At 62.0% G+C, this 215,056-nt stretch carries 192 protein-coding genes, 2 tRNA genes, 4 pseudogenes and 1 riboswitch (1 of these 199 running past the window's edge); of the genes and pseudogenes, 125 read left to right on the forward strand and 73 right to left on the reverse strand.

Going from position 1 to position 215,056, the window contains the following annotated elements:
• The 4 genes from NKJ90_RS02700 to NKJ90_RS02715 form a co-directional block, all read left to right on the forward strand.
• On the forward strand, positions 1-2,079 hold the 3' portion of the coding sequence (locus tag NKJ90_RS02700) for a valine--tRNA ligase (protein WP_023757635.1). 705 nt of this gene lie to the left of the window's left edge; 2,079 of the gene's 2,784 nt are visible here — the last part of the coding sequence; the start codon falls outside the window, past its left edge; it ends in the stop codon at positions 2,077-2,079.
• Positions 2,080-2,438: 359 nt separating this feature from the next.
• On the forward strand, positions 2,439-3,668 hold the full coding sequence (locus NKJ90_RS02705) for an OmpP1/FadL family transporter (protein ID WP_023757634.1): 1,230 nt from the start codon (positions 2,439-2,441) through the stop codon (positions 3,666-3,668).
• A gap of 307 nt (positions 3,669-3,975) precedes the next feature.
• On the forward strand, positions 3,976-5,700 hold the full coding sequence (ilvD, locus tag NKJ90_RS02710) for a dihydroxy-acid dehydratase (protein ID WP_023757633.1): 1,725 nt from the start codon (positions 3,976-3,978) through the stop codon (positions 5,698-5,700).
• Positions 5,687-6,526, forward strand: coding sequence for a tetratricopeptide repeat protein (locus tag NKJ90_RS02715; RefSeq protein ID WP_023757632.1), 840 nt, complete (start codon positions 5,687-5,689; stop codon positions 6,524-6,526). Before ilvD ends, NKJ90_RS02715 begins: the two co-directional genes overlap by 14 nt.
• A gap of 22 nt (positions 6,527-6,548) precedes the next feature.
• Here the strand turns inward: NKJ90_RS02715 and NKJ90_RS02720 are convergent, their stop codons facing one another.
• From NKJ90_RS02720 to erpA, 4 genes are all read right to left on the reverse strand, one after another.
• Complete coding sequence (locus NKJ90_RS02720) at positions 6,549-6,803, reverse strand: hypothetical protein (RefSeq protein ID WP_245266432.1); 255 nt, start codon at positions 6,801-6,803, stop codon at positions 6,549-6,551.
• 114 nt (positions 6,804-6,917) lie between these two features.
• The gene (xth, locus tag NKJ90_RS02725; RefSeq protein ID WP_023757630.1) at positions 6,918-7,712 is read right to left on the reverse strand and encodes an exodeoxyribonuclease III; all 795 of its coding nucleotides are present in this window, start codon (positions 7,710-7,712) and stop codon (positions 6,918-6,920) included.
• A 17-nt stretch (positions 7,713-7,729) separates the two neighbouring features.
• Positions 7,730-8,125: a VOC family protein gene (locus NKJ90_RS02730; RefSeq protein ID WP_023757629.1), complete on the reverse strand. Its 396-nt coding sequence runs from the start codon at positions 8,123-8,125 to the stop codon at positions 7,730-7,732.
• A gap of 1 nt (position 8,126) precedes the next feature.
• The gene (erpA, locus tag NKJ90_RS02735) at positions 8,127-8,474 is read right to left on the reverse strand and encodes an iron-sulfur cluster insertion protein ErpA (protein WP_031259639.1); all 348 of its coding nucleotides are present in this window, start codon (positions 8,472-8,474) and stop codon (positions 8,127-8,129) included.
• Positions 8,475-8,579: 105 nt separating this feature from the next.
• On the opposite strand from erpA, the gene NKJ90_RS02740 reads away from it, so the two are divergent.
• The 13 genes from NKJ90_RS02740 (at position 8,580) to NKJ90_RS02800 (ending at position 24,639) form a co-directional block, all read left to right on the forward strand.
• Positions 8,580-9,794 carry a deoxyguanosinetriphosphate triphosphohydrolase gene (locus NKJ90_RS02740; RefSeq protein ID WP_023757627.1) on the forward strand — a complete coding sequence of 405 codons (1,215 nt, stop codon included), beginning with the start codon at positions 8,580-8,582 and terminating at the stop codon, positions 9,792-9,794.
• 62 nt (positions 9,795-9,856) lie between these two features.
• Positions 9,857-11,614 carry an arginine--tRNA ligase gene (gene argS / locus NKJ90_RS02745; protein ID WP_023757626.1) on the forward strand — a complete coding sequence of 586 codons (1,758 nt, stop codon included), beginning with the start codon at positions 9,857-9,859 and terminating at the stop codon, positions 11,612-11,614.
• A 103-nt stretch (positions 11,615-11,717) separates the two neighbouring features.
• Positions 11,718-15,170, forward strand: coding sequence for an SPOR domain-containing protein (locus NKJ90_RS02750; RefSeq protein ID WP_023757625.1), 3,453 nt, complete (start codon positions 11,718-11,720; stop codon positions 15,168-15,170).
• Positions 15,171-15,303: 133 nt separating this feature from the next.
• A complete protein-coding gene (gene nagZ / locus NKJ90_RS02755) occupies positions 15,304-16,323 on the forward strand; it encodes a beta-N-acetylhexosaminidase (RefSeq protein ID WP_023757624.1) in 1,020 nt (339 codons plus the stop codon).
• A gap of 61 nt (positions 16,324-16,384) precedes the next feature.
• Positions 16,385-17,185: a segregation and condensation protein A gene (locus tag NKJ90_RS02760; RefSeq protein ID WP_023757623.1), complete on the forward strand. Its 801-nt coding sequence runs from the start codon at positions 16,385-16,387 to the stop codon at positions 17,183-17,185.
• Positions 17,182-17,949 (forward strand): SMC-Scp complex subunit ScpB, encoded by a 768-nt coding sequence (gene scpB, locus NKJ90_RS02765; protein WP_023757622.1) that lies wholly within the window; start codon positions 17,182-17,184, stop codon positions 17,947-17,949. Before NKJ90_RS02760 ends, scpB begins: the two co-directional genes overlap by 4 nt.
• Positions 17,950-18,117: 168 nt before the next feature.
• Complete coding sequence (locus NKJ90_RS02770) at positions 18,118-18,339, forward strand: twin-arginine translocase TatA/TatE family subunit (protein ID WP_013531295.1); 222 nt, start codon at positions 18,118-18,120, stop codon at positions 18,337-18,339.
• 29 nt (positions 18,340-18,368) lie between these two features.
• The gene (gene tatB / locus NKJ90_RS02775; RefSeq protein WP_023757621.1) at positions 18,369-19,169 is read left to right on the forward strand and encodes a Sec-independent protein translocase protein TatB; all 801 of its coding nucleotides are present in this window, start codon (positions 18,369-18,371) and stop codon (positions 19,167-19,169) included.
• Positions 19,166-20,041, forward strand: coding sequence for a twin-arginine translocase subunit TatC (tatC, locus tag NKJ90_RS02780; protein ID WP_023757620.1), 876 nt, complete (start codon positions 19,166-19,168; stop codon positions 20,039-20,041). The genes tatB and tatC overlap by 4 nt, the downstream gene beginning before the upstream one ends.
• 187 nt (positions 20,042-20,228) lie before the next feature.
• Positions 20,229-21,533 carry a serine--tRNA ligase gene (gene serS / locus NKJ90_RS02785; protein WP_023757619.1) on the forward strand — a complete coding sequence of 435 codons (1,305 nt, stop codon included), beginning with the start codon at positions 20,229-20,231 and terminating at the stop codon, positions 21,531-21,533.
• A complete protein-coding gene (surE, locus tag NKJ90_RS02790) occupies positions 21,533-22,291 on the forward strand; it encodes a 5'/3'-nucleotidase SurE (RefSeq protein WP_023757618.1) in 759 nt (252 codons plus the stop codon). The genes serS and surE overlap by 1 nt, the downstream gene beginning before the upstream one ends.
• A complete protein-coding gene (locus NKJ90_RS02795) occupies positions 22,288-22,941 on the forward strand; it encodes a protein-L-isoaspartate(D-aspartate) O-methyltransferase (RefSeq protein ID WP_023757617.1) in 654 nt (217 codons plus the stop codon). The genes surE and NKJ90_RS02795 overlap by 4 nt, the downstream gene beginning before the upstream one ends.
• 186 nt (positions 22,942-23,127) lie before the next feature.
• Positions 23,128-24,639, forward strand: a complete 1,512-nt coding sequence (locus tag NKJ90_RS02800) for a peptidoglycan DD-metalloendopeptidase family protein (protein ID WP_023757616.1) — start codon at positions 23,128-23,130, stop codon at positions 24,637-24,639.
• A gap of 96 nt (positions 24,640-24,735) precedes the next feature.
• On the opposite strand, the gene NKJ90_RS02805 is transcribed toward NKJ90_RS02800, so the two are convergent.
• Positions 24,736-25,611, reverse strand: a complete 876-nt coding sequence (locus NKJ90_RS02805) for an ATP-binding protein (protein ID WP_023757615.1) — start codon at positions 25,609-25,611, stop codon at positions 24,736-24,738.
• Between the two features lie 276 nt (positions 25,612-25,887).
• Between NKJ90_RS02805 and yajC the strand changes: the two genes are divergently transcribed.
• The 9 genes from yajC (at position 25,888) to NKJ90_RS02850 (ending at position 33,082) form a co-directional block, all read left to right on the forward strand.
• Positions 25,888-26,226 carry a preprotein translocase subunit YajC gene (gene yajC / locus NKJ90_RS02810; protein ID WP_008876289.1) on the forward strand — a complete coding sequence of 113 codons (339 nt, stop codon included), beginning with the start codon at positions 25,888-25,890 and terminating at the stop codon, positions 26,224-26,226.
• Between the two features lie 51 nt (positions 26,227-26,277).
• Entirely contained in the window at positions 26,278-28,827 is a 2,550-nt protein-coding gene (gene secDF / locus NKJ90_RS02815) for a protein translocase subunit SecDF (protein WP_023757613.1), read from the forward strand.
• Between the two features lie 28 nt (positions 28,828-28,855).
• Positions 28,856-29,248, forward strand: coding sequence for an Mth938-like domain-containing protein (locus NKJ90_RS02820; protein ID WP_023757612.1), 393 nt, complete (start codon positions 28,856-28,858; stop codon positions 29,246-29,248).
• A gap of 1 nt (position 29,249) precedes the next feature.
• On the forward strand, positions 29,250-30,092 hold the full coding sequence (locus tag NKJ90_RS02825; protein ID WP_031259636.1) for a phytoene/squalene synthase family protein: 843 nt from the start codon (positions 29,250-29,252) through the stop codon (positions 30,090-30,092).
• 82 nt (positions 30,093-30,174) lie between these two features.
• A complete protein-coding gene (locus tag NKJ90_RS02830; RefSeq protein WP_023757610.1) occupies positions 30,175-30,609 on the forward strand; it encodes a hypothetical protein in 435 nt (144 codons plus the stop codon).
• Positions 30,609-31,556: a sterol desaturase family protein gene (locus NKJ90_RS02835; protein WP_023757609.1), complete on the forward strand. Its 948-nt coding sequence runs from the start codon at positions 30,609-30,611 to the stop codon at positions 31,554-31,556. Before NKJ90_RS02830 ends, NKJ90_RS02835 begins: the two co-directional genes overlap by 1 nt.
• An 89-nt stretch (positions 31,557-31,645) precedes the next feature.
• Positions 31,646-31,990, forward strand: coding sequence for a DUF262 domain-containing protein (locus tag NKJ90_RS02840; protein ID WP_156938480.1), 345 nt, complete (start codon positions 31,646-31,648; stop codon positions 31,988-31,990).
• Positions 31,956-32,417: a GmrSD restriction endonuclease domain-containing protein gene (locus tag NKJ90_RS02845; protein ID WP_023757608.1), complete on the forward strand. Its 462-nt coding sequence runs from the start codon at positions 31,956-31,958 to the stop codon at positions 32,415-32,417. Before NKJ90_RS02840 ends, NKJ90_RS02845 begins: the two co-directional genes overlap by 35 nt.
• A gap of 5 nt (positions 32,418-32,422) precedes the next feature.
• Positions 32,423-33,082, forward strand: coding sequence for an HNH endonuclease signature motif containing protein (locus NKJ90_RS02850; protein ID WP_084025145.1), 660 nt, complete (start codon positions 32,423-32,425; stop codon positions 33,080-33,082).
• A gap of 18 nt (positions 33,083-33,100) precedes the next feature.
• Here NKJ90_RS02850 and trmFO read toward each other — a convergent pair whose 3' ends face one another.
• The 3 genes from trmFO to NKJ90_RS02865 all read right to left on the reverse strand — a co-directional run bounded on the left by trmFO (position 33,101) and on the right by NKJ90_RS02865 (position 35,414).
• Entirely contained in the window at positions 33,101-34,513 is a 1,413-nt protein-coding gene (gene trmFO, locus NKJ90_RS02855) for a methylenetetrahydrofolate--tRNA-(uracil(54)-C(5))-methyltransferase (FADH(2)-oxidizing) TrmFO (protein WP_352485633.1), read from the reverse strand.
• A gap of 570 nt (positions 34,514-35,083) precedes the next feature.
• On the reverse strand, positions 35,084-35,224 hold the full coding sequence (locus tag NKJ90_RS02860) for a DUF1127 domain-containing protein (protein ID WP_023757605.1): 141 nt from the start codon (positions 35,222-35,224) through the stop codon (positions 35,084-35,086).
• 49 nt (positions 35,225-35,273) lie between these two features.
• Positions 35,274-35,414, reverse strand: coding sequence for a DUF1127 domain-containing protein (locus NKJ90_RS02865; protein WP_013531315.1), 141 nt, complete (start codon positions 35,412-35,414; stop codon positions 35,274-35,276).
• A gap of 235 nt (positions 35,415-35,649) precedes the next feature.
• Here NKJ90_RS02865 and NKJ90_RS02870 point away from each other — a divergent pair, with 235 nt between their 5' ends.
• Positions 35,650-36,768: a DUF2157 domain-containing protein gene (locus tag NKJ90_RS02870; RefSeq protein WP_023757604.1), complete on the forward strand. Its 1,119-nt coding sequence runs from the start codon at positions 35,650-35,652 to the stop codon at positions 36,766-36,768.
• Positions 36,765-37,349, forward strand: coding sequence for a GDYXXLXY domain-containing protein (locus NKJ90_RS02875; RefSeq protein WP_031259632.1), 585 nt, complete (start codon positions 36,765-36,767; stop codon positions 37,347-37,349). The genes NKJ90_RS02870 and NKJ90_RS02875 overlap by 4 nt, the downstream gene beginning before the upstream one ends.
• A gap of 138 nt (positions 37,350-37,487) precedes the next feature.
• Here NKJ90_RS02875 and NKJ90_RS02880 read toward each other — a convergent pair whose 3' ends face one another.
• Positions 37,488-38,483: a COG3904 family protein gene (locus NKJ90_RS02880; RefSeq protein WP_156938479.1), complete on the reverse strand. Its 996-nt coding sequence runs from the start codon at positions 38,481-38,483 to the stop codon at positions 37,488-37,490.
• A 113-nt stretch (positions 38,484-38,596) separates the two neighbouring features.
• Positions 38,597-38,681, reverse strand: a tRNA-Leu gene (locus NKJ90_RS02885).
• 376 nt (positions 38,682-39,057) lie between these two features.
• On the opposite strand from NKJ90_RS02885, the gene tig reads away from it, so the two are divergent.
• Positions 39,058-40,530, forward strand: coding sequence for a trigger factor (gene tig / locus NKJ90_RS02890; RefSeq protein WP_023757601.1), 1,473 nt, complete (start codon positions 39,058-39,060; stop codon positions 40,528-40,530).
• Between the two features lie 160 nt (positions 40,531-40,690).
• Positions 40,691-41,215, forward strand: a complete 525-nt coding sequence (locus NKJ90_RS02895; RefSeq protein ID WP_023757600.1) for a hypothetical protein — start codon at positions 40,691-40,693, stop codon at positions 41,213-41,215.
• A gap of 61 nt (positions 41,216-41,276) precedes the next feature.
• Here the strand turns inward: NKJ90_RS02895 and NKJ90_RS33460 are convergent.
• Both NKJ90_RS33460 and NKJ90_RS02905 read right to left on the reverse strand, forming a co-directional pair.
• Positions 41,277-41,441 (reverse strand): annotated as a pseudogene (locus NKJ90_RS33460) (JAB domain-containing protein); the annotation flags it as partial.
• Positions 41,442-41,704: 263 nt separating this feature from the next.
• Positions 41,705-42,733, reverse strand: a complete 1,029-nt coding sequence (locus NKJ90_RS02905) for a LacI family DNA-binding transcriptional regulator (RefSeq protein WP_023757598.1) — start codon at positions 42,731-42,733, stop codon at positions 41,705-41,707.
• Between the two features lie 339 nt (positions 42,734-43,072).
• On the opposite strand from NKJ90_RS02905, the gene NKJ90_RS02910 reads away from it, so the two are divergent.
• The 9 genes from NKJ90_RS02910 (at position 43,073) to tnpA (ending at position 51,150) form a co-directional block, all read left to right on the forward strand.
• Entirely contained in the window at positions 43,073-44,038 is a 966-nt protein-coding gene (locus tag NKJ90_RS02910; protein WP_023757596.1) for a substrate-binding domain-containing protein, read from the forward strand.
• Positions 44,039-44,136: 98 nt separating this feature from the next.
• The gene (locus NKJ90_RS02915; protein WP_352485637.1) at positions 44,137-45,102 is read left to right on the forward strand and encodes an ABC transporter permease; all 966 of its coding nucleotides are present in this window, start codon (positions 44,137-44,139) and stop codon (positions 45,100-45,102) included.
• A gap of 99 nt (positions 45,103-45,201) precedes the next feature.
• Complete coding sequence (locus NKJ90_RS02920; protein ID WP_023757594.1) at positions 45,202-46,026, forward strand: ATP-binding cassette domain-containing protein; 825 nt, start codon at positions 45,202-45,204, stop codon at positions 46,024-46,026.
• An 89-nt stretch (positions 46,027-46,115) separates the two neighbouring features.
• Entirely contained in the window at positions 46,116-47,117 is a 1,002-nt protein-coding gene (locus NKJ90_RS02925) for a Gfo/Idh/MocA family oxidoreductase (protein WP_032906992.1), read from the forward strand.
• Positions 47,114-48,073 (forward strand): sugar phosphate isomerase/epimerase family protein, encoded by a 960-nt coding sequence (locus tag NKJ90_RS02930; protein WP_023757592.1) that lies wholly within the window; start codon positions 47,114-47,116, stop codon positions 48,071-48,073. The genes NKJ90_RS02925 and NKJ90_RS02930 overlap by 4 nt, the downstream gene beginning before the upstream one ends.
• Position 48,074: 1 nt before the next feature.
• Positions 48,075-48,848, forward strand: coding sequence for a TIM barrel protein (locus NKJ90_RS02935; RefSeq protein ID WP_023757591.1), 774 nt, complete (start codon positions 48,075-48,077; stop codon positions 48,846-48,848).
• A 37-nt stretch (positions 48,849-48,885) separates the two neighbouring features.
• Positions 48,886-49,887, forward strand: coding sequence for an inositol 2-dehydrogenase (gene iolG / locus NKJ90_RS02940; protein WP_023757590.1), 1,002 nt, complete (start codon positions 48,886-48,888; stop codon positions 49,885-49,887).
• A gap of 425 nt (positions 49,888-50,312) precedes the next feature.
• Positions 50,313-50,612 (forward strand): MurR/RpiR family transcriptional regulator, encoded by a 300-nt coding sequence (locus tag NKJ90_RS02945; protein ID WP_023757589.1) that lies wholly within the window; start codon positions 50,313-50,315, stop codon positions 50,610-50,612.
• Positions 50,613-50,715: 103 nt separating this feature from the next.
• Entirely contained in the window at positions 50,716-51,150 is a 435-nt protein-coding gene (tnpA, locus tag NKJ90_RS33465) for an IS66-like element accessory protein TnpA (RefSeq protein ID WP_023757588.1), read from the forward strand.
• 92 nt (positions 51,151-51,242) lie between these two features.
• Here tnpA and radC read toward each other — a convergent pair whose 3' ends face one another.
• A complete protein-coding gene (radC, locus tag NKJ90_RS02955) occupies positions 51,243-52,004 on the reverse strand; it encodes a RadC family protein (protein ID WP_352485639.1) in 762 nt (253 codons plus the stop codon).
• A gap of 301 nt (positions 52,005-52,305) precedes the next feature.
• Complete coding sequence (locus tag NKJ90_RS02960; protein WP_023757587.1) at positions 52,306-52,995, reverse strand: TetR/AcrR family transcriptional regulator; 690 nt, start codon at positions 52,993-52,995, stop codon at positions 52,306-52,308.
• Positions 52,996-53,154: 159 nt separating this feature from the next.
• Between NKJ90_RS02960 and NKJ90_RS02965 the strand changes: the two genes are divergently transcribed.
• The 3 genes from NKJ90_RS02965 to NKJ90_RS02975 are packed head-to-tail and all read left to right on the forward strand — an operon-like array spanning position 53,155 to position 56,049.
• Complete coding sequence (locus NKJ90_RS02965; protein ID WP_502904882.1) at positions 53,155-54,132, forward strand: efflux RND transporter periplasmic adaptor subunit; 978 nt, start codon at positions 53,155-53,157, stop codon at positions 54,130-54,132.
• Between the two features lie 7 nt (positions 54,133-54,139).
• Positions 54,140-55,381 (forward strand): ABC transporter permease, encoded by a 1,242-nt coding sequence (locus NKJ90_RS02970; protein ID WP_023757585.1) that lies wholly within the window; start codon positions 54,140-54,142, stop codon positions 55,379-55,381.
• The gene (locus NKJ90_RS02975) at positions 55,378-56,049 is read left to right on the forward strand and encodes an ABC transporter ATP-binding protein (RefSeq protein ID WP_023757584.1); all 672 of its coding nucleotides are present in this window, start codon (positions 55,378-55,380) and stop codon (positions 56,047-56,049) included. Before NKJ90_RS02970 ends, NKJ90_RS02975 begins: the two co-directional genes overlap by 4 nt.
• A gap of 323 nt (positions 56,050-56,372) precedes the next feature.
• Here NKJ90_RS02975 and NKJ90_RS02980 read toward each other — a convergent pair whose 3' ends face one another.
• Entirely contained in the window at positions 56,373-56,858 is a 486-nt protein-coding gene (locus NKJ90_RS02980; RefSeq protein WP_156938478.1) for a hypothetical protein, read from the reverse strand.
• 90 nt (positions 56,859-56,948) lie between these two features.
• Positions 56,949-57,776: a type I methionyl aminopeptidase gene (gene map, locus NKJ90_RS02985; RefSeq protein WP_023757583.1), complete on the reverse strand. Its 828-nt coding sequence runs from the start codon at positions 57,774-57,776 to the stop codon at positions 56,949-56,951.
• A 283-nt stretch (positions 57,777-58,059) separates the two neighbouring features.
• On the opposite strand from map, the gene NKJ90_RS02990 reads away from it, so the two are divergent.
• Positions 58,060-58,356 carry a DUF982 domain-containing protein gene (locus NKJ90_RS02990; protein ID WP_023757582.1) on the forward strand — a complete coding sequence of 99 codons (297 nt, stop codon included), beginning with the start codon at positions 58,060-58,062 and terminating at the stop codon, positions 58,354-58,356.
• A gap of 138 nt (positions 58,357-58,494) precedes the next feature.
• Positions 58,495-58,758: a DUF6074 family protein gene (locus tag NKJ90_RS02995; protein WP_023757581.1), complete on the forward strand. Its 264-nt coding sequence runs from the start codon at positions 58,495-58,497 to the stop codon at positions 58,756-58,758.
• A gap of 288 nt (positions 58,759-59,046) precedes the next feature.
• Here NKJ90_RS02995 and NKJ90_RS03000 read toward each other — a convergent pair whose 3' ends face one another.
• Positions 59,047-59,409: a hypothetical protein gene (locus tag NKJ90_RS03000; RefSeq protein ID WP_156938477.1), complete on the reverse strand. Its 363-nt coding sequence runs from the start codon at positions 59,407-59,409 to the stop codon at positions 59,047-59,049.
• Between the two features lie 337 nt (positions 59,410-59,746).
• Between NKJ90_RS03000 and NKJ90_RS03005 the strand changes: the two genes are divergently transcribed.
• Genes NKJ90_RS03005 through NKJ90_RS03015 form a run of 3 tightly spaced genes read left to right on the forward strand, consistent with a single transcriptional unit; the run spans position 59,747 to position 61,821 of the window.
• Positions 59,747-60,985, forward strand: a complete 1,239-nt coding sequence (locus tag NKJ90_RS03005) for a pilus assembly protein TadG-related protein (RefSeq protein ID WP_023757579.1) — start codon at positions 59,747-59,749, stop codon at positions 60,983-60,985.
• Between the two features lie 4 nt (positions 60,986-60,989).
• Positions 60,990-61,430, forward strand: coding sequence for a TadE/TadG family type IV pilus assembly protein (locus NKJ90_RS03010; RefSeq protein WP_023757578.1), 441 nt, complete (start codon positions 60,990-60,992; stop codon positions 61,428-61,430).
• Positions 61,420-61,821, forward strand: a complete 402-nt coding sequence (locus NKJ90_RS03015; RefSeq protein ID WP_023757577.1) for a TadE/TadG family type IV pilus assembly protein — start codon at positions 61,420-61,422, stop codon at positions 61,819-61,821. The genes NKJ90_RS03010 and NKJ90_RS03015 overlap by 11 nt, the downstream gene beginning before the upstream one ends.
• Before the next feature lie 175 nt (positions 61,822-61,996).
• On the opposite strand, the gene NKJ90_RS03020 is transcribed toward NKJ90_RS03015, so the two are convergent.
• The 3 genes from NKJ90_RS03020 to NKJ90_RS03030 all read right to left on the reverse strand — a co-directional run bounded on the left by NKJ90_RS03020 (position 61,997) and on the right by NKJ90_RS03030 (position 65,660).
• Positions 61,997-62,071 (reverse strand) — tRNA-Glu (locus tag NKJ90_RS03020).
• Between the two features lie 293 nt (positions 62,072-62,364).
• Positions 62,365-63,609, reverse strand: coding sequence for a YcbK family protein (locus NKJ90_RS03025; protein WP_023757576.1), 1,245 nt, complete (start codon positions 63,607-63,609; stop codon positions 62,365-62,367).
• Between the two features lie 215 nt (positions 63,610-63,824).
• A complete protein-coding gene (locus NKJ90_RS03030; RefSeq protein ID WP_352485642.1) occupies positions 63,825-65,660 on the reverse strand; it encodes a PHA/PHB synthase family protein in 1,836 nt (611 codons plus the stop codon).
• 2 nt (positions 65,661-65,662) lie between these two features.
• On the opposite strand from NKJ90_RS03030, the gene NKJ90_RS03035 reads away from it, so the two are divergent.
• The 9 genes from NKJ90_RS03035 (at position 65,663) to recJ (ending at position 73,342) form a co-directional block, all read left to right on the forward strand.
• On the forward strand, positions 65,663-66,151 hold the full coding sequence (locus tag NKJ90_RS03035) for a hypothetical protein (RefSeq protein WP_245266431.1): 489 nt from the start codon (positions 65,663-65,665) through the stop codon (positions 66,149-66,151).
• A gap of 45 nt (positions 66,152-66,196) precedes the next feature.
• On the forward strand, positions 66,197-67,414 hold the full coding sequence (locus NKJ90_RS03040) for an LL-diaminopimelate aminotransferase (RefSeq protein WP_023757573.1): 1,218 nt from the start codon (positions 66,197-66,199) through the stop codon (positions 67,412-67,414).
• Positions 67,415-67,463: 49 nt separating this feature from the next.
• On the forward strand, positions 67,464-68,777 hold the full coding sequence (locus NKJ90_RS03045; RefSeq protein WP_023757572.1) for a homoserine dehydrogenase: 1,314 nt from the start codon (positions 67,464-67,466) through the stop codon (positions 68,775-68,777).
• A 104-nt stretch (positions 68,778-68,881) separates the two neighbouring features.
• Entirely contained in the window at positions 68,882-69,232 is a 351-nt protein-coding gene (locus tag NKJ90_RS03050) for a hypothetical protein (RefSeq protein WP_023757571.1), read from the forward strand.
• A 70-nt stretch (positions 69,233-69,302) separates the two neighbouring features.
• A complete protein-coding gene (locus NKJ90_RS03055; RefSeq protein ID WP_023757570.1) occupies positions 69,303-69,470 on the forward strand; it encodes a Thivi_2564 family membrane protein in 168 nt (55 codons plus the stop codon).
• Between the two features lie 206 nt (positions 69,471-69,676).
• Positions 69,677-70,660, forward strand: coding sequence for a class II fructose-bisphosphatase (gene glpX, locus NKJ90_RS03060; RefSeq protein WP_023757569.1), 984 nt, complete (start codon positions 69,677-69,679; stop codon positions 70,658-70,660).
• 175 nt (positions 70,661-70,835) lie between these two features.
• Positions 70,836-71,015 (forward strand): hypothetical protein, encoded by a 180-nt coding sequence (locus NKJ90_RS03065; RefSeq protein WP_031259626.1) that lies wholly within the window; start codon positions 70,836-70,838, stop codon positions 71,013-71,015.
• 128 nt (positions 71,016-71,143) lie between these two features.
• Complete coding sequence (locus tag NKJ90_RS03070; RefSeq protein ID WP_031259625.1) at positions 71,144-71,368, forward strand: DUF6434 domain-containing protein; 225 nt, start codon at positions 71,144-71,146, stop codon at positions 71,366-71,368.
• Positions 71,369-71,557: 189 nt separating this feature from the next.
• On the forward strand, positions 71,558-73,342 hold the full coding sequence (gene recJ, locus NKJ90_RS03075; RefSeq protein WP_023757567.1) for a single-stranded-DNA-specific exonuclease RecJ: 1,785 nt from the start codon (positions 71,558-71,560) through the stop codon (positions 73,340-73,342).
• Between the two features lie 6 nt (positions 73,343-73,348).
• Here recJ and NKJ90_RS03080 read toward each other — a convergent pair whose 3' ends face one another.
• The 3 genes from NKJ90_RS03080 to folE form a co-directional block, all read right to left on the reverse strand.
• The gene (locus tag NKJ90_RS03080; protein WP_023757566.1) at positions 73,349-74,314 is read right to left on the reverse strand and encodes a patatin family protein; all 966 of its coding nucleotides are present in this window, start codon (positions 74,312-74,314) and stop codon (positions 73,349-73,351) included.
• An 84-nt stretch (positions 74,315-74,398) separates the two neighbouring features.
• Positions 74,399-74,860 carry a phosphoribosyl-AMP cyclohydrolase gene (hisI, locus tag NKJ90_RS03085; protein WP_023757565.1) on the reverse strand — a complete coding sequence of 154 codons (462 nt, stop codon included), beginning with the start codon at positions 74,858-74,860 and terminating at the stop codon, positions 74,399-74,401.
• Positions 74,861-74,869: 9 nt separating this feature from the next.
• Positions 74,870-75,529, reverse strand: a complete 660-nt coding sequence (folE, locus tag NKJ90_RS03090) for a GTP cyclohydrolase I FolE (RefSeq protein ID WP_023757564.1) — start codon at positions 75,527-75,529, stop codon at positions 74,870-74,872.
• Positions 75,530-75,768: 239 nt separating this feature from the next.
• Between folE and NKJ90_RS03095 the strand changes: the two genes are divergently transcribed.
• Positions 75,769-76,263, forward strand: coding sequence for an iron-sulfur cluster assembly scaffold protein (locus tag NKJ90_RS03095; RefSeq protein WP_352485645.1), 495 nt, complete (start codon positions 75,769-75,771; stop codon positions 76,261-76,263).
• 458 nt (positions 76,264-76,721) lie between these two features.
• Here the strand turns inward: NKJ90_RS03095 and NKJ90_RS03100 are convergent, their stop codons facing one another.
• Together NKJ90_RS03100 and NKJ90_RS03105 are read right to left on the reverse strand one after the other, a co-directional pair.
• Positions 76,722-76,835 (reverse strand): hypothetical protein, encoded by a 114-nt coding sequence (locus NKJ90_RS03100; protein ID WP_198032176.1) that lies wholly within the window; start codon positions 76,833-76,835, stop codon positions 76,722-76,724.
• 200 nt (positions 76,836-77,035) lie between these two features.
• Positions 77,036-77,338 (reverse strand): hypothetical protein, encoded by a 303-nt coding sequence (locus NKJ90_RS03105; protein WP_023757561.1) that lies wholly within the window; start codon positions 77,336-77,338, stop codon positions 77,036-77,038.
• Between the two features lie 263 nt (positions 77,339-77,601).
• On the opposite strand from NKJ90_RS03105, the gene NKJ90_RS03110 reads away from it, so the two are divergent.
• The 6 genes and pseudogenes from NKJ90_RS03110 to blaOXA all read left to right on the forward strand — a co-directional run bounded on the left by NKJ90_RS03110 (position 77,602) and on the right by blaOXA (position 81,857).
• Positions 77,602-78,156 carry a heme NO-binding domain-containing protein gene (locus NKJ90_RS03110; protein ID WP_023757560.1) on the forward strand — a complete coding sequence of 185 codons (555 nt, stop codon included), beginning with the start codon at positions 77,602-77,604 and terminating at the stop codon, positions 78,154-78,156.
• Positions 78,157-79,686: a putative bifunctional diguanylate cyclase/phosphodiesterase gene (locus NKJ90_RS03115; protein ID WP_023757559.1), complete on the forward strand. Its 1,530-nt coding sequence runs from the start codon at positions 78,157-78,159 to the stop codon at positions 79,684-79,686.
• Positions 79,687-79,906: 220 nt separating this feature from the next.
• Positions 79,907-80,261 (forward strand): annotated as a pseudogene (locus NKJ90_RS03120) (ISAs1 family transposase); the annotation flags it as partial.
• Positions 80,262-80,295: 34 nt separating this feature from the next.
• A pseudogene (locus tag NKJ90_RS03125) lies at positions 80,296-80,409 on the forward strand (integrase); the annotation flags it as partial.
• A 99-nt stretch (positions 80,410-80,508) separates the two neighbouring features.
• Complete coding sequence (gene yidD / locus NKJ90_RS03130) at positions 80,509-80,883, forward strand: membrane protein insertion efficiency factor YidD (RefSeq protein WP_023757557.1); 375 nt, start codon at positions 80,509-80,511, stop codon at positions 80,881-80,883.
• A 146-nt stretch (positions 80,884-81,029) separates the two neighbouring features.
• Positions 81,030-81,857 carry a class D beta-lactamase gene (gene blaOXA, locus NKJ90_RS03135; RefSeq protein WP_023757556.1) on the forward strand — a complete coding sequence of 276 codons (828 nt, stop codon included), beginning with the start codon at positions 81,030-81,032 and terminating at the stop codon, positions 81,855-81,857.
• Positions 81,858-81,863: 6 nt separating this feature from the next.
• Here the strand turns inward: blaOXA and NKJ90_RS03140 are convergent.
• Positions 81,864-82,561, reverse strand: a pseudogene (locus NKJ90_RS03140) (class I SAM-dependent methyltransferase).
• A gap of 302 nt (positions 82,562-82,863) precedes the next feature.
• On the opposite strand from NKJ90_RS03140, the gene thrS reads away from it, so the two are divergent.
• Positions 82,864-84,840 carry a threonine--tRNA ligase gene (thrS, locus tag NKJ90_RS03145; protein ID WP_023757555.1) on the forward strand — a complete coding sequence of 659 codons (1,977 nt, stop codon included), beginning with the start codon at positions 82,864-82,866 and terminating at the stop codon, positions 84,838-84,840.
• 85 nt (positions 84,841-84,925) lie between these two features.
• Entirely contained in the window at positions 84,926-85,864 is a 939-nt protein-coding gene (locus NKJ90_RS03150; protein WP_023757554.1) for a lysophospholipid acyltransferase family protein, read from the forward strand.
• 13 nt (positions 85,865-85,877) lie between these two features.
• Here NKJ90_RS03150 and NKJ90_RS03155 read toward each other — a convergent pair whose 3' ends face one another.
• A complete protein-coding gene (locus NKJ90_RS03155; protein ID WP_023757553.1) occupies positions 85,878-86,840 on the reverse strand; it encodes an RgsD C-terminal domain-containing protein in 963 nt (320 codons plus the stop codon).
• A 159-nt stretch (positions 86,841-86,999) separates the two neighbouring features.
• Between NKJ90_RS03155 and NKJ90_RS03160 the strand changes: the two genes are divergently transcribed.
• The 3 genes from NKJ90_RS03160 (at position 87,000) to NKJ90_RS03170 (ending at position 90,252) form a co-directional block, all read left to right on the forward strand.
• On the forward strand, positions 87,000-87,584 hold the full coding sequence (locus tag NKJ90_RS03160; protein ID WP_023757552.1) for a nitroreductase family protein: 585 nt from the start codon (positions 87,000-87,002) through the stop codon (positions 87,582-87,584).
• Positions 87,585-88,193, forward strand: coding sequence for a flavin reductase family protein (locus NKJ90_RS03165; protein WP_023757551.1), 609 nt, complete (start codon positions 87,585-87,587; stop codon positions 88,191-88,193).
• Between the two features lie 157 nt (positions 88,194-88,350).
• A complete protein-coding gene (locus NKJ90_RS03170; protein WP_352485647.1) occupies positions 88,351-90,252 on the forward strand; it encodes a CASTOR/POLLUX-related putative ion channel in 1,902 nt (633 codons plus the stop codon).
• A gap of 103 nt (positions 90,253-90,355) precedes the next feature.
• On the opposite strand, the gene NKJ90_RS03175 is transcribed toward NKJ90_RS03170, so the two are convergent.
• A complete protein-coding gene (locus tag NKJ90_RS03175; RefSeq protein WP_023757549.1) occupies positions 90,356-91,237 on the reverse strand; it encodes an HpcH/HpaI aldolase/citrate lyase family protein in 882 nt (293 codons plus the stop codon).
• A 3-nt stretch (positions 91,238-91,240) separates the two neighbouring features.
• Positions 91,241-91,693 (reverse strand): MaoC family dehydratase, encoded by a 453-nt coding sequence (locus tag NKJ90_RS03180; RefSeq protein ID WP_023757548.1) that lies wholly within the window; start codon positions 91,691-91,693, stop codon positions 91,241-91,243.
• A gap of 151 nt (positions 91,694-91,844) precedes the next feature.
• Between NKJ90_RS03180 and NKJ90_RS03185 the strand changes: the two genes are divergently transcribed.
• Positions 91,845-92,966, forward strand: coding sequence for a DUF2336 domain-containing protein (locus tag NKJ90_RS03185; RefSeq protein ID WP_023757547.1), 1,122 nt, complete (start codon positions 91,845-91,847; stop codon positions 92,964-92,966).
• A gap of 140 nt (positions 92,967-93,106) precedes the next feature.
• Here the strand turns inward: NKJ90_RS03185 and NKJ90_RS03190 are convergent, their stop codons facing one another.
• Positions 93,107-95,173 carry an FUSC family protein gene (locus tag NKJ90_RS03190; RefSeq protein WP_023757546.1) on the reverse strand — a complete coding sequence of 689 codons (2,067 nt, stop codon included), beginning with the start codon at positions 95,171-95,173 and terminating at the stop codon, positions 93,107-93,109.
• Between the two features lie 45 nt (positions 95,174-95,218).
• Entirely contained in the window at positions 95,219-97,273 is a 2,055-nt protein-coding gene (gene parE / locus NKJ90_RS03195) for a DNA topoisomerase IV subunit B (protein WP_023757545.1), read from the reverse strand.
• Positions 97,274-97,510: 237 nt separating this feature from the next.
• Here parE and cpaB point away from each other — a divergent pair, with 237 nt between their 5' ends.
• The 10 genes from cpaB to NKJ90_RS03245 all read left to right on the forward strand — a co-directional run bounded on the left by cpaB (position 97,511) and on the right by NKJ90_RS03245 (position 107,736).
• Positions 97,511-98,434, forward strand: a complete 924-nt coding sequence (gene cpaB, locus NKJ90_RS03200) for a Flp pilus assembly protein CpaB (protein WP_245266429.1) — start codon at positions 97,511-97,513, stop codon at positions 98,432-98,434.
• Positions 98,435-98,520: 86 nt separating this feature from the next.
• Positions 98,521-99,912, forward strand: coding sequence for a type II and III secretion system protein family protein (locus NKJ90_RS03205; RefSeq protein ID WP_245266455.1), 1,392 nt, complete (start codon positions 98,521-98,523; stop codon positions 99,910-99,912).
• 4 nt (positions 99,913-99,916) lie between these two features.
• Entirely contained in the window at positions 99,917-100,189 is a 273-nt protein-coding gene (locus NKJ90_RS03210; protein WP_352485650.1) for a hypothetical protein, read from the forward strand.
• A gap of 30 nt (positions 100,190-100,219) precedes the next feature.
• Positions 100,220-101,434: a CpaE/TadZ family protein gene (locus NKJ90_RS03215; protein WP_023757541.1), complete on the forward strand. Its 1,215-nt coding sequence runs from the start codon at positions 100,220-100,222 to the stop codon at positions 101,432-101,434.
• Positions 101,431-102,852 carry a TadA family conjugal transfer-associated ATPase gene (locus tag NKJ90_RS03220; RefSeq protein ID WP_023757540.1) on the forward strand — a complete coding sequence of 474 codons (1,422 nt, stop codon included), beginning with the start codon at positions 101,431-101,433 and terminating at the stop codon, positions 102,850-102,852. The genes NKJ90_RS03215 and NKJ90_RS03220 overlap by 4 nt, the downstream gene beginning before the upstream one ends.
• Positions 102,853-102,856: 4 nt before the next feature.
• Positions 102,857-103,822 (forward strand): type II secretion system F family protein, encoded by a 966-nt coding sequence (locus tag NKJ90_RS03225; RefSeq protein ID WP_023757539.1) that lies wholly within the window; start codon positions 102,857-102,859, stop codon positions 103,820-103,822.
• A 1-nt stretch (position 103,823) separates the two neighbouring features.
• A complete protein-coding gene (locus NKJ90_RS03230) occupies positions 103,824-104,786 on the forward strand; it encodes a type II secretion system F family protein (protein WP_023757538.1) in 963 nt (320 codons plus the stop codon).
• 78 nt (positions 104,787-104,864) lie between these two features.
• Positions 104,865-105,692: a PA3715 family protein gene (locus NKJ90_RS03235; RefSeq protein ID WP_023757537.1), complete on the forward strand. Its 828-nt coding sequence runs from the start codon at positions 104,865-104,867 to the stop codon at positions 105,690-105,692.
• Positions 105,693-105,836: 144 nt separating this feature from the next.
• Positions 105,837-106,307 (forward strand): hypothetical protein, encoded by a 471-nt coding sequence (locus NKJ90_RS03240; RefSeq protein WP_023757536.1) that lies wholly within the window; start codon positions 105,837-105,839, stop codon positions 106,305-106,307.
• 253 nt (positions 106,308-106,560) lie between these two features.
• Positions 106,561-107,736 (forward strand): GGDEF domain-containing protein, encoded by a 1,176-nt coding sequence (locus NKJ90_RS03245; protein WP_023757535.1) that lies wholly within the window; start codon positions 106,561-106,563, stop codon positions 107,734-107,736.
• On the opposite strand, the gene gcvP is transcribed toward NKJ90_RS03245, so the two are convergent.
• The 3 genes from gcvP to gcvT are packed head-to-tail and all read right to left on the reverse strand — an operon-like array spanning position 107,737 to position 112,040.
• The gene (gene gcvP, locus NKJ90_RS03250) at positions 107,737-110,547 is read right to left on the reverse strand and encodes an aminomethyl-transferring glycine dehydrogenase (RefSeq protein ID WP_023757534.1); all 2,811 of its coding nucleotides are present in this window, start codon (positions 110,545-110,547) and stop codon (positions 107,737-107,739) included.
• Between the two features lie 18 nt (positions 110,548-110,565).
• Complete coding sequence (gene gcvH / locus NKJ90_RS03255; protein ID WP_023757533.1) at positions 110,566-110,934, reverse strand: glycine cleavage system protein GcvH; 369 nt, start codon at positions 110,932-110,934, stop codon at positions 110,566-110,568.
• Positions 110,935-110,939: 5 nt separating this feature from the next.
• Positions 110,940-112,040: a glycine cleavage system aminomethyltransferase GcvT gene (gcvT, locus tag NKJ90_RS03260; RefSeq protein WP_023757532.1), complete on the reverse strand. Its 1,101-nt coding sequence runs from the start codon at positions 112,038-112,040 to the stop codon at positions 110,940-110,942.
• Positions 112,041-112,189: 149 nt separating this feature from the next.
• A riboswitch (glycine riboswitch) is annotated at positions 112,190-112,276 on the reverse strand.
• Positions 112,277-112,559: 283 nt separating this feature from the next.
• Between gcvT and NKJ90_RS03265 the strand changes: the two genes are divergently transcribed.
• Complete coding sequence (locus NKJ90_RS03265; protein WP_023757531.1) at positions 112,560-113,561, forward strand: hypothetical protein; 1,002 nt, start codon at positions 112,560-112,562, stop codon at positions 113,559-113,561.
• Between the two features lie 47 nt (positions 113,562-113,608).
• Here the strand turns inward: NKJ90_RS03265 and NKJ90_RS03270 are convergent, their stop codons facing one another.
• The 6 genes from NKJ90_RS03270 to NKJ90_RS03295 all read right to left on the reverse strand — a co-directional run bounded on the left by NKJ90_RS03270 (position 113,609) and on the right by NKJ90_RS03295 (position 118,386).
• Positions 113,609-114,400, reverse strand: a complete 792-nt coding sequence (locus NKJ90_RS03270) for a molybdopterin-binding protein (protein WP_023757530.1) — start codon at positions 114,398-114,400, stop codon at positions 113,609-113,611.
• Position 114,401: 1 nt separating this feature from the next.
• Positions 114,402-115,283, reverse strand: coding sequence for a cytochrome b/b6 domain-containing protein (locus NKJ90_RS03275; protein WP_023757529.1), 882 nt, complete (start codon positions 115,281-115,283; stop codon positions 114,402-114,404).
• A gap of 97 nt (positions 115,284-115,380) precedes the next feature.
• Positions 115,381-116,058 (reverse strand): DUF1345 domain-containing protein, encoded by a 678-nt coding sequence (locus NKJ90_RS03280; RefSeq protein ID WP_023757528.1) that lies wholly within the window; start codon positions 116,056-116,058, stop codon positions 115,381-115,383.
• A gap of 31 nt (positions 116,059-116,089) precedes the next feature.
• On the reverse strand, positions 116,090-116,557 hold the full coding sequence (locus tag NKJ90_RS03285) for a YaiI/YqxD family protein (RefSeq protein WP_023757527.1): 468 nt from the start codon (positions 116,555-116,557) through the stop codon (positions 116,090-116,092).
• Between the two features lie 64 nt (positions 116,558-116,621).
• Positions 116,622-117,191 carry an S-(hydroxymethyl)glutathione synthase gene (gfa, locus tag NKJ90_RS03290; protein ID WP_023757526.1) on the reverse strand — a complete coding sequence of 190 codons (570 nt, stop codon included), beginning with the start codon at positions 117,189-117,191 and terminating at the stop codon, positions 116,622-116,624.
• Between the two features lie 67 nt (positions 117,192-117,258).
• Positions 117,259-118,386: an S-(hydroxymethyl)glutathione dehydrogenase/class III alcohol dehydrogenase gene (locus NKJ90_RS03295; RefSeq protein WP_023757525.1), complete on the reverse strand. Its 1,128-nt coding sequence runs from the start codon at positions 118,384-118,386 to the stop codon at positions 117,259-117,261.
• Positions 118,387-118,584: 198 nt separating this feature from the next.
• Between NKJ90_RS03295 and NKJ90_RS03300 the strand changes: the two genes are divergently transcribed.
• Entirely contained in the window at positions 118,585-120,597 is a 2,013-nt protein-coding gene (locus NKJ90_RS03300; protein ID WP_023757523.1) for an acetyl-CoA carboxylase biotin carboxylase subunit, read from the forward strand.
• Between the two features lie 107 nt (positions 120,598-120,704).
• Positions 120,705-124,232 (forward strand): DNA polymerase III subunit alpha, encoded by a 3,528-nt coding sequence (gene dnaE, locus NKJ90_RS03305; RefSeq protein WP_023757522.1) that lies wholly within the window; start codon positions 120,705-120,707, stop codon positions 124,230-124,232.
• 99 nt (positions 124,233-124,331) lie between these two features.
• On the opposite strand, the gene NKJ90_RS03310 is transcribed toward dnaE, so the two are convergent.
• Both NKJ90_RS03310 and NKJ90_RS03315 read right to left on the reverse strand, forming a co-directional pair.
• Positions 124,332-124,796, reverse strand: a complete 465-nt coding sequence (locus NKJ90_RS03310) for a hypothetical protein (RefSeq protein ID WP_023757521.1) — start codon at positions 124,794-124,796, stop codon at positions 124,332-124,334.
• A 157-nt stretch (positions 124,797-124,953) separates the two neighbouring features.
• Entirely contained in the window at positions 124,954-125,835 is an 882-nt protein-coding gene (locus NKJ90_RS03315) for a DMT family transporter (protein ID WP_023757520.1), read from the reverse strand.
• 184 nt (positions 125,836-126,019) lie between these two features.
• Here NKJ90_RS03315 and NKJ90_RS03320 point away from each other — a divergent pair, with 184 nt between their 5' ends.
• Positions 126,020-126,526, forward strand: a complete 507-nt coding sequence (locus NKJ90_RS03320) for a hypothetical protein (protein ID WP_023757519.1) — start codon at positions 126,020-126,022, stop codon at positions 126,524-126,526.
• A gap of 24 nt (positions 126,527-126,550) precedes the next feature.
• Here the strand turns inward: NKJ90_RS03320 and NKJ90_RS03325 are convergent, their stop codons facing one another.
• Positions 126,551-127,879, reverse strand: coding sequence for a DNA polymerase IV (locus NKJ90_RS03325; RefSeq protein ID WP_031259612.1), 1,329 nt, complete (start codon positions 127,877-127,879; stop codon positions 126,551-126,553).
• A gap of 65 nt (positions 127,880-127,944) precedes the next feature.
• Here NKJ90_RS03325 and NKJ90_RS03330 point away from each other — a divergent pair, with 65 nt between their 5' ends.
• The gene (locus tag NKJ90_RS03330) at positions 127,945-128,520 is read left to right on the forward strand and encodes a GNAT family N-acetyltransferase (protein WP_023757517.1); all 576 of its coding nucleotides are present in this window, start codon (positions 127,945-127,947) and stop codon (positions 128,518-128,520) included.
• Between the two features lie 190 nt (positions 128,521-128,710).
• Positions 128,711-130,246: a hypothetical protein gene (locus tag NKJ90_RS03335; RefSeq protein WP_023757516.1), complete on the forward strand. Its 1,536-nt coding sequence runs from the start codon at positions 128,711-128,713 to the stop codon at positions 130,244-130,246.
• 13 nt (positions 130,247-130,259) lie between these two features.
• Here NKJ90_RS03335 and NKJ90_RS03340 read toward each other — a convergent pair whose 3' ends face one another.
• Together NKJ90_RS03340 and NKJ90_RS03345 are read right to left on the reverse strand one after the other, a co-directional pair.
• Complete coding sequence (locus tag NKJ90_RS03340; RefSeq protein WP_023757515.1) at positions 130,260-130,913, reverse strand: hypothetical protein; 654 nt, start codon at positions 130,911-130,913, stop codon at positions 130,260-130,262.
• A complete protein-coding gene (locus NKJ90_RS03345) occupies positions 130,910-131,209 on the reverse strand; it encodes a DUF3572 domain-containing protein (RefSeq protein ID WP_023757514.1) in 300 nt (99 codons plus the stop codon). Before NKJ90_RS03345 ends, NKJ90_RS03340 begins: the two co-directional genes overlap by 4 nt.
• Before the next feature lie 197 nt (positions 131,210-131,406).
• Here NKJ90_RS03345 and NKJ90_RS03350 point away from each other — a divergent pair, with 197 nt between their 5' ends.
• The 8 genes from NKJ90_RS03350 (at position 131,407) to NKJ90_RS03385 (ending at position 140,191) form a co-directional block, all read left to right on the forward strand.
• Entirely contained in the window at positions 131,407-131,823 is a 417-nt protein-coding gene (locus tag NKJ90_RS03350) for a response regulator (RefSeq protein WP_280948933.1), read from the forward strand.
• A 33-nt stretch (positions 131,824-131,856) separates the two neighbouring features.
• Entirely contained in the window at positions 131,857-133,230 is a 1,374-nt protein-coding gene (locus NKJ90_RS03355; RefSeq protein ID WP_023757513.1) for a PleD family two-component system response regulator, read from the forward strand.
• A gap of 714 nt (positions 133,231-133,944) precedes the next feature.
• Positions 133,945-134,679: a FadR/GntR family transcriptional regulator gene (locus tag NKJ90_RS03360; RefSeq protein ID WP_023757511.1), complete on the forward strand. Its 735-nt coding sequence runs from the start codon at positions 133,945-133,947 to the stop codon at positions 134,677-134,679.
• Complete coding sequence (locus NKJ90_RS03365; RefSeq protein WP_023757510.1) at positions 134,676-135,863, forward strand: PLP-dependent transferase; 1,188 nt, start codon at positions 134,676-134,678, stop codon at positions 135,861-135,863. Before NKJ90_RS03360 ends, NKJ90_RS03365 begins: the two co-directional genes overlap by 4 nt.
• 29 nt (positions 135,864-135,892) lie before the next feature.
• Positions 135,893-137,170, forward strand: coding sequence for an ABC transporter substrate-binding protein (locus NKJ90_RS03370; protein WP_023757509.1), 1,278 nt, complete (start codon positions 135,893-135,895; stop codon positions 137,168-137,170).
• Positions 137,171-137,347: 177 nt separating this feature from the next.
• Positions 137,348-138,271 carry a carbohydrate ABC transporter permease gene (locus NKJ90_RS03375; RefSeq protein ID WP_023757508.1) on the forward strand — a complete coding sequence of 308 codons (924 nt, stop codon included), beginning with the start codon at positions 137,348-137,350 and terminating at the stop codon, positions 138,269-138,271.
• A complete protein-coding gene (locus tag NKJ90_RS03380) occupies positions 138,271-139,119 on the forward strand; it encodes a carbohydrate ABC transporter permease (RefSeq protein WP_023757507.1) in 849 nt (282 codons plus the stop codon). Before NKJ90_RS03375 ends, NKJ90_RS03380 begins: the two co-directional genes overlap by 1 nt.
• 4 nt (positions 139,120-139,123) lie before the next feature.
• The gene (locus NKJ90_RS03385; RefSeq protein ID WP_023757506.1) at positions 139,124-140,191 is read left to right on the forward strand and encodes an ABC transporter ATP-binding protein; all 1,068 of its coding nucleotides are present in this window, start codon (positions 139,124-139,126) and stop codon (positions 140,189-140,191) included.
• Between the two features lie 390 nt (positions 140,192-140,581).
• On the opposite strand, the gene NKJ90_RS03390 is transcribed toward NKJ90_RS03385, so the two are convergent.
• The 9 genes from NKJ90_RS03390 to NKJ90_RS03430 all read right to left on the reverse strand — a co-directional run bounded on the left by NKJ90_RS03390 (position 140,582) and on the right by NKJ90_RS03430 (position 150,134).
• Positions 140,582-140,791, reverse strand: a complete 210-nt coding sequence (locus tag NKJ90_RS03390; RefSeq protein WP_084025140.1) for a hypothetical protein — start codon at positions 140,789-140,791, stop codon at positions 140,582-140,584.
• A gap of 233 nt (positions 140,792-141,024) precedes the next feature.
• Positions 141,025-141,192: a 50S ribosomal protein L33 gene (rpmG, locus tag NKJ90_RS03395; protein ID WP_006201775.1), complete on the reverse strand. Its 168-nt coding sequence runs from the start codon at positions 141,190-141,192 to the stop codon at positions 141,025-141,027.
• A gap of 101 nt (positions 141,193-141,293) precedes the next feature.
• A complete protein-coding gene (locus NKJ90_RS03400; RefSeq protein WP_023757505.1) occupies positions 141,294-141,803 on the reverse strand; it encodes a YqfO family protein in 510 nt (169 codons plus the stop codon).
• 109 nt (positions 141,804-141,912) lie between these two features.
• Positions 141,913-143,091: an MFS transporter gene (locus NKJ90_RS03405; protein ID WP_023757504.1), complete on the reverse strand. Its 1,179-nt coding sequence runs from the start codon at positions 143,089-143,091 to the stop codon at positions 141,913-141,915.
• Positions 143,092-143,168: 77 nt separating this feature from the next.
• A complete protein-coding gene (locus NKJ90_RS03410; protein ID WP_023757503.1) occupies positions 143,169-143,909 on the reverse strand; it encodes an NUDIX hydrolase in 741 nt (246 codons plus the stop codon).
• Between the two features lie 86 nt (positions 143,910-143,995).
• Positions 143,996-144,442, reverse strand: coding sequence for a DUF983 domain-containing protein (locus NKJ90_RS03415; RefSeq protein ID WP_023757502.1), 447 nt, complete (start codon positions 144,440-144,442; stop codon positions 143,996-143,998).
• A complete protein-coding gene (gene rnr, locus NKJ90_RS03420) occupies positions 144,442-146,760 on the reverse strand; it encodes a ribonuclease R (RefSeq protein ID WP_023757501.1) in 2,319 nt (772 codons plus the stop codon). Before rnr ends, NKJ90_RS03415 begins: the two co-directional genes overlap by 1 nt.
• Positions 146,761-146,766: 6 nt before the next feature.
• Complete coding sequence (gene topA, locus NKJ90_RS03425) at positions 146,767-149,391, reverse strand: type I DNA topoisomerase (RefSeq protein WP_023757500.1); 2,625 nt, start codon at positions 149,389-149,391, stop codon at positions 146,767-146,769.
• A 365-nt stretch (positions 149,392-149,756) separates the two neighbouring features.
• Positions 149,757-150,134 carry a COG4315 family predicted lipoprotein gene (locus NKJ90_RS03430; protein WP_023757499.1) on the reverse strand — a complete coding sequence of 126 codons (378 nt, stop codon included), beginning with the start codon at positions 150,132-150,134 and terminating at the stop codon, positions 149,757-149,759.
• A 183-nt stretch (positions 150,135-150,317) separates the two neighbouring features.
• Between NKJ90_RS03430 and NKJ90_RS03435 the strand changes: the two genes are divergently transcribed.
• The 5 genes from NKJ90_RS03435 to NKJ90_RS03455 all read left to right on the forward strand — a co-directional run bounded on the left by NKJ90_RS03435 (position 150,318) and on the right by NKJ90_RS03455 (position 155,755).
• Positions 150,318-151,064 carry a cytochrome c biogenesis CcdA family protein gene (locus NKJ90_RS03435; RefSeq protein ID WP_023757498.1) on the forward strand — a complete coding sequence of 249 codons (747 nt, stop codon included), beginning with the start codon at positions 150,318-150,320 and terminating at the stop codon, positions 151,062-151,064.
• A gap of 163 nt (positions 151,065-151,227) precedes the next feature.
• Positions 151,228-152,586, forward strand: a complete 1,359-nt coding sequence (gene glmU / locus NKJ90_RS03440) for a bifunctional UDP-N-acetylglucosamine diphosphorylase/glucosamine-1-phosphate N-acetyltransferase GlmU (RefSeq protein WP_023757497.1) — start codon at positions 151,228-151,230, stop codon at positions 152,584-152,586.
• Between the two features lie 175 nt (positions 152,587-152,761).
• Positions 152,762-154,585, forward strand: coding sequence for a glutamine--fructose-6-phosphate transaminase (isomerizing) (gene glmS, locus NKJ90_RS03445; protein WP_023757496.1), 1,824 nt, complete (start codon positions 152,762-152,764; stop codon positions 154,583-154,585).
• Positions 154,586-154,616: 31 nt separating this feature from the next.
• Entirely contained in the window at positions 154,617-154,919 is a 303-nt protein-coding gene (locus NKJ90_RS03450) for a HigA family addiction module antitoxin (protein ID WP_023757495.1), read from the forward strand.
• Between the two features lie 80 nt (positions 154,920-154,999).
• Positions 155,000-155,755, forward strand: a complete 756-nt coding sequence (locus tag NKJ90_RS03455) for a DUF502 domain-containing protein (protein ID WP_031259610.1) — start codon at positions 155,000-155,002, stop codon at positions 155,753-155,755.
• On the opposite strand, the gene recG is transcribed toward NKJ90_RS03455, so the two are convergent.
• On the reverse strand, positions 155,707-157,815 hold the full coding sequence (recG, locus tag NKJ90_RS03460) for an ATP-dependent DNA helicase RecG (RefSeq protein ID WP_023757493.1): 2,109 nt from the start codon (positions 157,813-157,815) through the stop codon (positions 155,707-155,709). The two genes, NKJ90_RS03455 and recG, sit on opposite strands and share 49 nt — an antisense overlap.
• Before the next feature lie 92 nt (positions 157,816-157,907).
• On the opposite strand from recG, the gene NKJ90_RS03465 reads away from it, so the two are divergent.
• The 3 genes from NKJ90_RS03465 (at position 157,908) to NKJ90_RS03475 (ending at position 163,354) form a co-directional block, all read left to right on the forward strand.
• The gene (locus NKJ90_RS03465; RefSeq protein WP_023757492.1) at positions 157,908-158,195 is read left to right on the forward strand and encodes a succinate dehydrogenase assembly factor 2; all 288 of its coding nucleotides are present in this window, start codon (positions 157,908-157,910) and stop codon (positions 158,193-158,195) included.
• Between the two features lie 71 nt (positions 158,196-158,266).
• Positions 158,267-161,767, forward strand: a complete 3,501-nt coding sequence (mfd, locus tag NKJ90_RS03470; RefSeq protein WP_023757491.1) for a transcription-repair coupling factor — start codon at positions 158,267-158,269, stop codon at positions 161,765-161,767.
• A 213-nt stretch (positions 161,768-161,980) separates the two neighbouring features.
• Positions 161,981-163,354, forward strand: coding sequence for a class II 3-deoxy-7-phosphoheptulonate synthase (locus tag NKJ90_RS03475; protein ID WP_023757490.1), 1,374 nt, complete (start codon positions 161,981-161,983; stop codon positions 163,352-163,354).
• A gap of 112 nt (positions 163,355-163,466) precedes the next feature.
• Here the strand turns inward: NKJ90_RS03475 and NKJ90_RS03480 are convergent, their stop codons facing one another.
• A complete protein-coding gene (locus tag NKJ90_RS03480) occupies positions 163,467-164,537 on the reverse strand; it encodes a GGDEF domain-containing protein (RefSeq protein ID WP_023757489.1) in 1,071 nt (356 codons plus the stop codon).
• Between the two features lie 343 nt (positions 164,538-164,880).
• Between NKJ90_RS03480 and NKJ90_RS03485 the strand changes: the two genes are divergently transcribed.
• Both NKJ90_RS03485 and NKJ90_RS03490 read left to right on the forward strand, forming a co-directional pair.
• Complete coding sequence (locus NKJ90_RS03485) at positions 164,881-165,297, forward strand: GFA family protein (RefSeq protein WP_023757488.1); 417 nt, start codon at positions 164,881-164,883, stop codon at positions 165,295-165,297.
• An 81-nt stretch (positions 165,298-165,378) separates the two neighbouring features.
• Positions 165,379-165,738 carry a diacylglycerol kinase gene (locus NKJ90_RS03490; RefSeq protein ID WP_352485664.1) on the forward strand — a complete coding sequence of 120 codons (360 nt, stop codon included), beginning with the start codon at positions 165,379-165,381 and terminating at the stop codon, positions 165,736-165,738.
• Positions 165,739-165,798: 60 nt separating this feature from the next.
• Here NKJ90_RS03490 and NKJ90_RS03495 read toward each other — a convergent pair whose 3' ends face one another.
• Together NKJ90_RS03495 and NKJ90_RS03500 are read right to left on the reverse strand one after the other, a co-directional pair.
• Positions 165,799-166,386, reverse strand: a complete 588-nt coding sequence (locus NKJ90_RS03495; RefSeq protein ID WP_023757487.1) for a DedA family protein — start codon at positions 166,384-166,386, stop codon at positions 165,799-165,801.
• Positions 166,383-166,946 (reverse strand): DUF1003 domain-containing protein, encoded by a 564-nt coding sequence (locus NKJ90_RS03500; protein ID WP_023757486.1) that lies wholly within the window; start codon positions 166,944-166,946, stop codon positions 166,383-166,385. The genes NKJ90_RS03495 and NKJ90_RS03500 overlap by 4 nt, the downstream gene beginning before the upstream one ends.
• Positions 166,947-167,038: 92 nt before the next feature.
• Between NKJ90_RS03500 and NKJ90_RS03505 the strand changes: the two genes are divergently transcribed.
• The 5 genes from NKJ90_RS03505 (at position 167,039) to gltX (ending at position 174,709) form a co-directional block, all read left to right on the forward strand.
• Complete coding sequence (locus NKJ90_RS03505) at positions 167,039-167,755, forward strand: DNA-3-methyladenine glycosylase I (RefSeq protein ID WP_023757485.1); 717 nt, start codon at positions 167,039-167,041, stop codon at positions 167,753-167,755.
• 86 nt (positions 167,756-167,841) lie between these two features.
• On the forward strand, positions 167,842-169,518 hold the full coding sequence (locus NKJ90_RS03510; RefSeq protein ID WP_023757484.1) for an NAD+ synthase: 1,677 nt from the start codon (positions 167,842-167,844) through the stop codon (positions 169,516-169,518).
• A gap of 398 nt (positions 169,519-169,916) precedes the next feature.
• Positions 169,917-171,722: an ABC transporter ATP-binding protein gene (locus NKJ90_RS03515; protein ID WP_023757483.1), complete on the forward strand. Its 1,806-nt coding sequence runs from the start codon at positions 169,917-169,919 to the stop codon at positions 171,720-171,722.
• Positions 171,723-171,955: 233 nt separating this feature from the next.
• A complete protein-coding gene (locus tag NKJ90_RS03520) occupies positions 171,956-173,137 on the forward strand; it encodes a hypothetical protein (protein WP_023757482.1) in 1,182 nt (393 codons plus the stop codon).
• Positions 173,138-173,335: 198 nt separating this feature from the next.
• On the forward strand, positions 173,336-174,709 hold the full coding sequence (gltX, locus tag NKJ90_RS03525; protein WP_023757480.1) for a glutamate--tRNA ligase: 1,374 nt from the start codon (positions 173,336-173,338) through the stop codon (positions 174,707-174,709).
• On the opposite strand, the gene NKJ90_RS03530 is transcribed toward gltX, so the two are convergent.
• The 3 genes from NKJ90_RS03530 to NKJ90_RS03540 all read right to left on the reverse strand — a co-directional run bounded on the left by NKJ90_RS03530 (position 174,627) and on the right by NKJ90_RS03540 (position 179,209).
• Positions 174,627-175,838, reverse strand: a complete 1,212-nt coding sequence (locus NKJ90_RS03530; RefSeq protein ID WP_352485667.1) for a DUF2865 domain-containing protein — start codon at positions 175,836-175,838, stop codon at positions 174,627-174,629. The two genes, gltX and NKJ90_RS03530, sit on opposite strands and share 83 nt — an antisense overlap.
• 90 nt (positions 175,839-175,928) lie before the next feature.
• On the reverse strand, positions 175,929-178,253 hold the full coding sequence (locus NKJ90_RS03535; protein WP_023757478.1) for an NADP-dependent malic enzyme: 2,325 nt from the start codon (positions 178,251-178,253) through the stop codon (positions 175,929-175,931).
• Between the two features lie 176 nt (positions 178,254-178,429).
• Positions 178,430-179,209, reverse strand: a complete 780-nt coding sequence (locus NKJ90_RS03540) for an SDR family oxidoreductase (protein ID WP_023757477.1) — start codon at positions 179,207-179,209, stop codon at positions 178,430-178,432.
• Between the two features lie 120 nt (positions 179,210-179,329).
• On the opposite strand from NKJ90_RS03540, the gene NKJ90_RS03545 reads away from it, so the two are divergent.
• Both NKJ90_RS03545 and NKJ90_RS03550 read left to right on the forward strand, forming a co-directional pair.
• Positions 179,330-180,145 carry a UDP-2,3-diacylglucosamine diphosphatase gene (locus tag NKJ90_RS03545; RefSeq protein WP_023757476.1) on the forward strand — a complete coding sequence of 272 codons (816 nt, stop codon included), beginning with the start codon at positions 179,330-179,332 and terminating at the stop codon, positions 180,143-180,145.
• Positions 180,146-180,270: 125 nt separating this feature from the next.
• Positions 180,271-181,485 (forward strand): MFS transporter, encoded by a 1,215-nt coding sequence (locus NKJ90_RS03550; protein WP_352485670.1) that lies wholly within the window; start codon positions 180,271-180,273, stop codon positions 181,483-181,485.
• Here NKJ90_RS03550 and dgcA read toward each other — a convergent pair.
• The gene (gene dgcA, locus NKJ90_RS03555) at positions 181,456-182,439 is read right to left on the reverse strand and encodes an N-acetyl-D-Glu racemase DgcA (RefSeq protein ID WP_023757474.1); all 984 of its coding nucleotides are present in this window, start codon (positions 182,437-182,439) and stop codon (positions 181,456-181,458) included. The two genes, NKJ90_RS03550 and dgcA, sit on opposite strands and share 30 nt — an antisense overlap.
• A gap of 76 nt (positions 182,440-182,515) precedes the next feature.
• On the opposite strand from dgcA, the gene NKJ90_RS03560 reads away from it, so the two are divergent.
• The 4 genes from NKJ90_RS03560 (at position 182,516) to NKJ90_RS03575 (ending at position 186,602) form a co-directional block, all read left to right on the forward strand.
• Positions 182,516-183,703, forward strand: a complete 1,188-nt coding sequence (locus tag NKJ90_RS03560) for an ABC transporter permease (RefSeq protein WP_023757473.1) — start codon at positions 182,516-182,518, stop codon at positions 183,701-183,703.
• A 1-nt stretch (position 183,704) separates the two neighbouring features.
• Positions 183,705-184,526, forward strand: coding sequence for an ABC transporter ATP-binding protein (locus NKJ90_RS03565; RefSeq protein WP_023757472.1), 822 nt, complete (start codon positions 183,705-183,707; stop codon positions 184,524-184,526).
• Between the two features lie 14 nt (positions 184,527-184,540).
• The gene (locus tag NKJ90_RS03570; protein WP_023757471.1) at positions 184,541-185,914 is read left to right on the forward strand and encodes an MlaD family protein; all 1,374 of its coding nucleotides are present in this window, start codon (positions 184,541-184,543) and stop codon (positions 185,912-185,914) included.
• Between the two features lie 79 nt (positions 185,915-185,993).
• The gene (locus NKJ90_RS03575; RefSeq protein ID WP_050589476.1) at positions 185,994-186,602 is read left to right on the forward strand and encodes an ABC-type transport auxiliary lipoprotein family protein; all 609 of its coding nucleotides are present in this window, start codon (positions 185,994-185,996) and stop codon (positions 186,600-186,602) included.
• A 153-nt stretch (positions 186,603-186,755) separates the two neighbouring features.
• Here the strand turns inward: NKJ90_RS03575 and NKJ90_RS03580 are convergent, their stop codons facing one another.
• On the reverse strand, positions 186,756-193,154 hold the full coding sequence (locus tag NKJ90_RS03580) for a kinesin (RefSeq protein WP_352485672.1): 6,399 nt from the start codon (positions 193,152-193,154) through the stop codon (positions 186,756-186,758).
• A 273-nt stretch (positions 193,155-193,427) separates the two neighbouring features.
• Between NKJ90_RS03580 and NKJ90_RS03585 the strand changes: the two genes are divergently transcribed.
• The 3 genes from NKJ90_RS03585 to NKJ90_RS03595 all read left to right on the forward strand — a co-directional run bounded on the left by NKJ90_RS03585 (position 193,428) and on the right by NKJ90_RS03595 (position 195,347).
• Positions 193,428-193,796, forward strand: coding sequence for an Hpt domain-containing protein (locus NKJ90_RS03585; protein ID WP_031261376.1), 369 nt, complete (start codon positions 193,428-193,430; stop codon positions 193,794-193,796).
• 112 nt (positions 193,797-193,908) lie between these two features.
• On the forward strand, positions 193,909-194,229 hold the full coding sequence (locus tag NKJ90_RS03590) for a 2Fe-2S iron-sulfur cluster-binding protein (RefSeq protein WP_023762917.1): 321 nt from the start codon (positions 193,909-193,911) through the stop codon (positions 194,227-194,229).
• An 83-nt stretch (positions 194,230-194,312) separates the two neighbouring features.
• A complete protein-coding gene (locus NKJ90_RS03595) occupies positions 194,313-195,347 on the forward strand; it encodes an NAD(P)/FAD-dependent oxidoreductase (protein WP_023762918.1) in 1,035 nt (344 codons plus the stop codon).
• A 47-nt stretch (positions 195,348-195,394) separates the two neighbouring features.
• Here the strand turns inward: NKJ90_RS03595 and NKJ90_RS03600 are convergent, their stop codons facing one another.
• The gene (locus NKJ90_RS03600) at positions 195,395-196,870 is read right to left on the reverse strand and encodes an MDR family MFS transporter (RefSeq protein ID WP_031261377.1); all 1,476 of its coding nucleotides are present in this window, start codon (positions 196,868-196,870) and stop codon (positions 195,395-195,397) included.
• Positions 196,871-197,055: 185 nt separating this feature from the next.
• Entirely contained in the window at positions 197,056-197,694 is a 639-nt protein-coding gene (locus NKJ90_RS03605) for a DUF922 domain-containing Zn-dependent protease (protein ID WP_084025766.1), read from the reverse strand.
• A gap of 103 nt (positions 197,695-197,797) precedes the next feature.
• On the opposite strand from NKJ90_RS03605, the gene folP reads away from it, so the two are divergent.
• The 3 genes from folP to folK are packed head-to-tail and all read left to right on the forward strand — an operon-like array spanning position 197,798 to position 199,508.
• Entirely contained in the window at positions 197,798-198,649 is an 852-nt protein-coding gene (gene folP / locus NKJ90_RS03610; RefSeq protein ID WP_023762921.1) for a dihydropteroate synthase, read from the forward strand.
• A 3-nt stretch (positions 198,650-198,652) separates the two neighbouring features.
• The gene (folB, locus tag NKJ90_RS03615) at positions 198,653-199,012 is read left to right on the forward strand and encodes a dihydroneopterin aldolase (RefSeq protein WP_023762922.1); all 360 of its coding nucleotides are present in this window, start codon (positions 198,653-198,655) and stop codon (positions 199,010-199,012) included.
• Positions 198,996-199,508 (forward strand): 2-amino-4-hydroxy-6-hydroxymethyldihydropteridine diphosphokinase, encoded by a 513-nt coding sequence (folK, locus tag NKJ90_RS03620; RefSeq protein ID WP_031261380.1) that lies wholly within the window; start codon positions 198,996-198,998, stop codon positions 199,506-199,508. The genes folB and folK overlap by 17 nt, the downstream gene beginning before the upstream one ends.
• 27 nt (positions 199,509-199,535) lie before the next feature.
• On the opposite strand, the gene NKJ90_RS03625 is transcribed toward folK, so the two are convergent.
• Positions 199,536-200,081 (reverse strand): DUF924 family protein, encoded by a 546-nt coding sequence (locus NKJ90_RS03625; protein ID WP_023762924.1) that lies wholly within the window; start codon positions 200,079-200,081, stop codon positions 199,536-199,538.
• Positions 200,082-200,095: 14 nt separating this feature from the next.
• Positions 200,096-201,931: a monovalent cation:proton antiporter-2 (CPA2) family protein gene (locus tag NKJ90_RS03630; protein ID WP_023762925.1), complete on the reverse strand. Its 1,836-nt coding sequence runs from the start codon at positions 201,929-201,931 to the stop codon at positions 200,096-200,098.
• Positions 201,932-202,091: 160 nt separating this feature from the next.
• Here NKJ90_RS03630 and NKJ90_RS03635 point away from each other — a divergent pair, with 160 nt between their 5' ends.
• Both NKJ90_RS03635 and NKJ90_RS03640 read left to right on the forward strand, forming a co-directional pair.
• On the forward strand, positions 202,092-203,078 hold the full coding sequence (locus tag NKJ90_RS03635) for an AraC family transcriptional regulator (protein ID WP_031261382.1): 987 nt from the start codon (positions 202,092-202,094) through the stop codon (positions 203,076-203,078).
• A gap of 59 nt (positions 203,079-203,137) precedes the next feature.
• Positions 203,138-204,346 (forward strand): MFS transporter, encoded by a 1,209-nt coding sequence (locus tag NKJ90_RS03640; RefSeq protein WP_023762927.1) that lies wholly within the window; start codon positions 203,138-203,140, stop codon positions 204,344-204,346.
• Between the two features lie 90 nt (positions 204,347-204,436).
• Here the strand turns inward: NKJ90_RS03640 and NKJ90_RS03645 are convergent, their stop codons facing one another.
• From NKJ90_RS03645 to NKJ90_RS03660, 4 genes are all read right to left on the reverse strand, one after another.
• Positions 204,437-204,991: a hypothetical protein gene (locus tag NKJ90_RS03645; RefSeq protein WP_352485676.1), complete on the reverse strand. Its 555-nt coding sequence runs from the start codon at positions 204,989-204,991 to the stop codon at positions 204,437-204,439.
• A gap of 135 nt (positions 204,992-205,126) precedes the next feature.
• Positions 205,127-206,236 carry a YcjF family protein gene (locus NKJ90_RS03650; protein WP_023762929.1) on the reverse strand — a complete coding sequence of 370 codons (1,110 nt, stop codon included), beginning with the start codon at positions 206,234-206,236 and terminating at the stop codon, positions 205,127-205,129.
• Positions 206,233-207,711: a YcjX family GTP-binding protein gene (locus tag NKJ90_RS03655; protein ID WP_023762930.1), complete on the reverse strand. Its 1,479-nt coding sequence runs from the start codon at positions 207,709-207,711 to the stop codon at positions 206,233-206,235. Before NKJ90_RS03655 ends, NKJ90_RS03650 begins: the two co-directional genes overlap by 4 nt.
• Positions 207,712-207,773: 62 nt before the next feature.
• The gene (locus tag NKJ90_RS03660) at positions 207,774-208,277 is read right to left on the reverse strand and encodes a SixA phosphatase family protein (protein WP_023762931.1); all 504 of its coding nucleotides are present in this window, start codon (positions 208,275-208,277) and stop codon (positions 207,774-207,776) included.
• A 332-nt stretch (positions 208,278-208,609) separates the two neighbouring features.
• On the opposite strand from NKJ90_RS03660, the gene dksA reads away from it, so the two are divergent.
• Positions 208,610-209,026: an RNA polymerase-binding protein DksA gene (gene dksA, locus NKJ90_RS03665; RefSeq protein WP_023762932.1), complete on the forward strand. Its 417-nt coding sequence runs from the start codon at positions 208,610-208,612 to the stop codon at positions 209,024-209,026.
• A 203-nt stretch (positions 209,027-209,229) separates the two neighbouring features.
• Here dksA and NKJ90_RS03670 read toward each other — a convergent pair whose 3' ends face one another.
• Positions 209,230-209,973 carry a hypothetical protein gene (locus tag NKJ90_RS03670; RefSeq protein WP_352485678.1) on the reverse strand — a complete coding sequence of 248 codons (744 nt, stop codon included), beginning with the start codon at positions 209,971-209,973 and terminating at the stop codon, positions 209,230-209,232.
• 223 nt (positions 209,974-210,196) lie between these two features.
• Here NKJ90_RS03670 and cckA point away from each other — a divergent pair, with 223 nt between their 5' ends.
• Entirely contained in the window at positions 210,197-212,770 is a 2,574-nt protein-coding gene (gene cckA, locus NKJ90_RS03675) for a cell cycle histidine kinase CckA (RefSeq protein ID WP_352485679.1), read from the forward strand.
• Between the two features lie 76 nt (positions 212,771-212,846).
• On the opposite strand, the gene NKJ90_RS03680 is transcribed toward cckA, so the two are convergent.
• A complete protein-coding gene (locus tag NKJ90_RS03680) occupies positions 212,847-213,260 on the reverse strand; it encodes a hypothetical protein (RefSeq protein WP_023759341.1) in 414 nt (137 codons plus the stop codon).
• Between the two features lie 341 nt (positions 213,261-213,601).
• Between NKJ90_RS03680 and urtA the strand changes: the two genes are divergently transcribed.
• A complete protein-coding gene (gene urtA / locus NKJ90_RS03685; RefSeq protein WP_245266607.1) occupies positions 213,602-214,882 on the forward strand; it encodes an urea ABC transporter substrate-binding protein in 1,281 nt (426 codons plus the stop codon).
• Positions 214,883-215,056: the final 174 nt, after the last annotated feature.

Genomic DNA, 215,056 nt, shown 5'->3' on the forward strand with positions numbered 1-215,056 from the left:
GTTGCCGTATACCCCGACGATGAGCGTTTCCGGCACCTGGTCGGCAAGAACATCGTTCTGCCGATCGTCGGCCGCAAGATTCCCGTCGTGGCGGATGAATATTCCGACCCTGAGAAGGGCTCCGGGGCGGTCAAGATCACGCCGGCGCACGACTTCAACGACTTCGAGGTCGGCAAGCGTCACAAGCTGCCGGCGATCAACATCCTGACCACCGCGGCGGCGGTAAGCCTCAAGGACAATGAGGATTTTCTTGCCGGTCTCGAGGTGACGCCGGAGCGCCAGGCGGTCTGGAATGAACTCGACGGGCTCGACCGCTTCGTCGCGCGCAAGAAGATAGTCGAGCTGATGGAAGAAGGCGGTTTCCTCGAAAAGGTCGAGCCGCATCGCCACGCCGTACCGCATGGCGACCGCGGCGGCGTGCCGATCGAGCCGTTCCTGACCGAGCAATGGTATGCCAACGCGGCGGAGCTGGCCAAACCGGCGATCGCATCGGTGCGCGAGGGCCGCACGAACTTCGTGCCGAAGAACTGGGAGAAGACCTATTTCGACTGGATGGAGAACATCCAGCCCTGGTGCATCTCGCGCCAGCTCTGGTGGGGTCACCAGATCCCGGCCTGGTACGGGCCGGACGGACGGGTCTTCGTCGAGAAGACCGAGGAAGAGGCGCTCGGCGCGGCGATCGAATATTATCTGGCGCTGGAAGGGCCGTGGAAGGCATGGGTCGAGGACAAGCTCGAGAATTTCCAGCCAGGCGAGATCCTGACCCGCGACGAGGATGTGCTCGACACCTGGTTCTCGTCGGCGCTGTGGCCGTTCTCGACCTTGGGATGGCCGGACGAGACACCCGAGCTGAACACCTACTACCAGACCGACGTGCTGGTGACCGGCTTCGACATCATCTTCTTCTGGGTCGCCCGCATGATGATGATGGGCTTGCACTTCATGGACGAGGAGCCTTTCCACACCGTCTATGTCCATGCGCTGGTCCGCGACAAGAACGGGCAGAAGATGTCGAAGTCGAAAGGCAACGTCATCGACCCGCTCGACCTCATAGACGAATACGGCGCCGATGCGCTGCGCTTCACCCTGACGGTGATGGCGGCCCAAGGCCGCGACGTGAAGCTCGACCCGGCGCGCATCGCCGGCTATCGCAACTTCGGCACCAAGCTGTGGAACGCGACGCGTTTTGCCGAGATGAACGAGGTTGCGCGCGATGACGATTTCTGGCTGAACGACGCCAAGCTGGCGGTCAACCGCTGGATCCTGACCGAGCTGACGCGCGCCGCGCGCGAGATCACCGACGGCATTACCTCATACCGCTTCAACGAGGCGGCGGGTGCCGCATACCGCTTCGTCTGGAACCTGTTCTGCGACTGGTACCTGGAACTGCTGAAGCCGGTGTTCATGGGCTCCGACGAGGCGGCGAAGGCCGAAAGCCGCGCTTGCGTCGCTTTCGTGCTGGACGAGATCTACAAGCTGCTGCATCCGATGATGCCGTTCATGACCGAGGAGCTGTGGGCGCAGACCGCTGGCGAAGGCAAGGAACGCGCGTCGCTGCTATGCCATGCTGCATGGCCGTCGCCGGACTTCGAAGACGCGGATGCCGCCGCCGACATCAACTGGCTGGTCGACCTCGTTTCAGGCATCCGCTCCGTGCGCTCGGAAATGAACGTGCCGCCGGCTGCCATTGCACCGCTGGTGGTAGTCGGTGCCAACGATGTGACGCGCGAACGGCTTGTCCGTGAGGATTCGGCGATCAGGCGGCTGGCACGCGTCGGCGACATCTCGCTGGCCGATGTTGCGCCAAAGGGTTCGGCGCAGATCGTGCTCAACGAGGCGACGATCTGCCTGCCGCTCGGCAGCCTGATCGATCTTGTCGCGGAGGCGGCACGGCTGCGGAAGGAACTGGCCAAGGTGACCGAGGAAATCGCGCGCCTGCACAAGAAGCTGTCGAACGAAAGGTTCGTCGCCAGCGCGCCGGCAGAGATCGTCGAGGCAGAGCGCGAAAAGCTCACCGAATACCGCGACGCGCAGGAGAAGCTTTCGGTCGCGTTGACCAGGGTTCGCGACGCCGGTTGAGGGCGGGATTCGCGAGATTTTAGCGCCCTCTAAAATGGCAGCATTTTTGCCTCGAAAACAGGCATTCCGTTGCGTTAATGTTGACGTAAACGGAAGTTTTAGCCCCATTGTTGCCATAATGTAACAATGGGGCCGGATACCCGCAAAATGCCCTCTTCTTGGGCCATTTTGGAGAAGTTTCCCCGATTTTGTTGGTTCATTTGCACCCAAATGCCGTGTTTTCGGTCTTGCGGGAGAGTCGGAATTTTGCGGAAAACGCACTCTGATCAACTGTACGTGTACGCTTCTTGAATTCGTTGTTGCACCGTTAACCTGAATTGGTTCTAGCTTGATGCACGGTTATTCGGGGGAGGACATCCATGAACAATTTGCGTCTGAAAGCACTGCTGGGGGCAGGGTGCTTGTCGCTGGCTTTGATCGGAACCGCGATGAGTTCGGCGCATGCTGGCGGCCTGGAGCGCGGCGGTTACGACATCGATCTTTTGTTTGACCCTGCGCCGTTCTCTACGGAAGCGGAAGCGACTTACGTGATGCCGGATCGTAAGCTCAAGAATGCGCGCGGTCCTGGCGGGGCCGACCTAGGTTTCGGGACCTCGGCCGATGGGGCCGAGAACTATTGGGTCCCGCGCATCGGCGCGAAGGCCCAAATCGTCCAAGGTGTCGACTGTATGATTGACTACTCGCAGCCTTGGGGTGCGCATGTTGCGCCCGGCGTGTGGAATGGTGCGTTTTCCAACATGGAAACCGACATCAAAAGCGATAACTACGCTGCGACTTGCTCTTACAAAATGGATGCGGGCAAGGGTCAACTCCGCTTTATCGGCGGTGTTTTCTACCAGAAGGTCTACGGTTTCAAGGAAAGCCTGGTGTCACCGCTGGTGCCCGACTTCGGCGGCACCGGTCGCGTCGATCTGACGAGCAACGGCTGGGGCTGGCGCGCCGGCCTTGCCTACGAAATCCCCGACATCGCGTTGCGCGCGAGCCTCGTCTATAATTCGAAAGTTAAGCTCGATAGCATTTCGGGCACGCTCGATCTGACAAATGTCGGCAGCGTCGTTCTTCCGATCTACGGCTCAACGCAGTACATGCCGGACGTGGTGGAATTGAAAATGCAGTCGGGCATCGCGCCCGGCTGGCTCGCCTTCGGTTCGATCAAGTGGGTTAACTGGAGCGTGCTACAGAGTGTGCCGATCTGTCCGGTCGGTGTCCCAAGCGCGTTTTGCTTCACGAACTCGCCAGGCGAAGTAACGTCGCTCGACCTGATGTATCGTGACGGCTGGACGGTCACGGGCGGCATCGGTCATAAGTTCAACGACGAGTGGAGTGCGGCCGGCCAGCTCTCCTGGGATCGCGGCACTTCGCATGGCTACGGCTCGCAGACGGACTCCTGGACGCTGGGGGGCGGTGTCGCTTACACCCCTAAGCCGAATATCGAGGTTCGCTTGGCTGGCGCGGTTGGCGTGCTGACAAGCGGTCATTCCGGTATATTGATTGGGGAGAACGGTAAAGTTGTTGGAGATGACGCCACCTACGACTTCGGCAACGATCTCGTCACAGCGATTTCAGGCGGCCTCAAGATCAAGTTCTAAACCTCTGAAAAGCTGAACGAAAAAGGCCGGGCATCGCTCGGCCTTTTTCGTTGGCAGGTCTGGTCAGGCGTCCAGTTACCCAAGCCGCGTTGCATATAAATAGCACCGCTTTCACCTCGTGCAATTGTGACGTTTCGGCAACACTTTCTGAACAACCCCTGCGCTAAAGGTCAGGCCAAGGAAATTGCCCATTTCCCGCCATAAACCCGGCGCACCTCGATCTTGTCTCGGGACACGCGCCAAAAGGCTCGGCGATGGGGCAGGCCGCATCGCCCCCTTTTCAGGGAAGATGTGGGCAAGGAAGAGTATGGACGCCAAAGTCATTTCCAAGGCTAAGCTCCCCAGCCGCCATGTGACCGTCGGTCCGGCGCGGGCGCCGCACCGTTCCTATCTCTACGCAATGGGCTTGTCGGCAGCCGAGATCGCGCAGCCGCTGGTCGGCGTCGCATCCTGCTGGAACGAGGCGGCCCCCTGCAACATCTCGCTGATGCGCCAGGCGCAGGTGGTCAAGAAGGGCGTTGCGGCCGCCAATGGCACGCCGCGCGAATTCTGCACCATCACCGTCACCGATGGCATCGCCATGGGTCACCAGGGCATGAAGTCGTCGCTGGTGTCGCGCGAGGTCATAGCCGATTCAGTCGAACTCACCATGCGCGGCCATTGCTATGACGCGTTGGTTGGGCTGGCCGGCTGCGACAAGTCGCTGCCCGGCATGATGATGGCCATGGTGCGGCTCAACGTGCCGTCGATCTTCATCTATGGCGGTTCGATCCTGCCCGGCAGCTACCGCGGCCGCCCCATCACCGTGCAGGATGTGTTCGAGGCGGTCGGCCAACATTCGGTCGGCAAGATCGATGATGCCGAACTTCTCGAAATCGAACAGGCGGCCTGTCCGTCGGCTGGCTCCTGTGGCGCCCAGTTCACCGCCAACACCATGGCCACCGTCGCCGAAGCGATCGGCCTGGCGTTGCCCTATTCCTGTGGCGCGCCGGCGCCGTACGAAATGCGAGATCGTTTCAATTTCGCTTCGGGCGAAAAAATCATGGAGTTGATCGCGAAAAATATCCGGCCGCGCGACATCGTCACGCTGAAGGCACTGGAAAATGCGGCGACCGTGGTTTCGGCCACCGGCGGCTCGACCAACGCAGCACTGCATCTGCCGGCGATCGCACACGAGGCCGGCATCAAGTTCGACCTGTTCGACGTGGCGAAGATCTTCGAGAAGACGCCTTACATCGCCGACCTCAAGCCGGGCGGCAAATATGTCGCCAAGGACATGTTCGAGGCCGGCGGCATCCCGCTGTTGATGAAGACATTGCTCGACCACGGCTATCTGCACGGTGACTGCCTGACCGTGACTGGCCGCACTTTGGCCGAAAATATGGAGCACGTTGCCTGGAATGAACACCAGGATGTGGTCCGCCCGGCCAACACACCCATTACCCAAACCGGCGGTGTCGTTGGGTTGAAGGGAAACCTCGCCCCCGAAGGCGCGATCGTCAAAGTCGCCGGCATGTCGGAGCTGAAGTTCTCCGGCCCGGCACGCTGTTTCGATTCGGAAGAGGAATGTTTCGAGGCGGTAACGCATCGCAACTACAGGGAAGGCGAGGTTCTCGTCATTCGCTACGAAGGGCCGCGCGGCGGCCCCGGCATGCGCGAAATGCTGTCGACGACGGCAGCGCTCTATGGCCAGGGCATGGGCGGCAAGGTGGCGCTGATCACCGACGGGCGCTTCTCGGGCGCGACGCGCGGTTTCTGCATCGGCCATGTCGGGCCGGAGGCAGCGGTGGGCGGTCCGATCGGGCTGCTCAGGAATGGCGACGTGATCTCGATCGACGCGGTGAACGGCACGATCGATGTGGCGTTATCCCAAAGCGAACTGGCGGCGAGGGCGAAGACGTGGAAGGCGCGCAAGACCGACTATCAGTCGGGCGCGATATGGAAATATGCACAGACGGTGGGGCCGGCGCGCGATGGCGCGGTGACCCATCCGGGCGGTGCGAAAGAAACACATTGCTATGCGGACATCTGAGTTGTTGAGGTCGTCTGTCTTTTCGGCACTGGTCGTGGCTGCCACTTTTGGCGCGACCTTTGGCGCCGTGGGCCAGGCCATGGCCTTCGATGACAAGGTGTTCGACGACAAGACCGGCGTGAAGCCGCAGTCGAGCCCGTGGGCGGTGTTCCAGTTCGGCTTCTCCGCCTACAAGAACGGACACAAGGAACAGGCTGCCGAGGCCTACAAATATGCCGCCGAAAACGGCCAGATCGGCGCCACCTGGAAGCTTGCCCGCATGTATGCGGAAGGCGACGGCGTGGCGCGCGACGACTATGAGGCGTTCAAGTTCTTCTCGGAGATCGTCGACCAGGATGTCGAGCCCGGCTCGCCCGAGGAAAGCTATGTCTCCGATGCGCTGGTGGCGCTCGGCGACTATCTGCGCAAGGGCATTCCCGGCAGTCCGGTCACCGAGAACGAGGTGGCCGCTCAGGAATATTACATGCGCGCCGCCGCCAACTACCGCAATCCGAACGCGCAGTTCGAGATGGGGCAGATGTTCCTGAAGGGCGAGGGCGGCGTGAAGGCCAGTGTCAAGCAGGCTGGGCGCTGGTTCCAACTCGCCGCCGAGAAGGGCCATGCCGGCGCGCAGGCGACATTGGGCCACCTGCTGTTCCAGAGCGGCAAGATCGTTCGCGGCCTGGCGATGATGACGGCTGCGCTCGAACGCGCTTCGCCGGCCGATCAGCCCTGGATACGCGGCATGCAGGAGGAGGCATTTGCCACCGCCGGCGAAGCCGACCGCCGCACCGCGATCTCGCTGGCGGACGATATCCTCACCAAGGGCAGCAACTCGGACCAGTAGGCGCTGCTGCCGCCTGTCGGAATCAGTTCTCGGTCGGCTCCGTCGGCACCATGCTGGGCGCGGGCGTCGAGATCGGTGTGGCATGCAGGTGCGGCGCCATCGTGTTTGCGGGGCAGTTGTCGCCGACCTTCGTCCACGAGGTGTTGTTGAGCACCATGTCGCAGCGGGCAAGATGGCTCTGGCCGGCAAGCGTCAGGCAGGCGACCTGGCCAAGCTGGTAGGATTTTCCATTGGCCAGGCATTCCTGATCGGCAAGCGCCGCGGCAGGAGCGGCCATGGCAAATGCCAGGCCGATCGGACAAAGATGAAATCGTATGGTCATAGAATCCCAGCCGCCATGCTGACCAAGCAATGAACGGCGCGAAATGTGGCGATATGAGGGTTAGCGCCGTCAGGCTGGCTGGAGCGCGAGATCGATCGCCACCGGGACGTGATCGGACGGCTTTTCCCAGGCGCGGACATGCTTTTCGATCATGGCCGATGAGAACCGGTTGGCGGCTTCCGGCGACAAAAGCAGATGGTCGATGCGGATGCCGTTGTTCTTCTGCCAGGCGCCGGCCTGATAGTCCCAAAACGTATAGGCGTCAGTCGCGTCGGTGACTGCGCGCACCGCCTCGGTGAACCCAAGGTTGAGTAGCCGGCGGAAGGCTTGCCGCGTCTGCGGCTGGAACAGCGCATCGCCCAGCCAGTTCTCCGGAAACCGCGCGTCGATCGGCTCGGGGATAACGTTGTAGTCGCCGGCCAGCACAAGCGCCTCTTCGAGCTTCAGGCGCTCTTCAGCCCAGCGCTCCAGACGTGCCATCCAGGATAGCTTGTAGGAGAACTTCTTCTCGTCATCGATCGGATTGCCGTTCGGCAGATAGAGCGACGCTACGCGCAGCGCGCCCTTGTCCGTCGAGAAAACGCCTTCGATGAAACGCGCCTGCTCGTCGGCATCGTCGCCGGGCAGGCCCCTGACAACTTCGTCGAAGCGCAACTTCGACAGGATGGCGACGCCATTGAAACCCTTCTGGCCATAGGTTTCGACATTGTAGCCAAGCGCCTCGATCTCGGCGCGCGGGAACTGCTCGTCGACCGTCTTGATCTCCTGCAGGCAGGCGATATCGGGCGCGCTTTCGGTCAGCCAATGAGTCAGGTTGCCGATGCGGGCGCGCACGCCGTTGATGTTCCAGGTGACGATTTTCATAACGGTTCCGATGCTGCTCAGTTGGGGTCTTGCGGCGGATGGCGTTCGACGAGCCCGATCGTATTGCCGGCCGGGTCCTTTAGGAAGGCCATCCATTCGGTTTCCCCAGCTGGGCCGAACTGGCCCTCGCTGTCACGATGGACAAGCGTCGGCGTCGCTGTGAAGGGGACGCCGGCCGCCGCCGCCGAGGCGTGGAAATCGTCGAGACCCGATATGTCGAGATAAACTGTCCCTGCCGGTATGCCGTCGGTGAACAACAGCCTGATATCGCCGGCCATGATAAACGCGATGCCGGGCGGATCGAAGCGCGCATGCAGGTTCATGCCCAGTACGTCGCGCCAAAAGGCTAGCGTGGCGTCGAGGTCGCGGCCAGCCGCCAGCGCGATCTGACGGACCGCGCCGATGGCAGGCATTCTATATGGAAAAGCTCGTGCCGCAGCCGCAGGAGGCGACTGCGTTCGGATTTCGGATCTGGAACGACTGGCCCATCAAATCATCGACGAAATCGATCACCGAACCGCCCATATAGACCAGCGACAGATCGTCGATCAGCACCGTGGCGCCATCCTTCTCGATGGCGACGTCATCGTCGTTGCGCGTGTCGACCAGATCGAACTTGTAGGAAAAGCCGGAGCAACCGCCGCCTTCGACGGAAACGCGCAGCGCCGTCTTGCCCGCCTCACCCGAGACAATCTTTGCGATCCGCTTGGCGGCGGCCTCGGTCATGTCGACTTTCATGGCAGTCTTGGCATCCGCGCCCATCGGCGTCACCTTGCTTTCGGTTTCACATGATAGGTATGAAGCGCGAGGGGCCAAGTCAACCAGGCTCAAATTATCTGGACCAAGTCAACTGCGGCGGCATCAGCCATGACCAATGAGTTGGGCGACATCGGATTTGGTTATCGGCCACGCGCGGCCTATGCCTGCGATCCGGCAAAGTCGCGCGGACGGCTTTTCGACGAGGTGGAGAGCCCGACCCGCACGCCGTTCCAGCGCGACCGTGACCGCATCATCCACTCGACGGCCTTCCGCCGTCTCAAGCACAAGACGCAGGTGTTCATCGCCCATGAAGGCGACCATTACCGCACTCGGCTGACCCATTCGATCGAAGTGGCGCAGATCGCGCGCGCTTTGGCACGAGCGCTGCGCGGCGATGAGGATCTCGCCGAGGCGGTGGCTCTGGTGCATGATTTCGGCCATACGCCCTTCGGCCACACCGGCGAGGACGCGCTGAACGAGAAGATGGCCGCCTGGGGTGGTTTCGACCACAATGCGCAATCGCTGCGCATCGTGACGAGGCTGGAGGCGCGCTATGCCGAATTCGATGGGCTCAACCTGACCTGGGAAACGCTGGAAGGCCTGGTCAAGCACAATGGACCGCTGACGGATGCCGACGGTCAAGGCCTGAAAGGGCGGGTGCCGCAGGCGATCCGTGATTATTCCGAGCTGCACGACCTCGAACTGGACCGGTTTGCCGGCATCGAGGCGCAATGCGCTGCGATCGCCGACGACATCGCCTACAACACGCACGATATCGACGATGGCCTGAGAGCAGGGCTGCTGACGCTGGATATGCTGGAGACGGTTTCGCTGCCCGGAACCATTCTGAAAGGTGTGCGCACACGCTATCCCTCTCTTGATGACGTACGCACCGGCCATGAGCTGATGCGGCGGCAGATCACCGCCATGGTCGAGGATGTTATCGTCTCCACCACTGCCAATCTGGAGCGCATCAGGCCACGGAACGCCGATGCCGTGAGAGCGGCTGGCGAGACGATGGTGACTTTCTCGGCCGAAATGGCCGCCTTCGAGAAAGAACTGAAGGCCTTTCTCTACAAGCATCTTTATCGGCACGCGGAAGTCATGCGTGTGCGCGCGGACGCCGAGCGGATCGTCAACGATCTGTTCGACGCCTATTTCGCCGATCCGCGCGCCATGCCGGACGGCTGGCGCGAGGGACTGGATCGGGCCGCCGTTCGCATCAAGGCGCGCAGCGTTGCTGATTTTCTGGCGGGTATGACCGACACCTATGCGCTCAAGGAACATCGGCGTTTGTTTGACCATACGCCGGAATTGAGCTAGGGCGGGCTCGATTTTGCCGGCCAACGAGCCGGATTCCCTGTAAAGCCACCAGAGCCATTCCCATGAATATCTTCGCCGACTTCACCGCGCGAATCATAAAAGCTGTCGAAGCGCTTGATTTGAAAGACAGTAATGGCGTTTCGCCGGATCTGTCGCGCATTGCCGTCGAGCCGCCGCGCGACGCCAGCCATGGCGACCTGGCGACCAATGCGGCAATGGTGCTGGCCAAGCCGACCGGCCAGAACCCGCGCGCGCTGGCCGAGAAATTGGCGCAAGCGCTGCGTGACGACAAGGATGTCGCCGCCACCGAAGTGGCTGGCCCTGGCTTCGTCAATCTCCGGCTCAAGGACGGCTTTTGGCAGGTGCATCTGACCGCCTTGCTTGGCGAAGGCCGCAACTATGGCCGCTCGACGATTGGCGCTGGCAGGAAGACCAACGTCGAATATGTCTCGGCCAATCCGACAGGGCCGATGCACGTCGGCCATTGCAGGGGCGCTGTCGTTGGCGACGCGCTGGCCAACCTGATGGCCTTTGCCGGCTACGACGTGACCAAGGAATACGTCATCAACGATGCCGGCTCGCAGATCGACGTGCTCGGTCGCTCCGCATTCCTGCGGTACCGCGAAGCGCTCGGCGAGGACATCGGCGAAATACCTCCCGGTCTCTATCCCGGCGATTACCTTGTCCCTGTCGGGCAGACGCTGGCCAAGGAGTTTGGCCGCTCTTTGCTGCAGATGCCGGACGACGAGGCGCTCGCCATTGTCAAGGACCGCACCATCGATGCGATGATGGCGATGATCCGCGAGGATCTGGCGATGCTCAACGTGCATCACGACGTGTTCTTCTCCGAGCGCACGCTGCACGCCGACAATGCCAGGAAGATCCGCTCGGCGATAAACGATTTGACGCTGAAGGGCCACATCTACAAGGGCAAATTGCCGCCGCCCAAGGGCGAGAAGCCTGATGATTGGGAGGACCGCGAGCAGACGCTGTTCCGCTCGACCGCGGTCGGCGACGACATGGACCGGGCGCTGGTCAAGTCGGACGGCTCCTTCACCTATTTCGCCGCCGATGTCGCCTATCTCAAGGACAAGGTCGATCGCGGCTTCGTCGACCTGATCTATGTGCTCGGCGCCGACCATGGCGGCTATGTCAAGCGACTGGAAGCGCTGGCGCGGGCGATTGCCGGCGACGAGGTGAAGCTCACCGTGCTGCTTTGCCAATTGGTGAAGCTGTTTCGCGACGGCGAGCCGGTGCGCATGTCGAAGCGGTCCGGCGATTTCGTGACGCTGCGCGAAGTGGTGGAGGAGGTCGGCCGAGACGCGATCCGCTTCATGATGCTCTACCGCAAGAACGACGCGCCGCTGGATTTCGATTTCGCCAAGGTGACCGAGCAGTCCAAGGACAATCCGGTGTTCTATGTGCAGTACGCTTCGGCGCGCTGCCATTCGGTATTCAGGCAGGCGAGCGAGCAACTGGGCGAGGCTAATTTCGATCGCAACAGCCTCGCGTCCGCCGTGGCTTTGCTGGCCGACGAGGGCGAAATCGGCCTGATCCGCAAGCTTGCCGAATATCCCCGCCTGATCGAGTCGGCCGCACTTGCGCTCGAGCCCCATCGGCTGGCATTCTACCTTTATGATCTGGCCTCCAGCTTCCACGGACACTGGAACCGTGGCACGGATAATCCCGACTTACGTTTTGTTAAGGTTAACGACCGACAATTGACGCATGCCAGACTAGGGCTGGTGCAGGCTGTTTCAGACGTTTTGACGTCCGGCCTGACGCTGATCGGAGCCGCCGCGCCCACCGAAATGCGTTAGGTTTGACTAAATAACCTGTCACCTTTTGCCCACATTGCGCTGGTAAGGGCCAACCCTACGCGACGTCCATGGCGTCCGAATGAGTGCGAGTTCGGGAACAATAATGGCAGACAGAACCCAGCTGAGAGTAGCCGACAACAACGACATCGCCGACGATGATCCGTTCGCGGAACTGACCAGGATCATGGGGTTCGACCCGCGCCAGCCGGTCAAGCCGCAGTCGCCCGCCCAGCCGAAAGCCCCAGCCGCCGATCATGCGGCGGAAGAGGGCGATTTCGATATCGATCTCGAGAAGGAAATGATGGCCGAATTCGGCGCTGACGACAGCGACGCCGTTCCGGTTGCCGAGGTCCATGAGCGGACTTCCGAACAGCCTGCGTTCGAAACGGCTGAGGCCGTCGCAACGGACGACGAGTTCTCGGTTTCGCTCGACGACGATTTCCATCTGGACATGGCTGACGTCGACGACCAAGCTACCGGCTCCAGCCAATCGGGCGCTGCCGAAGCCGCACCGTCCGTCGAGCCGGCTTTCGACGCCGATTTCGGCAATGCCGTCGCCAGTTCGCTTGAGGATGTCTCGCCCTTCGAGGACGATCAGCCGATGGCGGACGAGTTTGCCGCGTCGCTCGACCATGACTTCCGGATTGACGAGGAAGCTGAAGAGGTCCAGCACGCTGTTGACGACGCGCCTGCTGCCGAGACGGCCGCCTCCGATCATGAATTCGACGATGTGATTGCGATCTCGCTCGAAGACGAGCTGATGCTCGACGACCATTCGGTGATGGAACAGGCCCACAGGGCTGCCGATCCCGTCGAGTACCCCATGCCGGAGCAGGCTGCTGCGCCTGACGGTCAGGCCCCCGACGAAAATTTTGCCTCCGACGAAAATCTTGCCAGCCATCTCGACGACGGCATGGCAGATGTCGACATGGATTTTGACGTTCGCGCTGACGAGCCGGTCGCATCCGAGGAGCCGGAAGCGCATGATATGCTTGCCGATAGCGCGGATGCGCAGGGCGAGACGCCCAGCGCTGAAGCAGGGTCGGATGATGCTTTCGACCTGAATTTCGACGACACGTTTGCCGAAACAGTCGAAGAACCGGCCACTGAGTTTGTCGCCGCTCCGGTCCAGCCGGTGGCGCCAGACGTCATCGCAGCCGAGCCGGAGCAAACCCCGATCGAGGACGAACGGAGCCTGGAAGACGAGTTGAATGCGCTGCTGGGCGCCATGACCGCGCGCTCGGCGCCTGTAGCCAAGGAGGAGCCGGTCATGGCTCAGCCGGCTGTCGCCGCGCAGTCGCCTGTCGCCGAGGCTGCAGAGACCACCGAGGAGCCGGCCGATGTTGTCGGTGAGCTCGACTGGGATCTTGACGAACCCGCTCCTGAGGAGCCTAACCACCTCGGCACCGCCCAGGCGGCCGATGCCGATGTCGACGATCTTTTGCATGATGAACCTGAAGATCGGGATCCGGGCTCGGAGGCTGCCGGACATGGTGATGTCGATTTCGACGATGACGCCTTCGACGCGGCCTTTGCCAAAAGCCTGGACCCGCGTGATGCGTCCGCTTCCCGGGACAATTCGACGGATTCTCTCGATTGGCCGGCGGAGCGTTCCACGCCGCCCGAGCCAGTCCGTTCGTGGAGCCGCGTGACGCCGGTTCCGCAACAGCCCTCATTTAGCGCTCAGCCTCCGGTTGGTGGTCAGCCGGCCGCTTCGATGGCACCCATGACCACAGCCTCGGCGGTCGCCGGGGTGACGTCCTACCGTTCGGCCGAGCCGGTCGAAACTGTCGCCCCTGTATCCGCGCCGCAATCGCGCCAGTCAGCGCGTTACGAAGACATGCCCGATGTCGAGACGGTCGATGTGCCCGAGCGTGTCGTGGCGCTGGCGGACGATCTCGACATTCCGGAACTGCATTTCGAGGATGATCAGCCGGCGTCACCTGGCTATGACGATCTCGACGCCGAGTTCTCCAGCCTTCTCTCCGAGATGAACGCGGTGGAGGTCGCTCCCGCCGCCGCGAGCTACGTGGCGTCTTACGAAGATGATTCTTACGCCGCGGGTTTCAAGCCGGGTTATGACACAGCCAAGCAGGGCTATGACAGCGCGAAGCCGGGCTATGACAGCGTCAAGCCGGGCTATGACAGGGCCAAGCCGGGCTATGACAGGGCCTCGCTGGGTTATGAGCCGGAAGCGCGGACCTATGCGGCGCGGCCCATGGAAGTGTCTGCCCGCACGGCGGCGCCTACAGGTTATGCCGATGCCGCCGACGGCTTCGATCTCGACAGTCTGCCCGGCAATCAGCCGGCTTCACAGGCGGACGATTTCACCGTCGACGAACTCGACTACGATCCCGAACTCAATGAGGCGATGGCTGTTCCGGGCCTCGGCGAGCGTGAGGCCGCAAGGCCTTCGCGCGGACGTGGCCTGCTCATCGCCGCGATTGTCGGTGGGGTGGCGGTCGCAGGCGGCCTTGGCGCCTTTGCGCTGTCTTTCGGCGGCAAGGGCGGTAGTGAAGCGCCCGTGATCGTTAAGGCCGACAACGCGCCGATCAAGGTCAAGCCGGAGAATCCGGGCGGGGCCGTGGTACCGAACCAGGACAACAAGGTCTATGACGCGGTCAGGGGTGCGAAGCCCGCCGAGCCGGTCCAGGAGAAACTGGTTACCAACACCGAAGACCCGGTAGACGTACAGGCGAAGGATCCGAGCCGCGCCATCGATCTTTCGCCGGACCAGAACGCCGGCGCCGCAGTCGCCATCGGACCCGATGACGGCAACGCCGCGCCGACCGCCGGTGCCGCTTCGGCCGACAACACAGCGCCCGCGCCCAAGTCCGAGGATCGCATCGCGCAGGTGCTGCAGGATGCCGACAAAGGTACCAACGCCGATGTCGTTGCCGTTGCGCCGCGCAAGGTGAGGACCATGGTGGTCAAGTCGGATGGTTCGCTGGTGCCGCGTGAGGATCCGGCGCCGGCCGCACCGCAAGTGGCCGCAACCGAGCCGGTCGACCCGGCGCCGCAGCATGTTGCGCCGTTGGCGAAGGCCGATGCGGACCAGACCGGCACTGTGGCGCCCGCCGCCGCCCAGGCAGATGATGGGCCGGCTCTCAAACCGGTGGCTGCAGCGCCGGTGGCGGCAGCGCCGGTAGCGACAGCCAAGCCCAAGGCTGAGGCCAAGGCGCAGTCCGCCAACACGCCGACCAAGGTTCCGGTCGCGCCGCAGCGTCCGTCCGACCAGCCGGTTGATGTCGTCGGCGAGGTCAAGCCCGATCAGGTCGCGTCCATCGATCCGGCGTCGACCGCGACCGGCGGCGGCTCGTGGTCGATGCAGATTGCTTCACAGCCGACGGTCGAGAGCGCCCAGTCCAGCTATCAGGATCTGCAGCGCCGCTATGGCAGCGTGCTCGGCGGTCGTACCGCCAACATCGTCAAGGCCGAGATCGCCGGCAAGGGCACGTTCTACCGCGTGCGCGTTCCGGCCCAGTCGCGCAATGATGCGATCAATTTGTGCACCAGCTACAAGGCCGCCGGCGGCAACTGCTTCGTCTCGCGCTAGAGCCGGAGCCAACCAATTGAAAAAGCCGGCGCGGTGACCGCGCCGGCTTTTTCATGGGGAAAGCAGATCTGGCGTTTGACGGCTTGTGACCCAGATGATTCCCTTTGATCGCGTGAAGCCCTAAACTGCTGACATGACCGAATCAAAATCCATGATCCTCGGCTGTGCCGGGAAATCGCTCACCCGCGAAGAAATCAATTTCTATCGCAATGAATGCCCTTGGGCCTTCATCCTGTTTGCGCGCAACATCGGCGAGACCGAACAGATCCGCGATCTGGTCGCTGAGATGCGCGACTGTATCGGTCGTCCGGACGCTCTGGTGTTCATCGACCAGGAGGGCGGCCGTGTGCAGCGCCTGCGGCCGCCATTGGCGCCGAACTATCCGGCCGGTGGTGCGCTCGGCGCGCTGTGGCGCGACGACCATGATGCCGGCGCCCGCGCGGCCTGGCTGATGGCGCGGCTGCATGCCTTTGACCTGCTGCGCTACGGCATCACCGCGGATTGCCTGCCGGTGCTCGACGTGCCGATCGAGGGCGCCAGCGATGTCATCGGCGCGCGTGCGTATGGCAAGGAACCGCGACCGGTGATCGAACTCGGCCGCGCTGCGGCCGAAGGGTTGATGTCGGGCGGCGTGCTGCCGGTCATGAAGCACATTCCGGGCCATGGACGCGCCTTTGCCGATACGCATTTCGAATTGCCTGTGGTCAATGCCTCGCTGAGCGATCTGCAGCGGCATGATTTCGCCCCGTTCCGGGAGCTCAATCATCTGCCGATGGCGATGACGGCGCATGTCGTTTATAGCGCCATCGATCCCAACAATCCGGCGACCACCTCAGGCAAGGTCATCGACGAGATCATCCGGCGCGAAATCGGTTTCGACGGGTTGCTGATGAGCGACGACACCTCGATGAAGGCACTTTCTGGGGATTTCCCGACAAAGGCGGCCTCGATCCTTGCCGCGGGCTGCGATCTGGTCCTTCACTGCAATGGCGTTTTCGAGGAGATGGCCGGCATCGCATCGCGGACCACGGGGCTCGAGGGCGCGTCGCTGGAGCGCGCAAAGCGGGCGCTGACCTATATAAAGAACCGGGACACGGTTGAAGAAACCGAAATACGTGCCGAATTCGCCACCTACTTCGATGCGGTGGCCTAGCAAGGGAAAGTGAAAAGCAGTGGCGGAAACATTGGAAAGCAAGGCCGCGAAGGCCGCACCGATGGACCGTCTGTGGGCTGAGAATGACGATTCACGCGTCACCGGCGACCCATCGCTGGTCGTCGACGTGGCCGGCTTCGAAGGTCCGCTCGATCTTCTGTTGCATCTCGCCCGCACCCAGAAAGTCGATCTGGCGCGCATTTCCATCCTGGCACTGGTCGAGCAATATCTGACCTTTGTCGAGACGGCGAGGGCACTCAGGCTCGAGCTTGCCGCCGACTATCTGGTGATGGCGGCGTGGCTGGCTTTCCTCAAGTCGAAGCTTCTGATCCCCAAACAGCCGGGCGATGAGGGCGAAAGCGGCGAGGAACTGGCGGCGGTGCTGCAGTTCCGGCTGAAGCGGCTGGAAGCCATGCGCGACGCCTCGGCTCGCCTTGTCAACCGCAACCGGCTTGGCCGTGATGTGTTCGCGCGCGGCATGCCGGAAATGGTCATCGTCGAAAAGCGTAACGCCTATTCGGCCTCGCTCTACGATCTCCTGACCGCCTATGCCCAGCAGCGGCAGAAGCAGGCGATCAACAATGTGACGATCGCCAGGCGTGGTGTCTGGTCGCTCAAGGACGCGCGCGATATCCTGACCCGCCTGGTCGGAGCCCTGCACGACTGGGCGACGCTGGAAAGTTTCCTGATCGTGTACATGACCAGCCCCGAGGAGCGGCGCACGGCGATCGCCAGCTCTTTCGCGGCCACGCTGGAACTGGTGCGCGAAGGCACGATGGACATGCGGCAGGACGAAGTGTTCGCTCCGATCTATCTGCGCGGCCGCGCGCAGGCAATCAAGGCAGTCGAGGTGGCATCATGAGCGAACGCGCCAACGCTTCGGTTATCCCGTTCAAGGTCGGCGATGAACCCGAAGAGGAGTCGCTCTCCCAGTATCCTTCAGAGCAGCAGGTGCAGAATCCGGCCGAGCGGCTGCATCTGGCGGAAGCCGTACGCATGGCGGAGGCAATCGTGTTCGCCAGCGCTGAACCTGTCAGCGAAAAGCAGCTTGCGGCGCGTCTGCCAGATGGCATCAACGTCGCCCTGGCCATGGCCGAACTGCGCCAGATCTATGCCCGGCGCGGCGTCAATCTGGTGCGCGTCGGCGATGCCTGGGCATTCCGCACCGCCGGCGATCTGGCTTTCCTGATGAGCCGCGATACTGTCCAACAAAGGAGGCTGTCGCGCGCGGCGCTCGAGGTGTTGGCGATCATTGCCTATCACCAGCCAGTGACGCGCGCCGAAATAGAGGACATCCGCGGCGTTGAAACCTCGAAAGGGACGCTCGACACGCTGCTGGAAACGGAATGGGTGCGCATGCGTGGCCGGCGCAAAACGCCGGGACGCCCTGTCACCTACGGCACCACCGACACTTTCCTTGATCATTTCGCGCTGGAGGAGATCCGCGATCTTCCGGGCATGGAGGAACTGAAAGGGGCCGGGCTGCTTTCGGGCCGCATGCCGTCGAATTTCTCCATTCCGCAGCCGCCGGCCGATCCCGACGCGTTGACCGACGACGAGGACGCTCTGACCGACATCGACCTCGAGGAACTCGGCCTGCTGACGCCGCGCGTCACGGAGGATTGACTGGCGTAGCTGCCAATCTGTCGAGGATGCGCGGATTCGTAGCGGGCCATCGCGTTGAAAATGCGTGACATCCGCCACCCTTTCATAAACTCTGTCGCAGTTGTGTTTGAATCCCTACGCGAAAGCGCATAGATCATCGCCAGGGAAAACGTTCGAGAGAGATTTGCTATGGGTTCATTTTCGATTTGGCATTGGATGATCGTGCTGGTGATCGTGCTGCTGGTGTTCGGCCGCGGCAAGATTCCCGAGCTGATGGGCGACATGGCCAAGGGCATCAAGAGCTTCAAGAAGGGCATGGCCGACGATGACGTTGCCGAAGACAAGCGCACCGTCGAACACCGTGCGGATGAGACCGTTGCGGCCGCGAAGGAAAAAGCCAGCAAGAGCTGAGCCACAGGTTCTAGTCGGAACAGAGTGCCATGTTTGAAGTCGGCTGGACCGAAATGCTGGTCATCGCGATCGTCATGATCGTGGTCGTCGGACCCAAGGATTTGCCCAATATGCTGCGCACTTTCGGGCGCACGACGGCGAAGCTGCGCGCGATGGCGTCCGATTTCCAGAAGCAGTTCAACGAAGCGCTGAAGGAAGCCGAGCTTGACGACGTCAAGAAGTCGGTCGACGAGCTCAGAGGCCTCAGCCCGATGGCCGAGATCAAGAAGCAGCTCAATCCGTTCGAGCAGGCCGCGGCCGACGTTCGCTCCGGCGTCGATGCGGCGATGAAGCCCAAGCCGGCGGCCGATCCGGCAATGCCTGCCGCTTCGACGCCGCTGGCGGCCGAGCCTTTGAAGAATGGCGCAACGACCATGCCTGGCGTCAACGGGCCGGAAGCCACGCCGGCAGCGCCAATTTTCCCGGCAATGGCCGATGACTCGGTGGTGACGTCGTCATTGCCGACAGAACCGGTCGTGGCGCCAAAGGCGTCCGCGGCGAAGGTGGCCAAGGCTGCGCCGGCAAAGGCAATGCCGGTTGCAAAAGTACCGGCCACGGCTTCGACGAATGTCGCAAAGGCTCCTGCGCCGGCGAAAACGATCGCCACCAAGGCCCCGCCTACGCCCAAAGCGCCAGCGAAGACCGTGGCGGCGGCAAAGGCTGAAACGCGCAAAACCGCGAAGCCTGCTGCGGCCAAGGCGATCGCGATCAAGACCGTGGCGAAAGCCGATCCGAAGCCTACGCCGGCCAAGACACCGGCGGCCAAGAAGACGGCGGGAGCCGCCAAGTGAGCGTTTCGGACAAGGAAAAGGACGAGATCGAGAAATCGTCGGCACCGCTGATGGAGCATCTGATCGAGTTGCGCCGGCGGTTGATCTGGTCGCTGGGCGGCTTCTTCGTCGCGTTTCTCGTCTGCTTCTTCTTCGCCAAGAAGCTGTTCAACCTTCTGGTCGTCCCGTTCAGATGGGCAACGCAGTGGGCAGGGCTCGATCCGCACAAGGTCGAGCTGATCTACACCGCGCCGCAGGAATTCTTCTTCACCCAGGTCAAGCTCGCAATGTTCGGTGGCATGGTGATCGCCTTTCCGCTGATCGCCACGCAGATCTACAAGTTCATCGCTCCAGGCCTCTATAAGAACGAGCGCAACGCCTTCCTGCCGTTCCTGATCGCTTCGCCGATCCTGTTCCTGATGGGCGCGTCTCTGGTCTATTTCTTCTTCACGCCGATGGTGATGTGGTTCTTCCTCGCCATGCAGCAGACCGGCACCGACGAACAGGTGCAGATTTCGCTGCTGCCGAAAGTGTCGGAATATCTCAGCCTGATCATGACGCTGATCTTTTCCTTCGGCCTGGTATTCCAGCTACCGGTGGTGACCAGCCTGATGACGCGGGTCGGCATGCTGTCGTCCAAGGCGCTGGCCGAGAAGCGCAAATGGGCAATCGTGATTGCCTTCGTCGTCGCCGCGGTGCTGACACCACCCGATCCGATGAGCCAGATCGGCCTGGCCCTCCCGACGATCCTTCTCTACGAGGTCTCCATCTGGGCTGCCCGTCTGATCGAGCGCGATCAGGAAAAGCAGCGTGTGGCGCGCGAGAGACAGGACACAGCGGAAACCGTGGCGGACAAAGCCCCAGACGAGCCTCCGGCGCCTGCTGCCTCCTAATACCGGGCTGCGTGGAAAACGGCTGCCGCTGCCTCGCCTCATCTTGCATCGATCAAGGATGCGGTTTACCCCCTCTTGCTGAAACGCATCGCTATCAAGCGCTGCGTTTCAGTTTTGTTTTGAGCATGTCGTTGTCCAAAACCGCTGCGCACTTTTGGGCGACATGCTTCCTGAGGACGGATGAACCATGCTTGACATCAAATGGATTCGCGACAACCCGAAGGCCCTTGTCGAGGCGCTAGTCAAGCGCTCGTGGTCGGCCGGTGAGGCGCAGTCCACGGTCGACGGGCTGATCGCCTCGGACGAGGCGCGGCGCGAACACGTCACCGAATTGCAGACCAAGCAGGAGCGCCGCAATGCCGCCTCGAAAGAGATCGGCAACGCCATGCGTTCAGGCGATGCGGCACTTGCCGAAAGACTGAAAGCCGAAGTCGGCGAGATCAAGACCTTCATCCAGAATGGCGAGGCGCGCGAACGCGAACTCGACAAGGCGCTGAACGATGCGCTTGCGGTGCTGCCCAACGTGCCGCTCGACGACGTACCTGTCGGCAAGGACGAGCACGACAATGTCGTCAAGCGCGTCGTCGGCAAGGCGCCGACACCGCCGAACTGGGTGAAGGAGCATTTCGAGATCGGCGAAGCGCTCGGCATGATGGATTTCGAGCGGGCGGCAAAACTGTCGGGCTCGCGGTTCACCGTGCTGAAAAGCGGCCTGGCGCGGATGGAACGCGCGCTCGGACAATTCATGCTCGACCTGCACACGACCGAGCATGGCTACCAAGAAGTCATCCCGCCACTGATGGTCAAGGACGACGTTCTGTTCGGCACCAACCAGTTGCCGAAGTTCGAGGAAGATCTGTTCTTCACGCCGCACGGGGAGGGCAGGCTTGGCCTGATCCCAACAGCCGAAGTGCCGCTCACCAATCTGGTGCGCGAAGAAATCACCTCGCATGAAAAACTGCCGCTGCGCTATACGGCGCTGACGCCGTGCTTCCGTTCGGAAGCGGGTTCGGCCGGGCGCGACACGCGCGGCATGCTGCGTCAGCACCAATTCTACAAGGTCGAGCTGGTGTCGATCACCGACCAGGAGTCCTCGCTCGCCGAACACGAACGGATGACGCAATGCGCCGAGGAAGTGCTGAAGCGGCTCGGCCTGCCGTTCCGCACCGTGACGCTGTGCACCGGCGACATGGGCTTTGGCGCGCGCAAGACCTACGACATCGAAGTCTGGCTGCCCGGCCAGAACGCTTATCGCGAGATTTCGTCCTGCTCGGTGTGCGGGGATTTCCAGGCGCGCCGCATGGACGCCCGCTACAAGGACAAAGACGGCAAGGGCAACCGCTTCGTCCATACGCTCAACGGTTCGGGCACCGCGGTTGGTCGCGCGCTCATAGCTGTCATCGAAAACTATCAGAATGAGGATGGCAGCATAACCATTCCTGAAGTGCTGCGGCCTTACATGGGCGGTCTGGAAAAGATCGAAGCGAAATAATGCGCATCCTCCTGACCAATGACGACGGCATTCATGCCGAGGGCCTGGCGTCGCTCGAACGCGTCGCTCGCACCCTGTCCGACGACGTCTGGGTGGTGGCTCCGGAGCAGGATCAGTCAGGCTACGCCCATTCGCTGTCGATCTCGGAGCCGCTGCGGCTGCGCAAGATCGGCGAGAAGCATTTTGCCGTGCGCGGCACGCCGACCGATTGTGTCATCATGGGAGTCAAGAAGATCCTTCCCGGCGCACCCGACCTGATCCTGTCCGGCATCAATTCCGGCGCCAACATCGCCGACGATGTCACCTATTCCGGCACCGTCGCCGGTGCCATGGAAGGCGCGCTGCTCGGCATCCGCTCGATCGCGCTCAGCCAGGGCTACAGCTATGTCGGCGAGGACCGCGTCGTCCCATACGAGACGACCGAGGCGCTGGCGCCGGCGCTGCTGGAGAAACTGGTCGCGACGCCGTTGCCGGACGGTGTTTTGCTGAACGTCAATTTTCCGAACTGCCTTCCAGAAGAGGTCGCCGGAACGGTCGTCACCTCGCAAGGCAAACTGGTGCACAGCTTGTGGGTCGATGAGCGCCGTGACGGGCGCGGCCTGCCTTATTACTGGCTGCGTTTCGGCCGCGAGCCGGTCGAAGGCAAGCAAGGCACAGACCTCTATGCTCTGCGCAACAGGCTGGTGTCGGTGACACCACTGCAGCTAGACCTCACCGCGCATGAAATCCGTGATCAACTGAGCAAGGCGCTTGCATGAACCAGGGCCTCGATGACCGTGAAGGCTTTGCCGCCTTTCTGTTGCGCCTGCGCGGCAGGGGGACGGTGCCGAAGGCGTTGATCGCAGCCTTCGAGGCGACGCCGCGGCGCGGCTTCCTGGCGGCCCAGTTCCATCAGATCGCCTGGTCGGACCGCATGCTGCCGATCGAATGCGGCGAGGCGATCGAAGGCGCGGACATGCAGGCGGCGGTGATCGCCGCACTCGCCATCGAGCAGGGCAATCGCGTGCTCGAGATCGGCACCGGCTCCGGTTATACCTCGGCCGTGATGTCGCGGCTGGCGGCGCGGGTCGTCACCACCGATCGCTACAGGACGCTCGTCGAGCAGGCCAGGCAGCGTTTCGAGGCGCTCGGTATCGGCAATGTCATCGTGCGCCAGGCCGATGGTTCCGGCGGGCTGCCGAACGAAGGGCCGTTCGATCGCATCGTCGCATGGGCAGCCTTCGACAGCCTTCCGCGCTTCCTGCTCGATCAATTGTCGAGCGGCGGCATCGTCATCGCCCCGATCGGGCCCGAGGAGGGCGAGCAGGTGCTGGCCAAGCTGACCAAGGTCGGCAGCCGGTTCGAGCGTGAGGATATCGGCCTTGTCCGCTTGCAGCCTATCCTGCGCAGCGTGGCCGCCGTCATATAGGCGATGTTGCAAACGCCAGCTTCGCGCCCGTCCTCGACACCGGCTCGGCTGACGTAAAATCTCCCCTCAGCTCACCCTCTAATATTTTAAGAAAAATTTCGCCGGATTCCATGGGGTTAACCGTCGAGTAACATTAACGCGCTTTAATCATGCCTAGTTTGTACCGGGTATGTGCGGGTTAGTGCGATGCAACTCAGAGTTTTGAAGACAAACGGTCGCAATCTGGCGCGAGGCTGCGCCATACTGGTGGTCGCGGGTGCTGCTGCGGGATGCAGTTCCCAGGTTTCGCGGTTCAATGGCGTCGACGACGTCTTTACATCCTCGACGAACAATCAGCGCGCGATCATCAACAAGCAGGATGCCGTACAGCAGCCCTATCCGGGTGATGTCGCGGCCGCCCCCATCGATGGCAGCCACACACAGTCGGTCAGCCGCTCCAGCCTCGAGCCGGTTTCGACGCGGCCATTGCCGCCGCCCGTTGCCCAGGCGCAGCCGGCTCCCGCACTGGCGCCTGCCGCAAAGCCGATGCGCACCGCATTGGCTGCGGCGCCGCATGTCGACAGGACCACGACCGGTACCGTCGCTCCGGCCGCATCGCCGTTCAAGGTTGCGCAGCCCGATGCACCGCGCGTGGCAGCTGCTGGTACGCCGCATGCGACCGAGATCGTCGTCAGGGACGGTGAAACGATTTCAGGCATAGCGCAGCACTACAAGGTGCCGGCCGACGCGATCATGAAGGTCAATGGGCTGAGCGCGACCAAGGGTCTGAAGACCGGCCAGAAGCTGGTTATCCCGGCCTATGCCTACTCGAACAAAGGCGAGCCGAAAGTCGCCGAGGTCAAGCCGGCGAAAGACGGCAAGCACGACCAGCCGGCCACGGCACCCGAAAAGGTCGCGGTCCTGCCCCAGCAGCCGAAGCTGAAGGAGGGCAAGTCCGCCGCTCAGGTCGACACGGCGGCCGCCGCAAACCAGCCCAAGCAGCCCAAGCCGCAGATGGCCGCGGCCAAGGCCGCTGGGACCTACACGGTCCAGTCGGGCGATACGATGTCTTCGATTGCCAGGAAGACCGGCGTTGGCGTCGTTGCTCTGAAGCAGGCCAACGGGATGAAGGATGGACTGCTTAAGATCGGCCAGACCCTGAAGGTGCCGACTGGTGGGGCCGCGACGGTCGCCAGCGCCAAGCCTGCCAAGATCGATCCGGTGACCACGGCCACCACGCAGCCAGCGGCAAAGACCACGCCGTCGGAAACGCTGGCGTCCTACACGCCGCCGAAGAAAGATTCGAAAGTCATCCAGCAGGCCGAGGACGACGATGCCGTTGCGCCTGACGCCACCGGCATCGGCAAGATGCGCTGGCCGGTGCGCGGCCGCGTGATCTCCGGTTTCGGGTCCGGCAAGGACGGCGTCGACATCGCCGTGCCGACGGGAACGCCGGTCAAGGCGGCCGAGAACGGCGTCGTCATCTATGCCGGCGACGGGCTCAAGGAATTCGGCAACACGGTTCTGGTGCGCCACGAGAATGGCCTGGTCACCGTCTATGGTCACGCCAGCTCTATCGAGGTGCAGCGCGGCCAAAAGGTCAAGCGCGGCCAAGAAATCGCACTGTCGGGCATGAGCGGCACGACGGACTCGCCGAAGCTGCATTTCGAAGTGCGCAAGAACTCTGCCCCGGTCGATCCGTCGGGCTACCTCGAATAGAAAAAAAGCAATTTGCAGGCCGTCTGACCTCCAGTCCGGCCCGCCGGCTCAGCCCGCTCCGCCAGGAGCGGGCTTTTTCAGTTTGCCTTCTCCGCCTTAGTCCTTCAGCGGTTTGCCGAGCCGGCCGGCCAGGTCCTGGGTGAACTGCCAGGCGACGCGGCCCGAGCGGCTGCCGCGGGTCGTCGCCCATTCCAATGCTTCGGCGCGCAGTTGCTCTGGATCAATGGCGAGGTCGTGATGGCGGACATAACCGTCGATCATGTCGAGATATTCGTCCTGGGAGCATTTGTGGAAGCCGAGCCACAGGCCGAAACGATCGGAGAGGGAGACCTTTTCTTCAACCGCTTCGGACGGGTTGATGGCGGTCGAGCGCTCATTGTCGATCATGTCGCGCGGCAGGAGATGGCGACGGTTCGAGGTAGCGTAGAAGATGACATTGGCTGGGCGTCCCTCGACGCCGCCTTCGAGTGCCGCCTTCAGCGACTTGTAGGAGGTGTCGTCGTGGTCGAAGGAGAGGTCGTCGCAAAACAGGATGAAGCGGAAGGGGGCTGCCTTCAGCAATCCCATCAGCTTCGGCAGCGTGTCGATGTCCTCGCGGTGGATTTCGATCAGCTTCAACGGCAGCTCGGACTTGGCCTCGCCGTTGATCCGCGCATGGACGGCTTTGACCAGCGACGATTTGCCCATGCCGCGCGCACCCCATAACAACACATTGTTGGCCGGATAGCCGGCGGCGAAGCGTTCGGTGTTGTCGACCAGGATGTCGCGGACGCGATCGACGCCACGGATCAGGCCTATGTCGACGCGGTTGACGTTGCGCACCGGCTCCAGATAGCCCGGATCGGCCTGCCAGACGAAGCAATCGGCCTCGCCGAGGTCGGTTTGGGGCACTGGCGGCGGGGCGAGGCGGCTCACCGCCTCGATCAGCCTGTCGAGTTTCTGGTTCAGGGCTTCAATGCTGCTGTCGGTCATGTCTGTCTTTTGTTTTCTCGTTTGGACGTACGCGAGCGTGAACCCGACCTGTCGCGTCGAGGTTCGAAATCGGTTGCAACCTTTTGTTCGAGCATGATCTTTTCGCAAAACCGGCTCGCGCTTTTCGCGATCATGCTCTAACACGGCCCAACAGGCCGGAAAAGCAGCCGATTTGGCTGGCCGCGCAGTTGCATTGACAACTTTACCGACTATATTCCGGCCAAATTTCAAGGGGCCGCCAAGTTGGCGGCTGTTTCTAAATTCAGGAGTACCTCGATGTTCGTGACACCGGCATACGCTCAAGGCGTCGGCGCTTCTCCCGACATGTTCATCAGCATTTTGCCGTTTGTCCTGATTTTCGTCATCATGTATTTTCTGATCATCCGGCCGCAGCGTACGCAGCTGAAGAAGCGCGGCGAGATGCTGGCGGCAGTTCGTCGCGGCGATACGGTCGTCACCGGCGGAGGCTTCGTCGGCAAGGTGACCAAGGTGATCGACGATAACGAGCTCGAGATCGACCTCGGCGGTGGCACCAAGGTGACCGCGTTGCGTTCGACGATCGCCGACGTGCGCGTCAAGGGCGAGCCGGTGGCGAACCAGAACGCCAAGAAATAACCAGAATTCAGGCGGAGCGATCCGCGGACACGCTCTGACGGACGACGCCATATGTTGTACTTTTCGCGCTTCAAGATGATCCTGATCTGGGTGGCCGTGGCCATCACGGTGATCCTCGCCGCGCCCAATCTCATCCCCGCAAGCACCTTGGCCCAACTGCCCAGCTGGGTGCCGAAGCGTCAGATGACGCTCGGCCTCGACCTGCAGGGCGGCTCGCACATCCTGCTGGAAATGAATCAGAACGATCTGATCAAGGACCGGCTGGAGACGACGCGCGACGAAATCCGCACACTGCTGCGTGACGCCAAGATTGGCTATACCGGCCTTGCCGGCACGGGGCGGACCTTGCAGGTCCGCATCACCGATCTCGCTCAAGTGGATGCCGCCAAGACAGCGCTGAAGACGCTGACCGAACCGGTTGCTGCCGGCCTGTTCACCGGTGGCTCCATCAAGGAAATGACGCTCGACGATTCCGAGCCCGGCCTGCTCAAGTTCAACGTCACCGACGCCGGCATCAAATATCGCACGTCGACGGCGTTGACGCAGTCGATCGAGGTGGTCGAGCGCCGCGTCAACGAACTCGGCACGACCGAACCCATCGTGCAGCGGCAGGGCGACGACCGCATCCTTGTCCAGGTGCCGGGTCTTCAGGACCCGCAGCGGCTTAAGGAAATCCTCGGCCAGACCGCCAAGCTGACCTTCCAGATGGTCGACCAGTCGATGCCGGTTCAGGACGCCCTCAACGGTCGTCCGCCTGCCGGCTCGTCCGTGCTCTATTCACAGGACGACCCGCCGGTCCCCTATCTGATCGAGAACCGCGTCATCGTTTCGGGCGAAAATCTCGTCGATGCGCAGGCGACATACAATTCGCAGAACAATGAGCCGGTGGTCTCCTTCCGTTTCGATTCGAAGGGTGCTGCGCGTTTCGGCCAGGCCACCGCGCAGAATGTCGGGAAGCTGTTCGCCATCATCCTCGATAACCAGGTGATTTCGGCGCCGCAGATCCGCGAGCCGATCCTCGGCGGCACCGGCCAGATCTCGGGCAATTTCACCGCCCAGAGCGCCAACGACCTGGCCGTGCTGCTGCGCGCCGGTGCCTTGCCCGCGACACTGACGGTGATCGAAGAGCGGACGGTTGGCCCGGGTCTCGGCCAGGATTCCATCCATGCCGGCAAGGTCGCCGGCATCATCGGTTCGATTCTGGTCGTCGTGTTCATGTTCGTCGCCTACGGATTGCTCGGCTTCCTCGCCAACATCGCGCTGGCGGTGCACGTGGCGATGATCGTCGGACTGCTGTCGCTGCTCGGCGCGACACTGACCTTGCCGGGTATCGCCGGTATTGTGCTGACCATCGGCATGGCAGTCGATTCGAACGTGTTGATCTATGAGCGTATCCGTGAGGAGCGGCGTGCAGGCCGCTCGGTGATCCAGGCGATCGATACCGGTTTCACCAAGGCGCTGGCGACCATTGTCGATTCCAACATCACCTCGCTGATCGCGACCGTAGTGCTGTTCTATCTCGGGACCGGACCGGTCAAGGGCTTTGCCATCACGTATGCGATCGGCATCCTGACGACCGTCTTCACCGCGTTCACCTTCACCCGTCTGCTGGTCTCGATCTGGCTGCGCCGCGCTCGCCCGAAGGAGTTGCCGCGCGCGCCGGTGACCTTCGTCCCAGCCGGCACGAAAATCCCGTTCATGGGAATCCGTCGCTGGACGTTCACGCTCTCGAGCGCGCTGTCGATCCTGTCGGTGGTGCTGTTCATGACGGTCGGCATCAACTACGGCATCGATTTCAAGGGCGGTTCGCTGATCGAGGTTCAGGCCAAGAGCGGCAATGCCGACCTCGCAGACCTCCGCGGGCGACTGACCGGACTCAATATCGGTGAGGTGCAAGTCCAGCAGTTCGGTACGCCGAACGACGTGTTGATCCGTGTCGGGACCCAGGATGGCGGCGAGAATGCCGAGCAGACCGTCATCGACAAGGTGCGCGGCGAACTGCAGGACAATTACGACTTCCGCCGCGTCGAAGTGGTGGGGCCGACCGTCTCGGGCGAACTCGCCAAGCAAGGCACGATCGCCATGCTGATCGCGCTGCTTGGTATCCTGATCTATGTCTGGTTCCGTTTCGAATGGCAGTTCGCGGTCGGCGCCATCGTGGCGACGGTACACGATGTGGTCATGACACTTGGCTTCTTTGTCATCAGCGGGCTCGAATTCAACCAATCATCGCTGGCGGCGATCCTGACCATCATCGGCTATTCGCTGAACGATACGATCGTGGTCTATGACCGCGTTCGAGAGGATTTGCGAAAGTACAAGCGGATGCCGCTGCCGCAACTCTTGAACAACGCCATCAACGAGACGCTGTCGAGAACGACACTGACCTCGGTGACGACGATCCTTGCGTTGCTGGCGCTGGTCCTCTTCGGCGGCGAGGTGATCCGCTCGTTCACCATGGCGATGCTGTTCGGCGTCGTCTTCGGCACCTATTCGTCGATCTTCATCGCAGCGCCGTTGCTGATCCTGTTCAAGCTGCGGCCGCAGGCTTCGGCAGACGAGGAGAAGCCGCTCGGCGGCGGCAAGGCGGTCGCGACCTGACGCGCCGCCCCGAAGGGGTAACAAAACGGTGACCAGTAAAGGCATCGTCATCCGCGATGCGCATTTTCCCGGCCGCGCGCCGATCGAAGCCTACGGCAATGGGGGGTTTCGCTTTGCCGACATGTCGCATCGCGGCTCGCTGCTCTGTCTGCCATCCGGCATCCATGGCTGGGAACCGGCCGATCCGTTTGCCCTGACCGTGGCGGATTTCGACAAGCTGCTGGCAGAAGCCGGAAAAGTCGAGATACTGCTGGTCGGCATGGGCAGGGATCTCAGGCCATTGCCCGCCACACTACGGGCCGCGCTGAAAGCGGCCGGCATTGCGTCCGACCCGATGTCGACCGGTGCAGCGGTACGGACCTACAATGTCCTTCTGGCGGAAGAGCGCGCCGTGGCCGCCGCGCTCATTGCCGTCGACTGACATGTCTCAAAATGCCGAAATCGTCATGGACGCAGTGCGCGCCGGCGACCCTGACCGCTATCTCACGGCGCTTTATGCGCCGGCAGACAAGCGCGACGCGCTGTTTTCGCTTTACGCCTTCAACGCCGAAGTCGCAGGCATCCGCGACCGCATCCATGAAGCGTTGCCGGGCGAGGTGCGCCTGCAATGGTGGCGCGATGTCATCGCCGTCGGCGGCGAGGCCGGCGCCGGCCATCCCACAGCCGAAGCCTTGAATGCCACCATAGCGACATTCAACCTGCCGAGACTGGCCTTCGAGAACATGCTCGATGCGCGCATCTTCGATCTTTACGACGACCCGATGCCGTCGCGCACCGATCTTGAAGGCTATTGCGGCGAGACGGCCGCCGCGCTCATTCAGCTTGCGGCAATGGTGCTCGATCCCGGCGAGGCGCCACGCTTTGCCGAACTGGCGGGTAGGGCAGGCTGCGCGCAGGCAATGACCGGTCTGCTGCTGTTGCTGACGTTGCACCGCAAGCGCGGACAGTGTTTTATCCCAGCCGATATCCTTGCTGCGGCTGGCTCTTCGCCGCAAGAATTCATCGCAGGCGATGGCGGTCCTGGTGCCAAACGCGCAGTGGCGGCAATGATCGCTCTGGCGCGGGACCATCTTTCCGCCTTCGAGCAAGGTGCTGCGGCGTTGCCGGTCTCGCTGCGCCCGGCATTTCTGCCGCTGGCGCTGTCGCGCGCTTACCTCACGAAAATGGAGCGCGGCTCCCCACTCGACGGCGTGGCGCGGCTGTCCGCCTTGCGCCGGCATTGGCTGCTTTTGCGCCGCGCGACCAAAGGCTGGCCGGCATTTTGACGTAAACGTCAATCATGCTAAGGAGTCCTCGAGCCAGAACTGTTGCCAAAGACGACAGGCCGGCCGGAGGAGATACCCGTTCATGAGCCTGCCGCTGCTGATCGCGATCGTCGCCCTTGGCATTGCGCTGTCGGTTGCCGCGGTGCATTTCACCGGCGGCAGCAAGACGGCGACGCTGGCCGGCGCCGATCAAGCAATGAGCCGATTCGCCGAGGATTTTCCGGACGAGATAGCGGCATTGGTCCGCCTGACGGCGGACGCCAGGACCGCTTTTCTGGATATCGGGCAAGGGCGCATCGGGATCGTTCATAGCGTCGGAGACTGCTTTTTGACCCGCATCGTCGGGCCTCAAGATGTCGCGGTTTTGAATACCGAAGATGTCAATGCGGTCTCGTTCCGGCTCGCCGATTTCACCTGGACGGGCGGCCGCTTTCGCTTTTCCAGCGCAGCAGATGCACAAGGCTTGCTGAAGACACTTCAGCCGCAACATCCAAGTTCCGCCCGGGAGGCTGCGTGATGGACGAGTACAACTTCCCGCAGGTCACGCAGCTGGCCATCCCGCTCTTCGTTGCCGCGATCCTGATCGAGCTCTGGCTGGTGCGAACCGGCCGCGCCAAGGGATCGTTCGAGACGCGCGACACCTTGACCAGCCTGATAATGGGCACCGGCAATGTCGTTGCCGGGCTGCTGCTTGGCGTCGTGTCCTACTGGGCGCTGCTGTGGCTGTGGCAATTCCGCGTCTTCAATCTCGGCCTGTCGGTCTGGGTGTTCCTCGCCGCCTTCCTGCTCGATGATCTGCGCTACTATTTCTATCATCGCATCGCGCACCGGGTGCGCTGGGTATGGGCGGAGCACGTCAACCACCATTCCAGCCAGCACTACAATCTATCGACGGCGCTGCGGCAAAGCTGGACCGGCCTGTTTACCTTCATGTTCGCGCTGCAGGCGCCGCTGGTGCTGCTCGGCTTCCATCCGGCGGTCATTGCCTTCACCTTCGGCTTCAATCTGGTCTGGCAGTTCTGGATCCACACCGAGACGATCGGCAAGATGTGGGGCTGGTTCGAGTTCGTCTTCAACACGCCCTCGCACCACCGCGTCCACCACGCCACCAACCCGCGCTATCTCGACGCCAATTTTGCCGGCACGCTGGTCATCTGGGACCGCATGTTCGGCACCTTCGTCGGGGAGCTGGAGGAAGATCGGCCGCGCTATGGCATCGTCAGGAATCTCGGCACCTTCAATCCGCTGAAGGTCGCGTTCCATGAATGGATCGGCATGTTCAAGGATGCAGCGATGCCGGGGCTGACCTTGAGCCATCGCCTGAATTACCTGATCAAGCCTCCCGGCTGGAGCCACGACGGCTCGCGCGAAACTTCGGAGACGCTGAAGGCTGCCTATGTCAGGCGAAATCCTGACGAGGCCGGCAAGCCAGGGCTGCCCGGTTCCTTACGAGCCGAACAATAGGCGAAATTGCCGGCAGACAATAAATTTATGTTGACTTACATTGCTTGTCACGAATGATTGGCAGCACTCGGCGGGATGGGGAAATTCTAATGGTTGACGGTTTAGATACTAAAGTTGGAAACTCTGAAGATTTTCTGATACTCCAAAATAAGTTAGGCGATCCAAATGATATGGAGTCATCTGATATCTCAGTTGAACCTGAGGATGAAGACGAAGGACCATTAGATCTACCAAAGTCTGCGTTTACTCCGATTAATTTTTCTTCCGCAGCTAGGCGCGTAATCGATCTATATCGCGCATGTAAGGAGGACAAGGAGCTTGATCCTCGCCCCTCATTTCAACGTGGTTATGTCTGGGATAAAAATAAAGCAACAAAACTAATCGAGTCCATCCTACTTCATGGAAGAAGAGAATGGGCTGGAGGTCGTGATTGATGGCCAACAAAGGCTGACCACTTGCTTCTCTTTTATTGAGGGTTTTTTTCCGCTTTCAAAGAAGGATGAGGAGAGACGTACTCGTGGCGAGAATGTAAAGCATCGACCGTTTCGGCTCGGAAAAATGAAAATTCTTTCCCAGTATGAAAAGATTGGTTACGCGGACTTGCCTCCTGATCTGCGGAAAACCATTAATAATTTTACTATTCAAATTATAAAAATTTCGAAAGAATCTCACCCAGACGTGAAATTCGAAATATTCGAACGCCTAAATACAGGATCTGTCGCACTGGCTGATCAGGAAATTAGAAATTGTATTTATAGAGGTCCTTATAATAACAAGTTGTGCGACCTGGCTAACAACCCGACTTTTCAAAAAATGCTTGGGATAAATAATTCCGCAGCGAGGATGCAAGATGTTGACTGAGATTTATGGCTTTTAACGAATCTACTCATTTAAATTACAATGAAAAGATGAGGTCATTTTTAAATAGCCATATGAGGGAACGTAGAAATATTTCTCCGGATTTGAGCGAGAAGTATACCAGAGATTTTTCGAATGCTGTGGAATTGTCATTTACTGTTTTTGGCGAAAATGCTTTTCGACGCTATTCGGAAGGCAATGACAATAACCCGCGTGGAAAATGGGAGCGCTCGATCAACAAAGCCGTATTTGACGTGGTTATGTTTTGGTTTGCGCGCTACGAAAAAAGGCAAATTATTGAAAATAAGGATGAAATTAGAGAGAGGTATATCAAGATGTGCGTTGCTGATCGCGACTTTAACGACGCCATCATGCTAGGTACTGCCGAAGCTGCTCGGGTCAGAACTAGATTTAAGAAATGGGGCGATGCACTCGAGGAAATCATCAAAGTCCGTCCAAAGGAGCGGCGAGTCTACTCCTACGTTGAGAAGCGCCAATTGTATGAGCTAGAACCCACTTGTGGGATTTGCAAACAGCAGATTGAGCATATTGATGACTCCGAGGTCGATCACATCCAACCATTTTCGCATGGCGGTGAGACTGCGATGTCAAACGCAAGATTGAGCCATCGATATTGCAATCGTTCGCGTGGGACAGCTTCAGCCTAGCTTGCTGATCGCATGTAACTACTCCGCGGCTTCGGCTGTTTGCACCGGCAGTCCCAACCACTGCCGGCAATCGGCGCGTGCGCGTGATGTGATGGCATGGCGCTTGGCGACGGTCTTGTCCTTGCCGCGCATGCGTTTGCCCTCGGACTTCGGCGCCTCCACGGGTGGGAACAGGCCGAAATTGACGTTCATCGGCTGGAAGGAGCGTTTTCCCGGTTCGTCATCCGATACGATGTGGCCTCCGGTGATGTGGTTGAGCAGCGCGCCGAACGCTGTGGTGAGCGGCGGCAGCGACGGTGCATGGCCGAGCCTTTCGGCAGCGGCGAAGCGGCCGGCGAGCAGGCCGATCGCAGCACTTTCGACATAGCCTTCGCAGCCGGTGATCTGGCCGGCAAAACGCAGGCCTGGGCGCGATCTCAGCTGCAGCGACGCGTCGAGCAGGGTCGGCGAGTTGATATAGGTATTGCGGTGCAGGCCGCCGAGCCGGGCGAAATCGGCGTTTTCGAGACCCGGTATGGTGCGGAACACGCGCACCTGCTCGGCATGCTTGAGCTTGGTCTGGAAACCGACCATGTTGTAAAGCGTGCCCAGCGCATTGTCCTGCCGCAGCTGGACGACGGCATAGGCCTTTACCGTCGGGTTGTGGGCATTGGTCAGCCCCATCGGCTTCATCGGTCCGTAACGCAGCGTCTCGACGCCGCGCTCGGCCATGATCTCGATCGGCAGGCAGCCGTCGAAATAGGGCGTGCCTTCCCATTGCTTGAACTCGGTCTTCTGGCCGTCGACCAGCGCCTGGACGAAAGCAAGGTACTGGTCCTTGTCCATGGGACAATTGATGTAGTCCTTGCCGGTACCGCCGGGTCCGACCTTGTCGTAGCGCGACTGGCACCAGCAGATATCCATGTCGATCGTGTCGAAGTGGATGATGGGCGCGATTGCGTCGAAGAAGGCGAGCGCATCGGCGCCGGTTGCTTCCGCGATCGACTGGGCAAGTGAGGGCGCGGTCAATGGACCCGTGGCAATGATCGCCTGATCCCAATCCGCCGGCGGCAGGCCCGGTATTTCCTCGCGCTGGATGGTGATCAGCGGGTGGGCTTCGAGTTTTTTCGTCACAGCGTCGGAGAATCCGTCGCGATCGACGGCAAGCGCACCGCCGGCCGGCACCTGGTTGGCGTCGCCGGCGCTCATGATCAAGGAGCCGGCCAGCCGCATTTCGGCATGCAACAGGCCGACGGCGTTGTTTTCGGCGTCGTCGGAGCGGAAGGAGTTGGAGCAGACCAGCTCGGCCAGGCTATCGGTCTTGTGTGCATCGGTGCCGCGAACGGGCCGCATTTCATGCAGGATGACGGGAACGCCGGCTTGCGCTGCCTGCCAGGCGGCTTCAGAGCCGGCAAGGCCGCCACCGATGATGTGGATGGGATTTGTGCTCATGAGCGTCGGAATAATCGCTTGATGCGGCGATTGCAATTGCCGTGCGTGGCGCAGGCAAACAGCGGTCGGAGAATCAACCCTGAATATAACAACACCCGCCGGGGGAGGAGGTCCGGCGGGTGTCGTTTTTGGGGTCGACCCTCGGGAGGAGGTGAAGGCCGACCGTATTCGTCATTGCCGGGGAGGAGGTCGGCTTTGACGAAAACTCTTTCGCCGTTTTTGAAAGGGGCGAAACCTTTGGGGCAAAATTCGTTTTGCCCCTGGCAAACAACGCCCGCCGCGGGAGGAGGTTGCGGCGGGCGCCGTTTTTGTGGCCAACCTTCGGGAGGAGGTGAAGGTCGGGCCTATTCGTCATCGCCGGGGAGGAGGTCGGCTTTGACGAAAACTCTTTCGCTTTTTGAAAGGGGCGAAACCCTTTTTGGGGCAGAATTAGCTTTGCCCCGGGGAAACAACGCCCGCCGCGGGAGGAGGTGCGGCGGGCGCCGTTTTTGTGGTCAACCCTCGGGAGGAGGTGAAGGTTGACCGGATCCGTCAAGGTCGGGGAGGAGGTCGACCCTGGCGAAATTCTGGTTAGATCGCCCGGCGGGCGATGACCTTGATTTCGTCGCGGACGATACCGAGGTCATGCAGCTGGCGGTTCGAGAGGCGACCCAGCTCGGTAACCGTCTCGCGATAAACGCGCCAGTTACGATAGTTGCGGATCAGGTTCATTGTCGTTCTCTTTTTCAAAATTGGTTCGGACCATTCGCGGTCCGAAGAATTAGACCGCCTTGCGAGCGACGTAAGGAATATCGCTGCGGCTGATGCCGAGGTCGGTCAGTTCGCGGTTGCTCAGGCGGCTCAGCTCGGACACGGTGTCTCTGTAGCGGCGCCAGTTGCGGTAGTTGCGGATCAGGTTCATGGTAGTTCTCGTTTCGTCTTTCTTGCGGATCATTCCGTTTGTGTACGAACCATAAATAGGCGGGGCTATATCGATTTAAAAGCGCTATGGCTGCATGGCAGCAATGCAAATTGTGCAATGCAACATTAATGCGCGTTCACGGACCTGACACAAAGAAACCCGAATCGGAAAATGCCGTAGCGTCAACGGTTTGACCTCGTCGGCTGACAAGAAGACCAAACTGGGGAGAAGCGGCATGGCGGGTTATTCGTCGCGGGTCAGGGCGGATATCGCCCGCTGGCAGCAGGCTGGGCTGATCGACGCGCCGACGGCCGACGTGCTGGCGCGCGATATCGAGGCTAACGAGCGCAAATCGCTCAGTTTCGGCTCGATCCTGGCGATGATGGCTGCGTTGCTGTTCGGCGCCGCCATCCTGATTTTCGTCGCCGCCAACTGGGATGCGATTCCGCGGCTGGCGCGCGTTCTGGCCCTCTTTGCGGTCATCGTTGGCGGCTACATCGGCGGCGCGGTGTTGAAGACGCGCGACCATGCGGCGATCGGCGAGGCGCTGTGGATCGTGGCCGCAGCGGCTTTCGGCGGCTCGATCGCGCTTATCGGCCAGATGTATCATCTGTCCGGCGACGAGGCGTCGGCTTTGGTCACGTGGGGCACGGGCACGGCATTGGCGGCGGTGATGTTGCGTTCGAACCCGCTGACTGTCGCTTCTGTCGGCATTGCCGATGCCTGGCTGTTTCTGAAAGGCTTCGACCATTTCAGCCGCAGCGAATTTCCGCATGGCTTCGTCGTCATGGCGACCGTGCTGTATGCCGTCTCGTTCTGGACCCGCAGCCAGCCAGCGCGGCACCTGATCATCCTGTCGGTGCTGTTCTACCTGGTGCTGCTGATCACGAACCACGACACGCTTCAGGTTGCGATCCCGCTGGTCATCGTTTCGGCGCTGCTGTTCGCGGCCTCGGTCTTGGCGCCGGACCCCGTCGACAGGATCGTGCAACTCGGCGGCCACTTACCCTTGCATTCGCTGCTCGGCTTCCTCACCGGCCTGGCGATGATCCAGTTTGAACTGGCTGACGAGAGCACCTACAACGGCGGTTTCGCCATCGCTTCGGTCGTCGCCCTGGCTGGCATCGTCGCGGCAATCGTGCTGGCGGGACGGGAGAGCCGTGGGTTGCGCTGGCTTGCCTATGCCGGTTTCGCTTTCGAACTCGCCATCATCTATGTCGTGACCTTGCAATCGATGCTCGATACCGCCGGCTTCTTCCTGGCCGCCGCGGTGCTGCTCGGCGCCCTTGCCTTGGTCATCATGCGCGTGGAAAAACGCATGAAGGGTCCAGTCGCCGGGGGAGTCGCAGCATGATGACCGGGAAAAGACTTGTTGTCTCGGCGCTGGTGCTGGTGCTTGTCCAGATCGGCTTCCTGAGCTGGATCATCGCCGGTCGAGCGGCGATTCTGCGCAACGGCAAGGAGGTGCTGCTAAAGGTCGAACCCATCGACCCGCGCGACCTCCTGCGCGGCGACTATGTTGTCCTCGGCTATGAGATTTCGCGGATACCGGTGAAAATGATCGCCAACATACCGGCCGACAAATTCTCGAGCGACGACACCGCTATCGTCGTCCGCCTGAGGAAGGGCGCCGACGCCTATTGGCAGCCGACGACCGCTTGGTTCGGCAAGGCGCCGACGCCGGCCGCTGCCGACGAGGTTGATATCGTTGGCCATGTCGCCGAGGGCTGGGATCTTCGCGGCGATGTCACGACCATCGCGCCGGACTATGGCATCGAGCGCTTCTACTTGTCGGAAGGCGAGGGGACGACGATCCAGGACGACATGCGGGTGCGGCCGTTCGGCATCCGGCTCGCCCTTGCCAGCGATGGCACCGCGCAGATCAAGGCACTGGTCGACGGCGACAGGACGCTGTTCGAGGAACCGCTATATTAATAACGACGGACGCCGGTGATCGGTGCGAATCAAGAGACCAGACCCCCATAAATCAAGTGTAGGGGCCTTGCCGTACAAGCGTTGCGGCAGATTTTTTGCAAGAAAAGTTCACTGTTTCAGGATGGACAACTCCGCCGATCAACTCCGGACCTTACTCGTTTCGGCGATGATTTTGGGAAAGGGGCCAATCGATGTTGTGTAGCTGAAGTCTGCTACGCCTTTTTCCTGCTTGTGTATCGAGGGGCTGCGCACAACCCAGTCATACACGCCAGAAACCATGCAGCGATCGTTTGCACAGGTGACCACAATGCTGTCATTGCGGACGTTATATGCGCGTTCTGGCCATCGGTGGTAATAGTTCCTCTTGTCCTGAATGATCGAACTCAGGTTCGTCAATTTGCCATAATAGTCGACCGTGCGAGCGTATGACGCCTGAACTTGAGCAAGAGCGAAATCGTCGTTGTCGCCATGATGCTCGATGAGATCCTTGACGAAGGCGACTGCGGTGCTCTCCGCCTGTTGCCTTGCGTCGGGTGCAGGCATTGCGGGCGATTGGTTCGCTGCAACATTGGTCACACGTAACTCTGCCATTTCACTGGCCGATAGATATCTTATGTCATCCTTGTCATAGCTCGAAGCCAATTCGATCAGCTTGGGGTCCACTCCCATCTCGACTACATAGGATGTGATTGCGGCCGTTCCGAGCTGGACACGGGCCTTTGCTTCTTCTCTGGACATCCCGTCAGCCGGTTTCAAAGACGCCCGATGAACGCCTATAGAACCTGGTTCGGCAACACGGTGGACGCCACCCAAGAAGGCCAGTGAGCAGGCTGAAGCGCACTGCAATTGGCGAACCTGAAGCGTATCCAACCCCGCCGCGCGGATCATCCGCCCCAACCGAAGCGCGCTGCCGACATTGCCGCCGGGGGAGTTGAATACGATCATCCGGGCCCCGCTGCCCACAACCGCGTTGCTAAAAGCGTTCAGGGGTTCATTGTCCTTGAACTCGCCGGAAACAACAAGAAACGGCTGCTGCCCTGGAGACGAAGCAGGCGTGTATTCTAGGGCCTCAACTTTACATGTTGCTGCCGCGACAATTGACGCTACCGCCACAACTAGAGAAACTGCACGCACAGCCCGACAGAGCCCCCAACCCGCCTGCCGCAAGTAAGAACCCGTCAGCGAACTATTTCAAGGGCCATCTTTGAAACTTGGATTTCATCGAAGCGGTCATTGGCCTGCAAAATTGGTGCGGATGAAGGGACTCGAACCCCCACGCCTTTCGGCACTGGAACCTAAATCCAGGGCGTCTACCAGTTCCGCCACATCCGCATGGACCGGCAATCCCATGTAGCCATCATTCTGTCAATGTCGGAGACAAGATGTTGGATCAGAGACAAGATGTTGGATCAGGGTCAAAATGTTGGTCATTCGCCGAAATGCGAAGACTGTTGAAAATTGGCCTCGCCTGTGACAAAAGGCGTGTCAAATGTGACGGGACGCGCCGATCCGCTTCTGCAGAATGTGATAAGAAGTAGGAAAAACAAGAACTTATTCACATTTTGGAACGCAGTTTGGGAGAGTTTGAGCCGTATTTTCGGTCAAATCGCCAGGTTCCGTACCAAAAGCCATTCCCGGCAAGAATATACCGGCAGGCTGTAAACGGCAGAGGCCGTGCAGTCTCATTGGTGAAAACAAAGGTTTTACGATGCAGGTCACCGAAACGCTCAACTCCGGTCTCAAGCGCGAGATCAAGATCACCGTGCCGGCCGGTGATATGGAAGCCAAGCTGATGGCACGGCTTTCGGACGCCAGGAACAAGGTGCGCATCAACGGCTTCCGCCCCGGCAAGGTGCCGGTGCAGCACCTGCGCAAGGTCTACGGCAAGTCGTTCATGGCCGAAGTGGTCAATGAGATCCTCAACGATTCGACCCGTTCGATCATTACCGGGCGTGGCGAAAAGGCTGCCATGCAGCCTGAAGTCATCATGACCGAGGACGAGAAGGAAGCTGAGAAGATCCTGGCCGGCGGCGCCGACTTCGAGTTCCGCCTCAACTACGAGGTCATTCCGGCGATCGAGATCAAGGACTTTTCCGACATCAAGGTGACGCGTCAGGTGTTCGACGTGCCGGACAGCGAGATCGACGAGCAGGTCCAGCGCGTCGCCGAATCGGCACGCAGCTATGAGCCGAAGACGGGCAAGGCCGCCAATGGCGACCGCGTCACCATCGACTATGTCGGCAAGATCGACGGCGAGGCCTTCAATGGCGGCGCCGGCACCGATCAACCGCTGGTGCTAGGCTCGAAGGAGTTCATCCCCGGCTTCGAGGATCAACTGGTCGGCGCCAAGGCCGGTGACGAAAGGCAGGTCACCGTGACCTTCCCGGAAAACTACCAGGCGGCGCATCTTGCCGGCAAGGAAGCGACCTTCGACGTTACCGTCAAGGAAGTGTCCCAGCCGGGCGCGCTGGAAATCAACGACGAGACCGCCAAGAACCTCGGTCTGGAGTCGCTTGAGCGCCTGCGCGACGTCGTGCGCGGTCAGATCGAGAACCAGTTCGGCGCCATGACGCGCCAGAAGGTCAAGCGCCAGCTGCTCGACCAGCTCGACGCGTCCTACTCGTTCGAGGCGCCGTCGAAGCTTGTCGATGCCGAGTTCAACAATATCTGGGCGCAGGTCGTTCGCGACCTGGAAGCGGCTGGCCGCACCTTCGCCGACGAAGAGACGACGGAAGAAGAGGCGCGCGCCGAGTATCTGCGTCTTGCCGAGCGCCGCGTGCGCCTCGGCCTGGTGCTGGCTGAAATCGGCGAGAAGGCCGGCGTCACCGTGTCGGATGACGAGTTGCAGCGCGGCCTGTTCGAGCAGGTGCGCCGCTATCCCGCCAACCAGCAGCAGGAGGTCTTCGAGTTCTACCGCAACAACCCGGAAGCGCTGAACACGCTTCGGGCACCGATGTTCGAAGAGAAGGTGGTCGATCATCTGCTCGGCCAGATTTCGGTTACCGACGTCAAAGTCAGCAAGGAAGAGCTGATGGCCGACGACGAGGAGGACGAAACCGCTAAGGCGAAGCCGGCGAAGAAAGCCGCCGCCAAGAAGGCTGACGAGAAGAAGGCCGACGACGCCGAAGAGACCAAGAAGAAGGCCGCGCCGAAGAAGAAGGCCGCCAAGGACGCCGAATAACACCAGCGCCCTAGCTAAAACAGGAAGGCCGCCCTCGGGCGGCCTTTTTCGTTGCCAAACTGCAACAGCCGCGACACTTCGCGCGGTACGGCCTGTGGCGACCAAGCTTTGATCATTATCTGCGCTTCTATTGCAGCCGCTTGGGTTGTTGGAGGACGTGTTGAAGCTGTTCGTCGAAATGGGACACGCTGCGGCAATTGCCCTGGTGCTGGTCTCGGTATGCGGCATTGCCCGTGCCGAAGCGGTGCTTGACAATTGGCGGTTCGAAACGGGCGAAGACGGCGTCGTCACGGCCTCGCTCTATGCCACCAACAAGCTGATCACCGGTGGCGGCGCCTTGAGCTACAGCCCGATCCTAACGATTGCCTGCAGGGCAAACGGGGAGCCGCATTGGACCGAATGGCTGCAACTGAATGACGGTGTCTCGGCCAGCCGCAAGATCACCATGTCGGTGACGGTCGATCAGGGCAGCAAGTTCGACGAGAGCTGGTCGGTCGGGCCCCGCGGCAGGATGCTGGTGCGCGATGGCGCCGATGGCATCAGGCGCCTTGCTGCCGCGAACCGGCTCCAGCTATCATGGCGCTTCGGGCTGCTTTCGGGACGCGGCGAGGCCGACTTCAACCTCGCCGGGTTCGGTGAAGCGGTCAACCAGGTGGCCGGAAACTGCAACGCCGACCCGCCGTGACCGGATCGACGGGCCAAAGCGGCATTGTTTGCTCAAGCGCTCACCTTTTGGAACCCACCACTTAGATTAGCAGCAGGCCCTTCATCGAGGCGTTGCCCTTGCGACCGATGATGATGTGGTCATGCACAGCGATCCCCAGCCGCTTGCCGGCGTCGATGATCTCCTTCGTCATCTCGATATCGGCGCACGACGGCGTCGGATCACCTGAAAGATGATTGTGCATCAATCTTGAGAAACGACGTAACAGCTTGAAAAAGCGTCGAAAAATGAGATTGGCGGAAGGCGTTGATGCCGGTAATTGAGAGCGGTTAATCATGGGTCCCCGTGAATGTCACGCGCCATCAGACTGGTTCATGGACGGGCGGCGGCACTTCACGATACTCTGTTGCTCCTAAGCCTTCTTGGCCGCACGTGGCCCAAAGCGGACGTGAAGACGTAGGTGCACCCCAGCCTGCCATTTGGATGGCCAACTTAAGAGCCAAGTCGTCATCAAACGCTCTCGGGGCTGTACATATCGAATGGAAACGTGATCCTAAATACCCCGTTATCAGGACCTGCGTTCTTCGCTTTCACCAGAGTTGCGATAGTCTCAGATGCAAAACGCTCTATGGGGTGTGACAGGATCAGCGAAATCGTACCGTCTATCAAAGCAGCCCGCGTATCTTCAAAGAGTTCATAGCCTACGGTAACGAAGTCTTCCCGTTTTGGAGTAGCCCTGAGTGCGGCTATCGCACCTGTAACACCACCCCCTGAGATGAATAGTCCGCACATATCCGGATGATCTGTCAGCAGCTTTTCGACATGTTCACGGGCAACCACGGCTGACTCGTAAGTTGGCAACGGTTCGAGCAGCGTGAATTCCGAATTATGTTCACGGAAGTAAGAACGAAACCCGCTTTCGTTCATTTCCTGGTTCCGCAATCGGTGGCTGCCGACAAGAATGCCTATCTTGCCCGGTTCCCGCACCATGCGGTCAAACGCCCAGGCAGCGGTGCGTCCTACTTTCCAATTATCGAGCCCGACAAAGCTGATGGCTCCCTTGGCCGTGAGGGGGCCGATAAGTGAAACGACCGGCACGCCGCTTTCAAGAACTGCGTCAATCGCGTCAGCAACGGCAGGATGCTGCGGCGCTACAATCGCAAGTGCTTCGCACCGCCCGCCGAGCGACTGAATATGTGCCGCGACTTTCTCCGGCGTGAGGTCTTCCATGTACTCGACCGTTAGATCGATATTGCAGGCAGGATAAGCTTCCGCAGCTTGCGCAATTGAATCGCCGAGTAGGCGATAGAAGCGTCTCTCCCGTCGCTGCAGCAAAACCCCGACACGGTGGATCACCTCTTGTGGCTTCGCCGCCTGCTTGATGGTGCCAAGTCCGTAGAAGCCGATTTCCTCAGCGGCTGCCAAAACGCGTGTGCGCGTATTGCTCCGGACCGATTCAGGCTCGGACAGTACACGATTGACCGTTGACACGGATACACCTGCAGCTTTTGCCAAGTCCGGAATGGTTGGTCTCTTCATGTCAAAAATTCCATTACTCTGGTTTCGGCGTCTCAAGAAATATCATCCATACAAATTTTCGAAACGATTTGAGACGATTTTCCGAAGAGATAGTAATCCATATTGACCTGAAAGATGTCAACGTAGCATTCATTACGCGTTGACAGTGCTCAGCGATCTACGAGCTGTCAGCGCTTTTGGGGGGAGGCCCAGCGCACAATTGGGACGAGGAGGCTCAACGTCGTTGTGTTGAGATCGCGGACCTGCGCGTGCCTACCGGGATCGGCCGCACGGCCAAAAAAGGCAAAAAAGTATGACGAGCCGCAGCCATGCGGCTTTAACCTGAGGAGGAATTTCGACATGTCGTTCACCAAGAAAATCGCCACCGCAGCCATGGCATTCATGCTGGCATCCAGCGCTCATGCGGGTGACACGGATATCGCCGTCATCGTGGGTTCGGCCCAAGATGGCTTCTGGAACATGGTCAAGAAGGGCGTCGATGATGCTTCGCTGATGGTCAAGGCCAATGGCGGCACCGTCAATTTCATGCAGACCCAAAACTATGACAACTTCGGCCCGGACCTCGCTTCGCTAATCGAACAGGCTGTAGCCCAGGGTGCTAAAGGTATTGCTATCCCGAACTGGCTGCCAGAATCCGAAACCCCTGCCCTTAAGGCCGCGCGGGACAAGGGCGTGGTGATCATCTCCTTCAACGCTGGCCAGAGTGAGATGGATAATTACGGCTCGCTAAACTATTTCGGGTCGGACGAATATCTGGCAGGTGTTGAGGGTGGCAAGTATCTCGCTTCTCATGGTGCAAAGAAAATCCTCTGCCACATCCAGAACCCAGGTGCCGTAAATCTCGAGACCCGCTGCAAGGGCGTTCAAGACGGTGCAAAGAAGGCTGGCGCAGACACCTTCATCCTCCGTGTTCCTGCTAACCTTGACCAGGACATGAATGGTACCTCTGAAGCAATCAAATCCGAGCTGATCGCCGATCCGTCCATTGACGCCGTCATCACGCTCGCTGCATGGGCTGCAGATGCTGCCGCTAGCTCCATCGATCAGCAGAGCAAGGCCGGCAAGATTCAGCTTGGCACCTTCGATATGTCCGCCTCGGTTCTGGATCGCATTTCGAAGGGCACCCAAACCTTCGCAATCGACCAGCAGCCTTATCTGCAGGGGTTCCTCGCAACCTCCATGCTGTTTGCAAACCTGAAGTTCGGCACTGCGATTGCAACGAAGCCGGTTCTGACTGGTCCGGCGATTGTCGACAAGACCAATGTTGCTTCGGCAATCGAAGGCGTCAAACTCGGCGCACGTTGAGGCTGGCCCGAGGCTGAGACCTGGCCGCTAACCTGGCCGGGTCTCATCCATGCTCCCTCTATGTAGCTTCGTCTGCGCCAACTGAGGATTTTGCTTCCATGACCGCCACAAACCAAAGAACCAGCACCGTTGAAACACCCGCCATCGAGAGTGAATCGGCCATTTCATCCATTAAGGCCTTTTTTCGCACCCCTGCCGCTGGTGCTTTCATGGGTTTCGTGGCTGTATTCATCCTTTTTGCGATGTTCGGATATAGCCGCAACTTTTTGTCCGTAGCTGGTGTAACTACGTGGGTGAACTTCGCGTCACTCATAGGAATGATTGCAATTCCGGTCGGGTTCCTGATGATTGCCGGTGAACTCGATATTTCAACCGGTGCTGTACTTCCCGCGTCCACGATGACAGTTGCGATTGTCTGCGAGCACTATCAGATGCCTGTGCTTGTCGGTGTAGCTGCAGCGCTTGCCATCGGTGCACTGATCGGCTTCATCAATGGATACATCGTAACTCACACGCGCGTGCCGTCGTTCATCGTGACATTGGCGACGCTCTTTGCAGTGGCAGGCATCACGCTCTACCTGTCGATCTTCTTCATCAACAACACCAATTCCTTCTATCACGCGCCAGATTGGGCAAAATCGCTCTTCGGCGGGAAGGTGTATGGCTTCAATTCTTCCGTCTTCTGGTGGGGTGGGCTTATCGCAGCCTTCGTCTTCTTTCTGCATTACTCTCCGAAGGGAAGCTGGGTCTTCGCTCTTGGTGGAGACCAAGAAAGTGCGAGAAACGCAGGTATTCCTGTAACCAGGATGAAGATTGCACTCTTCATGCTGTGTTCCATATCGGCGGCCTTTGCTGGTGTCCTTCAGGTGATGACATTCAGCTCCGCAACGTCTCAGGCCAATTTTGGCCTAATCTTCAACACCATTATCGCCGTGGTCGTAGGTGGGGTTCTCCTCACGGGTGGTTTTGGTACTGTAATGGGCATTGTCTTCGGGTGCTCACCCTTTCGATTGTTACCCAAGCTATTGGTTTCACGGAGATCGACAGAAACCTGTCCTTCCTAATTATCGGTGTCATGCTTTTGATCGCTGTCCTGCTCAACGACACGTTTCGTCATTTGGCCACCAGCTGGTCGACGTTCAAGAAGAAATAAGAGAGCGACAATGTCCGATAAGAAACCCGTTCTCGAATTTCGAAACGTCGACAAATCGTTTGGCCATATTGATGTTCTGAACGATATCAGCCTCAAGGTGGGTGAAGGCGAAGTGCTCTGCCTGCTTGGCGACAACGGCGCGGGTAAGTCGACGCTCATCAAAACGCTGTCTGGTGTCTATCAGCCGACGCGTGGCGAAATTCTGATGGATGGTCAGCCCGCACTTTTCTCCAGTCCCCGTGAGGCTCAGGAACGCGGGATAGCTACGGTTCACCAATTCGGCGGGACATATCCATTGATGTCCATAGGACGCAACTTTTTCATGGGTTCGGAGCCGACAAAGGGTTGGGGACCGTTCAAGTATTTCGACCGTAAAACTGCCAACCTAGTGGCGGTTGCAGAGGTTCAGAAAATGGGGATCACACGCATCACCGACGGGGATCGTTTGGTCGGTGGCCTTTCCGGAGGAGAGCGCCAGTCGCTCGCGATTGCCCGTGCTGTCTATTTCGGAGCCCGTGTGCTCATTCTCGACGAACCGACGGCAGCCCTCGGCGTCAAGCAGGCTGCTCACGTACTGCGTATCGTCAATGAGGCCAAGCGTCGTGGCCTCGCGGTCATTTTCATCACCCATCAGGTGATGCATGCCATGGCAGTGGGCGATCACTTCGCAGTGCTCATTCGTGGTGCAATCGCGGCCGACTTCCGCAAGGGGGAAAAGACACGCGAGCAGATCGCTGATCTGATGGCCGGTGGTGAATCCATGGCCAGTCTCGAAGCCTCACTTGAAGGGTATATGGAGACCCATGACGGTCTTCCGCCACCGCCCGCTCACTGAGTGAATATTGGCATAGCCGACAAGTAGTGGAATTTGTTGAATGGAAGCGGTTGAGCTCTTGTGCCAACCGAATGGAAGGAGTTTGTCCAATGGTGCGTGTAGCAGTCATTGGTGCAGGTCTGATGGGCGCTGACCACGCCAAGATCGTCGTGGAGGAAATGCCGGGCGCGACCCTTCAGGTGGTCTGCGACATGGATACAGTCCGCGCGCGCAAGGTGGCCGATGCCCATGGTGCGGCAGACGTTGCAAGTAATCCGGAAGCCGTGATTGCCCGTGCCGATGTGGATGCGGTGATCGTCGCGAGCCCGGACGTCACTCATGCGCCGCTGTCACTCGCCTGCATCAACGCAGGCAAGAAGGTGCTCTGCGAAAAGCCCCTATCGCAGTCCTCGGCCGAATGCCTCTCGATCATGCAGGCCGAACAGGAAGTTGGTCAAAAGTTCGTCCAGCTCGGCTTCATGCGGCGCTACGACCAGTCCTATGTCGAGATGAAAGAGACAATTGAAAATGGCACGCTTGGCCGAGTCCTGATGATGCACAACTTCCACCGCAATGTGGAAACGCCAGCCTCCGACTTCACCGGTGCCATGGCAATCACCAACTCCGCCCCGCATGAGTTCGACGTCGTGCGCCATGTACTTGGCACCGAATATGCCTGGATCTCTGCCTTCCAGCCGAAGCGCTCTGATCGACGCGTCGCGCCCGTCTTCATGGTCCTCGAAACCGTCGATGGCCAGCTCGTCAACATCGAGATCAACAACAACGCTGCGTACGGCTACGACGTTCGTGCCGAACTCGTGGGCGAGCAGGCGAGCATTTCCATGAGCCATGTCGCTTATACCCATCTCGAACGCTCGCTTGGCGTCCACACCGGCTACGATGCCGATTGGCGGACCCGCTATTTCGATGCCTATCGCCGCCAGAACCGCGCCTTCCTACGCTTCGTCGACACAGACGTGTTTCCCGAGATCGCATCAAGCTGCTGGGATGGCTATGCCGCAGCAGTTGCCGCCGAGGCAGGCGTGACGGCACTCGCTTCCGGGCAGAAGCAGCTCGTCACCATGATTCCCAAGCCGGAGTTCTACGCATGAAACTGGGTTTTGTGTCTGACAGCCTCGGCGGCATGCCGCTCGACGACCTTCTCGACAACGCTGCACGCATGGGCGTCTCCGGTATTGAGGTCAACACCTGCGGCTGGTCGACCGCACCGCATTTCGATCTCAAATCCATGCTGGGTAACACGGTCGCGCAGAAAGACTTCCTCAAGGGCTTTTCAGATCGTGGGATTGATGTGATCAGCCTCAATGCCAATGGCAATCCGCTTCACCCGTCCGATCCGGCTCAGGGCGAAGGTCTGAAGAACACCATCCGGGTCGCAGGCGAGATGGGCATCAATACGGTCTGCACCATGTCTGGCCTGCCTGCGGGCAATCCGTCCGATACCATGCCAAACTGGGTCGTCTCTTCCTGGCCTCCGGAAACGCAAGCTATCCTCAAATACCAGTGGGAAGAAAAACTCTTCCCGTTCTGGACCGAGATCGTGGCGCTGGCAAATGAATGCGGTGTGAGAAAGATTGCGCTCGAACTGCATGGCAACCAGTGCGTCTACAATGTGCCGTCGCTCCTGAAACTCCGTCAAGAAGTCGGCCCTGTCGTTGGCGCGAACCTGGATCCCTCGCACCTCTTCTGGATGGGAGCCGATCCGCTGATAGCAGCCGAGGCATTGGGGGAGGCCGTCTATCACGTCCATGCCAAGGACACATTCCTGAACGCTCCCAAACAGGCAGTGACCAGCCTCCTCGAAAACGGCAACCTGACCGACATTCCAGCCCGCTCCTGGTCATACATAACACTCGGCTTCGGCCACAGTGAGGAGTGGTGGCGACAGTTTTGCTATCGCTTAAAGATGGCTGGCTACGACGGCTGGCTTTCAATCGAGCATGAGGACGTGCTTCTCAACTCACTTGAGGGCCTCGAAAAATCCGTGGCCCTTCTCAAGGGTGTCATGCCGGTTGCACCGGCCGATTTCAAACTTCAGGAAATCTAAGATGAGCTTCCAACTTGCTGCTTGCGCCGAAATGCTCTGGCGCGACAAACCAATCGAATGGCGGGCAAGCCGCCTGAAGGAAATGGGCTTCGGCGTTGGCCTTTGGAACTGGCCCGCCTGGAATCTTGATGCGCTTGAAAAAACCGGTGCCACCTTCACTATCATGAATGGCTATCTCGAAGGTCGGCTCACCGATGCAGAAGGTTGTGAGATGCTTCTGGCATCTGCCACGGAAACGGCGAAGGTCGGCAAGCGGCTCGGTGTCCACCGCCTCAATCTGCATGGCACAGGGCTTGGCGACATGGGCATTCCGATCCTGAAGATCGGTGCCTTCGCGCCGGGCATGGAACAGCGGGCTCGCGATACACTCAACCGCATCTGCGATCTGGCAGAAGCCGAGGGTCAGGTCTTCACGTTGGAAAACCTCAACCCAATCGATCACCCCGGCTGCCCCTTCGGCTCGACGGCAGACGTGCTTGCGCTCGTTGCAGCCGTCAACCGCCCGCAACTGCGAATTAACCTCGATCTCTACCATACCCAGATCGGTGAAGGTGATCTTATCCGCTGGTGTAAGGCCTGCCTGCCCTGGATCGGGGAAGTTCAGGTGGCTGATAATCCCGGCCGTTGCGAGCCGGGCACGGGCGAAGTGAACTGGCATGGCGTCGCAAAAGCCCTGAAATCCATGGACTACGCGGGGCCGGTCGGTATGGAAGCCTTTGCCTCCGGTGATCCGGAAGCTGCACTCGAAGCCTTCCGCACCGCTTTCACTATCTGATGTTGTTTTCCTAAGAGGATCATCCGTGTCATCCACCATTCTGAACGTCGGCCTTTTGGGCGCAGGCCGTATTGCTGGCGTCCATGCCACCGCCATTTCCACCAATCCCGGCAGCCGCCTTGCGGCTGTCTCGGACATCAATCAGGCCGCCGCTGATAAGATCGCCGCCCAGTATGGCGCCGAAGCCTGCTCGACCGATGCGATCCTCAATGATCCCGCCATCAATGCCGTGCTGATTGCCACCTCCACCGATACCCATTCCGACTTGATCGAGCGGGCGACGGCAGCGGGCAAGGCCGTGCTTTGTGAAAAGCCTGTCGACCTCAGCCTTGCAAGGGCACAGTCTTGCCAGAAGGTGGCCGCCGCTACCGGCAAGCCGGTGATGATCGGCTTCAACCGCCGTTTCGATCCCAACTTTGCGGCTCTCAAGGCAGCAGCCGACCGTGGTGAAATCGGCAAGACGGAACTGCTCTCGATCACCTCTTTCGACCCCGCGCCGCCGCCGATCGCCTATATCAAGGTTTCGGGTGGTCTTTTCCGCGACATGATGATCCATGATTTCGACATGGCTAATTTCGTTATGGGGACAGCGCCGGTCTCCGTCTCGGCGGTGGGTACATCGATTGTCGATCCGGAAATTGGCGCGGCAGGCGATGTCGATACCGCCGTCGTGACCCTTGCCTATGCGGATGGCCGGATCGCCGTGATCAAGAACAGCCGCCGAGCCGTCTATGGTTATGACCAGCGGCTGGAGCTTCTCGGCTCCGAAGGGCTGCTACAGGCGCAGAACATGTTGGAAAACACCTTGGTCAAGTCCACGACTTCCGGTGTCACGGGCGCAAAGCCCACCTATTTCTTCCTCGAACGCTACATGCCCGCCTATGCGGCGGAATGGGCAGCATTTGTCAACGCTGTGAAGACAGGCTCGGCTCTGCCGGTCAACCTTGATGATGGTGTCGCAGCGCTCGCCATGGCGGAAGCTGCAACCCAGTCTGCAAAGAACGGGTCTCCGGTGAAATTGGTAGAGATTCTTGGCTGAGCTTTCGGAGAAGCAAGACAATCTCTGTCGGACAACTCCTCCTATCCGATCTAGCGGCGGCCCGACCTTCGGATCGAGCCGCCGCATACTCCTGATGCCGGAGGATGCGACGCGAAGGACTCGATCAAACGAGCTGCTGCGACTACAGGTACCGGCCACAGGATATCAGCTTCAGCGATGGTGCGGACGGGAATGTTCGCCATCCGAAGGAACGTTTTCCCAGACTTCGATCCGGTCGTCCACTTGTGAAGAACGTGGATTGTGCCGGATGGCTCGTCGTCGAAGCGGGCATGATTCCGCGATCTCTCCTCCTAATACATGGCGCAGCCCTGTGTTTCCATCCACGCAAAGTTCGGGGGTTAGATGACAACCTCCAACGACCCTTCCCAATAAGTCATGGCCGAACAAGCACCGGAAGCATGATCATGAGCGCGGAAAAAACCATTCGAAACCTGACGACCATCGCCGAGCTAAAGGATATGATTGTAGCAACCAGGCTTAGCCTCCCAGAGCAACAGGAGCGCGTCGCACGCACGGCTCTCGCCCACCCGGAAATTGTAGCATTCGGCACCGCGCAATCGCTTGCGGACCGATGCGAAGTGTCGCCCTCAACCGTGGTCAGAGTGGCCACTGCTCTCGGGTTCGATAACTTCAGGGAGTTCCGACAGGTTTTCCGTCAGCACATCCGGGAGATTTCGATACGAGCGGCGGACACCCTATGCTGACAGAAAAGCCGCAATAACCGTAAGCGCTGTTGTGGGACCACCTTTCGGGAGTGGTCGCGATCTGTGAGGTTGCCGATCCTGTATTGGGATCGGAGATCGGCTTGTGTCTGGACTTGACCTTACGCTTGGCCCAGAGCGGCAGCCTCGGCGTTTCGAGGTGATCAACGGTGCCGGCGGTCGGCGTCAGTGGTCGGTGGATGACAAGGCGCGGATCATCGCGGAGACGCTGGAGCCGAACGCAGTCGTTTCCGAGGTCGCCCGCCGGTATGGCCTCAGGCCGCAGCAGGTCTTCGCCTGGCGCCGCGAAGCGGGCAAACAGGCCGCTTCGGTGCAGCAAGATTCTCCTGCCTTCGTGCCGGCGGTTGTGGCGGCGGCGAAGCCTGTACCCAGGCATCCACCGAAGCAGCGGAAACGGCAAGCCACTCGGGACGCCGGCATGATCGAGCTTGAGATCGACGGCATCGCGATGCGCGTCGGCCGGGCCGCCGATGCCAAGACGGTGGCCGCAGTGATCCGCGCGCTGAAGGCGACGTCGTGATCGGGCCGACGGGTGCGGTCAAGGTCATGGTGGCGACGAAGCCGGTCGACTTCCGCAAGGGCCTCAAGCGCTCACCTTTTGGAACCCACCACTTAGATCAGCAGCAGGCCCTTCATCGAGGCGTTGCCTTTTCGCCCGATGATGATGTGGTCATGCACAGCGATCCCCAGCCGCTTGCCGGCGTCGATGATCTCCTTCGTCATCTCGATATCGGCCCGTGATGGTGTCGGATCGCCTGACGGGTGGTTGTGGACCAGGATAATGGCGGTCGCCGAGAGTTCGAGCGCGCGCTTGACCACTTCGCGCGGATAGACGGGCGTGTGATCGACGGTGCCTGTCTGCTGCACCTCGTCGGCGATCAGCGCGTTCTTCTTGTCGAGAAACAGGATGCGGAACTGCTCGCGTGCCTCGAACGCCATGACTGATCGGCAATAGTCGAGAAGCTGCGTCCACGACGAGAGGATTTCGCGGCCGTGGACCTCGCCGCGCGCCATGCGCTGGGCGGTCGCCGCGACGATTTTCAGGTCGAGCGCCACAGCCGGGCCGATGCCCTTGACCTCCTGAAGCAGGCCAAGCGGTGCGCCAAGCACTTCAGCCAGCGTGCCGAAGCGTGCCAGCAGCGCCTTGGCCGCCGGCTTGGTGTCGGCGCGAGGAATCAGGCGAAAGAGCAGAAGTTCCAGAACTTCGTAGTCGGGCAGGGCGTCCGGACCTGCCGAGGCAAAGCGCTCGCGCAGGCGGTCGCGATGGCCGAGATAGTGCGGCTTTTCGCCGACCGCCGCCTTGGTTTTCGCAGCTGGTCGCATCGGCGCTTCGGAGAAGAAACTCCGCTCGTCGTCGTCGCTTGTGTTGGCCATATGCCCCCCGGCGCTGACATTAGAACCGTTCTGGCCCGGATCGAAACATTTCCGTTCTCCGATCGCGAGACTATCCCTACAGATCGTGACGGCTGCCTATCAGCCTCCGGCTTCCTAATACGGCGGCCAGATGAAACCACGATTTGCGCAACAAGACTTAACATCGCTTAGCGCATGCGGCCACGTTCATCTGACATGTGACGGGATCGAAGGCTCGTTGCCTCGCTATACTTAAGCAGGGATGTTGGCCAAGCATGCGGAGGCGTGGCGCGGAACCGCGATCCTTGGTGAAGCAAGATGGCTAGCCCGCCTGCAGGAAGGCGCGGGCAAAGCCGGGCTCCACGGCTTTGATCGTTCCGTCGGGCAGCTTGAGCAGGCGGTCGATCGCGACACCGTAGAGCCTGAGGCGCTCTTCGAGCAGGCGCGCGGCCTCCTCGATGTTTCCTTGGTCGGCCTGACGAAGCGCGCGATGCATCACGTCGCGAAAGATCAGCCTGATCTGCAGCAGCATGTCGGCGAACGCCAAGGGATCGGGTACGTCAAAAGCGTCCTCTTCGCTACCCTTCTTCAGCAGATCAGCTATCAACGGTAGGGCAAGCTCCCTGGCAGCCAGATCGACCCGGTGGAAGAGCACGACGTTCTCAGGTCGAAACAGGACCGCAAAGGTCGTCCTGAGCTGCGGCGCGAGCTCGACATTCAGCCGCTGCGAACCTGCGAAAAGCGCGTTGAGCCGGCCGACTGGTCCGAGCGACGGATCGTCGAGCATCGGTTGCAACTCGGCGAGGCTGTCGCGGGCAAGCCGCGCCGCGAGCGCCTCCAGCAGCGCCTCCTTGGAGGCGAAGTAGTGGTAGAAGGCACCTTTCGACAGGCCAGCCGCGCGGATGATGTCTTCTACCGTCGTATTGTCATAACCGCGCTCGAAGAACAGGCGCTGTGCGCAGTCGAGAAGCTCGGCGGAGCGTATTTCAGGCGCTTTTCTTGCTCTGGCCAATAACGTTTCCCGCGGCGGCTTTCCTGAAAAACGTGATCGACGGACCGGAACGCGGCAGCCGCCAAGACGTTCTCCCGTACTATAGACCGACGGTCGGTCTGACGCCACAGGTCTCGCCAAAAAGGAGCATGCATGCGGTTGAGGCGCTGGATTGCGGGTATGGCCATCGTTGCGGTGGCGGCAGGCGGTGCCGCGGCCTGGTATTTTCTGAGGCCGGCACCTGTTTCGGTGGTGACCGCCAAGCGCGGCGACGCCGCCGAGATCGTCTATGCCAGCGGCGCAGTCGAGCCCAAGATCTGGGCCAAGGTGGCGCCGGTCGTGCGCGAGAGGATCATAGAGCAGTGCGACTGCGAAGGATCGCGGGTCGGGCGCGGCCATGTGCTCGCCAAGCTTGACGACAGCGAGGCGAAGGCCGTGCTTGGCGAACTTGAGGCGCGGCGGGCGCTCGCCGAACAGGAGTTCCAACGCCAAACCGTGCTCGCGCAAAAAAATGCAGCGAGCCAACAGGCGCTCGATCGCGCGCGTAGCGAACTATCGCAGATAGAAGCGCAGCTTGCCGCGCAAAAGGCACGACTTGAGACTTACATATTGCGGGCGCCGAGTCCCGGCGTCGTGTTGAGGCAAGACGGCGAGGTGGGCGAGATCGCCGAGCTCGGCACCGTGCTGTTCTGGGTCGGCGAGCCGCGTCCGCTGCGGGTGGTCGCGGAGGTCAACGAGGAGGATATTGCGCGCGTCGAGGTCGGCCAGCGAGTGCTCCTCAGGGCCGATGCGTTCCTCGGGCAGAATCTCGAAGCAGCGGTTGACAGCATCACGCCCAAGGGCGACCCGACGACGAAAACCTATCGCGTCTATCTGCGCCTGCCCGATGACACGCCGCTGAGGATCGGCATGTCGACCGACGTCAACATCGTCACCCGCGAAGCGAAGAACGTGCTGTTGATTCCCTCGGCTGCGGTCCAGGGGAACGACGTATTCGTGATCGAAGGCGACAGGGCGCGGCGGCGAGAGATCCGCGCCGGCATCCGCGGCGTGAACGGTGTCGAGGTGTGGTCCGGCATTGGCGAGCAGGAGCGGGTCGTTTCGCCCTACCCAGCGGACCTTGCCGACGGCGCGCGCGTCGCGGCCCGAGAATCGTGAGGTGGAAATGCCGCTGATCCTCGACATCGCAGTCACGCACATCGCCGGCCGCGGCCGGCAGACGCTCGTCGCGGTGATCGGCGTGGCGGTCGGCGTCGGCTTCTCGATCGCCATGGCAGCGCTCATGCAGGGCGGCCAGGACGACTTCGTGCGCCAGCTCGTCGACACGATGCCCCATGTCGACATCACCGACGAACAACGCACAGCCCGACGCCAGCCGGCCGAGGATATGTTCGACACTGTCGCGATCTCGGGGCTGAGGCCGCGTGATGACCGCCGCGGCATCATCAACCCGACCGAGGCGACCGCCTGGCTGGAGAGCTGGATTCCCGGACGCTACGCGCCGAGCCTCAAGACACAGGGCGTGATCCGCTATTCCAGCCGAGAGGTGGGCGCGACCATCATCGGCGTCGAGCCGGAGCGCGAGCCCGGCGTATCGCCGATCGTGGAGGATTTCGTCCAAGGCAGCTTCGCCGCACTTGCGGCCGGCGGCAACAATGTGCTCGTCGGCGACACCATGGCGAACCGGCTCGGCGCCGGGCTTGGCGACACGATCACGGCGGTTTCCTCGCAAGGCCAGGCGCGCAATTTCAAGATCGCCGGGCTGTTCCACACCGGCACGACCCAGCGCGACGAGAGCGAGGCCTACATTCTTCTAAAGAACGCGCAGATCGTGTCCGTGCGGCCGAACGCGATCAACGAAATCCGCATCAAGCTCGACGATCCGAACCGCGCGCCCGCGGTGGCGAGGCGGGCTGAAGCCGAGCTCGGCTACAAGGCCGTGGCGTGGCAAGAGGCCAACGAATCCATCCTTGAAGCCTTCGTCATCCGCAACGTCATCATGTACACCGTGGTCGGCGCGATCATGCTGGTGGCCGGCTTCGGCATTTTCAACATCATCTCCACCATCACACACGAGAAGGCGCGCGACATCGCCATCATGAAGTCGCTCGGTTTCCCCGAGGCCGACATGCGCCGGCTGTTCCTGCTGGAAGGGGTGGCGATCGGCGCCGGCGGTTCGGCGCTCGGCTGGGTGCTCGGCTTCGCGATGGTCTACGCGCTGTCGCTGGTTCGCTTCGAGATCGCCGCGACCGGCCAGGAGATGACGCATCTTCCGATCGCCTGGAGCGTGCTGCATTACGTCATCGCCACGGGCTTCGCGGTCGGTTCGGCGGCGGTGGCCGGATATCTGCCGGCGCGTCGGGCGGCGATGCAAAACCCGGTCGACATCATCAGAGGCGCGACATGACCACGCTGGTCGAGACCGAAGGGCTGATGCGCATCCTGCCGGAAACAGTCCCCGTTACGCTGGTCGAGGACATCACGCTTGAGATCCGCGAGAAGGAGTTCATCGCCGTCACCGGTCCATCCGGCTCAGGCAAGTCGTCGCTTCTCTATCTGCTCGGGCTGCTCGATCGGCCGACCCGTGGGACTCTGAAGATCGGTGGCCGTGACGCCGGTCCCATGGACGAAAGGGAGCGGGCAAGAACGCGGCTTGAGATGCTCGGCTTTGTGTTCCAGTTCCACTTCCTGCTGCCCGAATTCACTGTGCGTGAGAATGTCGAGATCCCGATGCGCAAGCTCGGCAGATTAAAGCGAGAAGAGATGCGCGAGCGCGCCGGCGAGTTGCTTGGCTCGCTGGGACTTGCCGAGCATCTGGACAAGCGGCCCGACCAGCTCTCGGGTGGTCAGCGCCAGCGTGTGGCGGTGGCGCGCTCGCTCGCCAATGACCCGCCGCTCATCCTCGCCGACGAGCCGACGGGAAGCCTCGACTCCAAGAGCTCCGAGCAGGTGTTCACAATTCTCGAAAAACTGGTGCGCGATCGTGGCAAGACAGTCGTCGCGGTCACGCACAATCTCGATATGGCAGAGCGGATGGACCGCCGCCTCCATATCGTCGATGGCAAAATCGAGTGAGGGTGGATCGATTCTCAGGCGAGACCTGCCTGCATGCACCGGCTTTCTGTTGCTAATGGCGATGCGTTGCTTCGGGTCTATTGTTGTGGACCTTTGCTCAATAGAAGCCCGGCACACTTGAGGCGAATGGCGAATTTATTTTCCCAGAACTGAAACGCTTCGTGTGCGTCAAGTACACGGCCTGGTGGCCTCATTATCCATTTGCCGAGCGGAGCAGAGGGAGGGTGTGTCAAGTCGAACAACGTGGAGGTAAAATATGTCATGGCAAATGGATGGTACAGGCCGCGGAAAATGGTAAGCTGACAAAGTACTTTAGTCGGAAATCAGGCGACGCCGAGAGTCAATCCGAAGAACTGCACCTGGTTTCGGTTGCATGGAAGCCGCAAAATATCGATAAAACCTGAATTGGAGGAAAAATCTGTGGGTGACGTCGATAAGAGATCCAGCGAAACACCAGATTTCGTGGTCACCAACGTTCTCCGCCACCTCGAGTATTCTGATAGCGGAGTTGCTGTTTCGCTAATCGATACGCAGGGAAGCCGCATTCGCCTGCACCTAACGACCGTCACCGCTGAAATGCTTTGCGAACGAATTGCAGATGCGCTGGAATCCCGATACGGCAAATCATAAACGACAATTGTTGATCGATTGCTCCGTGCCAGTTCGTTCTGGTTTTCGAACCATTCTTCAAGGAAGATGCGTTGCGCAGCATTGGTCACGGCGGCAGGATCGAATTGCAGGACAACCAACTCAACGGACAGGTCGTCACCATCGACCTGCCGAAATGCTACGGGTGTTCCAATCGTCATAAGACGATCTCACGTCCAGTCGGGCATGATGCCGTGCTCTACGCAAGCGGCCGGGATCGAGGTGCCAGCGCCGCCCTACACGACAAAACTCTAGGCTGGCAGGCCCGGACGGTCGAGTTTTTTGGGCGACAGCGTGAAAATCTCGCAACCGGTGTCGGTGACGCCGATCGTGTGCTCGTATTGCGCCGACAGCGAGCGGTCGCGCGTCACCGCGGTCCAGCCGTCCGACAGAACCTTCACGTGCGGCCGGCCGAGATTGATCATCGGCTCGACAGTGAAGATCATGCCGGGCCGCATCTCGACGCCCTCATTGGCGCTGCCGTAGTGCAGGATGTTCGGCGCATCATGGAAAAGCTGGCCGACGCCGTGGCCGCAGAAGTCGCGCACCACCGAGCAGCGCTCGCCCTCGGCATAGGTCTGGATGGCAGCACCGATGGCGCCGGTGCGTGCGCCTGGCCTGATCGCCGCAATACCACGCATCAGGCATTCATGCGTGACTTCGAGCAAGCGCTCGGCGGCGCGCTTGATCGTGCCGACTGGATACATGCGCGAGGAATCGCCGTGCCAGCCGTCCAGGATATAGGTGACGTCGATGTTGACGATGTCGCCATCCTTGAGCGGCTTGTTGTCGGGGATGCCATGGCAGACGACATGGTTGATCGAGGTGCAGGACGATTTCGTGTAGCCGCGATAGTTGAGTGTCGCTGGCAGTGCGCCATGGTCCATGCCGAATTCGAAGACGAAGCGATCGATGGTTTCGGTGGTGACGCCGGGCTCGATCATCGGCACCAGCTCGTCGAGGCAGCGCGCGGTGAGATCGCAAGCCTTGCGCATGCCGGCAAAGCCTTCCTCGCCATAAAGGCGGATCTGGCCGGTGTTTCTGAGTGGTGCAGTGGCTGCGTCGAGATAGGTGACCATTTTGTCCGTTTAGGCGGTAGGGCCCTGCAAGAGAGCCGATGTGAAAATCTCCCCAGATTTGGCACTTGAGGGCAGAAGGTTCAAGGAAGAACTGCCCAATGCGGCCGCGCTTCGGGATATTCCTCTTGCATGGGGCTATGTCTAGCCGATTTTTGCGCGGCTTGCTTTTCCCTTCTGACGATCCCAAGTGACGACACATTTCTGGGCCAAAAGCCGGTCAAGGCAATTTTTTGACGACGAACGGCATTGCCGCCCCCGGTGACGCCAGTTCGGGAGATGTGGGATGGACAGATTGCAATTCGAGGTGCCTGTGCGCATCGCACCCGCACCCGGCCTGCCAGTCGAGGAAATCTACGGGGTCGAACAGGCGCTCGATTTTCTCCAGGACTGGCCTGCGCGCCATCAGGGCCCGATTTATCAGAAAGCTTTCAACGCCTGCTTTGGCGCCACGGTGGACGTGGTCAAGACCGAGGATGCGTGCCGGGCGTTCATGGCGTTTTGCCGGGCGAGCGGGCTGATGGCCAGGGACATGATGACGCCGCGCAAGCGCGACGGTGGGTCGAGGGCGCTCCAGGCCTGAGGGCTGCCGCCGCTTCGCCTTGTCCGATTGCAATGCGCACCAACGTCAGCGCCGTTAAGCTTCCGTTTCCACCTTGCCGGCTACGTCATTGCTTGTTGGCAATGGTTGATTCGTTGCGTCGGTCTCATGGTTCGGAAGATGTCCCCAGAAAAAGTTCGTGCATTCCCGATCGATCGTCAGGTGTTCTTGGTCAGAGAAGTTGCCGCGAAGCTCTGCAACCTGCACGGCGAAACCGCCACCTCCTTCTGGAGAGCGAAGGCATCGGAGTTGCTCGATCTCGTTGTCGGATCCGGCAGGGACAGAACAGCAGCCAGCGACGAAGTGCGCAGGTTCTTCCTGGCCGTTCAGAGAGAGATGTCGGCTGGGGCAGTCGCGGAGACGATGCCAGTTCTTTCCGCTTGAAAACAAACTTCACGGCTATGGACAGCGCCTCATGGCTGCATGGGTTCGAGCGGTCGCTGAACCGGGGCAGCAACACATCGGTGTTCGGCAAGGGCACGGATCACTCGCCGGCAGGGTACCTGGCGGATGTAGGCAGGACGCACTAAGACGGTCGCTCTCGAGGCCGTGGCTTGCTGGCGCTGGCCCCGTGCGGCCGCCAAGAAACGCGACTGTGAAAAAAGCCCGCACCGGCGAACCGGCGCGGGCCACAAGGAGTGTCACGTCAAAGCGCCACTACCCCAAAGCTATCTATTCCGTAGAGCCAGTGGTTTCGTCCGATGAGTCATCCGTCGTGTCTGCCGGATCTTCAGTTGCGTTCTTCGCCAAGAGCTTGTCCAAGGCTGCCTGCAGGGACAGCGTAGCCTGCGGTGATGCCGGCGTGGTCGCCACGACGCTGAGCGCTTTTGTCAAACCACTGGTCGAAGGATCTCTTGCCGCCGCGGATGTCGCAGCTCCATGCCCCTGCGATCCAGCTCCGGCTGAATTCCCGCCGTTTCCGTTCCCACTGCCGTGGCCGCCGCCATTACCACTGCCGCCAGGACCCGCGAAGACCGGAGAGGCGAGAAGTGCGAGCGCCGCAACCGCTGCGAGCAGATTGGTTCGATTTTTCATGGTCCATCCTTCGAGTCGGCCGTCCCGCTCGGTGAATCATGCGACGTCGTCGATGAACCCGCTAGACGGACCTTGGTCCCCGATTTGCCGCGCATAAGTCCCATTGCGAAGTTGAGCCGGCCGATCCTTGCCTCCGGCTCTGCAATCGTGCTGTTAGCAAACGGTAAACTATCCTCGGAACTCATCCATCGGGGCACGGCCTGTAAGTCGTCCGTTGCCTTGCATGCTCGCTGATCAGACAACGAACCCATTTTTTTGAGGACAACAGATAGCTGATCAAAAATGAACTGAACTTTTTAGCCATTCGTTCATACATGCGTGCTTTCTAATCTAGGTTATGACCTTCATTTGCTTCACCCGGATTCGACGTATCGCGAACGGCATTCGCCGGGGAACAAGCGCAAATGTTGCCACCATTTTTGCCCTGACCTTACCCATTGTGGTCGGTGCCGCGGGCTTCGGTGTCGAGACCTCCTATTGGTACTACAACAGCCTGAGATTGCAGGCGACGGCCGATGCCGCCGCCTATGCCGGCGCGCTTGAACAGATCTCGGGTTCCGACAAGCCGACCATCGTCGCGGCCGCGACCCAGTCGGCCGCCACGAATGGGCTGGGCTCGGGCACGATCGTCGTCAACACGCCGCCGACGTCGGGACCGAATACGACGAAGAAAGCAGTCGAGGTCATAGTCCGCCAGAACCTCGACCGGATGTTCACCTCAATCTTCACCCAGGCCCAGGTTCCCGAGCAGGCGAGGGCGGTGGCCCTGATCACCGACGCCTCAAAGGCCTGCATGGAAGCGCTCGATCCGACCGCCTCGCAGGCTGTAGGGTTTTCCGGCAATACCAGCGTTAAGGTCACACACTGCGTCATCATGTCCAATTCGAACGCCCCGGACGCCATCAAGCTTCAGGGCTCGGCGGCCCTCCAGGTCGATTGCCTGATATCGGCGGGCGGTGTCTCTCTCAGCAATCCCGTCACCACGGTCTGCGCCGCGCCGATCACCCAGGCGCTGCCCGCCAGCGACCCATTTGCCGACCTACCAACGCCGGCGGCCAGCAACCCGTGCAAGAATATTAACGGCAACAAGACGACGCAGACAATCCAGCCCGGGACCTATTGCGGTGGCATGAACCTCAACGGCACCATCACGCTTTCTCCCGGCGTCTATGTCGTGCAGGGCAATTTGAAGATCAACGCGGGTGCGGTCATTTTGGGCAGCGGGGTTACCATCTTCATGCAAGGCAGCAACACCGTCAGCATGAACGGCAACGCCACGGTGACGCTGAGCGCGCCGACCTCAGGCACCTATTCCGGGGTGCTGTTCTATGGCGACAGGACGGGGACCGCGGCGCAGAGCACCTTCAACGGCACGGCGGACTCGCTTTTGACCGGCGCGCTCTATTTTCCCAAGCAACAAGTCAATTACCTCGGCAATTTCTCGGGCAACAGCGGCTGCACCCAGGTGGTTGCCAACACGATTCAATGGTCCGGCAGCGCGACTGTCAATCAGAATTGCTCGAGCCTCGGAATGCGCGACATTCCAGCCGCGCAGTCCGTGGCACTGGCCGAGTAGCTACGTGGAACGCCGATCGACGCCGATCCTTGGAGATGATGCGGGCGTTGCGGCGGTCGAGTTCGCGCTGGTCCTGCCCATCCTTTGCCTCGTGCTGCTTGGTATTCTGGACGGCTGGTCCTACGTAACGAGTTCGCTGTCGATGCGCGCTGGCGTGAAGACTGCGGCGAACTTGATCATGGCAGGATCGACCAACGATACGGCGACGCAGGCCGTTGCCATTTCGAGTTGGGAGAATCGGCCGGAGGACGGTCAGGTCACGCTAAGCCGGATCTACATGTGCGGGACGACCGTGGTCGACGCTTCCACCATGTGCAGTGGGCCGAAGGCGCCATCGGTCTATGTTCAGATCCAGGCAACGGCCACCTGGTTGCCGCCCGTCGCCTTCGGTGCCTTTTCCGGTTCCAGCACCATCGGCCATCTGGAGGTGATCCGTGTCCGCTAAGACGAACGCGTTCAGTCAGGATCGGTCGGGCGGGGCTGGGTTGGAGTTCGCGCTGATCGCGCCTTTCCTCGTCATGCTGCTGTTCGGGATCTTCGCCTTCGGCTGGTCGATGCACTCCGTGTCCAGCGTTCGCTATGTGTTGGAAACATCATCACGCTCGTTGCAGCTTCAGAACACGCTGACCCAAGCCGACATCCAATCGATCGCCACGCAGAAACTGCAGGCGTTGGGTTTGACGGATGTGAATGTCACGATCGTCATCGACCCGGCGAGTGGTGGCTTCCGCATGGCGCATCTGACCGCCACCTACGCCTTCGTCGTCGATTTCCCTTACTTCAGCAACTTCCCGGTCAACTACGCGACCACCGTTACCGTGCCGCTGGTCGGTTAGGCTGCCCAGTGTGGGAACGCGGCGGTCGCACCGCCGTCCCGTGTTTCTGCCAACCCGTGAAGAGGGCGCGTTAACCGGCGGGCGCCCCTTCTCAGTATAGGCTCTTGCCGCAACGCCGCCTTTGTCACGGTCGCGTCAACTGGCCGGCACCTTGCAAGCTGCGTTTGGAAAGTTCTGGTACGCCCAAGGGGAATCGAACCCCTGTTACCGCCGTGAAAGGGCGGTGTCCTAACCGCTAGACGATGGGCGCGCTCAGACGAAGCGGCTTATACTGGCGTTGCGCGCAACCGGCAACCCGTCAGGCGCCACCTTGGACAACTTTTTTCCGGCTTGTAAAAGCGGCACATTCGCCAGGGCTGGGCAGGGTGCCAGCATGCCTCGGCGATCAGCGGACTCATCGCTTCATCATCCACTGGGCGCAGCAAGGAGCGCGGCGACGCAGCGCAGACCCAAGTGACGAAGTGCAGGAGGCTAGGCTAATCACGAATGTCGGGGATGGTCCCTCGGGCTGCTAACACACTTCCGGCCCGTGAAATCGCGCCACTAGCCGTCGTCACCGCCGCTGCGCCGGCGGCAACGCCAGTTCCAGTCGCGCTCTGGGCCGACGTCGACGTGGACGGATTCTGTGTGGCAGTAGGTGCCGACGCCGCCACGGCCGGGCATGGTTCTGATGTAGCTCGCCAGTTCCCATTTCGAAACGCCGGGGACCTGGATGTCGGCGGCGGCGCAATACATGTGCAGCGAATTCTTGGCGCCGTTGGCGCGGCGGTTGCGAGCCGGGTCTCGATAGCCCGAGGTCACCATCATCTTGCGGCCGTAGTGGCCCTCGATCGTCTTCAGCACGCGGACCAACGACGGCTTCAGGCAGGCCACGTCGACGCTCTCGTTCTGCTTGAGCAGCCCGTTGGGCGCCAACCGGGCCATGCCGGCGGCGGACGCAACCTGATAGGAGCCGCCGATTGGCCCCTCGTCCTCGTTGAGGTCGACATCGCTTTCGTCGTCGAGGCCGGACTTGCGCTTGATTTCGAACAGGGCCGTCTGGCGCACGCCGGGCAAGGCATCACTGCCGGTGATGTGGCCGGTCTCGCCGCCTGTCGAAGCCAGTTGCACCGGCTTTTCCGCGGAATTGGCCGAGGCGAGCATGATGATCGGCTTTGCCGCGGCTGGCGCCGGTTTGGCCTGCATCGCTGGCTGCTCGCCCGACCGGGTGTTGATGAGCGGCGTCGCCGAAGCAGGCGTGGCGCCAAACATCGAGGCCAGGAAGCCTCTTTTCTTCGGCGCGTCGGGCTGCGGCATCTCGCCAGCCGTCACATAGACCGGATTGTTCATGACCGGAGCGGCTGTCGGCTTCGGCGCATTCACGCCGGCATCGGCGGCCGCGATCTTAGCGGCGACCGCGTCGCTCTGCTGCGTTGTCTGTGCCTGCTGCTGCAAGGACTGAGGAGTTTGTCCGACAATCGTTTCGTTGCCGGCCGGAGTGGTCAGCGGAAAGGCGGCTTGGGGCTTGGCCATCGGGACATAGGCGATTGTCTCGGGAAGTGTCGTATCGCTGGCCGTCATCACGGTCGTCTGCTCGGTCGTGACCTCGGACGAATCGGCTGCGGCGGTCGGCGTGGCGCCAGAGGCCTTATTAATGTCCGATGCCGTGGCATTATAGCCGGGCATTCCAACCGACATCGTCGGGTCGCCAGCCGAGGTGCAGGAGGCCAGAAGCAATGAGCAGAGCGCTGCCACGATGGCGTGGCGTTCTCCCTTTGCGAGGCTCCATCCTGCTGATTTCAAAGTCAAATTCCCCCTCGATGCCCGGTCGGTATATCCCTGGTGCGGCAGCGATACGCCGTGTCAAGGTGACCTTTGTCTCCGATCCGGAAACGAGACTTGTATCAAATCCGCAAGCCTGGAAGTATTTTTGCAGTGATTGCCGAATTACGGCTGCTCAATGGTTGACTACACCATTTCGCCCGCTTTTACCGGTGCGTCAACTCACCAGACATTACAGTCCGTTACACACGCACCTTCACATAGGTGCCAGGAGCATCCCCTAAGGTTTTCATATGCTTGCCGGGTTTGCGAGCGGGCACACGGGTGTTGTCCTTGGCCTCTATCCAGTCTTGCCAGTGCGGCCACCAGGAACCTGGATGAGCGGTGGCCTTGGCTGTCCATTGGCCGAAGTCGCCCGTCGGCGTATCGCCGGTCCAGTACTGGTATTTGTTGGATGCCGGCGGGTTGACGACGCCTGCGATATGGCCTGATCCGGCCATGACGTACTCGACCTTGCCGCCGAAATATTTCGAGCCGAGAAACACCGAAAGCGCCGGCGCGATGTGATCTTCCTTGGAGGCGAGGTTGTACACAGGAATGGTGACGTCTCCGAGCGAAACCGTGTGGCCCGCCAGTTCCATCGTGCCGCGCGAGAGGTTGTTCTCGAGATAGCAGTTGCGAAGGTAGAAGGAGTGATTGGCCGCGCCCATGCGGGTCGAATCGGCATTCCAGTAGAGCAGATCGAAGGGCAGGGGATCCTTGCCACGCATGTAGTTGTTGACGACATAGGGCCAGATCAGGTCGCCGGACCGCAGCATGTTGAAGGCAGTCGCCATCTTGGTGCCGTCGAGATAGCCCTTTTCGCTCATCGACTTTTCTACCGCCGCGACCTGCTCTTCATCGACGAAGACTTTCAGGTCGCCGGCATGGGTGAAATCGACCTGCGTGGTGAAGAACGTCGCCGACTTTATTCGGTCGTCGCCTTCGCGCGCCATCAATGCCAGTGCTGCCGCCAAAAGCGTACCGCCGACGCAATAGCCGATCGCATTGACGTCGCGTTCACCGGTGGCCTTTTCGACGGTGTCGAGGCCGTATTGCAGGCCCTCGCGGATGTAAGCCTCCCAGCCCTTGGTGCCGTGGCGCTCGTCCGGGTTGACCCAGGAGATCACGAAAACGGTATGGCCCTGATCGATCGCCCAACGGATGAAGGATTTCTGCGGGTTCAGATCGAGGATGTAGAACTTGTTGATCCATGGCGGGCAAATCAGCAGCGGTCGCTTGAGCACCGTCTCGGTTGTCGGATCGTACTGGATGATCTCGGCGACATCGCTGCGGCCAACCACCTTGCCTGGGGTGGTGGCGATGTTCCTGCCGATCTCGAAAGGCGAGTAGTCGGCCTGGCGCAGCTTCAGGTCGCCCTTGCCGGTGGCGATGTCCTCGGCCAGCATCTTCATGCCGCGCACCAGGTTCTCGCCGTTGGAGGCGACGGTTTCGCGAAACAGTTCCGGATTGGTCAGGATGAAATTCGACGGCGAGATGGCGTTGGACACCTGCTTGACGTAGAAGCCGGCCTTGTGGCGGGTATGCTCGTCCAGACCTTCGGCGTGTTCGACCAGGTCGGCCGCCCAGCGCGAGGTGACGAGATAGGCCTGTTTGAGAAAATCGAAGAACGCGTTGCGGCCCCATTCCGGGTCGAGGAAGCGCTTGTCGCCGCGCTCCGGCTTGACGGCATCTTCGGTGGCTTCCGCGGCGTTGCTGGTGCGCTGAATGGCGTTGGCCCAGACAGTCATGTAGCCGGAGAACAACCGCGTCTGCGCTTCCAGCGCGCGCTGCGGATCGGACAGCCAGTATTCGCTGAGCTTGGAAAAGGTCTTCACCATGTCGACGACCGGCTCGGCGACGTGATCGCGCACCTCGCCTTTTTCGCGGGGCTCAGCCCAGGCGGAAGCGGCCTTGCCGGCCTGCTCGATCATGCGCGCCACGTTCAGGGCGAAGCGTTCCGGGTCCTTCACCAGATATTGCTCGACGGTCGAAGGCTCGTCATCTTCCGCTTTGCCCGAATCGGGTGTTTTGGACATGGTTGGCGGGGTTCCTCCCGAGGCCTTTTCTTGACATATTAACATGGGACATCCGACCGGGTCCAATCTCGCTCTACATCGGCTGCCAAGGAAACAATATGACGATTAATATTGGCGAGACTGTTTTTTTCGGCGCCGGACGTTTTTGCCGCATCGGTGCGGCGATTGTCCTCATGGGGATGGCCGGGTGCTCGAGCACCAACAGCAGCGGACCGACGCCGATTGCTGTGAGCGCGGGACCGAAGGATACCGGTACTTTTCCGAACCTGAACATCAAGCCGCAAGTCGCGGCGCCGCAGTTCACCGAAGCCGAGAAGAATGCCAAGCTTGCGCAATTGAAGGCGGATGAGAATTCGCAGGCGGCAAAAGGCGGCAGTCCGAAGGTCGCCGATCAGGCGGCGCTGACGGAGCTAGCCAAGAAGCACGGTGACGAAACTCTGAAGCAGATCGAAGCCAAATGCGACCCCGCCCTCGACCCTACCTGCAAATAAGTATATAGCGCGCGCCCAATACCCCTTTTGCTGTCTGGAACTGCCATGGAAGAATTTCACAAGGTCCGCCGGCTTCCGCCTTACGTCTTCGAGCAGGTCAATCGGCTCAAGGCCAGCGCCCGTTCGCGCGGCGCCGACATCATCGACCTCGGCATGGGCAATCCGGACCTGCCGACGCCCAAGGCCATCGTCGACAAGCTGTGTGAGGTCGTGCGCGATCCGCGTACGCACCGCTATTCCTCGTCGCGCGGCATTCCGGGCCTGCGTCGCGCCCAGGCCAACTATTACGCCCGCCGCTTCGGCGTGAAGCTCAACCCCGACACGCAAGTGGTGGCCACGCTTGGCTCGAAGGAGGGCTTCGCCAACATGGCGCAGGCGATCACCGCGCCGGGCGACGTGATCCTGTGCCCGAACCCGACCTATCCGATCCATGCCTTCGGCTTTATCATGTCGGGCGGCGTCATCCGTTCGCTGCAGGTAGAGCCGGACGACGGCTTCATCCCGGCGCTCGAGCGCGGTGTCAAGCATTCGATCCCGAAGCCGCTGGCGCTGATCCTCAACTACCCGTCGAACCCGACGGCGCTGGTCGCCTCGCTAGATTTCTACAAGGACGTGGTCGCCTTCGCCAAGAAGAACGATATCATCATCCTGTCCGATCTTGCCTATTCGGAGATCTATTTCGACGGCAATCCGCCGCCTTCGGTGCTGCAGGTGCCGGGCGCGATCGACGTCTGCGTCGAATTCACCTCGATGTCGAAGACCTTTTCCATGCCCGGCTGGCGCATGGGCTTTGCGGTTGGCAACGAGCGCCTGATCTCGGCGCTGACCCGGGTAAAGTCGTATCTCGATTACGGCGCCTTCACGCCGATCCAGGTGGCGGCGGCACACGCGCTCAACGGCGACGGCGCCGACATCGCCGAAGTTCGCGACATCTACCACAAGCGCCGCGACGTGATGGTCGATGCCTTCGGCCGCGCCGGCTGGCCCATTCCGGCACCGGCGGCATCGATGTTCGCCTGGGCGCCGATCCCTGAGCCGTTCCGGCATCTCGGCTCGCTCGAATTCTCCAAGCTGCTCATCGAACATGCCGACGTGGCGGTGGCGCCAGGTGTCGGCTTCGGCGAACATGGCGACGATCACGTGCGCATCGCGCTGGTCGAGAACGAGCACCGGATCCGGCAGGCCGCGCGCAACATCAAGCGCTTCCTGGCGACCAGCGCCAAGCAGCCCAACAACGTCGTGCCGCTTTCCGCTCACCGGTAAGCTTGCAGCCGCGGACAATTTCGATCTGACTTGAGGGACGTCGCCGGACATGGCTGAAGCATTGCGTGTTGGAATAGCCGGTCTCGGCACCGTCGGCGCGTCGGTGGCGCGCGTGCTGCGCGACAAGGCGGCGGAACTGACCCGGCAGTGCGGGCGCGATATCATCGTCACCGCGGTCTCGGCGCGCGACCAGAAGCGTGATCGCGGCGTCGATCTCAGTGCCGCAACTTGGTTCGACGATCCGGTCGAGATGGCCCAGATGGCCGAAATCGACGTGTTCGTCGAACTGATCGGCGGCGACGAGGGGCCGGCGCGCCTGTCGGTGAAGGCGGCACTCGAAGCCGGCCGCCATGTCGTCACCGCCAACAAGGCGTTGCTCGCCAAGCATGGCGTGGCGCTGGCCGAGATCGCCGAGAAGCGCGGCGTGCTGCTCAACTACGAGGCGGCAGTGGCGGGTGGCATCCCCGTCATCAAGACAATGCGCGAGGCGATGGCCGGCAATTCGGTTACCCGCGTCTTCGGCATTCTCAACGGCACCTGCAACTATATCCTGACCCGCATGGAGGCCGAGGGCATCTCGTTCGACGCCTGCCTGAAGGACGCACAGCGGCTGGGCTATGCCGAGGCCGATCCGACCTTCGACATCGAGGGCCATGACACGGCGCACAAGTTGTCGATCCTGACCAGCCTTGCCTTTGGCACAAGGATCGCCGCCAACGACATCTACATGGAAGGCATTTCCAACATCTCCCAGGCCGACATCCGCGCGGCGGGCGATCTTGGCTACCGGATCAAGCTGCTTGGCGTCGCCCAGCGCACTGACAGCGGCATCGAGCAGCGCGTGCACCCGACCATGGTGCCGACGGCCTCGGTCATCGCGCAGGTGCATGGCGTCACCAACGCGGTGGCGATCGAGACCGACATTCTTGGAGAGCTGCTGCTGTCCGGTCCCGGCGCCGGCGGCAATGCCACCGCATCGGCCGTCATCGGCGACATCGCCGACATCGCCAAGAGTCGGCCCGGCTTCCAGCATGGCCCCGTGTTTGGTCGGCCGGCGAAGGAACTGAAGCCCTACAAGAAGGCGCAGATGCGCAGCCATGCCGGCGGCTACTTCATCCGGCTGACCGTGCATGATCGCATCGGCGTGTTCGCGGCAATAGCCAAGCGCATGGCCGACAACGACATTTCGCTGGAATCGATCGTCCAGCACGCGGTCAACGGCGAAGCGGCGGCGCAAAAGACGGTGATCCTCGTCACCCATGAGACGACAGAGGCCGCCGTGCGCAAGGCCGTCGATGGCATCACCAAGGACGGCCATCTGACCGACAAACCACAGGTCATCCGCATCGAACGGGCAGGCTAGTTTCCCGCCCGATAGCCGCGTCTGACGGGGCTAGCAGCCGCGGCCGACCGGAACGAATTCGTACCGGCGCCGTTCTTTTGATCAGCAATCAAAGGAACCGCCTCATGGCCGACACCAACAAATCCGGCACCCCTGATATTGACGACATCCAGAAGACGCTGGAAAAGCAGATCGCCGAACTGCGCAAGGAGATCACCAAGATCAACAAGAGCATTTCGGCACGGGGCGCGGAAATGCTCAATGACGCCAGCGAGCAGGCGTCCGAGTTCTACGACACGACCCGCAGGTCGCGAACCGCGCAGCAGCTGCGCACACACGCCCATGCGGTCTCGGAAGTCGCGCGCGAAAATCCCGGTACGACGACGGCCGTGGTCGGCGTGATCGGTCTGCTCGGCTTTATGGCAGGGTTCGCCATTGGTCAGTCGATGAACGATACGTCGCGCCGCTGGTACTGACCGCAGCGCGACAAGGCCGGCTTTTCCGGCCTATTTCCCTGTTTCAGCACGTCTTTTGGAGGAGGGTACCATGGCTTCATCTGCCTTGATCGGCATCCTGATCACCTTTCTGGTGATCATCCTGGTTCTCTATCTTGTCCAGCGCTTGCCATTGGATGGCAGGACGCGGCAGATCGTCCGGATCATCGTCATCATCATCGGCATCATTTCGCTGCTCAAATATCTCGCGGTGTTCTAGGCAGAGAATGGCGCGATTTTTCACCTTTTGAAGGCCGGTGCGGTCCGCAGCGAGCGGGCGGATGTCGTTTCAGATTGCAGTTTAATCGATTGATATTGCTATCTTTTCGGACAAAACTATTGGCAGGTCTTGCCGTGGTCATGCTCGTTTGACAAAAAAGGCCCACCTCCGGCGGGAGGCTGTATTGCCAACGAGGAAATCACCAGATGAATGTGGCCCAGAACATCGTCGCCGGTCTCGACCGGATACTCACCATGGAGCTGGTGCGCGTCACCGAACGGGCAGCAGTCGCCGCCGCCAAGCTACGCGGGCGCGGCGACGAAATGGCGGCTGACCAGGTCGCCGTGGATGCCATGCGCCAGGAGCTCAACCGGCTTGCCATCAAGGGCACGGTGGTGATCGGCGAGGGCGAACGGGATGAGGCGCCGATGCTCTATATCGGCGAGGAGGTCGGCACCGGGAAAGGTCCGGCCGTCGATATCGCGCTCGATCCGCTGGAAGGCACGACGATCTGCGCCAAGAACCTGGCCAATGCGCTCGCCGTTATCGCAATCGCTGAGAAGGGTAGCCTGCTGTTCGCGCCCGACGTCTACATGGAAAAGATCGCTATCGGTCCAGGCTATGCCGACGGGATCATCGACATCGATGCCTCGCCGGCCGAAAACATCGCCAATATCGCCCGGGCCAAGGGCGTCGCCGTGTCGGACATCACTGCCTGTATCCTCGACCGGCCGCGTCATGCCAAGCTGATCGATGACGTGCGCGCCACGGGCGCAGCGATCCGTCTGATCGGCGACGGCGATGTCGCCGGCGTCATCCACACCACCGATCCCGAGGAAACCGGCATCGACATCTATCTCGGCACTGGCGGCGCACCCGAGGGCGTGCTGGCCGCGGCCGCGCTGCGTTGCACCGGTGGCCAGATGCAGGGCCGGCTGATCCTCGACACGCCGGAAAAGGTCGCTCGCGCCGCGAAGATGGGCATTTCCAATCCAAAGCGGGTCTATCGGGCCGAAGACATGGCGCGCGGCGACGTGCTTTTCGCGGCCACCGGCGTCACCGACGGCAACATGCTGGCAGGCGTCAAGTTCGGCCACAACTATATCACCACCCACACGATCGTGCTGCGCTCGTCGTCGCGGACGGTGCGCGAGATCAAGGCCCGCCATCAGGACCTGGATAAGTTCTAAGACTTCATCCGGCTGTTGTAGTTGACAAACCCGATCTGCCATAACTGTGCGGCGATGCGTAGTGTCGTTTGCTGCATGGGGATTTGTCGTGCCATTCCAATCAATCCTTCGGCGTTTCCGCAAAGCCTGGGCGTCAACGCTTATCAAACGCGTTGACGTGAAGGGACGAACTTTCATGCTAGCTTTCAAGGTTTTCCAAGATGGCGAGGGGGAACGAAAGGTGTTGTTGGCAGGTCGTCATCTGGGAGGCGACGGTGAAACCTATTCTATGAAGCCGGACGAGTTTGACCGCTTCCTAGAAGCCGCACTCGCAGTGAAAGCGGCGTTGCATGACGGAGAGCACTCCCAGCCGTAACGAAAACCGTAATGTCATACGGGGCTCTAATCGGCTTTAATCAAGGTTGTTGACCTGGGCGCTTGCGGACCGGCATCGCACTTGTTAGCCCTGTGGCGGCATCCGATGCCGGCTGCAAGGATTTGACGATGAACCCGTTCGACTGGCACGCGGATCCGATTTCGCGCGCCACCGCCATCACGAAGTCCTATCGCAGTACCCAGAACGTGCGCCGCTTTCTCATCCGGGAATGCGGCGATGCGTTCAGGTTCGACCGGCCTTTCATGGCTTGGCTCAAGGACGGTGCGGAAAAGACGATGGGCGATGCGCCGACGAATGGCTGCGGGCGCCAGGCTGAAAAGCGGAAAGCGTAGTTTTCTTGAAATCTCCCGGGACGGCGCATCTCCGCGCACCACTTGGCCTTGCCTGTCTTTGGCCTAATGCGCGTCGCGTTCACGCGACGCGCATTAGGTTGTTGTTTATGCATGTCGTTGTCCCAAAACCGCTGCATACTTTTGGGCGACATGTACTATCCTGCGGCCAACCATGAGTCGGCAAACAGTATGACCGGCGAAAAACGCCTCTTCCTCGATGTCAGGCAGTCGGTATCCGGGGTTTCCTGGGAACACCGGCTGACCGAGCGCCAGGACATGACCGCGCTCGCCATCGCGCAAGGCCATGGCGTGCCCGACATCGTCGCACGGGTGCTTGCCGGGCGCAGCGTCACCGCCGAGCAGACCGAGCGGTTTCTCGACCCGACGATCCGCGATCTTCTGCCGGATCCAGCATCGCTGACCGACATGGACAGGGCGGCGGCCCGCATCGCCGCCGCAGTGATGGCCAGGGAAAAGGTGGCGATCTTCGGCGACTATGATGTCGACGGCGCCGCTTCGTCGGCCCTGCTGAAGCGGTTCCTTGCGCATTTCTCGGTGCCTTCGGAAATCTACATTCCGGATCGCATTTTCGAGGGCTATGGTCCCAATCCAGACGCCATGCGTGAATTGGTCTCGCGTGGCGCGACACTGATCGTCACCGTCGATTGCGGCACCAACAGCGCCGTTTCCATCGACGCCGCCAACGAGGCTGGCGCCGATGTCGTGGTGCTCGACCATCACCAGGTCGGTGGTGCCTTGCCGGCGGCAATTGCCGTCGTCAATCCCAACCGGGACGACGACCTTTCCGGGCAGGGTCATCTCTGTGCCGCCGGCGTGGTCTTCCTCGCCCTTGTGCAGACGGCCAGGATCCTGCGTGGCCGGATGGCCGATGCCACGCCGCCCGACCTGCTTTCGCTGCTCGATCTCGTCGCCCTTGCCACCGTCTGCGACGTGGTGCCGCTGACCGGCGTCAACCGCGCCTTCGTGGTCAAGGGGCTGCAGATGGCGCGCCAGCAAAAGAACGAAGGGCTGGCGGCGCTCGCACGGGTCTCGCGTATCGGCGAGCCGGTCAGCACCTTCCATCTGGCCTACCTGATCGGCCCGCGCATCAATGCCGGCGGACGCATCGGCGATGCCGCGCTCGGCAGCCGCCTGCTTGCGACCGACGACCCGGTCGAGGCGCGCAGTATTGCCGAGACGCTCGACCGGCTCAACCAGGAACGGCAGCTGATGGAGCAGGAGATGCTCGCGGCGGCACGTGTCGAGGCCGATGCCGAGCTTGCCGGCGGCAATGGCCCTGCCATCGTCGTCACCGCCAGCAACACCTGGCATCCTGGCATTGTCGGTCTGCTTGCTTCACGGCTGAAGGATCATGCGCGGCGGCCCGCCTTCGCCATTGCCTTCAATGCCAATGGCACCGGCACCGGTTCGGGCCGCTCGGTGTCGGGCTTCGACCTCGGCCGGCTGGTACGCGAGGCGGCCGATGCCGGGCTGATCGTCAAGGGCGGCGGCCACGGCATGGCGGCGGGTATCACCGTGGAGCGGGCGAAGCTCGGCGAACTCAGGGCGTTTTTCGAAGAGCGGGCGGCCGCCGACGTGTTCCGCCTGCAGAGCGAGGAAAGCCTGGCGATCGACGGTGCGCTTGCCGCCGAAGGCGCGACGCTCAGCCTTCTTGACGCACTGGAAAAGGCCGGACCCTTCGGTGCCGGGCATGTGGCACCCGTTTTCGTGCTGCCGCGTCACCGACTGGCCGATGCGCGGCCGGTCGGCACCAACCACATTCGCGTCGAGCTACAGTCGGAAAGCGGCGGCCGCATCCAGGCGATCGCCTTTCGCGCCGTCGATACCGCACTAGGCGAATTCCTGTTCAAGAACCGCGGCAAGACAATCCACGTCGCCGGTTCGTTGTCGGGCAATCACTGGAACGGCAACCGCACCGTACAGTTTCGCATCACCGATGCGGCGCGGGCATGACGTCGATCAGGCGAGAACCGTTTGCAGCCGGGTCAGTTCGCCGATCTGCGCCATCGTCGCCTGATAGCCGAGGCTGATCGCCTCGTCGGCGCGGTGGAATTCGGTCAGGCCGATATGGCTGAGCTTCGGCTGCAGCGACATGTCTGGCGGATCGCCGGCAAGCCTGGCGCGCGAAATCCGGTCCTGGATGATGTTGAAAGCCTCGACCATGACGCCGGTGATGCCGAGCCGCGTCTGGTGCGACTGGCGCTCGGTGTCGACCTGGCCGGGCTTTGGCGCGTCCTTTTCGACGACCAATTCGCCGGCACTATGCTTGATGACGGCGGCGCGGCCGAACAGATCGTAGTGAAGGTTGACCGCCACGACGAGCGGCTGCTCATAGGCGCGGCAGACCGAAACAGGAACCGGGTTGACCAGCGCGCCATCGACGAGCACGCGGCCGTTGCAATTCACGGGCTCGAACACGCCGGGCAGCGCATACGAGGCGCGCATGGCGGTGATCAGCGAGCCACTTGAAAGCCAGATTTCATGCCCCGTGCGGATTTCGGATGTGACGGCGACGAATGGCCTGGCGAGGTCCTCGAAACGAATGCCGGCCATGTGCTCGCGCAGCCGGGCGTCGAGCTTCATGCCACCGAAAAGGCCGCTGCCGCGCAGGTTGAGATCGAGCAGGCCGAAGATACGTCGCTTGGTCAGGCTGCGGGCGAATTCTTCGAGTTCGTCCAGTTTGCCGGCGAGATAGCAACCGCCGACCAGCGCGCCAATCGAGGTGCCGGCGATCATCGAGACTTCGATGCCGGCTTCGTCAAGCGCACGCAGCACCCCGATATGCGCCCAGCCGCGGGCGCAACCGCCGCCCAAGGCGAGCGAAATGCCGGTTTGACTTGCTGTTTCCGATGCGCCGCCGGAGGAGGACAGGCCGTTGGCCTCCCTGACATCTGGTCTGTTACGCAATGACGCCCACTCGAGCATCAAGATCTCCCTTGTCCCGGGGCTAATATACAGGCGGGCCGTATCGAAATCATGAATTTGTGTCGCTGGTGTCAGGCAGAAGGTTCAAACTGGTGGTTTCCGATATGTGTTTTCCGCATCGAACAGCGGCTTGTTGCCGTCGTCGGCAAGCGTCCCCTTGCCATCGACAAGCCTCACCGTCCGATAAAAGCATGAACGCCGGCCGGTGTGACAAGTTGCGTCGTGGCCCAACACTTTGACGCGCAACCATATGGCGTCCTGGTCACAATCCGTGAGCACGTCGACAACCTGCTGGAAATTGCCTGATGTTTCGCCCTTTTTCCACAGCACATTGCGCGAGCGCGACCAGTAGTGAGCGATGCCGCTCTCCAGCGTCAGTGCCAGCGCCTGCGCATTCATGTGAGCCACCATCAACAGCATGCCGTCTGCGGCATCGGTGACGACGACGGTGACCAGGCCGGCTGCATCGAAGCGCGGTGAAAACACCGCGCCTTCCTCCAACGCCTTCTTGTCCGACGGAGCTTTTGGAAATTCCAGTGCCGACATCGCCGGTCCTTATCTAGCGAAGTCGGTGGGGCTATCAGATCCGCCGCCACGCACCATGGTGACGAAACGAACCTGCTCTTCGGGTGTATCCTTGAAGACACCGGTGAAGGTCGAGGTCAGCGTGGTTGAACCCTGCTTGCGGATGCCGCGCATGGCCATGCACATGTGCTCGGCCTCGATCATCACGGCGACGCCGCGCGGATTGAGTACGTCCTGGATGACGCCGGCGATCTGCGCCGTCAGGGCCTCCTGCGTCTGCAGGCGATGGGCAAAGATATCGACCACGCGCGCGATCTTGGACAGGCCGACGACCTTGCCGTCGGGCAGATAGCCGACATGCGCTTTGCCGATGATCGGCACCATGTGGTGTTCGCAGTGCGAGTGGAATGTAATGTCCTTGACGATGACCAGGTCGTCGTAGCCGGCGACCTCCTCGAAGGTGCGGCCGAGCTCGTCGGCCGGGCACATATCGTATCCGCCGAACATTTCGCGAAAGGCCTTGGCCACGCGCTTTGGCGTGTCGACCAGCCCTTCGCGGTCCGGATTGTCGCCGGTCCAACGCAAAAGGGTGCGCACGGCGGCCTCGACTTCGGCTTCGCTCGGCCGGTCGGTAACCGGCTTCTCCATATAGGCCGACTGGGGCATGAGTTTTTTAATAACGGCATCCATAAAGGCGTCTCCCGTAGTCCCTCTCGGCGGAGGAACGAGTTGAACGGACCACGACCTTTCGGTGTCGGAAACTCGCCCCGTTTCCAGCCCCGCAAGTGGCGTGAACTTTCCGGCTAGGACACTGACTTTCGTTGTCTTGTCGATACCGGACTGCCAGCATTATATAAGGTCATGACGAGCGAAAGGAAGACACGGCAGCGGCAATCGCTGTTCGCTTGGCGGCGACGGATTGGAAAATAATGATAAACGACGTCTATAATGCGAAAATTCTCGGTTTTGCCGGAAACATCGCCCGCATCGGTCGCTTGGAACATCCCGACGCGACCGCCAAGGCGCATTCCAAGCTGTGCGGCTCGACCGTCACCGTCGACCTCAAGATGCAGGACGGCGTGGTCACGGATTTCGCACATGACGTGAAGGCCTGCGCGCTCGGCCAGGCATCGTCCTCGATCATGGCGCAGCATGTCGTCGGCGCGAACGCTGAAGAACTGCGTGCGGTGCGTGAGGCCATGCTGAAGATGCTGAAGGAAAATGGCGCGCCGCCTGACGGCCGCTTCGCGGATCTGAAATATCTGGAGCCGGTGCGCGACTACAAGGCGCGGCATGCCTCGACCATGCTGACTTTCGACGCCGTGGTCGGTGCGATCGGCCAGATCGAGAGGAAGCGCGCCGAAGAAGCGGCCTCAGGGCCGATAACCGACGAGGAACGAATTATGGTGCGGCCGGCGGAATGAAGCTTGACCCCACCATAACGGGCGGCACATCGAAACCGAATACGGTAAAAGATTGTGCCCCCGGCCAGCAGACCGGCAGCGCACAGTCCTCGGCGGCTGGTCAGGCGACAGTCGACGCGAAGGGCGCCGCCCTTATCCAGATGAAAAAGACAACTGCGGGCTGTTGAATCATCGCCGCCCGCTTCGCCAAGCGGTATCTGAGTCTTGACGCTCCGTCATGTGGAGGGGCGTTAAGCCTTCGCCTTCCGCTTCGCGGGCGCCTTCTCAACAGGTCCAGCCTTGCGGCCGAGACCGCTAGCATCCGTGTCGCGGCGTAGTTTGGCGCCACTATCGGAAAGTCGGAAGGCAGGCTTCACTTAGCGATATTCTTTTGGCGTCATGCCAAGCAAACCAGGTGGCGTTTCAAGTGGAAAGGCCAGGTTTCCGAACACAGTTTTCGATGGGTAGATCACCGGGAACTAGAACACCTGCGCGATGTTACGGTCAGCCGTCCTGACGCGCGTGACATCCCGGTCGCCAAGCACGACACGTCCGTCCGACGGGAACAGCAATCCCGACATGATGTTCAGCATCGTGGCCTTGCCACAGCAGGACGGACCGAGCAACGCGTAGTCTTGCCGTCCTCGAACAGAATGTCCGACTTCTCAAGTGCATAGGGGGCAGCGCCATAGCGGTGGTCGAGGCCATCGAGGTAGACGGGCCATCAGGATTGCCCTCCCATGGACGGCTCCGGCGCGGCCATCAGGACGCCGTCGCTGTCGGCGGCGAAGCATTAGAAGCGATCGGGGTTGATCGCGACTGCAATGTCGTCACCGAGAGTTACGCTGTGCACACCCTCGACTTGGATCACCGCCGACCCGAAAGGCGCATCGAAATAGAGGAAGGTCTCGGAGCCTGAGACCTCGGAGAAAGTCACGCGGCCGGTCGTCCCCGTTACCGCCAAGGAGAGTTCGTTGGCCCGGATACCAAACCGGTAGCGGCCCGGTTTCAAGGTTTCCAAATGACGCGCGCGCAGCACCGCGATGCTACCGGCCAGGCGGATGTGCCACCGGCGCCGCCGAACAGACTGCGCCAACCGACGGATCCGCGTCTGTCGACGGCGCCAGCGATCCAATATCCACGCCGTCGCGGAGTTTGCCGGTATTCTGGCCGCTCCTCTAGGGCGCGCCTCCTTGTCGAGGGAGTGGGCCGCCAGCATTGCCTGCAACGTCGACGGCGTACGGAGAGGCAACTTATGTGACCGATTTTTTTCATTCTTAATTATACCCTTAACTATACATTCTATGCTGCGGTTTAGGCTCAGAACTGGGGCCGGTCCAATAGGCGAGTGAGGGCAACATGAAGGGTATGGTATTCACCGAACTGCTGGGCTTCGTGGAACAGACCTATGGGGCTGATGCGGTGGATGACCTCATAGAGGCTTCCGATCTGCCGAGCGGTGGCGCCTACACCGCGGTGGGAACTTATGACCACAAGGAGATGCAATCTCTCGTCACCACATTGGCCGCGCAAAGCCACACGCCGCCAGACGAGTTGCTGGGTTTATTCGGCCAGCATTTGATCGGGCGTTTCAAGGCTTCGTTCCCCGACTTCTTCAAGACGGCAGCCACCCTCTTTGATTTCCTCGAAAGTATCGATAGGCATATCCACGTGGAGGTGCGTAAGCTCTACCCCGATGCCGAGCTGCCGGAATTTCGGGCCGAGCGCGTCGGTCATGGGGCAATGAACCTTGATTATCGCAGCAGCCGTCCCTTCGAGGCGCTTGCCTCCGGCCTCATTCTTGGAGCGGCTCAGATCTACGGTGAGACTGTGCGAATAGAGCGAAGCTCCCACGAAAACGGCGGCGAGAAATTCGTTCGTTTTTCGATCCAGAAGACAGGTGCGATAGCTTAAATGCTCTCGGAAGCCAGCCATTCCGAGGATCGCGTTGCGCGTCTCGAACGGCGTCTCCAACGCGAACGGCGAGCACGTGAAGCGGCCGAATGGCTGCTCGAGGCGAAGTCGCTTGAGCTCTACAACGCCAACAGCCACCTGACTGTGCTGGCCAACGATCTCGAAATGCGCGTCCTCGATCGCACTCACGAGTTGGAGGTCTCCCGTCAGCAGGCCCTGTTCCTTGCGGAGCGCGATCCTCTGACCACGCTCGCCAATCGGGGCAGTTTCGCTCGCGATCTGGACGCGGCCATCAATGCGGCCCATGTTCAAGGTGGCTGTGTACAACTTCTGTTTGTAGATCTCGACCGGTTCAAGGAAATCAACGACAATTACGGCCATGCCGTAGGAGACGCGGTGCTGCTGGCGGTTGCCGACCGGTTGCGGGCAATTTGCAAGGAACAGGAGGTGGCAGGCCGGCTGGGTGGTGATGAGTTCGGTGTTATCTGCGTGACGCCAATTCACAGCGAACGTGCCCGCGAGATCGCGGCGAAGGTCATGGAGGCCATGAGCAGGCCTATCGCTTGTGGCCGCCTGCAGTTGATCGTCAGTTGCTCGGTCGGTTTTGCAAGCTTCCCCGGCAATGCCACGGATTCGCCAACGCTGCAGCGCTTCGCCGATATAGCTCTGTACCGCTCCAAGTCGGCGGGGCGCTCGACATGGACGGAATTTGACGAAACGATGGCGGCAGAGCTTGAGCACCTCCAGGGATTGGAAGCAGAATTGCGCAGCGCCGTGGCGGCGCGAGAGATCGAGCCCTGGTATCAGCCGATTATCTCCACCCAGAGCAACAGGATCGTCGGGGTGGAGGCGCTTGCACGATGGCAGCATGCCGAGCGCGGGCTCATTCTTCCCGGGCTGTTCATCCCGCTGGCCGAGGAAAGTTCGTTGATCATCGAACTCGGCCTGGCGATGATCGACCGCTGCTGCCAGGAGATGTATCCGCTCATCCGCGAAGGTCGTCTCAACTATGTGTCGATCAATCTATCGACGCGCCACTTGCGTTCGCCCTCGGTGGTCGAGCAGATCGCCGCGACGTTGGCTCGTCATCGCTTTCCGCCCTCGGCGCTTCAGCTTGAAATCACGGAAAGCCGGCTGCTCATTGATTTCGAACAGGCTGAGGAGCGGCTTTCACACTTTCGCGCGCTCGGCATCCGAATTGCCCTCGACGATTTCGGAGCGGGCTATTCAAGCCTTTCATACATCAGGCGGTTGCCGTTGGACGTTATCAAGATCGATCGCTCGTTTGCCAGGGACATCAGCTCCGACGGGCAGGCCGAAGCGGTGGTCAAAGCGATCGTTCAACTCGCACAGGCCCTGGACCTGCATATCATCGCAGAAGGCATTGAAACCGAAAGCCAGGCGCTCCGGCTGACCAGCTGCGGCTGTTTCGTCCAACAGGGATATTTGTTTGGCAGGCCGATGTCCTTGAGGAAAATCACGCAATATCTTGAGGCCGGTGCGAATCCGATGCATGCCACCCAAAGATAGGATGACGTTTTCTTGCGTCCCTGAGGCGGCGCCCACAGGAGTGGCGCGACCACGAATGCGTCCCACAGCACCACGACGAGATATTTCAACGCCTTCATCGGGTGGGGTCCGCGCGGCCAGACCGTGCCAACGACGATGAAGGGCCTCCCAGCTGGTTCATATCCCCCGCGCTGTTACCGAGTGCGGCGTTACACCTCGCACCCCAGTTTGGAACCGCAGGAGGGAAGCGGTCCCCGACAAGAGCAGCGAAACGACGGCCATTCCCGTGCTCTTGCAGCGGCTGGGAGCAAATGAGGGCTTGAAAGGCGCGCTGGTCTCGATCGACGCCATCGCCACCAATGCCACGATCGCCCAAGCCATCCGCGATCAAGGGGGGCGACTATCTGTTGGCCGTCAAGGCCAACCAACCCACACTCAGAGCCGAGATCGAGCACTATTTCGACGACGCTCCCGCCGATTGCCTCGACAGCGCCGTCGATCTCGACAAGGTCCATGGCCGCATCGAGGAGCGCATCGTCACCGTCAGCCACGAGGCCGGCTGGCGCAAGGGCCAGCGTCGCTTTCCCGGTGAACTGCCCGTGATGCTCTGCCGCTGCTGCCGAACCACCCCTGGCGCATCCGCGCAAGCTGCCGGTGGTCCTGAGCCGCGACGAGGTTGCCCGGCTGCTCAACGCCACCACCTGCCTCAAGCACCAGGCCGCGCTGTCGGTCGCTTATGGCGCCACACACCGTCCGTGACGGCGGGAGGCGCACAAGGAGTGGGATTGCGTTCTCCTGACGAAGCCCACATCTATCGCGTGGGAGCGCGATACGGAGACCGCAGTGGGCGACCAGCATGGACATGCGCATAGCGCCGGACCGCCAAGGCGTGGGCGCAACTGGCCCGGCCCGTGGCGCAAGACGCCCGGCCGTGTCCTAGGCACGACGCTCGTGCGCATTTACCAACTGACACTGTCCGGCTTTGTCGGCAATTCCTGCCGGCATTTGCCGACCTGTTCCGAATACGCGCACGAGGCGATCGCCCGCCATGGCTTGTGGGCCGGCGGCTGGATGGGCTTTTTTCGGGTGCTGCGTTGCGGCCCATTCGGCACGCATGGCATCGACCGCGTGCCGGAAACCCTGGCTAAGCGCTATGTCTGGTTCACGCCCTGGCGCTACTGGCGGATCGGCAGCAAGCCGGGCGAAGAGCAGGGGTGACGGCGCCAGCGAAATCTCGGCCGTATTGCGAGTTTACGATCCGGTAGGGTTAACGTCAGGCTGCACAGAGACTGCGCATTTGAGACAAAATCGAGACAAGAGACCTCGCTAAGCCGCTCGCGAACCCCCTCTGGAGCGAGCATCAAATGCGTAACATAGACCGTCTTCCCTTCATCTTTGCCGGCGTCCTGTTTCTGCTCGCCTGGCTGCTGGGATTTCCGATGCGCGCGCAATCGGCGCCGCTGATGGACGTGCAATGCACGCTGATCGCCGATGCGGCGAGCGGCAAGACGCTCTACCAGAATGGCGTGTGCGATCAGCGGTTCAGCCCGGCCTCGACGTTCAAGGTGCCGGTGTCGCTGATCGGTTATGACAGTGGAATCTTGGGCGACGAGCACACACCGAGCTGGGATTACAAGCCGGAGTTCAAGGCCTTGAAGCGGGACCAGAAGACCGTCGATCCGATGATCTGGGAAAAGGATTCGATCCTCTGGTATTCGCGTGAAATCACCCGCCGGCTTGGGCCGCAAAGCTTTGCCGGCTATGTCTCGAAATTCGACTACGGCAATGCCGATGTTTCCGGCAATCCCGGCAAGAATGATGGCCTGACCCGGTCCTGGGTGAGTTCCTCCCTGAAGATCACGCCGGTCGAGCAGGTCGATTTCCTGCGCAGGTTTCTGGCCCGCAAGCTACCGGTCTCGGCCAAAGCGTATGACATGACATCAGCCATCATCCCGACTTTCCAGGCAGGAGGCTGGACGGTGCAAGGCAAGACCGGCAGCACCAAGCTGGCTAACGATGCCGACAAGGTCCAGGAAAAGCGCTCGCTCGGCTGGTTCGTCGGCTGGGCGAACAAGGACGGCCGCCAGATCGTCTTTGCGCGGCCGGTGGTCGACACCAACCGCACCGATATGCCCAAGGGCCTCAAGACGCGGGCCGCGTTCCTGGAGGACTTGCCGCTGCTGGCGAAATAAGTCTGGTCAGAAACTTCGGCGCGCGTGGATGATGTGGCCACCGGAGTTGGGCGTCGCTCCCCTCGGAGCTCCGGAAAGGCGGGCGGCAATATCGCCGCTCTCGAGATCTTCGATCTCATCGAACCCGAGGTCGTTCAGGGATTTCGCCAGCTCACCAGGGATGAAGAAGCTGATCCAGGGCTCACCGACAGACGCGACGCGCGCCGCGTGGCAGGCCAGGGCGGCCTGTCCCGCAGCGTCGCGTATCTCGGCCGGTTCGCTATAGTCGAACACGACCTCCGACCTGGGGATGCCAGCTATCCAGGACAGCGTGTTGAAGATCGCTTCCTGCGTCAGGTAGGGTACGACCCCCAGCCAGATGAAGAAGCTGGGTTCGGTCGACCGCAACCCTGCCGCAGCCAGTTCTTCGGGCAGGCTCTGCCGCTCGAAATCGACCGGCACGCCTGTGTCGCCGGGTGGTCGACTTCGAACACGCTGAGATCCGGATATGGGTTGCGCAGCGAAAACGTATCGAGGCCGGCGCCAAGCACGACGAGCTGCCGGATAGCGCGACCGACCGCCACCGCCAACCAGTCCTCGGCGAACCGGGCGCGCGCCGCCACGAACAGGCGCATGCGCCGTCGGCGCTCGTCTTCCTGCTCGAGCTCCTGTGCCGAGGGAGCGGCTTCACCCAGAATTGCGATCGCGTAGGGATCGCGAAACAGCCACGCTTGCGGTGAAAATTGATGGAGAGCCCTCATACGTGCGACGCCAAGGGCGGTTCGGCTGGGTGTTGCGTCTTCCATGTCGATGATTCCAGTTCATGTCGCGCATTTTCGCAAGCCTCTGCGGCCAGCCTGCAACATCTGTGGCGACATTTCCTGACGGCTGCGCCAACGACCACCCTTTACCTGACGCGGCACTGCCTCTAAAACCCGCCCGCTGCCGTTGTCCATGTAGATTGGCGCGTCCGGCTTAACCCCACGACCACCCGCGCTCGTTTGCGGGACTGGATAGGAGATACATGATGCTGAATTCCGTTTCCCTGACATTTCCCGATGGCTCCGTCCGCGAATACGACGCGGCGATGACCGGTGCTGGTCTCGCCGAATCGATATCGAAATCGCTGGCCAAGAAGGCCGTCGCTTACGCCATCGATGGCACCGTGCGCGACCTCAGCGATCCGCTCGGCAAGTCCGGCAAGGTCGAGATCGTCACCCGCGACGATCCGCGCGCGCTGGAACTGATTCGCCACGACGCGGCGCATGTGCTTGCGGAAGCCGTGCAGGAATTGTGGCCGGGAACGCAGGTGACCATCGGGCCGGTGATCGAGAACGGCTTCTATTACGACTTTGCTCGCAACGAGCCGTTCACGCCGGACGATTTTCCGGTGATCGAGAAGAAGATGCGCGAGATCATTGCGCGCAACAAGCCGTTCACCAAGGAAGTCTGGTCGCGCGACAAGGCGAAGAAAGTGTTTGCCGACAAGGGCGAGCAGTACAAGCTGGAGCTGATCGACGCCATTCCCGAGGATCAGGATCTCAAGATCTATGCCCAGGGCGACTGGTTCGACCTTTGCCGCGGCCCGCACATGGCCTCAACCGGGCAGATCGGCAATTCCTTCAAATTGATGAAGGTGGCCGGTGCGTATTGGCGCGGCGACTCGAACAATCCGATGCTGACGCGCATCTATGGCACGGCCTGGGCCGACCAGGCGCAGCTCGAAGCCTATCAGATGATGCTCGACGAGGCAGAGAAGCGCGACCATCGGAAGCTCGGCCGCGAGATGGACCTGTTCCATTTCCAGGAAGAGGGCCCAGGCGTCGTCTTCTGGCACGCCAAGGGCTGGAAGATGTTCCAGAACCTGGTCAACTACATGCGCCGCCGCCTCGACGAGCAGGGCTACCAGGAAGTCAACGCGCCGCAGGTACTCGACAAGAGCCTGTGGGAGACGTCAGGCCACTGGGGCTGGTATCGCGACGCCATGTTCAAGGTGACGGTCGCCGGCGACGATACCGATGACGATCGGGTCTTCGCGCTGAAGCCGATGAACTGTCCGGGCCATGTGCAGATTTTCAAGCATGGGTTGAAGTCTTATCGCGATCTGCCCGTAAAGCTTGCAGAATTCGGCAATGTGCATCGCTATGAGCCATCTGGCGCGCTGCATGGGCTCATGCGCGTGCGCGGCTTCACGCAGGACGATGCGCATATCTTCTGCACCGAGGAGCAGCTGGCGTCGGAGTGCCTGCGCATCAACGACCTGATTCTGTCGACCTATGCCGACTTTGGTTTTGACGAGATCAGCGTCAAGCTGTCGACACGGCCGGACAAGCGTGTCGGCACCGACGAAGCGTGGGACCACGCCGAAGCGATCATGGGCAGCGTGCTGGAAACCATCAGGACGCGGTCCGGCAATCGTATCAAGACCTCGATCAATCCGGGTGAGGGCGCCTTCTACGGGCCGAAATTCGAGTATGTGCTGAAGGACGCCATCGGCCGCGAATGGCAGTGCGGCACGACGCAGGTCGATTTCAACCTGCCGGAACGGTTCGGCGCCTTCTATATCGGCTCGGATTCGGAGAAGAAGCAGCCGGTGATGGTGCACCGCGCCATCTGTGGCTCGATGGAGCGCTTCCTCGGCATCCTGATCGAGAACTATTCCGGCCATTTCCCGCTGTGGTTCGCGCCGCTGCAGGTGGTGGTGGCGACGATCACGTCGGATGCCGACGGCTATGCGACCGAAGTGGTGGCAAAGCTGAAGGCCGCAGGGCTGTTGGCGGAAGCGGATCTGCGCAACGAAAAGATCAACTACAAGGTCCGCGAGCACAGCCTGGCCAAGGTTCCCGTCATCCTCGTCTGCGGTAAGCGCGAGGCGGAAGAGCAGACTGTCAACATGCGCCGGCTGGGCTCACGCGACCAGGAATCGCTTGGCCTTGACCAGGCGATCGCGAAACTGACCGAAGAGGCTGTTACACCCGACCGCAAGCGCAAACGCGCGGCCTGATCGGCATAGTTCCGGCCAAATGGCGGTGGAGCGATCCACCGCCATTTCACATATCCTTGTCACGCGGAACTTGTAACGAGCCCATATGCTCAAGCTGAAATTGCGCGAACGACCCTTTCCCGAGCTTTCCTATGCCAATCCGCGCCAGCCGGCGCTGACGCGCTGGTTCATCCATTCGGTCGAAGGCCTGTCGGGCCGCGACCGTTACACCGCGCTTTACGATTTCTGGCGCCGTCAGGTCGTGCCGACAGGCGAGCGCGTGTTCGGTCGCATGCTCGACCTGATCGATGTACGGGTGCGGACGTCAGACCAATGGCCACCCGCACAATTGCCGGATACGCCGCTGGTGATCGTCGCCAATCATCCGTTCGGCATCGGTGACGGCATTGCCGTGCTGTCATTGGCCGAGCAGCTCGGACGCCCGTTCCGGGTGATGATCCACAAGGATCTGCTCAAGATCCGCGAGATGGAGCCTTACTCGCTGCCGATCGACTTTTCCGAGACCAAGGACGCGCTCAAGAACAACATGGCCGTGCGCCACGAGGCGGTGCGGCTGCTCAAGCAAGGCGTCACCATCGTGGTGTTTCCCGCCGGTGGCGTCGCCACCGCGCCAAATGGTTTTGGCCGGGCGCGCGACCTGCCGTGGAAGATGTTTCCGGCGCGTCTCATTCAGGAGGCAAAGGCGTCGGTGATCCCGATGCATTTTTCCGGGCAGAATGGCAGGCTTTTCCATCTGGTCAGCGGGCCGATGAACATGGCCGAGCGCAACGGCCGCCTGGCGAAGTTCGTCGGCAAGGCGTCGCTGACATTGCGGACGTCGCTGCTCATCCACGAATTCGCGCGGCTGTCCGGCAAGGCGATCGACGTGCGTGTCGGCGAGGTGCTGAGCTGGAGCGAACTGGAGCCATTGCGTGACCGCAAGGCATTGCTTCACCGCCTTTATCGCGGCGTGTTCGACCTGGCGCCGACCTTGCCGCGCCGCCGGATTCCGTTCCTGCCGGCGCGGACCAAGCTGGCTGCTTGAAATCAATTGAAGGTCAGTCCGCACCTTCTTCGGGATCCATCGCCGCCGCTTCGGTGGCCAGAACCTCGATCTCCTGGTTCTGCCCGGCCACGACCGTGAAATCCTTCTGATAGATGCGGTCGCGGTTCTTGGCGATGATGGTGTAGTCGCCCTCGGCCAGCACCATGGATGCGAACGCGCCGACAGTTTCCTTGATCGGATCGCCGGATTCGTTGAGCAACGACCATGACGTGTCGGCGATCGCCTCGCCACCGGTCTCGCGCACCAATTTCATCGTGATCTCGGCGGCGTGGTGCTCGACGGTGGCTTCGGTCAGCTTGCCGGCCTCGACGCGGATGTCGGAGCGGATGACCGCATTGACCGCGCCATAGGTCGAGACGACATGGTAGATGCCGGCGTTGAGCCGTACGACACTGTTGGGCTCGACATCGGGGATGATCAGCGCGCGGTCGCCATTAGCCTCTGCCGTGCCCTCGTAGATCGAAAAGCGCAGCTTCTTCGGCGGAATGCGCACGCCGCCGGACAGCACAGCATCAAGCTTGAGGCCGCCGGCATCGAGCACGAGGCTCTCGCGCTTGGCGTCCTTGCCGACGGTGATGCGCTTGGTGGCGCCGGCCCGACCGTAGGAGGCATGAACAAGATAGCTGCCGGGTTCGAGCTGGAAGACGGCGGTCCCGCCATGCGCGGAGGCGACCATCGGCAATTTTCCGTTGATGGCTTCGGGCTTGAAGACCCGCCAGACGATGCCGCGGGTGATGTCGGAACCCTTGTCGGTCAACTGCGCGGAGAGCGTGATGGCGCCGCCGCCGCTCAGCGCCAGCGACCTCTCGCCTTTCGGCGTCGCATAGCTTGAGATTCCGGGAAGCTTCAGGTCGCTTACGCCATCGACGTTCTGCGCCATGGCGAACGAAACCGGCGCCATGAACAGCAGGGCGCTGAGCCAGACCAGGAAAAGACGGATAGTCCCCTCAAACATGCCTTGCGTTGAAGCCCATGGCGGTGGCAATTTCAAGGCTTAAGAGTCCGATCGATACGACTCTCCCATCCGGCGTATATTCCGCGCCAATGCCCGAGTCGCCCGAATTCCCGATGGTGCGCTTCAGCTCAAGACAGACTGTTCAGGAGACTTGCGCCCATGGCGTCGCCGATCATCGACTTTCTGCTGAGCCGAAACTCCGCGCCGATTCCTGATTTGAAGGAGCCGGCGCCGAGCGATGTGGAGATCGCGACGATGATCGCCGCCGCCTCGCGAGTGCCCGATCATGGCCGATTGGAGCCTTGGCGCTTTATCCTCTATCGTGGCGATGCTCGTATCGAGATCGGCAGACAACTGGCAGCACTTGCCGAGCAGCGGGAGGGTCCATTGCCGGAAGGCCGCCGCAACCAGGAACTGGCGCGGTTCTCGCGCGCGCCGCTGGTGATAGGCGTGATATCGATCCCAAGGGAGAACCCAAAAATCCCGCAATGGGAAATGTTCCTGTCGGGCGGTATGGCGGCGATGAACCTGATGATTGCAGCCAACGCGCTGGGTTATGGCACCAACATGATCAGCAACTGGTATTCGGATGTGCCGGAGGGTAGGGCGCTGCTCGGGCTGGCACCGCTGGAGCGCGTCGTCGGTTTCATTCATATCGGCTCTTATGCGGGCCCGGCGCCGGAGCGGCCGCGGCCAGATCCCGCAAAGCTTTATGGTGACTATTCGGGGCCGTGGGCGGGCTGAATGTTCTACGAACCTTCAAAGGGCCACGGCCTGCCGCACGACCCTTCGAAGGCAATCGTCGCGCCGCGCCCGATCGGCTGGATTTCGACGCTGAACGGAGCCGGCGAGGTCAATCTCGCGCCGTACTCCTTCTTCAATGCCGTTTCGACGCGGCCCTTCATCGTCTGGTTCTCCTCAGAGGGCGAGAAGGACAGCGCCTCCTTCGCGCAGGAAACCGGTGAGTTTGTCGCCAATCTGGTCAGCCGCGATCTCGCCGACAAGATGAACCGCACATCGGTCAATGCACCGCGCGGCGTCAATGAGTTCATCTATGCCGATCTTGCGATGGCGCCGTCGCGCCTGGTCGCGCCACCGCGTGTGGCGGCAGCGCCGGCCGCACTCGAATGCCGGGTGACGGAGGTCTTTCGGCCAAAGGCGCTGGACGGATCGCCGACAAGCGCTGTCGTTGTCGCCGGCGAAGTGGTCGGCGTATACATCGACGACGCCTTCCTGACAGACGGTCTGTTCGACATCACCAAGGCAGGCAATGTCGCTCGCCTCGGCTATATGGAGTATGCCAGCGTCGACGAGGTATTTTCGATGCGCCGGCCGCGCTGGGACAAGGACTAATCCTTGGGTCGGCCGCCGTCCGCCGCGTCGGCGGATTCCCTGGCCGTGGGCACGCGAAAGCGATTCCCCTTTATTTGAACACAGGCTAAGAGAGCGGCTTCGGCGATGCGCTAGAGTCGGCGCATCGACCTTGGGGATATTGCGGGGCGTCGGCTAAATGAAGGAACGAGACTCGCTGGCAACCCGGCTGCGCTACGGGTTTGACAAGAGCATGGCCGCCGGCCCGATCGCGCTGATCGGCTGGCTTGCCGTCGTTTCACTGCTGATCATCGTCGTCGCCGCGAGTTTCCTTGCGGTGACCCGCATCGCGCCCGAAGGCGGCGAGCCGCTGAACTTTGTCGAAGCGTTCTGGGAATCGCTGATGCGCACGCTCGATTCCGGTACGATGGGCGGCGACACTGGCTGGGCCTTTCGTCTCGTCATGCTGTTTGTCACGCTTGCCGGCATCTTCGTCGTTTCGGCGCTCATCGGCGTGCTGAGCGCCGGCGTCGACAGCAAGCTCGATGAATTGCGCAAGGGCCGTTCGCGGGTGCTGGAGACAGATCACACGGTCATCCTCAACTGGTCGCCGTCGATCTTCGACGTCATCTCCGAGCTCGTCATTGCCAATGCCAGCCGCCGACGTCCGCGCATTGTGGTCATGGCCAATATGGACAAGGTCGAGATGGAGGACGAGATCGCGGCCAAGGTCGGCAAGCTGGGCAACACGCGCATCATCTGCCGCAGCGGTGACCCGACCGATCTCTACGACCTTGCCATCGTCAATCCGCAGACCTCGCGGTCGGTCATCGTGCTGTCGCCGGACGGCGACGATCCGGATTCGCAGGTCATCAAGACGGTGCTGGCGCTGGTCAACGACCCGAACCGGCGCACCGCCCCCTACAACATCGCCGCCGAGATCCGCGATGGCAAGAACGCCGAGGTCGCGCGCGTCGTCGGCGGAGCCGAGGTGCAGCTCGTGCTGGCCGACCAGTTGATCTCGCGCATCGTCGTGCATTCAAGCCGGCAGTCGGGCCTCAGCGGCGTCTATTCGGAGCTGCTCGATTTCGACGGCTGCGAAATCTATACGACCGAGCAGCCGGACCTCACCGGCAAGACCTTCGGCGAGGCGGTGATGGCGTATGAACACTGTGCGCTGATCGGGCTTTGCGACCAAGAGGGACGCGTCAATCTCAACCCGCCGTCGGACCTGGTGATCGGCAAGGACATGCGCGCCATCATCGTCGCCGAGGACGATGCGGCGATAAAGCTGGGGAGCGCTGGCATCAAGATCGACGCGGCGGCGATCCTCGAGCCGCGGCCCGTCGAGACGAAGCCGGAGCGCACGCTTGTCCTCGGCTGGAACCGGCGCGGTCCGATCATAACCTACGAACTGTCGCGCTACGTCGCGCCTGGTTCGATCCTGACCATAGCGGCCGATACGCCCGACCTTGAGCAGGAGGTTGCCGGCCTGCCGGTCGCCAGTGACAATCTGTCGGTTTACTGCCGCGTCACGGACACATCGAGCAGCTCCGCTCTGGCAAGCCTGGACGTGCCTTCCTACGACCATGTGCTCGTCCTCGGCTATAGCGAAACCATGCCAGCGCAGCCCGCCGATACGCGCACGCTGGTGACGCTGCTGCATCTGCGCAAGATCGCGGTTGACGCCGGTATGCACATCAGCATCGTCAGCGAGATGATCGACGTGCGCAACCGAGATCTTGCGGCAGTCACCAAGGCCGATGATTTCGTCGTCAGCAACAGGCTGGTCAGCCTGATGCTGGCGCAGGCGTCCGAGAACCAGCACCTTGCCGCGATCTTCGATGACCTGCTCGATGAGGAGGGTTCCGAAATCTACATGCGTCCCGTCGCTGACTATGTCGCCATCGAGCGGCCGCTGACCTTCTGGACAATCGCGGAATCGGCGCGGTTGCGCGGTGAAATCGCCTTGGGTTACAGGCGCATTCGCGCCGGAGACGCCGACCAGCGGGCGCTGGGCGGCGTCACCGTCAACCCGTTGAAGTCGGAGCCGTTGGCCTATTTGCCGGAGGATCGGATCATCGTGTTGGCGCGGGACTGAGAGCAGGGCGATCCGTCGTTTCACGAAAACGCCAAACCGGTCGAATGCCCTGTTTTGACGCAACTCGGACAGAAACGGTTTCACACTTTTCCTGAAAATGGCTCTAAGCGGAAACGCCGGCCGCTCCGGCACGCGCCAGAAGCCGCTCGGCCAGCCGCAGATGCGGGCGGTCGTACATCTTGCCGTCGATGCCGACGACGCCGGGATTTCCCGCCGCCTGGAACGCCGCGACGATTGCCGTCGATTGCCTCACCGCCTCGACTGACGGCGTGAAGGCGGCGTTGATGACCGGCACCTGGTCGGGGTGGATCGCCATCTTGCCGGTGAAGCCGTCGCGCTCGGCTTCAGTGCATTCCGCTTTGAAGGCGGCCATGTCGCGAAAATTCGGGAAGACGGTGTCGATCGCCGCAACCTCTGCCGCGGCAGCGGCGAGTATGGTCATGATACGAGCGTGGCGGAAAACGTCGGTGTAGCGGCCATGCTCGTCGCGGACCGCACGTGCACCAATCGCCGCCGACAGATCTTCCGCTCCCCAGGTGAGACCGGCAAGCCGCGCGCTTGTTCCGGCATAGGTCGCGGCCGCCAGCACGCCTGCCGGCATTTCGGTGATGATCGGCAGGATCTTGATCGCGCCATCGGCCAGGCCGTTTTCGGCCTCGTGCACCCTGAGCTTTGCCGAGAGATGCTGCACATCCTGGCCGCTGTTCGACTTGGGCAGCATGATGCCGTCGGGTCTTGCCGGCACCAATGCCGCCAGGTCGTCATCGGTCAGCCCGGTCGACAGATCGTTGACCCTGACATAGATGACTGAGCTGGTTTGCGCCCTGCGTTCGACGATGAAGCGCGCCGCCACTTCGCGCGCCAGCGCCTTGTTGTGCGGCGCCACGGAATCCTCGAGGTCGACGATGACCACGTCGGCACCGGCTCCAAAACCCTTTTCCAGCTTCTTCTGGGAATCGCCGGGGACAAATAGCAGTGAACGCATGTTTCAGGTCGCCTTCTTCAGCATCATCGCTTGCCGCGTGCATTTGGCGACGAGATCGCCGTGCTGGTTGTAGGCGCGATGCTCGAATTCGACGATGCCGCGATCGGGTTTCGACCTGGACTCGCGTACCGAGATGACTGTTGTCTCGACCCGGATGGTGTCGCCATGGAAGACCGGATGCGGAAACACGGTTTCCTTCATGCCGAGATTGGCGACCGTTGTGCCGACGGTGATGTCGTTGACCGAAATGCCGATCATCAGGCCGAGCGTGAACAGCGAGTTGACCAGCGGCTTGCCCCACTCGCTTTTGGCGGCGAAGTCGAAGTCGATGTGCAGCGGCTGCGGGTTCAGCGTCATGACCGAAAACAGCATGTTATCGCTTTCGGTGACGGTCTTGCGCAGCGTGTGCTGGAAGACGTGGCCGACAACGAACTCCTGGAGATAAAGCCCGGCCATTTTCTCTCGCCTCCACTAGCTGACGGTTGATATGCGCTGCACCCAGCGCTCGCAAGCCAGTTAATGAACATGGTGAACCGTTCGTAAACCATTTCTGCCTACCGTCTCCACGGGGCCAGGACCGTTCTGGCAAGGGGCGTAAGCAGGCGGCATGGTTGTTTCGCATTTTTTGAGATGGATTTGCACGGCCAGGGTGACAGAGCGCGCCGCCGCGGCAAGCGCGCTGGCCCGAGCCTACGTCAATTCCGACCTGCCGTTCGAGGACCGTTGCGCCGCGGAGGCGGCGCTGACGCTGTTGCTCGACGATGCTTCGTCGAAGGTGCGGCTGGCGATGGCCGAGGCACTGTCGATGAGCCACCACGCGCCATTGCAGATCATCAGTGTGCTGGCCTCCGACCAGCCGGAAGTCGCCGGCATGGTACTGGCGCGTTCGCCGCTGCTTACCGACGCCGATCTGATCAACCGCGTAGCCTCAAGTCCGAAGGTGACGCAGAGACTGATCGCCGACCGGCCGGTCGTCTCGATGGCGCTGTCGGCCGCGATCGCCGAGATCGGCGAGGCCGAAGCCTGCGCCGTGTTGCTCGCCAACAGCGGCGCCGACATCGCCTCGCTCAGCTTCCGCCGCATGGCTGAACGCCACGGCCATCTGCCTCTGGTTCGTGAGGCGCTGATATCGGACGCCCGGCTGCCTGCCGACTGTCGGCATATGCTGCTCGTCAAGCTCGGCGAGATGCTGAAAACGTCGCCGTTGGTCATGGCAATGATGGGCGCGGCGCGCGCCGACCGCGTCATGCGCGATGCCTGCGTCAAGGCTTCGGTGACGCTGATCGAGGGCACGCGCCAGGAAGAACATGCCGCACTGATCGAGCATCTCAGGCTGCGCGGCGATCTCACCGCCAGCTTCCTCATCCGCACCATCGCGCACGGCAAGGTCGATTTCTTCGGCTCGGCGCTGGTCGCGCTCAGCCAGCAGTCCGAACAAAGGGTGAGGGCGCTGCTTGCCGGCGGGCACGATGTCGCCCTGCAGGCGTTGTTCCGCAGCGCCGGCCTCGCCGCCGCCACACACGCCATCATCCTGCGCGCATTGAAGATCTGGCGCGAGGTCGCCAACGGCAAGCGCGTCGCCGGTGTGCAGGAGGTCAGCTGGCTGATGCTCAAGGAAGTGGGTGGACAGTCGGCGGAAGGCGATCTGGCCGCGCTGGTCAAGTCGATCCATCTCGACGCGCTGCGCGAGAACGCGCGGGGCCATGCGCTGGCGATCGCCGCCGCCTAAAGTATCGATATTCAGGTGATGCCGGCCTGCGAATGACGGTTCCCTGCGCTTCCGGTGCTCACAAAAGTACGCTCCGCTCCGGTTCTCGGAACCCGCCATTCTCGGCTCGGCCTGACCGAATCTCGACACACTTGGGCACGCTAGTTTTGACCCTTCGTGAAGAAATCCGGGAAATCCTCCATCGCCGCGGCGATGATGCGCAGCGATACCGCTATCTGCAGCAATTCGCCGGTGCCGTTTCGCTGGGCGATGTTTGCCGCATATTGGCGGGCGACGGCGACGGTCGACGTCTGCGGATCGCCGAGGGCGCGAAAGAGCAGTTCGCGCGCCAGCGCCCGCAGGAAGTTGGTGATCGAAACCGCGGTCTCCGATGGGATGGCATGGCTTTGGCTTGCTCCGCGCAGCCGGAGGATCTCCAAGCCGACGGTGACGGCGGCGACGCCGCCGCCTAAGACAGCATCGCCCCTGCTGCCGGCATTCTGCACCAGAGGCATCAACTGGTTGATGCGATCATAGGCGAGGCTCTCGAAGGCCGAGCGCCTCGGCACACGCTCATGCAGGCAAAGCCGCGCCAAATCCTCGCGCATGGCGCGCACGATGCGGTTGGCCGCGAGCCACGGATCGGCGGGCAACACGACGATGAAGACGCCGATCGCCAGCAGAATGCCGACCAGGATCGATGCCGAACCGGCGAAGAAGGGGCCGGGATCGTAGGTCATCGCCTGATGCGGACTGAGGAAGGCGAGGAAGTTGATGGCGAAGGCCGTCGCCACGCCGACATAGCGTGGATTGGCCATCGCCAGCGCCGTGGGCACCAGGATCGGCACGACAAACAGCATGAACCAGCCGAAGCCGGGCAAGGCGGGCAACGCGATCTGGCCGACAAGAAAGGCAAAGGGCAAAGCGAGCAACGTTCCCTTGAAGAACCCCCAGGCGACCTGCACAGGGTCGGGACGGGCCGCAAACAGGCTGGATACGACGGCAACGAGAATGACCGTGCCGGCCGCTTCCGACCATTTCGTCGTCAGCCAGAAGGCGGCGACCAGCAAGGTGGCCAAGGCAGCGCGCACGGCATTGCGCGATGCGCCGGAGTAGTCGCGATGCACCACCAGCGCGGGCTGCCTGCTGCCCCGGACCGGGCGCGTGGCGGGCGCGCGCAAGGCATCGAGGCCGCGCAGCACCTGCTTGAACGCCTCGGCGAAATCGGCGGCGATAGTAAGGCGGGTGATGGTGCCGACCCAGTCGTCGCCCTGATCGGTCGGGGCATCGGGCATTTGCCGGGCCTTGGCTGAAATGGCGTCAAGTCGCGTCATCCAGGGCGCGGTGTCGTCCAGCGCGCCGGGTTTCGCAGCCAGTTCGCTGACAAGGGCGTGCAATTCCGATCGCACCGGGATGAGTGCGGCGTTCTTAGGGGCAGCGTGCGAATGCAGCGCGCGTGCCGCCGAGAGGGCCGAGAGCAGCTGTCCGATGGTGCGTCGGACCGGATGGGAGCGCGGCGCAAAGCTCGGCGCTTCCAGCCTGGCATAGGCGCGCATCTCGCCGAGCGTCTGGGTGTCGGCGACCAGCTTTCGGTGCAGGCCGGACAGCGTTGCAGGATCGCCGCCGGAGAACGCGCCGCCGGCGTAAGTCGCAAGATCGAGAATGCAGCGTTTCAGCCGCGAGACGATGGCGTTGCTGGCCAGCTTTGGCAAGATCAGCCGGCTGGTCAGGCCGGCGCAGATAATGCCGAGCACGATCTCGGCGCATCTCGCGACCGCGAGGTCGACGACGAGGTGCGGCTGTCCGAAGGCGGGCAGGCCGATGATCATCGCGGTGTAGCCGGCAAGGGCGGCGCCATAGGCTTCGGGATTGCGCAGCAGCGACGAGACGAAGGTGCAGATGCCGATCCAAAGGGCAAGCACCGTCACCAATACCCAGGGGCCGGTGCCGAACACCGTGGTGATGCTTATCGCAGCCATGCCGCCGACCAGCGTGCCGAGCAATCGGTAGAAGCCCTTCGCCAGCACCATGCCGGCAACCGGCTGGGCGACGATGAACACCGTCATCATGGCCCATTGCGGGTGGTCGAGCTTCAACGCATAGGCGGCCAGCAGCGCGATCAGGCCGGCCGAAACAGTGCGCAGGGCGAAAATCCAATCCGAACGCGTCGGTTGCGTTAGCGCGGCGAAACTGGTCTCGAAATGATCTTTCAGCCGCCTCCAGGTCACATGCACGTCTCCGAAACTGGAGCCTTGTTATGGACCGGCGGGAGGCTAGATATCCAGCACTTCCGTTTCGGCGAATTCGGCGCGTTCCTGGATGAAGCGGAAGCGCGCTTCCGGCTTGGTGCCCATCAACGCATCGACGGCATCCTTGGTCGCTGCCTCGGCGTCGATCACATCGATCCGAAGCAGCGTGCGCTTTTTCGGGTCCATGGTGGTTTCCTTGAGCTGCGCGGCCATCATCTCGCCCAGACCCTTGAAGCGGCCTAGCTCGACCTTGCCGCGCCCGGTGAACTCGGTGCGCAGCAGCTCGTCCTTGTGCGCGTCGTCCCGGGCATAGGCGACCTTGCCGCCTTGCCTGATCGAGTAAAGCGGCGGCACCGCCAGATAAAGGTGGCCGCCACGCACCAGCGCCGGCATTTCCTGGTAGAAGAAGGTGATCAGAAGCGAAGCTATGTGGGCGCCGTCGACGTCGGCGTCGGTCATGATGATGACCCGGTCGTAGCGCAAATCCTCGTCGCGATATTTCGACCGCGTACCGCAGCCGAGCGCCTGGATCAGGTCCGAAATCTGCTGGTTGCCGGCAAGCTTGTCGTTGCCGGCGCTGGCGACGTTGAGGATCTTGCCGCGCAGTGGCAGCACCGCCTGGCTGGCGCGGTCGCGCGCCTGCTTGGCCGAGCCGCCCGCCGAGTCACCTTCGACGATGAAGAGTTCGGCACCGGCCGCGGCATTCTGCGTGCAGTCGGCGAGCTTGCCGGGCAGCCGCAATTTGCGCACCGCGCTCTTGCGCGAAACTTCCTTTTCCTGGCGCCGGCGCACCCGTTCGTCGGCGCGCGCGATTACCCATTCGAGCAGCTTCGATGCTTCCTGCGGATTGTCGGCCAGCCAATGATCGAACGGATCGCGGATGGCGGTCTCGACAATCCGAATCGCCTCTATCGTCGCCAGCCTGTCCTTTGTCTGGCCGACGAATTCCGGCTCGCGGATGAACACCGACAGCATGCCCGCCGCCGAGATCATGACGTCCTCCGAGGTGACGATGGATGCGCGTTTGTTGCCGACGAGATCGGCATAAGCGCGCAGGCCCCGCGTCAGCACATTGCGGAAGCCGGCCTCATGTGTGCCGCCTTCACCGGTTGGGATTGTGTTGCAGTAGGAATTGATGAAGCCGTCGCCACCGAACCAGGTCACCGCCCATTCGAGCGAGCCATGGCCGCCTTGCTTCTCGCTCTTGCCGGCAAAGATTTCGCGCGTCACCTGGAAATCGTCGCCGAGCGATGCCTTGAGATAGTCCTTCAGGCCGCCGGGAAAATGGAACTCCGCCTTGGCCGGCGTCTGGTCCTTTTCCTTGATCAGCGACGGATCGCAGGTCCAGCGGATCTCGACGCCGCCGAACAGGTAGGCCTTCGAGCGCGTCATGCGGTAGAGCCGTGCCGGTTCGAATGCCGCGCCCTTGCCGAAAATCTGCTCATCAGGGTGAAAGCGGATTTTTGTGCCGCGCCGGTTGTGAACCTCGCCCAACTGCTCGAGGCCGGTTACCGGAACGCCGCGCGAGAAGCGCTGGCGATAGAGTTGGCGGCCTCGCGCGACTTCGACCTCGAGATGGTCCGACAGCGCGTTGACCACGGAAACGCCGACGCCATGCAGGCCGCCGGATGTTTCGTAGACCTTCGAGTCGAACTTGCCGCCCGAATGCAGCGTCGTCATGATCACTTCGAGCGCAGGCTTCTTGAACTTCGGATGCGGATCGACCGGAATGCCTCGGCCATTGTCGGTGACGGCGAGATAACCATCGGCCGAGAGTTCGACATCGATGAAGGTGGCATGGCCGGCAACCGCTTCGTCCATCGAATTGTCGATGACCTCGGCGAACAGATGGTGCATCGCCTTGTCGTCGGTGCCGCCGATATACATGCCTGGCCGGCGGCGCACCGGCTCCAGCCCTTCCAGCACCTCGATGTCGGCGGCGCTATAGCCCTCGCTGCCGTCCTTTATCGCGGCAGGACGCTTCGTTGCTTGCACCAGCGGATCCGCCGGGCGCGCTGGTGTGCGAACCGGCGGCGGCTGCTTGTCCATATTGCCGAAAAGATCGTTGCTGTCGTCCATGCCTGCCATAGGGTCCGGTGCTGCGAATCACCTCGCGATACTGCCACGCTTTTCAGCGCCAAGCGACCGAGGTTCCTGTTCCGTTCGGGGATTCGGCCCCTCTTACCCCAAAACCATTCGATAACCAAGCCGGCGGAAATAGGTCAAATGCGTCCGCGCAAGATTCCTGATTCTTTAACAATGCCGCCTAGCGTGAGCCCAACAAAACAAGAAACTGCGGGCATCAGGGGTTTCGGCGTGAGGGGCAAGGCCATATCGATGATCGGCATCGCCGCCGTTTTCGGCGCGATCTCGATCTTTGCCGCGGATTTCTGGGTCAAGAGTCAAGCCAAGGCCGATTCCGAAAAGACGGCGTCGATCGCAGCACCCGTCGCCCCTAAGGTCGCATTCAAGACCATCGTGGTGGCGAATGCCCCGTTGCGCTATGGCATGGAACTCGACCGCACCAAGCTCAGCGAAATCCCATGGCCGCAGGATTCCCTGCCGCAGGGCGCCTTCGCCACCATAGATGGTTTGCTCGGCGAGGGCAGCCGCGTGGTGCTGTCGCCGATCGAGGTCAACGAACCGTTGCTGCTGACCAAGCTGTCGGGGCCAAACGGCCGCGCGACGCTTTCGAATATGATGACGCCCGGGATGCGGGCTGTGACGATCCGCACCGACGAGATTGCCGGTGTCGGCGGCTTCGTCACGCCGGGCGACCGTGTCGATGTCGTGCTGACGCGCGACGCCGGCGAAATCCAGGAAGTGGCCAAGAACGCACAGGGAGCGGCCGGGTCGACGGTCACCTCCGAGATCGTCGTTGCCGATGCCAAGGTGCTGAGCGTCGGGCAGGGTGCCGATGAGCGCCAGACGACACCGCAGATTTCCAATTCGGTGACCATCGAGGTGACGACTGACGGCGCGCAGAAAGTGGCGCTGGCCCGCACTGTCGGCACGCTGTCGCTGTCGCTGCGCTCGGCCAGCGAAGGTGGCGACGGCAAGGGCGGCGTCACCACCATCTCTTCGTTCGGCGGATCGGTCGCCTCGAACGTGCAGGCTGCTGCCGGTTCGCTGTTCGATGCCGTGGTGAAAGAGCCGGAGAAACCGAAGTTCAAGACCGTCATCGTGACGCGCGGCACAAAGGCCGAGGAATACCAGGTTCCTTCGCGGGACCAAAAATAGAAGCCAGTGGGGACTGGGCGAGGAACGGGACGATGTTGGCGTTGATTACATTTCGGGTCGCGGGGCGGTTGCGCGTTTTGCGCACCATGGCTGTCGCGGCTTCGTTGGCTGCCGCCGCGATGCTGGCCTTCGGCACCTCGGCAAGGGCGGACAACGACATCGTCTATGTGTCGTCGACCAAGAATGCGTCCATCAAGGTTGCCAAGGGCAAGCCGAAGACGATCATGACCAGTGCCGCCTTCTACCAGATCGTCATCGGCGATCCGGACATCGCCAACGTCAATCCGCTGACCGATAAATCCTTCTATGTGCTGGGCAACAATCTCGGCACCACGGGCATCGCCCTGTTCGACGAAAAGAAGCAGCTTGTCGGCACCGTCGACATCGAGGTGACGCTCGACACCGACCAACTGGCCAGCACCATCCGCGCCAGCGTGCCGGATGCCAGGATCAAGGTCGGCTCGGCCAATGGTCGTGTCGTGCTGTCGGGCGAGGCGGATGACGCAGTCGCCGCCGACAAGGCAAACAAGATCGCGACGCGCTTTTCCGGCGCCGAAGAGGTGATCAACTCGGTCAATATCTCGTCGTCGCAGCAGGTCCAGCTCAATGTCCGCTTCGTCGAGATCAACCGCCAGGCGGGCCAGGATCTGGGCGCCAAATACGCAGCCAATTTTGCCTATGGCCTTGGTGGCCGTGATGTGACGATCGATCCGGGTACCGTGCCGACCGCCGGCACCGGCGAGATCATCGGACGGCTGTTGTCGAACGGCGTGTCGATCGATATCGCCATCAAGGCGCTGGAAGAACGCGGCTTGGCGCGGCGGTTGGCCGAGCCGAATTTGATCGCCCGTTCCGGCCAGACGGCGAGCTTCCTCGCCGGCGGCGAATTCCCGATCCCGGTCTCCGAGGACAACGGCAAAATCTCGGTCAGCTACAAGAAATACGGCGTCAGCCTGGATTTCACACCGACCGTGCTGAAGGACGGGCTGGTCAGCCTGGACATCGCGCCGGAAGTCTCCTCGATCGACGCGTCCGCGTCCTACAACATAGGCAACATTGCAGTGCCTGGTTTCATCGTGCGCCGCGCCAGGACGTCGGTCGACCTGAAGAACGGCCAGAGCTTCATGATCGCCGGATTGCTGCAGTCGCAGAACGACATCACCACGTCGCGCATTCCGGGCCTCGGCAAGATGCCGGTGCTTGGGGCGCTGTTCTCGTCGAAATCCTATCAGCGGCGCGAGACCGACCTGGTCATCATCGTCACTCCCTATCTGGTCAAGCCGGTCGATCCGTCGAAGAAGCTCGTGGAACCGACCGACGGCACGCAGCCGGCCAGCAACGCCGATTATTTCCTCAACAACACCGAAGAAGTGAAGGGCTCCGATACCGGTCGCACCGTGGCGCTGGCCGACGGCCGTGTCACCCAACCTGCTGCGTCCGCTTCCGCGGGGCATTTCCTCGACCTGCCGAAGGACTGAAGCCATGCGTCTGGCCCTGAGATCGAGTATCGCCTTGCTGCTGGCCGGCCTTGCCGCTGGCTGCACCAGCGACGACTATGTGCGCAGCGAGGGGCCGACGACGGGAGCCGGCGAGGCGCAGGCCGCCAACACTGTCATGCAGATGGTCGATCCCTGGAAATATGGGGTCCAGAACACCAAGCTTAAGGTGCCCGCCCAGAGAGGCAACGTCGACCCCCCCGCTACACCCGATCAGGCGGCCGATGCGAAGGCGTCGCAGAGCGGCACAACCAACTGACCCAACGCGACGACCTGACAGGCTGACAGAATGGCAAACGGCATCAAGACCAGGAAGATCCTGCTCGTATCGACCGACAGGACCTTTGTGCAGGACACCCGAACCGCGTTCGCGGCCTCCGAGGTCATCCATCTCTCGACAGTGGAGAAGCACGTCACCGAGCTGCGCGGCGAAATCCAGGAAGCCGACTTCGGTGCCATCATCGTCGACATGGACGCGGCAAAGCTGGAGGAGGTCGAGTCGCTGCAGCGCATCATGCGCCGGCTGGAAGACAAGGTGCCGGTCGTCGTCGTCACCCAGGAGTTCAACGCGGCCGCGGTGCGCATTCTGGTGCAGCTCAAGGTCGCGGATTTTCTGGTCAAGCCGATCACGACCGCCGATCTCGTGCGCTCCGTGGTGCGGGCGCTGCAAGGCCCCGGGCGCGAGGAAAACACCGAATCGCAGATCTACACCTTCATGCCGGCCGCCGGCGGCGTCGGCACCACGACGCTGGCGCTGCAAACCGCCTTCCAGCTGCATCACTCGGTCACGCGGGGCGCGTCGACCTGCGTGGTGGACCTCAATTTTCAGCAGGGCGCCTGTGCCGAATATCTCGACCTCGAACCGCGATTCGACATCACCGAGATCGAGAACCAGCCCGAACGCCTCGACCGGCAACTGCTGGATGTGATGCTGTCCAAGCATGCGAGCGGACTCTGCGTGCTGGCTGCCCCCACGCATCCATCGGAAATGCGCTCGTTCAAGACCGATGTCGTGGTGCGCATGCTCGATCTCGTCTCCGCCTATTTCGACAATGTCGTCATCGATATGCCGCGCACCTGGTTTCCATGGACCGAGACCGTGCTGCTCGGTTCCAACAAGCTCTACATCGTCGCGGAAATGACGGTGCCGTGCCTGCGCCACACACAGCGGCTGATCCAGGCGGTCTACGAGACCGCCGGGAAGGAAGTGAAGCCAAACGTCATCGTCAACCGTTTCGAACAGAAGATGTTCGACAACGGCATCAAGCAAGCGGACGTCCAGGAAATTCTGGGCGAGCATTTCGTCGGTGGCATCGCCAACAACTACCGGCTGGTGCGCGAGGCGGTCGATCGCGGCGTGCCGTTGCACGAGATCGATCCGAACGCCAATGTCATCAACGATTTGAAGAAGATCATCCTGCCGGAGGAGGCAATCCCAACCCGGGCAAAATCGCGCTCGCTGTTTGGCATGGGCCGTGGATTGCTGAAGAGGAAGGCCGGATGACCAGCCGCTTTTCCACCCTGCAGAACCGCGATTCACGTCCGCAGCGCGCGCCCGAGCCGATGACGGTCGCCCATCATGCCGTCGTCATTCCGACGAGCCGAAAGGCATTGCCGGCCAAGCCTGAAGCAGCGCCCGCAAAGAATGCCAACAAGGTGCTCGATGCGCGCGTGCGTATCCACAGGCTGCTGCTCGAGGAGATCAATCTTGTCGCGCTGGAGCGTTTGCCCAAGGGTGAGATGCGCCGGCAAGTGCATGATTTCGTGTCGGAAAAGATCAAACAGGAGCGGATGGCGATCAATACCGTCGAGCTTGACGCGCTGGTTGACGACATCGTCGACGAGATGGTCGGCCTCGGTCCGCTCGAGCCACTGCTCAAGGACCCCGACATCAACGACATCCTGATCAACGGTCACCTGAACTGCTTTGTCGAAAAGAAGGGCAAGCTGCAGCCGGTCCACATTCCGTTCAAGGATGAGGCGCATCTCTTGCGCATCGTCAACAAGATCGTCGCCGCGGTCGGGCGTCGCGTCGACGAATCGCAGCCGATGGTCGATGCACGCATGCTGGACGGCTCGCGTTTCAATGCGGCCATTCGTCCGGTTGCGGTCGACGGGCCGCTGGTCTCGATCCGAAAATTCTCCAAGAACAAGCTCGGCCTGCACAAACTGGTCGAATTCGGCGCCATCACACAGAACATGGCCGAAGTGTTGGCGGCGGCCGTGCATGCCCGCAAGACGACGATCATTTCGGGCGGCACCGGCACCGGCAAGACGACCATGCTCAATGCGCTGTCGGCCTTCATACCGGAAGATGAGCGCCTGATCACCATCGAGGACGCGGCCGAACTCCAGCTGCAGCAACCGCATGTCGCGCGCATGGAGACACGCCCTGCCAACATCGAAGGCCATGGCGAGCTGAAGCAGCGCGACCTGGTCAAGAACGCGCTGCGCATGCGTCCGGACCGCGTCATCCTCGGCGAGTGCCGCGGCGAGGAGGCCTTCGACATGCTGCAAGCGATGAACACCGGCCACGAAGGCTCGATGGCGACCATCCATGCCAACACGCCGCGCGACGCCATTTCGCGGCTTGAGCAGATGCTTGGCATGACCGGCATGCCGATGACGGTGCAGTCGATCCGCAGCCAGATCGCCAGCGCGCTCGACCTGATCGTCCAGCTGACGCGCCTGTCCGACGGCAAGCGCAAGGTGACCAGCGTTGCCGAGGTGACCGGCATGGAAGGCGACGTCATCCAGATGCAGGAGATATTCCGCTTCGTGCGCACCGGCATGGAGGCCGACGGCAGGATTCTCGGCCACTACGAGGCGACCGGCATCCGGCCGCGATTCCTCGAGGATTTGCGGGCGATGGGCATCGAGTTCCCCGGACGATATTTCGAACCCGGCCGGCCGCAGGAGTAGCCAAGTGTTCGACGGATTCAGCGCGATTTATGTCGTCTATGCCGCGGCAGCCCTGACCGGCATCCTGATCGCCGAGGCCTGCTACCTGCTTTATGCCGTCCGCAGCGATAAGCGCACAGCCATCAACCGGCGCATGAAACTGCAGGAAAACAAGATCAGCCAGGAGCAGGTGCTCGTCCAGCTGCGCAAGGAGCGCGGCCTTGAAGCGGGCACGCCGCTGTTTTCGCCGGACCGGTTCCGCGCGTTGCGAATCCAGTCGGGCATGATCATGCCGGTGCCGAAATTCCTGATGATTACCTGCGGCGTGGCGATGGCCATGGCCTTGGTCGCCATCTGGTACGGCTTGCCGCCGCTGATGGGGCTTGTGCTGTTTGTGATGCTTGTGCCGATTCTGCCGGTGCTGACGCTGCGTTTCAAGCGCAAGCGGCGGCTGAAGCGGTTCGGCGTACAGCTGCCGGAGGCACTGGAGCTGATCACGCGTGGTCTGAAGGCCGGCCACCCGGTGCCGGTGGCGATCGCCATGGTGGCGCGCGAGATGCCGGACCCGATCGGCTCCGAATTCGGCGTCATCGCCGACGAAGTGACTTATGGCTCCGATCTGGTGTCGGCGCTGAACTCGCTCTTCGACCGGGTCGGTCAGGAGGATCTGCCGCTGTTCGTCACCGCCGTCTCGATCCAGACCAGTTCGGGCGGCAATCTGCGCGAGATCCTCGATGGCTTGGCGACGACGATCCGGGAGCGCGGCAAGCTGCGCCGCAAGGTGCGCGCCATCGCGACAGAGGGCCGGATGTCGGCCTACATCCTGACGGCGGTCCCGGTATTGCTGTTTACCGCCATCATGGCGCTGATGCCGGGCTTCTACCGCGACGTCTGGGACGTGCCAAAGACATGGTACCTGATGGGGGGCTCGATCACCTGGCTGATGCTCGGCAATCTGATGATGTTCAAGATGTCGAATTTCAAGTTCTGACATGCAGGGCTTTGTCGAATTCCTCGCCTCGCTTGCGCCGACCTCGTTGATGCCGGTGGCCGTCCTGCTGCTGGCCGCGGGTGCTGCCGCGTTCGCCTGGCCGATGATGGCGGCGAAGGGCGATCGCAACGAGGTCAAGCGCCGGCTCAAGGTCGATGACGGTCCCGTCGCCGCGAAACCCGAGCCGGTGCAGAAGAAGAATACCGGCGTCGTGCGCGAGAAGGCGGTTAAGAGGGCGCAGGAATTCTACGCCAGGAGCGATCCGGAAAATGTCGCCCGGCTGCGCATGAAGCTTATCCAGGCGGGATATATGGAGCCGCGCGCTGTCGGCATGTTCTTCCTGATCCGGTTCACCGCGATGGTCGGCACGGCAATCGGCGTGTTCGTGCTCAACCGGTGGATGGCGAGCCCCGACGCGACGATGGCCAGCCGCTGGACATTCGTCATCCTGTCAGGAGCGGCCGGCTATTTCCTGCCCGGCCTGGTGCTGAGCCAGAAAGTGCGGGAACGCAGGCGTGAGTACCGCAACGGCTTTCCCGATTTCATGGACCTGATGATCGTCTGCTCGGATGCCGGCATGAGCATGGAGGCCGGCATCGAGCGCGTCTCGAAGGAACTCGCCAAGACCTACCCCGCGCTTAGCCAAAACCTGCAGCTGGTGTCGCTGGAACTGCGGGCCGGGCGCAGCCTTGACGATGCGCTGAAGGCACTCGCCGATCGCCTCAGCCTGGACGAGGTGCGTTCCTTCGCGACGCTGCTGCAACAGTCCAAGGAACTCGGCACCAGCCTGTCTGGGGCGCTGCGCGTCTTTTCCGACGACATGCGCCACAAGCGCATGTCGCTGGCCGAGGAAAAGGCACATGCGTTGCCGGCCAAGATGTCGGTTCCGGTGGTGGTGTGCATCCTGCCGGTGGTGTTGATGATTGCAGCCATTCCAGTCATCGTCAAAATGACGGCGCACTAGCGAGTGCTCACGGGAGCCCTAGCGAGGGGCTGACCACCGGTTACTCTACCGAACTCGACGCCGCAACGTGAGAAGCCCATGCGAATTCTGCTGCGCACCCTCTTTCTCGGTCTTGTCGCCGCCGGCTTGTCGCCCGCCTTGGCCTTCGCCGACGATTGCGGCGATGCCGCCGCACTGGTGCAGCAGGCCTATCCCAAGGCTCAAAAGAGCGCCGACGGCGCCTCGTTCACGCTCGAACCCCATATCAGCATCGCCCTGACGGATAGCGACGCGCCATTTGGCCTGGTCTGCAAGATCTGGCCCGCCCATGACGACCTGCTCTTGGTCGCGGTGCCGCTTACCGACAGCGCCCAATCGCGCGACGACGGGCATGTCGGCGATATCGAGCTTCTGGTCGTCGACAGGAACAGCCTGGAGGTGCGCCAGCGCTTGCTCCAGCCAGGGCTGATCACCGATGATGCCATCGACATCCGCAAGATCGAATTCGATACCGGCCGCTACAGGCTGGCGCCCGATGTCGGCGCCTTCGGCCTGCGCATCGAAATGGCAAACCGTTCGCAGCCCAATCCCTTCAGGGAAACCGACCTGCGGCTCTATGCCCTCGCCGGCGATGCCCTGCGCCTGGTGCTCGACGGCATCGACGTGGCCGGCTTTGGCGGCGAAGGCGACGGCAGTTGCGCGGGATCCTTTCAGTCGAGCCAGGTCAGCCTGGCGATGAGCCCGGCAAGCCACCATGGCTATCACGACATCACCGTGGTCGAGCGGGTGGATATGGACAATTGGTCCGCCGATGAGAATGGTGAGTGCCAGTCTCATCCCGGCAAGTCCGTGAAGCGCACCTACCGGCTGCGCTATGACGGCAGTCGCTACCAGTTTCCCGAGGGGCTCAAAGCCTTGGAGCCGTGAAGCCTTCCACTTATGCCTGGGTGGTTAATGGCTCGTGTGCTCGAAACCAAATTTTAGCGGCATTTTGGCACCGAAGTTTAATTGCCGCTAATGTAGTTTGTTTCCTGGAGAACGACCCGGCAAATCGGGCGATGAGGCAGGGGCATGCGTCGCAATAACTTCACGGCAATGGCCGCCATGGCGGCCGTCTTGATGATGTCTGGCTGTACGACGGGTGGCGTCGATACCACCAAGACCACCGCTATCCAACCGGCGGCAAAGGACATCGACACCTCCGATCTGGCGCAAGGCAAGGCGCAGTTTCGTGACGCCAATTACGGCCTCGCCGAAAAGCACTTTCGCAAGGCCGTCGAGTTGAAGGCGGACGATGCGGAGGCCTGGATGGGGCTCGCCGCTTCCTATGATGAACTCGGCCGCTTCGACTTCGCCGATCGCGCCTACGGCCAGCTTTTGAAAGTCGCAGGCCGCAAGCCACAGATCGTCAACAACATGGGCTATTCGCAACTGCTGCGCGGCAATCGCAAGATGGCCAAGGCGTTGCTGCTCGAAGCGAAGGCGGGCATGACGGATACCACGGTCGTCAACGCCAATCTGGCCTTGCTGAACAAGGGTTGATCTGGTCGTTGCTTCCTACTCTTTGTCTTGACGCAATTCCCGAGGGAAAGCGCTACACGCTTTTCCCGGGAAAACCGTTTCACACTTTTCCTGGAATTGCTGTAGGGGTCCGGTTTCGGGACATAAGGCATCGACGCTTTGTAAACCCTATCGGCAGGTTGCGTCGAAAGATCGGCTGAAAACCATGTCTGAGAGCTGCGGCTAACCTAGAATACAGCGCAACCCGCCGACGCTCGAGAGGCCTTCGCCCGATATGCTGGACTTCAGTTCGCTCCTGCTCGCAGCCGCGCTGTCGGGCATCTGCCTTAGCGTCACCATGTTTGCGATCTGGTTCACCGCGCCCAAGGCAGGCTTCGTGCTGACGGTGGCGTGCGGCATTCTGGTGCTCGTCGCGCATGTGGTCCTGTTCTGGCAATACACCAAGGATCCCGATCCACTACTTTGCCAGATCGTGCTTGCGTTGCTCAGCCTGGGTTTCCTGATCATTTGCGTGTCGGCCATGCAATATCTGGGCGTGCCCGGCTACAGACGTGCCGTTGCGCCGGCGCTTGCCGCCATGGCTGTCTGTGCCGCCGTCACCTTCCTGGGCCTTGACGGCGTCGGCTTCATCGTCACCTACACCACGGTGACGGCGCTCCTGTCGGCGATCGGCGCCATGTTCTGGATCAACGGCAGCCATGATCGCCGGATCCTGCTTGTGGTTTCGTTTCTGAGCGGCACCTGCGCGGTTTCGTTTGCGCTTTGCGGCGTGGTTCTGCTGACCAAAGGGCAATGGACGCTCGCGGTCGCGCCCGACAACTGGGCCGAACGGCTGAATTCCGTCGTGGCCGTGGCCTGCATGACCGGACTCGGTGCCTTGACGCTCTCGCTCCACCATCTGCAGGCGCAGATCGAGCTGAAGGCCGAGACCATGACCGACCCGCTGACGGGGTTGATGAACCGCCGGGCGTTAACGTCACTCTACGGCGAGCGGAGTTTCGGTCCGTTCATGTCCGTCGTCATGTTCGACCTCGATCATTTCAAGCGGACGAACGATGTCTATGGTCACCCGGTAGGGGACCAGGTCCTGTGCCGCTTCGCCGCGGTGATCAAGAAATATGCCAGGACCGGCGTCGACGCCTTTCGCCTGGGTGGCGAGGAATTCGCCGTCGTCATGTCGCGAATGACGGAAGAGAAGGCCCATGACCTCGCCAGCAAGATCTGTGTGGCGTTCGGCACCGAGATCGTCGCCACCCAACTCGGCAAGTTGCGCAGCACGGTCAGCGGCGGCCTCGGCTTTGGCGAGGTAAGCGGCCGCACCCTCGATGACGTGCTTGCCGAAGCCGACGCGGCGCTCTATTCCGCCAAGCGCGCCGGTCGAAATTGCGTCATCGGTCGGGCGGCACTAGGCAAGGCCGACCCGGTCGAGCCGGCCTTGCGCTCCGCTTAATTATTCCGCCGCGCCCAGATAATCCGACAGGGGCGGGCACGAGCAGACCAGGTTGCGGTCGCCGGCGACATTGTCGATGCGTGACACCGGTGGCCAGTATTTGGCCGCCTTGTCGGCGTCGCCAGCCGGATAGGCCGCCTCCAGGCGCGAATAGGGATGGGTCCACTGGCCGGCCAGCGCCTCGGCGGCGGTGTGCGGTGCGTTGACCAGCGGATTGTCCGTCAAAGGCCATTCGCCCCTGGCCACTTTCGCGGCTTCTCCTGAAATGGCGATCATCGCCTCGCAGAAGCGGTCGAGTTCGCACTTGGGCTCGGACTCGGTTGGCTCCACCATCAGCGTGCCGGCGACCGGGAACGACATGGTCGGCGCGTGAAAACCATAGTCGATCAAGCGCTTGGCGATGTCATCGACACTGATGCCGGCGCCGTCCTTGAGCACGCGGGTGTCGAGGATGCATTCATGCGCGACGCGCCCCTGGCTGCCTTTGTAGAGCACCGGGAAATGCGCATCGAGCCGCGTCGCGATGTAGTTGGCGGACAAAATCGCCGTTTCAGTCGCTTGCTTGAGGCCCGACGCGCCCATCATGCGGATATACATCCAGGTGATCGGCAGGATCGAGGCGCTGCCGAAGGGAGCAGCGGAAACGGCATGGCCCGAGCCTTCGGTGACATGGCCGGGCAAATACGGCTTCAGATGCGCCTTGACGCCGATCGGGCCGACGCCGGGCCCGCCGCCGCCATGCGGAATGCAGAAGGTCTTATGCAGGTTCATGTGGCAGACGTCGGCACCGATGTCGCCTGGACGGGCAAGCCCAACCAGCGCATTGAGGTTGGCGCCGTCGAAATAGACCTGGCCGCCATGCTCATGGATCAGCGCGCAGAGATCACGCGCGCCTTCCTCGAACACGCCATGCGTCGAGGGATAGGTGAACATCAGCGCGGCGAGATTTGGCGCGTGCTCGGCCGCCTTGGCCTTCAAGTCGTCCATGTCGATGTTGCCATCATCGGTGCAGCGCACGACGACGACGCTCATGCCGGCCATCGCAGCACTTGCCGGGTTGGTGCCATGCGCCGACGAGGGGATCAGGCAGACGGTGCGGTGATTGTCGCCGCGTGAGCGGTGATAGCCGCGAATGGCGAGCAGGCCGGCATATTCGCCCTGGCTGCCGGCGTTGGGCTGCAAGGTGACGGCGTCGAAGCCGGTGATCTCCGACAGCCAGCCTTCCAGTTCGGCGATCATGGCACGATAGCCGGCCGAGTGCGCGGCCGGCGCGAAGGGATGCAAATTGGCGATGCTTGGCCAACTCACCGGCATCATCTCCGCGGCAGCGTTGAGCTTCATGGTGCAGGACCCGAGCGGAATCATGGCGCGATCGAGCGCCAGATCCTTGTCGGCCAGCCGGCGCAGGAAGCGCATCATCTCGGTTTCCGACTTGTTTTCATGGAAAACAGGCTGGGTCAGAAACTCCTTGCCACGCGGCTTGCCGGGCACCGTGCGGTCGGCGGAGGGACCGGCCTTGGCGCCGAACAGCGTCGCGATCGCGTCGAGATCGGCATCGGTCGAGGTTTCGTCGAAGCTGATGCCGACATGGTCGGCATCGATGACGCGCAGCAGCCGGCCGGTCTTTTCAGCCGCAGTGGCGATCTGCGCCGCCTTGCCCTTGGTCTTCACGGTCACAGTGTCGAAACGGCTGGCGCCGAGCACCGACACGCCTGCCGCGTCGAGGCCGCTTGCGAGACGGTTGGCTCGCGCATGGATGCGCCCGGCAATCGCCTGCAGCCCGGCGGGGCCGTGCCAGATGGCGTAAGCGGTCGCCATGTTGGCGAGCAGCGCCTGAGCAGTGCAGATGTTGGACGTCGCCTTGTCGCGGCGGATATGCTGCTCGCGTGTCTGCAAGGCAAGCCGGTAGCCGGGCCGGCCCTTGCTGTCGGTGGACTGGCCGACAAGGCGGCCTGGCATCAGCCGCGTCAACTTGTCGGAGACGGCGCAGTAGGCGGCGTGCGGACCGCCAAAGCCCATCGGCACGCCAAAGCGCTGCATCGGACCGACTGCAATGTCGGCGCCAAGCTTGGCCGGCGCATCGGTCAGCGTCAGGCCGAGCGGGTCGGCGATGAAGACAACGATGGCGCCAGTGGCGCGCGCCTTGTCGATCGCTGCCTTGTGGTCGCCATAGACCCCAAACGTATCCGGCCAGGAGACGAGCAGGGCGGCGGTGTTGTCGTCGATCGTCTCGCCATTGATCTCGATACTGAGCGGCTCGGCGCGCGTGCGCACCACGTCCAGCGTCTGCGGATGCGGCGTGCCGGCAAATGCGATCTTGGTGCGCTTGTCGCGGTGGTGGCGCAAGGCGATGCCGACGGCTTCAGCCACCGCCGTCGCCTCGTCCAGCAGCGATGCCGACGCCACCGGCAGACCGGTCAATTCGGTGACCAGCGTCTGGAAGTTGAACAGCATTTCCAGACGGCCCTGGCTGATCTCGGCCTGATAGGGTGTGTAGGCCGTATACCAGGCCGGGTTCTCGAACAGGTTGCGCTGGATCACCGGCGGCACATCAACGCCGTGGTAGCCGGCGCCGATGAAGCTCTTCAGCACCGTATTCCCTGCCATGACAGCCGAAAGTTCGGCCAGCGCCTCCGCCTCGCTTGCAGGTGCCGGCAGAGCGAGCGGCCGGTCGAGCCGGATCGACCTCGGCACCGACTGGCTGATCAGGGTCTCGACGGAGGGCACGCCGATAGCGGCCAGCATCGCTCTGGTGTCGTTGAGGCCGGGGCCGATATGGCGGGCCGAGAAGGGGTAGGGTGCTGCGGTCATGTCTTTCGAGTCCTGATGTCAGCCGATATGGGCTTTGTAAGCGGCTTCGTCCATGAGGCCGGCGAGCTGGCTTTCGTCGGCGAGCTTCATCTTCCACAGCCAGCCGGCCCCGGTTGCCGCCGAGTTGACCAGCGACGGATCTGACGACAGCGTGGCGTTGGCTTCGGTGATCTCGCCGTCGACGGGTGCATAGACATCGGAAGCCGCCTTAACAGATTCGACGACGACGGCGGTATCGCCCTTGCTCAGCTTCTTTCCGGTTTCGGGCAGTTCGACGAAGACGAGATCGCCGAGTTGTTCCTGCGCGTAATCGGTGATGCCGACGGTGGCGATGCCGCCCTCGACGCGGAGCCATTCGTGATCTGATGTGAAATAGATCTTTGCCATTGAAATTATCCTTTGCGGTAGCGATGTGGCGTGAAGGGCAGGGAGCTGATATCGACGGGGATCTTCGTGCCGCGAACATCGGCGAAAACCCGTGTTCCGGGCTTGGCCAGGGGTGCCATGACATAGCCCATGGCGACCGGATGGCCGGCTGACGGGCCAAACCCGCCCGACGTGACATGGCCGGCGGGCTTGCCGTCGGCGTCAAAGAGCGCAGCACCGGCGCGCACCGGCTGGCGGCCTTCCGGCTTCAGCCCGACGCGCTTTTGCGCGGGTCCTCGTTCCACGGCGGCGCGGAGCGCATCGGCACCGATAAAAGTGCCGGACGCGCGAACCTCCTTCGGGATCGCCCACATCAGTGCGGCGCTCGCGGGGTCGATCTCCGGCGTGATGTCCTGGCCGTGCAGGCAGAGTCCTGCCTCCAGCCGCAGGCTGTCGCGAGCGGCCAGCCCGATCCACAGCACGCGTTCATCACCAAGCAGCTTCGCAACGAGATCGCGCGCATCGGCCTCCGGCAGCCCGATTTCGAAGCCGTCCTCGCCGGTGTAGCCGGAGCGGCTCATGAACCAGTTCCTGCGCGGTTCGACACCATGCATGAACAGCAGCGAGCCGGTCTCGATGCCGGCTCGGGAAAGGGCCGCCCAGGCTTCAGGACCCTGGATGGCCAGGAAGACGCGGTCGAGCGCCTCGACCCTGACGTCGAAATCCGCGGCAAGCGCACGCAAATGCTTTTCGTCGGCGACGGCATTGCCGGCGTTAGCGACCACCATGAACCTGATATCGCCAAGCCTGGTGACGATCAGATCGTCCAGAATGCCGCCTGCTTCGTTGAGGAAGAAGGACAGTTTGGATTGTGAGATTTTGAGCGCGCCGGCGTCAAGCGGGCAGGCGCGATTGAGCAGTGAAACCGCCTCCGGCCCGCTGACCTCGAACAGTTTCATATGCGAGATGTCGAACAGGCCGGCCTGTTCGCGGGTGTGAAGGTGTTCCTTCATGACGCCGGCCGGATAGGTCAGCGGCATCGACCAGCCGGCAAAGGCGCCAAAGCGCGCACCAGCAGCCACATGGATATCTTCGAGGGGAAGGTGTTTGCTGTCGTCGCCCGTCATGTCATCTCCAGAGTCGCACGCAATCGGTCGCGAATGGCGACCAGTCCGTGCCCCTCTGTCTGAAGCCTGAGAGACTTGCGCAGCCGGAACTCTGTCAGCGGCGCTTACACCTTCGGCGCGGGGGCAAGCCCCGACTTTCCAGAGTGTCTTTCCCGTCTACGGTTCTTTTGCCTGAGAGATTTCGGGCGATTTCCCCTTCGGCGGCAGCTTTCGCTGCTCTCTCCCGCAAACAGGTAGGACTCAGACCCTGAGTCCTCGACGTGCCATCCATAGCTTGTGCGCGACGGCTTGTCACCTGTCCGCGACATCTAAAGTGCGCCGCGCTGGCGATGCGCTTTAGATGCTTGTGTTGATGCATGTCGTCCTTCTCTCAAGCCCGCGGCACGCCTTGGGCGACATGCATTCGCCGACAAGTCTTCGCTAACCACGCCGTTTGCCGGTTTTTCAAGACACTGCTGATATCTTGGCAGCCATGACGCTTTGGGGCCGGCATTGGGCGGCGGCGGACGGGGACGACAAATGGGCGAATTGATCATGAGCGCGCCGGTGGCGGGGCTGACCTCGAAAAGCCGCATCGCCACGGAGGACGTGACGATGTTGCGCCGAGAGGTGTTCGGCGACGGTGTAGTGACGCGCGGCGAAGCCGAGGCGCTGTTTGCGCTCGATGCCACGGCGAAGGACAAATGCCCGGAATGGCCGCTTTTCTTCATCGAGGCGGTCACCGATTACATCGTCCACCAGGAGAAGCCGTCGGGCTATATTTCGCAGGACAATGCCGACTGGCTGATCCGCACGATCTCGCGCGACGGCATGGTCGACAGCCGCACCGAACTCGAATTGCTGGTGCACGTGCTGGAAGAGGCGAGATCGTCGCCGGGCCAGCTTTGCGTCTATGCGCTGCAACAGGTCGCCCACGCCGTCATCGATGGCAAGGGGCCGCTGATGCTCGGCGATGCGCTGGTTCCCGGGCTGATCGCCAAGGCGGAGGTCGAACTGCTGCGCCGTATCCTCCATGCGCACGGTGGCGACGGCAACATTGCCGTCACGCGCGCCGAGGCAGAAGTGCTGTTCAAGATCAACGAGCGCACCGCCCATGCCAGCAACGATCCGTCCTGGAACGAGCTGTTCGTCAAGGCGATCGCCAATTTCGTCATGTGCTCGGCCGGCTATGAAGCGCCGACGCGCGATGTGGCACTACGCCGTGACGCTTTCCTCGAACACGCCGATCCGGAAATCGGCGGCTTCTTCAGCCGCATGATCTCCGGCGGCCTCGCCGGCATCATGGAGGCCTACCGGTCCCCTGATGACATCGAGGCCGATTGGGAAGCCAAGAACAGGGCGGCCGAGGCGCTTGCTCGCCGCGCCGAGACGATCGATGCCGGCGAAGCAGGCTGGCTGGTCGAGCATATCGGCCTGGACAGGCCCCTCTACGAGAACGAACGCGCGCTGCTCACCCTGATCAAGCAGGCATCGCCAGAAATCCATCCGGCGCTGCGGCCGTTGCTCGACAAGGTTGCTTGACGTGCTGAGGGTTAAACCGCTGATCTCAGGGCATTATCCCCTAACTGTCAGATGCCGCCGTACCAGTCGTAGCCATTGTCTTCCCAATAGCCGCCCCTGCCGCCGCCGATAGTGGCGAAGCCGTCGACGAGTTCGATCTTGTAGAGGTATTTCGGCATCTTATAGCCGAGCTGCCGCTCGACACGGACGCGCAGCGGTGCGCCGTTCTCAACCGGCAGCGGCTTGCCGTTCACGCCATAGGCGAGGATCGTCTGCGGGTGACGGGCATCGATCAGGTCGATCGAGCCGTAATATTTGATGTCGCCGGAAAGGCTGCGGTCGATCGTGTCGAGGCAATGGAACATTGCGTAGCGCGCCTGCGGCTTGACCACCGCCTGGTCCAGCACCAGCGACAGCGGCGTCCCGGTCCATTTGGCGATGCAACTCCAGCCTTCGACGCAGTCATGGCGGGTGATCTGGGTGCGGCTCGGCATGTTCATCAGCTGCTCACGGCTGAGCGACAGCGGCTTTTCGACCAGGCCTGTAACCTCCAGTCGCCAGTCGGCGAAGTTGTTGGCAAGCAGACCCTTGTAAACATCGTCGTCCGGCGCAGTCACACCATTCGGCCGCTGCGGCTGGCGGATGTCGGCCTCGGTGAATTCCGGCGCCAGGGCGTCGCGTCCCGCGAGCAGGCGCTGTGCCCGGTATGTCAGGTCATTGGCGTTTTCGAGAAAACTGCGCAAGCCACTGCCAACGCTTAGCTGGCTGTCGAAGGCGTCGCAGCCCGACAGCATGATACCGGAGGCACCGAGACTGGCACCCGTCAGGAATTTGCGGCGGCTGATCTCAAACTTTGCCATGTCAGGCACTCCTCTCGGTTGTCTTGTCGTCCTGTGCGGGAGGATCGGTGCGGTACCAGCCGGTGATGATCGAACGCAGTTCGTTTATCGGGCCGGCGGCCAGGATCATCAGGATATGAACGATGAAGAAGGCGACCAGCAGCACCATGACGGTGAAATGGATGGTGCGCGCCGTCTGCCGTCCTCCGAGCAGATCGTTGAGGAACGGCAGCACCGAATCCATACTGGGAGACATGGCCAGGCCGGTGATGATCATCAGCGGCAGGAGGACGAACAGCACGCCGCCATAAGCCATCTTCTGCAGCGTGTTGTACTCCCGCGTGTGGTGGAATCTGAGCTTGGCGTGATCGATGATGTCCTGCGGCAAGCGCTTCAGGTCGTCGAGGCGTGGTGCGAGGTCGCGGCGCAGATGGCCGTTCATGGTGCTGGCGACAAACCAGACGATCAAGGTCGTGGTCAGTATCCAGGCGAAGAAGAAATGGACGACGCGGGCGGTGCCGAGGTCGTAGTAGGACGGGATGGTCGCCCAGGACGGAAATGCGCGGGATGTCTCCTGGCCCGCCGGCCCTGACCAGCCGAGCACCCCTGTGGTGTCGAAGCGATGTCCAAGGATTTCAGTGTAGCCGCGTGGCCCGACGTTGGTGTTCTCGGCGCCGATGGCGAAGATGGTGTTGTTGTAGCCAAAACCAGACTCCTTGCCGATATAGAGCTGCGGGCGGGCATTGAAGATCTGCAGGCCGGACAGCAGCATGAAGAACAGCGAGATGGCCCAGAGCCAATGCGTCAGCCGCGTCCAGCGCGACTGCCGGTAGATCAGCGGTTTTTCGTTCGACGCCGAAGCACCGGGATCGGCGGCGGATTGGCTTCTGGCAACGGATTCCATCTTGTCTCGTCTCCCGGCCTCACGGCGTGGCCCGCGCGTTCATTGTCCTCCTGATACGTCGCGATCCAAACCAATGTTTCATCCGATCACGGATTTATTACGGAGCGCCCAGGCTGACGGCGAGGTTGACAGCTGCGGCGACGATGACCGTGTTGAAGAAAAATGACAGGATCGAATGGACAAGCACGACACGTCGCATATGCGTCGTCGAGATGTTGGTGTCGGCGGTCTGCGCCGTCATGCCGATAACCGTCGAGAAGTAGAGGAAATCCCAGCCTTCCGGCCGTTTGTCGCCCGGGAACAGCAGTCCGCCGACCGGGATCTTCTTCTTGGTCTCGGCGTCGACCGCATCGCCGTCCATCCAGTAGACATGGGCATAATGGAGCGCCGCCATGGCATGGATCGTGAACCAGCCAAGCGGGATCGACAGCAGCGCGAAGATCAATTCGATAGGGTGGGTGCTGTCTTTCTCATTGATCAGCTGAAACAACGAGAAGGTGGCAACGCCGACGACGACCAAAGTCACCGCGAAGATGACCAGCATCGGCTGGTCAGTGGCGCGCGCATTCTTGCTCAGATACCTGCCGGTGAATTTCGGCATCTGGGTGACGACAAGAATGACGTAGGTAGCAAAGAATGCGTTGGCGCCGATCGAATAGGCGAGCGAGGCATGAAGCAGCAACGCCACGGCAAGCGCCACGACGCCGAAGCAGGCCGACACCGCAAACAGCATGTGGCGCTGCAAGGGAGGCTTCATCGGGGTTTCAGCAGCCATGGCGGTTCCAACCTTGGATGGCGCTCGGTTTCTACTGCGGTGTGACGGATTTGAGCGCCCGCCGCAAGATGCGGTCGAGTTCGCCGAGAAAGCGCGAACGGTCCTGTGGGGCGAAGCTGGCATTGTAGCCCTTGCTCTCGCCGGTCTCGCGCAGATGCTGTTTGAGGTCGCGCATCGCCACCGCCATGCCGATCGTTTCCGGCGTAAACGGACGTCCGGTCGGCCCAAGCACATGCGCGCCAAGCGCAACCGCACGAGCGGCGAGCGGAATGTCCGCGGTGATCACGATGTCGTTGGATTTCGCGTTGTCGACGATCCAGTCGTCGGCGGCATCGGCGCCCTTTGAGACAACGACATTGCGGATCATCGGATCGCGCGACGGCCGCAGGCCACCATTGGAGACGTAGGTGACGACGACGCCATGGCGCTCGGCGACCTTTTCGACCTCGGCCTTGACCGGGCAGGCGTCTGCATCGACGTAAATGGCAGGTGCCGGCATTGTCTCTCCAAAATGGACAGGGGCCGGAAACGTGTCCGGCCCCGTCCCTGAAATCTTACAGCTGTCAGGCCGGCAAGGCCCCGGACTTCTTGGCGGTCCAGGTGGCGATGTAGTCCATCAGGCCGGGATTGAGGCAGTCATAGGGTTCCAGCCCGATCCCCTTCAACTGGGCACGAATGCCCTCCATTCGCTTCGGATCGACACCCGATTCGATGATCGACGAGACGAAAGCGGTGAAGCCCGGAGGTGACCAGCCATCCTCGACGAAACGCTCGGGGTGGATGAAGGACAGGCCCTTGAACGCGTGGTCGCGCTCGACTGGCCCGTGCATGTGGACACCGCAGCCGGTGCAGGCATGCCGCTGGATCAGCGCTGAGGGGTCGACCACCTTGAGCTTGTCGCCGTTCTCGGTCACGGTGACGTCGCCCGTGCCTGCCACGGCAACGACCGAGAACAGCGCGCCTTCCGGCTTCCAGCATTTGGTGCAGCCGCAGGCATGATTGTGCGCGATCTGGCCCTTCACCTTAACCTTGACCGGATTGCTGGTGCAGGCGCAGACCAGCGTGCCGCCGGCAAAGCTTGCGCTTTCCCGGGGCAAGCCATTGTCGATTTTCGGATGCAGTTTCTCCGCCATGTTTTTCTCCTCCCAGTTGTGAACCACAGAGGTCGCAGGCCGATTGGTCGGCGGCTTGTGGTCTTCTTCAGTAAATAACCACACTCCGGATCGACTTGCCCTCATGCATGAGGTCGAACCCCTTGTTGATGTCCTCGAGCTTCAACGTGTGGGTGATCATCGGGTCGATCTGGATCTTCCCGTCCATGTACCAGTCGACGATCTTCGGCACGTCGGTGCGGCCGCGCGCGCCGCCAAAGGCGGTGCCCATCCAGGTCCGCCCGGTGACCAGTTGGAACGGCCGCGTCGAGATCTCCTGGCCGGCGCCGGCGACGCCGATGACGACAGACTTGCCCCAGCCGCGGTGCGAGGCTTCCAGGGCCTGGCGCATCACCTTGGTGTTGCCGGTGCAGTCGAAGGTGTAGTCGGCGCCGCCGATCTGGTCGGCACCGCGCTTGGTCATGTTGACGAGGTGGGGGACGATGTCGCCGTCGATCTCCTTCGGATTGACGAAATGCGTCATGCCGAATTTTTCGCCCCACGCCTTCTTGTCGTTGTTCAAATCGACGCCGATGATCATGTCGGCGCCGGCGAGCTTCAGGCCCTGGATGACGTTCAGGCCAATGCCTCCGAGGCCGAAGACGACGGCGGTCGCGCCGATCTCGACCTTGGCCGTGTTGATGACAGCACCAATGCCGGTGGTGACGCCGCAACCGATGTAGCAGATCTTGTCGAAGGGAGCGTCGGCGTTGACCTTGGCCAGCGCGATCTCGGGCAGCACGGTGAAATTCGAGAAGGTCGAGCAGCCCATATAGTGGAAGATCTTGTCCTTGCCGATCGAGAAGCGCGACGAACCGTCCGGCATCAAGCCCTGGCCCTGAGTGGCGCGGATCGCCGTGCACAGATTGGTCTTGCGCGACAGGCAGGACGGGCACTGGCGGCATTCGGGCGTGTAGAGCGGGATGACGTGGTCGCCCTTCTTGACCGAGGTGACGCCCTTGCCAACATCGACGACCACGCCGGCGCCCTCATGGCCAAGAATGGCCGGGAACAGGCCTTCGGGATCGGCACCCGACAGCGTGAATTCGTCGGTGTGGCAGATGCCGGTCGCCTTGATCTCGACCAGCACCTCGCCCTCGCGCGGACCATCGAGGTCGACCTCCATGATCTCCAGCGGCTTTCCGGCGGCGACAGCGACAGCGGCGCGGGTTTTCATCAGGCGTCCTCCAATACGAATTTTTTTCCAAGGTTTCAGGTTTTGTCGACACGATCAACTGGAAGCTGATGCCTGGACTGGGCCACAGCGATGAATTGGAATCGCAAATCGATTGAAAGGCAGCGATTTGCATGGTCGGCTTGACCCGGCAAGCACAGGCCATAAAAGGAACGGCCGACCCGAGGGATGACATTCCGCATGTTCACCAAGATCCTGATCGCCAATCGCGGCGAGATTGCCTGCCGTGTCATCAGAACGGCGCGCAAGATGGGCATCGCCACGGTTGCCGTGTATTCAGACGCCGATCGCGATGCCGTGCATGTCGAAATGGCCGACGAGGCGGTGCATATCGGACCTTCGCCCGCGGCGCAGAGTTATCTCGTCCCCGAAAAGATCATCGCCGCCTGCAAGGAGACCGGCGCCCAGGCCGTGCATCCCGGCTACGGGTTCCTGTCCGAGCGGGCGGCTTTCTGCGAGGCGCTGGAAGCGGAAGGGATCGTTTTCATCGGCCCGAAGCCCAAAGCGATCAAGGCGATGGGCGACAAGATCGAATCGAAGAAGTTCGCCAACGCCGCCAAGGTTTCCACCGTGCCCGGCTGGCTCGGCGTCATCGAAAATGCCGACCATGCCGAAAGGATTGCCGGCGAGATCGGCTATCCCGTGATGATCAAGGCCTCGGCAGGTGGCGGCGGCAAGGGCATGCGCATCGCCTGGAGCCAGGCGGAAGTACGCGACGGCTTCGATCGTGCACGCTCGGAAGCGAAGGGCTCGTTTGGCGACGACCGCGTCTTCATCGAGAAGTTCATCGTTGATCCACGCCATATCGAAATCCAGGTGCTGGCCGACGCGCATGGTAACGCGCTCTATCTCGGCGAGCGCGAATGCTCGATCCAGCGCCGCAACCAGAAGGTCGCCGAAGAGGCGCCGTCGCCATTCCTTGACGCCAATACGCGCAAGGCCATGGGCGAGCAGTCGGTGGCGCTGGCCAAGGCCGTCGACTACCAGAGCGCCGGCACGGTCGAGTTCATCGTCGACAAGGACAAGAACTTCTATTTCCTTGAAATGAATACACGATTGCAGGTCGAGCACCCGGTGACCGAGCTGGTCACCGGCATCGATCTGGTCGAGCAGATGATCCGCGTTGCCGCCGGCGAAAAGCTTGGCCTGAAGCAAGGCGATATCAAGCTGAACGGCTGGGCGGTGGAAAGCCGGCTTTATGCCGAGGACCCGTACCGCAATTTCCTGCCCTCGATGGGCCGGCTGACGCGCTATCGGCCGCCGGAGGAAGGACAATTCGGCGATGTCGTCATCCGCAACGACACCGGCGTCACCGAAGGCTCGGAAATCTCCATGTTCTACGATCCAATGCTCGCCAAGCTGTGCACTTGGGCGCCCACGCGGCTCGCCGCTATCGATGCCATGTCGGAAGCGCTCGACAGCTTTGTCGTCGACGGCATCGAGCACAACATTCCGTTTCTTGCCGCCTTGATGCAGCATCCGCGCTGGCGGCAAGGGCTGATATCGACCGCTTTCATATCGGAGGAATATCCCGACGGTTTTGCGCCCGTCGTGCCGAACGACGACGAGAAAGCCGTGCTGGCGTCGATTGCGACCGCGGTTGAACTGCTGCGCCGCGACCGGCTCGACCGGCTTGGCGGGCGACTGGCGCCGCATTCGGGAGCGCTGAAGCGCGACTGGGTGGTGAAGGTCGGCGATGACTATCTGTCGGCGTCGATCGTCGAGGGCATGATTTCCATTCCGATGGAAGTCGATCTGGCGATCGAGGGCGGCAAGCCGCTGACCGTCGCATCCGACTGGCGGCCGGGCGACCTGATCTGGCGCGGCACGGTCGGCAAGCGCAAGGTTACTGCTCAGATCAGGCCTGTTGCCAACGGCTTTCGTATTGCCTGGAAGGGCATGTCGGTGACCGCGCGCGCCATGCTGCCGCGCATCGCCGAGCTTGAAAGGCTGATGCCGGAAAAAATGGCGCCGGACACGTCGAAGATGCTGCTTTGCCCGATGCCTGGCCTTGTCGTGTCGATTGCCGTTGCCGAGGGCCAGGAGGTCAAGGCCGGCGAGACGCTGGCGGTGGTCGAGGCGATGAAGATGGAAAACGTGCTGCGTGCCGAACGCGACCTTGTCGTGTCCAAACTCAACGCCAGGCCGGGCGACAGCCTGGCCGTGGACGCGGTGATCATGGAGTTTGCGTAAGACCAGCCGGGCAGGCAGCCTGTGATCAGCAATGGTTTGTGCTGGACTGGCAGCGCGCGGTCCCGGACAATACATCTCCATCGACTCAAGGACCTTCACGCAGCACCATGGCCGACGAAAAACTACCCCGCGATCCCCTGAAGCGCGAAGCAGCGATTGCTGCGGCGCGGCCGGAGGCGCCCGCACGGCCTTTCGTCCATCTGCGTGTGCATTCGGCCTATTCGCTGCTGGAGGGCGCCTTACAGATCGGCACGGTGGTGGCTCACGCGGTCAAGGACGGAGCTCCCGCCATTGCCGTAACCGACACCAACAATCTGTTTGGCGCGCTGGAATTCGCGCAGAAGGCAGTGAAGGACGGTATCCAGCCGATCATCGGCTGCCAGGCTGCGCTCGCATTTTCCGGCGAAAGCAATGATGGCCAGCGCGACCGCAGGCGGCAAGGCCCGGACATGCGGCCGGTCGTCCTGCTTGCCGCGACCGAGGCCGGCTATTCCAATCTGGTCAGGCTGGTCAGCCGCGTCTACCTCGAAACGCCGCCGGGCGAGGCGGTGCACCTGACCACTGAAATGATGCAAGGCTATTGTGACGGGTTGATCTGCCTCAGTGGCGGGCCGCGCGGACCGATCGGCACTGCGCTCAAGGAAGATCGCCGCGATCTGGCCGAAACACGGCTCTTGACCCTCAAGTCGATGTTCGGCGACCGGCTCTATGTCGAACTGGACCGGGTTTCGGGTTATGATCGGGTGATCGAGAAATCCTCGATCGATCTTGCCTATGCCCATGAATTGCCGCTGGTCGCCACCAACGAGGCGTTCTTCTTGGCGCGCGACGATTATGACGCCCATGATGCGCTGATCGCGATCGCCGAGGGCTCTGTCGTCGCTGTCGACAATCGCCGCCGTCTGTCGCCGGACAATTTCCTGCGCAGCCAGGCCGATATGGCGCGGCTGTTCGCCGATCTGCCGGAAGCGATCGACAACACCGTCGAGATCGCACTGCGCTGCTCCTACTATCCCAGGAATCGCAACCCGATCCTGCCGCGCTTCACCGGCGGCGATGTCGCCGACAACGATGCCGCCTTGCAGGCGGAAGCCGACGAATTGGCCCGCCAGGCGCATGAGGGGCTTGAGGCGCGGCTGGCCGCGCATGGCCCGACTGCCGGCTACACCGTAGAGCAATATCGCGAGCGGTTGAATTTCGAGCTCGGCATCATCACCAAGATGAAGTTTCCGGGGTATTTCCTGATCGTTGCCGACTTCATCAAATGGGCGAAGGCGCAGGGCATTCCGGTCGGGCCGGGACGCGGTTCGGGCGCAGGCTCGCTGGTCGCCTATTCGACGACCATCACCGACATCGACCCGTTGCGCTTTTCCCTGCTGTTCGAACGCTTCCTCAACCCCGACCGCGTGTCGATGCCCGACTTCGACATCGACTTCTGCCAGGATCGCCGCGAGGAAGTCATCCGTTACGTCCAGCAGAAATACGGCCGCGACCAGGTCGGCCAGATCATCACCTTCGGTACGCTGCAGGCACGCGCCGTGCTGCGCGACGTCGGTCGCGTGCTGCAGATGCCCTATGGCCAGGTCGACAAGCTCTCGAAGATGGTGCCGCAGAATCCGGCCAATCCGGTCAAGCTCGCCGATGCCATCGCCAATGAGCCGCGCTTTGCCGAAGAGGCCGAAAGGGAGCCGATCGTCCAGACGCTGCTCGACATGGCGCAGAAGCTGGAGGGCCTCTACCGTCACGCCTCGACCCACGCAGCCGGCATCGTCATCGGCGACCGGCCGCTGTCGGAACTGGTGCCGATGTACCGCGATCCGCGCTCGGACATGCCGGTTACCCAGTTCAACATGAAATATGTCGAGCAGGCCGGGCTGGTGAAATTCGACTTCCTCGGCCTGAAAACACTGACCGTACTCGAAACGGCAGTGAAATTGATCCGCCGGCGCGGCATCGAGATCGACCTGGCGACGATCCCGCTCGATGATCCCGAGACCTACGCCATGCTGTCGCGAGGCGAAGTGGTCGGCGTGTTCCAGGTGGAAAGTGCCGGTATGCGCAAGGCGCTGATCGGTATGCGGCCCGACTGCATCGAGGACATCATCGCGCTGGTGGCGCTGTACCGGCCGGGACCGATGGAGAACATCCCGACCTACAATGCCAGAAAGCATGGCGAGGAGGAGATGGCGTCGATCCATCCCAAGATCGACCATCTGGTGAAAGAGACGCAAGGCGTCATCGTCTACCAGGAACAGGTGATGCAGATCGCGCAGGAGCTTGCCGGCTATTCGCTCGGCGAAGCCGATTTGCTGCGCCGCGCCATGGGCAAGAAGATCCGCGCCGAGATGGACAAGCAGCGCGAACGCTTCGTTTCGGGCGCGGTCGAGCGCGGCGTCGGCAAGCCGCAAGCCGACTTCATTTTCGACCTGCTGGCCAAGTTCGCCGACTATGGTTTCAACAAATCGCACGCCGCCGCCTATGCGGTGGTGTCGTACCAGACCGCCTACCTCAAGGCGCATTATCCGGTCGAGTTCCTGGCGGCGTCGATGACGCTCGACATGGGCAACACCGACAAGCTCGCCGATTTCCGCCAGGACGCGCTGCGCCTCGGCATCGAGGTTCTGGCGCCGTCGGTAATATCGAGCTTTCGTCCGTTCGAGGTCGGTGAGAACCGCATCTACTATTCGCTGGCCGCGCTCAAAGGCGTCGGCGACGCGGCGGTCGAGCACATCGTTGCCCAGCGTGGCGAAAAGCCGTTCAAGAATCTCGCCGATTTCTGCGAGCGGGTCGATCCCAAGATCGTCGGCAAGCGCGTCTTCGAAAGCTTGATCATGGCCGGCGCGCTCGACTGCTTCGGCCATGATCGCGCCTCGATGATGGCAGGCGTGGAACGCATGATGGGGCTGGCATCGCTGGCGCAGCAAAACGCGGTTTCCGGTCAGCACGACATTTTCGGCGCCTCGCTCGGCGCCCAGTCGCAGGCACTCAATCTGCCGACGACGGAACCGTGGCTTGCCGCCGACCGGCTGCACCGCGAATTCCAGGTGGTCGGCTTCTATCTCTCGGCACACCCGCTCGACGAGTACAAGGCGGCCCTGCAGAAGATGCGGGTGCAGACGTGGGCCGAATTTTCGGCGGCCGTCAAGCGTGGTGCCGCCGCCGGGCGTCTAGCCGGCACGGTGACGTCCAAGCAGGAGCGCAAGACGCGCACCGGCAACAAGATGGGCGTCATCGCCTTTTCCGATACATCCGGCCAGTACGAAGCCGTGCTATTTTCGGAAGGACTGGCGCAGTATCGCGACCTGCTCGAGGCCGGCCGCTCCGTCGTCATCACCGTTGCGGCCGAGGACAGGCCGGAAGGCGTCAATTTGCGCATCAACTCGGTGCAATCGCTGGAGGACGAGGCAAGCCGCGTCCAGAAGGCACTGCGCATCTTCGTGCGCAACGCCGCGCCGATCAACACGCTGGCCGGCCAACTGATCGTCAAGGGCGAGGGCCAAGTCAGCTTCGTGCTGATCAAGGAAGAAGGCGAGGGGGAAATCGAGATCGAGCTGCCGAACCGCTACCGGATCTCGCCACAGATCGCCTCGGCGATGCGGGCTGTTCCGGGCGTGGTCGAAGTGGAGCTGGTGTGATCACGGCATATCGCTGTAATGCCGGCGGCACCTCCTCAAGATATCCGATGACGGCAATTGACGGCGAGCCCATCCCGCCGCAGTCGAGGCCCAATTCGCTCAGAACTGCGGACTGCCTATCTGACTGTAGCTGATACCGTCGAAAATGATGTCCGACGGGCCGGGAGCCGCCATCTTGCGCTTGTGGCCATCGCGGCAGTCGAACACCGGCCACTCCGTCTGTTGGCAATAGACCTCCTGGCACATTCGGCTAAGGCAATCGCCCTGCGTAAGCAGGAACAGCCTATCGCCGATGCGCCGAACCGTGCTTCCATCGTCTGAACGCCAAGCCCAGGGGATGCGCATCGAGGAAACGAAATCGCCGATAAGACCATTCTGCAAATGCGTGCTCAGGTTTGTTCGATAATGCAGCATGGACGCGGAATAGTCGGCTACGATCTTCGGACCAAAGGCAGAAGCGGTAAGATTGTCCGGCACGTCAAGATGCGTTGCCGCTTCGGCTTGCGCCTTGCTGGTGGCCAGCACCGTCGACACCAATAAAATAGCGACGATCACGACACGCATCGTTGCACGATCTCACGCTGGCACTTTCTTGCTCTTCGTCTCCGGACCATCTCACCCCGCCGCCGCGGCGGCAAGGCGACAATCTCAGGTCAGCGCATAAATTTGCGCAGCCAAGATCTTCACCGGAGGCGTCACCAGGCCAGACCAATGCATCGGGCTAAGACGCGGCGATGTCCGCCGGCTGCGGCGCTTTTCGCTGAAGATTGAGCAGATTGCCCATCAGGATCAACAACGCGCCGCCGGCGGTGAAGGCGTCGATCTGCTCGCTATAGAGCAGCCAGCCGATCAGCGCCGATAGTGGCACGCGCAGGAAATCCATCGGCGAGATGACTGTCGCATCGGCATAGCCAAGTGCGCGGGCCATGCAAAAATGCGACGACATGCCGGTGAAGGCGATTAGCACGATCCATGGCCACAGTTCCAGCGGCGGGTTGCGCCACGTATAGAGCGCCGGAACCAGACCGACCACCGACTGGATGATCAGCATCCAGAAGATGATGCGCACGACGCTGTCAGTCCGCGTCAACGACTTGACCATGACCACGGAGATACCGAAGCAGACCGCGGCACCGAGCACGACGAGATGTCCCGGATCGACCGAGCCGACACCGGGGCGCACGATGATCACGACGCCGACCAACCCCAGCACGATCGCCGCAAGTTTTGGCCGCGAGAGCCTTTCGCCGAGAAAAGCCACCGCCAGGATTGCCGTCCAGATCGGTGTGGTGAATTCGATCGAGATCAGCACGGCCAGCGGGATCAGCGTCAGCGCGTAGAGCCAGGCCGCCTGGCCGGTATAGTGGATGACATTGCGGGCGAGGTGGGCGACGGGGCGTTGCGTGCGCATGGCTGGAAAGCCGCCGCTCATCATCACCAGCGGCAGAAGGATGAAAAAGCCGATCACCGAGCGCAGTTCCAGCACCTGGAAGACGTTGAGTTCGGCTGTCGTGGCGCGGCCGGCGACCGACATCGCCAGGAACGAGGCGATCGACAATGCCATCCAGAACGCGGCCTTTGGAATCGAAGGGGTAGGTGCCATGCCGGCTGTGTCGCAGGCCGCAGCTTTTGCCGCAATCACTAGTCGCTGCATTCTTCTGGGCCAGTCGGACGGATGTTGTCAGACAGGCGGAACCTGAAACGGCGAGGGGCGTTGAGCCCGGGTAGCCGACCGTGCCTGTGTCGTGAACTGTCCCACTTTTGCGAGATCGTCAAGGAGAGTTTCGATGAGATTATTCGCGCAATTCGGCCTTGCTGGATGTCTGTTGGTTGCGGCAGGCGCCGCGCATGCCGACGAGACCAGATTTCTCCAGTCGTTCAATGGCGATTTTACCGGCAAGGGTATCGTCAAGGTGACCACAGACACGCCAACGGTCAATGTGTCCTGTAACTTCAAGTCGAACGCGACGTCGACCTCGTTGTCGCTCGACGGCAATTGCCGCGGACTGATTGTGGTGACGCGCGCCATCAGCGCGGACCTGAAAGCCAGCGGTGCCAAGTATAGCGGCACGTATGTCGGTTCTCGTACCGGGCCGGCGCAACTCAACGGCAGCCGCTCCGGCAACGCGATCAATCTCGGCATCCGCTGGGCCAAGGAGGTCAATGGTGACCGAAGGGCACAGATGACGGTCGAGAAACGCGGCGAGAACGGCATGCGGCTGACTGTCATCGACACCGATCCGAAAACCGGCAAGAGCGTAGTGACAAGCAGGATAGACCTGCAGCGCAGTTGAATTTCAACACGGCGATATGCAGCGTCACTCCTCAAGGGGCTCAGGCGGGTGGGCATCGCGGCCTTTACCGAATGTGTAGCCGGTTTCCACTGCCTTGCGGCCGAACTTGTCGCGCAGGGCGTCGATGGCGCCTTCGGCCATGGCACGCTTGCGCGACTGGACATCGACCAGATCGGGCGGGTCGGCCTTGTCGTCGTCCGAGAGGTCGCTGACGCCTATCCCGAGCAGCCGGTATTTCGTGCCGTCGGCTTCCTTTCGCAGAAGCTCTACCCCGGTTTGAAAGATGCGATCGGCGAGCCGGGTCGGGTCGCCGAGCTGGCGGTTGCGCGTGCGCAGCTTGAAATCCTGGGTTTTCAGCTTCAGCACCACGGTGCGCCCGGCGATGCCGGATTTCTTCAGCCGTGCCGAAACCTTTTCCGAAAGCCCTCTCAGCACCGCGACCAGCTCTTCCAGCGACGCGATGTCTGTGTCGAAGGTGGTTTCGGCCGATACGCTCTTGGCGTCCTGATCCGGATCGACGCGACGGACGTCCTCGCCACGCGAAAGCCGGTAGAGCCGGTCGCCCATGGTGCCGTAACGCCGCATCAGGTCGCCACGATCCATTTTCTGAAGCTGGCCGATGGTGCGGATGCCGTCGCGCTCCAGCGTGGCGTTGGACGCCTTGCCGACGCCCCAGATCATGGTGACCGGCTGCACCGCCAGGAAGCCGACCGCCTCGGCCTCGCCGATGACCGAGAAGCCGCGCGGCTTGCGGAAGTCGGACGCTATCTTGGCGAGAAACTTGCAATAGGACAGGCCGGCCGACACGGTGATGCCGACCTCCTTCTCGACTGCGAGCGCAAAGCGCGCCAAGACTACTGCCGGCGGCTGGCCGTGCAGACGCTCGGTGCCGGCGAGGTCGAGAAACGCCTCGTCGATCGACAGCGGCTCGACCAGCGGCGTCAGCGCCTGCATCATGGCGCGCACCTCGCGGCCGACGCGCACGTATTTTTCCATGTTGGGGCTGATGACGACCGCCTCGGGGCAGGCTTCGAGCGCCTTGAACATCGGCATTGCCGAGCGCACGCCCTGGATACGGGCGATGTAGCATGCGGTGGACACGACGCCGCGCTTGCCGCCGCCGATGATCAGCGGCTTGTCCTTGAGCGCCGGATTGTCGCGCTTTTCGATCGCCGCATAAAAAGCATCGCAATCGATATGGGCCAGATGCAGCCGGTAAAGCTCGGGATGACGCGCGAGCCTGGGACTACCACAGCGCTCGCAACGGCGCGCCTCGCTGCGCTGAAATGTCAGGCAGTCGCGGCAAAAACCGTGGTCGGGATTGTTGACAGGAGCCGCCATTTGTGGGAACATACAGAGAACAAACGCAATATTACGACAGCGCAAGACCAGCGACAAGGGTGGTCTGGGGAGAACGCATGAGCACGACCATAGCGCCGTTGACGCCCGCGCTATGGGCGGATTTCGAGGACCTCTTCGGCAAGCAGGGTGCCTGCTACGGATGCTGGTGCACGCATTTCCGCATGGCGCCGGCAATGCGCCGCGAAAGCAGCCGGGAGCGCAACAAGGATCACATCAAGGCGCGCATCGAAGCCGGCCCGCCGCCGGGTCTGCTGGCATTCGAGGATGGTCAGGCGGTCGGCTGGATGCAGATCGGACCGCGCGCCGACGTGCCCGAATGGAACAATCAGGGCAGGGGGTCGGCGCCGGTCGATCCCGCCGACGCCATGGATCCGGCCGTGTGGGCCATCTCCTGCTTCTTCATCCGCAGCAAGGCGCGCGGCAGGGGTATGACGCATCGCCTGGTCGAAGGCGGCATTGATTTCGCCCGCCGGAATGGCGCCCGGCTGGTCGAGGCCTGCCCGATGGACCTGTCTCGCGATTCGCGTTCGATTGGCCTGTTCGTCGGCTCGTCGCGGGTGTTCGAGAAGGCCGGCTTCGAAAGGCTTGTGGAACGTAAGGTGGGCCGGCCATTGATGCGGCTCGTGCTTTGATCGAGGCATTCTGCTTGGCAGCGTTGTAGTTGATCCCGCCTTGCGGTCGTGACGGTAATTTCATACCAGACGAATAAAGCGTTTCTTCTAAAGCGCATGCGCTTTAGGTTGTTTGTTTGATGCATGTCATTCTCCCGAAACCGGGGCGCACTTCTGGGTGACATGCATTACGCCAAAACGGAGAATTCACGTGAACCGTGCCCTGCCATTCGTGTTCCTTCTTGCGTTGAGTGCGCCTGCTTTCGGTCAGACCGTCGACAGTCAGGGTGCGAAGCAATTGTCCGGCGACTTGTCCCGCTATGTTGGCAAACAGGCGATCGACAAAGGCATTGTGAAGGTTTCGCTCGAAGGTGATGCCTACAAGATCCTGTTTGATTTCAAGGCACTTGCCGCATCGTTTCCGGACCAGAAGCTGGTGAAATTCGACTTCGCGCCCTATGCGCTCATGGTCAAGCCGCGCAGCGATGGGTCCTGGGATGTCTCGATGGACTTTTCGCAAAACGCATCCTTCGAGTTCAACGGGCCCGAGGGGCTGCAAAGCACGCAGCTTTCCATCAAGGACGGCAAGGGGACGGGCGTCTACGATCCCAATCTGGCGGCTTTTACCAGCGGCACCAGCTCCATCGCCGGCATGACGATGGCATCGAAGGATACCAAGCAGCACATCGAAGCCAGCACCGGCGCCGGCACCGCGACTATTGCCGCGAGCAAGTCCGCGACCGGCGGCATCGATTTCACAAGCTCGCAAAAGGTGTCGAGTTTTGTCGAGGCGCTCAATTTCGACGATCCCGAGAGCGGGCTGAAATTCCCGGTCACCCTCAGGTCGCCGGAACTGTCGGTCGAAGCCAGCGGCAAGGGTGTGCGGACAAAGCCGCTGCTTGATCTCCTGGCATTTGCCGTGGCCAATGAGAACGAGGCAACGCTGAAGGCCAACCAGGCGCAACTCAAATCGCTTCTGCGCGCGGCATTGCCGCTTTGGGACCGTGTGGAGGGAACCTACGGCTTCAAGGATTTCGTGGTGGAAAGCCCGGTCGGCAATTTCGGCGCCACCCAGCTCTCCACCGTGTTCGGCACCGACGGCGTCGCCCAGAGCGGCAAAATCACCTATGGCATCAAGGCATCGGGGCTAACCGTGCCGCAGCAGCTTCTGCCGAGCTGGAGCGTCGCGCTGCTGCCCACCGATATCGATCTGAACTTCGGCGGCGCCAATATCGATCTCGACACCATGGCGAAGAAGACAATCGAAGCCTTTGATCTTAATCGGGATCCGCCGCTGTCGCCTGAATTCGGCGAGCAGCTCAAAGCCGACTTCATGGCCAAGACGCCGAAGGTCGTGCTCGGCCACAGCACCGTGAAGAACAAAGACACGGAGATCGCGCTGGAAGGCGAGATGACGTTCCCCGGCGAAAAGCCCGAAGGAAACGTGACGGTCGATGTCACCGGCTTCGACAAGATGATCGAAGGTTTGCAGGAGGCGGCAAAGTCGGAGCCGGAGGTGGCGCAATATGTGCCGGTTGCGCTCATGGCGAAGGGTTTTGGCAAGGCGCTGCCCGACGGCCGGCTGGAATGGGTCGTCAACGCCAAGGCCGATGGTTCGGTTACCGTCAACGGCGTCATGCTGAAGCCTGCCGATCCGGCGGTCGACGACAGCGTGGATGATGGTGACGGCGGGAACGATGACAGCGGAGACGACAGCGGCGGGGCAGGAGCGAAACTGAATCCATGAGGGGCCGGGGGCTTTAGAGCCCCAGCGCGCTCGTGATCCTTGGGGCGGCTTCATGCCAATCCTGTACGACGATGACGTCGTCCGGGACTGGCGGCAGGAATGCGCGCAGCGAATTGTCAGCCATCAAGTGAAACAGCTCGGCATCGGCGACGGCATTCTGTACCGACGCCAGGTTGCGCGGCTGATCGTCGACGAAGACGACCGGCCGGCCCCCTTTGCCGCGAAGCTTGGCCACCGCCGGCCCCTTTGCCATTTCCGTGGTCAGAAGGGGATAGCTCACCCCGAGGGCATCGAGATGGGCGCGGCGCACGGCCCGGTGCCTATGCGGCATAGCCGTAAGCAAGATGATTTGCGCGCGGTCGCCGAGTTCTGCCAAGGCTTCCGCAGCACCTTCCGTGATACTCTGCCAGTCGGCCTGCGCGTCGAAGAAATCGCCCAGAAGTGCGGTGACTTCGGGCTGTTCGATCAGGCGGCCGCTCGCCGTTTCGGCGATGTTTCCGGTCAGCTGGAAGGAGGCCAGCGTAAGATCATAGCCGCGCGCCCTGAGAAAATTCGGAAACGGGCGGATGAATTCGAGCAACACGTCGTCGACATCAAGCACCAGCAGCGGGCGGTCGTCAGCCATCAGTTCCTCGATCTGACGCGCGGTTTCAGGATCGTCGCTCATATGGAATGCTCGTGGTTGTCGTCACCTAGCGGCAGCGCCCGCAAGGCCTTGCCTACGGCAGCCGGCGGCGTGCCGGTTTCCTCGGCAAAGCGCATCAGCGTCGGCTCATGGGCAAGAATGAACTGCAGGACACCGGCTAGGAATCCCGGCTCGCTGGCAGCCTGACGGATCGAATGCGCCTCGATGCCGGTGATCGCCAGAAAGCGCGGCAGCAATTCCGGATCGGAGGCGACAAAGCCCAGGGCCTTCACGGCAATGGTTTCCGCCTCTTCACGCATTGACGCTGCGTTTGCCATCACTACCTTCGGTGTGGAATGAGTCTCTCCCGCAGTAATGGCAAGAGTTGCTTGCGGCAAGCCATTAGAGCGTGGCGCGCCCTTTGGACGCGCGAGGACGGGGTGGAATTTGCGCAGTTTTCCAGCCGCGGATTTCCGTTTCGTCAATGATATTGCCGTAAAGTGAAGCAGGGTTTGGTGCGTCTGGACGTGGGCGCATGACGGTCGCCTTTGAGCGGAAGGACGACCGGGACGGGATATCGATGCCGAAGAAGGTCATGATCGTCGAGGACAATGAGCTCAACATGAAGCTCTTTCGGGACCTCATCGAGGCAAGCGGTTACGAGACCGTGCGCACCCGAAACGGTCTGGAAGCGCTCGACCTGGCGCGCCAGCACCGGCCGGACCTCATCCTGATGGATATCCAGCTGCCTGAAGTGTCGGGGCTGGAAGTGACGAAATGGCTGAAGGAGGATGACGAGTTGCACGTCATCCCGGTCATCGCGGTGACCGCCTTCGCGATGAAGGGCGACGAGGAACGCATCCGCCAGGGTGGCTGCGAGGCTTATATTTCGAAGCCGATCTCGGTGCCGCGTTTTATCGAAACCATCAAATCCTATTTGGGCGATGCGTGATGTACCTTTTCAGCCGAGCCGGAGCTTTGTGAAATGACTGCACGGATCCTCGTCGTCGACGACATCCCTGCCAATGTTCGGCTGCTGGAAGTCCGGTTGCTGGCCGAATATTTCGAGGTGCTGACCGCCAGCAACGGGCCGGATGCGATTGAGACCTGCGAGAACGGCAAGGTCGATGTTGTGCTGCTCGACGTGATGATGCCGGATATGGACGGCTTCGAGGTCTGCCGGCGGCTGAAGAGCGATCCGGCGACATCGCATATTCCGGTGGTGATGATCACGGCGCTCGACCAGGTTTCCGACCGGGTGCGCGGGCTCGAAGCCGGCGCCGACGACTTCCTGACCAAGCCGGTCAACGATCTGCAGCTGATGACGCGCGTCAAGAGCCTTGTCCGGCTGAAATCGCTGACCGACGAGTTGCGGCTGCGCGCCTCGACGACGCGCAACATCGGCATCGAAGAACTCTTGAGCCGCAATTTCGCAGCCGAAGACACGATGCCGAAAGTGCTTTTGATCGACGAGCGCAAAACATCCGTCGAGCGCATCCAGAAAATGCTGCGCGACCGTGCCGACCTCGACATCTCCAGTGATCCGCATGCCGGCTTCTTCCAGGCTGCCGAGACGTCCTATGAATGCGTGATGATCTCGACGGCGTTCGCCGATTTCGATCCGCTGAGACTGTGTTCGCAATTGCGCTCGCTGGACCGCACTCGCTTCGTGCCGATCATTCTTTTGGCGGAGGAGGGCGAGGAGGAACGCATCATCCGCGGCCTCGAACTCGGCATTAACGACTATCTGATGCGGCCGATCGACCAGCAGGAGTTGACGGCACGGCTGCGTACCCAGGTGCGCCGCAAGCGCTACAACGACCAGCTGCGTGCCAGCGTCACCCAGACCATCGAAATGGCGGTGACCGACGGGCTGACCGGGCTGCACAACCGCCGCTATCTCGACAGCCATCTGCAGACATTGTTCGATCGCGCCGTGGCGCGGCGCCGGCCGCTGTCGGTGATGATCACCGACCTCGACCGCTTCAAGGCGATCAACGACACGCACGGCCATGACGGCGGCGACGAGGTGTTGCGGGAATTTGCGCGACGGCTGCGCAAGAATGTCAGGGGTATCGACCTTGCCTGCCGTTTTGGCGGCGAGGAGTTCGTCGTGGTGATGCCGGACACCGAGGGCGCGGTGGCCGAGAAGGTGGCCGAACGCATTCGCGCCGAAATTGCCCAAGCGCCTTTTGCCATCGGCCAGGACGGCACGAAGATCGAAGTCACCGTCAGCGTCGGCGTGTCGTCGGTGCTGAAGGGGGTAGATACGGTGGCGGCACTGATGAAGCGTACCGACCTCGCGCTCTACGAAGCCAAGAGCGGTGGCCGCAACCGAGTCGTTGCCAAGGCGGCCTAATCGGTTCAGCCCCCAATTTTCCAGTCAAGCCGACAGGGTTACCCGTTTACCTTAATCCAAGCAATTCGCGAGCCTTGGTTAAGAAACTGTTGATTTTCATAAGCTCTTGCGCAAGTGTGAAGGCCAAGACGAAGCCGGCACGAGGATAGACAACCGGCTCCGATCTCCAGGAATACCCCATGATGCTCAGGTCCGCCGCATCTCCTGGGTCCGTGGGGTCGGCCGGCCGGCGCTGGCACATAGTGGCCTCCTCGTACCGCTGCCAAACGCCGTCCGGCCCCCTTCCTTCCAAAAGAACAGCAGAGCTCCGTACCAAAGACGGGGCTCTGCTTTTTTGCGTGTGAAGATCTGGTACTGTCTTGGCGCGGCGACGGCCGTTCCTTAGTCGCTATGGATGGCGCGACAAGCTCTTTCGTGGCAACCGAACATCGGGGGGAACAGCACCCCCTCCATTTCGTACATATGGCGCACAAGGGGCTTGCGGCAAGACCCGGCTCCTCCCGTAAAACCGCGACCCGAACCAAGGTGCGCAAAGCGGGAGTGACGCCTGCCGCTGTTGATTAGCAGAAGGCTGGAGCTGGCTGGCACGACCTGCCGAAACGGATTGTCGCAACCGTCAACAGCATGAAAAAGGACGTATCCCCTGACAATCGATTGACAGGATCTTTCATCTATGCAGGAATTGGTTGGACCATTGGACCACTTGGAGGAAGTGTGGACCAGAACAGCCTGCCACCCATTCAGACGACGGCGCGCGATGACGCCGTGCTGAAGGCATTGGTGGGGTTTGTTCGAGCCGAGGCCTTGCAGCCCGGCGAGAGACTTCCGACGGAGCGCATCCTGGCCGAGCGGCTGAAGGTCAGCCGCAACACGGTGCGCGAGGCGCTGACTCGCTGGGAAGGGCTCGGCCTCGTCGAGCGCCGGCAAGGCAGCGGGACTTACCTCAAGGCGGCCGTCTCACCCGACATGTTGCACATGCCGCTGACGCTGGCGGGCGGCAATGATTTTACCAGCCTGATGCAGACGCTGGAGATCCGCCGCGCGCTGGAAGCGGAGGCCGCGGCCCTTTGCGCCGAACGTGCAAGCCAGGCCGATATCGCCGAGATAGCGCGCAAGCTCGACATCATGGAGCAGGCGTTCCGCACGCGCGAAGGCATGTCGTCGGAAGAGGATTGGGAGTTCCACCAGGCGATCTACCGGGTCTCTGGCAATCCGCTATTCGAGCAGATCATCGCCGCCATGCATGAATTGTTCCACCGCTTCTGGGAGCATCCGCTGGGCGTTCGTGATTTCGGCCACGCCAGCTTTCCCTACCACCGAACCATCTATGAGCGCATCGCTGCCCGCGACCCGCAGGGCGCCCGCGCCGAGGCGCTCAAGCTGATCTCCACCGTCGAGGACGATTTGAAGCGCGGTGCCGCCAAACTCAAGCTTTCGAGCCAGACATGAACGAGCATCCATCCGGTTTTGATCACGACTATCTTGCCGAGGCGGCGACATTGCTGGCGCATGACGAGCCGTTCCCCGGGGGTGCCGTGGTGCCGCCGATCTATCAAACCTCGCTGTTTACCTTCGCCAGCTATGCCGAAATGGCCGACACCTTTGCCGGCAAACGAAAGCAGCCGATCTATTCGCGCGGCGACAATCCGACGGTGATGGAGTTCGAGGCGCGGGTGGCCGCACTCGAGGGGGCCGAGGCGGCGCGCGGCTTTTCCAGCGGCATGGCGGCGATCAGCGCCACGGTGCTTGCCTTTGTCGGTGCCGGCGAGCGCATCGTGGCTGTGCGCAATTGCTATGGCGATGCCTATCGGCTGTTCGAGCGGCTGTTGCCGCGGCTCAACATCAAGGTCGACTACGTCGACGGTTCCGACCCCGATGCGGTCGCGGCAGCACTTCCCGGCGCCAAGCTGCTGTACCTGGAAAGCCCGACCTCGATGATGTTCGAGGTGCAGGACATCGCGCATCTGACGCGGCTGGCCAAGGAGCAAGGCATCGTCACCACGATCGACAATTCCTGGGCGACGCCGGTGTTCCAGAAGCCGATCACGCATGGCGTCGATCTGGTGCTGCACTCGGCCTCGAAGTATCTCGGCGGCCACAGCGACACCGTGGCCGGCGTGGTGGCGGGTTCCGCTGCTCATATCAAACACATCAACGAGCAGACCTATTCCTATCTCGGCGGCAAGCTGTCGCCGTTCGAGGCCTGGCTGCTGCTGCGCGGCCTGCGCACACTGCCGCTGCGCCTGCCGCATCACATGAAGAGTGGCCTGACCATCGCCGAACGGCTGAAGGCGCATGCCAATGTCGAGCGGGTCAACCACCCCGTCTATTCGAACCATCCGGGCAAGGCGACCCTGGCCGGCTATGCCGGATTGTTCTCCTTCGAGGTGACGGACGATATCGACATTCCCATCTTCGTCGACGCGCTGAAATATTTCCGCATCGGCGTCAGCTGGGGCGGGCATGAAAGCCTGGTCGTACCGGCCAAGGCGTCGCTGGAGCAGACGCCGGGCCTGAATTCGATGGCGCGCTTCGGCGTCAGCCCCCGAACCATCCGCTTCAATGTCGGATTGGAGAGTGTCGAGGACCTATGGGCTGACGTCGCCCAGGCCTTCGAAAAAGCCAGAAAATAACAAGCGGGTTCAAAATGGGAGTCTTGAACATGAAAAAACTGACCGTCATGCTTGCCACCGTTGCGGGGCTGGCGATTTCCGCCGGAAGCGCTATGGCCGATTCGACCCTGAAAATGGTCGAAGTCATCACCAGCCCGCCGCGCACCGAATTCCTGAAGAAGCAGATCGCTGAGTTCGAGACGGCCAATCCCGGCGTCAAGGTCGAGCTGATCTCGCTGCCCTGGGGCCAGGCCTTCGAGAAATTCCTGACCATGGTGCAGGCCGGCGATACGCCTGACATTGTCGAAATGCCGGAACGCTGGATGGGCCTCTATGCCAACAATGCCCAGCTCGAGGATCTCGGGCCCTACATGGCCAAATGGGACGACGCCAAGACGCTCGGCGACCGTGCCAAGCAGTTCGGCTCGACCGTCAACAACACCCAGTACATGATCCCTTACGGTTACTATGTGAACGCGCTGTTCTGGAACAAGAAATTGTTCAAGCAGGCCGGCCTCGATGGCCCGCCGGCGACGCTCGATGATTTCATCGCCGATGCCAAGAAGATTTCCGCGATCCCGGGCAAGTACGGCTACTGCCTGCGCGGCGGGCCGGGCGCCTTCAACGGCATGCACATGTTCATGAACATCGCCGCCGGCAAGGGTGGCTACTTCAACGAGGACGGCACCTCGACCATCAACGAAGAAGGTTCGGTCAAGGGCCTGCAGATGCTGGCCGACATGTACAAGGACGGCCTGGCGCCGAAGGATTCGGTGAGCTGGGGCTTCAACGAAACGGTCACCGGCTTCTATTCCGGCACCTGCGCCATGCTCAACCAGGATCCCGACGCGCTGCTCGGCATTGCCGACAAGATGAGCGCCGACGACTTCGCCGTGGCGCCATTGCCGGTCGGGCCGAGCGGCAAGTCCTATCCGACGCTCGGCTATGCCGGCTGGGCGATGTTTGCCAACTCGCAGCACAAGGACGACGCCTGGAAGCTGATGGCGACGCTTTTGTCGCCGAAGGACAATCTGGAATGGGCCAAGGAAGTCGGGGTCGTCCCGATCCACAACGGCGCCGACCAGGATCCCCATTTCAAGACCGAGCAGTTCAAGGGCTGGTTCACGGAGCTGAGCGACAGCTCCAAATATGAAATGGTGACGCCGCCGACGCATCTGGAGAACCTCGGCAACTTCGTCGACCAGGTGGCGATCAAGAACTTCCAGGAAGTGCTTCTTGGCCAGAAGACGGCCAAGGACGTCGCCGACCAATGGGCTGCCTTCCTGACCAAGGAACAGCAGGACTGGCTGGCGAAGAACAAGAAGTAGCTCTTCTCTCCTTCTCCCCGTTCACGGGGAGAAGGAGTCACGAAGTGACGGATGAGGGGCGGCGCCAGGCTTTGGTTGGTTCGCGCTGCCCCTTATCTGCCTGCCGGCATCTTCTCCCCGTAGCGACGGGGAGAAGGACGCTGCCCGACGTCGCTCCAGGGAGCCGATCCTCAGCCAATGACCTATGCCGTGTCCGAAATACGATCCGTCGGCAAGCCGCATCGCAAGCGGCTATCGCACGTCGCAATCGAGCCATGGCTCTATCTCAGCCCGGCGATCATCCTTCTGGTCGTGGTGCTTCTGGTGCCGCTGGTCATCGGCATCAGCTACTCCTTCCGCAAATTCTCGGCGTTCAAGTCCGAATATGTCGGGCTCGGGCAGTATCAGGCGATGCTGTCGGATCAGGTGCTGGGGCAGGCGCTGGTCAACACGCTGTGGTGGACCGTCGCCAGCCTGTTTTTCCAGTTCTTCCTCGGCCTCGGCCTGGCGCTGCTGCTCGACAAGCCGTTTCGCGGCCGCAAACTGGTGCAGGCGCTGGTGTTCCTGCCCTGGGCGGTGCCATCCTTCCTGTCGGGCCTGACCTGGGCCTGGCTGTTCAACCCGATCATCGGCCCGTTGCCGCACTGGCTGTTTGCGCTGGGACTGAAGGCCGAGCCGACCAATGTGCTGTCCGATCCTTCAACTGCCATGTGGGGGCCGATCGTCGCCAATGTCTGGTTCGGTATTCCGTTCTTCGCCATCACGCTGCTGGCGGCCTTGAAATCCATTCCATCGGAACTGCATGAGGCGGCGGCGATCGACGGCGCCTCGCCCTGGCAGCGCTTCACCAAGGTGACGCTGCCGTTCCTGGCGCCGACCATCGCCATCACCGTGATGTTGCGCACCATCTGGATCGCCACCTTCGCCGACCTGATCTTCGTCATGACCGAGGGCGGACCGGCCGGCTCGACCAACACGGTTCCGGTCTACATCTACGTCAGCGCCTTCAAGTCGCTGGACAAGGGCTATGCCTCGGCGGTGGCCGTGCTGCTGCTGGTCCTGCTCATTGCCTACGCGATTGCCCTGATCGGCATTCGTCGCACGCTGGTGAGGCACGTCTGATGATCGCAGGGCGTTCAACCTCGCAGCGCTTCTTCGGCGGCATCGGCCTCTACGCGGCGATCGCGGCATACGTGCTCTTTGCCCTGTTTCCGATCTATTGGACGCTGAAGATCTCGGTCACGCCGGAGCGGCTTCTGTATTCCGAAGGCATCACCTTCTGGCCGTCGCAAATGACGCTGCAGAATTTCGTCACCGTGCTCGAGGCCACCGATTTTCCGCGATATTTCCTCAACAGCGTCATCGTCTCGGTGTCGACGGCGGCGCTGGTGACAATCATTGCTTCGCTCGCCGGCTATGCCATGTCGCGCTTCACCTTTCGCGGCAAGGCAGCACTTGCACTGATGTTGCTTTTGACCCAGACTTTTCCGCTGGTGATGGTCATTCCGCCGATCTACCGCGTGATGGGTCAGATCGGCCTGATCAACAGCCTGGCCGGGCTGATCATCATCTACACCGCCTTCAACACGGCCTTTGCCACCTTCCTGATGCAGTCCTTCTTCGACGGCATTCCGAAGGACCTGGAAGAGGCGGCGATGATCGACGGCTGCACCCGGGCGCAAGCGATGCGCAAGGTAATCGTGCCGCTGACGCTGCCCGGCATGGGCGCGACGCTGGGCTTCGTCTTCACGGCCGCGTGGAGCGAGCTTCTGTTCGCGCTGATGCTGATTTCCAGCGATGACCAGAAGACCTTCGCGGTCGGCCTGCTTACCTTCATCGGTAAGTTCGCCGTCGACTGGGGACAGATGATGGCAGCATCCATCCTGGCACTGATCCCGGTCTGCATCTTCTTCGCCTTCCTGCAACGCTATCTCGTCACCGGCCTGACCGCCGGCGCCGTCAAAGGATAGACCGATGGCTTCTGTCACGCTCGAAAAGGTCCGCAAGGATTATGGCGCCGTCCGCGTCCTGCACGCGGTCGACCTTGAAATCGCCGATGGCGAATTCGTCGTCCTGGTCGGGCCGTCAGGCTGCGGCAAGTCCACGCTTTTGCGCATGATCGCCGGGCTGGAGGAGGCTTCCGGCGGCGAGATCCGCATCGGCGAGCGACTGGTCAATGACGTGGCACCCAAGGACCGCGACATCGCCATGGTGTTCCAGTCCTATGCGCTCTATCCGCATATGGACGTGTCGAAGAACATGGGCTTCAGCCTGCTCTTGAAGAAAGCGGAGAAGACGACGATCGACGCGAGGGTGGACGGCGCGGCCAAGCGGCTCGGGCTCGACACGCTCCTGCAACGCCTGCCGCGGCAATTGTCCGGCGGCCAGCGCCAGCGCGTCGCCATGGGCCGTGCCATCGTGCGCGATCCCAAGGTCTTCCTGTTCGACGAGCCGCTGTCGAACCTCGACGCCAAGCTGCGCGTCCATATGCGCGCCGAGATCAAGGCGCTGCACCAGCAACTTAAAACCACCTCCGTCTACGTCACCCACGATCAGATCGAGGCGATGACCATGGCGGACCGCATCGTCGTCATGCATGACGGGCTGATCCAGCAGGTCGGCGCGCCGCTCGATCTCTACGACCGGCCGGCCAACATGTTCGTCGCCGGTTTCATCGGTTCACCCGGCATGAATTTCCTGCCGGCGACGGTTCGCAAGGGCGGTGCCTCGGAGGCCGTGCTGGCCGATGGCCAGGCGCTGCTGTTGCCAGAAGGCCTGCCGCTGAAGGGCGGCGACGCCATCACAGTCGGTCTGCGGCCCGAGCATATCCGGCTGGCAGACGACGGCGCATTGAAGGGCGAGGTGGTGGTGGTGGAGCCGCTCGGGCTTTCGACGCAGTTCTACGTCAAGCTGGCCAGCCAGCAGCTTTGCGTCTTTGCCATGGGCCGAGCCGGGGTAAAGCCCGGCGACGTGGTACGGTTGGCAGCCGATCCGGCGTCGCTGCATCTGTTCGATCCCAAAAGCGGTGATCGCATCGGCTGATAGAACTCAGCTGGTGAGGGGATTTGGGACGCGATCGACACCGTTGCACAGCGATCTGTACAGCGCGCTGAACAACCTGAATGACGGGCCTATGGATTACGAACGGCCGCAGCAGGCACCGTTCCCGGGTGGGAAATACAAGGGATGACTACATCTCCATTAACTAAAGTAACGGAACGTCCAACAGACATTTGCGGAACCTAACGAGACCCCTCAGACCTTTGCGAGTAGAGAACAAGACTTTAGTCCTGCCGCCTTCTAAAAGAACGGGAGCCATTTCGCCACGCGTTGGGCCGCCATGCGAGAGGCAAATACCGCCGGCTGCATCTGCAAATATGAGCGAGTCGGCGGTGCATGATTATGGTGCGATCGCGTGAGGCTGCCGTGGCTCTATCCGCGAGGGCTTCTTTTGGGCAGCGGCGAGCTGTCCAAGGGGTTCTCAGCCGACTTGGCTGATCGCCGTTCTTTTAGCCATAGGGACTTCTTTCTTGCCGCCAGAATATCGTCCCGAACGCTATCTTCGGCGGTCACTCCCCTGTGCATCGCGGCAATCGCATAGTCGGCTCTGTTGGTTCGATAGTCGCCTTTCTGAATGGACATGGTTCTCTCCCATTTCGAGGCATCCCCCCTTTAGCCTGACGCTGAACTAACTGCCTATCCGTCGTGGGAGTCTACCAATTGGCGATTGTGTTAAAATGATACACTTCACAGACTTGGTGAAGCCGTGAGGGCGTGAAGCGTTTAGAAATGTACGAGGTGCGCGACCTCCGCACGTTACAAACGAAAACGCCGCCCATTGGGCGGCGTTTCGGCATTGCAGAGGGAAACCCAGATTACTTGATCTTGGTTTCCTTGAATTCGACGTGCTTCTTGGCGACCGGGTCGTACTTGCGGAACGACAGCTTGTCCGTCTTGGTGCGGCTGTTCTTGCTGGTCACGTAGAAGAAACCGGTGTCGGCGGTCGACAGAAGCTTGATCTTGATGTTTGCGGCTTTGGCCATGATATCAGTCCGTTTGTTCGTGGGGTTTTGGCCGCTGGAGCACGGGGAAACACCCGGACGCGGGAAACTTGGCGCGACACATAAAGAACGCGCCTGGAAAGTCAAGCCCGGTATGCCTTGTGCGACCCGCCCGAGCCTGCCGGTGACTGGAAATCAGCGGTTTCTGTCGCCGCTGCCGCGACCTTCTTCCAGTCTCCGGTCGTGTTCCACCAGCGATTCGGATTGGCGCGGTCATCCAGCCCCTTGGAACGGCTGGCCAGGATCGGCTGAATGCGGATCACCGGTTCCTGGTAGGAATGGGCCTGGAAAATCGCCTCGGCGACGCGGGCGGCCAATGCCTGGTCGTCGGGCAATTCGAAGGAAACCTCGACAGTGCCCGGGCGCCGCCGCAATTCGGTTTCGGCCCCGGCGGCCGCACCGTCGAGCGGCCTGTAGCGCTCGATGCCATTTGCCGACTGATAGGCATTGCGGTCATATTTGCCCATGGCCAGCGGCGCGATCGCGACCACCGCGTCCATGATGCGGTCGACATCGGCGGCCGGGGCCTGGAAGGTCACAAGCAGAAGCAGTGTCATTCGTAGCGATGTGGTTTCAAAGCCGCTGTCGATCATGGAAGTGTCCTCAAGTGTTTTGGGACACCCTTTTAGCCCTGTGCTCCTGACACGGTTCTGTCAGCAGCCTCTCACCGTGCCATCCCAATGCGGGCTGGCAGCAATCGCGCTACAGCAGGATCTTGCGGACCAGCCTGAAGGCGACCAGGGCAATGTAGGCGGCGAAGAACAGGCCGAGCGACCAGCCGAAGCCGGTTGGACCGAATGCATCCATGCCGATGCCGATCGCCTGCGGACCGAGAACCATGCCGACGCCGTAGCACAGCACGAAGGCGGCGTTGGCCGACGCCAGTTCATGGCCCGAAAGCTGCGAGCCGAGATGGGCAAGGCCGATCGTGTACATGGCAGCGACGACGCCGCCCCAGACGAACAGTAGTGCGGCCATCAGATGCCAGTTCTGGGCGAAGAAGGGCATGAAGGCCGTGCCGGCGAGGCCAACCATGGCGCAGGCAATCAGCAAATAGCGGCGGTCGCTGACGCGGTCGCTGATCATGCCGATGGGGATCTGCAGCAGCACGTTGCCAAGGCCTATCATGGTCAGGAGAAGGGCTGCGTCGGCCTCGGAATAGCCGATGCGGCTGCCGTAGATCGGGAACAGCGCAAAGCCGCCGGTTTCCACCGCGCCGAATACCAGCACGGCTGCGGTCGCCGACGGCACCAGCCAGATGTAGCGCAGGAAATTGCTGGTCTCGCCGTCGGAGACGATGGTCGGGCTCTCGTTGCGCGCTGCAAGCACCGGTATGGCCGCCAGCGTCACCAGACAGATGATGACGCCGAACGGTCTGAAGCCGGAACTGCCAAGATGGGCGAACAGCCACGGTCCGGCGGCAAAGCCGAGCGACAGAACCGTGGCGTAAATGCCGAGGACAAGGCCGCGCCGGTGCGGCGGCGCCGAGGTGCTGATCCAGAATTCAGACAGGATGAACAGTACCGTCAGCGCGATGTGCAGCACGATGCGCAGTGGAAACCACATCCAGAAGTCGGGTGCGAAATGAAAGCCGACAAAGGCCAGCGCGCCGGCGGCGATCATGGCAATCATGGTCCACGCGACGCCGAAGCGCATCGCAAGCGGTGTGGCCAGCGGTGCACCGGCGATCGAGGCGAGGCCGGCGACGGCCGTGTTGAGGCCGATCATCGAGGCTGAATGGCCGCGTGTTTCGAGGATGACGCTGAGCAGCGGCATGCCGAGCCCGATGGCAATACCGACGACGCTGATCGACGAGATCGCCGCCACCATCGGCAGCCAGTGTACGCGTTCGTCGCCCTGTTGTTGGGTATCGACCGTCATGGGTGCTGATTACTCTGTCTTTTTGATCTTACGCAATTCCGGACGGAAAACCGCGTCACACTTTTCCTGGAATTGCTCTAGAGAAGTTCGCGGGTGAAGCGGTTGCGGACAAGCCGGTAGAAGGGTACGGGGCCGGCCGGACGCAGCAGCGGATCATGGGCGAGGCGCCTTTGCAGCTCGTCCAGGATCATTCGGGTGATGTCGGGTATGTCGGCTTCCCGGGCCTTGGCAAGCGGCAGCCAGACCAGCTCTTCGAGTTCGTTGGTCGGACCGCCACCCGGCAGTTCGACCGCGACATCGTCGCGCCAGGCGCTAAAGAAACGGGTGTCGAAGCGGCGCACCCGGTTGGGCGGCGTGATAGCGCGTGCGATGAAACGCAGCATGTCCAGGGAGGGCTGCACGCCGTGTTCGGCAAAGCCTTGCCAGTCGGGCCGGGCGGTGGTGAAAGCGCCTTTGCGGCCGATCAGCAATCCGGCTTCTTCATAAGTCTCGCGGATGGCCGACAAGGCGATGGCGCGAGCTCGTGCGGTGCTTGTGCGGCCGGGCCCGGCGATCAGCCTGGCTTCCTGCTCCGGATGCAATGCGGCAGCGACAGGGATGCGGCTGTCGGCCGGATCGGTGCGGCCGCCGGGAAAGACGAACTTGCCTGGCATGAAGGCGTGGCCGGCATGGCGGCGACCCATCAGGACCAGCACGTCATCGCGCTTGCGGTCGAGCAGGATCAGCGTCGCGGCATCACGGGGGCGAATTGGCTGGTCGCTTTGGGCGATCATGCTCCGTCCGATCTTGTCGACTTCCGCCTTGGTCATACCGTCCATGCGCAGGAACTAACGGAAACTTCTGGCAAGCGAAAGTGGCCTTTCACGGTCGGGATGTTGCGCCAGGCCGCATTCTTGGTTGCGATTCAGGCTCCGGGATGCGGCTCGATCACATCGTTTTCGTCGCCGAAGCCATGCATATAGAAGGCCCATTGCAGTCCGATGACGGCACCCTTGACCGGCTGCAGCAGCGCGACCGACAAAAGTATGGTCAGCGGCACCCAGATGGCGATGTGCTGCCACGTGGACAGGGTGGACGTTGCCTCCACGCCCATGAAGGCGCCGAGCACGATGTGGCCGACAATGACGATGACGAGATAAGCAGGCAGGTCGTCGGCGCGGTGGTGATGCAGTTCCTCGCCGCAGACACTGCACGCATCGACGGTCTTGGTGAACGCGCCAAACAGCTTGCCATCGCCGCAGTGCGGGCAGCGACCGAGCAGGCCGCGCTTCATCGCCGTCCATAGCGGGCGGGCAGCCCGGCCCGAGTGATGTTCTCCGCCGAAAACCTGTTCTTCCGTGGCTGTTGTCATCATCGTCTCCTGCCGCGCGAACCCGGTCGCGATTGCGACGCGCGGGCGCGGCCTTTGGCCTTGTGAAACGACCGCTTGGAGCCCGGCAAAGGCTTCGGATCGGTCAACATCTCGAAGCGCATCGCGCCGGCCATCGGTGCCACCTCGACGAGCCGGACCTCGACGCGGTCCGCGAGCTGGTAGCCTTTGCCCGAGCGTTCTCCGAACAGGGAACGGGCTGTCTCGTCGTATATGTAGTAATCGCCGTTCAATGTTGACACAGGGATGAAACCATCCGCGCCGTACTGCGGCAATTGGACAAATAGTCCTGATTTGGTGACGCCAGAGATGCGGGCGTCGAAACGGTCGTCGATGCGCTCGGCGAGATAAGCGGCGACAAGACGGTCGACCGTATCCCGCTCTGCCGCCATTGCGCGGCGTTCCGTGCCTGAGATCAGTACCGCGACGTCTTCGAGACGAGCCGCTTCGTCCTGCGTCAACCCGCCCGGACCAAGGCCGAGTGCGGCAATAAGTCCGCGATGCACGATCAGATCGGCGTAACGCCGGATCGGCGAGGTGAAGTGAGCGTAGCGCCTGAGGTTGAGACCGAAATGGCCGATGTTCTTGGGCGAGTATTCGGCCTGGCTCTGCGAGCGCAGCACCACTTCGTTGACAAGGCCCTCATTGTCGGCGCCGCGCACGCGCTCCAGGATGCCGTTGAACTGGCTTGGCTGCATCTGCGCGCCGCGGGCCAGCGACAGGCCCAGCGTTTGCAGGAACTCACGCAGCGATTCCTGTTTGGCGAGCGATGGCGCGTCATGCACGCGGTAGACCAGTTCCTGCTTCTTCGCCTCCAGCGTCTCGGCTGCCGCGACATTGGCCTGGATCATGAATTCTTCAATGAGCTTGTGGGCATCGAGCCGATCCGGCACGATGACGCGATCGACGGTGCCGTCCGGCTTGAGCACGATCTTGCGCTCCGGCAGGTCGAGCTCAAGCGGCTGGCGGCCCTCGCGGCCGCGCTTGAGGATCGCATAGGCTTCCCACAGCGGCTTCAGCACCGTATCGAGGATCGGACCGGTCTTCTCGTCCGGCGCGCCGTCGATCGCCGCCTGAGCCTGGCTGTAGGCGAGCTTTGCTGCCGACTTCATCATGACGCGGTGGAAGGAGTGCCTGAGTTTGCGGCCTTGCGCCGAAAACACCATGCGCACCGCCAGCGCCGGACGGTCCTGGCCCTCGCGCAGCGAGCAGAGATCGTTGGAGATGCGCTCGGGCAGCATCGGCACCACGCGATCCGGGAAATAGACCGAATTGCCGCGTTTCAGCGCCTCGCGGTCGAGCGCCGTTCCATAGCGCACATAAGCCGCGACATCGGCGATCGCCACGGTGGCGACCACGCCGCCGGGGTTCTTCTCGTCGAGATCCGGTGTGGCGAAGACGGCGTCGTCATGATCCTTGGCGTCGGCCGGATCTATGGTGACCAGCGGCAGGTCGCGCCAGTCCTCGCGGTGAGCGAGGGTCGCCGGCTTGACGGCTTCGGATTCGGCGATGACGTCGGCCGGAAAAATATGCGGAATGTCATGTGCGTGGATGGCGATCATCGAGACCGCCTTTTCGCTGGTCAGCGAGCCCAGCACGTTGAGCACCTTGGCTCTCGGCAGCCCATAGCGGGAGGCCCGCGCAGGCTCGACCTCGACCAGGTCGCCGCTTTTGGCGCCGTTTTGGAATTCCTTGTCGACGATCAGTTCGGGCTGGCGCCGTTCGACCGGCTCGATGCGGAATGTGCCGTCCTGCAGGATGCGAAAGACACCGAGCACGGCGTCAGTGCGCTTTTCGAAGATCTTCACCACGCGTCCGGTGTATGCCGGACCTCCCAGGGCGACATTCGTCTCGTCGGCGGGAAAGGTCTTGGCCAGCACGCGATCGCCAATGCCGGGGGCCGGTCCCCCGCCACTGCGCGACAGGCGGATGGAAACGATGGGTGGCGGTCCGTTGGCTGAATGTTCGGTAGGACGCGCCAACAGCACGCCATCTGCATCACGATCAAAAATATCCAGGACCGTGACGTGGGGCAGGGCACCGACGCGGGCCAACCTTTTGCGCTCCTTGGTCAGGAAACCTTCGTCCTGCAGGTCGCGCAGCAGATCCTTCAGCCAGATGCGGTCGTCGCCGCGCAGCGCGAACGCCTTCGCGATGTCGCGTTTTCCGGCGCGATCGGGATTTTCGGCGATGTAGCGCAGGATTTCGTCACGCGAGGGCCGATAGTCGTCCTTGACCTTGGCCCTCGTGTCGGCGGTGCGCGGATCGCCGTGGGTTCTACCGGTGATCTTGCGCGCCACGCCGTCCTACCCTCTTTTCTTCGCTGCCGGCTTCTTGGCTGCGGTTTTCTTGGCCGCGGGCGCCTTGGCTGCTGCCGCTTTCCGGAACGGCTTCTTGGCGCCGCCGCCGCCCTTGGCTTCTTTCTCGGCAATCAACGCCAGCGCGTCCTCGATCGTCACCGACTGCGGATCCTTGCCCTTGGGCAAGGTGGCATTGACCTTGCCGAAATTCACGTAAGGCCCGTATTTGCCGTCGCGTACGACGATCTTGCCACCGCCGTCGGGGTGTTCGCCAAGCTCCTTGAGCGCTGCGGCAGTGCCGCCATTGCGGCCGCCCTTGCCCTTCAACTGCTTCTCGGCGATCACCGACACGGCGCGGTTCAGCCCGATCGAGAACACGTCCTCGATGCTGTCGAGATTGGCGTAGGTGCCGTCATGCAGGACGAACGGGCCGTAGCGGCCGAGCCCGGCCGAGATCATCTTGGCCGTTTCCGGATGCTGGCCGACGTCGCGCGGCAGCGACAGCAGCGCCAGCGCCTTCTCGTGGTCGATCGATTCTGCCGTCCAGCCCTTGGGCAGACTGGAGCGCTTGGCTTCCTTGCCGTCGCCGCGCTGCAGATAGGGGCCGAAGCGGCCGCTGCGCAGCGTGATTTCCTCTGACGTATAAGGATCCTTGCCAATGACTTTGGTACCGTCTTCGCCGCCGCCATTCTCGCCATTGGGGTTGGCAGCGTCGCCGAGCTGGCGGGTGAAGGAGCATTCGGGATAGTTCGAGCAACCGACGAACGCACCGAACTTGCCGAGCTTCAGCGACAGGTTGCCGGTGCCGCATTTCGGGCAGATGCGCGGATTGGAGCCATCCTCGCGCGCGGGAAACACCAGCGGCGCCAGTTCCTCGTTGAGCGCATCCAGCACGTCGGTGACGCGCAACTCCTTGATGTCGCCGACGGCGCCCGAAAAATCCTTCCAGAAATCGCGCAGCACATCCTTCCAGGCGAGCTTGCCGTCGGAAATCTCGTCGAGCTTTTCCTCGAGGGACGCGGTGAAGTCGTACTCGACATAGCGCTTGAAGAAGCTTTCGAGGAAAGCCGACAGCAGGCGGCCCTTGGCCTGCGGCACCAGCCGGCGCTTGTCGATGGTGACGTAGTCGCGGTCTTCGAGCGTCTTCAGGATCGCCGTATAGGTCGACGGGCGACCGATGCCGAGCTCTTCCAGCTTCTTGATCAGCGAAGCCTCGGAATAACGCGGCGGCGGCTCGGTGGTGTGCTGCGTGGCGTTGATTGCCTGGCGGGCAAGCTGCTCGCCGGCGCGGATCTCGGGCAGGCGACGGTTTTCCTCGTCTTCCGCGTCGTCTTCCTTCTGGTCGGTGTAGGCGGCAATGAAGCCGTCGAAGCGAACGACCGAGCCGACGGCGCGAAGCTCGGCGGTGCGCGCGCCGTTGACCGCCTCGATTTCGGCGGTGGTGCGCTCGATTTCGGCCGGCTGCATCTGGCTGGCGATCGCACGCTTCCAGATCAACTCATAGAGGCGCATCTGGTCGGAATCGAGATACTGTCTGACCGATGCCGGAGTGCGCATGAAATCCGTCGGGCGGATCGCTTCGTGCGCTTCCTGGGCGTTCTTGGCCTTGGTCGTGTAAAGGCGTGGCTTTTCCGGCAGGTATTTCGGGCCGAATTCCTTGGCGATGGCATCGCGTGCGGCGTCGATCGCCTCGGGTGCCATCTGCACGCCGTCGGTTCGCATATAGGTGATCAGGCCGGTGGTCTCGCCGCCGATCTCCATGCCTTCATAGAGCCGCTGCGCCACCTGCATGGTGCGGCTGGCCGAGAAGCCAAGGCCCGATGAGGCGGCCTGCTGCAGTGTCGAGGTGGTAAAGGGCGGGCCGGGATTGCGCTTGGTCGGCTTGGCTTCGACCGACACGGCCTTGAAGGTCGCGCCTTCGAGCATCGTCTTGATGTCATCGGCCTGCGCCTTGTTGGAAATGTCGAGCTTTTGCAGCCTCTTGCGATCGAAGGCGGTCAGCCGCGCTTCGAAGTTCTCGTTGCGCGGCGTGCCCAGCAGAGCCGCGATCTGCCAGTATTCCTCGCGGATGAAGCGCTCGATCTCGGATTCACGGTCGCAGACCAGGCGCAGTGCAACCGACTGGACGCGTCCGGCCGAGCGGGCGCCCGGCAGTTTGCGCCACAGCACCGGCGACAGCGTGAAGCCGACGAGATAATCCAGCGCCCGGCGGGCGAGATAGGCATCGACCAGCGGCGCATCGATCTGGCGCGGATTGGCCATCGCTTCCAGCACCGACGACTTGGTGATGGCGTTGAAGACGACGCGGCTGACCGGCTTGTCCTTCAGCGCGCGCTTCTGCTTCAGCACCTCCAGCACATGCCAGGAGATGGCTTCACCCTCGCGATCCGGGTCAGTTGCGAGGATCAGGCCGTCGGCATCCTTGACCGCCTTGGCGATGTCGGCAAGCCGCTTGCCCGAAGCGGTGTCGACCGCCCAGGACATGGCGAAATCCTCGTCCGGACGCACTGAGCCGTCCTTGGCTGGCAAATCGCGGACATGGCCGAACGAGGCCAGAACCTTGTAGTTCTTGCCGAGGTATTTGTTGATTGTCTTTGCCTTGGCCGGCGATTCGACGACGACGACGTCCATGAGGTCTCATATCAGCTGTGGTGCGGCAGAAGAATTCCGCTGCGCGCGACGAAATCTCGTTCATGTGTCGCTCACATGGCGGCGCTTTTGCATCCGGTCAAGGGGAAGCGCCCCAAATTGCGGGGCTCTCTGCAGCAATACACTCTTAGAGTGTATGGAGGAAATCACAGAATTTTGGAAAAGGGAGATGGTGACCCCTAGCCATCGGAAAAGGCGCGATGTCATTGAAAACGACCGATCTGCTTTCCACGCGAGTCGCTGAACCGAAACCGGTGGTTTGCTGCAAGGTGGTCGACGCCCGCCGCATGAAGATTGCCCGGCGACCAGCCCTTGTACCGCCATCAGGCGGCTGGGTACCGAGTACGCTAGTCGGCCTTGACGATATGCCAGACCTCGCCGACGCCGTCGCCGCTCACATCGCCGGGCTTCTTGTCCTTGATAAAGGTATAGACCGGCTTGCCGTCATAGGCCCACATCTTGGTGCCGTCGGTGCGGCCGACAACGCTCCATTCGTCTTCCGGCTTGGCGCCGGCTGCGGCCTTCAGCGGCGGCCAGTTGGTGGCGCATTTGTCGTAGCAGTTGCTCTTGCCCTTCTCGTCCTTGTCATAGGTATAAAGCGTCATGCCGTTGGCGTCGGTGTATATCTTGGTGCCATTGACCTCGGCTTCCTTCCACGCGTCGGCAGCGAAGGATGCAGCGGTGCTGAGCAACAGCGCTGCCAGCCCAACGGTTATGGTTTTCATGGAGATCTCCTTGACTGATATCTGGAGACGCGCGGGAAATCGCGGCCTCACCGCATCAACGCCTGCGCGTCCCCGTTTCTTCCCGGCAAGTGCGCTCGGCAAGGATGATCTTGCCAACACTATGGTGATTGGTGGACAAGGCTGCGCGTCGCTATATCAGCCACGGCACTGGAGTTCTTGGAAATGGCATTGGACATCGGCTATGTTAGCGCGGTCGGGGCGGGAGCGATCTCGTTCCTGTCGCCTTGCGTGCTGCCGCTGGTGCCGCCCTATCTCTGCTATATGGCAGGCGTCTCGGTCGATGATTTCCGCGGCAATGCGGGCGCGACGGCGCGCGAAGGCGCACGTGGCGCGCTGCTCTATTCCTCGATCGCCTTCGTGCTCGGTTTTTCCACCGTGTTCGTTGCGCTCGGAGCCGGTGCGTCGACCATCGGCCGGCTGCTGCGGGTCTGGCAGGAGCAACTGGCGATGGGCGCCGGTGTGCTGATCATCCTGATGGGCCTGAACTTCCTCGGCATCCTGCGCATCCCGCTTTTGTCGCGCGAGGCGCGCTTCCAATCGCAAGGCAAGCCGGCGAGTGTGATCGCCGCCTATGTGATGGGGCTGGCTTTCGCGTTCGGCTGGACGCCATGCATCGGCCCGGTATTGGGGCCGATCCTGACACTGGCCGGCGGCCGCGAGACGGTGGGCGAGGGCGCGCTGCTGCTTGCCGCCTATTCGCTCGGCCTGGGCGTCCCATTCCTGATCGCGGCGCTGTTTTCCGGTGCGTTCATGCGCTTCCTCGGTAAATTCCGCGTCCATCTCGGCCGCGTCGAAAAGGCGATCGGCGCGCTGCTAGTCGTCGCCGGCGTCTTCTTCCTCACCGGCGGCGTGCAGACCGTGTCGTATTGGCTGCTGGAGAATTTCCCGGTGCTGGGAAGGTTGGGGTAGGCACCCGACATAAGATTTGCACTCTGGATCCACTGATGCACTCTGGACCCACTGATTAAGAGTCAGCTGCTCCACCATCTCACCGGAATTTAACCGCATTGGTGCAGCATGGCGCCACTGTTAGCATGTCCTGATTCCCAACCCCTTCATATGGTTGCCTTCCATGAGCCAGAGATCCTGCCTGTCCGTCATCCTCGCCGCCGGCGAAGGCACGCGCATGAAGAGCGCGCTGCCGAAGGTGCTGCACCAGATTGCCGGGCTGCCGATGGTCGCTCATGTGGTGAAGGCGGCGGAAGCCGCCGGTGCCGGCGACCAGGCGCTGGTGATCGGCCATGGCGCGGAAGAAATGCGCAAGGCGGCGGCAAAATTCGCTCCGAAAGCCGAGACCTTTGTCCAGGAAAAGCGCCTCGGCACCGCACATGCCGTTCTGGCCGCACGCGATGCGATATCAAAGGGTTATGACGATGTCCTCGTGATGTTCGGCGACACGCCGCTGATCGATCCGGGCGCGCTGATCGCGGCGCGGCGTAAGCTGGCGGGAGGCGTTGCCGTCGTCGTCATCGGCTTTCGTACCCCCAATCCAACTGGCTATGGCCGGCTGATCGAAAAGAGTGGCAAACTGGTCGCCATCCGCGAGGAGAAGGATTGCAGCGAGGAAGAGCGGAAGATCACTTTCTGCAATGGAGGGTTGATGGCGGTAGTCGGCGTCCAAGCGCTGAAGCTGCTCGACGCGGTCGGCAACAAGAATGCCAAGGGCGAGTATTACCTCACCGACATCGTCGAGATTGCCAGCGCGCGAGGCCTCGATGTCGTTGCGACCGAAGCCAGTTTTGAAAATGCACTCGGCATCAACAACCGCGCCGAATTGGCGCAGGCCGAAGGCATCTGGCAGGCCCGCCGTCGGCGCGAGGCGATGTTTTCGGGCGTGACGCTGATCGCGCCGGAGACCGTGTATTTCTCGCACGATACCGAGATCGGGGCCGATACGATCGTCGAGCCCAATGTCTGGTTCGGTCCAGCGGTGAAGATCGCCACAGGCGCCAGGATCCATGCCTTCAGCCACATCGAAGGCGCCACCATCGCTTCGAATTGCGATGTCGGGCCGTACGCGCGGCTGCGGCCGGGCGCCGATCTCAGGCAAAGGGCCAAGGTGGGCAATTTCTGTGAGGTCAAGCAGGCTGTTATCGAGGAGGGCGCCAAGGTCAACCATTTGACCTATATCGGCGATGCGCGGGTTGGCGCCGGAGCCAATGTCGGCGCCGGCACCATCACCTGCAACTATGACGGCTATTCGAAGTTTTTCACCGACATCGGCGAGGGCGCCTTTGTCGGCTCGAATTCCTCACTGGTGGCCCCTGTCACCATCGGCAAGGGCGGTTATATCGCCTCGGGCAGCGTCATCACCGAAAGCGTGCCCGACGATGCGCTGGCCTTCGGCCGCGCCCGCCAGAAGACGATCCCTGGCAAGGGCAAGGAGCTGCGCGAGCGCTTTGCTTCGGCCGCGGCGGCGAAGAAAAAGTAAACCCGGCCCGGAAAAAACCGAACAATTGCAGTAACCGGATTGCAAGAGCGATCTGTCATGGTGCATGCGTGCAGAAGCGTTCCGTTACACGGGACGAAATGCAATGTGACTTTCGCGGCAGGCCGGCCATCCCTAAATAGCGCTGGTTTTCCATGGGGAATCGGGGGCTGTCTGTATGTGCGGTATTGTTGGGATCGTCGGCCACTCGCAGGTTGCGCCGCTCATCGTCGATGCGCTGAAGCGGCTCGAATATCGCGGCTATGACTCGGCCGGCGTCGCCACCATCGAGCACGGCCAGCTTGGCCGCCGCCGCGCCGAAGGCAAGCTGGTCAACCTCGAGCGCTTGCTGAAAAACGAGCCGCTCGACGGCACGATCGGCATCGGCCACACGCGCTGGGCGACGCATGGCGTGCCCAACGAAACCAATGCGCATCCGCATTTTTCCGACGGCGTCGCCATCGTCCACAACGGCATCATCGAGAATTTCGCCGAGCTGCGCGACGAACTGATCCGCGACGGCTATTCTTTCTCGTCGCAGACGGACACCGAGGTCGTGGCGCATCTGGTGGCGCGCGAACTTGCCAAGGGGCTAAAGTCAGTTGATGCCGCGCACCAGGCGCTGAAGCGGCTGGAAGGCGCTTTCGCGCTGGCGATCATGTTCAAGGGCGATGAAGACTTGATCGTCGGCGCCCGCAACGGTCCGCCGCTGGCTGTCGGCCATGGCGATGGCGAGATGTTTTTAGGGTCCGACGCCATCGCGCTCGCCCCGTTCACCAATTCGATCACCTATCTCGAAGATGGCGACTGGGCGGTGGTGCGCCGCGACGGCGTCACCATCTTCGACATCGACGGCACAAAGGTCGACCGCAAGCGCCAGCAGTCGCTCTCGACCAGTTTCATGGTCGACAAAGGCAATAGGCGCCACTTCATGGAGAAGGAAATCCATGAACAGCCCGAGGTGATCTCGCACACGCTGGCGAATTATCTCGACTTTGTCGGCGGTGTTTCCAAGCCGCTGGACCTGCCTTTCGATTTTGCCAAAATCGACCGGCTGGCGATTTCAGCCTGCGGTACGGCGTATCTAGCCGGCCTGATCGGCAAATACTGGTTCGAGCGCTATGCGCGGCTGCCGGTCGACATCGATGTCGCCTCCGAATTCCGCTACCGCGAAATGCCGCTGTCGAAGAGCGACGCGGCGTTCTTCATCTCGCAGTCGGGCGAGACCGCCGACACGCTGGCCTCGCTGCGCTACTGCCGCAAGGCGGGGATGAAGATCGGTGCCGTCGTCAACGTGCGAGAATCGACCATGGCGCGCGAATCCGACGTCGTGCTGCCGACGCTCGCCGGGCCGGAGATCGGCGTCGCCTCGACCAAGGCGTTCACCTGCCAGCTTTCGGTGCTGGCATCGCTCGCCGTGCGCGCCGGCGTGGCGCGTGGCACGATTTCGAAGGAGCAGGAAAAGATCTTTGTGCGCGAGCTTTCGGAGGCGCCGCGCTTTGCCAACCAGGTGCTGAAGCTCGACCATCAGATCGAAAAGATCGCGCGCGAGCTCGCGCACTACAAGAACGTGCTCTATCTCGGCCGCGACACCAACTTCCCGCTGGCCATGGAAGGCGCGCTAAAGCTCAAGGAAATCTCCTACATCCATGCCGAGGGCTATGCCGCGGGCGAACTGAAGCATGGCCCGATCGCGCTGATTGACGAGAACATGCCGGTCATCGTCATCGCGCCGCATGACCGCATCTTCGAAAAGACCGTGTCGAACATGCAGGAAGTGGCGGCGCGCGGCGGCAAGATCATCCTGATCACCGACAGCAAGGGTGCGGCACTGACGAGCGTGAAGACGATGGAGACGATCGTGCTGCCGGACGTGCCGGAAATCATCTCGCCGATCATCTATGCGCTGCCGATCCAGATGCTCGCCTATTTCACCGCCGTGTTCATGGGCACGGACGTCGACCAGCCGCGCAATCTGGCGAAATCGGTGACAGTGGAGTAAGTTTTGCCCCCAAATCGGGAGGTTGAGCCGAATGGCATCGAAATTCGCACGTCCAGTTCATCCTGGAGAATTCCTGCGCGAAGAATATCTCGCCCCGCTCGGCATGAGTGCCGGCGCGCTGGCAAAAAAGCTTAATCTTCCGCGCACCCGTATCGAGCGCATTGCCAAGGAGGAGATCGGCTTGACCCCCGATACGGCCCTCCGCCTCGCCAGACTTTTCAACACCACACCCGAATTCTGGATGAATTTTCAACAGGCCTATGAGCTTGAAACCGAAGCCAAGAAACTGGCGCCGGAACTCGAGAAAATCGAACCGCTAGACGCGGCGGCATAATCGGCGCTTTAAAAACTTCGCAGTTCCAATGCGCCCTCTGGTTCATTATGTTGCGGTGCAACCCGCGTCCCCGGTGAACCATGTCCGACGCTCCTAAGACCTCCGGCATGACCCGGCTGAGGAATTATTTCCTCACAGGCTTCGTTGTCTGTGCGCCACTGGCGATCACCGCCTACATCGCCTGGTCGTTTATCGGCTGGGTCGATTCCTGGGTGAAGCCCTATATTCCGTTGCGCTACAGTCCTGATACGTACCTGCCGTTTCCGGTTCCGGGGTTCGGGCTGATCGTGGCGCTGATTCTGATCACGCTGATCGGTTTCCTGACGGCCAACATCGTCGGCCGCGCCATCGTCAATTCCGGCGAACGGCTGCTTGGCCGCATGCCGCTGGTGCGAGGCATCTATGGTTCGCTGAAGCAGATTTTCGAGACCGTGCTGTCCAACAAGGGCGATATGTTCCGCCAGGTCGGGCTGGTCGAATATCCGCGCAAAGGCGTTTGGTCGCTGGTGTTCGTCGCTAGCGAGAAAGAGACCGAGATCAACCAGAAACTCGATCAGGAAGGCGATCCGCTGATTGCGGTGTTCATGCCTTGCACACCGAACCCGACGACCGGCTTTCTGATGTATGTGCCGAAGTCGGACATCGTGCTGCTCGACATGACGATCGAGGACGGCGCCAAGCTGATCGTCTCGGCCGGGCTGGTGGCGCCCGAGGTCAAGCAAATGGTCGTCGTGAACGGCGAGCCGATCGAGGGAATGCTGGCCAACCCGTCGGTTGCCGCCTTGGCTCAGCCGGCGCGCAGGAGCCGCACGGCCTCGTCGCGTCCGAACAAATAAAGCAGCAGGCGCAGCGCCTCGCCACGCTCGGATTGCAGCTCCGGGTCGCGCGACAGGATCAGCCTGGCGTCGTCACGGGCGGCCTCCAGAAGGTCGGCATGCGCCTCGATGCGCGCCACCTGGAAACCCGGCGTGCCGGACTGGCGGGTGCCCAGCAATTCGCCTTCGCCGCGCAACTTCAGGTCTTCCTCGGCAATCAGAAACCCGTCTTCGGTCTCGCGCATCACCGACAGCCGGCGTTTCGCGGTCTCGCCGAGCGGGTCCTTGTAGAGCAGCACGCAGGAGGACGGCTTGTCGCCGCGCCCCACCCGCCCGCGCAACTGGTGCAACTGGGCGAGGCCAAAGCGTTCGGCATGTTCGATGACCATGACGGTGGCGTCCGGCACATCGACCCCGACCTCGATGACCGTGGTGGCGATCAGGATGCGTGTCTCGCCCTGCTTGAAGGCGCGCATCGCCTCGTCCTTCTCGGCGCCCTTCATGCGGCCATGGACAAGGCCGATGCGGTCGCCGAACAGCGGCTTCAGCGAGGCAAAACGGTCCTCGGCGGACATCAGCTTGATCTCTTCGGATTCCTCGACCAGCGGACAGATCCAGTAGATCTTCTGGCCGCCGGCAACGGCGTCGACCATGCGGCCGACCAGTTCGTCCAGCCTTTCCAGCGGCAAGGTGACGGTGCGGATCGGCTGGCGGCCGGCCGGCTTTTCCGTCAGCTTCGACACGTCCATGTCGCCGAAGGCGGTCAGCACCAGCGTGCGCGGGATTGGTGTCGCCGTCATCACCAGCATGTCTGGTGCATCGCCCTTGGCGGTGATGGCAAGGCGCTGGTGGACGCCGAAGCGGTGCTGCTCGTCGATGACGGCGAGGACCAGGTCGTGGAAGGTGACGGTCTCCTGGAACAGCGCGTGGGTACCGACGACGATATCGATCTCGCCGCTGGCCAGGCCTGCCAACGTGTCGGTGCGCTCGCGGCCCTTTTCACGGCCGGTTAGAATGGCGATGCGCAGTCCGACCTTGGCGGCAAGCGGCGCGATCGTCGCCAGGTGCTGGCGCGCCAGGATTTCCGTCGGCGCCATCAAGGCGGCCTGGCCGCCGGCCTCGACGGCACGCGCCATGGCCAGCAACGCCACAACCGTTTTGCCGGAGCCGACATCGCCCTGCAAAAGCCGCAGCATGCGTTCGGGATCGGCGAGGTCGGCATTGATTTCGGCCAGCGCAAACTCCTGGCTTGATGTCAGCGAGTAGGGCAGTGCGGCGCGCAGCTTCTCGACGATGCTGCCGTCGCCGACCAGGGGACGACCAGACAGGCGGCGAACTTTTGCCCGCACCAGCGCCAGTGAGACCTGGCCCGCCAGCAACTCGTCATAGGCGAGCCGCCGCCACGCCGCGCCGTCGACAGAGACGTCGATCGGGTCTGCCGGATTGTGGATGCGGGCGAGCGCATCGCCAAAGGCCGAAAAGGTGTGCCGGCGCATGAAGGCGCCGTCCTGCCATTCGGGAAATTCAGGCACGCGCGCCAGCGCCTGGCCTATCGCCCGGCGCAGCACCTTGCCCGAGAGCCCTGCGGTGAGCGGATAGACCGGTTCGACCAGTGGCAGGTTCTCCGCTTCGCTGGCCAGCGCTATATGGTCGGGGTGGACCATGGTCGGGCGGCCGTTGAACCATTCCATACGGCCGGAGACCACCACATGCTCGCCCTCGGGCATCGCCTTTTCGAGATAGGAAGCATGCGCATGAAAGAAGGTCAGCGCGATCTCGCCGGTGTCGTCATGGGCATAGACCCGGTAGGGTATCGACCTGTTGCCGCGCGGCGGCGGCTGGTGGCGGTCGATGCGCACGTCGAGCGTTACGATCTGGCCTTCAGCGGATCCTGCGATACCCGGACGGCTGCGGCGGTCGATGACGCTGTGCGGCAGCACGAACAGAAGGTCGGCGGCGCGGGCGGCGCGATCGCCGAGATCGGCGGTGACGACTTTCTCTATCAGGGCGCCAACCTTCGGCCCGACGCCGGCAAGCGAAGTGATCGGGACAAACAAGGGATCGAGGATGGTGGGGCGCATGATGTCAGCTTATGTTGCGACGGCTACAGCGCAAGGCTGACAGCACCTTCTATCCACGCTATATGCGCCGCAGCAAGCGAGGATGCGGCACAATGACCGGAACGACGAGATCAAGCGAGGGGCTGGACGCTCACCGCCGCAAGCTTCTGTTTCGCTCCTGGCATCGCGGCATGCGCGAGATGGACCTGATCCTCGGCACTTTCGCCGACGCTGAGATCGGCGCCTTGACCGACGAGGAAATCGACCAATATGAGAAGCTCCTCGACATTCCCGACACTGAATTCCTGCCCATGGTCACCGGCGAACGCCCGGTCCCGGCAGATATCGATTGTGCCGTCCTGCGAAAGATCCTGGCGTTCCGCCACTCCATGACATTCTGAACACAAGCAATTCCAGGAAAAGTGCGAAGCGGTTTTCCGTCCGGAATTGCGACAAGCAAGACAGTGATTTCATGAGCCTCATTCCCACCATCGGTCTGCCGAAAGGCCGCGCCGGCCAGTTCATCGTCGACGGCGTCGCCGACGGCTACGAAGCCTTCGCGCTGGTGCAGGCGGCATTCGAGATCGCGCCCGACAAGCCGGTGCTGTTCGTGGCGCGCGACGGCCAGCGCCTGCCGGCGATCATCGAGGCGCTGTCCTTCGCGGCGCCAGGTCTGCCGATCCTCGAACTACCGGCCTGGGATTGTCTGCCCTACGACCGCGTGTCGCCTGGTTCGGATGCCGCCGCCAAGCGCCTCGATGCGCTGACCGCCATGATCGCGCTGGCGAAAAAGCCGCATCGCGCCGTCATCCTCACCACTGCCAATGCACTGCTGCAGCGCATTCCGCCGGCTGAACTGGTCGAGGCACAGACCTTCCACGCCAGGCCCGGCAACCAGATCGACATGAACGCACTGGTGTCGCGGTTGGAAACATCCGGCTTCGAGCGGGTGCCGACGGTGCGCGGCATCGGCGAATTCGCGGTGCGCGGCGGCATTCTCGACCTGTTTGCCCCAGGCTGGACGGAGGCGCTCAGGCTCGACTTCTTCGGCGACACGCTGGAATCGATCCGTGTCTTCGACGCCGCTACCCAGCGCACTACGGGCCAGCGCAAATCGATGGCGCTGCAGGCGATGAGCGAAGTGGCGCTGACGCCGGAAACGATCAGCCGCTTCCGCCGCTCCTATATCGAAGCTTTTGGCGCACCGCAGCGCGACGACGGGCTCTATGCGGCGGTCAGCGAAGGCAGGCGCTTCGCCGGCATGGAGCACTGGCTGCCGTTCTTCTACGAGCGGTTGGAGACGGTGTTCGACTATCTCACCGATACACCTGTCGTCTTCGACCATCTGGCGCATGAGGCGCTGGCCGAACGCCACACGCTGATCCTCGATCACTACGAAGCGCGCAAGAAGCAGGCCGACGGTGCGCTCAGGGATGCCGTGCCCTACAAGCCGGTGCCGCCGGATCTGCTCTATCTCTCGCCGGAAAACCTGATCGCCTCGCTAGGGCCGCGCGAAGCGATCGATTTCACGCCGTTCGATGCGCCCGATGCCGGCGCGAAGAAAGTCTACCACGCCGGTTCGCGGCACGGCCGCAGCTTCGTCGAGGAACGCGCCGACCCCAGCATCAATGTGTTCGACGTCGTGGTCAAACACATCGCCGACGAGCGCGCGGCGCGCCGCCGCGTCGTCGTCGCCGGCTGGACCGAAGGTTCACTCGACCGGCTTGGCCAGATCCTTGGCGAGCACCATCTCGGCAACCTCAAGCAGGTCGCGACCCTGGCGGAAGCCGAAAAGCTCGAGCCGGGGCAGGCGGCGCTCGCCGTGCTGCCGCTCGAATCCGGCTTCGAGACCGAGAAGCTGGTCGTCGTCGCCGAACAGGATATTCTCGGCGACCGGCTGATCCGGCGCTCGAAGCGCAAGAAGCGTCCCTCGGATTTCATTGCCGAAGCCTCGGCGCTGTCGGCGGGCGACATCGTCGTCCATGCAGACCATGGCATCGGCCGTTTCGTCGGTCTGCGTACCATCGAGGCAGTCGGCGCGCCGCATGATTGCCTGGAAATCCACTATGCCGGCGACGACCGGCTGTTCCTGCCAGTCGAAAACATCGAGCTTTTGTCGCGCTACGGTTCTGACACCGCCGAGGCGACGCTGGACAAGCTCGGGGGCGGCGCCTGGCAGTCGCGCAAGGCGCGGCTGAAGAAGCGCCTGCTCGACATGGCCGGGCAATTGATCCGCATCGCCGCCGAACGGCAGATGCGCGCCGCACCGGCGCTGGTGCCGGCCGAAGGCCTCTACGGCGAGTTCTCCGCCCGCTTCCCCTACGAGGAGACCGACGACCAGCAGACGGCGATCGACTCGGTGCGCGACGACCTTGGCGCCGGCAAGCCGATGGACCGGCTGATCTGCGGCGATGTCGGCTTCGGCAAAACCGAGGTAGCGTTGCGGGCCGCCTTCATCGCGGCGATGGAAGGATTTCAGGTGGCGGTGGTGGTGCCGACGACACTGTTGTCGCGCCAGCATTTCAAGACGTTTTCGCAGCGTTTCTCAGGCCTGCCGATCCGCGTTTCCCAAGCCTCGCGTCTGGTCGGTGCCAAGGAACTGGCGGAAACGAAGAAGGGCATTGCCGAGGGCCAGGTCGACATCGTCATCGGCACCCATGCGCTGCTTGGGTCCGCGATCTCGTTCAAGAACCTTGGCCTGCTGATCATCGACGAGGAGCAGCACTTTGGCGTCAAGCACAAGGAACGGCTGAAGGACCTGAAGACCGATGTGCACGTGCTGACCCTGTCGGCGACGCCAATCCCGCGTACGCTGCAACTGGCGCTGACCGGGGTGCGCGAGCTGTCGCTGATAGCCACGCCGCCGGTCGACCGCCTGGCGGTGCGCACCTTCATCTCGCCCTTCGATCCGCTGGTGATCCGTGAGACGCTGCTGCGCGAACGCTATCGCGGCGGGCACTCCTTCTACGTGGTGCCGCGCATCAGCGATCTCTCAGAAATCCATGACTTCCTGAGAGAATCCGTACCCGAACTGAAAGTTGCGGTGGCCCATGGCCAGATGCCACCGGGCGAACTCGATGACATCATGAATGCCTTCTACGACGGCCAGTACGACGTGTTGCTGTCGACCACCATCGTCGAATCCGGCCTCGACATCCCAACGGCCAATACGCTGATCATCCATCGAGCCGACATGTTCGGCCTGTCGCAGCTCTACCAATTGCGCGGCCGCGTCGGGCGTTCGAAGGTGCGCGCCTATGCGCTGTTCACGCTGCCGGCCAACCGCAAGCTGACCGACACCGCCGAGCGCCGGCTGAAGGTGCTGCAATCGCTCGACACGTTGGGCGCCGGCTTCCAGCTGGCCAGCCACGACCTCGACATCAGGGGCGCGGGCAATCTTCTGGGCGAGGAGCAGTCCGGCCACATCAAGGAGGTCGGCTTCGAACTCTACCAGCAGATGCTGGAAGAGGCCGTCGCCGAGGTGAAGGATTCCGGCGAGGTGCTGGATGGCGGCTGGTCGCCGCAGATCGCCGTCGGCACGGCGGTGATGATCCCGGAAGGCTATGTGCCGGACCTGCAACTCAGGCTGGCGCTTTATCGCCGTCTCGGCGATCTCGAAAACACCGAGGAGATAGATGCTTTCGGCGCCGAGCTGATCGACCGCTTCGGCCCGCTGCCCGAGGAGGTCAAGCATCTCTTGAAGATCGTCTTCATCAAGGCGCTCTGCCGCAAGGCCAATGTCGAGAAGCTCGACGCCGGGCCGAAGGGCGTCGTCATCCATTTCCGCAAGCGTGAATTCTCCAACCCGGTCGGGCTGGTCAGGTTCATCGGCGAGCAGGGGTCGCTAGCCAAGATCCGGCCGGACCACAGCGTCGTGTTCGTGCGCGACTGGCCAACGGCCGAGAAGCGGCTGGCGGGCTCCGCGGTCGTCATGACACAACTGGCGCGGCTGGTGGAGAAGGCGGCGGCGTAGGGCAGGGATAGGACACCGCCTCGCCAGGCGCGCATTCGCCACGCAGCCAAATCCGGTCTAGAATAGGAAATCGGCTTCGTGTATGGAGCCGCGATCCCTTTATAGGGCGGGTTGGCGGGCGATGGCGCCCATTTGTTTGTTTGACGCAATTCCGGACGGAAAACCGTTTCACACTTTTCCTGGAATTGCTCGGAAAGAGCGTTGGGTGCAGCGATGACGAAATGGTCGCCGAATTCTTGGAGAGCAAAACCGATCAAGCAGGTTCCTGCCTATCCGGACCTTGCCGCGCTGAAGACCACGGAAGCCCAGCTCGCGACCTTTCCGCCGTTGGTTTTTGCAGGTGAGGCACGCAAGCTGAAGAAGCAGCTAGCGGCCGTCGCTGCCGGTGACGCATTCCTTCTCCAGGGTGGCGATTGCGCCGAGAGCTTCGCCGAGCATGGCGCGGACAACATCCGCGACTTCTTCCGCGTCTTCCTGCAGATGTCGGTTGTGCTGACCTTCGCCGGCGCACAGCCGGTGGTGAAGGTTGGCCGCGTTGCCGGCCAGTTCGCCAAGCCGCGTTCGTCCGACAACGAGACCAAGGGCGGGGTGACGCTGCCCAGCTACCGCGGCGACATCATCAACGGCATCGAATTCGACGCCAAGTCGCGCATTCCCGATCCTGCCCGCCAGGAGATGGCCTACCGCCAGTCGGCGGCGACGCTCAACCTTCTGCGCGCATTCGCGCAGGGCGGCTATGCCAGCCTGGAGAATGTGCATAGCTGGATGCTCGGCTTCGTGTCCGACAGTCCGCAAGGCGAGAAGTATGAATCGCTCGCCAATCGCATCACCGAGACGATGGACTTCATGAAGGCCGTCGGCATCACCTCGGAAACCAACTACGCACTGCGCGAAACCGATTTCTACACCAGCCACGAGGCGTTGCTGCTCGGTTATGAGGAGGCGCTGACCCGCGTCGATTCGACCTCCGGCGACTGGTACGCCACTTCAGGCCATATGATCTGGATCGGCGACCGCACACGCCAGCCCGACCATGCGCATGTCGAATATTGCCGCGGCATCAAGAACCCGCTCGGCCTGAAATGCGGCCCGTCGCTGACGCCGGACGGGTTGCTGGAACTCATCGATCTGCTCAACCCCGAGAACGAGCCCGGCCGGCTGACCCTGATCGCGCGCTTCGGTTCCGACAAGGTCGCCGACCATCTGCCGAAGCTGGTGCGTGCCGTGCAGAAGGAAGGCCGCAGCGTGGTGTGGTCGTCCGACCCGATGCACGGCAACACGATCGAGGCCGCTGGCTACAAGACGCGGCCGTTCGACCGCATCCTGAAGGAGGTGCAGACCTTCTTCGAGGTGCACCGCGCCGAAGGCACGCATCCGGGCGGTATCCATGTCGAGATGACCGGCAAGAACGTCACCGAATGCACCGGTGGCGCGCGAGCCATCACCGCCGAGGATTTGCAGGACCGTTACCACACCCATTGCGATCCGCGCCTCAACGCCGACCAGGCGATCGAACTGGCCTTCCTGGTCTCGGATTTGTTGAAGAAGAGCCACCCGGTGCAGCACAAGCAGGCCGTCAACGGCTGATTTTTCGGCGCGATCCGGATGAGGTCATGAAAAGGCGCCCGAGAAATCGGGCGCTTTTCAGCCCTGCGTTCGTGCTGCCGGCACAAGCCGCGAGGGGCAGGAACCGAAGGTTTCAGTCCTTCTTGTAGAGCAGCCAGCTCTTGCCGGCCCGGCCAGCCATCGTCGAGTGCCTGGTGACGCGGTTGCGGCCACTGACCTTCGAGCGATAGAGCGCCCGGTCGGCCTTGGTGTAGAGGTCCTCGGGCCCCTCGGCCTCGGATGCCATGCAGATGCCCATCGAGACGGTGACAGTGCCGTAATTGGTACCGGTCTGGCTGCTGGTGAACGGCGTCTCCTCGATCAGGGCGCGAATGCGTTCGGCTATCTCGTAGGTGGCATCCTCGCTTGCGCCCTCGATGATCAGCGCGAACTCCTCGCCGCCGGTGCGGGCGACGAACATGTCGCCGCGAATGCCTGTCTGGAAAATGTCGGCTATGATCTGGATGATCTTGTCGCCGACCGGGTGGCCGTAGCGGTCGTTGATGTCCTTGAAACGGTCGATGTCGGCAAGGATCAAGGCGTTGAACAGGATACCCTTGTTGCTGTTGTAGATCTTCGTAATTTCCTTGTCGAAGGCGCGGCGATTCCAGATATGGGTCAAGGGATCGGTATCGGCCAGCCGCTTGTATTCCTCGAGCTTCGACTTGACGCTCTCCAGTTCGGCAGTCTTGTCGCGGAGCGTCGAGGCCACCTGCCGACCGTGATCGATCGTCGAATTGGTGGCAACCGACATGGCATTGGCAATCTTCTGCAAAAGATCCTGAGACAGAAGGCTGCGGCCGCTGAGGCCACTCGATGTCTCATCGAGGATCCTGCCGTATTTCTCGATGTGGCTACGCTCGCTCCGCAACAGCGAGGCGACCTCTTCAAGCTCCTTGGCAATAACGTCCCTGGCATGCTCGACGATGCCGGGGCCATGGTTCTGGGCAAAGAAAGTGCGCCCGATCTGGTCCAGTTCATCCTGTGTCGGCCGGTTGCTGAGCGAAACGACGGCGAGGCTGAGTTCGCGATTGGTGCCGCTCAGGGCCTCGTAGAAGATCTCGTAGTTGCGCGGCAGGCCGAGCACGCCCAGCTGGCGCATTGTGGCGATGACACTGGCTGCGATGTCGGTCTTTCGTTCTGTGGGGACGGCTGCCAGCTGCATGTTCTGATCACTCTTCCCCTCGGATCCCGCCGTAGAATTTGCAGGTTCCACGTGTCGCCGTCCTGGGGAATGCCGCCCGATAGTCCACAATCTGCGACGAGACGCGTCCCCACCCACGACCGTCGCTTGCCGTGACCATAAATGCGCCGGCGCTAAAGTTTCCTTAATTTGTAAAGGCCGGACACGTTTTTCTCTATTTGCGGCTGTAGAAGCTTGAATGAAACTGAATTTCGCGTTCGCGGCGCCAGCATGTGTCGCATTTGCTGGCGCGTGGCTGCCGCAAAGCTGGAAACGTGATGGCGAAGCTCGTGCCAAGCAGAGTTTTCTCCAAGAAGGAGTCGCCATGAGTGATGGTCATCGAGGCTCGTGTCTGTGCGGAGCGGTCCGCTTCAGAACGCACGGAGCGCTGCGTGGCGTCGTCTATTGTCATTGCTCGCAATGCCGCAAGCAGAGCGGACATTTCTACGCCGCGACCAATGTTGCCAATGCCGATATCGTGATTGAGGGCAAGGAAAACATCACCTGGTACGAGGCGTCTGCCTTCGCAAGGCGTGGTTTTTGCAAGGCGTGCGGATCGGTGATGTTCTGGGAGCCGCGACACCAGGACTACATCTCAGTCATGGCAGGGTCGTTCGACAAGCCGACAGGCCTTGAGGGCGAATGCCATATTTTCGTCGGCGACAAGGGCGACTATTATTCGATCGACGACGGCCTGCCACAGTTTGAGAAATCGACACCGTCCATACCGGTCGCCGAATGATTCTTGGAAAAATCGCCTTATTTCGTTGATCTGGCCAGCAATTGCATTATCCCGTGCCGGTGATTCGGAAAGGGGTTTGGCATGCAGCGGCTGATCGGCGCTTATTTCAATTCGGTGCGGGCGTTTCGCAAGCTGGCGGCCAGCGAGAAGGCTTTCCAGCAGGAACTGGTGCTGCTTGCGCTTGCCTTGCCGCTCGGCTGGTTCGTTTCGATCTCATGGCGCGGTTATGCCTTGTTGATCGGCGCGGTGCTGCTGCTGATTCTGGTCGAAGTGCTGAACACCGGCATCGAGGCGGCATGCGATGCCTTCAGCCGCGAGTTCAATGTCGACATTCAACTGGCGAAGGACTGCGGTTCGCTGGCGGTGCTGATTTCGGTGCTCATCGTCGCCGGCGTCTGGGGCATCGCCATCATCGAGCGGATCACGGGCCTACCGATTTAGCAGGAGGTGCTGGAATATCCGGGTGATGGCGGCATGACCTGAATCTCAAGCACATCCAGCTCAGCTCTCCCTGGCGCGCTCCCTGTTAGCGATGTGACGGGCAACGAACCAAGCAAGGATCGCCACGGTCAGGCCGATGCCCAGCCCGACCAGCAACCGCTCGTGGCGCATCAATGCCTGGCCGATGAAGTGCTCGGCTCCCAGTCCAAAGACATAACCTATCGTGCCGAACAGCACCGCCCAGATCGCCGACGAAATAGCGTTGAGGATGACGAAGAGCGGCGCGGGGATATTGGAAAGCCCGGCCGCGATGCCGCCGACGAGGCGCATGCCGTAGATATAGCGGTTCGACAGGACGAAAATGTTCGGATGGGTGTTGAGCAGGCGAAAGGCGCGGCGAAAGCCGGGTCGCTTGCGCAATCTGACGACATAGCGATGGTCGGCAAAGCTACGTCCAAGGATGAAGAAGAAGGTATCGCCGACGAAGGCGCCGAGGCCAGCCGCGACAAAGGCGTGCCACAGGACGAAGACCTGCTGATGCGCGACGAAGCCGCCGAGGATGGCGGCACTTTCACCCTCGGCAACGCAGCCGAGAAATATGGCAAGCAGTCCATATTGTTCGATGAAATGATGGATGGCCTCCGTCATGAGGGCTGGGTCTGGGGGGCAAGTCGCTCGTCAATCCGCTTCACCTGTTCGGCTATCTGCGCGATCTCGTCGCGCATGCCGATGATCTGGCTGTGGCGCAGCTCGTCCAGCTTTTCGTGCAGCGCCATGATCTCGATCTCGGCTTTAAGGTTGACCTCGTAATCGTGCGCGGCGTCGAGACGGTCGCGCGCCGCTTGGCGGTTCTGCGACATCATGATCACCGGCGCCTGCAAGGCGGCGATCATCGAGAGGACGAGGTTGAGGAAGATGAAAGGGTAGGGGTCGAACGATTCTCGCCCCAGCAGCCACCAATTGGCACCGATCCAGAGGATCAGGAAGGCGATGAAGGACAGGATGAACGTCCACGAGCCGCCGACGCGCGCAATGGCGTCGGCGATACGGTCGCCCATGCCCTGAAGGCCGGCAAGATTGACATTGATGTCCTGCGCTATGGGCTTGCGGTCGACGGTACTCTGCAGCACCCGCCTCTCAAGTTCGCTCAGGCTCTCCGGGGTTCGCCTCAGCCAGCGATTGGCGAGTTCCGGCACGGTCTTGTTCATGGATGTCTCCATACAAAGCATCGGCTTGGCAGCCTGATTTCCATATAGGAAGATGCCGGTCGTCAAAAGCATGACGCGAGGACGCAAGCAGAATGGCCGATTTCGCAAAAATCCGCGCACGTGCCGCAAAACGCAAGGGTGGCGAAGCGGAGCTTTCGTCACTGCTGGGCCCCCTGCCCGACAATGCCGCCATGGCTGAGATCGCGGACGATCGCATTCTGTCTGTTATGGCCGAGCGCGTGTTTGCCGCCGGTTTCGTCTGGCGCGTCATCGAACAGAAATGGCCGGGCTTCGAAGAGGCGTTTCTCCACTTCGAGCCGAAGCGGCTGTTGTTCCAACCCGATGATTTCTGGCACGATCTGGCTTCCGACCAGCGCATCGTGCGCAATCCGCAGAAGATCAAATCCGTTCGCGACAACGCTGCCTTCGTCGAGCGCGTGTCGAAGGAGCATGGTGGCTTCGGCGAATTCCTCGCCAAATGGCCGGCCGACGACCAAGTCGGCCTGATGGCCTATCTCGGCAAACATGGCAGCCGGCTCGGCGGCAACACCGGCCAGTATTTCCTGCGCTGGCTAGGCTGGGATGCCTTCGTCATTTCGGGCGACATGGCGGCGGCATTGCGCGACTCGGGGCTCGAAATCGCCGAAAGCCCGACCTCGAAGAGAGATCTCGACAAGATCCAGGCCCAGATCAATCAGTGGGCGGCGCAGACACGTCTGCCGCGCCGCCACATATCGCGCATCCTGGCAATGTCGATCGGGGAGAACCATTCTCCGCAATCGTTGCGCGAATATATGGGTGACGACTGATCGCCGGCAGTGCGGCCACAATCAGTCCGAATTGGTCCAAACGAACGCCATTGCCCGACGAAATTTGCCGCGCTAAGTCAGCAGGCATGACCAAGATCCTCGACATCCTGCGCATTGCAATCGCCCAGCTAAACCCGACCGTCGGTGACGTCGCCGGCAATCTCGCCAAGGCCCGCGCGGCGAGAGCCGATGCTGCCCGCCAAGGCGCCGATCTCGTGCTCTATACCGAGCTTTTCCTTGCCGGCTATCCGCCGGAAGATCTGGTGTTGAAGCCGGCTTTCCTGAAGGCCTGCGAAAAAGCGGCACAGGACTTTGCCGCCGATACCGCCGACGGCGGTCCGGGCGTCATCATCGGCACGCCATTGAAGCGCAAGAGCGGCACGCACAATTCGATTGTCTTCGCCGATGGCGGCAAGATCATCGCCGAGCGCTACAAGCTCGATCTGCCGAATTACGGCGAATTCGACGAGAAGCGCGTTTTCCAGGCCGGGCCCGAAATTCAGGGGCCGGTCAATTTCCGCGGCGTGCGGATCGGAATTCCGATCTGCGAGGACATCTGGGGCGATGTCGACATTTGCGAGACGCTGGCCGAAAGCGGGGCGGAAATCCTGCTGGTGCCGAACGGCTCGCCCTATTATCGCGCCAAGATCGATGTTCGCCACCAGGTCGTCATCCGCCAGGTCATCGAATGCGGGCTGCCGATGATCTATGCCAACCAGCTTGGCGGCCAGGACGAGCTGATCTTTGACGGCGCCTCGTTTGCCATAGGTTCTAACAAGACACTGGCCTTCCAGATGAGCCAGTTCGAGGAAGCAATCGACGTCACCACCTGGAAACGGCAAGGCGAAGGATGGGTCTGCTCGGAAGGGCCGATGTCGAAAATCCCGGATAGGGAAGAGGCCGATTATCGCGCCTGCATGCTCGGCCTGCGCGACTACGTCAACAAGAACGGTTTCAAGAATGTCGTGCTTGGTCTCTCGGGCGGCATCGATTCGGCGATCTGCGCGGCCCTTGCCGTCGATGCACTCGGCGAGGAGCGCCTTCGCGCGGTGATGATGCCTTACCGCTATACCTCGAAGGACTCGCTGAAGGACGCCGAGGACTGCGCCCGTGCGCTCGGCTGCCGCTATGACATCGTGCCGATCTTCGAGCCGGTCGAAGGCTTCCTGCACGCTTTGACGCAGATGTTCGAAGGAACCAAGGAAGGCATCACCGAGGAGAATTTACAGAGCCGCGCGCGCGGCACCATCCTGATGGCGATCTCCAACAAGTTCGGCTCGATGGTCGTCACCACCGGCAACAAAAGCGAGATGTCGGTCGGCTATGCCACACTCTATGGCGACATGAATGGCGGCTTCAATCCGATCAAGGACCTCTACAAGATGCAGGTCTATGCGCTGTCGCGCTGGCGCAATAGCCATGTGCCGCCGGGCGCGCTCGGGCCTTCTGGCGAGGTGATCCCGAAGAACATCATCGACAAGGCGCCGTCGGCGGAATTGCGCGAGAACCAGACCGACCAGGACTCGCTGCCGCCCTATCCGGTGCTGGACGACATCCTCGAATGCTTGGTCGAGAACGAAATGGGCGTCGACGACATCGTTGCGCGCGGCCATGACCGGGCGACGGTGACGCGCATCGAGCATTTGCTCTACATCGCCGAATACAAGCGCCGGCAGGCGGCTCCGGGGGTGAAGATCACAAAGAAGAATTTCGGCCGCGACCGCCGCTACCCCATTACCAATCGTTTCAGGGATGGAGGCTAGACGCTGAAAGCCCGCGGCTGGCTTACATCAGCCATTGTTGCAAAATAATCGCAGTGGTTGGGCCAGATACACTTTTGGCGTGCGCTGATCTTGGCGATGCATCGGGGCGTCTCTATAAGGGGCCTCTCCGCGATTCATTTGCGGGAGGTCTGAATGGCAGTATTTCAAATGGTAATGCGAGGCCGCGAAGCTTAGGTCTCACCCGGCGCTCCGCGAAGGTTTGCCCTTCGAGCCGATGCCGGATTGAGCACAGGCTTATGCCGATGCCGGTCGCCGCCCGATTACGGGCGAGACGCCAAATATGCCACTCCGCTTTCCGGGCACTCATTGGCCCCTTGCGCGGCTTCTTCAATTTTCGACCTTACTGGGATCGGGCTCGTTTGCGCCCGAATGACATCATGGCTCGTTTTCGAATCGATTTGCGCGCGGGCGCGTTTCGCAGCGTTCTTGGCTTCACGCTCACCCATTGGCGGCGCCAGCCGTGGCGGCTTTCGCTCATCATGGGCGGCTTCCTGCTGTCGACGCTGGCCGATGTCCTGACGCCGCTCTATTCCGGCCGGCTGGTCGACGCCGTCGCCAGCAGCGCCGGTGCCGACGCGATTGCCTGGAATGCCGCGATGACGGCGTTTTCGATGCTGATGGCCCTTGCATTGACCGGCGTTGTTTTGCGCAACCTTGCCTTCATGGGCATCGTCGAATTGACGCTGAAAATGATGGCGGATATCGCTGCCGACGCCTTCCATCGCGTCCAGCGCTTTTCCACCGACTGGCATGCCAACAGCTTTGCCGGCTCGACCGTGCGCAAGGTGACACGCGGCATGTGGGCGCTCGACCTGCTCAACGACACGATCCTCATCGCGCTGCTGCCGTCCGTCGTCATGCTGGTCGGCTCGACGCTGCTGCTCGGCTGGTTCTGGCCGCTGATGGGCGCGGTCGTTGCCGCCGGTTCGGTGCTGTTCATCATGGTCACGACGATGCTGTCGCTTGGCTATGTCGCCCCGGCGGCAAGGCTCGCCAACACCTGGGACACGCGCCTCGGCGGCTCGCTGGCCGACGCGGTGAGTTGCAACGCCGTGGTCAAGGGCTTTGGCGCCGAGGAGCGCGAGGAGCGACGCCTCGCCAGGGTCGTCGCCAAATGGCGTGCGCGCACGCGGCGCACCTGGGTGCGCGGCACCATCAACGGCACCACACAAGGGGCGCTTCTGGTGGCCATGCGCGCCGCGGTGATCGGCCTGGCGCTGATGCTGTGGTCGTGGGGTCAGGCGAGCGCCGGTGACGTCGCCTTCGTTCTGACCTCGTTCTTCGTGCTGCAGGGCTATCTCAGGGATATCGGCACGCATATCCGCAATCTGCAGCGCTCGATCAACGATATGGAGGAGCTGGTCGATTTCCAGTCCGAACCGCTCGGTATCGAGGACCGGCGCGGCGCTAAGCCGATCCGGATCACTGAAGGACGGATCGGCTTCGATAACGTCACCTTTCACTACGGCAGTCACCGATCGGCGCTCTATCGTGATTTTTCGGTCGACATCGCGCCGGGTGAACGTGTCGGCCTGGTCGGCCATTCGGGTTCGGGCAAGACGACTTTCGTCAAGCTGATCCAGCGCCTCTATGACGTGAATGCGGGAAAAATCCTGGTCGACGGCAAGGACATCTCGCAGGTGGCGCAAGCGTCGCTGCGCGGGCAGATCGCCATCGTCCAGCAAGAGCCGATCCTGTTTCACCGGTCGCTGGCCGAAAACATCGCCTATAGCCGGCCGACCGCGACGCAGGATGAGATCGAACATGCCGCAAAGCTGGCGAGCGCGCATGACTTCATCACCAACCTGCCGAAGGGCTACGGCACTCTGGTCGGCGAACGCGGTGTGAAACTGTCGGGCGGCGAGCGTCAGCGCGTGGCGATCGCGCGAGCCTTTCTTGCCGATGCGCGCATCCTGATCCTGGACGAGGCGACATCGAGCCTCGATTCCGAATCGGAAGTGCTGATCCAGCAGGCGATGGAGCGGCTGATGGTCGGTCGCACCACGTTGGTCATCGCGCACCGGCTTTCGACGGTGCGGGCGCTTGACAGGCTGCTGGTCTTCGATCGCGGCAAGATCGTCGAGGAAGGCTCGCATGACGAGCTGATCCGGCTGAAAGGCGGCATCTATCGCCGTCTGTTCGAACGCCAGGCCCTGGAACTGACCAAGGGTCTGGTGATCTGACACTGAGGTGGCCGCCGGCTTCGGCCGACGGCCAGTTCGATTAGGCACTATCAGCCCGCGGAAGCGGGCAGCGCACATCTGTCGCCCAGAGTATACTGGCCAAGCAAATCCGACTGTGGAGTGCCTTTCCAGCTCCTGGGTTTGAGACGTCTGTTTACGTTACCCATCGAAGATGCGTTGTGTCCGTCATTGCCTAATATAAGCATACGCAAGCAACCGGAGCAGTCCTTACGATGCATCTTGTTTCCGCAAATGGCGGTCCCGAACAGCTTGCTGCGCCGTCGGTGCTGGAATCTCGGCACGGCTCGGTTCGGCCGCTCGCTGCCTCAGATATCGAGGGCGTCGCCGCACTCTTCCTGACCAAGTTTCGCCGGAGGCGCCGTCGTCTCCTCGAACGCGCGATCGCGGAGACGGCCGATTATATGAGAGAGATTTATCTTGACCCTGCCAGCCAGACCGGCGTGAGCAGCGCTCTCGTCCAGATCAACCGGCAGGGTCGTCTGGGTGGTTTCCTCGGCGTCCTGAAGGCCCGCTACGAGCTCAAGGGAGCGGCATTGAACGCGGCGATCATCGGTCCACTCATGGCCGACCCCGGCACCGATGACGGTACGGCCGGACCGCAATTGCTGCGTGCCTTGCACCAAGGCGAATTCGATCTGCAGCTGACCGATTCGGCCAACCGGACATCTTTGGCCTTCGCGCGCCCGATGAAATATCAGCTTCTGCCGGTGCATTGTCTCGGATGGACCTATGTTTTCCGGCCGGCCGCGATGGCCGCCGCCACGCTGCACCGTAAATGGCCCGGCCTGCCTCGCTTGGCGCTCGATCCCTGCGCAAGAGCATTGGATAGTCTTGCGAAAAGAAGGTTCGAGCCCCCCGTCCAGGCTTCGCCGTCGCAACGCGTCCACTGTGAGCCGATCGATGCCGCGCAATTTGCCGAGCGGCTGCCGACCCTCCTGTCCGATTACTCCCTTCGTCCGAGTTGGAAGAATGGCGAGTTGCCACGGCTGCTCGCACTGGCGGCCGAGAAGCGGGCCGACGGCCCACTTCATTTTGGTGGAAGCTACGACGAAACGGGCAAAATGCTCGGTTGTTATGCCTTCTACGGTCAAGCCGGGGACATCGCGAGCCTGTTGCAAATCCAGGCGTCCGGATCGCACTGGCGCGCGACGCTGGATGGTCTCATCGCGGCCGCGTGGGAAATGGGCTGCGTGGGCATCACCGGGCAGACTCAGAGCAGATTCATGCCTCAACTCTTCGGCTACAAGAATCTCTTCTTCCGCTATGCCGGGGGGACGATGGTCCGCTCGCGAATCGGCGAGGTTACGGAAGCGGTCCGCTCCGGCGATGTCTTTATCGGTGGGGTGATGGGCGACCGCTGGACCCGCCTCAGTTCCGATGACTTCGGCCGCTGATCGCCTTCAACGACCGTTCGGCGGCGCCACCGGCTGGCTGCGCTCGGACGTGGCGGGCGCCGCCGGACTGGCCGCCGCCTAAGCGCCGACCAGGCGCACACCGCCCGGTCTTTTCATTCCAGCCGCCATGTTCTATGTCTGCCGGGCAGCGTGGGGGCGCGTCTTGTCAATCGCAAAAGCATCCGGTACGCCCCGTTTATGACAGTTACCGTTCGTTTCGCCCCGTCGCCAACCGGCCGCATCCATATCGGCAATGCGCGCACGGCCTTGTTCAACTGGCTGTTTGCCATGAACAACAAGGGCCGCTTCATCCAGCGCTTCGACGACACTGACATGGCCCGCTCGAAGCAGGAATTTTCCGACGCCATCCTCTATGATCTGCATTGGCTGGGCATTTTCCCGGACGCCACCGAGTACCAGTCGCGGCGTTTCGAAATCTATGACGCGGCGGTTGAGAGGCTGAAGGCATCAGGTGTTCTTTATGCTTGCTACGAAACGCCGGAGGAGCTCGATCTCCGCCGCAAGGTGCGCCGAACGCGCGGCCTGCCGCCGGTCTATGGCCGCGAGGCGCTGGCCCTGACGCACGAGCAGATCGCCGAATACCAGGCCGATGGCCGCCGGCCGCACTGGCGTTTTCTCCTCCCAAATTTCTCGGTCGATCCGCAACAGCCGGAACGCACCGAAATCCAGTGGAACGATCTGGTGCGCGGCGAGGAAACGGTCGACCTTGCCTCGCTTTCCGATCCAGTGCTGGTTCGCGAGGACGGTACTTATCTCTATACGCTTCCCTCCGTGGTCGACGACATCGAGATGGGCATCAGTCATATCATCCGTGGCGACGACCACGTCACCAACACCGGCGTGCAGATTGCGCTGTTTAAGGCGCTGGCGGCCGAGCCGCCAGTATTCGGCCACCACAATCTGCTGACCACCGCATCGGGCGAGGGGCTGTCGAAGCGCACCGGCGCGCTCTCCATCGAAAGCCTGCGCGAGGACGGCATCGAGCCGATGGCGGTCGCTTCGCTGGCCGTGCTGGTCGGCACCTCGGAGAATGTCGCGGCGATGCCGACGATGAGTGAACTCGCCGAACATTTCGATCCCTCGGCGACATCGAAATCCGCGGCCAAATTCGATCCGGACGAGCTGTTCGTGCTCAACCGGACGCTGCTGCACCACATGCCATTCGCCGAGGCGCAAGACCGGCTGATCGTGCTCGGCGTCTCGGGCGAAGAGGCCGAACCGTTCTGGCTGGCAGTGCGTGGCAATCTCGACAGGCTGGCCGATGCGGCCAACTGGTGGCGTATCCTGCGCGAAGGACCGCAGGAGAAGCCGGAATTTTCCGATGACGACCGCAATTTCCTTCAACAGGCGTTCGATCTGCTGCCGGAGGAACCCTGGACCGCGACGATCTGGAAGGATTGGACGGGCAAGATAAGGGAAGCGACCGAGCGCAAGGGCAAGGCCTTGTTCATGCCGCTCAGGCTTGCCCTTACCGGGCTGCCTTCGGGGCCTGAGCTTGCAGATCTATTGCCGCTGATGGGTCGGGAAGGAACGTTGGCCCGACGACCCTGATTTTGCGCTGGTCCGGCGGCAAGGCTGATACCGGCGACGTCACTGGTTTGGCGGAAAGCCTCTTGATCGCCTCGCGGTCGAGCCCACCTTGCAGATTGGCCAAGGTTTCCGGATCGGAACCGGGGTCCGGCTTGGAAATCGGGACTGGGATGATCGGTGCAGCATCCGTTTCGGGCTGGGATCGTTCCGGATTTGGCGGGTTGCCGGCGATGATCTGGAAATTCTGCGCCGCGTTGCAGCCGCAAGCCGGCGGCCGCGACATGTCTGGCTGCTTGTAGAGATAGGCGGTCGGCAATTCGCTGTAGGGCCGGCCGGTGACTGACGATGTCATCGAGGCCGAATCGTCGTCCATGCCGCGCGAATAGAAAACCTGCATCTCGGTGCCGGGGCAGCTCGATTCGCAATTCTTCTGGTCACGTTCGAAATCGCCTGCCGAGGCCGAGTTCGACATCGGGAAGAAGTAGCCGTCGCAGGTGCGCACGCAGGAGGTGTGGAATTCGCCGCCGACGCTCGGAAAGTCCGGTATGCCGGGCCGGTTGAGCACCCGGCGGACGCTGCGCTCCTCGCCGGGATCGTCAAGCTGATCAAGAGTATCCGATGTATCGAGCTGCTGGCTGTTGCCGCCGAAAAGCTGATCGAACAGATTTGTGCTGCCGCCTTCGCGGTTGGCTTCCTGCAGCGGCGCGCGCCTTGGCGCAACTGTGTCGTCGCGGCAGCCATTGGCATCAAGCGATGCCAGGATGCGTCCACGGTCACGGCGCGAGCCGCCGTCGGCCAGCCGCTCGCGCTTGCTCTGCAGCGCATCGAGATTGGCATTCATACGGTGGATGGTGGCGTTGAGCCCGGCACATTGATCGACGTTGCGGCCAAACAGCGAAAAGACGCACCCAGCCCGGCTCGCTTGGCTGCGAGCCTTCGAAATCTGCTCGCGTTGCCGGGCAATTGCGGACTCGTATTTCCGGATCAGCGCCGGACCGCCACCGCCACCGCGAGAGGCTGCGGCAAGGTCGTTTTCCAACTGGCGGCAGATTCGCGAGGCGGCCTGTGGCTCGGCTACCTCCCATGTTGCGGACAATAGAAGGCCAAGCAGCACGGCAGCATGCGCCTGCTTCCACCCTCCGCTTGGCATCCACCCAAACTCCGCCTGCCCAAATCCCGCCCGCTGGCCCGCAAGGCTACCGTGTTCGCGGTTAACTGCAGTTTACCGCGAAATCCGCGTTCAGCCCAGGTTGACGACTGCCTGCGCCTTGTGGGCGGCTTCGACCACGGCCAGTGCCGTCATGTTGACCACGCCGCGTGACGTGACCGAAGGCGTCAATATGTGCGCGGGCATGTCGGTGCCGAGCAAGATCGGCCCGACATGCAGTGCATCCATCATGGTCCTGAGCGCGGTCAGCGTGATGTTGGCCGAATCGAGGTTGGGGAACACCAGCAGATTGGCTTCGCCCTTCAGCCTGGAGTGGGGATAGACGCGCTGGCGCAGATGCTCCGACAACGCAGTATCGGCATGCATCTCGCCGTCGCACTCCAGCTCGGGCGCGATGCGCGCCAGGATCGCCGCCGCTTGCCGCATCTTGATCGCGCTCGGCGAATCGCGCGAGCCGAAATCGGAATGCGACAGGAGTGCTGCCTTCGGCTCGATGCCGAAACGCTGGATTTCTTCTGCTGCCAGCACCGTCATCTCGGCGATCTCCTCCGCCGTCGGGTCGACGGAGACGTGCGTGTCAGTGAGAAAGATGATGCCGCGCTGCGAGATCAGCATCGAGAGCGTGGAGAGGTCGCGATCCCGGACGCCGGTGCGCGCGCCTATGATCAGTGTGACGTTGCGCAGATGTCGCTCGAAGCGTCCTTCGAGGCCGCAGACCATGGCGTCGGCATCGCCGCGCTTCAGCGCAAGTGCTGCGATCACCGTGTTGTCGGTGCGCACCATGGTGCGCGCGGCCTCCGTCGTCACGCCGCGGCGGCCGGCGAGTTCGATCAGCAGGTCGACATAGTTGCGATAGCGCGGATCGTCCTCTGGATTGATCAGACCGAAATCGACGCCGGGCTTGATGCGCAGCCCATACCGCTTCAGGCGCACCTCGATCACATGCGGGCGGCCGATCAAAATCGGTTCGGCGATACCTTCCTCGAGCACCACTTGGGCAGCGCGCAGCACGCGCTCGTCCTCGCCGTCGGCGTAGATGACGCGCTTGGCGGTCGATGCCTTGGCCGACGAGAACACCGGCTTCATCACCAGGCCGGAGCGGAAGACGAAGCGGTTGAGCTTGTCGATGTAAGCGGCGAAGTCGGTGATCGGCCTGGTCGCGACACCGGTATCACAGGCAGCCTTGGCGACCGCCGGGGCGATGCGCAGGATCAGGCGCGGATCGAAGGGCGAGGGGATCAGGAACTCGGGGCCGAAGATTGGCGTCTCGCCGGAATAGGCACGGGCGGCGACATCGGAAGGTTCTTCACGGGCGAGTGCTGCGATCGCCCGCACCGCTGCCATCTTCATCTCCTCGTTGATGGCGCTGGCGCCGCAGTCGAGTGCGCCGCGAAAGATGTAAGGAAAGCACAGTACATTGTTGACTTGATTGGGAAAATCGGAACGGCCGGTGCAGATCATCGCATCGGGGCGCGCGGCGCGCGCCACCTCCGGCATGATCTCGGGATTCGGGTTGGCCAGCGCCAGGATCAGCGGCTTCGGCGCCATATGCTGGAGCAGTTCCGGCTTCAGCACGCCTGCCGCCGACAGGCCGAGAAAGACGTCGGCGCCTGATATGACATCGGCCAGCGTGCGTGCGTCCGTGTCCTTCACATAAGGATCTTTCCAGCGGTCCATCTCGTCGGTGCGGCCCTTATAGGCGACGCCGAAACGGTCGGTGACCCAGATGTTTTCCACCCGCGCACCAAGCGAAACCAACAGGTTGAGGCAGGCAAGGGCGGCAGCGCCGGCGCCAGAGCTGACGATCTTGATGTCCGTTATGGTCTTGCCGGCGAATTCCAGTCCGTTGAGCACGGCGGCGGCGACGATGATGGCGGTGCCGTGCTGGTCGTCGTGGAAGACCGGAATGCCCATGCGGGCCTTCAACTGCTCCTCGACCTCGAAGCACTCCGGCGCCTTGATGTCTTCGAGGTTGATGCCGCCGAAGGTCGGCTCCAGCGCCGAGATCGTCTCGACCATGCGCTCTATCCCCGGCGCGTCGATCTCGATGTCGAAGACGTCGATGCCGGCGAACTTCTTGAACAGGACGGCCTTGCCTTCCATGACCGGCTTGGAGGCCAGCGGGCCAATATTGCCGAGGCCGAGCACGGCCGACCCGTTGGAGACGACGCCGACCAGATTGGCACGCGCGGTGTAGTCGGCGGCGCTCGCCGGATCGTCGCGGATTTCCAGGCAAGGGGCGGCGACGCCTGGCGAATAGGCGAGCGCGAGGTCACGCTGGTTACCGAGCGGCTTGGTCGCCTGGATCTCGAGCTTTCCCGGCCTTGGGTGCTTGTGGAAGTAGAGGGCGGCTTCGTCGAGGTCCGAACGTGCCGTCTTTTTGCTCTCGCCTTCCATACGGCTGCTCCCTCGGAATCTGCGTGAAGACCCCTTTTAGCATGCAGCCGAGGTTTTTCGCGACGCTAAATGACGCGCCGACAGCTTTACCCGACGGTGCGCCTAAAACAGTTAACTATCAATGATTTATGCCGATTTGATAGCAAATGAGTACTGCTGGTTGGCAGGCGCTTCGATCAGAAGGCGCTGACGTAGAGACCGCCATCGACCGGTATGTTCTGCCCCGTCAGATAGCCGGCATGGACCGAGCACAGGAAGGCGCAGATCTGGCCGAATTCCTCCGGCGTGCCGAGCCGCTTGGCCGGAACATCGGCACTGATGCGGGTCTTGCGCGCAGCGGCGGCGGCGGGATCTTCAACTGTACCGGCCTCGTGCGGTCCGCGCAGCCGGTCGGTGTCGAGCTTGCCCGGCAAAAGACTGTTGATGGTCACGTTGCGATCCACCACCGTCCGCGCCACGCCGGCCAGGAACGAGGTCAGGCCGGCGCGCGCGCCGGACGACAGGTCGAGGCCGGGAATGGGCACGTAGACCGATAGCGAAGTGATGTTGACGATACGGCCGAAGCCGCGCGCGGCCATGCCGTCGAGGACGGCCTGGACCAGCTCGATCGGCGTCACCATGTTCTGGGTGACGCCTTCAAGGATCTTTTCGCGGTCGAGCGTGCGAAAATCGCGAAGCGGCGGTCCACCATTGTTGTTGACGAGGATATCCGGTTCCGGACAGGCCGCGAGCAGCGCCTTCTGCACCTCGGGCTTGGAGACGTCGCCAACGACTTCCGTCACCGTGACGCCGTAACGCTGGCGCAACTCCGCGGCGGTTTTCGCCACCAGATCTGCATTGCGCCCGTTGACGACGATGTTGCATCCGGCTTCCGCCAGCGCCATCGCGCAACCGCGTCCAAGTCCCTTGCTCGAAGCGCAGACGATAGCCTTTTTCCCGCTGATGCCGAGATCCATGATGATTTCTCCTTGTGAGCCGGCGGCAAGCTAGTCCTTCGGCTGGACCAATCGCAACCGTCATACGGTTGTTGCATGAATCGGGGCATAGGCTCTCGCGAAAGCAACGGTGAAATCGCGATGTCCGGCCAAGAGCCCCGCACTTTCCGCAGCATGTTTATCTCCGATGTCCATTTGGGCTCGAAGGCGGCGAAGGCCGAATTCCTGATCGACTTCCTGCGCCATCACGATGCCGATATCATCTATCTGGTCGGGGACATCGTCGACGGCTGGCGGCTGCGGCGGAACTGGCACTGGCCGCAAAGCCACAATGATGTCGTGCAGAAATTGCTGCGCAAGGCGCGCAAGGGCGCCAACATCACCTACATCGCTGGCAACCATGACGAATTCGCCCGCCAGTTCCAGGGTGTGCATTTCGGCGGCATCGTCGTCGCCGACCGCGCCATCCACGAGACCGCCGACGGCAAGCGCCTGCTTGTCATCCACGGCGACCAGTTCGACACCGTCGTCCACAATGCGCGCTGGCTGGCCTATCTCGGCGACCACGCCTATGACGCGGCCATGCTGGTCAACCGCGTGGTGACGCGGCTGCGCCAGCTGCTCGGACTGCCATACTGGTCGTTCTCCTCCTGGGCCAAGGTCAACGTCAAGAAGGCGGTCAACTTCATCGGCTCGTTCCAGACGATGCTTGCGGACGAGGCGCGCCGCTCGCATGTCGACGGCGTGATTTGCGGCCACATCCATCATGCCGTCATCGAGAATTTCGGCGATGTCCAGTACATCAACACCGGCGACTGGGTGGAAAGCTGCACGGCAGTGGTCGAACATTTTGACGGCCGGATGCAAATCCTGACCTGGGCACAGGTGCTGCCCGAGGCGCCGGACGAGCCCTTTATCCCGCTGCTCATCGAAGAACGGGTAGGGCAGGCGGCATAGCGCCGGCGGTCGTCCCGGGTCCGGGATCAATCGATTGGTCCAACCGGTTCCGCCGGGTTTTTGCCCATGTTAAGGGATCGATACACGTTGCCGTCAGGTCGAGTGCAGCGTGATTGGATCGATTCATGTCCCTGCCGCCGCTTTCGCCCGAACAACTCGTCAAGCCGCGCCATTTCGAACTGCGCATGAGCATGATCTTCGCGACGCTGTTCGTGCCGCTCGGAACACATCTGCCATATTTTCCGCTGTGGCTGCAGGCCAAGGGTTTTCATGCCGAGCAGATCGCCGTCATTCTGGCGGCGCCCATGTTCCTGCGCATGGTGACGACGCCATTGCTGACCGCGCTCGCCGACCGTGCCAAGGACCGCGCCGATGTCTATGTCGCGCTGGTGGCTGCGTCGCTGCTCTTGTCGGCCGGTTATTTCCTGGTGCCGACCTATGCCACGGTGCTGGCGGTGTCGTTGGCGCTGACAATCGTGTGGACGCCGCATTCGCCGATCGCCGATTCGCTGGCGCTTTCAGGCGTGCGCCGCTTCGCCTCGAACTATACGAGCATGCGCAAATGGGGCTCGATCTCCTATCTGTTCGCCAATGTCGCGGGGGGCTTCATTCTGTCGGCGACAGGCTCTCGGGCCGTTCCGGTGATCATTCTCGTGGCGTTTGTCGCCGCTCTTGCCGCCGGCCTGCTGGCGCCGCGTCTTGGCCGTCCGCGGCGCGCCTCGCCGCTGTCGGCCACCGATATCCAGCACGCCGCGCCGAAGCTTCTCAACCCATATTTCCTGTATTTTTCGATCGGTGTCGGCGTCATCACCGCCAGCCACGCATTCCTCTATGGCTTCGTCTCGATCTACTGGAAATCGATCGGTATCAGCGATTCGGTTGTTGGCCTTTTGTGGGCGTGGGGCGTGGTTTCGGAAGTCTGCATGTTCATGATGTTCACCCGCTTTTTCGACCGCTTCTCCGTCGTGTCGATCATGGCGATGGCGGGGATCGGCGCGATCGTGCGCTGGATCGCCTTTCCGCTGGTCTGGCCGCTCGGCCTCGGCATTGCCGGATTTTTCGGCGTCCAGACGCTGCACTCGGTCTCGGTGGCGCTGGTGCTGATCGGCCTGCAGAAGATGATCGGCGAAACGGTCTCCGAGGAACGAACCGGTGCCGCGCAAGGCATCGCCTATTTCTCCAATGGCTTCTTCATGGCGGTAATGACGCTGGCATCCGGCCCGCTTTACGAGCGGTTCGGCGTCGACGGCTTTTTTGCCATGGTCCCGATCGCCTTGATCGGCCTGGTGCTGATCGGGCTTGCGGCGCGCTCAGCCCCACAGCGCCTTCTCAGGCGGTGACACCAGCGATCCCTGATAGACAAGGCCGGGCACACGGTCGCGAGCGAGCAGCAGCGGACCGTCGAGGTCGACGAAATCGGCATCCTGAGCGAGCAGCACCGCCGGCGCCATCGCCAGCGACGTACCGACCATGCAGCCGACCATCACGCTGAAACCGAGTTCGCGGGCGCGATCGCGCAACACAAGGGCGGCTGTCAGGCCGCCCGACTTGTCGAGCTTGATGTTGACGGCGTCGTAGAGGCCGATAAGAGCTCCGAGGTTCTTCACCTCGTGCACGCTTTCATCGGCGCAGACCGGCACCGGATGCGCAATATGGCGCAGAATCTCGTCATGGCCGGCCGGCAGCGGCTGTTCGATCAGCGCAATGCCTTGCTCGGCGGCAAAAGCGAGGTTGGCAACGATATTGTCGTCTGTCCAGCCCTCGTTGGCGTCGAGGATGATGCGGCTGTCGGGCGCTGCTTGCCTCACGGCACGGATGCGCGCGACATCGTTGTCGCCACCGATCTTGACCTTGAGCAGGGGCCGCGCCGCATTGGCGCGGGCCTGTGCCGCCATCGCCTCCGGTTCGCCGAGCGACAGCGTGTAGGCGGTTTCGAGCGTCCGTAAGGGAGCAGCACCTATGGCATCGGCTACGGATGTTCCGCTGACCTTTGCCTCCAGATCCCACAGGGCGCAGTCGATGGCGTTGCGGGCAGCTCCGGCCGGCATGGCCGTGAGCAAGGCGGTTCGGCTGATGCCGCCGGCGATCCGGTCGCGCATGGCCTCGATCGCCTCGCGCACGCCGTCCATGGTCTCGCCATAGCGCTTGTAGGGAACGCATTCGCCGCGGCCGGCGTGGCTGCCCTCGCTGATCGTGCAGGAGATCACTTCGGCTTCGGTCTTGGAACCGCGCGAAATCGTAAAGGTTCCTGCGATTGGAAAACGCTCGGCCTCGACCGAAATGACACGCGCCATATTTTTCTGCTCCTGCTATGCGACAAGGGTTGTCGGCAAATCGACAGGTCAGACCCGTCAAGCTAAACAGGATGCCATGTTCAACATCGGCAAGCGCGACGCAAGCGGCACGACCGCAGGGAAGATTGACCACGAACCGCGCGTGGCGATCGGCGAGGAGGACGGCGTTCTCGGCTGCGCCTTCTCCGGAACCTGGACCACACGGACCGTGGCGTTGATCGACGCCGACCTGCGCAGAATAGAGAAACGCAGCGGTTTCAAGACTTTGGCACTCGATCTTTCCAAGATCGAGAAGATGGATACCGCCGGCGCCTGGCTGATCGACCGGCTGGTCAGCGCCTTCGAGAAGAAGGGCGTCAAGATACAGTTGCAAGGCCAGAGCGAGATCGCGTCGATCCTGCTCGACGCGGTGGGCGAAGCTGTACGGCGCGACCGTGAATCCGGCCCGGCGCGACCGCCCAACATCGTCATTCGCGCGCTGGAGGCGGTCGGCCGGCGCGTCTACGAGATGCGCGACGACTTCCTTTCCTCGATGAACATCCTCGGCGCCACCATCCGCGGCGCGCAGATGAAGCTCGGCCGTGGTCATGCCGTCAACCCGGCGGCGATCTTCAACCAGATCGACCGCATGGGTGTCGGCGCCATTCCTGTTGTGGTGCTGATGTCGGCGATCGTCGGCGCCATCGTTGCCCAGCAAGGCGCCTATCAGCTCAGCTATTTCGGCGCCGATATTTTCGTCGTCGATCTCGTCGGCGTGCTGATCCTGCGCGAGCTCGGCGTGCTGATGACGGCGATCATGATCGCCGGCCGCTCGGGCAGCGCGATCACCGCCGAGATCGGCTCGATGAAGATGCGCGAAGAGGTGGATGCGCTGAAGGTCATCGGGCTCAACCCGATCGGCGTGCTGGTGTTTCCACGGCTGGTGGCGCTGGTGATCGCCTTGCCGTGCCTGACCATCATCGCCAATTTCGCGGCACTTGGTGGCGGCATCGTCGCCGCTTGGCTCTATTCCGACATCCCGCCCGCCGCCTTCCTCGACCGGTTGCGCGTCGCTATCGATCTGAGCACCATCTTTGCCGGCCTGATCAAGGCGCCGTTCATGGCGATGATCATCGGCACCATTGCCTCGGTCGAGGGCATGAAAGTCGGCGGCAGCGCGGAATCACTTGGCCAGCACGTGACCGCTTCGGTGGTGAAGTCGATCTTCGTCGTCATCATCCTCGATGGACTTTTCGCCATCTTCTACGCAGCGATCGAGTTCTGAGATGAAGCTGCGAAACCGGAAAAAGGCAGGTGCGGTGGCGGACCACACGGGCGAGGGCGACATCGTGCTTTCCGCGCATGACATCACCGTGTCCTTCGCCGACAAGGTCATCCTCGACAAGCTGTCGCTCGACATCAGGCGCGGCGAGATTCTCGGCTTTGTCGGTGCCTCGGGTGCCGGCAAATCCGTTCTGTTGCGCACCATTCTCGGCCTGACGCGCAAACAGTCGGGCACGATCAAGCTGTTCGGCCTCGACATCGAGAAGGCGAGCGAGGTGGAGCGCCTGCGCGTCGATATGCGGCTTGGCGTGCTGTTCCAGCACGGTGCGCTGTTTTCAGCGCTGACGGTGCTGGAGAACGTCCAGGTGCCGATGCGCGAATATCTCGACCTGCCGAAAAAGCTGATGGACGAACTGGCGATGCTCAAGGTCGAGCTGGTCGGATTGCCGCCGGACGCGGCGCATAAGTTTCCGTCGGAACTTTCCGGAGGCATGATCAAGCGAGCGGCGCTGGCGCGGGCATTGGCGCTCGACCCCGATATCGTCTTCCTCGACGAGCCGACATCCGGCCTCGATCCTATCAGTGCGGCGGAATTCGACGAACTGGTCGTCAAGCTGCGCGATACGATGGACCTGACCGTCTATATGGTGACGCATGATCTCGACACGCTTTTTACCGCCTGCGACCGCGTGGCCGTGCTCGGCAACAAGAAAGTACTGGTCGAAGGAACCATCGACGACATGCTGAAGAGCGAGGAGCCGTGGGTAAAGTCCTATTTCCGCGGAAAACGCGCCCGGCAACTTGATCTTGCGGCGCGCGCATAGCCATAAGTGGGACAATGGAAACCAGAGCCAACTACGTCATCGTCGGCATTTTCACGCTGGCCGCGATCCTGGCGGCGTTCGCCTTCGTCTACTGGACGGCGGCGATCGGCGAAAAGGGCGAGACGACGGTGCTGCGCGTGCGCATCCCGGGTTCGGCGTCCGGGCTTGGCCGCGGCAGTTTCGTGCTGTTCAACGGCGTCAAGGTCGGCGATGTCAGGCGCGTCTATATCGACGTCGACAATCCGACAGTCGCCATCGCCGACACCGAGATCGATCGCCTGACGCCGATCACCAAGTCGACGCAGGCCGATATCGGTCTTGCTGGCCTCACCGGACAGGCCAATATCGAGCTCAAGGGCGCCGACCCCAAGGAAGTAAAACTCCTCGACCAGGCGGAAAAGGAAGGCAAGGTCGCCGAGATCATCGCCAATCCCTCCGCCGTGACCAACCTTTTGCAGACAGCGCAGAACATCTTCACCCGAGCCGACAAGGTGCTCACGGAGCTGGAAGGCTTCACCAAGGACGTTCGCGGACCGCTGACCCAGACCGTGCACAACGTGCAGACCTTCTCCGACGCGCTGGCCAAGAATTCGGACGGCATCGACAAGTTCCTATCCGCCACCAGTGCGCTGGCCGATGAGCTGAAAGGCGTTTCCGGCAAGCTCGACGGCACGCTGAAGGCAGCCGAAGGCCTGCTCAATGCTGTCGACAAGGACAAGATCAAGAGCATTGTCGCCAACGTCGACACGGTGACAGGCAACCTCAAGGAAACGTCGCGGCAGCTCGACGGCGTGATCAAGAACGTCGACACGGCGGTCGGGTCGGTCAACGATTTCGCCAAGCAGACGCAAGGCACGCTGGCAAAGGTCGACGGCGTGCTCGACGGCATCGATCCGGCGCAGGTGCGCACAGCGCTTGCCAACATCCAGAAGGCCAGCGAAAGCGCCAACAAGGCCGCCGCCGACATCGCAGAGGTGACTGACAAGTTCGCCAACCGGGCCGACGACATCAACCAGACGATCAAGGATGCCAAGCAACTGGCGCAGCGGCTCAACGATGCCTCGGTGCGTGTCGATGGCATCCTCGCCAGGGTCGACCACTTGCTCGGTTCCGGGCAGGCCGATGGCGTGATGGCCGACGCCAGGGCCACCCTGAAATCGTTCAAGCAGGTTGCCGACACGCTGAATGCCCGCCTTGGCGTCATAACCGACAATCTGGCGCGTTTCTCGGGCCAGGGGCTGTCGAATGTCGAGGCACTGGTGCAGGACAGCCGCCGCTCGATCAGCCGCATTGAGGAGGCGGTGACCGATCTCAGCCGCAATCCGCAGCGCATCCTTTCGGGTGGCGAAGGCGAGGTAAGGCAGTTCGATGGCAGGGCGCGGCGTTGACTTCGGAGTTGGTGCGCCCCAATAACATGAGCCGCAAAAGCGGGTTGATCTTACGATCCGGGGACAACGGGGATCGCGCGTGAAGTCTGTGTGGTTGAGAACGGGCGGGTTGACATCGGCTGCGGCACTGCTTGCCCTGACGCTGGCCGGCTGCGCGGTGTTTGGAGGCAAGCCTGCGCCACTCGACACCTTTGAGCTGTCGGCGCCTTCGGTTGCTGCGCGCGGCCACAGCCGTCGCCAGATCCTGATCGCGCAGCCGTCGGCGCTCAAGGCACTGGACAGCCAGAACATCGTCATCAAGCCATCGGATCGCTCGCTCCAGTATCTCAAGGGAGCGCAGTGGGCCGACCGGCTGCCGCTGATCGTGCAGGCGCGGCTGGCCGAGACGTTCCAGCGTTCGGGCAGTTTTGCCGGCGTCGGCAAGCCGGGCGAAGGCCTGGCCATCGATTATCAGGTGATCGTCGAGATCCGTTCGTTCGAGGTGAGCGTCGACGGCGGCGAGCATGCCGAGGTCGACCTGTTCGTGCGCATCCTCAACGACCGCAATGGCGAGGTGCGTGCCTCCAAGAGCTTCACCGCCTCAGCGCCTGTTTCAGGCAGCGGCAATCCAGCCTATGTCAGCGCACTCGACAACGCGTTCGGCGATGCGGCCAGGCAAATCGTGCACTGGACGGATTCGGTGATCTGATTCCGTAAAAGGCTTGATCGCATAACACTTCTGCCAACGCTGTAGTCAGAGGCGCTGCAACGGCCGCGGAGCCGTAAATGCGCCAATAATACAAATCGGTCGACATGAAAAAGGCGGGAAATTTCCCGCCTTTGTTTGTTGAAGCAACCGTCCCTACTGCAGGCGGCCGCTGGCGTGGGCCAGCATGGTGTAGACCTTGCCGGTGTCCGACGTCAGGTAGGTCTGCGCCATGATGTTGTCGCGGTCGTTGCGCGAGACATCCTTGAGCAGCTTCTCGAAATCGTCGCAGTAACGGTCGACGGCGGCGCGGAACTCGGCCTCCGCCTGGTACTTGCGACGGATCTCGTCGAACGTCTGCTGACCCTTCAGCGTGTAGAGCCGCCGCGTGAACACGTCACGCTCGCCGCGCCGGTAGCGGTTCCACAACTCGATCGATGCGTCGTGGTCGATGGCCCGCGCGATATCGACGGACAGCGAGTTCAGCGATTCCACGACATGCAGGGGCGAGCGCTGGGCAGGCGCCGCGCGCGGCGCTTCCGCCGGCCCCGAGGGTGCCGCAGGCCTCAGATCCTCGTCATTCGACGCCGCGGTCAGCAGATCGCGCACCCAGCCGCCCTGAGGCGTGCGGGCATTGGCGTCGGGCCGCGGACGCGGTGCCGCGTCGGCCGGACGCTCAAGGTCGAGCGTGCCGCGCAATGCAGGGCCGCCCAAGGGCGCCTGAGGTGAGCGCAGCTCCGGCTGCGGCGCTTCCGGTGCGCGACGCGGCGGCTCGGCGGCGCGTGCGGCGGGCGCTTGCGGCGCCGGGCGCAGATTGCGTGGCTCGGATCCCTCACCATTGCGGGCAGATTTCGCTACGATCTCGGACAGCTCTTTCAGCGCATTGATCTGCTCGGAAACGGCGCGGCGGATGGCCGAGGTCGATTCCTTGGCCTCCTCCGGCATTTCGATAACGCCCTTCTTGAGCTCGGCGCGGGTCAAGTCGAGTTCGCTCTTGATCGAGCCCGCGGTTCGCCGCATCTCCTCGGTCGCATCGGCGAAGCGCTTGGTGGCCGAATCGACGACGTCGGTGATCGCGTTGCGGATCTTGTCGGCCGACTCCATCGTCTTGCCTTCGGCGTTCTGCAGCGTCTGGCCGACGAGATTTTCGAACGAGCGCATAACCCTTTCGAGATCTTCCGACTTCTTGACCAGGCCGACGGCGAGGTCTTCGAGCGACGACTGCCGTTCGAGCGTGTGTTCCAAATTGCTCTGGGCCGAGCTCAACAGGTCCGAAGCACTGGAGAGCAGGCGGCTATGTTCGTCGAACTTGGTGGCGATCGACGCGACCTCGCGCAAGGTGGACGACGACAGTTCCGTCAGCCTTGTCGTGTTCGAATCGACCAGACGCGCTGAGCTGGCAAAGGTCTGCGCGGCCTTCTCGGTGGTGGCGGCGAAACTTTGCGTGCTGCCGCTGAGGCGTTCATCGACCTGGCCAAGATTGACCGCGGCCTGCTCGATCAACTGACCGAGCTGCGAGCTTGACTTGGTCATGCGGCCGATGAGATCGGCGACGCTGTCGGACAGCGACGAGCGGGCACCCTCGACCGCCGACAAGGTCTCGGCGGTACGGCTGGCGAGTGCGTCGACAAGTGCGGCATTCTCGCTGCGCAGCTTCTCGGTGGCGCGTTCGGTGACCGCTTCCATGCTCTTTTGCAGTTCCGAGCCGCCTTGCGCGAAGCGCTCGACCAAAGGCCGTGCCGTTTCGTCGAGGATCTTCGACATTTCGGCCGAACGTGCCGCGAGCATGGTGTTGAGTTCGCGGGTGTTGGCGCCGATCGTCTTGGCGGCATCGTTGGTGCTCTGGCCGATATGCTGGCCAACCGCGGTGAACGTTTCCGCGATGACATTGGCGCGCGAGACGAGTTGCGCCTCGGCATTCGACACCTGCTCGTTGAGCTTCTGGCCCATCGTCTCGGCCGTGTGGGCGAGACGGTTCTCGACGCCAGAGACCTGCTCTTCGACACGGGCGGCCGTAGCCGCAGCGCTCGACGCAAGCCGCTCGTCGGCACCGGCCAGCGCCTGCTCGATTTCACGCGCATGCACGGCCATTTCCTGGCCGGTCCGCCTTGCGCGTTCGGCGACCCGTTGCTCGGTATCGGCAAAGGCACCGACGATGGTCTCGGCGTGCTCGCCGATCGTGGCGGTGCTGTTGGCGATGCGCGACACCAGGCGCTGATCCGCGTCGTCGAAGATGCGGCCGATTTCCGAGGCACGGCTCGACAATGCTTCCGACCCTTCGGCGATGCGCGAGACCAATTGCTGGTCGGCGGCATCGAAGATGCGGCCTAGGTCCGATGCACGGGCGGCAAGCGCTTCGGCCGACTCGCCGATGCGCATGCCGAGCTGCTGGTCGGCGCCTTCGAAATTGCGCAAGATGTCGCCGGCGCGCGCGGCCAGCGACTGGGCCGTTTCGATGGCACGGGCGACCAGCTTTTGGTCGGCTGCATCGAACGTGCCGGCGATCTCGCTTGCACGGGCGGCCAGATGGTCTGCGGTGTCCTGGGCCCGGGCGGTCAGTTGGTCGGCGGTTTCCTGGACGCGGGCGGCGAGCTTCTGGTCCGCCACGTCGAAGGCGCCGGCGATCTGGCTTGCACGAGCAGCCAGCTGGTCGGCGGTTTCATGGGCGCGTGCCAGCAGCGAGCTGGACGTGTCGTCGGCGCGGGCGAGCAAGGCGTTCGACGTATCTTCAGCGCGGGCGTGCAGGCGACGGTCGGCGTCCTCGAAGGTGCGGGCGATGTCTTCGGCCCGTGCCAGCAGGGCGGCGGAGGTCTGCTCGGCGCGCTCGGCGATCTTGCGGTCGGCGTCACTGAACGCGGCACCGGCCTGCTCATGCAACGTGCTGGTGACTTCCAGCACCTTCTCACGCAGGGCGCCGGCGACAAATACGGCGCTCTTCTCAAGTACGCCGCGGATATTGTCGACGCCTGTCGAGAGGGCACGCTCCATGGTGCCCGCGCGTTCTTCGATGATACCCGTCTGACGGTTGAACGCCTGCTCTATCTTCTCGACGTCGCCGGCGATTGCCGCTGAGATATCGGTGCTCCTCGCGGCGATCTGGTCAATGTGGCCCGACAGCGAGCGATCGACGTCCTTGCGGGTCTCGGCGAGCTTGCCAAGATCGTCTTCCAGCGCGCGCGTCAGCATGTTGCGGCCTTCAGAAAGCTTGCCGACATGCCCGGCGATTACCTCATCAATGTCGCTGCGGCTTTCGGCCAGCCTCTGCAGGTCCGCTTCGAGGGCTCGTTTGAGGATGTCGCGGCCCTCGGCCAGCTTTTCCACCTGACCAGCGACCAAACCGTCGATGCTGGAGCGGCTTTCGGCCAGCTTGGCCAGATCGGCTTCCAGCGCGCGCTTGAGAATATCGCGGCCCTCCGCGAGTTTCTCGACCTGGCCGGCGACCAGGCCATCGATGCTGGAGCGGCTCTCGTCGAGCTTGGCGAGGTCGTCTTCAAGCGCCTTCGACAGGGTCGACCGCTCCTGGACAAGCCTTTCCGCGTGGCTGTTGACGAGGCCACCGACGTTCTCGAGATCGGCCTCAAGCGACCTCGACAGGGTCGAACGATCCTGGGCGAGCCGTTCGGAATGACTGTTGACCAGGCCGTTGACCCTGTCCAGATCAGCCTCGAGCGACTTCGACAGGGTCGAGCGATCCTGGGCGAGCCGTTCGGAATGGCTGTTGACCAAGCCGTTGACGCTTTCGAGATCAGCCTCGAGGGCCTGGGCGAACTGTGCCCGGTCGTCGACCAGTTTCTGCGACTGGTCGGCAATGGTGCCCTTGATCGCGTTAAGGTCGGCTTCCAGGGCGCGCCGCAGGATGTCGCGGCCTTCGGCAAGCTTCTCGACCTGGCCGGCGACCAGCCCGTCGATGTTGGAGCGGCTCTCCGCCAGCTTGGCGAGGTCGTCCTCAAGGGCCTTGGACAGGGTCGAACGATCCTGCACCAGCCTGTTCATGTGGTCGGCGATGACGCTGTTCACATTCTGCAGGTCTGTTTCCAGCACCCGCGAAAGCTGGCCGCGATCCTCGGCCAGCTTTTCCGACTGGCTCGATATGACGCCCTTGATCGTGTTCAGATCGGATTCCAGCGCGCGTTTGAGAATGTCGCGGCCTTCGGCCAGCTTCTCGACCTGGCCGGCGACCAGCCCATCGATGCTGGAGCGGCTCTCCGCCAGCTTGGCAAGGTCGGCTTCGAGGGTCTGCGACAGCAGGCTGCGGTCTTCGGCCAGCCGTCCCGAATGGCCTTCGATCAGGCCGCGTATGCCGGACAGATCACTCTCCAGCGAATGGGAAAGCTGCGTGCGGTCTTCCTCCAGTTTGGCGGAATGGGTTTCGATGAGGCTCTTGATGCCGACGATGTCGTTCTCCAACGCCTTGGCGAGCACGGCGCGGCCTTCGGCGATCTTTTCCACCTGACCGGCGACCAGACCGTCGATATCGGCGCGGCTGTCGGACAGTTTGCCGAGGTCGGCTTCCAGGGCGCGCGACAGGATGTTGCGGCCTTCGGCGAGTTTTCCGACATGACCGGCAACCATTTCATCAATGATCGTACGGGCTTGCACCAATTTCCCTGAGTCTTCATTCAGGGCAGCGGAGAGCCTGTTGCGGCCTTCTTCCAGCCTTTCGAGATGGCTGCCGAGCGACGCGTCGATAGCCGCCCGCGATTCATTGACCTTGCGCAGATCCTCTTCGAGCGCACGCGAGATCAGGCTGCGGCCTTCGGCCAGCTTCTGCACCTGGTTCGTCACCGCCGCATCGATGCCGGCGCGGCTTTCGTCGAACTTCGCCAGATCGGCCTGCATTGCCTCGGCCATGCGCTCGCGGCTTTCGGACAGCTTTCTGCTGTGGTTCTCGACGGCTTCCTCGATGCCGACGCGGGCGTCGGCGAGGCGCTGGATGTCGCTGTCGAACGAACGCGAAACGACGTGACGGGCGGCTTCCATGCGCCCGGCGAAGTCGCTGGCGCGGGCTTCGAGCATGGAGGAGGTCGAGGTGACGATGTCGGCCATATCGGCGCCGATCTGGGTCTTGCCTTGATCGATCATCGCCGACAGCGTGTCCTTGCTCTCGGCAAAGGTGTGGGCGATTTCGCGGGCGCGCTCGACCAGTGTCTCGTTGATCTGACGGGCGCGGGCCTCGAGGGCCGCATTGAGCTTCTGCGTTCCGGTATCCAGTGCCTCGGCGCGGGTCTGGAACTCGCTGATCAGCGCCTGGCCGCGTTCGGCGAGCGTGCGTTCGATGCCGTTGAGGCTAGCCTCGAATTCAGAATTGAGGGTGCGCGCGGCGCCGCCAAGCAGCGACACCATGCCGGTGGTGCGATCGTCGAGCAGATCGGTCAACGACCGCGTCAGGCCGTCCGTGGTGTCCGTCAGCTTGGCAATGCGGGTGTCGAGAAGGCTGGCGAAAGCCTCGCCGGAGGTCGACAGGCGGTCGGTGATCGAATCGAGCCGGCCTTCCACAGAATCGAAGATCGACATCGAGCTTTCGTTGATGCGGTCGATGAGCGTGTCGCCAGAATTGGTGATGGTCATCGACAATTTGGTCGACGCATTGAGGATGCTGTCGCGGATGATGTCGGAGGCGGCGCCGATCTCGTCCTTCAGCGTCTCATGCGCGCCGCTGATCGAGGCGCGGACGCGCTCGGCATGGGTGACGACGGCTTCGCGTTCGCTGCCGAGCCCGTCGACCAGCGAACGGATGCGGGATTCATTCTCGGAATAGGAGCGTTCGATCTGGTTGACTTCGCTGTGCACCAGCGTTTCCAGTTCGACGGCGCGGGCAAGCGTGCGTTCGATGCCTTCGCCCATGGCCGCGACCTCGCGGCGAACAGCCTGGCCGATCATCATGACGCGATCCTGGGCAAGGTTTTCCGGCTCCGTCAGGCGGAAGGCCACTTCGGTCATCGACTGGGCGGCCATGCGCATTTCCTGGGCGCGGCGAATCATGGCCGCGAAGGCCCAAAACAGGATGACGGGCACGATCGCCGCAACCGCCAGACCGATCAGCTCCGGACGGGCAAGGAACTGGTCGAGCGTGCGGATCGTCCAGATGCTCGGTCCGAAAAGGACATTGGCCAAGCCGCCGGCGCCGGCGAACCAGGCGAGCGAAACGAAGGCGACAACCCAGTAAATGGTGTTCGAGGCACGCCTGTTGAGGCTGTGCAGGAGCGTTTTGTAGTCCTTCTGGCGATCGTCATTGGCCGGCGAGAAACCCCCGGGCTGGGCACCATTGCGTGTTTCCACGGGGCGCAACTCGGCAGGCTTGGCCTTGGGCGCGGGTTTCGCGGCCTGGCTCTGGGCCTGGCTCTGATTGACGACGGACTCAGGTTTCTGATTGCGTCCCTCACGTGCCAACTCGTCGGCGGCCTGGGAAATCTGCGCTTCCAGATCCTCCATCGAAGCCGCGATGTCGAGGTCGCCGCTGCCGACATCATTGCTGAGGTCGATATCAAGCGCCTTCTCCAGTTCCCTGGCCACGTCGCTGTCGAGAGTTCTCGTCGTCGTTGGTTTCTTTGCCATGCCTTCGCTACCCTGTACTAGCTGCCGCGGGCCTTATAATTCTGTTTGTCGTACCACGCGCAGGAGGCTGAAAATGGACCCCTCGTATCGTAATGACACAGGGGGGTAAAGAAAACATGCATTCCGCGGAATACGTAAAACTTTAAATATAAGGTTAACGCAACCGTGATTTGGGCGCCGTTTTCGCAACATTTTTCGCGGCCATCCATTAACCCGTTGTCCACTGGAATCGCCTAGGTTTTTGGGGCAATCGAAGAAACGGAGTTCGAGTTCATGCGTGGCGAAAGCGGCATTGCCTTCTCAATGCCCGGGGGTGACGTATCCGGATCGAGGCGGTCACGACCGGTCGATTTGGCACACCTTGCCCGACAGACGATGGGCGACCGCAGCCTCGAACAGGAGGTGCTGGCGCTCTTTGTACAACAGGCACTGTCGGTGCGCGACAGAATAGTCGACGCCGACATCAAGGACCGGCTTCTGCTCGCCCATGGGCTCAAGGGCTCGGCACGGGGCGTGGGTGCCTTTGCCATCGCAGATTGCGTCACCGAGATCGAGCGCCGGCCGGAAGACAACCAGACGCTCAAGCAGCTCGGCACCCTGATCGACGAAGTGCGCGATTTCATCGCCGCCATCAGTCGCTGAATCCGACGCCAAACCCGGTTTGCGGAAAAACGTCGCGGGGCGGCGCTTTCGCGCGGCAGTTGACTTGCTCGCCGGAGTGATTATCTCGGCTGCAACTCCCTTCAGGTGACAAATGACCAAGCTGACTTTCATCGCCCATGACGGCACGCAGTTCGACGTGGACGCCGAAAACGGCTCGACGGTCATGGAGAACGCGATCCGCAACGCTGTGCCCGGGATCGAGGCGGAATGCGGCGGCGCCTGCGCCTGTGCAACCTGTCACGTCTATGTCGATGAAGCATGGACGGCTGAGGTCGGCGAGCCGGAAGCGATGGAAGAGGACATGCTGGACTTCGCCTACGACGTCCAGCCGAACTCACGCCTGTCCTGCCAGATCAAGGTGCGCGACGCGCTTGACGGCCTGGTTGTCCGCGTGCCCGCCCGCCAGGGCTGAGACTTTGGTTTTTTGCCGGCCGCTGCTTGGCAGCGGCGGCTTGCTCATGCAGTGTCTCGACAACACGCAGCGGGGCACATCGCATGACCGGCACCATCACCACAGACGTCCTCATTGTCGGGGCAGGGCCCATCGGCCTCTTCGCCGTGTTCGAACTCGGCCTGTTCGACATGAAGTGCCACCTGATCGACATTCTCGACCGGCCGGGCGGCCAATGCGCGGAACTCTATCCGGAAAAGCCGATCTACGACATTCCCGGCTGGCCTTCGATCTCGGCGCAAGGGCTGGTCGACAAACTGCTCGAGCAGATCGCGCCGTTCAAGCCTGACTTCACCTACAACCGCATGGTTTCCAGCCTCGAAAAGCTGGAGGACGGCAGCTTTCGCGTCATCACCGACGAGAACGAGGTGTTCGAGGCCAAGGTGGTGGTGATTGCCGCGGGCGGCGGCTCCTTTCAACCCAAGCGTCCGCCGATCCCAGGGATCGAGCCCTATGAAGGCAAGAGTGTCTTCTATTCGGTGCGCCGGATGGAGGATTTTCGCGGCCACGACCTCGTCATTGTCGGTGGCGGCGACTCGGCGCTCGACTGGACACTGAACCTGCAGCCGGTGGCAAAGAGCGTGACGCTGGTGCACCGGCGGCCTGAGTTCCGTGCCGCGCCCGACAGCGTCAACAAGATGTATGCCATGCAGGAGATGAAGCAGTTGCATTTCCAGGTCGGGCAAGTGACCGGATTGACCGGCACTGAGGGCCAGCTGTCATCGGCCACCATCAAGGGGCCGGACGGCGATGTCGAGGTGCCGTGCACGCGCATGCTGCCGTTCTTCGGCCTGACCATGAAGCTCGGACCTATCGCGGAGTGGGGCCTCAATCTTCACGAGAACCTCATTCCGGTGGATACTGAGAAGTTCCAGACATCGGTGCCCGGCATCTTCGCGGTCGGCGACATCAACTGGTATCCGGGCAAGCTGAAGCTGATCCTGTCGGGCTTCCACGAGGTGGCGCTGATGGCGCAGGCCGCCAAGCGCATCATCAGCCCCGGCGAGCGTATCGTGTTCCAGTACACGACCTCGTCGACCAGCCTGCAGAAGAAGCTTGGCGTGGTGGAAGCTTCCTGAACGCGTCGCTTTGATTCAAATGCAGCCGACGCGCTTCACGTCTTTTGTCAGTCGGCCAGCACCGGAGCCTCGGGATGGCCGCGCAGCGTCTTCTCCGGCATCAGCATCAGCGCGACGAGCGCCATGACCAGCATCGCTGCCGCGGTGATGAAGATCATCACGAATGCCTGTGCCTCGACGGCCGTGCTGGCCGCCTGGGCGCTTTCTCCGGCAAGCGGCAGGCCGTAGCCGAGCGCGACCGCACCAAGGATGGCGACGCCAAGCGCGCTGCCTAAAGAGCGAAGGAAGGTCAGTACGCCGGTGGCGACGCCGAGATGGGCCCGATCGACGGCATTCTGAACCGACACGGTGGCAACCGGAAATGTCGTGCCGCTGCCCAAGCCGATGCACGTCGTCAGAACCTCGACGATCAGCAGGGAAACATGCCCCGCCACAAGGCTGAGTATGCCGAGGCACAGGATGGCGAAGGCCACCCCCATCATCGCGATCCGCTTGTAATGAACGAACCGGGGAATCGTGCGGCCGCTGAATGTCGCACCCGCAACGGTGCCGAGCATGAGCCCAAGCATGGCGGTTCCCGATTCACTGGCCGAAAGCCCGAGGATGGACTGCAAATAGACCGGCAGGTAGACCGCGAGCCCGATATTGGCGGCCTGCAGCAGGAACAATGACAACGTGCCGGCAAGGACGATCGGGTTGCCAAGCACTTCGAGCGAGATCAGCGGTTCGGCTGCACGCAGCAGCCGCAACGCAAACGCGCTCCAGATGACAGCCGAACAGGCGAGCAGCCCGAAGATTTCACGCGACAGCCATGGATATTCGCTGCCACCCCAGTTCAACGCCAGCAACAGCAAGGCGGTGGCCGCGACGAGCAACAATGCGCCGAGGCCATCGATGCGATGGTGCTTTGCTGCGATCGGCAGCTTTCTCAGCGGCTTGTTGATGATGGCCATGGCGATGAGACCAAGCGGCATGTTGATCCAGAAGATCAGCGACCAGTGGAGATGCTCGGCGAAGGTGCCGCCCAAAAGCGGGCCTGCGATGCTGGCGACCGCCCAGGTCCCCGCGATCCAGGCCGAGTAGCGCGCGCGCTCGCGCGGCGGCACAAGGTCACCGATCACGGTCTGCGCCAGCGCAAACAGGCCGCCGCCGCCGGCGCCCTGGATCGCGCGACCGACGATCAGGACCAGCATGTTAGGCGCCATAGCGCTAACCAGTGATCCGGCAAGGAAGATGAGGATTGCCGCGTAAATCGTTGGCCGGCGACCATAAACGTCCGATATCTTGCCATAGAGCGGCGCCATCGCTGTGGCGGTCAACAGGTAACCGGTCACGATCCAGGGCAGATATTCGGCATGGCCGAGCAGGCGCGCCATGGTCGGCATTGCAGGTGCGACAATGGTCTGGTCAAGCGCTGCCAGAAGCATCGACAGGAGTACGCCACCGATGATGGCGTTCTTTTCGCTTTCGCTGAGAGGCGAGTCGGTCTTCACCACCGTCTGCCTGTCGACAGTCTGGTCCATGTCCATTCATCCGTATGCTTGCGACTGGCCGCCATTCAGCCCTTCCGGCGTGTTGACCGCGTTAGCCGCATTGACATATGTCGTCCCGTATAGGCCGATTTCGACCGGTGCTCGAAAAGTTTTCGAAGCTGGCACTACGCTTCAGTGCAATTGGCCTGCGCCGCCATTCAACGCCTCGGCACGGTTCACGTCGGCGGCAGTTTGCCGTTCCCGAAGCGCTCCATCCGGTAGCGCAGCAGCCTGAGGATGCGGCTTTCGAAATTGACGCTTTCGACACGGTCGAACTGGACCTGGGCACGGTCATGCCTGGCCAGAACGGCCGCCGTGATTGCGGCTGCCTTGGCCTTGGCGGCGTCGCAGTTTCTTTGCGGGTAGGTGGCTTCCAGCGCCTCTTCGAGTTCGCGGCCATAGTTCTTCGCGATCTCGACGTGGCGCTCCTCATGTCGCTTGATGTCGGCCGACAAGGTGTCCCAAAACAGCCTTACATCGGCATCGGCCTTGCGTGTCCGGCGCCATTCGGGAAGGATCACCTTCACCTTGACGGTCACCACGGCATCGGCGATCCGGCAGGAGCTCGATGTCCGCGCATAGCTGATGCGGGTGGTGAAGGCCATTTGCGTGGCGCCCGGGTGGCGCGTGCCCGTGCTTTTCACCTCCGGCCCGCGTTTGAAGAGCTGTACCTCGATTTCGTCGAGCGTGCTGCCGCCAACGGCGAAGTAGCTGTACGTCTTGACGAGATTGGCCGCACCCGCCGGGATCGGGGTCATGGCGAGCAGCAGCGCGCCAAGCAGGAGTTGTTTCATGCCAAGCATGGATCGTTTCATTATGTTGCCTCTTCGATCACCTTGCTTTACGGCCGTTGCCGGCGCAACGGAATTGATCCGCTGGGGATCACACATGATTGATGAACTCCATGGTTGATGAGCGATGACGGCCAGGCGGTGGCAGTTGGCGCATGGGCGCCATCTCGAGCTTGGCGGCAAGGCCGTGGTCGTCGGCATCCTCAACGTCACGCCCGACAGCTTTTCCGACGGTGGTCTGTTCGACGCCCCCGAAAAGGCGCTGACCCAGGCACGGCGCATCGTCAGGGAAGGGGCATTGGTCGTCGACATCGGCGGAGAATCGACCCGCCCCGGTGCCGCCGCGGTATCGGCAAGCGAGGAACAGGCCCGCATCCTGCCGGTGATCGAAGCGCTGGCGAGCACCGGCGAGGTGCTGATTTCGGTCGACACCTATCGCGCCGACACCGCGCGGCTTGCGGTTGCCGCCGGTGCGCATATCGTTAACGATGTCTGGGGTTTGCAGCGTGAGCCCGACATTGCGCGTGTTGCCGCCGATACTGGCGCCGGGCTTGTCATCATGCATACCGGACGAGATCGCCAGAAGCTGCCGGACGTGATTGCCGATCAATTGGCGTTCCTGCAGAAATCGCTGAAGATCGCCCGCCAGAACGGTATTGCCGACGATCATATCGTGCTCGATCCGGGATTCGGCTTCGCCAAGGAGACGGCGGAGGAAAACCTCGACCTGATGGCTCGCTTTTCCGAGTTGCATACATTGGGCTTGCCGCTGATGGCCGGTACGTCTCGAAAACGCTTCATCGGCACGGTTACCGGCCGTGATGCGGCCGACAGGGGGGTTGGAACTGCGGCGACCAGCGTCATCTTGCGGCTCAAGGGCGCCGATCTGTTTCGCGTCCATGATGTCGCATTCAACGTGGACGCGTTGGCGCTCGCAGATGCTATGCTGGCGCGTCAAACCGACCGGGCGAGAAACTGAGCGATGTATGTCATCCGCATGAAGAACTGCGCTTTCTTTGCCCGGCACGGTGTGCTGGACGAGGAGGAGAGGCTCGGCCAGCGCTTCTATGTCGATGCCGCTCTCACCGTCGATCCCGGCCGGGCGCTTGTCGAGGATTCCATTGAGGACACCGTCAACTACGGCATTGCGTTCACGGTGATCGAAAGGATCATCACCGGGCAGCGTCGCTTTCTGATCGAGTCGCTGGCGCTCGAAGTGGCCCGTGCGCTGACGGCGCGTTTTCCGCAGATCAAGAAAGCCGAAATCACGGTGCGCAAGCCGAACGCTCCGGTGCCCGGCGTGATCGATTACGTCGAGGTGACCGTTGTCTGGCCCGAATAGTACTGTCTATCTCAGCCTCGGCGGCAATCTTGGCGACCCGGCAAAATCAATGGGCGCGGCATTGCGCATGCTGGATGCCGATGCAGACACGCGTGTCACCGGCGTCTCCTCGCTTTATCGCACACCGCCCTGGGGCAAGCTCGATCAACCCGACTTTCTCAACGCGGCCGCGGCAATTTCCACCGGGCTTGCTCCGCGTGCCTTGCTCGACCTCTGCCTTGATGCAGAGCGCAAGCTGAAGCGCGTACGCGAGGAGCGCTGGGGGCCGCGGCTGATCGACATCGACATTCTGGTTTTCGGCGAACGCGTCATTCACGAGACCGGGCTGGAGGTGCCACATCCGCGCATGCTGGAGCGCGCCTTCGTGCTGGCGCCGCTGGCGGAGATCGCGCCCAGCCTGGTGGTCAGCGGTCGCAGCATCGCGGACCGGCTGGTCGCCGTCGACACCTCTGGCATCGAGCGATTGTCGTCCGGCCGCGATTGGTGGTTGGCCTGACATCCAAACGAGGTGGCAGCCGAACTTTCAGCCCGAGAATCCGCCGCCGTCCAGGAACGACTGCTCCCGCGGGGTGGTTTCGCGGCCAAGCATCCTGTTTCGGTGCGGAAAACGGCCGAAGTTCCGAATGATATCGCGGTGTTCGACGGCATAGCTGAGATAGGGTTCGGCCCGGGCCTGGGTCAGATCGACCGATATGTGCTGGTCGGCGAGCAGTTCCGAATGCTCGTACGGCAGATAGAGGAAAACGCGGACTTCTACTTCGAGCGCCAGATCATGACCGGCCGCGATCGCCTTTGCGGCAAAATACCTGGCGAGCGGGTCGGTCGCGTACATATGGCCGGTGCCGCGAAAGCAGTTCCGCGGAAACTGGTCGAGCAGGATCATCAGCGCCAGCGAGCCTTCGGCATGCTCCAGCCAGCCGTCGCATTCACGCCGCGCTGCTGCGTAATGCAGATCGAGAAAGCGGTCGCGGAAGTCGGCATCGAAGGCCTCGTTCTTCTCGAACCACGCGTCCTCGCCGGCATCGCGCCAGAACTTGGTGACCGACAGGGCTCTGCTGTCCAATTCCATGCCTAATTCCTTGCTCAGTCGGCGGGTTCGGGTTTGTGCAGCACGCCAGCCGTCTCTTCGTTGAGCGCCTGGCCAGCGCGGCGCGGCGTGGAGAGCGGCGTCGGAATCGGCGTGCCGATATTGCCTTTTAGGAAGCGCTGTCCGGCGCGGACGCCTTCAGCCAGTTGCGTCTCGAAACGGGCGGTGTCGCGGCGCCGCACGTCCTCGATCACTTCGGCGACGTCTTCGGGATCGACACCAAGCGATTCCAACGCCGAGCCGCCAAAGACCAGCGCCGACTCGAAGGTTTCACGCAGCTGGTAGTCGACGCCGGCGCGAATGAGCTGTAGCGCGGTGCCGCGGTCGAAGGCCCGCGCCAGCACCGTCAGAAGAGGAAACTCGGCCTTGACCAGCTGCGCGATGCGGACGGCGGCATCCGGCTTGTCGACGCAGATCAGTACGGCGCGCGCCCGACCGGCGCCGGCGGCATGCAGGATGTCCAGCCGGGTGCCGTCGCCATAGTAGACCTTGAAGCCGAAATCGGCCGCCGCCTGGATCATCTCGACCTCATTGTCGATGATCGAGACGTCGATGCCGCGCAGCAGCAGCGGCTGGCTGGCGATTTGCCCGAAGCGGCCGAAACCGATGATCAGCACGCTGCCGGTCAGGCCATCGGCGACATCGACGCCGTCGAGCGATTGTTCGTCGCGCGGCGTCAGATAGCGCAGCGCGATGATCGCCAGCGGTGTCAGCACCATGGAGATGATGACGATCGCCGTGAGCGTCGCGTTGGCGTTGCCGTCGATGATACCGACCGCCGCCGCGGACGAGTAAAGGACAAAGGCGAATTCGCCGCCTTGCGCCATGAAGACCGCGCGCTCCAAGGCTTCGCGATGACCTGACTTCAGGATGCGGGCGACGATGTAGATGCCGAACGCCTTCATCACCATGTAGGCGACGACATAGATGGCGATCAGCCGCCAGTTCGCGGCGACCACATGCAGGTCGAGTGACATGCCGACCGCGAGAAAGAACAGGCCGAGCAGGATGCCGCGGAACGGTTCGATGTCGGCTTCGAGCTGATGGCGGAAGGTCGATTCGGACAGCAGCACGCCGGCCAGGAAGGCGCCCATCGCCATCGACAGGCCGCTGAGCTGCATGGCGAGCGCGGACCCGAGAACGACCAGAAGTGCTGCCGCCGTCATCACCTCGCGGGCACGGGCTTCCGCCAGGATGCGGAAGAATGGATTGAGCAGATAGCGGCCGGCCACTACCAGGCCGACGATCGCGGCGAGGCCGATGCCGACCTCCGTCAGCCGCTCCGACAGGCTGGTGTCGGCCCCACCGGGCGCCAGGAACGCGATCAGTGCCAGCAGCGGCACAATGGCCAAATCCTCGAGCAGCAGGACCGATACGATGCGCTGGCCTTTCGGCGTGGCGATTTCGCCGCGCTCCTCGAGAAGCTGCATGACGATCGCCGTCGAGGTCAGCACGAAGCCGGCGCCGGCTACGAAGGATTGCGCGATCGGAAATCCTCCCGCCACGCCGACGCCGGTCAGCAGAAGCGCGCAGACGCCGACCTGCAGGGCGCCGAGGCCGAAAATCTCGCGGCGCAGGCCCCACAGCCGCGACGGCTGCATTTCCAATCCGATGATGAACAGGAACATCACCACGCCGAGTTCGGCGACGTGAAGAATGGCTTCCGATTCGGAAAAGACGCCGAGACCGAACGGACCGATCACCACACCGGCGGCGAGATAGCCGAGGATCGAGCCCAGTCCCATGCGTTTAAAGATCGGAACCGCGACGACACCCGCGGCAAGCAGCGCCACCACCTGAATAAGCTCGCTGCCCGATGCTTCCGCCGCCATGCCTCTTTTCCCTGTGTCTGACAGCACTCCTTGCATGCACCGGGAGCGGGAGGCAAGGGCACAAAGCTTGACAGGAAGGGTAGGTGCCGTTGACGCGATTTCCTTGGTGGAACAGCGGTCTCCGCTTGCCTGCCGGACGTTCGGCATCTATATCAGCCATATGCCTGACTATTCGTCCCGCCCGTCGTTGCCGCACATCCCGATGGACGCGCTTAGCGAAGTTCTGCAAGACTTTCGCTTGAGTGGTGTCAACTATGGCCGCTGCGAGCTCCGGCATCCATGGAGCATAGACTTTCCGCAACAAAAGCTGCTTCGTTTCCATTTTGTCGGCCATGGTCCATGCTGGATTCATACCGAAGCGCAAGGCTGGCAGGAGTTGCGCAATGGCGATCTGGTGCTGCTGCCGCAAGGCATCGCCCATCGGTTGGCGAGTGCGCCGGATGTTGCAGGCGACTCGCTCCAGGGTTGCCAGGTGATCGAGTTGGGGGGCAACGTCTGCGAGGTGGTGCGGGAAGGAACGGGCGCGACGAGCACCCTTTTCTGCGGCTCCATGACCTTGGGCTCCTGTGCGCTTAACCCATTGATCTCGTTGATGCCGCCTATCATCAAGGGTTGCGACGTGGCTGGCAATGACTCGGTCGTTGGTCCTTTGCTGGCGGCCATGACGGCGGAGGCCGCACATCCGCAGATGGGCAGCGCCACCATCTTGTCGCGTATGGCGGACTTGCTGACAGCCCGGCTCATCCGCTGCTGGGTCAATTGCTCGGGAGCCTCGACCACGGGTTGGCTCGCAGCCATCCGCGATCCCCATATTGGCCGCGCGCTGGCAGCAATGCACCGAGAACCCGGCCGTAACTGGACGCTGGAAAGCCTCGCCGGCGTGGCAGGCCAATCGCGCTCGATTTTCGCCGAGCGCTTCAGCGCTGTATTGGGGGAGGGTGCTGCACGCTACCTCGCTCGCCTGCGTATGCAGCTTGCCCGCGAGTTGCTGGAGCAAAACGGCTTGTCGGTTGCCGAAGTCGCTACCCGTTTGGGCTATGATTCCGAGGCATCCTTCGCTCGCGCGTTCAAGCGCATCACCAATGTCTCGCCGGGCGTTGTGCGTCGCACAATTTCCGGACGAATAGACATGAATTTCGGATTTTGAGATACATATCATCCGGAAGGACTCGTCTATGAAGATCTCTAAACCTTGGAGATCCTTCAGTGACTGACACAACATTACAGCTTGAAGATGCCGCGATTGGCCTTGATGCCGACGCGCCGGTCGCGTGGAGCGCGGCCACCTGGTTCGCGGTCCTTTCATTGGCGGCCACCAGCTTTGCCCTTGTATCAGCCGAATTCCTGCCGGCAGGTCTGTTGACGCCAATGGCGCGTGATCTCGGCATCAGCGAGGGGACGGCTGGACAGGTCGTCACCGCCACCGCCTCCGTCGGCGCCGTGACGGCCATGTTGAGCAATGTTCTCATCGGCCGATTGAACCGCAAGACGGTGCTGGTTGGCCTCATGGCCTTGGCGGTCGGTTCCAATATTCTTGCAGCGTTGGCGCCCAATTTCTGGCTGTTGTTGCTAGGCAGGGCCGGACTGGGGATTGCTCTCAGCGCTTTCTGGGCACTTTCGGTTGCTGTCGTTGCAAGGCTGGTCGGCGCCAATGCGACAGGTCGAGGCATGGCTATCGTCACCCTCGGGGTCTCGCTCGCCACCATTGCCGCGCCCTCGATGGGTGCGTTGATCAGCGACTGGCTGGGATGGCGCAGCGCCATGGCCATGACGGCGGGGCTGGCCGTGATTGCCATGCTTTTGCAGTTGCTTAGCCTGCCGACCTTGCCTTCAGCAGCAAGCAACAGTCTTGCAGACGTATTTCGGCTGACACGGCGGCGTGGTATTCAACTCGGCATGCTTGCCATTGTCTTGCTGATGACAGGGCATTTTGCTGGCTCTGTCTATGTGCGTCCCTTCCTCGAACAGGTGACGCTCCTTGCAACCGGGCCAATTGCCCTGGCTCTGCTCGGATTTGGCATCGCCGCCGTGATTGGCAATATTGCCGGCGGCCGCATGGCCGACGCCAATATCCGCATTGCTCTCGTGGTGACCGCCGCGTTGATGGCGTTTGCGGCGCTGGCATTGGTGCTTTGGGGCGTGCACATCGGCGTTGCCTTCGGGTTCGTTACACTTTGGGGCCTCGCCTTCGGCATGGGGCCGGTGGTGCTGCCGACCAATCTGTCGCGTGCGGCGCCTGATGCGCTGGAAGCGGCGGGTAGCCTGATGGTCGTCTCTTTCCAGGTTGCCATCACGGTCGGCGCGGTTGTCGGTGGTTATGTCGTGGACACCTATGGTGCCACGGCGCCCTTGACTCTGACCGCTGTCCTTGCGGCGGCGACGGCCCTGCTGGCGCTGCTACAGCCTCGCGGCTGAACCTTGCTCTAGCTGACCTAAACTAGCTGTTAAAATGAGGCGGTGACCATGGGATCGCCGCCTCTTTTGCTTTCAGCGATCGACGATTTATCAGTTCGGCGCGATGGAGCCGACTTCCACGGCGTCGACGCGCTTCAGGCTCATGCCGATCACCGGCACCAGTTGGTCGTCGACGCGCACCGCAATGGTCACCGTCATCGAATTGTCGTCGGGGATGCGGGCCTGCATGACGCCGCGCAACTGATTGCGGTTGATCGTGAAGACCACCTTGTGGGGATCGACCACGTTGCCGCCGATTATGTCGAGCCCGGAGCCGCTCGCGCCGCCCATGAAGCTGCCCTTGTAGCCCTCGCGGCCTTTACGTTCGATCTTGGCCGACATCTGCTGGGTGAACATGCCGACACGGCAGCCGCCGTCGAGCGACATGCCGACCTTGCCGTCGGGCGTTGAGCCGGTGAAGCTGCAGTTGAATTTGGTGCCCTTGTACTTGCCGGCGACGATTTCGCCGGGACCGATCCATTTGCCTTCGGCCGACTGGAAGAATTGCTTGTCCGGCTCTGCCGAGGCGGCCGCTCCGGCAATGCCGACGACTGTAGTGATCACGGTTGCCAGGGGCAGGAGGCTGGACAGAATTACACTTTTCATCGACGACACCCGGCAACAAAGAGGCTGTTTGGAACCCGTCTGACCATGAACAAGATTGGTTAATGCTTCGTCACTACGGTGCCGCCACAAAGCAGTCCGGTAACAATTCCGAAGGTCCAAACGCTCCGGCCCGGCTCACTTGCCAGGCGGGGCAGTTTCACCGCCTTTCCTGGTGGCAAACGATGTCAGCGCGGAGAGGAAATCGCCCAGTCCGGGACGCTTCGCCGCGCTGAAGGGCAGGGGGCGCGCCGTTTCCATCGCCGCGATGCCGATGCGCGCCGTCATCATGCCGTTGACGACGCCCTCGCCAAGCTTGGCCGAAAGGCGCGCCGCCAGGCCGTGGCCGACGATTTGCTGGACGAAACTGTCGCCGACCGCGATCGAGCCGGTAACCGCCAGATGCGCCAGCACGCTGCGCGCCAGGCGGAAGAAACCCAGCGTTCCCGGCCGTCCGCCATAGAGTTCCGACAGGCGGCGAATGAGCCGCCCGGCCTCGAACACGACATAGGCGACGTCGACGAGTGCGCGCGGGCTGACCGCCGTCACCAGCGAGACGCGTTTGGCGGCCTCGAGAATCATCACCTTCGCCCTGGCATCGAGGGGGCCGAGAATCTCGGCTTCGGCCAGGCGCACCAGATTGCCGCCGTCGATGATTTCGCCGCGCAGTTCGGCCAGCGCGCGCCGGCCGGCCGCAGTCTCGGGTTTGGCCGCGACAAAGGCCGACAATTCGTCGACGACCGATCGTGCTGCCTTGGGATCGTCACGCGCGATCGCATCGAGCGCCCGCTTCTGCAGTTTTTCGACCTCGGCGAGGCGGGCGATCGCCAGGAATTCGCGAATCAGGATCACCACAAGCGCCAGCACGGCGATGGCAGCCATGCCCGCGGCCAGCCAACCCAGCCATTCGGCGCGCGCGAAGAGGTCGCGTATGAGCTGGTCGGTCCACAGGCCGACGGCCAGCGAGACCAGGACGCCAAAAGCGCCGAAGAAGATGCTGCCGAGCAGTGAGCGTTTTCTGGGGGCGATCGCTGGTGGCGGCTCTGCGGCGATGATGTCGGGCTCGTCGAAGACGTCGACTTCCGCCGGTATGATCATCGCGACATCGGTTTTCATCGCGCGGGGTTTGCGCTGGGTGTCGGTCTGGGCACGAGTTTCGGCCTGGGCGTTGCGCGGCTCAGGGGCCGATTGCCTCGATGTGGCTTCCGGCTCGATGCGGAATGCTGCCGGCTTGCGGGGCGCGGTCATGCCAGATGATCTCCGATCAGGAACTGCAAGGCACGGTCGAGCCTGATATGCGGCAGCGACAGCGTGACACCTTCGGCCGTGCGTTCGAGCTTTGGTGGACGGAAACGGACGAAGCGGATTGCCGGGTCCGCAGGGTCCTGCTTGTGATCGGGGCCCGAAACATCGAACACCGCATCAATTTTCTCCGGTAAGTCACCAGGAAATATGGCTGTTTCCGTCTTTCCATCAAAGGTTTCGCCATTGATCCTCTCGTCGGCGATCGGCGTGCCGATGATGACCGGCAACGTCTCTCGACCTTGCTTGACGGTGCCTTCGCGGGTCGCGCGCATCGCTGCCATGGCGACGACATTGACATCGGCGCCGGTGAAATTCGCGCGCGCCACCGCGCGGTCGGCAAGCCGCCGCACGATCGCCTGCAGGCGGTCATGGCTTTCGTGGTGCAGGTGATCGGCCTTCGTCGCGGCAACCAATATGCGGTCGATGCGCCGCGAGAACAGGTCGGCGAGGAAGCTGCCCCGGCCGGGACGGAAACAGCTGAGAATCTCGGTCACCGCGCGCTCCAGGTCGGCCATGGCGCCGGGACCGGCGTTCAGCGCCTGCAAGGCGTCGATCAGCACGATCTGGCGATCGAGGCGGGTGATGTGTTCGCGGAAGAACGGTTTGACGACATGCGTCTTGTAGGCCTCGTAACGCCTGTCCATCATGGCGTGCAGCGACCCGGGTCGCGGACGCTTGTCGCCAATCCCTGCCAGGGGCGCGAAGGTTAGTGCCGGCGAGCCTTCGAGATCGCCGGGCATCAGGAAACGGCCGGGCGGCAAGGTCGAAAGCGCCCGTTCGTCGAGCTTGCACGCTTTCAGATAAGCGGCGAAGCTCTCAGCCAGGCGGCGCGCCGCCATCTCGTCGGCATCGGCATTCGGATCGATCTCCGCCGACAGCGCCCGCCAGGCCCGCGACAGGTCCTCGCGCACAGGCAGGACGGCCATTTCGAAGGCTTCGTGCGAAAAATCGGCGAAGGATTTGCCCAGCAGCGGCAGATCGAGCAACCATTCGCCGGGATAGTCGACGATGTCGATCGACAGTCTGCCGGAGGAGAACAAACGGCTCCAGCCTGAGGCCGATTCATATTCGATAGTCAGCCGCAGTTCCGAAATGGCGCGCGTGGAATCGGGCCAGGCGCGGTCGCTGACCAGCGCGGCGATGTGATCCTCGTACTGGAAGCGCGGCACCGCGTCGTCCGGCTGCTGCTCGAGGAAGGCGCGAGCGATACGTCCTGATTTCTGCGCGGCAAACAACGGCAGGCGCCCGCCATGGATCAAATTGTGGACAAGGGCCGATATGAACACAGTCTTGCCCGCGCGGGACAATCCGGTCACGCCGAGGCGCAACGATGGAGAAAAAAGCCCGGTGGCGCGTCCCGACAGCGTGTCGAGGGCAATCCTCGCCTCGTCGGTGAAGGTGGTCAGCGATGATGCCAAAATGTGATCTCTCGGGCTTGCTTGTGTCCGATATAGGCCCTGCAAACAGGCTTTGAAATGGCTCAGAGATCGGCCGGAGTCAGGAACGCTTCGAGATAGCCGGTGCCCTGGGCGGCCTTGGCAAGATCGCCGTCAAAGCGGACGACCGCCAGGCCCGAGGTCGGGAACCCATGGTTGAGCGTTGCCCGTGCCGTCTCGTCGCCGTCGCCCGAAACCGCCATGGCGAGATCCTCTGTCATCGGATTGTGGCCGATGACCAGCAACGAACCCGATCCGCCATTGTCGCGGATGAGATGGAGGTAGCCGGTGGCGTCCGCGCTATAGAGCGTGTCGAAGAACAGGACCCGGCCGGTGTCGGTCTGGCCGGCCAGGCCTTCCAGCGTCTCCTTGGCGCGTTTGGCATTGGAGCACAGCGTCAGGTCCGGAACATAGGAGCGGGAGCGCATGGCGGCGCCCATCGTTTCGGCGTCGCTGCGGCCCGATGCATCGAGCGGGCGATCGAAATCGCGCATGCCGGGCAGTGCCCAGCCAGCCTTCGCATGTCGCAACAGATACAGCCTGCTCACCCAACCTCCGAATGCCGAAGCCTCCCAGGATTAGCCACGAGAACGGCATTGCGCACAATGGCCCGTGTTCCTCGACTACAGCGAATCACCATGCTGCGGCGCAGCAAAAGGTGGTTGGCCTGGGTCGAAAAGCACAGGCGATATTGCGACAGCATGTTTTACCGGATCCAAAGTGTCACAGCGAAGTTTGGTGTCAAAACGAGCGTACGCCCCCGCAAAGGCGCGCGCCGGCGCGCATTAACAATTGCGTGAGACAGCGGCCGATTGCGCTTGTGCAGGCGTCGGACGGCGAATATATAGGCGCCAAATTTGGGGCAGTTTGGGTGAGTCGAATGAACGACATCGTTACCGCCGATTACACACCCTCCGAAGACGAGCCGTTCATGAACGAGCGGCAGAAATCCTACTTCCGCTCAAAGCTCGTCACCTGGAAAAACGACATATTGCGCGAAGCGCGCGAAACACTGGAAATCCTGCAACAAGAAAACGCTAACCACCCCGATCTAGCCGATCGCGCCTCTTCGGAAACGGACCGCGCCATCGAACTCAGGGCCCGCGATCGTCAGCGCAAGCTCATCGCAAAGATCGATTCGGCCTTGCAGCGCATCGACGAAGGCACTTATGGCTATTGCGAAGAGACCGGCGAGCCGATCGCGCTGAAGCGGCTCGATGCGCGTCCGATCGCGACGTTGTCGATCGAAGCGCAGGAGCGGCATGAGCGCCGCGAAAAAGTCTACCGCGACGACTGAGGGTCGAGGCCGGCGGCGCACAACCAGCCGCCATGATTGACGTTGAGTTTGAAATGGCCGGTTTTCCGGCCATTTTTGTTGGCACGTTCAAAGCGGTCGAAATCTACAACCGTCGAAGCGCAGGCCCTGATTCTTAAGCCCCCGAAAAGGGGTCCGGCAGTCGAACCGGGTACGATTTTCGCGCGGGATGGCTCAGCGGCCGCTCATCGCTTCTGGCTGGAGAGTTCGCCGAGAAGCTTGGTCATTTCATCATCGAGCGACTGCGGTTCCTTCGCCGCCGGTTTGCCGGCCGGGCCGGCCGAACGGGGCTGATGGAGCGATACTTCGAGTTCCCTCATCAGCGTGTCGTCGATGCTGTCCTGCGCAGGTGGCGGCGGTGGTGCATTCCGGGCGACATTGGCAGGCGCGGATCCGTAGGCGGGCAGCGGCGTGATATTGGTCGGCTGGTAGCTTTGCGCCGCCGGCCTCGGCGCAGGTGCCGGTGCTGTTTGGCGTGGGCGGGCCGGCGGCACCGCATTCACCGGCTGCGGAGCGGGTGCCTGTCTCGCCGGCGATGGAGCGGGTTGCGGCGGACGCGGCCTTGCCGCCGGGGCCGCGGCGGCCGGGACCGGCTGCAAGCCGCTGTCTCCGGTCAAGGCCGGACGGCGCGGCGCCGAGAGACGGATATCGCGCTCGACGACGAGGTCGGTCGGGCCGCCGATCAAAAGCAGATGCTCGATGTCATCCCGGCGCACCAGCACCAGCCGACGATGGCTGTCGACGGCGGTGGCGTCCATGACGGCCAGCCGTGTCTTGCGGTTCCGGCCACCGGCAACGAAGGTTCCGAACGTCAGATTACGCACCAGTTTGACGATGACGAGAACGATGACCAGCAGGACAAGTGCTGCAAACGTCCACAACAATGCTGCGGCATAACCGGGGCCCGCCACGCTATCCAGCCATTGCATCGGTTTCCCCTGATTGCCCTTGGAAGAGACGTGACACTAGACCGTTGCGGCGGGCCACCGCAAGTTACGTTTCACGCTGGTGAACAGCTTGAAAACTCCAAGGGCCGGAAGACATCATTTTTATCGGACATTTGCCGCCCAGGCCTTTTCGGGACTAGGAGAATGTGATTCAACCCGCTAGGGGCGGGTGGTCGGAACACCGGAATTCACGAGCAGGGGGCACATGGCCAAGGAAGCGCGCGGCGATTTCTATCCGGTACCGATCGTCGACCAGAACACGCGACCAGGCGCGGTCACCCGGCTCATCATTTTCATCGTCGTTCTGACGGGGGCGGCGATCGTCTTCGGCCTTTTCCGCGAGCGGCTCGGCGATCCTTTTCTGCTCGGTATGCTCGGCGTGCTGGCGATGATCGGCGTCGGCTTCCTGTTTGCCACGGCGATCGGCTTCGTGCAGGTGACACCGCGCTCGACAGGTGATGAACTGTCGAAATCCTTCGTCGATTCGATGTCGCAGGGCCTTCTCGTCACCGACACCAAAGGCCGTGTCGTCTATGCCAATCGCGCCTATGCCGACATGACCGGAGCGTCGTCGGCGGCCGACCTGAAGACAGTCGAGGGGTTGCTCTCGGATGTCCCCGAAGCTTCGGTGACGATTTATCGCCTGGCGTCCGGCCTGCGCGACGGCCAGCCGGGCGACGGCGAGTTTCGGCTCGCGCAATCCATTCGGCCCGGAGCCGATCCGGGCGCCCGCTGGTACCGGGCGCGCGCCCGCACCTTCAGTGTTCCAGGCCAGCGGCTGCCGATGCTGGCCTGGCAGCTTGCCGACATCTCCCAGGAACGGGCCGAGCAGGAGCGGTTCTTTCTCGATTTGCAGCAGGCCATCGATCATCTCGACCACGCGCCGGCCGGTTTCTTTTCTGCCGACCAGGAGGGTCGCGTCACCTACATCAACGCCACGCTGGCCGAATGGCTGGGCATCGACCTCACCAGCTTCACGCCCGGTGCGGTCTCCTTGGCCGAGATCGTGGCCGGCGACGGCATGGCGCTGGTCCGTTCGGTCAAGGCCGATCCCGGCACAACGCGCAACGCGGTCATCGATCTCGACTTGACGACGATGACGGGCGAGGCGCTTCCGGTGCGCTTCATGCATCGCGTTTCGGCCAGCCGCGAAGGCCTCAACGGGCCGACACGCACGATCGTGCTCAACCGTACGCAAGGCGAGGACTCGTCTGCCGATTTGCGGGCCTCGGAAGTGCGCTTCACCCGCTTCTTCAACTCGACACCGATGGCGATAGCCGGCGTCGATCACAACGGGCGCATCCTGCGCACCAATGCGCCGTTCCTGTCGCTGTTCTCGACCGTCGTCGATCGCGACGCCGTCGATCGCCGAGTGCGGCTCGACACGGTGATCCATGAACGCGACCGGCCGGCCTTCGCGGCTGCTTTCGAAAAGGCGCAGCAGCGGCAGGCCGATATCGAGCCGATCGACACGCTTCTGCCCGGCAATGACGAGCGGCACATTCGATTCTACGTCAACGCCGTCGCCGACGGGACCGGCGGCGAGGGCGCCGAGGAGTCGGCCATCGTCTATGCCGTCGAGACGACGGAGCAGAAAGCCCTCGAAGGGCAGATGGCGCAAAGCCAGAAAATGCAGGCGGTGGGCCAGCTTGCCGGCGGCATCGCGCATGATTTCAACAATGTGCTGACCGCCATCATCATGGCATCCGACCTTTTGTTGACCAACCACCGTCCGTCTGACCCGTCCTTCCCCGACATCATGAACATCAAGCAGAATGCCAACCGGGCGGCGTCGCTGGTGCGGCAGTTGCTGGCCTTCTCGCGCAAGCAGACATTGCGGCCGGAAGTGCTCAACCTGACCGACGTGCTGGCCGATCTCAGGATGCTGCTGGCCCGCCTGGTCGGCAACGACATCAAGCTGAAGGTAGACCATGGCCGCGACCTGTGGCCGGTCAAGGTCGATATCGGGCAGTTCGAGCAGGTGGTGGTCAACCTTGCTGTCAACGCACGCGACGCCATGCCGGCGGGTGGTGATCTCACCGTGCGCACCCGCAATGTGACTGCTGAGGAGTGCAAGGCCTTTTCCTACCGCGAACTCACCCCGGCAGACTATGTCGTGGTCGAAGTCGAGGACACCGGCAGCGGCATCGCGCCCGACGTGCTGAAGAAGATCTTCGAGCCCTTCTTCACCACCAAGGAAGTCGGCAAGGGCACCGGCCTTGGCCTGTCGATGGTCTATGGCATCATTAAGCAGACCGGTGGCTTCATCTACTGCGATTCCGAGGTCGGCAAAGGGTCGACTTTCCGCATTTTCCTACCGCGTCATGTTGCGGAACTGAAAAAGGCGGGCGACCCCGACGATGTACCGGCAGCACCGGCGAAGATCGCCGATGCGGCCAAGGATCTATCGGGCTCGGCCACTGTGCTGCTCGTCGAAGACGAGGATGCCGTGCGAATGGGCGGCATGCGGGCGCTGACCTCGCGCGGCTACACCGTGCATGAGGCGTCTTCGGGCGTCGAGGCGCTGGAAGTGTTCGAGGCGCTGGGCGGCAAGGTCGACATCGTCGTTTCCGACGTGGTGATGCCGGAAATGGATGGGCCGACGCTGCTTGGCGAACTGCGCAAGCGCCAGCCGGACATCAAGTTTGTCTTCGTGTCCGGTTATGCGGAGGACGCATTCGCCAGAAACCTGCCGGCCGACGCGCATTTCGGCTTCCTGCCAAAACCGTTTTCGCTCAAGCAACTGGCGACGATCGTCAAGGACATGCTGGAGTCTTAGTACTTCCCTATGTTCTTGCCTGTGCGCAACACGGCCCTCTGCGCGGAGCCAACAGGGTTCCGCGCTTTTTGGCATCTCAGTTCTTCGTACAGGTCGAGGCGGTGAAGGCGCCGTCGGGCTGCTTCATGATGATGTCAAAGGAGGGTGTGCCTTGGCCGTCCAGCGTTGCCTGGGTCAGCGACAGCGAGTTTCCGCCGGCGGTATAGCCACCCAACGGCCCGAGCCAGGAGATCACCCCGTTTGCGTCCATTTGATAGTTGTAACCCTGCTGCGCGGTCGCGAGGGTACCGAGGCCGGTGTAGAACGGACCGCTGTAGACAGTCCCCTTGATGGTGATGTCGCCGAGGTTGAGGAACATGCCAAGCAGGTACACTTCGCAGCGATAGGTGCCGTCCGGAAGCTTGCCGTCGCTGAAGTCGGCTCGCGCGGCTCCGCCTGCTGCCGCCAGAATCAATATGCTGGTAAAAATGCGTGAAATGCCTGAAACCATGACGTCGCTCGTTTGCGGAGCGAGCTTGCCCTATTTTTGCACGGCGCCGCAACATCGGTCGTTTGCGATACCCCTATGAAGATCAAAATCTAGGCAATTGGGAACATTGAGCGAAAATTGGGCAGATAGTCGCGGGTCTGCGCAAATTTCTCTCAATCAATTTTGAGCGGCTCTCTTTTTCTTTGTAAGCCTAAAATCCCAACGCGCTGGCAATGCTCGATTTTTCGCCCCCATCGGCGCCGCCACAGCGATTGGCATGGGGGTTGCTTTGTAGTGTTGCGGTGCAATCAACCAGCTTGGGAGTCTGTAATATGAGGGGTAATTTCTCGACAATAACAAAAATGTTTTCGGCGAGCGTGGTTGCCGCCGGCCTGTTGATCTCCGCGCCTGCCAAGGCGGCTGACGACACCATCAAGGTCGGCATTCTCCATTCGCTGTCGGGGACCATGGCGATTTCGGAAACGACGCTGAAGGACGCCATGCTGATGCTCATCGACGAGCAGAACGCCAAGGGTGGCCTGCTCGGCAAGAAGCTGGAGGCGGTCGTCGTCGATCCTGCTTCCAACTGGCCGCTGTTCGCCGAAAAGGCACGCGAGCTGATTTCGAAGGATAAGGTTGCGGCGGTGTTCGGTTGCTGGACCTCGGTGTCGCGCAAATCGGTGCTGCCGGTATTCAGCGAACTCGACAACATCCTGTTCTACCCCGTCCAGTATGAGGGCGAGGAAAGCGAGCGCAACGTGTTCTACACGGGTGCGGCGCCAAACCAGCAGGCCATTCCGGCGGTCGACTATCTGATGAGCGAGGACGGCGGTTCGGTGAAGCGCTGGGTGCTCGAAGGCACCGACTACGTCTATCCGCGCACCACCAACAAGATCCTCGAAGCCTATCTGAAGGCCAAGGGCGTCGCAGCGGAAGACATCATGGTCAACTACACGCCATTCGGCTTCTCCGACTGGCAGACCGAGGTTTCCGCGATCAAGAAGTTCGGATCGGCCGGCAAGAAGACCGCCGTCGTCTCGACCGTCAACGGCGATGCCAACGTGCCGTTCTACAAGGAACTCGGCAACCAGGGCGTCAAGGCCGAAGACATCCCGGTCATGGCCTTCTCGGTCGGCGAGGAAGAGCTTGCCGGTCTCGACACCGCGCCGCTGGTCGGCCATCTCGCCGCCTGGAACTATTTTGAAAGCATCGACACGCCTGAGAACAAGAAGTTCATCGCCGACTGGCACAAGTTCATCAAGAACGACAAGCGCACCACCAACGACCCGATGGAGGCCCATTACATCGGCTTCAACATGTGGGTGAAGGCGGTCGAGAAGGCCGGCACCACCGATCCGGACAAGGTCATCGACGCCATGGTTGGCGTTTCGGTGCCGAACCTGACTGGCGGCTATTCGACGATGATGCCGAACCACCACATCACCAAGCCGGTGCTGATCGGTGAAATCCAGGCCGATGGCCAGTTCGAAACCGTCTCCCGCACGCCGGGCCTGGTGATGGGCGACGAATGGTCCGACTATTTGCCTGACTCCAAGGATCTGATCTCCGATTGGCGCGCGCCTCTGTCCTGCGGCAACTTCAACGTTGCCACCGGGAAGTGCGGCGGCAAAGGAACGAACTGATCCTCCCCGGGCTGGACCGTAGGTCCATGACCCGGGCTGATCTAGTCAGACCGCGCGCGTGGCCCGCGCCTGCGGGAGGCGGGCGGCGGGCCACATAGAAAGAACCGTGGGGGTCATACGCCACGCACGATTCGGCGCGCCGGGCCGGGGGGGGTGTTTAAAGGGGCGGCCGGT

Origin of the sequence: Mesorhizobium sp. M0051 (assembly GCF_040323235.1) — a bacterium.
In the GTDB taxonomy this organism is placed as follows: domain Bacteria; phylum Pseudomonadota; class Alphaproteobacteria; order Rhizobiales; family Rhizobiaceae; genus Mesorhizobium.

Bases quoted from the DNA above. Each gene is read 5' to 3' on its own strand.
- NKJ90_RS02945 (WP_023757589.1), top strand. From the start codon at position 50,313: ATGAGCGCGGAAAAAACCATTCGAAACCTGACGACCATCGCCGAGCTA.
- NKJ90_RS02965 (WP_502904882.1), top strand. From the start codon at position 53,155: ATGGCCATCGTTGCGGTGGCGGCAGGCGGTGCCGCGGCCTGGTATTTT.
- dgcA (WP_023757474.1), bottom strand. From the start codon at position 182,439: ATGGCGCGTGTCATTTCGGTCGAGGCCGAGCGTTTTCCAATCGCAGGA.
- NKJ90_RS03295 (WP_023757525.1), bottom strand. From the start codon at position 118,386: ATGAAAACCCGCGCCGCTGTCGCTGTCGCCGCCGGAAAGCCGCTGGAG.
- NKJ90_RS03285 (WP_023757527.1), bottom strand. From the start codon at position 116,557: ATGCCGGCACCTGCCATTTACGTCGATGCAGACGCCTGCCCGGTCAAG.
- NKJ90_RS02830 (WP_023757610.1), top strand. From the start codon at position 30,175: ATGAGCCTGCCGCTGCTGATCGCGATCGTCGCCCTTGGCATTGCGCTG.
- recG (WP_023757493.1), bottom strand. From the start codon at position 157,815: ATGCGCCCCACCATCCTCGATCCCTTGTTTGTCCCGATCACTTCGCTT.
- NKJ90_RS03280 (WP_023757528.1), bottom strand. From the start codon at position 116,058: ATGGCTGCTGAAACCCCGATGAAGCCTCCCTTGCAGCGCCACATGCTG.
- NKJ90_RS03230 (WP_023757538.1), top strand. From the start codon at position 103,824: ATGCAGGGCTTTGTCGAATTCCTCGCCTCGCTTGCGCCGACCTCGTTG.
- NKJ90_RS03565 (WP_023757472.1), top strand. From the start codon at position 183,705: ATGAAGCTGCGAAACCGGAAAAAGGCAGGTGCGGTGGCGGACCACACG.
- NKJ90_RS02720 (WP_245266432.1), bottom strand. From the start codon at position 6,803: ATGGCCGCTCCTGCCGCGGCGCTTGCCGATCAGGAATGCCTGGCCAAT.
- NKJ90_RS03215 (WP_023757541.1), top strand. From the start codon at position 100,220: ATGGCAAACGGCATCAAGACCAGGAAGATCCTGCTCGTATCGACCGAC.
- NKJ90_RS03110 (WP_023757560.1), top strand. From the start codon at position 77,602: ATGAAGGGTATGGTATTCACCGAACTGCTGGGCTTCGTGGAACAGACC.
- NKJ90_RS03315 (WP_023757520.1), bottom strand. From the start codon at position 125,835: ATGGCACCTACCCCTTCGATTCCAAAGGCCGCGTTCTGGATGGCATTG.
- NKJ90_RS03350 (WP_280948933.1), top strand. From the start codon at position 131,407: ATGACGGTCGCCTTTGAGCGGAAGGACGACCGGGACGGGATATCGATG.
- NKJ90_RS03005 (WP_023757579.1), top strand. From the start codon at position 59,747: ATGACCTTCATTTGCTTCACCCGGATTCGACGTATCGCGAACGGCATT.
- thrS (WP_023757555.1), top strand. From the start codon at position 82,864: ATGCTGAATTCCGTTTCCCTGACATTTCCCGATGGCTCCGTCCGCGAA.
- folP (WP_023762921.1), top strand. From the start codon at position 197,798: ATGACGGCCAGGCGGTGGCAGTTGGCGCATGGGCGCCATCTCGAGCTT.
- NKJ90_RS03235 (WP_023757537.1), top strand. From the start codon at position 104,865: ATGCGAATTCTGCTGCGCACCCTCTTTCTCGGTCTTGTCGCCGCCGGC.
- NKJ90_RS03480 (WP_023757489.1), bottom strand. From the start codon at position 164,537: ATGCAGCTGGCAGCCGTCCCCACAGAACGAAAGACCGACATCGCAGCC.
- serS (WP_023757619.1), top strand. From the start codon at position 20,229: ATGCTTGACATCAAATGGATTCGCGACAACCCGAAGGCCCTTGTCGAG.
- glpX (WP_023757569.1), top strand. From the start codon at position 69,677: ATGAATGTGGCCCAGAACATCGTCGCCGGTCTCGACCGGATACTCACC.
- NKJ90_RS03515 (WP_023757483.1), top strand. From the start codon at position 169,917: ATGGCTCGTTTTCGAATCGATTTGCGCGCGGGCGCGTTTCGCAGCGTT.
- NKJ90_RS03170 (WP_352485647.1), top strand. From the start codon at position 88,351: ATGAAGGAACGAGACTCGCTGGCAACCCGGCTGCGCTACGGGTTTGAC.
- NKJ90_RS03475 (WP_023757490.1), top strand. From the start codon at position 161,981: ATGACGAAATGGTCGCCGAATTCTTGGAGAGCAAAACCGATCAAGCAG.
- rpmG (WP_006201775.1), bottom strand. From the start codon at position 141,192: ATGGCCAAAGCCGCAAACATCAAGATCAAGCTTCTGTCGACCGCCGAC.
- trmFO (WP_352485633.1), bottom strand. From the start codon at position 34,513: ATGAGCACAAATCCCATCCACATCATCGGTGGCGGCCTTGCCGGCTCT.
- NKJ90_RS03175 (WP_023757549.1), bottom strand. From the start codon at position 91,237: ATGCGTTCACTGCTATTTGTCCCCGGCGATTCCCAGAAGAAGCTGGAA.
- NKJ90_RS02840 (WP_156938480.1), top strand. From the start codon at position 31,646: ATGGTTGACGGTTTAGATACTAAAGTTGGAAACTCTGAAGATTTTCTG.
- NKJ90_RS03535 (WP_023757478.1), bottom strand. From the start codon at position 178,253: ATGGAAGGCGAGAGCAAAAAGACGGCACGTTCGGACCTCGACGAAGCC.
- NKJ90_RS02905 (WP_023757598.1), bottom strand. From the start codon at position 42,733: ATGAAGAGACCAACCATTCCGGACTTGGCAAAAGCTGCAGGTGTATCC.
- blaOXA (WP_023757556.1), top strand. From the start codon at position 81,030: ATGCGTAACATAGACCGTCTTCCCTTCATCTTTGCCGGCGTCCTGTTT.
- NKJ90_RS03400 (WP_023757505.1), bottom strand. From the start codon at position 141,803: ATGATCGACAGCGGCTTTGAAACCACATCGCTACGAATGACACTGCTT.
- NKJ90_RS02770 (WP_013531295.1), top strand. From the start codon at position 18,118: ATGGGTTCATTTTCGATTTGGCATTGGATGATCGTGCTGGTGATCGTG.
- ilvD (WP_023757633.1), top strand. From the start codon at position 3,976: ATGGACGCCAAAGTCATTTCCAAGGCTAAGCTCCCCAGCCGCCATGTG.
- NKJ90_RS03340 (WP_023757515.1), bottom strand. From the start codon at position 130,913: ATGAGCGACGATCCTGAAACCGCGCGTCAGATCGAGGAACTGATGGCT.
- NKJ90_RS03205 (WP_245266455.1), top strand. From the start codon at position 98,521: ATGGCTGTCGCGGCTTCGTTGGCTGCCGCCGCGATGCTGGCCTTCGGC.
- NKJ90_RS02990 (WP_023757582.1), top strand. From the start codon at position 58,060: ATGGACAGATTGCAATTCGAGGTGCCTGTGCGCATCGCACCCGCACCC.
- argS (WP_023757626.1), top strand. From the start codon at position 9,857: ATGAATATCTTCGCCGACTTCACCGCGCGAATCATAAAAGCTGTCGAA.
- NKJ90_RS03045 (WP_023757572.1), top strand. From the start codon at position 67,464: ATGGCTGAAGCATTGCGTGTTGGAATAGCCGGTCTCGGCACCGTCGGC.
- NKJ90_RS02760 (WP_023757623.1), top strand. From the start codon at position 16,385: ATGGACCGTCTGTGGGCTGAGAATGACGATTCACGCGTCACCGGCGAC.
- NKJ90_RS03465 (WP_023757492.1), top strand. From the start codon at position 157,908: ATGACCGGAACGACGAGATCAAGCGAGGGGCTGGACGCTCACCGCCGC.
- NKJ90_RS03310 (WP_023757521.1), bottom strand. From the start codon at position 124,796: ATGCGTGTCGTGATCGTCGCTATTTTATTGGTGTCGACGGTGCTGGCC.
- NKJ90_RS03545 (WP_023757476.1), top strand. From the start codon at position 179,330: ATGTCCGGCCAAGAGCCCCGCACTTTCCGCAGCATGTTTATCTCCGAT.
- NKJ90_RS03265 (WP_023757531.1), top strand. From the start codon at position 112,560: ATGGGCGAATTGATCATGAGCGCGCCGGTGGCGGGGCTGACCTCGAAA.
- NKJ90_RS03365 (WP_023757510.1), top strand. From the start codon at position 134,676: ATGAACGAGCATCCATCCGGTTTTGATCACGACTATCTTGCCGAGGCG.
- map (WP_023757583.1), bottom strand. From the start codon at position 57,776: ATGGTCACCTATCTCGACGCAGCCACTGCACCACTCAGAAACACCGGC.
- NKJ90_RS03560 (WP_023757473.1), top strand. From the start codon at position 182,516: ATGTTCAACATCGGCAAGCGCGACGCAAGCGGCACGACCGCAGGGAAG.
- NKJ90_RS03600 (WP_031261377.1), bottom strand. From the start codon at position 196,870: ATGGACCAGACTGTCGACAGGCAGACGGTGGTGAAGACCGACTCGCCT.
- NKJ90_RS03080 (WP_023757566.1), bottom strand. From the start codon at position 74,314: ATGCTCGAGTGGGCGTCATTGCGTAACAGACCAGATGTCAGGGAGGCC.
- NKJ90_RS03115 (WP_023757559.1), top strand. From the start codon at position 78,157: ATGCTCTCGGAAGCCAGCCATTCCGAGGATCGCGTTGCGCGTCTCGAA.
- NKJ90_RS03550 (WP_352485670.1), top strand. From the start codon at position 180,271: ATGTCCCTGCCGCCGCTTTCGCCCGAACAACTCGTCAAGCCGCGCCAT.
- NKJ90_RS03370 (WP_023757509.1), top strand. From the start codon at position 135,893: ATGAAAAAACTGACCGTCATGCTTGCCACCGTTGCGGGGCTGGCGATT.
- yajC (WP_008876289.1), top strand. From the start codon at position 25,888: ATGTTCGTGACACCGGCATACGCTCAAGGCGTCGGCGCTTCTCCCGAC.
- gcvT (WP_023757532.1), bottom strand. From the start codon at position 112,040: ATGACGGGCGACGACAGCAAACACCTTCCCCTCGAAGATATCCATGTG.
- NKJ90_RS02920 (WP_023757594.1), top strand. From the start codon at position 45,202: ATGTCCGATAAGAAACCCGTTCTCGAATTTCGAAACGTCGACAAATCG.
- NKJ90_RS02875 (WP_031259632.1), top strand. From the start codon at position 36,765: ATGATGACCGGGAAAAGACTTGTTGTCTCGGCGCTGGTGCTGGTGCTT.
- NKJ90_RS03030 (WP_352485642.1), bottom strand. From the start codon at position 65,660: ATGTCCAAAACACCCGATTCGGGCAAAGCGGAAGATGACGAGCCTTCG.
- NKJ90_RS03055 (WP_023757570.1), top strand. From the start codon at position 69,303: ATGGCTTCATCTGCCTTGATCGGCATCCTGATCACCTTTCTGGTGATC.
- secDF (WP_023757613.1), top strand. From the start codon at position 26,278: ATGTTGTACTTTTCGCGCTTCAAGATGATCCTGATCTGGGTGGCCGTG.
- NKJ90_RS03165 (WP_023757551.1), top strand. From the start codon at position 87,585: ATGTTCTACGAACCTTCAAAGGGCCACGGCCTGCCGCACGACCCTTCG.
- NKJ90_RS03095 (WP_352485645.1), top strand. From the start codon at position 75,769: ATGATAAACGACGTCTATAATGCGAAAATTCTCGGTTTTGCCGGAAAC.
- NKJ90_RS03160 (WP_023757552.1), top strand. From the start codon at position 87,000: ATGGCGTCGCCGATCATCGACTTTCTGCTGAGCCGAAACTCCGCGCCG.
- NKJ90_RS03050 (WP_023757571.1), top strand. From the start codon at position 68,882: ATGGCCGACACCAACAAATCCGGCACCCCTGATATTGACGACATCCAG.
- tatB (WP_023757621.1), top strand. From the start codon at position 18,369: ATGTTTGAAGTCGGCTGGACCGAAATGCTGGTCATCGCGATCGTCATG.
- NKJ90_RS03330 (WP_023757517.1), top strand. From the start codon at position 127,945: ATGAGCACGACCATAGCGCCGTTGACGCCCGCGCTATGGGCGGATTTC.
- NKJ90_RS03000 (WP_156938477.1), bottom strand. From the start codon at position 59,409: ATGAAAAATCGAACCAATCTGCTCGCAGCGGTTGCGGCGCTCGCACTT.
- cckA (WP_352485679.1), top strand. From the start codon at position 210,197: ATGGCCAAGGAAGCGCGCGGCGATTTCTATCCGGTACCGATCGTCGAC.
- NKJ90_RS03500 (WP_023757486.1), bottom strand. From the start codon at position 166,946: ATGAACAAGACCGTGCCGGAACTCGCCAATCGCTGGCTGAGGCGAACC.
- NKJ90_RS02730 (WP_023757629.1), bottom strand. From the start codon at position 8,125: ATGCCTGCCATCGGCGCGGTCCGTCAGATCGCGCTGGCGGCTGGCCGC.
- NKJ90_RS02925 (WP_032906992.1), top strand. From the start codon at position 46,116: ATGGTGCGTGTAGCAGTCATTGGTGCAGGTCTGATGGGCGCTGACCAC.
- NKJ90_RS03210 (WP_352485650.1), top strand. From the start codon at position 99,917: ATGCGTCTGGCCCTGAGATCGAGTATCGCCTTGCTGCTGGCCGGCCTT.
- NKJ90_RS03320 (WP_023757519.1), top strand. From the start codon at position 126,020: ATGAGATTATTCGCGCAATTCGGCCTTGCTGGATGTCTGTTGGTTGCG.
- glmU (WP_023757497.1), top strand. From the start codon at position 151,228: ATGAGCCAGAGATCCTGCCTGTCCGTCATCCTCGCCGCCGGCGAAGGC.
- tig (WP_023757601.1), top strand. From the start codon at position 39,058: ATGCAGGTCACCGAAACGCTCAACTCCGGTCTCAAGCGCGAGATCAAG.
- NKJ90_RS02910 (WP_023757596.1), top strand. From the start codon at position 43,073: ATGTCGTTCACCAAGAAAATCGCCACCGCAGCCATGGCATTCATGCTG.
- dksA (WP_023762932.1), top strand. From the start codon at position 208,610: ATGAACGACATCGTTACCGCCGATTACACACCCTCCGAAGACGAGCCG.
- NKJ90_RS03490 (WP_352485664.1), top strand. From the start codon at position 165,379: ATGCAGCGGCTGATCGGCGCTTATTTCAATTCGGTGCGGGCGTTTCGC.
- NKJ90_RS03430 (WP_023757499.1), bottom strand. From the start codon at position 150,134: ATGAAAACCATAACCGTTGGGCTGGCAGCGCTGTTGCTCAGCACCGCT.
- NKJ90_RS02870 (WP_023757604.1), top strand. From the start codon at position 35,650: ATGGCGGGTTATTCGTCGCGGGTCAGGGCGGATATCGCCCGCTGGCAG.
- NKJ90_RS03650 (WP_023762929.1), bottom strand. From the start codon at position 206,236: ATGACCGCGCCCCGCAAGCCGGCAGCATTCCGCATCGAGCCGGAAGCC.
- NKJ90_RS02705 (WP_023757634.1), top strand. From the start codon at position 2,439: ATGAACAATTTGCGTCTGAAAGCACTGCTGGGGGCAGGGTGCTTGTCG.
- NKJ90_RS03155 (WP_023757553.1), bottom strand. From the start codon at position 86,840: ATGTTTGAGGGGACTATCCGTCTTTTCCTGGTCTGGCTCAGCGCCCTG.
- NKJ90_RS03540 (WP_023757477.1), bottom strand. From the start codon at position 179,209: ATGGATCTCGGCATCAGCGGGAAAAAGGCTATCGTCTGCGCTTCGAGC.
- NKJ90_RS03245 (WP_023757535.1), top strand. From the start codon at position 106,561: ATGCTGGACTTCAGTTCGCTCCTGCTCGCAGCCGCGCTGTCGGGCATC.
- radC (WP_352485639.1), bottom strand. From the start codon at position 52,004: ATGGCCAACACAAGCGACGACGACGAGCGGAGTTTCTTCTCCGAAGCG.
- NKJ90_RS02995 (WP_023757581.1), top strand. From the start codon at position 58,495: ATGTCCCCAGAAAAAGTTCGTGCATTCCCGATCGATCGTCAGGTGTTC.
- NKJ90_RS03070 (WP_031259625.1), top strand. From the start codon at position 71,144: ATGAACCCGTTCGACTGGCACGCGGATCCGATTTCGCGCGCCACCGCC.
- NKJ90_RS03570 (WP_023757471.1), top strand. From the start codon at position 184,541: ATGGAAACCAGAGCCAACTACGTCATCGTCGGCATTTTCACGCTGGCC.
- NKJ90_RS03585 (WP_031261376.1), top strand. From the start codon at position 193,428: ATGCGTGGCGAAAGCGGCATTGCCTTCTCAATGCCCGGGGGTGACGTA.
- gcvP (WP_023757534.1), bottom strand. From the start codon at position 110,547: ATGACCGCAGCACCCTACCCCTTCTCGGCCCGCCATATCGGCCCCGGC.
- NKJ90_RS02930 (WP_023757592.1), top strand. From the start codon at position 47,114: ATGAAACTGGGTTTTGTGTCTGACAGCCTCGGCGGCATGCCGCTCGAC.
- NKJ90_RS03495 (WP_023757487.1), bottom strand. From the start codon at position 166,386: ATGACGGAGGCCATCCATCATTTCATCGAACAATATGGACTGCTTGCC.
- NKJ90_RS02975 (WP_023757584.1), top strand. From the start codon at position 55,378: ATGACCACGCTGGTCGAGACCGAAGGGCTGATGCGCATCCTGCCGGAA.
- NKJ90_RS03410 (WP_023757503.1), bottom strand. From the start codon at position 143,909: ATGGACGGTATGACCAAGGCGGAAGTCGACAAGATCGGACGGAGCATG.
- NKJ90_RS03635 (WP_031261382.1), top strand. From the start codon at position 202,092: ATGCCTGACTATTCGTCCCGCCCGTCGTTGCCGCACATCCCGATGGAC.
- NKJ90_RS02845 (WP_023757608.1), top strand. From the start codon at position 31,956: ATGGAAGAAGAGAATGGGCTGGAGGTCGTGATTGATGGCCAACAAAGG.
- NKJ90_RS02740 (WP_023757627.1), top strand. From the start codon at position 8,580: ATGACCAATGAGTTGGGCGACATCGGATTTGGTTATCGGCCACGCGCG.
- NKJ90_RS03275 (WP_023757529.1), bottom strand. From the start codon at position 115,283: ATGGAATCCGTTGCCAGAAGCCAATCCGCCGCCGATCCCGGTGCTTCG.
- NKJ90_RS03355 (WP_023757513.1), top strand. From the start codon at position 131,857: ATGACTGCACGGATCCTCGTCGTCGACGACATCCCTGCCAATGTTCGG.
- glmS (WP_023757496.1), top strand. From the start codon at position 152,762: ATGTGCGGTATTGTTGGGATCGTCGGCCACTCGCAGGTTGCGCCGCTC.
- NKJ90_RS03375 (WP_023757508.1), top strand. From the start codon at position 137,348: ATGACCTATGCCGTGTCCGAAATACGATCCGTCGGCAAGCCGCATCGC.
- NKJ90_RS03385 (WP_023757506.1), top strand. From the start codon at position 139,124: ATGGCTTCTGTCACGCTCGAAAAGGTCCGCAAGGATTATGGCGCCGTC.
- NKJ90_RS03405 (WP_023757504.1), bottom strand. From the start codon at position 143,091: ATGACGGTCGATACCCAACAACAGGGCGACGAACGCGTACACTGGCTG.
- NKJ90_RS03415 (WP_023757502.1), bottom strand. From the start codon at position 144,442: ATGACAACAGCCACGGAAGAACAGGTTTTCGGCGGAGAACATCACTCG.
- NKJ90_RS03380 (WP_023757507.1), top strand. From the start codon at position 138,271: ATGATCGCAGGGCGTTCAACCTCGCAGCGCTTCTTCGGCGGCATCGGC.
- scpB (WP_023757622.1), top strand. From the start codon at position 17,182: ATGAGCGAACGCGCCAACGCTTCGGTTATCCCGTTCAAGGTCGGCGAT.
- NKJ90_RS03300 (WP_023757523.1), top strand. From the start codon at position 118,585: ATGTTCACCAAGATCCTGATCGCCAATCGCGGCGAGATTGCCTGCCGT.
- NKJ90_RS03630 (WP_023762925.1), bottom strand. From the start codon at position 201,931: ATGGCGGCGGAAGCATCGGGCAGCGAGCTTATTCAGGTGGTGGCGCTG.
- NKJ90_RS02860 (WP_023757605.1), bottom strand. From the start codon at position 35,224: ATGAACCTGATCCGCAACTATCGTAACTGGCGCGTTTATCGCGAGACG.
- NKJ90_RS02795 (WP_023757617.1), top strand. From the start codon at position 22,288: ATGAACCAGGGCCTCGATGACCGTGAAGGCTTTGCCGCCTTTCTGTTG.
- NKJ90_RS03505 (WP_023757485.1), top strand. From the start codon at position 167,039: ATGGCCGATTTCGCAAAAATCCGCGCACGTGCCGCAAAACGCAAGGGT.
- NKJ90_RS02980 (WP_156938478.1), bottom strand. From the start codon at position 56,858: ATGACGATTGGAACACCCGTAGCATTTCGGCAGGTCGATGGTGACGAC.
- NKJ90_RS03590 (WP_023762917.1), top strand. From the start codon at position 193,909: ATGACCAAGCTGACTTTCATCGCCCATGACGGCACGCAGTTCGACGTG.
- NKJ90_RS03645 (WP_352485676.1), bottom strand. From the start codon at position 204,991: ATGAAAAGTGTAATTCTGTCCAGCCTCCTGCCCCTGGCAACCGTGATC.
- NKJ90_RS03520 (WP_023757482.1), top strand. From the start codon at position 171,956: ATGCATCTTGTTTCCGCAAATGGCGGTCCCGAACAGCTTGCTGCGCCG.
- NKJ90_RS03580 (WP_352485672.1), bottom strand. From the start codon at position 193,154: ATGGCAAAGAAACCAACGACGACGAGAACTCTCGACAGCGACGTGGCC.
- NKJ90_RS03040 (WP_023757573.1), top strand. From the start codon at position 66,197: ATGGAAGAATTTCACAAGGTCCGCCGGCTTCCGCCTTACGTCTTCGAG.
- NKJ90_RS02750 (WP_023757625.1), top strand. From the start codon at position 11,718: ATGGCAGACAGAACCCAGCTGAGAGTAGCCGACAACAACGACATCGCC.
- NKJ90_RS03185 (WP_023757547.1), top strand. From the start codon at position 91,845: ATGGTTGTTTCGCATTTTTTGAGATGGATTTGCACGGCCAGGGTGACA.
- NKJ90_RS02970 (WP_023757585.1), top strand. From the start codon at position 54,140: ATGCCGCTGATCCTCGACATCGCAGTCACGCACATCGCCGGCCGCGGC.
- folB (WP_023762922.1), top strand. From the start codon at position 198,653: ATGTATGTCATCCGCATGAAGAACTGCGCTTTCTTTGCCCGGCACGGT.
- NKJ90_RS02825 (WP_031259636.1), top strand. From the start codon at position 29,250: ATGTCTCAAAATGCCGAAATCGTCATGGACGCAGTGCGCGCCGGCGAC.
- urtA (WP_245266607.1), top strand. From the start codon at position 213,602: ATGTTTTCGGCGAGCGTGGTTGCCGCCGGCCTGTTGATCTCCGCGCCT.
- parE (WP_023757545.1), bottom strand. From the start codon at position 97,273: ATGGACGACAGCAACGATCTTTTCGGCAATATGGACAAGCAGCCGCCG.
- nagZ (WP_023757624.1), top strand. From the start codon at position 15,304: ATGACCGAATCAAAATCCATGATCCTCGGCTGTGCCGGGAAATCGCTC.
- NKJ90_RS03450 (WP_023757495.1), top strand. From the start codon at position 154,617: ATGGCATCGAAATTCGCACGTCCAGTTCATCCTGGAGAATTCCTGCGC.
- topA (WP_023757500.1), bottom strand. From the start codon at position 149,391: ATGGACGTCGTCGTCGTCGAATCGCCGGCCAAGGCAAAGACAATCAAC.
- NKJ90_RS02835 (WP_023757609.1), top strand. From the start codon at position 30,609: ATGGACGAGTACAACTTCCCGCAGGTCACGCAGCTGGCCATCCCGCTC.
- gcvH (WP_023757533.1), bottom strand. From the start codon at position 110,934: ATGGCAAAGATCTATTTCACATCAGATCACGAATGGCTCCGCGTCGAG.
- NKJ90_RS03625 (WP_023762924.1), bottom strand. From the start codon at position 200,081: ATGGAATTGGACAGCAGAGCCCTGTCGGTCACCAAGTTCTGGCGCGAT.
- NKJ90_RS03530 (WP_352485667.1), bottom strand. From the start codon at position 175,838: ATGCCAAGCGGAGGGTGGAAGCAGGCGCATGCTGCCGTGCTGCTTGGC.
- xth (WP_023757630.1), bottom strand. From the start codon at position 7,712: ATGAAAATCGTCACCTGGAACATCAACGGCGTGCGCGCCCGCATCGGC.
- NKJ90_RS02800 (WP_023757616.1), top strand. From the start codon at position 23,128: ATGCAACTCAGAGTTTTGAAGACAAACGGTCGCAATCTGGCGCGAGGC.
- mfd (WP_023757491.1), top strand. From the start codon at position 158,267: ATGAGCCTCATTCCCACCATCGGTCTGCCGAAAGGCCGCGCCGGCCAG.
- dnaE (WP_023757522.1), top strand. From the start codon at position 120,705: ATGGCCGACGAAAAACTACCCCGCGATCCCCTGAAGCGCGAAGCAGCG.
- folE (WP_023757564.1), bottom strand. From the start codon at position 75,529: ATGGATGCCGTTATTAAAAAACTCATGCCCCAGTCGGCCTATATGGAG.
- NKJ90_RS03510 (WP_023757484.1), top strand. From the start codon at position 167,842: ATGACCAAGATCCTCGACATCCTGCGCATTGCAATCGCCCAGCTAAAC.
- NKJ90_RS03180 (WP_023757548.1), bottom strand. From the start codon at position 91,693: ATGGCCGGGCTTTATCTCCAGGAGTTCGTTGTCGGCCACGTCTTCCAG.
- erpA (WP_031259639.1), bottom strand. From the start codon at position 8,474: ATGGGCGCGGATGCCAAGACTGCCATGAAAGTCGACATGACCGAGGCC.
- NKJ90_RS02915 (WP_352485637.1), top strand. From the start codon at position 44,137: ATGACCGCCACAAACCAAAGAACCAGCACCGTTGAAACACCCGCCATC.
- hisI (WP_023757565.1), bottom strand. From the start codon at position 74,860: ATGTCGGCACTGGAATTTCCAAAAGCTCCGTCGGACAAGAAGGCGTTG.
- NKJ90_RS03270 (WP_023757530.1), bottom strand. From the start codon at position 114,400: ATGGCAAAGTTTGAGATCAGCCGCCGCAAATTCCTGACGGGTGCCAGT.
- NKJ90_RS02715 (WP_023757632.1), top strand. From the start codon at position 5,687: ATGCGGACATCTGAGTTGTTGAGGTCGTCTGTCTTTTCGGCACTGGTC.
- gfa (WP_023757526.1), bottom strand. From the start codon at position 117,191: ATGGCGGAGAAACTGCATCCGAAAATCGACAATGGCTTGCCCCGGGAA.
- NKJ90_RS03390 (WP_084025140.1), bottom strand. From the start codon at position 140,791: ATGTCCATTCAGAAAGGCGACTATCGAACCAACAGAGCCGACTATGCG.
- NKJ90_RS02865 (WP_013531315.1), bottom strand. From the start codon at position 35,414: ATGAACCTGATCCGCAACTACCGCAACTGGCGCCGCTACAGAGACACC.
- NKJ90_RS03670 (WP_352485678.1), bottom strand. From the start codon at position 209,973: ATGCAATGGCTGGATAGCGTGGCGGGCCCCGGTTATGCCGCAGCATTG.
- NKJ90_RS03325 (WP_031259612.1), bottom strand. From the start codon at position 127,879: ATGTTCCCACAAATGGCGGCTCCTGTCAACAATCCCGACCACGGTTTT.
- NKJ90_RS02805 (WP_023757615.1), bottom strand. From the start codon at position 25,611: ATGACCGACAGCAGCATTGAAGCCCTGAACCAGAAACTCGACAGGCTG.
- NKJ90_RS03065 (WP_031259626.1), top strand. From the start codon at position 70,836: ATGCTAGCTTTCAAGGTTTTCCAAGATGGCGAGGGGGAACGAAAGGTG.
- NKJ90_RS03435 (WP_023757498.1), top strand. From the start codon at position 150,318: ATGGCATTGGACATCGGCTATGTTAGCGCGGTCGGGGCGGGAGCGATC.
- surE (WP_023757618.1), top strand. From the start codon at position 21,533: ATGCGCATCCTCCTGACCAATGACGACGGCATTCATGCCGAGGGCCTG.
- NKJ90_RS02850 (WP_084025145.1), top strand. From the start codon at position 32,423: ATGGCTTTTAACGAATCTACTCATTTAAATTACAATGAAAAGATGAGG.
- gltX (WP_023757480.1), top strand. From the start codon at position 173,336: ATGACAGTTACCGTTCGTTTCGCCCCGTCGCCAACCGGCCGCATCCAT.
- NKJ90_RS03605 (WP_084025766.1), bottom strand. From the start codon at position 197,694: ATGAAACGATCCATGCTTGGCATGAAACAACTCCTGCTTGGCGCGCTG.
- NKJ90_RS03150 (WP_023757554.1), top strand. From the start codon at position 84,926: ATGCTCAAGCTGAAATTGCGCGAACGACCCTTTCCCGAGCTTTCCTAT.
- NKJ90_RS03345 (WP_023757514.1), bottom strand. From the start codon at position 131,209: ATGGCAAACGCAGCGTCAATGCGTGAAGAGGCGGAAACCATTGCCGTG.
- recJ (WP_023757567.1), top strand. From the start codon at position 71,558: ATGACCGGCGAAAAACGCCTCTTCCTCGATGTCAGGCAGTCGGTATCC.
- NKJ90_RS03485 (WP_023757488.1), top strand. From the start codon at position 164,881: ATGAGTGATGGTCATCGAGGCTCGTGTCTGTGCGGAGCGGTCCGCTTC.
- NKJ90_RS03220 (WP_023757540.1), top strand. From the start codon at position 101,431: ATGACCAGCCGCTTTTCCACCCTGCAGAACCGCGATTCACGTCCGCAG.
- NKJ90_RS02935 (WP_023757591.1), top strand. From the start codon at position 48,075: ATGAGCTTCCAACTTGCTGCTTGCGCCGAAATGCTCTGGCGCGACAAA.
- NKJ90_RS03680 (WP_023759341.1), bottom strand. From the start codon at position 213,260: ATGGTTTCAGGCATTTCACGCATTTTTACCAGCATATTGATTCTGGCG.
- NKJ90_RS03455 (WP_031259610.1), top strand. From the start codon at position 155,000: ATGTCCGACGCTCCTAAGACCTCCGGCATGACCCGGCTGAGGAATTAT.
- NKJ90_RS03100 (WP_198032176.1), bottom strand. From the start codon at position 76,835: ATGCTGAACATCATGTCGGGATTGCTGTTCCCGTCGGACGGACGTGTC.
- NKJ90_RS03240 (WP_023757536.1), top strand. From the start codon at position 105,837: ATGCGTCGCAATAACTTCACGGCAATGGCCGCCATGGCGGCCGTCTTG.
- NKJ90_RS03595 (WP_023762918.1), top strand. From the start codon at position 194,313: ATGACCGGCACCATCACCACAGACGTCCTCATTGTCGGGGCAGGGCCC.